Below are 227,777 nucleotides of genomic sequence, written 5' to 3'. Positions count from 1 at the left end.
GGTGATTCGCTTTATCGCACCCGCGAGGAGCGGGCCGCGCATTTACTGTATTTCGTCATTAAAAACCACCCATTTTCGGACGGCAACAAACGCTCCGGTGCCTTCCTTTTCTTGCTGTATCTGCGCCAGGAAGGCATGCGCTTGACCTTGAATGAACAGGGTCTAACAGCATTGACTCTGCTGATCGCTGAAAGCGATCCAAAGTCCAAGGATTTGATGGTGCGCTTGACGATGAATCTGATTGTAGAGGCTATTTAGGCCCCAAGTCTGAATTCGTCAATATTTTGTCGGTGATATAGCTTGTATTTCTGTTGCTAGTCGGCCGGGGGCTTTTTTCCAACTCCGCGTGTGCAAGGTAGACTGGGATGCCTCATTAATTTTATCGACTTTGAAAATCTTGAAATCTCTTTTGAGGGCAAAGAATAATAATGGCAACAGAGGGGACACCAGTAGACGAGACAGAATTGGCTACGCAGCTCCGCACACGTGGCTTGGTGCGTACTGTTGCGGACCGTGGGAGTCGCCGTCTAGACGAGAATCATTCTGCTCTGGTTGAGGCGCTTTCAACCATATTGAACGCTACCGATGCACCACCTATTGACCTTCATATCGAAGAAGCGCTGGCGGAATTGAAGGGGCCACGCTTCTTCCTTGTTCAGCATGTTCTATGCGATCTGATACCCCTGCTGAACGTAGATCAGGATGTCCTTCTTGCTTTCATCACGCGCCTGCTTGATGCGGGCGGCAACGACCTGGCTGCAGGCACCCCTAGTACTGCTTTTGGCGAATGGACGAAGAAGAACCCAGTAAGATCCTCCAAGGTCTACGAAGCGGCACGTGCCGGCGATAACCTGGCTTTGCGTCAACTATTCACGGTTCTCGTGATGAACGCCGATATCGAAGAAGGCCTCATTTTCGCGCAGGCTCACGAGCGGGAGGCAAAGCTCGCCGCCCTTTCGGCTTTGGGTGCCATGGAACTGGGTGAACGCTACGGTGAGGTGCTCGACATCCTGGTCCAAGGAGCGTCCAGCAATGACGAAGCCATCGCACTCCGGTCCCTCGAAGCGGGCTATCGCGCTGCTGCACAGCGAAAAACACTGGCACCGGTCGGCTTTGACGAACAGCTCGAACGTGTCCTTCAAACGAGGAGTCCCTTCGTGATTCACTTGGCAACGAACCTGTTGTGGATTCACTGGGTCGGTCTTACAGAAAAAGCCATGAGCCTCTGCCTTGATGCCGCTGCGGATGTTGACCCGGATAACGCAGGAACGATTTCACACCTCGACCATGCAGCATATCAGCTCGTGGGTGCTGGGCATGCTGAAAAAGTGATTTGTCTGCTTAGTGAGTTATTTGATCGCTCAAAAGGCCGGATTGCGCTAGACGCGTTCCAGAGTACCTACCACGCGTTGCAAAATGCCGGCTCTGAGGTGCTGGGTAGCGCAGTTGTGTACTGGCTGCTGAACGGGAGCACGTATACCCATAAATGCGTGGCTAGCGAAGTTTGCGGTGTCGGAAATGACGATCCGCCTTTCTCTGTCCCCACGTCATCTCTTCCACTGGAGCCATCGGATCAACTATATCTTTGCCGCAAGGCCGTCGGGTGGTTCTTCATTGATCCAGTGGTCGCAGTTGTCATACCGTTAGCGGTACTTCGCGATGGGTCTTCAGATATCAAAAATGATGTCCTCGATCTGATCTATCACCCCTTGCTCGTGAGCTATGGGGGCAAGTTGAAGGACTACGTTGAGCGTTATGCCGAGAGCATCCCGGACCTTGCTGAATTGCTCACACGAAAGGCAGCAATTCAGGATGCGATGGAAGGTATTGAGCGTTTAGTCGAGCTGCACCCTAGTGAAATGCAGCGCGAGGCGGCACACGTCCAATGGCGCGAGCAGATGGAACGGAGCATGGAGCAGGGGCACCGGAAATCTATTTTTGAGGATCTCGTCACCAAACAATACATCCTATATGGCCGATCGTCGTTGACGCCGATCCACACCGAAGAGGGCACCACACATCTCACCGAGACTGGGATGCATTCGTTCTCGGTCTCGTCAGAGTTGCCCATCCTCGACATCGTTGACCCAGTTGGACTCGAGCATATGCTCTTGCAATTCAAGCTTGAGCAGCGAGCGCAGAGATGAAACTTGTCGTGATGCACTATCTACGCTCGCTACGCGAGCGTGACGAACTCGACGCTATTCTGCCTGATCTTTTGGCTGAGAGTGGTTTTGAAGTTCTAACCCGTCCTCGTCGCGGTACCCGGCAAGCTGGTGTCGACGTAGCGGCAGTTGGCCCCAATCCCGATCGGGATGGCACTCGAAGTCTGTTCCTATTTACGATCAAGTCCGGTGATTTGACACGAGAGCATTGGGATACTGGCCAGCAGGCTGTACGTCCGTCGCTGAATGAGGTTTTGGATGACTATATTCCGAACCGCATCCCGCCCCATTTTGCGGATTTGCCTGTTGTTATATGCGTCTGCATGGGCGGCGAGATGCGCGAGGATATTCGTGCTCAGTGGAGTGGTTACTGTCGGGCGAACGAGAAAGCCAACGTTCACTTTGCCGAATGGAACGGGGATCGTCTCTCCGATTTGATCCTCAGCGGCATGTTGCGTGCTGAGTTAATTGAGAGCGAGAATCGGGGGCTATTTCAGAAGGCGCTAGCGATGCTTGATCAGCCCGACGTCGCTTATCGGCATTTCCGGCAATTACTCAATGTCATCTTTATGGAGCCGAAGAGCCAGGCAGAGCGCACACGTCAGCTACGTAAGGCCTACCTGTGCCTTTGGATACTCTTTGTATGGGCTCGCGACACCGATAACCTTGAGGCTGCATATCGAGCATCCGAGTTGGTGCTGCTACGCAGTTGGCCCCACTGTGATAGTACCCGTCTACACAGGGGAGCGGCGCAACAGGAGCGGCTAGCTCATTTCGATCAGGTTTTCAAACTGCACCTAATCATCGCTCGCCTTCTACTAGTCGAGAAGATTGGCCCGTTCGCCGACAAACGCTATGCGCTTTCAATGGCCGTAAATTCACGTTACGCAGTAGACATCAACATCGCGCTGTTCGAGACACTGGGGAGGTTATCTCTCCACGGGTTATGGTTAGATGCCATCAGTGCTGGGGACGATGCGGCATTCGCGCAGGCAATGAGTGAAGGGGCGGACGAGGCGCTCAACATAGCGATCGGGATGCTGAACGCGAACCCGGCGCTTGCCGTCCCCGCTCGTGACGATTTCACGATTGAATTGGCTCTGTTTATGCGTCTCGCAGATGTGCGCGGACGCCTATCTAATGTTGCTGACTACATCCGCAGCATGTCCGACCATCTTTGCTACGGACTGCGGGCTCGGCGGCACTATCCGACGCCGACGACAGAATATCGTAATGTCCTCTCACATCCAAGAGAACGCAGCGACGCATACTTCGAAGAGCATACGCAAGCGGGGATTCTTTACACTTTCGTGCTCGCTTGGCTTGCAATGATAGGAGATCAAGAGCGAGCAGAGCAGTTGCGCAGCACGCTGTTAGAGAACGCTCCACACATGACCCACCAAATCTGGATTCCCGACGCACGAACGGATGAGGTTTTCTGGGATGGTGATCGAGATCACGGCGTGTCGGTACCAGGTCTGCCACTCAACGACTCGCTAGAGGCCGTTTTTAGTCTACTGAACCGTGTGATGCAGGAGTATCCATTGGATGAGAGGATAAGTGCTGTTCGAAATCACCTGACTCCAATTTTTCTTATGGCCTGCCGTCATTATCGCATGCCTGTACCACCGCATGTTTGGCAAGGTCAGAAGCGTTCATCACGAGACAGCACTCTTTCCGATCAAGCAGCGCCGGATATGGAGATGCAGCAGTCGCAAGGCGGGTAATCTTTGGCGTGGGTACGCTTCCGCCGGAGAGCAGTCCAACAAAATCAGAGGTGAGGGCAGAGTAGATTCCGATGTAGCCAAAGGTGACTTTCGATCATGGTATTTTTCATGGCACCCGTGGCGTGCGCGCTTTTAATGTATTGAATTAAAATGACTTTTTCCCTCTATCTATAATAGAGTGGGAGTGACGAGGCTCCCGCATATTTACTAAACGCTGCGGCAGTGAACGCTACCGAAGATCGGTAGCGTTACCCAGTGACTATTGCGTAGACATCGAGCCATCTTGAGCCCCCGGCTTGGGGTCCGGGTAGGTTTGGTCGGGATCGGTGGGCGTGGGGTTTTCCATAGCGGGGCCCTGGGGCGACGCTGGGGGGGTGCTTTGAGTCCCCTCTGTGGCGGGATTCGGGTAGGTTCTGCCGGGATTGCTCGGTGTCCCGGGTTGTTCTGTAGTTCCCGCGCCCCTGTCTGGTGACCGGGGTGTGGACGGCGTGTTATTTTTTGCCCCCTCCGTAGCGCCATAGGTGTTGCCGGGGCTGGTCTGGTCTATCGACGATCCATCGTGGGCATGGTCGTTGTTGTTACGGTTTGTGTCGGTGGTGCCTGACATGGTTCCTGAAGCGTTGGCTCCGCCCGTTTTGCCTGTTCCGTCAGCATGTGCGAATGTTATGGACGATAGCGCTAGAGGCACGGAGCAAAGGGCGACGGCAAGTGCTTTTTTCATATTGATCTCCTGAGTTATGACCGAAAAACGGTCAACAGAAGGTAAGCAATGCCCGTGCCCCGCTTATGACGCCTCGGGCGCTTGAATTATCGGCACACTCCACCGTTTCCAAGGCATACCATCCATGACCATAGGCAAGATCATCCGGGCTCGGCCAATACTGTTCCTGTATGGCTTGATGGTTGTGACGCTGCTTGCCTTATTGCTGTTTCCGCCTGTGCCGCAGGACCAGGGCTACCATCATTTTGCCGACCAGCGTGAATTATTCGGCACGCCGCACTTTTGGGATGTGGTTTCCAACTTGCCTTTCGTCGTCGTGGGCGCAGCCGGTCTCAGGCAGTTTCGTCGCAATGCAAGCACGTTTGTACTGTTTGGCGGTATTTTCCTGACTGGTTTCGGTTCGGCTTACTACCATATCAACCCCAGCGATCAAACTTTGTTCTGGGACAGGCTACCCATGACGTAGGCTTTGCGGCAATGCTTTCGGCGGTAGTGCAGGAGCGCGTGGGTGAGAAGGCCGGCGCCACGCTGCTGTGGCCGCTGCTTGCCATCGGTGTTTGCAGCCTGCTTCTATGGCGCTGGACGGGCGATCTGCGGCTTTATGCATGGGCGCAGTTTTTTCCGTTGACCGCGTTGGTCATTATTCTGAGCCTGTTTCCGCCAAAATATACCGGCAGTCGATATTGGGTGGCTGCCGCAGCACTCTATGCACTGGCAAAGCTGCTGGAGCATTTTGATCATCAGGTTTATTCATTTGGCGGAGCTCTAAGCGGGCATACACTGAAGCATCTGGCCGCCGCCGCTGCGTGCTTTGCCATCTTAAGGGCATTCCAGCTGCGGCAGCCGCTAAGCGCTGTCGGCGGTTGAACCGCTGCTCCGTTTCAGCAGGCCGTGCATCAGCCCGATGGAGTCAGGCTGAAAACCACCCATGGGCATCAAGGGTCGGTCTGGCGCTTGGCCGCGGCACAGGCCAGCATTGCTTCCCCTATTGTGTTCTCGCCCAAAGCCTTGAGGGCTGCAGCGGCACCTTCAATATCGCGGGGTTCCTTGTTTTGGCCCAGCTTTGATTTGCCAAGCAAGGATGTGATCTCTATCTCGATGCCCACAATGGCCTTGAGCATCATGTCGATATATTCCCTGGGGCCGTCGCTCATTTTCCACGGCACGGGCTGCGAAGCTTCGTGCGTGTGGGTCAGCCGGCCTACCATGCCTCGTACATAACGCTCGTCGTCTCGTATGGTGACGCGACCGTGCGCATGGGCGACCCTGTAGTTCCATGTGGGAACCTGTTTGTGGAACTCGTGCTTGCTGGGATACCACTGGGGCGAGATGTAGGCATCTCCAGCCTGGAACACGGCCAATACGCGGTCCCCGGTGGAGATTTCCTGCCAAACCGGATTGGCCCGCGCCACGTGGGCGTGCAGGATGCCAAACTCGCCCTGGGAGGCATCCAGATGGAATGGAAGATGGTTTACGTCGAGACCGCGGTGGCTGTGCGTCACCAATAGCCCCAATGGATTTTGAGTAATCAGGCCATGTAGGACTTCGATCCGCGGTTCATTGAAGTGGGAAGGTATATACATGTCAGGGAATTCCGTAAGCAACCGAGCCTCAGCGATGCTGAAGATGATGCACTGATTCCCATGAAATTGCGAACGGGGGCGCAACTATCTGATTTCGGTGCCGCGCAGGTTCAGCGCCGGGCGCTTACAAAATTTACATAAGCTTGCGCGATTCAATTTTGAAGCATAAGCTTTGAATCCAGAAAAAGGGCAGTGACTACGCAGTACCAAGGAGAGTCAATGCATTTGAGGGGGCCGGGCTACGCATGGCGGGTCGTGCTTATACTGCTGGCTGCAGCCGCGGCAGCTTGCCATGAACGCACGAACGAAGCTGCGTTTTCCCTTCCCCCCATTGCGGTGCGTGTTGCCACCGTAGAGTCGCAGCCGATGCTTGTGCCGGCACGGGCCGTCCAACTGAGCCACGGCATCGCCAGCGTCATGGTGGTGGGGTGCCGCATTGGCGGCGGCGATGGCTAGGCCCCTGAAGAAGGTTCTGAAGGTACTGGGTCTTGTTATTGCCGTCGTGGCGGTAACGCTTCTGGGCGTGAGGCTGTACACGATGCAGCAAGGCCCGGCGCTTGAGCTGTGGCATACCTATCTGCCCGATGAGCTGCATGCCAGGAAGCTGGACAAGATGTCGTGGCGCGAGTTCGTCCAGCACGAAGACAGATTGTTCGAAGCGGTGCGCCAGCATGTCAATGCAAGGATCGAATCCGACGACCGGGTAGAGGGCAATCGCTATTTCGATGGCGCCAAGGTCAATCCAGGCCATTTCGCGCACGACTGGAACCGCTCGTACGTTCTGACGCCGGAGGGCGAGCCGGTGGGCGCCGCGGTGCTGTTGCATGGCCTTACCGATTCGCCCTATGTGCTTCGGCACATCGCCCGCCATTACCAGTCGGTGGGATACGTCGTGGTCGCGATCCGGCTGCCGGGCCACGGCACGGTACCGGCCTCATTGACCGACGTTGGCTGGCACGACTGGCTGGCGGCCACGCGGCTGGCCGTACGAGAGGCGCGCCGCAGGGTGCCGGCACCGCGGCCGCTGCACATGGTGGGCTTTTCGAATGGCGGAGCGCTGGCGCTGATGCACTCGATGCAGGCGCTGGATGACCCCGGCCTGGCCCGGCCGGATCGCCTTGTGCTGATATCGCCCATGGTGGGGGTGACGCGCTTTGCGGCCTTTGCGGCCTTTGCCGGCCTGGCGGGCTTGCCGGCCGTGTTTCCGGCGTTCGCCAAGGCGGCCTGGCTGCGCGTCGTGCCGGAGTACAACCCGTTCAAATACAACTCCTTTCCGATCAGGGCGGCCCGCGAATCGCATGAACTTACCATGGCCTTGCAGAAGGAACTGCAACAACGGCAGCGCGATGGGACACTGGACCAGCTGCCACCCATCATCAGCTTCCATTCCGTGCTCGATTTCACGGTAAGTACGCGGGCGCTGATCAATGAGCTTTATGCGCGTCTTCCCGAGAACGGCAGCGAGCTGGTGCTGTTCGACTGGAACCGTGCAACACGCCTTGGGCCGCTGTTCCGCCGCGGGGTCGAATGGGCGGTGGCGGGAGCCTTGCCCGACCAGCCGCGCAACTACCGCCTGACCATCATCACCAATTCCAGCCCTTCGTCGCGCAACATGATCGAGCGGATCATCGAGCCGGGAACGCTCGAGGTGGCCGACAGGCCCCTGGACATGAGCTACCCGCCAGACGTGTATTCGCTCTCGCATGTAGCCTTGCCGTATCCGCCCGACGATGCGCTGTACGGGCAGCATCCGGACAATATAGAGGAGTTCGGCATCAGCCTGGGGGCAATGTCCATGCATGGGGAAGTGGGCGCGTTCGTGGTCGACATGGACACGCTGGCGCGGCTCACGTCCAACCCATTCTATTCCTATCTATTGCAGCGTATCGACGGCGTAATCCCACGATGAGAAGATCCCGCACTGACCGCACCTCGTTGCACGACCACACCGAATTGCGGGTATCGGTGCGCATCATCTGCTGCATTCTCGTGCTGGGGCTGTTGCATGTGGCCAGCTCGGTCTTCATTCCATTGGCCTTTGCGCTGTTCACCATTGCGCTCGTGGCGCCCGTGCACCACTGGCTGCACCTGCGCATGCCCGCCCCGCTGGCGTCGCTGCTGACATTGCTCATGACTGTGGCCGGGCTGGCGGTATTCCTGCTTCTTGCCGGCTGGGGGTTCAGCCTGATCGCGCAGTGGATCATCGTCAATGCCGCCCGGCTTCAGAGCCTGTTCGTCCTTCAGACCGAGAGCCTGCATCCGCATGGCACCATGCTGATGGGCATGTTCCTCGACAACTTCAATGCCTCGTGGCTGCTTCGGGCCGTGCAAGAGATCGCGCTCCGGGTAAACAGCATGGTGGGGCTGTTCGTACTGACCATCATTTTCGTGGCCTTGGGCCTGTTCGAGCTGGACGGCGCGGCCGGCCATGTCGAGAACCTGCTGGGGCGGCGAAGCAGTCGCAGGTGGGCCCTGGCGGCCAGGCAGATCAGCAGCAAGCTGCGCCGCTACATGATCATCCGCACGCTTGCCAGCGTGCTGACCGGCCTGACGGTATGGCTGTTTGCCATGTATGCGGGCCTGGAGCTGGCCACCGCCTGGGGCGGATTGGCGTTTCTCCTTAATTACATTCCGTTCCTGGGGCCTTTGGTGGCCACTGTATTTCCCACGCTGTTTGCCTTCGTGCAGTACGAAACGTGGCAGGCCGCCCTGGGCGTATTTCTGGCGCTCAATTTCATCCAGGTCATCTATGGCTCTTACATGGAGCCCCGGCTTGCCGGAAACGCGTTCTCGTTGTCCCCGCTGATGGTGATGGTGGCTGTTTTCTTCGGCGGACTGGTGTGGGGCATACCCGGTGTCTTCATTGGCGTTCCCGTGTTGATTACCGTGATGACAGCCCTGGTTCCCCGACGGGCGATCCGTCGTCGTTCTTGTGGCTTTCCTTCTGAAGAGGTGAATGATGGCAAGCAGTGCAGATAAGAAACTGGGGCTGCTGGCCCTGACGGGCATGGTGGTCGGATCAATGATCGGCGCCGGCATTTTTTCCTTGCCCCGTACCTTTGGGGGCGCCACGGGAGTGGTCGGCGCCATCATCGCCTGGATCATTGCCGGCGCGGGCATGTATACCCAGGCGAGGGTGTTCCAGAGCCTGGCCGAGCGCAAACCCGATCTCGATGCCGGCGTATTTGCCTACGCCAAGGCGGGTTTCGGCAACTATCTGGGCTTTCTTTCGGCCTTTGGGTACTGGATAGGAAGCTGCATCGGCAACGTGTCGTACTGGGTGCTGATCAAGTCGACGCTGGGCGCTTTCTTTCCTGTGTTCGGAGACGGCAACACGGTGTTGGCCATCGCGGCCGCGTCGATCGGCATATGGCTGTTCCACTTCATGATATTGCGGGGAGTGCAGCAGGCGGCCTTCATCAACGCCGTCGTCACTGTTGCCAAGATCATTCCCATCCTGGCGTTCATCATCATTCTCATCTTCTCTTTCAAGTTCGACCTGTTCCGGGCGAATCTATGGGGCGACCTTGGAGGGGGAGGGGGCGGCGGCAGCCTGTTCCAGCAGGTGCGCATGACGATGCTGGTCACGGTGTTCGTCTTTCTGGGCATCGAAGGGGCCAGTGTGTATTCACGCTATGCCAGCAAGCGGTCGCATGTGGGTATTGCAACGCTGATCGGTTTTGTGGCGGCGCTGGCATTGATGGTGCTGGTCACGCTGCTGCCTTATGCCGTGCTCGCGCAACCCGAGATCGCGGGTCTGCGCCAGCCTTCCATGGCCGGCGTGCTTTCTGCGGTGGTCGGGCCATGGGGTGCGGTGTTCGTCAGTGTGGGCCTGCTGATTTCAGTGCTCGGCGCCTATCTTGCCTGGTCGTTGATTTGCGCCGAAGTGCTGTTCGCTGCCTCGAAGAACGAAGACATGCCCCGCGCGTTCGGCCGCGAGAACAGGAACGGCGTGCCGGCAACCGCACTGTGGCTCACGAACGTCATCGTGCAGATACTGGTCATCAGCACCTACTGGTCCAATGACGCGTTCGCGCTGATGCTCAGCCTGACAAGCGCCATGTCGCTGATTCCGTACTTCCTGGTCGCCGCCTTCGGCTTCATGCTGGCCAAGCGGGGTGAAACGTACGAGGACGGCGTCGGCCGCAATCGCGACCTGGCCGTCGCGGCCATCGCAGCGTTGTACACCGCCTTCATGATCTATGCCGGCGGGATGAAATTCGTCCTGCTCTCGGCGCTGTTGTATGCGCCGGGGTCGGCCTTGTATTACTGGGCCCGGCGCGAGCTGGGTCGAAAGCTTTTCACGGGGTTCGAGCTTGCGGTCTTCATCGTCGCATGGATAGGCTGCATTGCGGCCGTCATCGGACTATTGCGCGGCTGGATAACGATTTAACCCGTAGGAGAACAACATGGCTGAAACTATAGAGTTTGGTGTTCATTCGGAAGTAGGGCAGTTGCGCACCGTCATGGTCTGCGCGCCCGGGCGCGCCCACGAGCGCCTCACCCCTTCAAATTGCGATGCGCTGCTGTTCGACGACGTGATGTGGGTCGAGAACGCCAAAAGAGACCATTTCGATTTCATGACCAAGATGCGCGACCGGGGCGTCGAGGTGCTTGAAATGCACAACTTGCTAGCCGAAACCGTGGCCATTCCGGAAGCCAGGAAATGGATTCTGGACAACCAGGTGGTTGCCGACCAGGTGGGCCTGGGGCTTATCGACGAAATCCGCGGCTATCTCGAAGAGCTTCCCGCGCGCAAGCTGGCCGAGACGCTTATCGGGGGCTTGTCGACCGACGAGTTCCCCGAGTCAGTGGGGGGAGCCCAGCTGGCGCTCATCAAAGAAGCCGCGGGCGTTACCGAGTACCTGCTTCCGCCGCTGCCCAACACGCTTTATACGCGCGACACCACGTGCTGGATCTACAACGGCGCCACGTTGAATGCCCTGTATTGGCCGGCCCGCCATGAAGAGACCATTCTGACGGCTTCCATCTACAAATTCCATCCCAGGTTTGCCGGCAAAGTGAACGTCTGGTGGGGCGACCCCACGGTCGATCATGGGCTGGCAACCCTCGAGGGCGGCGATGTCATGCCCATCGGCAATCGCACCGTGCTCATCGGCATGAGCGAGCGCAGCTCGCGCCAGGCCATCAGCCAGCTTTCGGCTTCGCTGTTCGAGCGCGGCGTGGCCGATCGCGTCATCGTGGCCGCGATGCCCAAGCTGCGCGCAGCCATGCATCTGGACACCGTACTGACATTTGCCGACCAGGACTGCTTGCTCATCTATCCGGACATCGTCGACAAGATCCAGGCATTCTCGTATCGTCCGGGCAGCAAGCCCGGCCAGCTGGAACTGCACAAGGACGAAGGCCATCTTACGGAGGTCATCGGCAAGGCGCTGGGCGTGTCCAGGATGCGTGTCGTGGAAACAGGGGGCAATGCCTATCTTCGCGAGCGCACGCAGTGGGACAGCGGCGCCAACCTGGTGTGCGTTTCCCCAGGGGTGGTGCTGGCCTACGACCGTAATGTCTACACCAACACATTGCTTCGCAAGGCCGGCATCGAGGTGATCACTTTCGTAGGGGCCGAGCTTGGAAGAGGGCGTGGCGGCGGCCACTGCATGACATGCCCGATCTCGCGCGATGCATATGAATAAGCTGCCGTGAATCCGGGGCGCGCCGCAGGCGCACGTTGCAATGTGATTCGGGGCGTCGCTGCGCGCGCCGCCATCTCGTAGCAGGAGGCTATCTTGAACATGGAACCCGCCAAGCTTTCCCGGACAGCGCTGATTGCCATGGTGGTTGGTTCCATGGTGGGCGCGGGCATCTTCTCTTTGCCCAGCGTGTTCGCGCGTTCCACCGGACCCCAGGGCAGCCTCGTCGCCTGGGCCATTGCCGGCGTGGGCATGCTGACGCTGGCCATGGTGTTCCAGTTTCTTGCCCGCAGGCGCCCCGAGCTGGATTCCGGCATATTCATCTATGCGAAGAAGGGGTTCGGCCCCTATGTCGGCTTTCTGGCCGCCATGGGCTACTGGACGGCGGCCTGCCTGGGCAACGTCAGCTATTTCGTGGTGTTCAAGGCCACCCTCGGCGCCTTGTTTCCCATTTTCGGCGACGGCGACACGCTGCCTGCCGTGCTGGTGTCGTCGGTGCTGCTGTGGGCCACGCATTTCGGTATTTTGCGCGGCATCAAGCAGGCTGCCGGGATGAACACGGTGGTAACCATTGCCAAGATCGTGCCCATCCTGATCTTCATCGCTTGCGTGGCTCTTGCCATCGACACCGACGTGCTGATGGAGAACATCCGCGAAGGCGCCGGCCCCGGCCAGGGCAGTTTGGTCGAGCAGGTCAGGGGCACGATGCTGGTCACCGTTTTCGTGTTTCTGGGCGTCGAGGGCGCCAGCGTCTATTCGCGCTACGCCAAGAATCGGGATGACGTGGCGTTCGCCACGGTAACAGGGTTTCTGCTTGTCCTGGCATTGCTGGTTTCAGTCACGCTGCTGTCGTATGGCATTTTGCCGCGTGCGGAACTTGCGGGCCTGCGCAACCCTTCGATGGCGGGCGTGCTGCAGGCCGCCGTAGGACCCTGGGGGGCCGTGCTGGTCAGCGTGGGGCTCATGGTGTCGGTGGCCGGCGCCTATCTGTCGTGGATACTGCTGGCCGCCGAAGTGCTGCATGCGGCGGCCCGCTTCGGAACCATGCCCGAGTTCCTGAGCCGTCAGAACCGGCACGGTGTTCCCCACAAGGCGCTGTGGCTCAGCAACGGCGTGGTGCAGGTGTTTCTGCTGGGAACGCTGTTTACGCAGGATACTTTTGTCCTGATAAAGAGCCTCGCCAGCTCCATGAGCCTGGTGCCGTACTTTTTCGTGGCCGGCTTCGGCCTGTTGCTGGCGTCTCGCGGAGAGACCTATCAGGGCTGGAGCCCGCGCCGCTGCTTCGAGCTGTGCGTTGCCGCCGTCGCGACGATCTATGCAATAGTAATGATCGTGGCAGGGGGATTCGATTTTTTTGTGCTGTCGTCCCTGATCTACGCGCCAGGCACGATTCTTTTCGTCATCGCCCGGAAAGAGCAGCGCAGCCACGTTTTCGATGGCTTCGAATGGGCCATCTTCGGCGCTATTGTGCTGGCGGCCGCAGCCGGCCTTTGGGGGCTGGTGTCGTCCGGCATGACGCTTACCACTACCGCAGTCGGGCATTGACGCATGCAGCCCGTGACAGCCGACCTTGCCATTGTTCTTGCCATGCTGGGCGGGGCGATCGCGCTTTTCCTGGCCGGAAGGCCGCGTGCCGACGCCGTGGCGCTGCTCGTCCTGCTGCTATTGCCCTTAAGCGGCCAGGTAACGCTGCGGGAAGCGCTAGAGGGCTTTTCCAATCCCAACATCATATTGATCGCCTGCCTGTTCGTCATCGGCGAGGGGCTGGTCAGGACAGGGGTGGCGCAGAAGGTGGGCGACTGGCTGCTGCACCACGCCGGAACCAGCGAAAGCCGCCTGATGATCATGCTGATGGCGGTCGTCGGCCTGATGGGCTCGATAATGAGTTCATCGGCCGTGGTTGCCGTCTTCATACCCATAGTCCTGCGCATCTGCCGGCAATCGGCGATTTCAAGCCGAAAGATACTGATGCCCATGGGCATGGCGGCCGCGAGCAGCGGCATGCTTACCTTGGTGGCCACGACCCCCAATCTGATCATAAGCAGCGCGCTCGTCTACAGCGGGTACAAGGGATTTTATTTCTTCGACTTTACGCCCATCGGCGTGGCCATCATGGCGGCGGGCATCGTATATATGCTGGCCGCAAGGCATCTTCTGGGCGAGGGGCGCGCGGCAAGCGCCAGAAGCCGGCCGAGCATCGGCAACTGGGCGGCCAGGTACGGGTTGTACGAACGAACCCACCGCTTGCGGGTGGAGCGTGGCTCTGAGCTGGTGGGGCGCCGCCTGGGCGCCTGCAGCCTCGATCTCGAGGGCGAGGGCCGGGTCGTTGCGATCGAACGCAGCTCGCGGTTCGCCCGGGCAGTATTGCACGCCACGCCCGACCACGTCGTGGACGCCGGAGACATCCTGCTTTTCAACGTCGATGACAAAGCATTCGATATCGAGTCGTTCTGCGCCAGGCTGGAGCTTGAGCGCCTGGCCATGAGCGCAGCCTACTTCTCGGATCAGGCGCGCGACGTGGGCATGGTCGAGGTGATCGTGCCGCCTGAATCCCATCTGGTGAACACGCCTGTAATGAACTCGGCGGCACTGGCGCAGCACGGCTTGTCGGTGATGGGCGTCTGGCGCGGAAGCAAGGCCCTTGACAGGCTGCACGACGCCAAGCTCAGGGTAGGGGACACCATGCTGTTGGTCGGCCCTTGGAAAGGCATTTTCTCCCTTCAGTCCGAAGAGCACGACGTAGTAAGCCTGGCCTTGCCGATCGAAACCGACGCCCTGGTGCCCGTGCCCGAGAAAGCGCTGCATGCCCTGTTCTCTTTGGGCGTGGTCGTGCTGCTGCTGTTGACGGACTGGGTGCCGAATGTCATGGCGGGCCTGATCGGCTGCATGCTGATGGGACTGTTCGGCAGCATTACGCTGGATGCCGCCTACCGGGCCATCAATTGGCGCGTCCTGATTCTTATTATCGGCATGCTGCCGTTTTCGATTGCGCTGAGGCACAGCGGAGGCATAGACCTTGCCGCCGACATGCTGCTCGATCTGGCTGGTTCCTGGGGCCTCTATGCGCAGCTGGGGCTCCTGTTCCTGGCCACCATAGTGCTGGGAATAGCCATCTCGGGCACCGCCACGGCGGTGCTGATGGGGCCTGTCGCCATCTCCATGGCACAGGAACTGAATGCGTCGCCGCACGCGTTTGCAATGGCCGTGGCCATTGCCGCCTCGGCGGCCTTCATGTCGCCGGTGTCGACACCGGCCAATGCATTGGTCAGCGTGGCGGGGGGATACAAGTTCAGCGAGTACCTGAAGATCGGCACCCCGTTGATGTTGATGGCGCTGGCCGTCAGCGTCGTCTTGATCCCCTGGCTGTTCCCACTATAGTGGGCGGGGCCGCGGCAGGCGCCGTGCGCCTCCGGGCCCTATGGCACTGTGGAATGCGGGTCAGGGTCCGACCGGTGTGACCAAGCGTCCGTCGGCCAGAAAAGCGCGAATATTGTCCAGCACCAGGCCGCACATGGCCGCCCGGGTTTCGCGGGTTGCGCTGCCGACATGGGGCAGAAGCACGACATGTTCGTTGGCGATCAGCGCGGCGGGTACTTCGGGCTCGTGTTCGAACACGTCAAGGCCCGCGCCGGCCAGCTCGCCATTCTCAAGGGCCGCAACCAGGGCTTCTTCGTCGACCACCGTGCCGCGTGAAATATTGACCAGATACCCTTGCGGCCCCAGGGCCTTCAGCACGTCGGCGGAAACCAGATGGAAGGTCTCGGGGCTGCCGGGGCAGGCCACGATCAGGAAGTCGCACCATTGCGCCAGGGCGATCAGCGAGGGTTCGTGCTGCCATGGCAACTGAGGTTTCGGGCTGCGCGTGTGATAGCGGATGTCCATGTCGAAACCGGTGGCGCGACGAGCTATGACCTGGCCGATTCGGCCCATGCCCAGCATGCCCAGGCGCTTGCCGCTTACCCGGGTGCTTGGGCTGGTGGGGCCGACCCGGGGCCAGTCGCCGCGCCGCACGTGGCGATCGGAGGCCGAGAGGCCGCGCACCGCGTCGATGAGCAGGCCCATGGCCAGGTCGGCCACGCAGTCGTTGAGGACGTCCGGCGTGTTGCTGAGCATCAGCCCGCGGGCCCGGACGGCGTCCATGTCGATGGCGTCGTAGCCCACGCCCAGGCTGCAGATTGCCTGCAGATTGGGCAGCGCGTCGATAAGGCCGCGAGTGGCGCCCTGTGTTCCGGTGGTGACCAGCACGGTGAATTCATTGCCTTGCCGCTGCAGAAAGGCGGCGGGATCGGGCTTGTCGCTGAGTATCTCGACGGGGCACAGGGCAGGCAGCTTGCTGGCCAGGGGCGGCGGCAGCGGGCCCGCCTGGAGAATCTTGTGGGTGCTCGTCATGGCTTGGATGCGAAAGCGGTGAAATCCACCTGTTGAAGAATGGCGTTGCTCTGGCGCAATACCTGGCCGGCCGCGGCGGCCTTGCGCCGGTAGGCAAGCCAGCGGGGGTCGGCCTCGAGCGCGGCGCGGCGGCGCTGCCGGTCGGCCATGTCGGTGTAGGCCCATAGGTGCACCACCTGATTCAGCTCACCGACTTCGGTGGTGTAGTAGCCCAGTGGCGTGCCCAGGTGCTCGGTCTGCACGGCCAGGCCTTCGGCGGCGTAGAGCGCCAGAAAATCGCGCATCAGGCCCGTGCGTATGATGTAGGTTCTATGGTCGACGATCATGTTGCATATCTCTTGGACGGCCGCAGCCGTCCCGTAGTGTTGAGGATCCCTAGCCCAGGTATCTGGGCAGAAGCAGTGATATCACCGGAAACGCCAGCAGCACGGCCAGGCGAACGATGTCGGCCACCACGAATGGGATGACGCCCCGGTACAGCGTGGTCATTGATACATCGGGCAAAAGGCTTTTAAGCACCATCACGTTCATGCCCACGGGCGGCGTGATGAAGCTGATCTCGGTGACCACCACCACGATGATCCCGAACCAGATCAGGTCGAAGCCCAGATGCTGCACCAGGGGATAGAAGATGGGCACCGTAAGCAGCACCATCGACATGCTTTCCAGCACGGCGCCGAGAACGATGTATATCGCGCAGATCAGTAATATCACGATCATCGGGTCGATGTTGAAGCGCTGTACCCAGTCTTGCAGATCGCCTGGCAACGAGGTGAAGTTGATGAAGCTGGCGAACAGCAGTGCGCCGATCAGCACCATGAACAGCATGCCGGTGGTGCGGGCCGATTCCACCAGCACCTCGGAGAGCACCTGCCAGGTCAGCCGGCGGCGCAGCAGGGCGAACAGGAAGGCGCCGCAAGCGCCGATGCCCGCCGCCTCGGTAGAGCTGAATACCCCGCCGTAGATGCCCCCCATGACCAGTGCGAAAAGCGCCAGTACGCCCCATACGTCGCGCAGTGCGCCCAACCGTTCCGGCCAGCCCATGCGCTCGCCGGGCGGGCCGGATTCCGGCTTGCGCCATATCGTCCATCGGACCGCAAGCAGATAGCAGCCGACGGCCAGGATGCCCGGCAGGATGCCTGCGGCAAACATCTTGCCTATGCTCTGCTCGGTAAGGATGGCGTAGACAACCATCACCACCGAGGGCGGGATGAGTATGCCCAGCGTGCCGCCCGCGGCGATGGACCCCGATGCCAGTTCGCGGCTGTATCCCAGCCTGCGCATCTCGGGATAGGCCACCTTGGACATGGTCGCGGCGGTGGCAAGGCTCGAGCCGCATACCGCGCCGAAGCCGCCGCAGGCCACGACGGTGGACATGGCCAGGCCTCCCTTGCGATGGCCCAGAAAGGCATAGGCGGCGGTATAGAGTTCTTTGGACAGTCGCGCGCGAGTGATGAAGTTGCCCATCAGGATGAACAGCGGCAACACCGAAAGCAGGTACTGGAATCCGCTTTCACGGACGACCGCTCCGGTCATTGCATAGGCCGACGGCCAATTGCGCATGATTCCGACGCCTACAAAGCCCACCAGGGCCATGGAGAACGCCACCGGCACGCGCAGGAAGATCAGGGCCAGCATGGCCGCGAAGCCGATCAGCGCTTCAGTCATGGGCGGTCTCCCTGTGCAAGTCTTTGTACAGCAGGCCCAGTTGCACTGCGGTATTGATAAACAGCATGATGCTCATGAAGTAAACGACCGGAGCCAGCGGCAGCCCCAGCATGGTGGTTTGGTCGCCATATTCCAGGGCCGATTCGGCCTGGCTCCAGCTGACCACGGCCAGCAGGGCGCTGATCCCGGCGGCCAGCAGGTGCGTGGCGGTGTTGGCGACCCGCGCGCCCATTTCTCCGAAGGGAAGCGGCAGCAGGTCGACCACGACGTGCTCGCGTTTCATTGTGGCCAGTACGATGCCGCAGAAGATGACTCCGACCATGAGTATCTCGGTAAGCTCGACCGAACCCATCACCGACACATTGAAGACATAGCGGCCCAGCACGTCGGCGAGCGTCAGCAGGGCCAGGGCGGCCATGCATAGCTCGGTCAGGCGGCGCAGGCCGGCAATCAGCAGGGAGAATATGGGTTTCATGATTTATGGCTTCGTGGCGGTGGCGGCGCGGCGGGCGCGCCGTGGATCTGCGGAAGTCGGTAGATGGAAATCAGCTGCCGCTTTCCAGCTCTTTGAGGTTGGCACGGAAATCCGCAAGCGCAGCCGGCCCGTCGATGCCCTTGGCCTTGGCGGCTTCCAGCCAGGCCTGCTCGAACTGCGCCGTGCGTTCCTTCACGGCGGCGATGAGCTCGGGGCTGGCCTGGTGGATGGCCACGCTGTGCTCCTTCAGCGTCTTCATGGCGGCCACGTCGGCATCGCCCCAGGCCTTGCCGCCCATGCGGGCGATGTGCTCTCCAGACAGGCTGAGCAGTATCTTGCGGTCACCCTCGGAAAGGCGGTCGAACGCGCCCTGGTTCATGATGATGCCGTGCACGTCGGCATAAAGCCCGCCGGGGAATACCGTGGCGTGCTTGACGACTGTGTCGAGGCGGAAAGAGGCGATGGACTCGGGCGGGAAGAGCACGCCGTCCACGACCCCGGTGCTTAGCAATTCGTAGGATTCGGGCGCGGGCTTGACCACCGCGTTGACATTCAGGGCCTTGGCCAGGTCGGCCTGTATGCCGCCGCCGATGCGCAGTTTCAGGCCATCGAAGTCTTCGATGGTCTTCACTTCTTTTTCGGTGGTGTAGACGCCGCCCGGCCCGTGGCCGTATATGCCCAGAAGCTTGATGCCGCGATGCTCGTTGGCGCCCTGCAGGTACTTGTCGTAGGTGCGCCATGCGGCAACGGAGGTCGACTCTGCCGTGTTGCCCGAGAAGGGCAGGACGGCGAACTTCATCAGGTCGAAGCGGCCGGGGTAGTAAGAGTACGAAATGAACGCCAGGTCGACCACGCCGTTGCGCACCGCGTCAAGATGCCCCACGGGGTTGGTGACGGGTTTTGTGAGGAAGTTGATCTTGACGCGGCCCTCGGTGGCTTTCTCGACTTCTTTCGCCCAAGGCATCATGAAGTTGGAAACCAGGATATGCGTATGGGGAATCCAGGCGGAGAAAGTCAGTTCGACGGGCTTGTCGGCGGCTTTGGCGGGGCCGGCCGCTATGGCGAGGGTGGTCAGGGCGACACCCAGCAGGCGAGAAATCCAGGGGTTCTTCATGGGAAGTTCCTTTCTTTGGTGGTAGAGGGACAGCAAAAGCAGGGCGTCATGATGCAAGCGCCCTTTCAATCAGGGTGACGATGTCGCCGTCGTGGCACATGCCCAGGCGGTCGGCGATTGTAGTGACAAGGGGAGGCCACTGTGCAAACTGTTGCTGAAGCGCCGGCTTGAGCTGGAAGCTCAGCCCCGCGTCGGCCGACGGGCCGTAGCGCGAGCGCATGGCGGTTATCAGTTCCGACACCTGGATGCGCTGGGCAGGAAGGTTCCATGCCCGGCCTTCAGGAAGGCGGCTGCTTTCGACTGTGGCTGCCTGCATCAGGTGTTGGGTGCAGGCGGGCAGCGAAAGCAGCCACATCCAGCCGTCGGGCCCTATGGGGCAGTCCCAAGGGCTTCCTTCGGCGAGCGCGCGGATGAGCATGCTGGCGAACGATGAAAGGGCGGTGTCGGCGGTGGCCGGCCGAGCCACCACAGTGGGCAGGCGGACGGCGCGGCCGTCGAGCCAGCCGCGGCGGCTGTAGTCGGCAAGCAGCAGCTCCATCATGCGTTTTTGCGTGCCGTAGCTGAGCGTGGGCGCGGGCGCAGTGTCGTCATTAACCTGGTCGGGCAGGGGCGCGCCGTATACGCCGATGCTGCTGCTGAACACCATGACGGGGCATTGCCCCTGCCGCCGCAAATGTTCAAACAGGGCAAGGGTGCACTGCAGGTTGACACGCAAGCCCAGCGAAAAATCTTCTTCGGCGCGCCGGCTGGTAATGGAGGCCAGATGAAAAACGGTATCGGGCGTGCTTGACGTGGCTTCCGCAAGCACGGTCTTGTCGCACAGGTCTCCTGCGACCAAGTGCACGCCGGGTGCGCCATGAAAGGCATGATGTTCGAATGCGTGATCGGCAAGCGTCAGGCTTTGCAGGCCGCCCGTTGCCAGGCGGGACGCCAGGACGCGGGCCAGAGCCTGGCCAATATAGCCATTGGCGCCCGTAAGCAGCACGTTCTTCATTGCAGCACCCCGCAGTCGCGCAGGGGCTGGCACCAGGCAAGATTGTCCGCAGGCATGCCGCGGGGCTGGTATTCGCAACCCAGCCAGCTGTCGTAGCCCAGGCCCGGCAGGGCCGACACGCCTTCCAGCAGGCCGTGCAGGCCCAGGTCGGGTTCGTGCCGGCCCTCGGCGCCCGCAATCTGCACGTGGCCGATCCAGGGGCCGCTTGCGGCCACGGTCGAGGGCACGTCGAGGCCCTCTTTGACACAGTGGTAATAGTCGAATTGCAATCGCAGGCGTGGTGAGTCGAACAGGTTCAGCACTTCTATGGCCTGTTCGGGCAGGTGATAGAAATAGCCTGGGGCATCGCCGCGGTTGAGCGCTTCAAGCGTCAGCACCAGGTCGTCGCTTTCGGCCAGCGCCAGCGCATGGCCGAGGTTGCGGCGCAGAGCGTCCATGCAGGCTTCGCGAGCCATGCCGCTTATGTCTCCGGCCATGACGTGGATGCGGCGACAGCCGGTCGCCTGCGCAACGGAGCGGGCCTGGTCGAACGCCTGCTGGAATTGCGCCTGGGCGCCGGGGATGGCCGCCCAGCCCAGGCGCCCCCGGCCTGGGCCGATGGGGGTGTTGATGAGGACGAGCGATTGCTCCGCATCGTGCAGGAGCCTGGCATACCAGGCGGGTGGATGATCGTAGGGCAGCAGAATTTCCACGCCGCGGAAGTCGTCGCGCGTCGCTGCCTCGAAGCGCTTGCTCCAGTCGAGATGCCGATAAAGCCAGCTGAGGTTGGCACAGAGCTGCATTGCGCCTAACCGTCGACCTGACGCAGGAAGGCGTCGCGCTGCCGGGGCAGCACCACGCTGACCACGGAGGAGAGTTCGGCCTGTGCCAGGCCCAGTGCGTCGGCCAGGCGAAGCATCTGCTGCACGCTGGCCGTTACGGGCATGGGTGCGCCGCTTTGCCGGGCATTGGCGATGACCGTGTCCACGTCCTTGAGCATGGTGGACAGCGCGCCGATGCTGCTGGGGGAAGGGTCGATCATGCGCGGGGCGAATATCTGCAGGGGTTTCGAGTCGGCCCAGCCGCCCGCCAGCGCGGGCGCGAGCTTGCGCACGTCGATGCCGTTGCGCTCGGCGAAACCGATGGCCTCGGCCAGCGCCACGACGGCGGCGGCCACCAGGGTCTGGTTGCACAGCTTGGTGGCCTGGCCGGTGCCCGAGGGCCCCATGTGCGTGATGTTGCCCGCATAGGCGCGCATGGCCAGCGATGCTTGCGGAATATGGGCTTCGTTGCCGCCCGCCATGATGGCCAGGGTGCCGGCTTCTACGCCGGGCACGCCTCCCGAGACCGGGGCGTCGATCCAGTCGGCGCCATTGGCCTCTGCCAGGCGGGCCGCCATGAGTCGGGTGGCCTCAGGGTCGATGCTGGAGTGGTCCGCCAGCCACTTCAGCCCGCTCGCCTGCGCCACGCCTTCGGGGCCGAATACAACGGCTTCAACCGCCTTTGAATCGAACAGGCATACCAGTACGCCATCGACGTCCTGGGCGGCTTCGCGCGGATGCGCCACCACCTGGGCGCCCAGGGCGGCCAGCGGCTGGGCCTTTGCCGCCGAGCGGTTCCATACTTTTACTTCATGGCCTGCCGCTAGAAGACGCCGCACCATGGCGGCGCCCATCAGCCCAAGACCGCAAAATCCAAGTTTCATTTCAAGCGTCCTTGTTGGTTTCAAGAGGCCACTCGGCCGCACCCGAGTGCGTGACTGCGCCTTCGTGGGTAGAGCCGACCAGGCGTGCATATTTTTCGAGTGCGCCGGCCAGGCGCTCGCGGGCATAGGGCTTCCATTGCGCTTTGCGCGCGGCCAGCTCTTCGTCGGAGACGTGCAGCTGTATGCTGCCGCGCGCTGCGTCTATGGTGATGCGGTCGCCGTCGCGCACCAGCCCGATCGGCCCGCCCGCGGCCGCCTCGGGGCTGGCGTAGCCGATGCACATGCCGCGCGTCGCCCCTGAAAAACGGCCGTCGGTAAGCAGCGCGACTTTCTCGCCATTGCCCTGGCCGTAGATGGCGGCCGTGACGCTGAGCATCTCGCGCATGCCGGGGCCCCCCTTGGGGCCTTCATTGCGTATGAGCAGTACATCGCCGGCATCGTAGGCTTGCTGCGACACCACGCTCATGCAGTCTTCCTCGGTTTCGAAAACACGCGCGCGGCCGTCGAAAGAAAGGGACTTCAGGCCCGCGATCTTGAGCAGTGCTCCATCGGGACACAGATTGCCTTTCAGGACCACGAGGCCGCCCGAGGCGTGTATGGGCTGCGCGGTCTCGCGCACGATGCGTCCGTCGGCGCCGGGAAAGCGCGCCAATGCGTCGGCCAGGGTTTCGCCGGTGATGGTCAGCGCGTCGCCGTGCAGGTGGCCGCTTTTCAATAGCGAGTTGAACACCACCGGCGCTCCGCCGATGATGTCGAGGTCGCGGGCCAGATAGCGTCCGCCGGGCTGCAGGTCGGCGATCAATGGGGTGCGGTTGAACACCTCGGCCAGGTCGTCCATGGTAAAGCGGATGCCCGCCTCGTGGGCGATGGCGGGAATGTGCAGGGCCACATTGGTGGAGCCGCCCGTGGCGGCCACCGCGGCGGCGGCATTCTCGAGGCTTTTGCGGGTGATGAGGTCGCGCGGCAGGGGCCCGCCCTTGGCCAGGATCTCCATGACGCGGCGCCCGGCGCGGCGGGCCAGCGCGTGGCGCTGGCTGTACACCGCCGGCATGGTCGAAGAGCCCAGGAACGACAGGCCCAGGGCCTCTGCCACCATGCCCATGGTGTTGGCGGTGAACTGGCCCGGGCAAGAGCCCACCGTCATGGCGCATGTATGCTCGATGCCGTGCAACTGCTCCAGCGAAATGGCGCCGGTCTGGTAGCGGCCCACGCCTTCGATGGCGGTGAGCACGGTGTTTTCGGTGCCGTCGGGCGAGTAGCCGGGCAGCATGGAGCCGCCGTAGATGAAGACCGAAGGCACGTTGAGGCGGACCATGGCCATCATGGTGCCGGGCAGCGTCTTGTCGCAGCCGCCCAGGCCTATCAATGCGTCGTATGCATGGCCGCGCACCGCCACTTCCATGCTGTCGGCGATCAGCTCGCGCGAGATCAGGCTCATGCGCATGCCGTCGTGGTTCATCGACGTGCCGTCGGACACGGAAATGGTGTTCATCATGACGGGTACGCCGCCGCCCTCGGCAACCCCCAGCCGCGCGCTGTCGGCCTGGGGGCCCAGCGATTTGGAACAGGGCGTGTTGTCGCCGGCGGTGCCGATGATGGCCACCATGGACTTGGCCAGGTCGTCATCGTCTAGGCCGGTGGCGCGAAGAAAGGCGCGGTGAGGCGTGCGGGTGGCACCCTCGGTAACCATTTTGGAGCGATGTTTTGTAAGCATGGGGTAATGAACTTGATGATTGATCGGAAGATTCAATTGGCCAGGTCAAGGCGGTCGAACACCCAGGAGACGTCTTCCTGGATGTATTGGCGCGCCTTGCCAAAATCGCCGGCGCGCAGCGCTTTTACCGTGGATTCATGCAACTGGTCGGCCGGCTGTTCTTTCGTGTGCAGCAGTTCGCGGGTTTCACGCAGGTAGGCGCCCGACTGCAGCCACAGGCTTTCGATCAGGGCAAGCATGACGGGCGACTGCGCTGCGCCATAGATGGTGAAATGAAAGAGGCGGTTCTTTTCGAGACTGCTGGCAATGCCTTTGGGCGTGCGGCGCGCCTGGGTGATTTCACGCGCCAGCTGTTCAAGCTGGGCCAGCGCCTTTGGGCCAAGGTGGGGGCCGGCCCATTCGGTGACCATGCCTTCTATCAGCACGCGGGCGCGGCGTATGTCGTGCAGGCGCGCTTCGGTGATGAGCGGCACGCGCGTGGTGCCGTTGGGCAGGGGCTCGAGGCCTTGCTGCGCCACCAGGCGCCGCAGGGCCTCGCGCACGGGCATGGTGCTGGTGCCCAGGGCGTCGGCCAGATACTGGATTCCAAGCACCTGGCCCGCGCGATATTCGCCATGCATGAGCTTGTTGCTCAGGGCCTGGTACACCGCTTCATTGACGGATTGCCGGACGATGGGTTGAAAGGCCTCGAGCGGATCGCTTGTACGGGAGGCGTCGGGATTTTTCAATTGGGCTCTGGGAAATGGATGCTGGCAGGCAAGTTAAAAAAGTGATTTTTGATCAAGTCTAAGAGCGAGCTTGCCGGACAGCAATAGAGGAAACCCCTATCGCGTCGCCGCCGGAATCGGAAGCTCGTCCAGGCCCTTGAATTCCTGCAGCGAAAAACTGGTGTGGGCCTGCCGGACGCCGGGCAGCCGATGCAATTTGCGCTGCAGCAGTTCGGAATAGCTGTCGAGGTCTCGGGCAACCACCATCAGCAGGAAGTCGGCCGCGCCCGCTATGCCATGGAACATCACGACTTCGGGGATGGCGCGCACCGCCTCGGCAAATTCCACAGAGCGCGCTTCATTCTGGAAATCGACGCTGATGCTGACGAAGGCCACGACCCCGTAGCCGAGGCCGCGGCGGTCGAGCCGCGCATGATAGCCCGAGATCAGCCCCGATTCTTCCATGCGCCGGATCCGGCGCCAGCAGGGCGACTGCGATATGCCCACCCTTTGCGCCAGTTCGCCGGTGGTGAGCCTGGCGTTTCGCTGCAGTTCTTCCAGCAGCCTGTAGTCGATTTCGTCCAGATCGGTTTGCATAAATATTCCTTTACCTGGTTGATTATGGACCAAATTATGCTTGATGAAAAAACGCCTTGGTACAACTCGCTTGAATATATAAACTTGTTTGCATAAATTTAATGCCATTTGACGATAAAGTTCCAGACCATGTCCCTGTTCACCCATGTGCCCGCCTATCCGGGCGACCCCATCCTGTCGCTGATGGAGTCATTCCAGCGCGATGCGCGCCCCGAGAAAGTCAGTCTCAGCATCGGCCTGTATTTTGACGAGGCCGGGCGCCTGCCCGTACTGGACTCGGTGCGTCAGGCGGCTCAATTCCTGGCCGCGAACGTGGAGCCCTGTGGCTATCTTCCGATGGAGGGCCTGGCTACCTATCGCCAGTTGGTACAGAACCTGGTGTTCGGCGCCGGGCACGAGGCTGTGCGTGCGGGGCGCATTGCCACCGTGCAGACTCCCGGCGGCTCGGGCGCGCTGAAGGTGGGGGCCGATTTCATCAAGCGTTATTTCCCCCAGGCCGAAGTGTGGATCAGCGATCCCACCTGGGATAACCACCTGGCCATATTCGAGGGCGCGGGCTTCCGCACGCATGGCTATCCCTACTACGATGCCTCTAGCGGAACCCTGTGTTTCGACCGGATGCTGGAGACGATACGCGGCCTGCCTTCGGGCAGCGTGGTGCTGCTGCATGCCAGTTGCCACAACCCAACCGGCCTCGACCTGTCGCGCCAGCAGTGGGGCGCCTTGATTCCCGTCATCGTCGAGCGCGGCCTGATTCCCTTCGTGGACATGGCTTACCAGGGCTTTGGCGACGGTCTCGACGAAGACGCCTGGGCGGTGCGGGCGCTGGTCGACGCTGGCGCCCAGGCCTTCGTCGCCAATTCCTTCTCCAAGAATTTTTCGCTGTACGGCGAGCGTGTGGGCAGCCTGAGCGTGGTGTGTACGGATCCGGCCACGGCCGATAATGTGCTGGGCCAACTTAAGGCCACGGTGCGCCGCAATTATTCGTCGCCCCCCGCGCAGGGCGCGCGCCTTGTCCAGCATGTATTGCAGTCGCCCGAGCTGGCCGCCAGCTGGGACGCCGATCTGGCGGACATGCGCGCACGCATCAAGGACATGCGTGCGCGGCTGCACCAGGCCTTGCATGCCCATTTCGGCGAACGGCGCGACTTCGGATTCCTGTTGAGCCAGCGCGGCATGTTCAGCTACACAGGCCTTACCGAGGCGCAGGTCGACGGGCTGCGTGAACAGCATGGCGTATATCTGGTCAAATCAGGCCGCATGTGCATGTCGGGCCTGTCGCGCGACAATGTCCAATACGTGGCCGATGCCATCATTACCATACTGGAGGAAGACAAATGAATACTTCACGAACTTCCGCCGGCGAGGGGGCCGGCGAGACAGAGCGCATCGTGGCCGAAGAAAAGGCGCAGCTCGATTTCAGCCAGTCGATGAGCTATGGCGACTACCTGCACCTCGATGAAGTACTGGGCGCCCAGCATCCGCTTTCGCCCGCTCACGATGAAATGCTGTTCATCATCCAGCACCAGACCAGCGAGCTATGGATGAAGCTGATGCTGCACGAGCTGGCCGCCGCCACGAAGGCCGTGGCGGCAGACCAATACGCCGACAGCTTCAAGATGCTGGCGCGCGTTTCGCGCATCATGGAGCAACTGGTCAGCGCCTGGACGGTGCTGTCCACGATGACCCCGCCCGAATATTCGGCCATGCGGCCCTATCTGGCCAGTTCCAGCGGTTTCCAGAGCGCGCAGTATCGTTGCATCGAGTTCGCCCTGGGCAACAAGAATGCGGCCATGCTCAAGCCGCATGCGCACCGGCCCGATCTGCTCGCCCGGGTCGAGCAGGCATACCGCGCGCCCTCGCTGTACGACGAATCGCTGCGGATGCTTGCGCGGCACGGGCTTTCCATTCCTGCCGACCACCTCGAGCGCGACTGGACGCAGCCCTATGCCGCCAGCCCCGAAGTCGAGGCGGCCTGGCTGGCGATCTATCGCGAGCCGCATGCCTACTGGGATCTTTACCAGCTTGGCGAAAAGCTCGCCGACATCGAAGACGCCTTCCGCCTCTGGCGCTTCCGCCATGTCACCACGGTCGAGCGCATCATCGGCTTCAAGCGGGGCACCGGCGGAACGGGGGGCGTCAGCTATCTCAAGAAGATGCTGGACATCGTGCTGTTCCCCGAAATATGGACAGTCCGAACCGCGCTATGAGGCCGGCTTCAGGCGGTACGCTGCCTCTCGAAGAGCGTGAGCGCGAGTATTCGCCCAGTTCGTGCATAGGCGGAAACTATGCGCCCCACTTGGACGAGTACGCGTGGCGCAGTGCTGCCGCGCGGCAAGGCGCGACAAGGCATCTCGAGCTTTCTTATGGCGACGGCGCGGCGCATCGGCTCGATCTGTTCCTGCCCGCACCCACACACACGGGGCAACCTCCGCCGCTGCTGCTGTTCATCCATGGCGGCTACTGGCAAGAGCTTTCCAGGGCCAGCTCTTTGTTCGCCGCGCCCGACTGTACCGGGGCCGGCGCGGCATTTGCGGCTATCGACTACACGCTGGCGCCGCAAGCATCGGTGCATGACATCGCGCTTGAGTGCCGCCGCGCCTTGCGCTGGCTGCATCGGCATGCCAAAGAGCTGGGTTTCGATCCGCAACGCATCGTCGTTGCAGGCAGCTCGGCGGGCGCCCACCTGGCCGCCATGTGTTGCCTGCGCGGCTGGAACGGCACAACCGACCTGCCCAATGGCGTGCCGGCGGCCGCCGTGCTGGTTTCCGGAATCTACGATTTGCAGCCGCTTGTCGGCACCAGCATCAATGAGGCCTTGTCGCTCGATCCGGCCGGCGCGCTTGCGGTCAGCCCTCAATTGCTTTGTCTTGAAGGGTTTCCGCCCACCGTCGTCTGCTGGGGCGAAATCGAAACCTCTGAATTCAAACGCCAGGGCAGGGAGTTCGCCAAGGCACTGAAAGAGGTGGGCGCCCAGCATCAGCCCTGCCTCGAAGCGCCCGGCCGCAATCACTTCGACGTCATTCTCGATCTGGCCCGCCCCGGCACACGGTTGGGCGACGCCACCTGGGCACTGTTTTCATCGCTTTCATTCACCCCTGTTCGGAGAACATGATGAGGCAAGTAGTCGACGTCGGGTTGCCATCCCTTGACCAGCCGTTTTCCTGGGCCACCAAGGCCAGCGGCAACATGCTGTTCACTGTCCATGGCCCGGTGCGGCCGGACGGAAGTATCGATACGGGGCCTGTCGAGCAACAGGCCCGCCAGACCTTCGGCAATCTGCAGCGGGCCGTGCAGGCCGCGGGCGGCACGCTCGACGATGTGACCCAGGTGCTGATCTACATGACCGACGTGGCCGACATGCCCGTCATCGATGCGGTGTATCGCGAGTTCTTCTGCGCGCCTTATCCCAACCGCGCAAGCGTGGGCGTGGCGGCACTGGTGGTGCCGGGCATGAAGCTCGAGGTCGTGGCTTACGCGATGGTGCCCTAAGGCTTCGAAGCCCAGGTCCTTCAGGGCGTCGCCCCGGGTTTCAGAGTTCGCCCAGGCACGCTGTGTTTGTGTTGCTCCGGCCCCACAGAGGGGCGGCTTTCCTCCCAAAGTCCCGAAATCGGCGTAATCTACCTCGCCGTGCGAAGATTGTGTGTCCATGCACGTCGTATGGGCCGCTTTGCGCCCGACTGCCCCACGGGCCCAGGGATACTTAGGTGACTTTCGCGTGATGACCGCTGCACCGCTTTCGACGGATACCGCCGGCGTCCCTGCGTCCGCCGCGTCGCCGCGCTTTGCCGCCCAACTGGCCTCTGCCTTGCTGCCCGGCGAACGGCTGCGGGCCTGCCTGGAAACCGACCTCGACGAGCGTTTGCACTTTGCCGACGGGCTCATCGCCGTTACCGACCGCCGTCTGCTGGCCCTCGATCTGCGCAGCGCATCGTGGCAAAGCTGGCCGCTGCAGCAGGGACTGCGCCTGGAGCACCTCGACCATGCCGGCGTCGGCCGGCTGGAACTGTTCGATGCCGAGCGGCGGCTTGCCTGCTGGCGCTACACGCTGCAACGCAATAGCGCGGCGCTGGGCGTCATCGCCGAATTCAACGCATGCCGCGAGGGCCTGGGCAATGAAACCGCGGCCGATGGGCAACGATCGACCCAAGAGGCCTGCCCCCGGTGCCAGGCGCCGCTGCCGCCGGCCCAGGACGAATGCCCCGCGTGCGCGGGCGCAGCCGAAGAAGCGCCTTCGACCTTGACGCTGTTGCGTCTCTGGCGTTTCGCACGACCCTATCGGGGCAGGCTGCTTGCGGGGTTCGCGCTGACGCTGGGGTCGACCGCCGCGACGCTGGTGCCACCTTACCTGACCATGCCGCTGATGGACCGGGTGTTGATTCCCTTTCAGAACGGCGTGCCCATCGATTGGCGGCTGGTTGGCATGTATCTGGGCGGCCTGCTGGGCGCGGCGGTACTTGCCTGGGTGCTTGGCTGGCTGCGAACCTATGTCCTGGCGGCCGTTTCCGAGCGTATCGGCCGCGACTTGCGCACCTGTACCTATGAGCACCTGCTGGGCCTGTCGCTTCAATACTTCGGGGGCAAGCGCACCGGAGACCTGATGGCGCGCCTGGGCAATGAAACCGACCGGATCAATATTTTCCTGTCGCTCGACCTGCTCAATTTCGCCACCGATGTGCTCATGATCGCCATGACCTCGGTGATATTGTTCTCGATCAATCCGTGGCTGGCCCTGGTCACGCTTTTGCCGCTGCCCATTATTGCCTGGCTGATCCACCTGGTGCGCGAGCGGCTGCGTACGGGTTTCGAGAAGATCGACCGCGTCTGGGCCGAAGTGACCAATGTATTGGCCGACACCATACCGGGCATACGCGTGGTCAAGGCCTTTGCCCAGGAAAAGCGCGAGGCCGAACGTTTTCGCGCGGCGAACGAGCACAACCTGGCGATGAACGACAAGCTGAACCGCACTTGGTCGTTGTTCACGCCGACGGTGACCCTGTTGACCGAGATGGGCCTGCTCGTCGTCTGGGTATTCGGCATCTGGCAGATTGCCCGCGGCGAATCTTCCGTAGGGGTGCTGACCGCCTTCCTTGCCTATATAGGCCGCTTCTATACGCGCCTGGATTCCATGAGCCGCATTGTGTCGGCGACGCAGCGGGCGGCCTCCTCGACCAAGCGCATCTTCGACATCCTTGACCACGTCTCCAGCGTGCCCGAACCGGCCAAGCCGGTGCACCTGGAGAAGGTCGTGGGCCGCATCGAGTTGCAGCGGACGAATTTCCGCTATGGCACCCGTTCCGTCATCAAAGATGTGAGCCTGGCCGTGCAGCCAGGGGAGATGATCGGCCTGGTGGGACATTCGGGATCAGGCAAGTCGACCCTGGTCAATCTGATCTGCCGCTTCTACGATGCGAGCGAAGGGAAGGTACTGATCGATGGCGTCGACGTGCGCTCGGTGCCGGTCGCTGAATATCGCCGGCACATCGGCCTGGTGCTGCAGGACCCGTTCCTGTTTTTTGGAACCGTCGCCGACAACATCGCCTACGGCAAGCCCGAGGCCACGCGGGCCGAGATCATCGCCGCGGCACGCGCTGCCCATGCGCATGAATTCATCCTGCGCCTGCCGCTGGGCTACGACTCTCTGGTCGGGGAGCGGGGCCAGGGCTTGTCGGGCGGAGAGCGCCAGCGCATTTCAATCGCCCGGGCGCTGCTGATCGATCCGCGGATACTGATTCTGGACGAGGCGACCTCGGCCGTCGACACCGAGACCGAGAACGAGATCCAGAGGGCGCTGGACAATCTGGTAAAGGGGCGCACCACCATCGCCATCGCCCACCGCCTTTCGACGCTGCGCAAGGCGGACAGGCTGGTGGTCATGGACCGCGGCCGGGTCGTCGAGATCGGCGGCCACGACAGCCTGATGGCCGCGCAAGGGCACTATTACAACCTCTTCATGGCGCAGGCGCGTACGGCCCAGGACGAAGATGACGATGCAGACGAGAGCGGAGACGGCTCAGCGGGTTCGATGCCTGCCGGACCGGCGCCGATACGATCATGACGGCTGATTCTTTTGACTTGCGGCGCGATGCCTTCGGCCGGCTCATCCTGACGACCTCGAGCGGCGAGCGCCATGTCGGCGTCATACCGGTGCGTTCGTTTCCCATTGCCGCGCCGGACGAAGGCATTTCCCTGGTCAGCGCCGAGGGGCACGAGGTGGGATGGGCGCAACAGCTGTCCGGCCTGCCCGAGCCTGTTCGTGTGCTGGTCGAGGAGGAATTGGCATCCCGCGAGTTCATGCCCGCCATTGAACGCATCCTCGAGGTGTCGAGCTTTGTCTGCCCCAGCACCTGGCGGGTGCTGACCGATCGTGGCCCGGCCGAGCTGAGGCTGAAGGGCGAAGAGGACATCCGTCGCCTGAGCCGCACGCGGCTGTTGATCGCCGACGCCCATGGCCTCAATTTCCTGGTGCGCGACATGGCCGGGCTAGACCGCCACAGCAGGAAGCTGCTCGACCGTTTTTTGTAGGATCTGTTTTTTGTAATAAAAAGTATCAATTTTTTCTTTTCACTCGATATCTGCTTGGTGAAAAAAGCGCAGATAATGTGCAAACCCGCACCATACACAGGTTTCAGGGGTCATCGGATCCAGCCAACATGAAGAAGTTCGACGTTGTTTTTCGAAACACGATTTCGCTGCGCGGTCCCAGCATCTGGACCTATCCGCCTTCGATCGAAACCTGGATCGACATTGGTGAACTGGAAGATTTCCCGTCCAATCGCATCCCCGGGCTCTACGAGCGGCTGTCGGCATGGATGCCTTCGCTGATCGAGCATCGCTGCAACTACGACGAGCGGGGCGGCTTTCTGAGACGCGTTCGCGAAGGCACCTGGGCCGGGCATATTCTCGAGCACATTGTCATCGAGCTGATGGCGCTGGCCGGCTTGCCCGACGGCTTCGGCCGTACGCGCGAAACCACCGAGCGGGGCGTCTACAAGATGGTGGTCAGCAATTTCCACGACGAATGCTGCCGACTGGCCCTGGCCACCGGCCGGGAAGTGCTGCTGGCCGCCATCCATGACGAACCGTTCAGCCTTTCCGATGCGTTGAAGCCCCTGCGCCGCATGGTGGACCGCAAATACCTGGGTCCGTCGACGGCGGCAATCGTTGCCGCCGCCGAAGAGCGCGCGATTCCCCACATCCGCCTGCTTGAAGACGGCAACCTCGTGCAATTGGGGCATGGTTCGGCCATGCGCCGGATCTGGACGGCTGAAACCGACCACACCAGCGCCATCGCCGAAGCCATTTCCCGCGACAAGAACCTGACCAAGGAGCTCATCGGCGCGCTCGGCGTGCCGGTGCCCGAGGGCCGCGAGGTAAACAGCGCAACAGATGCTATCGAGGCGGCCCATGACATCGGCTTTCCGGTGGTGGTCAAGCCTGTCGACGGCAACCATGGGCGCGGCGTGTTCATCGACCTGAAAGGCGAGGAAGAAGTAGCCAGGGCCTATGCCATCGCCGTTGAAGAAGGCTCCGGCGTATTGGTGGAGCGCTCTATTTCGGGCACCGAGCATCGCTTGCTGATCGTCGGAGGCCGATTGGTCGCCGCCAATCGCAGCGACTTCATCACGGTTACCGGCGATGGGCGGCACACTGTCCAGGCCCTGATCGACAGGCAGATCAATAGCGATCCGCGGCGCGGACTGACCGAACTGCATCCCTTGTCCGTCGTCCGCATAGACACCGCCGCGGGCATCGAGCTCGAACGCCAGGGCTTGCATGCAGATTCCGTGCCGGCCCGGGGCAGGGTGGTGCTGATACAGCGCAATGCCAACCACGCTTTCGATTGCACGGACGAGGTCCATCCGGATACCGCGGAAGCCGCCGCGCTGGCGGCACGCGTCGTGGGCCTGGACATCGCCGGCATCGACCTGGTTTGCGACGACATCGGCAAGCCGCTGTCTGGCCAGGGCGGGGCCATTGTGGAGGTCAACGCCGGCCCCGGCCTGCTCATGCACATCAAGCCGGGCGAAGGCAAGACGCGGCCGGTGGGCGAGGCGATCGTGGCCAATCTTTTCGCGCCGCATGAAAGCGGCCGCATACCGCTGGTCGGCGTCAGCGGCACCGAAGGGCGCACCCCAGTGGCCCGCCTGGTCGCACATATGCTGTATCTGGCCGGCCGGCATGCCGGCCTGGCCTGCGCCGACGGATTGTTTCTCGGCCGCCGGCAGGTGCATGATGGCGGCGCGGTCAATTGGGCGGATGGCCGTCGCCTTCTGCTCAACCGAGCTGTCGAGGCAGCCGTTATCGAAAGCAGCGCCGAACTGATATTGGGCGAAGGCCTTGCCTACGACCGCTGTTCAGTGGGCGTCGTCACCAATATTCTGCCGCAGGCCGAGGACCTGTCGCGCTGGGATGTCCAGCCTGACGGCAGCGAATACTATACGACCCCGCGCGCCATCTACCGCAGCCAGGTCGACGTCGTGCTTCCCTCGGGCCATGCCGTGCTCAATGCCGAAGACGAGCGGGTTGCCGGGCTGGCCGGGCTGTGCGACGGCAAGGTGATCTTCTTCGCACTCGACCGGCGCAACGCCACGCTGGAGGCTCACCTTGAAAGCGGCGGGCACGGCGTGTTTCTTGCCGGCGGGTGCATTGCGCTGTCCACCGGCAGGCGGGAAAGCAGCTTGTGCCTCGTGGACGACGTGCCGCTGATCGGCCGGCCCGGGCGACCAGGGGACATCGCCGCCGTGCTGGCTGCGGTGGCCGCGGGCTGGGCACTTGGCCTGACGCAGGAAGTAATCGGCACCGCGGTCAAGACCTATGGCCTTGAACTGCCCGAGCCGGCCGTCGCCCACGTTTGACAAGCCCTTTGACAACATTGACCAGAAAAACGGGATAGAGGACTAGGCGTCATGGACGTTTCCCATATCCGCGCGCTGCGCGGCCCCAATCTGTGGAGCCGGCGCACCGCCATCCAGGCCGTCGTCACCTGCCGGGACGCCGAGTGCTCCATCGAGCGGCTTCCCGGCTTCGAGGCCCGTTTGCGCGAACGTTTTCCCGATGTGGGGCATCTTGTGCCCCACGCCGCGCTCGACCCCGTTTCTCTGGCGCACGTTTTGGAGTTCGCTGCGCTGGGCCTGCAGGCCCAGGCCGGCTGTCCCGTCAGCTTCAGCCGAACGGCCCGGACCGTCGAGGAAGGCGTCTATCAGGTGATCGTGGAGTACACCGAAGAGCAGGTCGGGCGGCTGGCGTTCGAGCACGCCCGCAAGCTGTGCCAGGCGGCGCTGGACGACACGCCTTTCGACCTCGCCGGCGCTCTCGAAGAGCTGCGCGAGCTCGATGAAGACATTCGGCTCGGTCCTTCCACCGCTTCCATCGTTTCGGCGGCGATGGCGCGCGGCATTCCGGTCCGCCGTCTTACGCAGGGCAGCCTGGTGCAGTTCGGCTGGGGCAGCAGGCAAAAGCGCATCCAGGCCGCGGAAACCAGCTTTACCAGCGCCATAGCCGAAGCCATTGCCCAGGACAAAGAGCTGACCAAGAACCTGCTGCGCGCGGCCGGCGTGCCGGTGCCGGCGGGCCGGCCGGTTGAAGACGAGGACGATGCCTGGCGAGCGGCGCAAGAGGTCGGCATGCCGGTCGTCGTCAAGCCGCAGAATGGCAACCAGGGCAAGGGCATCTCGGTGAACCTGGGCAGTGAAGAGCGGGTGCGCCAGGCATACAGGCACGCCGCCGGCCTTTTTGACGAGGTACTCGTCGAGCAATACCTGCCCGGTCACGACTGGCGCCTTCTGGTCGTGAACAACAAACTGGTTGCGGCCGCCCGGCGCGATCCGCCGACGATCGTGGGTGATGGCACGCATACGGTCCGCCAGCTGGTTGAGATCGTCAACAGCGACCCGCGTCGCTCCGACGGGCATTCCACCTCACTGACCAAGATCCGATTCGACGAGGTCGCCCAAGGGCGGCTGGCCGAACAAGGCTATAGCGCCGACTCTGTGCCGCAGCTGGGCGCGCGAGTCGTGTTGCGCGACAATGCCAATCTGTCCACGGGCGGTACCGCCACCGACGTGACCGACGACGTGCACCCCGAGCTGGCGGCAGCCGCCATCGCCGCAGCCCAGACGGTAGGCCTGGATATCGCGGGTATCGACGTGGTGTGTGAAACAATCCTGCGCCCGCTGGACGGGCAGGGCGGCATCGTCGAGGTCAATGCGGCGCCGGGCCTGCGCATGCATCTCGATCCTTCCTTCGGCAAGGGCAGGGCGGTGGGCGAGGCCATTATCGACATGATGTTCCGCAGCGGCCCCGACGGTGCGCCCGACAATGGCCGCATCCCGCTCGTCGCCATCGCCGGCACCAACGGCAAGACCACGACCAGCCGCCTGATCGCCCGCATCCTCGAGGCCGGCGGCAGGCGCGTGGGCCTGACCAGCACCGATGGCATCTACGTGCAGGGCAGTCGCATCGACACCGGAGACTGTTCGGGCCCGCGCAGCGCCCGCAATGTGCTGATGCATCCGGACGTGGACGCGGCCGTGCTGGAGACGGCGCGCGGCGGCGTGCTGCGCGAGGGACTCGGGTTCGACATGTGCGATGTGGCCGTCGTGACCAACATTGGCCAGGGCGACCACCTTGGCCTGAACTACATCACCACGGTCAATGAACTGGCCGTGGTCAAGCGCGTCATTGTCGAGAACGTAGCACCGGGCGGCACCGCTGTGCTCAATGCGGCCGACCCGGTGGTTGCCGCCATGGCCAGCCACTGTCCCGGCGACGTCATCTTCTTCGCGCGCGATAAATCCAATCCGGTTCTGGCCACGCATCGCGCCCAGAACCGGCGCGTCGTGTATGCCGAATCGGGCGCTGTGATCTGCCAGGAAGGCGGTCGGAAGCACGCCATCCCATTCAGCCGGATTCCGCTGACTCATGGCGGCCTCATCAGTTTCCAGGTCGACAACGCCATGGCCGCCATGGCCGCCGGCTGGGCGCTGGGTCTGTCCTGGGAAGTCATCGAGCAGGCTCTGGAGGGTTTCATCAGCGACGCCGCGACCGCGCCAGGACGTTTCAATGTGTTCGAGTACAAGGGCGCTACCCTGATCGTCGACTATGGCCACAATCCGGATGCCATCGGGGCGTTGGTGCGGGCGGTCGAGGCGATGCCGGCGGTACGCCGCTCCGTTGTCATTAGCGCGCCGGGCGACCGGCGCGACGAGGATATCCGCCGGCAGACGGAAATTCTGGGCCAGGCGTTCGATGAAGCTGTTCTTTATCAGGACGCCTGCCAGCGCGGCCGCAAGGACGGCGAGGTCATTGCCTTGCTGCGCCGGGGCTTGGCCGGAGCCGAACGTACCCGGCATATCGACGAGATCAACGGAGAATTCCTTGCCATCGACACCGCGCTCGCCCGCCTGCGGCCGGGAGACCTGTGCCTGATCCTGATCGATCGGGTGGAAGAGGCGCTGGCGCATATCGCCCTGGCCTGCTCTCGTTAGGGCGATGTTCAGCCAATATCGTCAACGTCAAGCTCCGCAAGGCTTGCACGGAGTCGTTCAATAATTATTCACAGGCTTGCGCACAGATTCGGTGGATAAGTCGCTCCCCCGGCCTTGCCATGCGCTGTGCTGTATATGGCGCGTAAGGAAATCGGCGCCGCTCAGGATGAATAATAGGCTCAGCATGACCAATGCCACCACGGCGGCGATGCGTATCAGGGCGATGCCGTGGCGCAGGTGCATGAAGAACATGGCAACCAGCACGGCCTTGGCCACTGCGATGGCCGCGTTCAGAATGGCGTTCGCCGGCCCCAGCGGCAGCAGGGAGCCAAATGCCGTGATGCACAGCAGGACCATGAGGGCGAACCAGGTAAGAATGAGCGTCTTCATGATGCCCTCCCCGCGAGATAGAGTGCGGGAAACAGGAATATCCAGACGATATCTACGAAGTGCCAGTACAGGCCGCATATCTCCAGGCGGCGCACGCTGTTGCGTCCCTTCGGGCCGGCGAGCTTTCCGCGGCAGTACAGCATCAGGCCGATTCCGATGGCCATGTGCACGGCGTGAAGCAGCGTGGCGAAGAAATAGATGAAGTAAAAAAGCTGCGCGGCGGCCTGGTTTGCGGCGTGTTCGACATGAAATCCCGCCCGGCCGGGAACAAGGCCTTGCAGCCAGTCCTGGCGGTATTCCCAACCCTTGATCAGCAGAAACACAGCACCCAGCAGCACAACCACATCGAGCGAGCGCCGCGCCGGGCGAAGGTCGCCGCGCTGGGCCAGCAGCAAGGCGATGGCGACAAACAGGCTGCTGCTCAGCAACACGGCGGTGTTGATGGTTCCAAGCCAGAAATCGGTACTGCGGCTGGCGGCTTCGAATGCTTCGGGCCAGGCATGCCGTCCATACAGGTAGGCGAGAAACACCGGACCGAAGAACATGATTTCGGATGCGAGGAAAACCCACATTCCCAGGCGTGCGCGCGCATCTTCGATGGTGTCGACGTGGCCGGAGGCGGTGTTCATTCCTGTGTGCTCCCGATGGGCGGATAGTCATACGGAGGCTTCGAACCGTCTGGCGGCCGATCGAAATTGTGCTGGGGCGGCGGCGAGGGCGTAGTCCATTCCAGGCCGCTTGCACGCCAGGGGTTGGATGGGGCGCGGGCACCACGCCGCAAGGACCACAGCAGGTAGGCAACCGGCAGCAGATAACCCAGGGCGAGCAGGGCCGCACCGCCGGAGGACAGGACGTTCAGAGCCTGGAAGTGGTCGGGATAACTGTGGTAGCGACGCGGCATGCCTTCGTAGCCCAGCAGGTATTGGGGGAAGAAGGTCAGGTTGAAGCCGGCAAAGATGATGAGCGCGGCTGTCCGGGCCCAGGCTTCGGAATAAAGGCGTCCGGTGATCTTGGGCCACCAGTAGTGTACGGCGCCCAGGTAGGCCATGACGGCGCCGCCCACCATGATGTAATGGAAGTGCGCCACCACGAAGTAGGTGTCGGTAACGTGGACATCCACCGCCAGCGAGGCCAGGAACAGGCCGGTCAGCCCGCCCTGAAGAAACAGCACCACGAAGCCCAGGGCATACAGCATGGGCGCCGAAAAGGTGATGGCCCCCTTGTAAAGGGTGGCCGTCCAGTTGAACACCTTGATGGCCGACGGTACGGCCACCGTGAAGCTCAGCACCGAGAACACCATGCTGGCATATACCAACTGGCCGCTGACGAACATATGGTGCCCCCACACCAGAAAGCTGATGACCGCGATGCCAATGATGGCGAAGGCCATGAAGCGATAGCCGAATACCGGCCGGCGCGCGAAGCAGGGAATGATCTCGCTGGCCACGCCCATGGCGGGCAGCACCATGATGTAGACCGCCGGATGGGAGTAGAACCAGAACAGATGCTGGAACAGTAATGGGTCTCCTCCCAAGGCGGGGTTGAACAGGCCGATATGCAGCACACGCTCCGCGGCAAGCAGCAGCAGGGTAATCGCCAGCACGGGCGTGGCCAGCACCAGGATGACGCTCGTGGCGTATATGGCCCAGACAAACAGGGGCATGCGCATCCAGCCCATGCCGGGCGCGCGCAGCGTATGCACCGTGACGATGAAGTTCAGTCCGGTGAGAATCGACGAGAAGCCCACTATCAGCACGCCGGCCAGGGTAAGGATGACGTGGGTGTTGGAGAACACCGACGAGTAGGGGGTGTAGAACGTCCAGCCGGTGTCCACGCCGCCCAGCATCAGCGCTGCGATGGTAAACAGGCCGCCAAAGGCATACAGGTACCAGCTGAGCAGGTTCAGGCGCGGGAAGGCCAGGTCGCGTGCTCCTATCATCAGCGGCAGGACGAAGTTTCCGAACACGGACGGAATGGACGGGATCAGGAACATCCACACCATGATGACGCCATGAGCCGTGAACAGCCGGTTATAGGTGTCGGCGTCGACGAAGTCGGCTGCGGGCGTAACGAGCTCGAGCCGCATCAGCGCGGCGGCAACCGCGCCAATGAAGAAGAAGGCGGTAATGGAAAGCGCATACAGGATGGCGATGCGCTTGTGGTCGCGGCTGGTCAGCCACGACCACAGTGTGTAGCCGTCATGCAGGTAGCTGGATGAAGACCCATCCGGCATAGCGCGGGGCGGGGCGGGGCGGCCGATGTTCATGGACGTTCTCCCATGAGCCGGCCGGTGTCGAGCGACCGTATGTATTCAATGACCGCCATGATTTCTTCTTCGTCGAGCTGATCCTTGAACGAGGGCATGATGGCGTCGTAGCCGGCGACGATTGCTTTTTGCGGCTCGACCATCGAGTCGCGCACATAGGTCTCGTCGGCTACCACGACGCTGCCGTCGGCCAGGTGCACGCGGCGGCCCAGCAGCCCCGACAGTTCGGGCGCGTGCACCGACGATGCCGCCGCGTGGCATCCCATGCATCCATTCCTGCGGAAAATCGCGTAGCCGCGTTCGGCCAGGCCTGGGTGGTCGGCGCCGCCGTCCAGCCAGCGGGCGTAGTCCTGGGGTTCCATGGCGATGATGCGGCCCTTCATTTCTGCGTGATTCGTGCCGCAGTACTCCGCGCACAACAGCATGTATTCGCCGGTCCGGTCGGCCTGGAACCACATGACGGTGTAGCGTCCCGGCACCACGTCGCGCTTGTTGCGCAGGGCCGGCACGAAGAAGCTGTGGATCACGTCCTGGGAGGCAAGCACCAGCTTGATCGGCGTATTGATGGGAACGTGCAGTTCATTGATCTCGCGCCGTCCGTTGGAGTGCTCTGCCTTCCACATCCACTGCTTGGCAAGAACGAATACCCGCAAGGCGTCGCCGGGCGCCTGGAACTGCCGTGAGTAGTCATGCGCCGCCCAGGCAAACAGGTACATGAAGACCAGGAAAGGCGCGATCGTCCAGGCGGCTTCCAGGCCGCGTCCATGAGTCGGGGCGTTGCTGCGATCGGCCCTGGAGCCCTTGCGGTAGCGATAGCAGAACCAGACCATGACCGCGACGATTGCCAGCGCCATCAGGCTCGAGAATCCCACCAGGAACAGATAGAGCCTGTCGGTGCTTCGCGCGGCGGCCGATGCGGCCGGGGGAAGCAGGGTTATGCCCTGGTTCATGCAGGCCTCCCGCTTGCGCGCGTGGCGGCCGTTTCCGCCGCGTGCTTTTTGCGTGAACGGCGCCGCGCCGCCGCCACCCCGGCAACCAAGGCGATCAGGGTAAGCACACCCGCCACCCGCATCATCGACATGATGGCAAGTGTGTAGCGCCCCGCCAGCGGATCGTAATGGCTGCACAGCAATTGGATCTGCTCGATGACGCTGCCTACCTGTCCGTCCGACGCCTCGATCAAGGCAAGCCGCACATCTTTCCGGTCGAATCGCAAGCCCGAAAAATAGCGCGTGATCCTGCCCTGAGGGCTTGCAATGAGGAAGCCGGCGGGGTGGCTGTACTGGTCGCTTTCCGGATCGTAGGCATAGTCGAAACCAGCCGCCTCGGCGAGTTGTCTGATATCGGCCCGATGGCCGGTGAGAAGATGCAGTTCCCGTGCGTCGGCGCCGCTTCGCAGGTACGCGTCGAGCTTGCGCGCGGCATCGTTAGCCGTTTCACGCGGATCGATGCCCACGCCGAGCACGGTGTGGGGTAGGCCGGTGCCGCCCAACCCTTGCAGCACGCCGTCCATGACCGTGCTGCACAGTCGCGGGCAATGATAGTAGCCGAACACCAGTACGACGGGGTGCTTGCCGAAGTAATCGCGCAGATGCCGCTGCCGCCCCTGAGCATCGCGGAAAACGGTGTCCAGCGGCAGTTGAACGCCCAGGTTCTGGCGAAACTGGGTAAGCGGCAGGGCCTGGGCTGTGCCGGCGATGCAGGCCAGCAGGCATAAGCCCACCAAGTGGAAAGCCATGCGCTTAGAATGAAGTGCCCTCATGGTTCGTCCTCAGTCAGGCCCATGAGATAAGCGGCGCGCTGTGCGGCGGGGCGTCCGGAAGGCGCGGCCAGAGCCCGCATCGCTTCATCCACGGGAATTTGCGCCAGGCGCGTATCGCCCTCTACCGGCGCATAGCTCTGGGTCAGGCGCTGCTTTTCGGCCACATAGGCCTGCAGCGCCCGTTGGGGCGCAGCTTCCAGGCCAGGCGGGGGTTGCCGGGCATCGTCGCGCTGCGCGAATGTTTCGCCCAGGTTCCAGATGCGCATCAATGAACCCGCCGCGGCAAGCACCAGCGCCACAGCGGCCAGCAGCAGGATCAGTACGGCCACTACGCCGCGCGTGGAAGTCTCGGTCTCGAACGGCCGGTTCACAAGCGGTCCTCCTTGCAGGGTGAGGTTCCATCGGGGCTCCGGCAAGCCGGTGGCGCCGCCTGGACGAGGCCGGCTCCCCTCCACAGCAGGAACGCCATCGCCGCCAGGATGAGCGGGGCCATCCAGACGGCATGCCAGCCCAGCCCCCTTACCGAAGGCAGCGTGATCCAGACCGATTCGAGCCAGCCCAGCGCGCACAAGGCCAGGGCCAGAATCCGCAAAGCGCGGCGATGCTGCTTGAAAGCCCGGAACAGCAATAGAAGCAGGGGCAGGAAAAACCCGCCCACCACCAGCGCCACGGCCAGCCATACCCACCCGGTCTGCAGGCGCGGCACATACCATGCAATCTCAGGGGGCAGGTTCTCGGCCCAGATGATCAGGAACTGGACGAACCCCAGGTAAGCCCACATCAGCACATACATCAAGAGCAGATTGCCCCAGTCTCGTCCAAGCTGCGGGGGCAGGTTCATGGGCGAGGCGCCCGCGCGAGCGTGCCTGGAGGCCGGGCACAAGGCCGCGGCGACGCCCAGCGCGAAGCCCAGCTTCATGCTCATGCCGATGGCCAGCAGCCCGAAGCCGCTCGAATGCCACTGGGGCGTCAATGACTGGACGAGATCGACGGCGGCCAGGCTCAGGGTTACAGCGTATATCAGGAGTCCGGCTGCGCTGACTCCCTTGCGGCGGGTGGGCAGCAACGCGAACAGCTGCCAAAGCGCGGCATAGGCGATCAGGCGGACAGTGACGAATGCGGGCGACAGCCATGCCGCCTGAAACCCCGGATGCCGGGAATCAGGCTGCCAGCCGGATTGGCTCCACGGATAGAAGGTCCATGCCGCGGCGAGCAGGGGCAGCATCAAGGCCAGCAGCATGGGCATGGCGGCGACGACGCTCTGCCACACGGGGCGCAGCGGCACGCCCCAGCTTCCCCCGGAAAGATCATGCAGCCAGAGATTGGCCTGTGAACCCAGCACGGCACTGGCGCATGTCCACCAGGCCGCCAGCCAGCATGCAAAGAAGACGCGGCGATCGACGAGCAGGCCCAGGCCGCAGGCGGCGACGGCGAGAAATGCAGGGCCCGCCCAACCCGCGCGGAGTGCAGGGCTTCTTGTCATGGCGCTTGCTCCGGCATGGCCGGCCGGGCGGGCAAGGCCTCGCGGGCCTTTTCGGCGATGTCGCGCGGCAGGCGGTCCATTCGCGCGTGCCGGCTCAACTGCAGGGCGCGCACATAGGCCACGATGGCCCAGCGGTCGGCGGGATCGATGCGATCCGCATAAGAGGGCATTACCCCATAGCCTCGGCTGATCACGTCATAGACATAGCGGTCGGTGGCTTGGCGCAAGCGGTCGCTGTGGTAGCTGGGCGGCGAGGGAAAGCCTCGCCGCACAACGCGGCCGTCGCCGTCGCCTGCGGCGCTGTGGCAGGGCAGGCAATAGATCGAGAAGCGCTCCTGGCCCCTCTTCAATAATTGCATGTCGAGCGGATAGGGCTGCGTCCGGGCGGCTTCGTCTCGGACGCGCCGGGCAGTAGCGTCGGCGCCAAGCCGGCCGCTGGACGAGCCTGCGCGCGCTCCGCGCGCGTGAATCACCGTGCCGGCGGGTGGAGTGCGCGAGACGGCCCCATCGGAGAACAGGGCGCTCGAGCCATGCGCCTTTCCACGCGGCTGATCGTACATGTCGCGCATGCTGCGCTCGCATCCGGACAGTGCCAATGCAAGCGCGGTCAGCAGCAGCGGGCCGATCCAGATCCTCATGTCCATACCTCGTCCGAAGCGGTAGCCCCCAGCGATTCGAGCACTTCACGATATTGCTTTGCCGGCGCCGGGCCGGGCATGCCGGGCGGCGGACGCAGGCACAGGAAGTAGCGGTCGCGTGTCGCCAGGCCGAAGCAGGGCGCGTCGAAAATGGGATGGTGCAGGCGCGGCAGGCCGCTGACGGCCAGCATGCCGAGCACGGCGGCCAGCGCGGCGCCCAATATGGTCATCTCGAAGGTGACGGGTATGAACATGGGCCAGCTGTTCAGCGGCCGTCCGCCGATGTTCACGGGGAAAGAGACGACGGCGGCATACCATTGCATGAAGAAGCCCGAAGCCCCTCCCAGCACACCGCCGATCAGCGTGAAAAGAGGCACTTTGCCACGGGGAAGGTCCAATGCTTCGGACAGGCCTTCCACGGCGTAAGGCGCATAGGCCTCGAGCCGCAGATGGCGGTCCCGCCGGCGCAGGCAGCGTATGGCTTCGAGCAGGGCGTCGGGCGTTTCGAAGCGTCCCACCACACCATAGAAACGGGGCGTCATGGCTTGGCCTCCTCAGCGGTTTCCTGAACCAGCCCCCGCATCTCGGCCATGGAGATCATGGGCAGATAGCGGATGAACATAAGGAACAGCCATACGAACAGGGCGATGGACGACAACAGGAAGACCCAGTCCCAGACCGAAGGAAGGAAGACGTCCCAGGCCGAAGGCAGATAGTCCGCGTGCAGGCTCTGGACGACTATCACAAAGCGCTCCATCCACATGCCGGCGTTGACCAGCAGGCTTACGGCCAGCAGCGTGGGGACGTTGCGCCGCGCCCGCCGCCACCACAGCAGCTGCGGCACCACCACGTTGCAGAACATGTAGGCCCAGTACACCGGCGCGTACATTCCGGTGAAGCGGTCCTGGGTCATGTGTATTTCGTAGGTGTCGCCGCTGTAGTAGGCGGTGAATATCTCGCTTGCGTAGCCGTAGGCGACGAACAGGCTGCAGGCCAGCATCACTTTGGCGGCCAGCTCGAGGTGCCGCAGCGTAATGAAGTCGTGCAGCCGAAAGTAGTGGCGCAACGGAATGGCCAGCGTGATGACCATGGCGAACCCCGAGAACAACGCACCGGCGACGAAATAGGGCGGAAAAATGGTCGAATGGTAGCCGGGGGTGTTGCCTATGGAAAAATCCAGCGCCACGACGGTGTGCACCGAAACCACCAGGGGCGTGGCCAGGCCGGCCAGCAATAGATAGGCGGTCTCGTAATGGCGCCAATGCCGGGCGTCGCCGCGCCATCCCAGGGCCAGAATGCCGTAGCCCAAGCGCTTGCCCCGGCTGGCGGCCTTGTCGCGCAGCGAGGCCAGATCGGGAATCAGGCCCACGTACCAGAACAGCAGCGACACCAGCAGATAGGTGGAAATGGCGAATATGTCCCAGACCAGCGGACTGCGCCATTGCGGCCAGAGCTCCATGCGGTTGGGGTAGGGCAGCAGCCAATAGGCGAACCATGGCCGCCCAAGGTGGAATATGGGGAAAAGCCCGGCGATGCCGGCTGCGAAAAGCGTCATTGCCTCGGCATAGCGATTGATGGACGTGCGCCACCGCTGGCGCAGCAGCAGCAGGATGGCCGAGATGAAGGTGCCTGCGTGGCCTATCCCTATCCACCAGACGAAATTGCCCAAGGCGAAACCCCAGGCGACGGGAATGTTCACGCCGAACAGTCCCACGCCGCGCATGAAAAGCCAGGTGCTGGCGGCCAGCAGCGTCAGCACGCCGCCAAAGCTGATCAGCAAGGCGCTGCGCCAACGCCAGTGCGCATGCCATCCGCGCGTCCATGGGCCCCCGCGCCCCAGCACCACGCCAGCGATCTTGTCGGTGACGCCGCCCGCGGTCCAGCCGGCGCCCAGTTCCGGGGTGCCGGGTGAAACGGCTTTTTCCTCGCGCTCAGCCATCGTCCTCCCCCAGGCCGGCTTCCTTGTCGTGGATGCGGGCCAGGTAGCTGGTCCGCGGGCGGGTGTTCAGTTCGGCCAGCACGGTGTAGTTGCGCGCGGAGGCCTTGGCCCGGCTGACGCGGCTGTGCGGATCGGCCGTGTCGCCGAATACGATGGCCTGCGTCGGACAGGTCGCCTCGCAGGCGGTCACCACATCGCCGTCCCTTAGGGGCCGGCCCTGCTTCTGGGCCTCGATGCGCGCGTGCGAAATGCGCTGCACGCAATACGTGCACTTTTCCATGACGCCCCGCTGGCGCACCGTCACGTCCGGGTTGGCGCGGGCGGCGGCGCTGGGATCATGGTCGGCGTAGTCGAAGAAATTGAAACGCCTGACCTTGTAAGGACAGTTGTTCGAACAGAAGCGCGTGCCGACGCAGCGGTTGTACACCTGCACGTTCAAGCCCTCGCTGTCGTGCATGGTGGCCCCGACCGGACACACGATTTCGCAGGGAGCGTTCTCGCAGTGCTGGCAGGCCATGGGCTGGAATTGCGCCCGGCCGCCGGAATCGTCGTGGTAGACATCGATGCGCATCCAGTGCATTTCCCGGCCCCGCGCGACTTCTTCCGGGCCCACCGACGGTATGTTGTTCTCGGCCTGGCAGGCAATGGCGCAGGCATTGCATCCTATGCATGCGTCCAGGTCCACCGTCATGCCCCAGGCCGGGCCGTCATACTGGCGCGGCGGATACAGCGAAGGCGGGGCTGCATCGGCGGCATCAGTTCCGTCCCGGGCATGCAGGCTTACGCTGCGCACGGGCTCACGGCCCGCCAGGCCCATCTCGTGTTGCGTGACGGCAAAGGCATAGCGTTGCCCGGTGGACCGCAATTGCACGGCAGCGCTGCGCAGCGACATGCCGTTTCGCACGTCCTGCAAGGCATGGGCGTCGAAACCGCGTCCTTGTGCGACCGAGCCTCCCTGGCGCCGTCCATAGCCAAGAGGCAGCGTAATGACGCCTTCGGCCTGGCCGGGCACGACCCAGACCGGGGCCAGCAGCCCGTCGGGCTTGTCCGCCGAGGACAGGGACACCACGTCGCCATTGCGCAAGCCATGCCGGCCAGCCGTGGCGGGACCGATCAATGCGGCATTGTCCCAGGTGATTTTCGTATAGGGCCGCGGCAATTCCTGCAGCCACGCGTTGTTGGCCTGATTGCAAGAGACGATGTTGTGGTCATTCGCAAATACGGCAATAAGCTGCGGTTCAGGGCCAGGCCCCTCGGGAAGGCGCGCCTTCAATGCCTTTTCATCGATGGGCACAAGCCGGTGTACCTGCGCCTCCTCGATCACGCCCCGGCGCAATGCCTCTTCCCATCGGCGCTCGAACTCTTCGGCGTCATTCATGTTCCATGTGTTTCTCCATTGGGCCCGCACGAGCTCATGGGCGCTGCGCGTGCGCATGTGGGCCAGCATGTCCAGCACTTCGTGGGCAGAGCGGCCGCCATACAGGGGCGCGATGACGGGCTGAACGAGGCTTGCCGTGCCGTCGAAGCTGCGCGCATCGCTCCAGGCCTCCAGCTCGTGCGCCATGGGTATATGCCAGCTACTGGCGTGCGCGGTCTCGTCGCGGTAAAGGCCCATGTGTATCGAGCAGGCCACCCTGCTCAAGCCCCTGGCGAAATCGAGCGCGCCGGGGCTGTCGTACACAGGGTTCACGTCCAGCATCAACAGGGTCTGCACGTCTCCGTCGTGCATCGCCTGTACCAGGGCTCCCAGGCCTTCGGGCGCCGGGGCAGCGTCGTGCGTGCCGTCGGCAAGAGGGGCGGGCGGCAACCGCTGCGCGATGGGGTGGATCGTCCGGCCAAGGTTGCCCAGCCGCGTATTGATCCGCCATGCCAGAAGGTGCGCGCGGGGAGACAGGCTATGGCCTGGAATCACGGCACTGGCGCCGTGCGCGGCGCTCAGCTGGGTGCACAGGCGGCTTACCCATGCCGCTTGCGGCCCGGGCCTTTGCTCGGCCATCGCATCGGAAACGCCAAGCTGCGAGGCGATCATGTCGAGCACCGCCTCCATGCCGGCGGGGCTCAGGGCGATGCGCGTGTCCGCCACCGCGCCGCAAAGGCCGGGAGTGCTTTCCAGCGCATACATGCGCGCCCGGGGCTCGCCACGCCGGGCGTTCATGAAGTCGTGGGCATTGCGCAGGCCGTCGGCCGACGGCCCGAACAGCTCGGCGTCCAGGCTCAGTACGGTGTGTGCGTGCTCCAGGCGGTAGAGCGGCTGCACGGGGCCTCCGAACAACTGTCGTGCCGCGTGATTCGCCGCGTCGCAGCCCGCGGGGTCATGCACATGCCATCGTGCCTCGGGAAAGCGCGCAAGGATTTCGCCGATCTGGGCCAGCAGGGTGGGAGAGGACACCGGGCCGGACAGCAGCCGCAGCCCCCTGCCTCGCGCGGCGGCCTCCTGGCCCATTTGCGTCGCCAGGGAGTCGAGCAGGGTCGTCCAGGTAGACGGCTGGCCGCCGCGCATCACGGTTCGGGAGCGCTCCGGATCCCAAAGAGTCAGGATGGCGGCCTGGGACTGTGCATCGGCAGCGCCCAGGCTGGCGGGATGGGCGGGATTGCCTTCTATCTTGATGGGGCGGCCCGATTCGGTCTCTACCAGCACGCCCATGCCGCAGCCGTGGCGCAGCAGGGTGCTGGCGTAGAAAACCGGATCGCCGGGCGCCATGCCTTCGGGCATGTTCACATAAGGCCTGATCTTTTCGGGCGGCGGCTGGCCGCATCCCGAACCCGCCAGGGCCGCCGAGGCGGCCATCAGCTTGAGCACGCGCCGTCGGCCCCCATCGACCCCGATGGCGGCGGCGGTGCTTGCGGTGGGTGCGACGAGACGTCTCATGGGGCGCTTTACTCAACGATGGCAGGTGGAACAGTCAGTCAGGCGCCGAGGGTCTTCGAGCCGCAGCGATTGCAGCAGCTGTTCGGCCTGGGCGTCGCTAAGGGCGGGGAAGCTTTCCATGGCGGTGATATGGTCAAGCGGCACCACCCGTCCCGAGGGATCGCGGTGGCAGTCCAGGCACCACTGCATGTCTGGCGCCTGCTGCCGCACGAGTACCGGCATCTGGTCCACCCTGCCGTGGCAACTGACGCAAGCCACACCCTTGTTCACATGAATGCTGTGATTGAAGAACACGAAATCGGGCAGGTCATATACCCGGTTCCACGCAATGGGTTTGCCGCTTTGCATGCTTTCATGCAGGGGCGCCAGGGCGGGCGCATCGCGAAACAGCTGCGAATGGCAGCTCAGGCAGATGCCGGTGGTGGGCATGCCGGCGGAAGCCGAGGTTTCAACCGTGGTGTGACAATAGCGGCAATCTATGCCGTCGTCTCCGACGTGATGCTTGTGGCTGAAGGGTATGGGTTGGGGCACCGCCACGCCGGGTTCCACAGGCGAAGTCGTGCGCCAGACCATGCCCGCCACGGTCAAGACCAGCAAAGCCACCGGCACCAGCAATATCAGCTTGACCAGCAGGACTTCCGAGCGCTCCAGAAGCTGCGGCATGGCGCTTCCTCAATGCAGCGAGTGCGAGATAAGGCGCTTGTAGCGCGGTCCGTATTCATGCACGGCCTTGCGGACCTTCCCGACCTGGTCTTCTGAAACGGCGGGGGCCTTGTTGCCCCAGGCATTGCGAACGTAGGTCAGCACATCGGCGATCTCCTCGTCGTTCAATTTCCAGTCGAAGGCGGGCATGGCCAGGCCGCTCGGCAGTTCCGGCGGATCGGCCATGTGGTCGCCGGCCAATACCACCTGTATCAGGGTCTGCGGCTCTGCGGCCTGTATGGGCGGACTGTCGGCCAGCGGAGGAAAGGCTTCCGCCTGCCCCTTGCCGTCCGCCATATGGCAGCCCATGCATTGATCTATATAGATGCCTTTGCCGCGTGCCATGACGTCCTCGCCGATCTCCGGATTCTTTTCATCGTCAATGCCGGCATCGTGGGCGGGAATGCTTTTGAGGTAGGTGGCCATGGCCGCCAGATCTTCTTTGCTGAGATGGCGCGTAGAGTTCATGACCACCTCGGTCATGGGCCCGGTGCTGGCGGTATCTCGATTGGCCCCCATAGCCAGGTATTGCACGATGTCGTCGACCGACCAACTGCCCAGGCCGTCGCGCTGGTGTCCGGTAAGGCTGGGCGCGAACCAGCTTTCGCCGGCATCGCCGCCCTGCATCGCTTTGCTGTTCTTCGAAGCGCCCAGCATGTTCTTGGGTGTGTGGCAGGCTGCGCAATGCGCCAGTCCGGTCACCAGGTAGGCGCCGCGGTTCCACTCTTCGGACTTCGCCGGATTGTCGACGTACTGGCCCGGAGTGAAGAAAAGCAGCTTCCATCCCGACACCAACTGGCGCCAGCCCAGCGGCCAGATCAATTCGTTTTCGGGCGGAAAGGCTCTTGCGGGTTCCAGCGTGTCCAGAAATGCCTTCAAGGAATCGCTGTCCTCGCGAGTCATCTTGGTGAACCAGGGATAGGGACAGGCCGGATACAGGTTCTTGCCGTCCTTGCGCACGCCTTCGTGCATGGCCCGGTAGAAATCGTCGGCGCCCCAGTTGCCGATGCCCGTCTCGATGTCGGGAGTGATGTTGCTGGAGAAAATGGTGCCGAATGGCGTTTCGACCGGATAGCCGCCCGCGAAGGGCTTGCCTCCTTTTACCGTGTGGCAGGAAACGCAGTCGCCCGCGGCGGCCAGATAGCGGCCCCTCTGGATCTGGGTGAATTCGGTGCCCTGCGCATGCGCGGCGGCGGCCAGTGCGCACAGGCCGCTCAGCAGCAGGGCTTCCAGCCCATGTTTATGTGCATGCATGTCGCCTCCTGTTCAGGCCTGGACCAGCGGCCCGGGGTTCTTCAAATACATGCCGCGTATGGCGTCGGCCGCCCAGTAGGCCAGTGCGCCGACGGTGCCGGTGGGGTTGTAGCCCGCGTTCTGGGGAAAATTGCAGGCGCCCACCACGAACACATTGGGCACGTCCCAGCTTTGCAGATAGCGGTTGACGACGCTGGTGCGCGGATCGTCGCCCATGACCGCGCCGCCCGTGTTGTGCGTGGTCTGGTAGGGCACGATCGAGTAGGGCTTCTTGCGTCCTTTTACGTTGATCGACCTTGGCTTCATCGCCTTGGCGACGCCTTCCGCCTTGCCGGTGAGAAAGTCCGACATCCGGTAGTCGTTGTCGTGGAAATCGAAGGTCATGCGCAATAGGGGGTCGCCGTATATGTCCTTGTAGGTGGGGTCCAGGTCGAGATAGGCCTGACGATGGCTGACGACGCTGCCGTGCGTGGAAATGGACACGCTCTTCAGGTAGTTCTCGGCCATGGCCTTCTTCCAGCCGGCTCCCCACTTGGGTGTGTCCTTGGGCAGATGATGCTGCAGAATGGGGCGGCCGCCCGTTGTCCATAGGGCGATGTATCCTCCGCCTATGAAGCCTTCCGGGCCATGGTCGAAGTTGTCGGTATTGAAATCGTCAATGGCCTGGCCCAGCGCGCCTGCACCCATGTAGGGGTTGATCAGCTCATCGACGAAGACCTCGACCGACGAGGTGATCTGGTAGGCATAGTTGCGGCCGGTAACCCCGGTGCCGCTTGCCGGATCGTAGGGCGTGCCTATGCCCGAAAGCAGCAGCAGATGCACATTGTGATGCGCGAAGGCGCACAGGATCACCAGTTGTGCGGACTGTTCGTATTCCTGGCCTTGCAGGTCGCGGTACAGCACGCCCCTGGCCTTCTTGCCGGTGTTGTCCAGCAAGACACGGGTCACGTCGCACCCGGTGCGATACGAGAAGTTGTCCTTCTTGAGGAGTACGGGCAGTATGGTCGACTGCGGCGAGGCCTTGGAATAGTTGCCGCAGCCAAACCACTCACAGAACCCGCAATAGGTGCACTGGCCCATCTGCACGCCCAGCGGATTCTTGTAGGGGCGCGAGGTATTGGCGGCCGGGGCGGCAAAAGGATGGTAGCCAAGCTCGCGAGCCGCCTTGTCGAACATCAGCGAACCGATGCTGCGTTCAAGCGGGGGCAGGGGATAGTCGCGGCTGCGCGCGCCTTCGAATGGGTTGCCCTCAGTTTGTCGCGCGCCTTCCAGATTGCCGGCCTTTCCCGATACGCCGCACAGGTACTCGAAGCGGTCAAAGCAAGGTTCCAGTTCTTCATAGGTGACACCCCAATCCTGAATGGTGAGGTCTTCGGGAATGAAGCCGGCGCCGTAGCGCTCTTCTACATGAGAACGCAGCACGAAATCGTCGGGTAGGAAGCGCCAGGTCTGCCCGTTCCAGTGCACTCCCGCGCCTCCCACGCCGGCGCCGGGCCTGAAAGAGCCCAGATTGCGCATGGGCAACGCCGTCTGGTCGCGTGTGTTGCGAAAGCTCAGCGTCTCGCGCACAGGGGCCTGGAACAGGCCGCCGCGCACCGCGTACTTCAACTCATCCTGTATATGGGTCGTGGCGAAGTCGGGCACGGTGGCCCGATCCATGCCGCGTTCCAGCGCAAGCACCTGCACGCCTTCTTCGGTGAGCTCTTGCGCAATGATCGACGCGGTCCAGCCGAATCCAACCAGAACGACATCCACGGGTTTCAGTCTTTTGGCCATTCTTCCTCCTTTACGAGCGCATGCGCGTACCGTCGCGTCCCAACAGGCCCACAGGGGGCATGGTGTAGGGGTCGCCGTAGCGCGTGATTTCGTCGACATAGTTGTAGCGGGGCCCCGGAAAGCCGATCAGCTTCCAGCCTGCGAAGTCGCGATTGCCGCCGTACATCGGGTCGGAGAGAAAACCTTCCTGTGTGTTCTGCCAAAGAACCGAGAAAAATGCCTGGGCCGGAAAGTCCTCCAGTTCGATCTTGTTTTCATCCAGATCGTGCAGGACCTGGTCCTGGTCCTCGGGCGACAGCTCGGCGTAGGGCTTGCCGTCATGGCGCTCGCGACAGTAGGCGTCCACGCCCGCGATCGCCTTGCGATACAGTTGAGCCGGGGTTTCCTCCAGCTGGTAGCCCTGCTGGTCCGACCCCGCCGCCCACGGTCCTTCCATATACCAGCGGTCGGCGCGGCCGTATGGCCCCGACAGTTGGCGATCTATGAAGACCGGAACGCCCGCCTCGAGGGCGCCGGGGTCCTTGTCGTCACCGGGTATGAGCCGTGCCGTGGCGGCCTGAATGAAGCGGTATTCGTCAGCCGAGAAGAATGTGCGGGCCAGGGCCGGCCGCTGCGTCTCGTTGCTGCAGGCGGGCAGGGCAAGCACCGCGGGAAGGGCCAGCGCGGCCTGCACGAACCGCCGTCGGCTGAAGAAATCCGGTGCGCCGCTGGGCCAGGTGCTTGGCGAGGCCGCAGCGCACGCGCGCGAGAGCAGATTGCCCGCGGCTGCGCCCGGTGATTTATTGGCTGTGGTCATGATTGTCTCCGCATCGCAATACGGCCACGACCCCAGCAAAGTGCATTCCTGAATACAAGCTTACCCAGCGTGCGGCGGCGAATCCGTCTTCGCTTGCTTGTCGGCGCTGCATGCGATTAAGCGCATTGTCAGCGACGATATGGCGCGCCGTGCGGTTCAGTTTCCAAACGCAAGAAAGCCGGGCTTGCGAGCCCGGCTTTCTATATCAGCCCGTTGCAGGCTGGCTTAAGATGCGACGCACTGGAAGCTGGAAGCCACCTTGGGGTCGCCGCTGCCGTCGTACTTGGCATATTGCGGGTAGGGGCAAAGCGGACGGCTTTCCACGTCGGTAAGCGTACTGTCGGGCGAGGCCATGGCGATGATCTGCTCGGGCGCCTTGCCGTTTTCCACCCAGTCCACCAGCGCAGTCAGCAAGTCGAACTGGCTGGTCGACGGGCCCCCGCCGCAGTGGTTCTGGCCGGGCACGGTATACAGGCGGGCATAGTCGCCGGCCTTGGCATCGGCATTCTTCAGGTTTTCATACCACTGGATGCTGTCGTGCACCGAGAACACCGGGTCGCTGTTGCCGTGATGGACGATGATCTTCCCGCCCTTGGCGCTGAAGGCGCTCAGGTCGGTGGGATCGGGCGGCGTCATGAACTGCATCGACGATTGGGTGTAGATGTCGTTCGTGGCATAGATGCCGGGCGCATCGGTATCGAAGTTGTAGGCCAGCAGATAGTCGATCAGCCCGTGTCCGGCGCCGGATACCGCCTTGGGCGGCGTCATGAAGATGTAGGGCAGGGCCGAGCCCCCCATGGTGGCGATGATGGAATTGGGGATGGTGGGGTCTGGATTGGGAAAGGGCATGGCCAGTTTCCATACGCGCCAGCCCATTTCGCCCACACCGGCGTCCCACGGCCAGCTTGCGTACAGCGATTCCCCTTTGGAGTTTCGGGGGCCGTCGAACACGCGGACCAGGGCTTCGACCTTGGCTGCGTCGCCCAGGCAATCGGTGCCCGCGGTCTGGCCGCTGGTGCAGACCAGTTCCTTGACGGGGTCGAAGGCCGCCTGGCAGGCGGAGGAGTTCAAGACCATTCCGTCTTTCAGGCCGTCCAGCCCGTCACAAACGCCAAGCACCTTGCTGGCCACGAGCTTCATGTCTGGAATGCTGAACGATTGCTCGATGATGGGGCGGTTGGTGGCCGTGTCGAGAGGAGCGACGCTGGCGAATTGCTGGTTGTCCCAGGCGTGCTGGATGCCGGCCTTGGGCAGGTTGAAGCCCGGGTTGCCCGCGATGACGCCGTCGTACAGGTCGGCAAAGCGAGAAGCCGCCACCATGGCCTGGCGGCCGCCGTTGGAGCAGCCCACGAAGTAGGAATGGTCGGCTTCTTTGTCGTAATGACGCTCGATGAGCGTTTGCGCCACCTTGGTAACCTCGCCCACGGCGTTGTAGCCATAGTCGATGCGCGCCTGAGGGTCCATGCCGAACAGCGAGCCGCCCGCCGGCGTGCCGTCGTCGATGCTCTTGTGCCCGCCGTCGGTGCTGGCCACCGCATAGCCTTCGCTCAGCGCATTGGTGGTCTGTCCTTCGCCGGGCAGGCCGCCCAGCGCGGGATTGACGGCGCCGTCGGTGCCGCCGCCGCCCTGGAAGAAGAAGCGGCCGTTCCAGTCGGTGGGCAGGCGGACCTCGAAGCCGATGGCGTATTGCTGGTTGTCGACATCGCTCTTTCGTTGGTTCAGCTCGCCCTCGACCAGGCAGTGCGCCGGAGTCGAGGCGCTGGTGCCCGGATCTGTGGCCGCGGCTTCAGTGGCCTTGCTAATGACCAGGCCGGGTATGTCCAGCGCTTCGGTGGTAATGTCGGCGCAGCTGAGCTGCGGCGGGTCGTCGGGCTTCTTGTCGTCGTTGCCGCTACTGCTGCCGCAGCCATACAGCAGGGCCGTCAATACCGCCAGCGTGGTCAGGGTAAGGCGCTTCTCCATGCATGTCTCCTGTTTGCTTTCTTATGGTGATCGGCGAGGGTGTAAAATCAGGCATATATCAGGTATCCTGATATATGCCTGATTAATACTACACGCCGGGCCAAGCAGTGGCAAGCAAAGAGACGATCCAGAAAAACCCTAGGTCGAAGAGGCGAACGTCTGGCCCAGATCGTAGACCGAAGTGGTGCCGCTGACTTCATTGCCGACGATCAGCAGGGGCTGGCCGTTGGGCGATTGCGCGGCGGGAACGAACTTCAGGCCTTCGGGCCCCAGGTCGCCGGCCGAGCCGGCCACTGATTCAACGTCTTCAGTGCTCCAGTCGCTGCGGCTGTTGTAGTAGTCGACAAAAACGGGCGCGGCCGGATCGGTCACGTCGTAGACCATGATTCCACCCATGCGCTCCAGCCCGATGAACGCGAAGGTCTTCTCGCCTATGGTGCCCAATTCCACGCCTTCAGGTTCGGGGCCCTTGGCGTCGCTGCGGCTGTCCATGGCGTCGCCTTCATCGTGTCCCGAGTTGAAATAGAGCTTGCAGTCGATGTCGCGCGCGGGGCCCAGCTTGCATTCGTCCGATGCCAGGTAGGCTTCGAACTGCTTGCCCGAATCCCACACCAGTTTGCCGGTGTCGTCCCAGATCGAGAAAGAGCGGCCTCCGAAGGAATACAGATTGTCGTACATGATGGCGGTGCCGGTCGGGTCTTCGGCGCCAGTATCTTTGTTGAACATGATCGGCTCGCCCGTAGCTGGGTCGGTTTGATAGCCCAGAGTCCAGGTCACGTTCAGGCGGCCCAACTCTTCGTCTTCGCGGCAGTCGCCGCTGGTGGTTTCGCCGCCGCCGGTGGCGGTGGTCGCCGCGCCGCAGTAAGAGAAGACCTCGGGGTTGAGCAGGCCGCGCTCAGTCAACGCCAGCAGCTGGGGTGGCAGGTCGTCGCCCTGGCGCCTTGCCACGCCCTTGTCGTGCACCAAGTGCTTGACACGGAACTCTTCGACGAAGCCCAGATTTGGATCGCCTGCAGTGTTCTCGTCGGCGCCGAAGTAGTCCTGGTTGTCCTCGCCCCACGCCCGCGCATCGCCTTCATTGGCTGTTACCAGATAGGTCTTGCCTTGTGCACCGTAGGCGGCGATGGCGTCGGGCAGGTACATGCCCAGCACGCCCGGGCGTGCACGGATGTCGATGACGCGGTCTTCGTCGTTGGTGTCCATGCCGTTGGCTTCCAGGCCATGGTCTTTGTAGCCCAGGGGCAGTATGTCGGTCACCGTCGCGCTGGCGATGTCGATGCGCGCCAGCGCGTTGTTCTCCTGCAGGGTGGCCCAGGCCGTGGCACTGTCGGCCGATACGGCGATGTACTCGGGCTCGAAATCCTGGGCGGCGCTCGCGCCGGGCCCGAAGATGCGCACGCCGGCCTGGCGCAGCGCCTGTTCCTTGCCGTTCCAGGCCTGGAAGCCGGCCGTGCGGACGGTGGGCGTCTGGATGTTGCTGATGTCGATGATGCTGATCGAGCCTTCGGGGTCGACGCTGTAGTCGTCGTTGGGTTCGCCCTCGTTGGCCACGAGCACTGTCTTGCCATCGGGAGTGAAGACCAGGTTGTCGGGCAGGGCGCCTACGTTCACCCGGTTGATCTCGGCCAGGGTGTCGGCCTGATAGAAGCCGACGTAGCCCGGCTGTGTCTTGTCGGCCATCTGGATGGCCAGGGCGATAAGCCCGTCATGGACCGCGATGCTGTTGACTTCGGCTCCGGCCGCCACGTTCGAAGCGTCGAGGCCGCCGATGCGCACGGGTTTGGCCGGGTCGCTCATGTCCAGCACGTCGACCGCGCCGTCCAGTGCATTGACTACGAAGGCGCGCTTTGTGCCCGCGTCATAAGAGGGAATTTCGGCCGCGCTGACGCCGAACTTGCCTGTCTCGTAGCGGCCCAGCAAGGACAGCTTCAGGCTCGCGGGCGTGGCTTCGGGTTCGGGCGCGGGGGTTTCTGTGGCGGGCGGAGCCTCGTTGTCGTCATTGCTGGACGAGCTGCATGCGGCGAGTGTAAAGGCCAGGGAGCAGGCAGCAATGGCGCGCGCCGTTGCGTTCAGGCGAAAGCGGAATTCTGGGGTCATATGTGTTCGCGTGAGGGAAATAGCCGAAGGGCTCTATTGTTGCGGCCCTTTGTTACAGCTTTATGGAAGAAGGCTATTTCTCGAGCGTGCCCGCACTTCGCCTGCGATCGGGGCGATGCTTGTCTCTTTTGCAAAAAAGAACTTCAGAATCTGTACTGCAGGCCCGCCACGAACAAATTGTACTTTTGGCGCCCCATGTTCACGTGCCAGGTGGCGGTGGGAAGATGCAGGCCGGGATAGTCGGTGGCGCCGAACTTGTAGCTGGTGGCGTCGATGGACAAATGCCGGTACTCGGCGAACAGGCGCAGGTTCTTGGAAACCTGTGCCTTGACGCCGGCCTTGACCTGCATGGCGAAAGCCCAGTCGGAGGCATTGGGGTCGGAGTTGAAGTGATTGATGCCGGGCTCGGAGGGGTTGGCGGAGTCGGCCCCCTTGATGGATACGAAGGCCATGCCCGCGCCCAGGCCTACGTAAGGAAAGACCTTGCTGGAATAGGGCGTTTCAAGGGTGAAGACGGCATTGGCCAGAAAGACTCCGACCGTGGTGGGAACCGTGACATACTGCATGCCCAGAAAGCGGGGCATGACGGGCATTTCGCCGGTGGGCGAGTGCTTGCCAATGTAGATGCCCTCGAGTTCGGCCGCGGGCCGCAGGCCCCAGCTGGGGTTCAGCTTCAGGGGGTTCCATTCGTAGCCCAGGTGCGCGCCGCCCAATGCGACGCTGGTGCTGCTTGACGTGGAGCCCTTGGCGTTGATGGGCAATATGGGCAAGCGCTGGGGCGGCCGCAGGAAGACCGCGCCTCGCTGCTGCAGGCTGGTCGCGGTGGCGGCGCCCACCCCGCCGAACACGCCCACATATATGCCTTGGTCGCCAGAGGCCTGCTGAGCGGTGGCGGGGGAAGTGATTGCCGCGCAGGCAAGCAAGAGGGCCGGGAGGTATCGGGTTTTAACCATGCGCCTTCCAAATTCTGTATAGAGCAGATATACATCGTTACCGCCGGTATGGTAGACGTTTTGCAGCCGCGAGGCCAGTGTTTCAGGAGCCTTTCCCGGCGCGCCGGTCCTGCGTGAAGCTGTGCGTGCGCGACGCCCTGCATCCACAGGCCTTGCGCCAGTTGCACAGTGGTGTACTGGGACTTCGTGCTCGGGCTCGCCCGGGCGGTTCGGGTATCATCGCTGAGTGGCGGAGCCCGCGCCCTTTTGGGCGCCACCGCCCCGCACTCAGTAATTATCAAGGAATGGTTTTATGCAGGCCGAGACAGAACTATCACAAGGACAACTTCTTGAAATCGAAGCAGACGATGGCGTGCTTATTCGCGCCCAAGTGCATGGCCAGGCAGACGCCACCCGCCTGATCGTCAGCCACGGTAATGGCCTGGCCGCCAGCGGCTACGCTTCTTTCTGGCGGCAGCTCGCCTCTGACTACCAAGTGGTCCTGCTCGATTTTCGCGGACATGGCCTGAGTGATCGCGGCTCCATGGAAAACCATTCCTGGGCGCAGTTCGAACTGGATTTCGACCTGGCCATGCGCGCCATCCGGGCAGCCTTGGGCGGGCGCAAGACCTATGGCGTCTTTCACTCGCTTTCGGCCATTGTCTCGATGCTGCACGCGCGGCGCTTCGGCCCCGCCTGCGACGGCTTCGTGCTGTTCGACCCGCCCGTCATTCCGCCCGACGACCATCCGCTGCAGGCGGCCCACATCACCGAAATGATGAGCCTGGCAAGCCGGGTGGGCAAGCGGCGCGCGCATTTCGACAGTTGGCGCGAGCTGGCCGACCAGTATCGGCGCAATCCCATGTTTGCCCGCTGCCAGCCGGATGCCTGCGACGAGATGGCGCGCGCGCTGCTGCGTCCGGTGTCCAAAGACGATGAGAGTAGCGGCTGGACCCTTTCCTGCGCGCCCGAACAAGAGGCGAAGATCTTCGCCTCGAACGACGACACCACATTGTGGTCCTGGCTCGGCCGGGTCGATTTTCCGCTCAAGCTGCTGTGCGCCGATCCGGATGTCCCGGGTGTGCAGCCCTCGGCCGCGATCGATCGCGACCTGGCGCTCAAGTTTGGCCTGGACTATGCCTGTGTACCAGGAACGACCCATTTCCTGCAGCTCGAACAGCCTGAACTCTGCGCTTCGCTGACGAGCGAGTTCTGCCAATAGGCTTCCCGGCCTTTGGACGCGGGACCGTCCGCGCATGCGGACGGCGCGGGGCGTTGTCGCAAGTCATAACAACCTTGTTGGCGCCGCAGCGCCGAGCTATGGCAAAATCGGCTTCAGGACGCCGATTGCGGGGCGTCCGCATCCAGGAGACGCCATGTTCACACGTATTTTGCTGGTCTCGGCGGCAACGCTTGCTCTGGCCGCCTGCTCGTCGGTCGACCTGAGCGAACCCGACAATAACGCCATTCCCCGCATCTGCAATGCGGACAACGCCTCTCATGTCACGGGCAAGCGCATGACGACTGCACTAGAGCAGGAAGCCAAGCGCGCCAGCGGCGCGGGCATCATAAGGGTTATCCGGCCGGGCCAGATGGTGACCAAAGACTATCGCTCCGAGCGCCTGAACCTGCAGCTCAATGACCACGACACTGTCGTCAGGGTCTATTGCGGGTAATGCGGCCTTGCCCGCGGCCGCAGCGTAGCCCGGCGGCGTTGCGCCGCCGGCGCCTACCTGTCGACGCGCCTCGGCAGCCAGCGCCAGTACATGGCCGCTGCGACGAAGCCCATCGAGCCGATGGCCAGGATGCCCGCGGCCAGTGATAGAACCGCCAATATGCCCGACAGCAGCAAGGGGCCACCGCCCGCGCCGAAATCGGTGATCAGGCGCCAGATGCCCAGGAATTGCGTACGGGCCCCCGGTGGAGAGCAGTCGGCGCCGATGGTCATGTTAAGGCCTGAAGCGATGCCGTTGCCCAGTCCCATCACCATGCACACCATGACAAAAGTGTTCAGCCCGGAGGTCAGGGGCATGAGCACCAGCGAGCCGCCCATCAACAGCATAGAGGGCAGGGCGACCCACAGCCGGCCGTGCTGGTCCATGACCTTGCCCGCAGGATAGAACAGCAGCATGTCGATCGAACCCATCAGGCCGTACACGATGGCGGTGGTGGGCGCGTCCAGGCCGATGTGCAGGGCCCACAGCGGCACGATGATCTGGCGGCATGCCCGAATGGCCGCCAGCAGGGCGCCGGCAAGCGCCAGGGTCAGGAAGGCCCCGGCGTGTTCGCGCAGCACGCCGCCCAGGCGCGGCGGTATCACGTTGGCCGCCTTGGCGTGTTTTTCGTGCTCGAGCTCGGGGATGGCAAACGACAGCGCTCCCGCACCCACCATGGCGACAATGGCGGCCCAGTAAGCGCCGGGCAGATGGATGAAATGCATTGCCGCGGCCCCCAGGAAGGGGCCCACGAACAGGCCTACCCGCATGGTGCCGCCCAGAGTGGACAGCGCGCGGGCGCGCATCGATATGGGCACCACTTCGGTCAGGAAGGTTTGCCTGGCAAGCAGAAAGACCGAACTGGCCGCACCCACTATGAATACACCCAGGCCCAGCACCCATGTGGATTCGGCAAACAGGCACAGCAGCAGGGCCAGCACCGTGAGGGCGGCCGCGCCGATCATTGATCGGCGTTCGCCATAGCGGGTGGTGATGAGGGCGGCGGGGATGTTGCTAAGCAGCGACCCTATGCCTATGAGCGATACGATGAAGCCCGACAGGGCCACGGACGCGCCCATTTCTTTGGCGCTGAGGGCTATGACCGGGAAGATGGCGCCTTCTCCGATGCCAAAGAGCAGCGAGGGGCCGAAGGCGGCGACGGCGATACCGCGCAGGGTAAACGATGAATTTCCGGAGGTCACGGCGGCGAACGGGGCTTAAAGTAAGCTATTCTGACACATATGGCCAATTTATAACGGGAGGGTAATCGCCATGCCATCTTTTGACGTCGTTTCCGAAGTCGACAAGCACGAACTCGCCAATGCGGTCGACCAGGCCAACCGCGAGCTGGCGACGCGTTTCGATTTCAAGGGCGTGGACGCCAAGTTCGAGCTCGAGGGTTTTGTGGTGACTTCCACCGCGCCCAGCGCGTTCCAGCTCAAGCAGATGCTGGACATCCTGCGTGGGCGCCTGTCGGCGCGCAGTATCGACGTACGCTGCCTCGAGGCAGCCGACCCCAACGAGAACCTGGGCGGCGCACGCCAGAAGATCACCGTGCGCCAGGGCCTGGAGCAGGCCGTTTCCAAGAAGCTCATTGCGGCGCTCAAGCAAGCCAAGATGAAGGTCGAGGCCCAAATCAACAAGGACAAGCTGCGCGTCAGCGGCAAGAAGCGCGACGACCTGCAAGAGGCCATGGCCTTGCTGCGCAAGACCGACGTCGACTTGCCGCTGCAGTTCAATAATTTCCGCGACTGAGCCCGTCCCGCCGCAGGAGCGGGGGCCCCGCCACTCGCGCCGGTGCACGGCGCGAGGCGGCGTTTTCAGGCTTTGAGCCGATAGCCGGTCTTGAACATCCAGGTGACCACGCCCAGGCAGATGGCCAGAAAGACCAGGGTCATGCCCAGGCTTATGCCCACGTGCACGTCGGCGATGCTGTAGAAGCTCCAGCGAAATCCGCTGACCAGGTACACGACCGGGTTGAACAGGGTTACCGTTTGCCAGAACGGCGGCAGCATGTCGATGGAATAGAAGCTGCCGCCCAGAAAGGTAAGCGGCGTGATGATGAGCAGCGGCACCAATTGCAGCTTTTCGAAGCCGTCGGCCCAGATGCCTATGATGAAGCCGAACAGGCTGAAGGTAAGCGCCGTAAGCACCAGGAACATCAGCATCCATACGGGGTGGTCGATGCGCATCGGCACGAACAGCGTGGCGGTTGCCAGGATGATCAGCCCCAGCACGATGGATTTCGTGGCTGCTGCGGCGACGTATGAAAAAGTGATTTCCAGGTACGACAGCGGCGCCGACAGCACCTCGTATATGGTGCCCGTGAAGCGCGGGAAATAAATGCCGAACGAGGCGTTGGTGACACTTTGCATCAGCAGCGACAGCATGATCAGGCCCGGCACGATGAAGGCGCCGTAGCTTACGCCCTGCACCTCGGTGATGCGGTTGCCTATGGCCGCTCCAAACACCACGAAGTACAAAGAGGTAGAGATGACGGGGGCCAGCAGGCTTTGCGACAGCGTGCGCCAGCTGCGGGCCATTTCGAACAGGTAGATGGCGCGTATGGCGTGCAGGTTCATGCGGCGTCCTTGACGAGGCTGACGAAAATATCTTCCAGCGAACTTTGCCGGGTGTGAAGGTCGCTGAACCGTATGCCGGCCTGCTGCAGTTGGTTCAGCAAAGTGGCTATGTCGTGGTCCTGGCGGCTTGAATCGTAGGTATAGACGAGCTCTTGGCCGTCATCTGAAAGCCGCAGTTCGTAGGCATGCAGTGCGGCGGGAACCTGGGCCAGCGGCTGGGCAAGCTGCAGCGTAAGCTGTTTTTGGCCCAGCTGGTGCATCAGCCGGTGCTTTTCCTCGACCAGTATGATTCTTCCGTTGCGGATGAAGCCCACCCGGTCGGCCATCTCTTCGGCCTCTTCGATGTAGTGGGTGGTAAGAATGATGGTGACGCCCATGGAACGCAGCGACCGCACCAGTTCCCACATGTCTTTGCGCAGCTCGACATCAACGCCGGCCGTGGGCTCGTCAAGGAACAGGATGTCGGGCTCGTGGGACAGCGCCTTGGCGATCAAGACCCTGCGCTTCATGCCGCCGGACAGCGTCATGAGCTTGTTGTCTTTTTTGTCCCATAAAGAAAGCGAACGCAGCACTTTCTCTATATGGGCGGGATTGGGCGGCTTGCCGAACAGGCCGCGACTGAAGCTGACGGTGTCCCACACCGACTCGAAAGCGTCGGTGGTGAGCTCTTGCGGCACCAGGCCGATGTGCGAGCGGGCCTGGCGGTATTGCGTGACGATGTCGTAGCCGGCGGCGGTAACGCGCCCGCTGGTGGGCATGACCAGGCCGCAGATGATGCTGATGAGCGTCGTCTTGCCGGCGCCGTTGGGGCCCAGCAGCGCGAAGATCTCGCCTTTATTGATGTCCAGGTCGATGTCCTTCAGGGCCTGGAAGCCCGAGGCGTACGATTTGCAAAGCTTGGATACGGAAATGACAGCGGGCATGGTGACGTCCGTTTACGATGTTTCACTCTCTGTGGGGCAGCTTATCATTTAACCTTGGTACAGATTCGGTCCCAGGGCCGATAGTGTTAACAGAGCTTGAGGAACAAAACATGAGCAACCGCACGGATGCAAGCCATTCCGTCCTGTTGACACCCGAACAGATGGCGGCCGCCGACGAAGCCGCCATCGCCGCCGGCGCGCAAGGCGTCGACCTGATGGAGGCCGCCGGCCTGGCCGTCGCGGCAACGGTTCGGCGCCACTGGCCCATGGGGCCGGTCACGGTGTTGTGCGGGCCCGGAAATAACGGCGGCGACGGTTTCGTGGCTGCACGCCACCTGCGTGCCTGGGGCTGGCCGGTTCGGCTGGGCCTGCTGGGCTCGGTCGACCGGCTTGCGCCCGATGCGGCGCATCATGCCGGCTTGTGGGGCGATGCGATCGAGCCTTTTGATTCCGCTCTGCTCGAGGGCGCCAGCGTAGTCGTCGACGCCTTGTTTGGCGCGGGCCTGTCGCGTCCTATTGAAGGGCTGGCGCTGGACATGTTGCGCGACATTGCGGGCCGGGGCCTGCCTGTGTGCGCGGTCGACGTGCCCAGCGGGCTCGACGGCGCAACCGGCCAGGTACTGGGCATGGCCGCGCCCGCCCGGCATACGGTCACTTTTTTCCGCAAGAAGCCCGGCCACGTCCTGTTGCCGGGCCGCCAGCTGTGCGGGCAGATTACGCTGGCCGACATCGGCATTCCTTCCCAGGTGGTCGAGGGCATGGATGAAATCGCCTTCGAGAACGAACCTGCGCTGTGGCGCGACATGTTCCCCTGGCCGCATGCCGACGACCACAAGTATGCGCGCGGCCATGTGCTGGTGGTGGGCGGCGAGATCATGACCGGGGCGGCCCGCCTTTCCGCCATGGCGGCGGCGCGCGCCGGCGCCGGCCTGGTCACGGTGGCCGCGCCCGCGCCCGTGTGGCCCGTGTATGCGGCGGTGTTGACCAGCGTCATGGTGCAGCCGCTGGACGATGCCAGCAACCTCAACGACATTCTGGCCGACGCGCGCAAGAATGTGCTGGTCGTGGGCCCCGGGGCCGGCGTGTCCGAGGCCACCCGCCAGCATGTACTGGCGGCGCTCGATACGGGCAGGGGTGTGGTGCTCGATGCCGACGCCATCACGTCCTTCGGCCCGGCTCCGCAATCCTTGTTTTCGGCCATAAAGGGGCCTTGCGTGCTGACCCCGCACGAAGGCGAGTACAGCCGCCTGTTCTCGGGCCATGGCAGCAAGCTCGAGCGCGCCCGGCAGGCCGCGCGCCAGAGCGGGGCGGTGGTGCTGCTGAAGGGCGCCGACACCGTCATTGCCGCACCCGACGGACGCGCCGTCATCAACAGCAATGCGCCGCCCACCCTGGCCACGGGAGGTACCGGCGACGTGCTCACCGGCTTCATCGCCGGCCTCATGGCGCAGGGCATGGCGCCTTTCCTGGCCGCTTCCGCGGGCGCATGGCTGCACGGCGAGGCGGCGCGCCAGTTCGGCCCGGGGCTGATTTCCGAAGATCTTCCCGGCATGCTGCCCAGGGTGCTGCGGCGGCTCAAGGCCTATCCGTCCACGCCAGGCGTTACACTTGCGGTTCCAACGTAGCGCGGGCCAGTCCGGGGCCCGTGCCGTCCGAGGCCCGACATGTCCGACGTAATCGCATTAATCTTCGACTTTGACGATACCCTGGCGCCCGACAGCACGTCGGGGCTGCTTGCCGACATGGGTGTCGATGCGGCTCATTTCTGGTCGCAGGAAGTCGGCCCGCTGCTGGCCGAACACGACTGGGATCCGGTGCCGGCTTATCTGTACAAGCTGATCGAGCTGTCGCGCTCGGGCCGCCATGGCGCCGTCACGCGCCAGCGGCTCGAAGAATGGGGGCGCCGGCTGCCGTTGCACGACGGCGTGCAGACGCTGTTCAACCGCCTGCGCGAAGTGGTGCGCAAGAATCACCCCCAAGTGCAGCTGGAGTTCTATCTTATTTCCAGCGGCATCGGCGACGTGGTGCGAAACACGGCCATTGCCCACGAGTTCACCGATATCTGGGCTTCGGAATTCATCTACGATGAACAGGACGGCATCCTGTTTCCCAAGCGCATCGTCAGCTTTACCGACAAGACGCGCTATCTTTTCCACATCCAGAAGGGCATCGTCGGCGCGGCCTCGCGCAACAAGCCCTTCGAGGTCAACAAGAAGGTAGACCAGGACAAGCTCCGCGTTCCCTTCCAGCAAATGATCTTCGTGGGAGACGGCTACACCGACATCCCCTGCTTCTCGCTCATACGGCGTTCGGGCGGCGTGGCCTTCGGCGTGTGGGATCCGCGCCATCGCGACAAGCGTAGCCGCGCCTGGGGGTTCATCCAGGAGGGGCGGGTCTCCAACCTGAACCAGGCCCGCTACGACGAAGAAGCCGAGCTCTACCAATGGCTGGAAGAGGCAGTGGAAAGCCTGGCGGGGCGCATCTCTCTCAATTCGCGCATTTATGGCGGCTGAGCACGATGCATTCGTCGAACCCTTCGGCGCCGACGATATCAATGCCATGCGGATTGCACTGGAACTGGCGGCCCAGGCCGAGGCGGCGGGCGAGGTGCCCGTCGGCGCCGTCGTGCTCGATGGCGCGGGCAAGGTCGTGGGCCAGGGCTTCAATTGCACGATAAGCGGGCATGACCCCACCGGCCATGCCGAAATCGTCGCCCTGAGGCAGGCTGCGCAGGCGCTGGGCAACTACCGTTTGCCCGAGGCCAGCCTGTTCGTTACGCTCGAGCCTTGCGCCATGTGCGTGGGCGCCATCCTGCATGCGCGCCTGGCGCGTGTGGTGTACGGCGCCGCCGACCCCAAGACGGGCGCCTGCCACAGCGTGCTCAACGTGCCTGCCATCGCGCAGCTGAATCACCAGACCCGGGTCGAGGGCGGGCTGCTGGCGCAAGAGTGCGGCGAGATGCTGCGCAGTTTTTTTCGTGAGCGGCGTGCGCGGATCAGGCAGTTGAAGCAAGACGATGCGTAGCGGGTGTGTTCATGTGAAAGTAGGCTCCAACGGTAGCTGGCGTGCGTTAACTTACTTGGACGTTGAGCGTGCCTATTTCCGCGATAGTAGCCGTTATAGTGTCCCCAGGCTTTACAGGGCCGACGCCTGCGGGCGTGCCTGTGAAAAGCAGATCGCCGGGGTGTACGCTGTAGAACGAAGTCGCAAACTCTACCAGCGCCCCGATGTCCATTAAAAGGTCTCGGGTGTTGGCCTTTTGGCGCAAATCTCCATTAACCTGCAGCGACATGTCCAGATTGCCCGGGTCGCGGATTTCGTCCGGCGTGGCCAACCATGGGCCTACGACACTATAAGTATCTATGGATTTTCGCATGCTCCGTTCTTCGGTGCCCCTGACTGTCATGTCCAGCCCGATGGAATAGCCTGCGATATATTCATGTGCATCGGCGCGTGAAACATGCCGTCCGGTCTTGCCGATTATGACGACAAGCTCCAGTTCATGGTCTGTGCGCCGTTCTGGTTGCGCGATCTGTACACCCCGGGCGGCGCCTTGCAGGGAACTGCCGGCTTTCAGGAACAACCCCACTTTCTGGATTTCGTCGATGCGCCTTCCGTGGTTGACCTCGCTCGTGTCGCGAGCCTCGGATAAATGATCGGCGTAGTTGACGGGCGCCGCCATGATTTTTCCAGGATTGGCGACGGGGCTCAGAAGGTCCACATTTGCCAGAGGGTAGCGTAGGCCATTGACGCAGGCTCTTTCGAGCCAGGGACGGAGGCTGGAAAGATTGGCGATCAAGACGTCATGGGAAGGCAGGGGATAAGAGTAGCTCGGCAGGGAAGCCAGCGCGGACGTTACGTCGACGACATGGCCATCATGGATCACACCCAGGCGGTCGTCATTAAAGCGGCAGATAAACATTCATGCTCCGAGGTTGTGATCAAGCAGAGGCGGCAAGCGGGCGCTCGCTTGCTTGGCTGAAATCGGGAGCTTCGTAAAGCCAGGCGAGGCTTTCGAGCGCCTGTTGTCCGGTACGGCCGCCGAGCATGTCGCGGCGCAATTCTGCGTAGCCGCCCTGGGCGTGATAGATCTCCCAATAAAGACGAGACTGAAAATGTGCACGGAAGGCTCTCGGCTTACGGAAACGCTCATATTGAGAAAAAGCCAAAGGCGGGGCGTTTCGATGCACGTCCAGCATCTCTGCGAGCCATACCCCGTCTTCTATGGATTGGCATGCGCCCTGGGCCAGTGCTTGCAGCATGGCATGTGCGGCATCGCCCAACAAGGTGACACGCCCCTGGCTCCAGCGTTGGGCGGGTTCCATGACGGCGACATCCCAATGCTGTTCCAAGTTGACGAATTCGAGATATTTCCTGACTTGGGGATGGGCGTTTGCAAAGATTTCCTTGAGCTCGGCGGGGCTGCCGGCGCCTTCCTCGTTGCGCGCGAAGCGCGAGCTTCTGAACACCGCCACGATGTTGAATAGCTCATGGCCCCGCACCGGGTAGTGCATCAAGTGAAATCCGGGACCTGCCCACAGGCAGACCACGTTTTCGAAGAGCCCGTCAGGAAGAGCGGTGCGTTCGATGAGGCCCCTGTAGGCTGTAAAACCCAGGCTTTGCGGTGCTGGGGCGCAGCCCATTCGGTTGCGCACGGCCGACCAGACGCCGTCCGCACCGATCAGGGCTTGTGCCTGATAAGAGCGGCCGTCGGCGGTGGTGACCACGACGTGCTGCCCATCGTCTTCGTAATTTTCCACGCGGGCCCCTGTTACCAGGGTGACCGTGGAGCATTCTTCGCAACTATGCAGCAGCGCATCGTGCAGATCGGCGCGGTGAATGACCGTGTATGGTTGCCCGTACCTCTGGCGCATCGGCGCGCCCATCGGTAGATGGGAAATTGTCTCTCCGGTGAACATGTCGCGCATCAGGCCGGCGTCGGGGAAGGTGCCGGCCTTGAGTACCTGTTCGGCAATCCGAAGCCGTTCGAACATGTGATAGGCATTGGGCCCCAGTTGAATTCCATAGCCGATCGGCTTGATTTCGTCGGCCTGCTCAAGGACGACGACATTGAAACCTTTCAGGCCTAGAGCCCGTGCGGTGGCAAGGCCTCCGATGCCGGCGCCGGCGATAACGACAGGATGATCAGTATCCTTCAATTTCAGACCTCCTATTCCATTTCTTCAAAGCGGTAATAGCGTGTCCAGCGCATGAGATTTTCATCGCTCAGCACGCAAACGATGGCATCGTCAGATACTTGATGAGATATGCGTGTCCAGCCTGGGGCCGTGAATGTGTCGCCAAACTCCCAGTCGAAAGCCTGATTGCCGACAAGGGAGCGCCCGGACCCCCGCATTACGATGTAAACGGTATTGGCGGTATGACGGAAAGGGCGGTTGTGCCAGCCCTTGGGCCATTGACTGACCTTGATGGCAAGCGTCGGCATGGTGGGGGCCGGAAGTTCGATTGTGGCGCCAAAATGGCTACGGCAGTCGGGGCTTGCCGCGGCCAGCCGATCACGGATATGGGTCCATGTGAAGCGCATCGGCGATTCCTGGGCATGGGCGGTGACGGTCTCCCACCGTTCTGGATGGGGTTCGTAGAACATGGGCTCGAGCAAATGGGTCAATGGCACATCCAGCCCGTCGACCCAGAATGCCTGCTCCTGGCCCTCATGCCCGTGTCCGTGCCAGCATCCGCCTGGTGTAAGCACGATGTCGCCGCTTTCCATGGGGTGCTTCTCGCCGTTGACGATCGAGTATCCGCCTTTTGATTCCAGCAAGATCCGCATGGCGTGTGGCGCATGCCGATGGGACATTGCTTTTTCGCCGGGAAGTATCGTCTGATAAGCGCAGATGATGGTGCGCAAGGTTGAAATATCATTGCCCGGAACGGGGTTGCGCATGATGAAGTTGCGGCGCTCCGCCTGCTCTGTACCAAGCAGCCGAGCCGCTTCGACCATATGCTTGCGGGCCACCCGGTATGACCAATGCGCAGGAACCAGTTCGGAACGCATTTCCTTCCAGACCAGGGGTTTTTCCCGCTTCAGCCAGCCGGGGGTCAGATTGGCTTCAGACAGCTTCTGTTCAAGTTGCGGCAGCGTCCCCGCGCTGAGTTCTCTAATCATTCCTTGGGTCATGGCTTGTCGTCCGCATGGTGAGTGGGCTGATCATGGTTTCTTCGTCCTTGCCGGCGCCGCGGACACGCGGCGGGTTCGTGATTTAAAGACGAGAACAAGATAGCAATCCGACCCGCGGCGGGCTATGCGCGGAATGAAAAGCCGGTTATTCGATTTTTCTTATCCGATGCATGCCTGGCTCGGCAAGCCGTTCTCCTGGCCGGGGGTTTTCCGGCCACGCCGCCCTGAATTGATTGAAGGCTTCGTAGATCGATCTTCTGAGCCATTTGTGCCCTTCGTCGTGCTGCACGCGTCCGTGCCAATGTTGGCCGATATCGTAGACAGGGTCCTCGAAAGGCAGTCGGAAGATAGCCAGGTTCTGAGTCTTGCATAAAGCCTGGGCCATTCGATAAGGAACGGTTGCCAGCAAGTCCGTCGCGGAGATGACTTCGCCCAGCCCAAAGGGCGTGGGCACCGACATGGCGACTTTGAGCAATATGCGATTTTGTTCGACGAGCTTCTTGAAAACGGGAGTCGAACTGATGCTTTCTTCTATGACCACGTGCCTGGCCGCCTCGTAGTGGTTTCTGGTCAGGAGTTCAAGCTTCGTGTTGCCCGACGCGATGCAGACAAAACGGTCCTGGAAAAGAGACTGGTTGTAAAGGCCGCTTCTTCTGGGAGGCATGAAGCCGAAAGCCAGGTCTACGTCTTCGGACTCAAGGGCTTCAGGCGTGCTCATGGTGATGTTTTGCACTCGCAAGGTAATGCCGGGCGCGCTTGATTCCAGAATACCCGCGATGGTCGGAAGCACCACGATTTTCCCTGCGTCGGCCAAGGCCAGGGTAAAAGGGCGTTCGGCCGTGGCAGGGTCGAATACGGGGGTGCGTGTTTCCGCATCCTCGAGAATCCGCAAAGCGTCTTCAATCGAAGGGGCAAGAAGATCCGCTCGATCAGTCGGCCGCATTGTTTGGCCGGTACGTACGAATAGGGGGTCGTTGTAGTGGGCACGCAAGCGCGACAATGCAACGCTGATGCTGGGTTGCATGGTGCCCAGCAATTCCGCGGTCTTGGAAACACTGCGCAGCTTGTACATCGCCAGAAAAATGCGCAAGTGGCGCAGTTCTATCGAGGGCCGCGGGTCGGGGCTTTCGTGAGTTGAAAGTAATGTCATTCGATAAACCTTATAACTCGTCTTGCGTTTGATTTATAGCCGGAATGACAGGCCGTGCCTAGAATCGATTGGCGAGCAAAAGGAGCCCCAATGTGAGGATAGCGCGAAGGCGTGGGCGCAAAAACGTAAAGCAAGATATATCGCCATTTTGCCTCCAATATTTATGTCAATTAGTCCATATTAAAGTATTTACATATAAATTTGTTGACATATGATTTTAGCGAGCTTATAGTTCGCCGAAATGAACTGTATTTGCCTTTTGCATTGACAGGTCTTCTCTGGCGAGCAAAGGGATAAAGAAGGGAGAGAGACCATGTCCAACGCAGTGGCGGCCGCCGATCTGGCGGCATTGCATGAAAAGACGGCGGGTTTGCCCGAGATCCGCATCTCGGAAGTCGTGCTTCAAACCGCTCAATTCGAGCGCATGACCCAGTGGTACGAGGCTGTCCTGGGTAATTCCTGGAGCGTGATAAATACGCCAAAAGATATTTCCGTAACGCAACGGGCGACAGCCAACGGCAACAAGCAAGTGCGTGCAAGCGATGTGCGTTCCAGCTTCATGTTCATCGACAGAAGCCTTCCGTATGGTCAACTTTTCGCCATATTCGAAATCCCCTTCGTGGGGGCTTCGCCCACTACGGATCCGGGCCTGAACCACATGCAATTCAAGCATGTGGACATTCCCGCACTCATCGAACGCGTCAAGCTGCTTGAAGAGCACGAGATCGTCCCGCACCGTTGTTCGAACCATGGCCCCATCACCAGCTTCTATTTCTACGATCCTGACAAAAATATCGTCGAGTTGTGCAGCAACAATTTCCAGACCCAAGAGGCTTTCCTCGGGTATTTCCAGTCCGAGGCCTACCGCAGCAATCCGTCCGGAATCGAGCTGGACTACAAAGAGTTCATTGCTCGTTTCGATAGCGGTGCGCCCATAGAAGAATTGGTCCGGATTCCCTAGGCGAAAGCCGATGGGGTCGCTTGAATCAATGTTTTATCGACTCGAAGGATATTTATGCCCCAGCACCTGAATTCCCGGCACGACGCAGCGCTAAGGGAGTGCGAGAGCATCGCTTTGCAGTTCATGGCGCACTTCGACGCGCGAAACTATGAAGAAGCGGCAAAGCTGTTTGCGCCCGATGGCATCTGGCACCGCGCTGACATCTCGATTCGCGGCAGAGAAGATTTCCTGAAGCACATGGGCGCACGGCCGCCCGGCATTTTTGTGCGCCACGTCATCACCAATTTGCTCGCGCGGCGCACAGACCAGGAAACGATCCGGGTCGACTCGTACGTAACCGTGTATCGCCACGATTTCGCAGGCGACCCAGTCCTTCCCGCAACCCTGCATTCCCCGGATGTGGTGGGCCGTTACACCGATGTTTTCAGGCAGGTCGGCGGAAATTGGCTGCTACAGGAAAAATCGGTTTCCATTGACTTCAAACGATGAGGGATAGCATGCGATTGGCAAATGTATTGCGTGGAAAGACGGGGACTTTCGGCGTCGTGACGGACGGTGGCTTTATTGATCTGGGTCCCCTCCTGGGACACGTTTGTTCAGACATCATTGGCTTGTTCGAACACAATCTAATAGACGAGGCGCGTGAACTTGCAAAAAGCTCAAGCGCTGCTTGCCGCGTGGACGAGATCGCCTTCAGGACGCCCAATGACCGTAGTGACGCCAGGATATTCGCCTTGGGCTGGGCTTACGCCGAACACCAGGCGGAAACGGGCAAAGAGCCTCCCAAGTTCCCCAATATGTTCATTCGAACACCGAGCTCCCTGGTGGCGCACGGTCAGGCGGTGATCAAGCCCATGGTATCGGACACTTTTGATTACGAAGGCGAGATTGCTTTGGTGGTGGGCAAGGGGGGGCGGCATATTCCCATCGAGGAGGCCGAAGCTCATATAGGCGGGTATTCGATACTCATGGACGGGTCGGTTCGCGAGTGGCAAAAGCACAGCATCACGGCAGGCAAGAACTTTGATAAAAGCGGTGCGTTCGGCCCTTGGGTCGTGCCGACGGCCGATGTGCCCGAGCCGGCTCGCCTTGCCCTTGCCACGCGTTTAAACGGCGAGCAGATGCAGCAGGCGCCGTTTGGCGACATGGTCTGGAATCCCGCGCATCTGGTTCATTACATATCCACTTTTTGCGAATTAAGGCCAGGAGACGTGATTTCCACCGGCACTCCAGGAGGAGTGGGGCACAAGCGTAATCCGCAAAGGTTCATGCAGGCAGGAGACACGATCGAGGTGGAAGTCGAAGGCCTGGGTGTTTTGCGCAACGTCGTAGCACAAGAAACATAAACATGTATCGACGGGTGCCTGGACACCCGAAAAAATCAAAATAAACAGGAGACAGAAAATGAAGACAGGGATCAAGTCTTTAGTATTGGCGTTGGCGACGACTGCTGTGCTGGCGCCGGTCGGCGAGGCAAGCGCCGACGAAATCACCGTCGGGATCATTGTCCCGATGTCCGGTCCTATCGCCTATTGGGGTACCCAGTTCCAGCAGGCGGCGCAGCTATATGCTGATCAGCATGGCAACAAAGCGGGGGAACATACTGTCAAGCTGGTTTTCCGCGATGATGGTGGACTGAACCCGGCGCGCTCGCGACAGATGGCTCAAGAGCTTGTCGTGCGAGAAAAAGCCAGCTATCTGGCTGGGCTGGCGGTGACCCCGACGGCGCTCGCCGCCGCCGAGGTTGCCGACAAGGCCAAGGTTCCCATTGTGATTTTCAATGCGGGTACGGCTGACATCACCAGAAGGTCGCCGTATATGCTTCGGGCGGGGTTCTCGCAGTGGTCTGTTTCCGTGCCGCTGGCCGAGTGGGCGGCGAAACAGGGCGATTGTAAAAGGGCCACGCTTGCCGTAGCCGATTATGCGCCGGGGCTTGATAGCCTCGAGGCCTATCGCAAAACGCTTACGCAGGCTGGAACCGAAATCGCGACCGAGATCCGTATTCCATTGGCGACAACGGACTATTCCTCGTATATGCAGCGAATCAAGGATTCCGCCCCCCAGTGCCTGCTCATGTTTCAGCCGGTCGGCCCCCAAGCGGTGGGCTTTGTGAAGGCGCTTGAAAGCAGCGGGCTGTCAAGCTCGGGCATCAAGGTGCTGGGCATCGCGGAGACCCAAGAGGTCGATCTCCCGGTCTTCGGCGACTCGGCAATCGGCATCATTACTTCCAGCATATATTCGCCCAACAACGATACGCCCGAAAATCAGAAGTTCGTCGCGGGTCTCAAGGAAAAATTCGGCCCGAAGGCCTATTCGGACATGGCGTCAGTCGAAGCCTACGATGCGATGCACATGATCTTTGAAATGATCAAGCGTACAGACGGGAAGGGAAGCGGCGCCGAGTCGATAGACTCCATTCGCGGCATGAAATGGGTTAGCCCCCGAGGCCCGGTGTCTGTCGATCCAGACACGCGCGACTTGATCCAGAACGTTTACATCCGACGCGTTGAAAAAATGGCTGACGGCAGCTATGTCAATCAGACGTTCTTTACTGTTCCCGACGTGAAGGATCCATGGAAGGAACAAAACCCCGAGTAACTTTTTAGCTGATGTTGCTTTCGACGAATATCTAAAACTGCACGGGGTTGCTTGATGGGCTTCAAGTTATTTCAAACGATATTCGCGTTGCTGTTCAACGGGATAGCGTATGGGATGATACTTTTTATCATCTCTGCGGGGCTTTCTGTCACGATGGGCACAATGCGGGTCGTCAATCTGGCGCATTGCGGCTTTGCCATGGTCGGGGGCTATATCGCTTATGCGCTTATGGATAGGCTGGGCCTTTCATTCTCTCTGGCGATTCCAGCGGCGTTCGTCCTGACATGTTTGTTGGGTGCGGTGCTGGAATACCTTCTGTATCGCGGCATTTACCGCCAGACCGAACTGAAGCAGGTCATCATGACGCTGGGGCTTGCCCTGGTCATGATTGCGTCTGTGAATCTGCTGTTCGGCGCCAGTGTATACAACCTGAATGTGCCTAGCACGCTAAGCGGCAATGTCGAGGTATTTGGCGTCGGCTTGTCCGTTTATCGGATATTTCTGATCCTGGTGTCGTCCATCGTCGGCCTTTTGATCTGGTATTTCGTCGAGCGTACCTATTTGGGCAAAAAGCTTAAGGCGGCAGTGGACAATCCGGGCATGGCGAGGTGTGTCGGCATCAATGTCGATGTGCTGTTTTCCGGAATGTTTGCGGTCGGGTGCGGCCTGGCCGCGTTGGGCGGCGCGCTGGGGGCCGAGCTGATGCCGCTGCAGCCTTTCTATGCTCTCAAGTATCTGGTCATCGCGGTAATCGTCGTCTCGATAGGCGGGCTCGGCAGCATCAAAGGAACCTTGCTGGCGGCCCTGGCGCTGGGAGTAGTGGATACATTCGGTACCTACTTCTTCTCCGACATCGGCGCTTTCCTGATCTATTTCATCATGATCCTGGTTCTCTTCATCAGGCCGCAGGGGCTATTTGGGAGGCGTGCATGAACACATCCGTTCTGCCCGGCGACAGCTTCAATCAGCATCACTGGAGCATCTGGGACGCGTTGCCGTGGGTATTGGGCTTGGCGGTCTTTTACCTTTTCGACGGCTACCTGGCATTGGGAACGATCGTAATAATCATGATCATCGCCTGCATGTCCTTGAATCTGGTTCTTGGATATGGCGGTGTCGAAACCCTGGGGCATGCGGCATTTTTCGGCATTGGCGCATATGTCGCGGGGTTATGGGCAATCCATGTTACGCCCGAACCCATTACAGGTTTGTTCGCAGCGGCTGCCGTAAGTGCTCTATTCGGCTTGTTGTCGGGTTATTTTTTGATGCGCATGCGTAGCCTGACGTTATTGATGCTTACCTTGGCGGTAGGCATGGCCGTATACGAATTCGCCAACAAGTGGTCGTCGGTAACAGGTGGGGACGACGGACTGTCGGGAATTTCGGTTGCGCCTCTTTTCGGGGTGTTCGAGTTCGATCTGGTCGGTCGAACAGGCTACCTATACGCCCTAGGCGTGCTTTTTATAGTGTTTTTATTGTTCCGGGCTGTCGTCTGCTCGCCGTTCGGCCTCGCCCTGCGAGGCGTGCGCGAGAATATCTGGCGCATGAAGCTGATCGGCTCGCCCGTCACGCTGCGGCTGGTTACCGCATACACGCTTGCCGGCGCCATCGCCGGCCTGGGTGGTGCCTTATACGCGCAAACCATTCAGGTCGTGGGACTTGATTCCCTTTCCTTTGAGCTTTCCGGAAATTTGCTGATCATGGTGGTGCTCGGAGGTGTCGGCCGTTTGTATGGTCCCTTCGTGGGGGCGATTATTTTCTTGCTGGTGCAAGACCGAGCGGCCGCCTTCAGCCCACAGCACTGGATGTTTGCGATAGGGATTGTATTGATCCTCAGCGTCAAGCTCTCGGAGAACACGCTCATTCAGAAGGCCGGTCATGGGCTTAAAAAATGGACGATGTGGTAAAGGGCGATGTGCGGTTGCTATCCGAATCTCAAGGGACATACATGACTATTCCGTTGCAGACAGTGGGCCTGACGAAGAACTATGGTGGCTTATGCGTTACAGACGCTGTGGATTTTTCTCTGGAACCTGGAGCCCGCCATGCTCTGATTGGGCCAAATGGGGCCGGCAAAACCACCTTTGTGAATCTGATTACGGGTGTGATTCCACCGACAAGTGGCGAGATCCGCTCGTTCGGACGAGACATCACGAACATGGCTCCACGCCAGCGCGTAAAGCACGGGATCGCGCGCACATTCCAGATCAATAGCCTGTTTCCGCAATTGACGACGGCCGAGAACGTTGCCCTTGCCATTACCGAAAGAACAGGCGCGGCCAGCCGTATGTTTAGCCGAGTTGAACGAGACGCCGAGCTCGAGCGTGAAACCGTCACGCTGCTCGAAGATCTGTCCATACTCGACATGGCGAACAAAAGAATCGCAGGCCTGGCCTATGGCCAGCGCCGGATGGTGGAAATCGCGATTGCGTTGGCGGTAAAACCGCAGATATTGTTGCTTGACGAGCCGGCAGCGGGTGTCCCCACAAATGAAAGCAGGGCGATTATCGAGTTGTTGGAACGTTTGCCAAGCCATATCTCCATACTGCTTATCGAACACGACATGGACTTGGTGTTTCGATTTGCCAATAAGATCACGGTTCTGGTCGAGGGGCACGTCTTGCTCGAAGGCGATTGCGCGCAGATCAGAAGCGACGCGAGGGTGAAAGAAATTTATTTGGGGCGGCGCCATGGGTGAGCATCTGGTTCTTGAAGGTGTCTATGCCGGTTACGGAGACACGACAATACTCGAGGACGTCTCGCTGGCCTTGCCTAAAGGCAGTGTCTGGGCCTTGTTGGGACGTAACGGAGCGGGTAAGAGCACCTTGCTCTCCACCATTCTTGGCCGGACGACCTTCAAGGCCGGGCGCATCGCATACGAGGACACCGATGTGTCGCGTCTGCCTATCCACTTGCGGGCCCGTATGGGCATGGGCCTGGTGCCTCAAGAGCGGGAAATCTTTCATTCGCTCAGTGTGGAAGACAACCTGCAAGTCTGTGCCAGGCCGGGCGAGTGGAATATCGAGGCCGTGTACGAGCTTTTTCCCAGATTGGCCCAGCGCCGGGAAAACCTGGGTAGCCGTCTTTCCGGCGGAGAGCAGCAAATGCTTGCATTTGGGCGCGCCCTGATCGGAAACCCCAGGCTTCTGCTGCTTGACGAACCACTCGAAGGTCTTGCCCCGGCGGTGGCTGACGTCCTGCTTGACGCCATATTGAAACTGAAATCGCTGGGGCAGTTCACGATAGTACTGGTCGAGCAGCACGCCACGGTCGCGCTAGAGGTGACTGAGCGCGCTATTGTTTTAAATCGTGGACGGATCAGCTACCTGGGACAGAGCGCCGACCTTCTCGACGACGAAGAACTGCTGACCAGCCTGGTATCTTGCTGACGCCATTTTGTGCTTCGGGTGGATGTGATCTTTATTCCGTCCATAAAAGTACAATAGCGCTGTGCATATGCCATTCATGCCTCGCTGAGAGACATTCGATTCTCGCCGGCGGCGCCCACACCAGATCGGAAGAGTCGTAATGCGAAGCAAATTGAATAAACGCACAGCCCTGGAAGCAGCCGAGGCAAAAAAAACGGGGCAGAAGATACCTGTGATTGGTTATGCATTGATGGGCAGGCTTGCTCAGGGCGACCAGACCGGGTACCAGCTTTCTTTAATCATGGGCCCACCGCGTAATTTCATATGGGAAGCCAAGCATAGCCAGATATATACGGTGCTAGGAACTTTGGCGCGCGCAGGCTATGTCACCTTCTCCCAGGTGATTCAAGACTCCAAGCCAAACAAAAAGGTTTATTCAATTACCGAACAGGGTAGGGCTGCGTTGCGGGAATGGGTCTTGCAGTCTCCGACGCCCGAGCCTCATCGGCACGAGTTCGCCATGAAGGTGGTGTCCATGTGGACGGTATCGCCTGAGGACGCGTTAAGGGTCATCCGTGACCAGATCGAGTTGACGAATACCGAAATCGGCATGATCGACGAGCACTACAACGAGGCTCAGCGGCGCTACAACACCACATTTCCCGTACCGGTTACCAGCCGTTATTTCGGCTTGTATGCCGCCATTAAACAGGCGCGCGATACAAAGCTGGCGGCCATAGAATGGTACGAATGGATAGCTGAGCAGCTTGTCGACACCTTGCAGGGCGAAGCTGACGCGGCTTTCGAGTCCGACGACTCGAAAGCGACTTAGCCGCGCCAAGTCCCATCAGCCGTTAGGTCGCGCCGCGCACCAGGTCGGCAAGCCGCAGGACGTCGTCCGGAACGGACAGGCCCCGCCAAGCTACGTGGCCGTCAGGCCTTACCAGTGCCAGCGGGTACTCATAGAGCTTTCCAATATTCTCGTTTTCGACCTGCAGAGTTGTAATGGGCACGGCTTTCTTCTTAAAACCCGCAATAAACGCATCGAGCGGTATAGAGGGGTCGAAGCAAACCAGTGTAAAGCCGTGTCCATAGCGGTCCAGGATGGAAACGCCGTCGGCGATCCAAGCATGAGGGGCGCGGCTGCCCGGCCAGGAAGACGGACGGAAATCTACGGGATGATCCGGTGGTTCGGGTGTGCCGTCGGGGCAGCAGATGGGCGAATCGCGATAGCGATACCCTAGCTGGATGCCCTGTGTATTGAATTCGCGCCGCCGCTTGTCGTTGATCAGCGATGCCATTGCCGCACGCGCCCAGACACCGGTTGCGGACGCGGCATCCAACTCGGGATCGGGTTGGATAAGCTGATCCAGGCTGTAATTGTTGGCCGCTTCGCATGTGTTGCGCAAGGCGATGGGCCTGCGTTCGGCTTCATAGCTTGCGAGCAGCTTGTCGCCGCCCCAGCCGTCCAGCAGGGCGGCGATTTTCCAGCCTAGATCCACGGCGTCGCCAATACCGGTGTTTGCACCGAACCCTCCTTTGGGCCATCTTAAGTGCACGGCGTCGCCGGCGAGCAATACCCGGTCCTGGCCATAGTGCTCGGCCACGACCATGTGGCCGGTCCATGGTTGGGCGCGAATGATGTCGACCTTGACATCCATGCCCAAGGACGCCAGAACCGTGGGCAGCGGATCAATCTGTTCGTGTTCCTGCACGTACATCGATAAACGCCAGAGCTCCTTGCCGTCGACCGTGGTCAGGTAAGGCCTGCGCGGAGTATTGACCGTATGCATCTGGAAGAACGGGGCGCCGTATCTCGCGACTATCTTGTCCAGAAGGTCGGGAGAGCGGAAGTAGGCGGCGAAATTGCGACCTTGGGCAAAGGAACCGGTGTATTTGATGCCCAGCTTGGTACGGGTCTGGCCGTGCCCGCCATCGCAGGCGACAAGATACTGCGTGCGAACCGAGCATTGTGCGCCGCTTTGCAAGTCGGTGATGACAGCCGTGACCCCCGCCTCGTCCTGTTCGAAACTGTCCATTCTGGTGAGATAGCGGATTTCGCCGCTCGATTTTTCCAGCGCGGCGTCGCGCAGTAGCGGGTCGAATATGCGCTTGGGACAGATAACCGGGCCTTCTGGAGAGATGGCGCTGCTGGCTGAGGGGATCGCTTCGTTAGTCAGGCCGGGAAACGCGGCCAGCAGTTGTCCGTCTATCGAGGTGAAGAATCCAATGTTAAGTGGATAGTTGCTGGGGAATTCATCAGGAAATCGAGCCCGATCCGCAATGCCCCAGCGGCGCAGGTGTTCCATGGTTCGTGAAAAGATCGCTTCGCCGGCGGGGAATACAACCTTGCCGTCCGTCGCCTCGACAAGAAGATAGCGAATGTCGCGGTAGCTCAATTCGTTGGCTAGCGCCAAACCCACCGGGCCGGCCCCAACAATCATGACTGGCACTTCTATAGAACGCATTTTGTCCTCTCTACCCAATAGTGATTCTTATGGTTGGCTAAGAACAGCTTGGGGGCGATTCTAATGTAATATTTGACCTATGTAAATAATTACATATGGAATTTAATGAATGGTCTATAAACTCTGGAAAAGGTTCGTGGCCATATGGAAATTTGAATAGCCTGTTTGACCGTGGCGATATGGCACCTAACCGCGGGCAAGGGTAGGATTCGCAACGCTGTGCGTAGCTATATTTGTTTATTGATGCATTCAAGAGAAGAAGGAACCCCATGTTGAATACCGCAGATTTATTCGACGCTTTCCCCGACGAGTTATCGGTGTGCGAGTTGCAGTTCCGCAGCTTTGGAAAGCGGCGCGCGTTTTCAGGGCCGTGCGCTACGGTGTTGGCCAACGAGGATCACCGCCCTGTGCTTAAAATGCTGTCGAATCCCGGCAAGGGTCGTGTATTGGTGGTAGACGCCGGGGGTTCGATGCGAGTTGGTGTTCTGGGCGACCGCCTGGCGTCCATTGCAGTGGCCAACAACTGGGCGGGTATCGTGATCCACGGAGTCATTCGCGACAGCCAAGGCATTGAAGCACTCGACATCGGGGTGAAGAGCCTGGGAACGACGGCCAGGCGTAGCGGAGCAGAGCGGGGCGGACTCGAGGACGAAACCCTGCAATTCGGCGGTGTGCGGTTTACGCCCGGAGACTGGGTTTACGCGGATGAGGATGCCGTCGTGAGGTGCGCTCGCGAGCTCGAGCCGGTGGCCCCGGAATAAACATTCAAGTAAACGGGGGCCTCTCGAAGAGGGTGACGGCGATGGTGGGGCTGTGGGGCGCCGGAGCGTCGACTATACTTTGCCGCATTCCAAACACATACCTGACTTGACCATGGCACATGCGCACCATGCTCCCCCTAAGGGCATTTACCTGATTTCCCCCTCCGGCGCGGTCGCCGACCCGGCCGCTGTGGAACTGGCGCGCGAGCGCCTTGCCGACCTGGGCTTCAAGACTGCCCTCGATCGCACTGCGCTGGCGGTGCATCAGCGGTTCGCCGGCACCGATGCGCAACGGCTCGCCGCCATAACGCGCGCGCTCAAGCAGAAGCATCCGGTCGTGATGGCGACGCGGGGCGGCTATGGCCTCAGCCGCCTCTTGCATCGCATCGACTGGAATGCGGTGGCGGAAAGCGGCAAGCTCTTCATCGGGCAAAGCGACTTCACGGTGTTCAACCTGGCGCTGCTTGCCCGCACCGGGGCGGAAAGCCTGGCCGGGCCCACGGCGGTGTTCGACTTCGGCGCCGCCAAGATGGACGATGTGACCGCCGCCTTGTTCACGGAAACGCTGCGCGGCGAGCTGGAGATCCTGAGCTTCGAGTCTGCGGATTCCGACCCGGTCGATGCGCGGGGCGTACTGTGGGGCGGTAACCTGGCCATGGTGGCCTCGCTGGTCGGCACGCCGTTCCTGCCCCGCCTGCGCGGCGGCATTCTGTTCCTGGAAGACATCAACGAGCATCCCTTCCGCATCGAGCGCATGCTGTCGCAACTGCTGCATGCGGGAGTGCTGGCAAAGCAGAAGGCCATCGTGCTGGGGCGCTTCACGGAGTATCGCCTGGGCAAGAGCGACAATGGCTTCGACCTTGATTCGGTGGTGGCCTGGCTGCGGCAGAACGTGAAGGTGCCTGTTGTAACTGGCCTGCCGTATGGGCACGTGAAGGTCAAGGCAACATTGCCCGTCGGCCGCCGGGTAGGTATTGCCACCGAAGGCGGCATGGCTTATTTGCTGCTGCACGAGCACGACTGACACCGAAAGCACGTCTTGGCCCGCCTTGAAGCGGGCCATTTTTTTGTGTGCTGCCGCACATGAAATAAAGACAAGAAGATAAATATTTTGTATCAATATGACATAGAATACGCCATTACTCACACAGGCCGGGGGCCTTTCCATGCTCAGATGTCGTTTCACCTTGGCGTTCTCTGCTCTTTTGGCATTGGCCGGTTGCGGCGGGGGCTCGGACGAGCACAGCGAACCGCCACCGCCCGAGCTCGTCTATCCGGATACCACGGCAGGTTCCGACAGCGACACCTATTTCGGCCGCGTGGTGGCCGACCCTTATCGCTGGCTCGAAGACATCCGCGGTCAGCAGACCGACCATTGGGTCGAGGCGCAAAATCGGTTCACGGCCGACTACATCACTGCCTTGCCCGATTACAAAGCCATTGAAAAACGCATTGCGCCTTGGTTCGCGCCGCCGCCTGATGTCGCCCTCATGCGGTCGCTGAACATCGACCAGCCGGAAGACGTCCAGCGTGTGAAAGGTGTGCAGGGCGTCGACGGCCACTATTACTATCAGCTGCAAGTCCGGCGCGAGCGCCATCACCAGTTCATCCCCGGGCGCGACGCCCGCTTCGTCTCGGCCGACAACATCATCTATGTTGCTTCCGGCCCCGAAGCCGTCGACCAGGGCAAGGTCCTGATCAACGCGGACGATTTCCGCATTGACCCGGATGACGACATCCAGTTGATCAATCACCAGGTCTCATCCGACGGCCGATACCTAGTGTATGCGATGCAGCGCAACTTTGCAGACTTGGTCGAGCTGCATGTGGTGAGCCTGGCGCAGCCCACCCAGCTGATATTGCGCATACCGCACGTCTTCTCGCCGCAATTCACCTTGTATGGCGATGGGGTGGTCTATGCGTCGCCCAAAGGCACCACCGATCCTCATGTGTCTGCACATACATTTCAAACGCTTTACTACCAGCCTTTCTCCGGCGGCGAACGCCAGGCGTGGTTCCAAGGGACGCAGTTCGACCAGATCGGCAGTGCGCTGCATCAGGATCAGCTCTATATCAATATTGTGAGAGACATGCGGTCCAGCCAACTGCGGCTTGATCCCGCGCACCCCGAACAGGGGGCGCATGCCTTTCTTGGCACCCCCGAGGACCAGGAAAGCTTCAACTTCGCGGGCCCAAGCGGCGAGGACCCGGCCAAGATGCTGGTGATCACCACTCAGGGCGCTGCGTCCAACCGCTTGATCGAAGTCGACCCTGCCGACCCCTCGCCGGAAAGCTGGCGTGAAATCCTGCCCCGCAGCGCCCCGGGCGAAACGGTGTACGTCAACGAGATCGTGGCATGTGGCAGCGACTACTACGCCGAGCACCTCGACCTGGGCAGCAGCCGGTTGTTTCATTACAGCGCGGCGGGCGTCGACGAGATCCCGCTGCCGGGTCTTGGCGCCGTATCGAGCATGTATTGCGCCGATCTTGATGGCCAGGCGATATTGAATTACTGGTTCTCGACGCTGGCCCAGCCCTCGACCGGCTTCAGCTACAACCCGGCTACGAAGGTAGCCACGCGGGGAGCCACAAGGCGCTATGAGGGCTATGATCCGAACCTGTACGAGGTACGGCGACTTGTCGTGACCAGTGCCGACGGCGCCCAGGTGCCTGTGTACATCGCGCACAAGCAGGGCCTGCAGCCGTCGGGCGATGCGCCCAGCCTCATCTACGTCTACGGCGGCTTTGGCGTTGCGCTGACGCCCGGGTTTCAGGAAAAGGCCATTCCGCTGCTCGAAAGCGGGGGCATTTATGTCGTGGCCCAGGTCAGGGGCGGAAACGAATTGGGTTCCGACTGGCATGAGGCGGGCCGCTTGCTGAACAAGCAGAACACCTATGACGACGTTGTGGCGGTGGCCGAGCACCTGATCGGGCAGGGGCTGACCAGTCCCGGCAAGCTGGCGCTTCAGGGCGAGTCGAACGGGGGCTTGACCACCGCGGCCGTCGCCCTGCAGCGGCCCGATCTGTTCAGCGTCGTCTTTCCCACCGTCGGCGTGCTGGACCTGGTGCGCTACGACAAGTTCACGTCGGGTTTTGGCTGGCATGCCGACTACGGTGTCACCACCAGGCAGGACGAGTTCGAGAATCTGATGAAGTTCTCGCCACTGCATAACGTGAAGCCGCTGGCGTATCCGCCCACGTATGTCTTCACGGGCAAATCGGACGGGCGCGTCATGCCCGCGCATAGCTACAAGTACGCCGCCACCCTGCAGAATACGGCGACAGGCACCAGCCCCTATCTTCTGTATGCGTTTCCCAAAGACGGGCATAGCCTGGACCGAAACTGGCAAACGGTGTTGACCTATCTGTGGACCGCATTCTTCCATCATACGGGGTCCCGTTTTGCTGGATTGGCAAACTGACCCCCAGCAGGGGCCGCCAGCGCGACCAAACTTGATACACTAGCTCTTTGCATCAGTACGATGGGCTGTTCTGGCCCATCTTTCATTTGGCGAAGGGTCGGCGCCACAGCGGCCGATCCCAGCACGCCCGAATTCTTCTATCTATACGGTTTCAATTGATCTCCACCGCTAATCTCACCATCCAGTTCGGCCCCAAGCCGCTTTTTGAAAACGTCAGCGTCAAGTTCGGCGATGGCAACCGCTATGGCCTGATCGGCGCCAACGGATCGGGCAAGTCCACCTTCATGAAGATCATAGGCGGCGATCTCGAACCTTCGGCGGGCAATGTGTCGCTGGAGCCCGGCGTGAGGCTGGGCAAGCTGCGCCAGGATCAGTTCGCCTACGAAGACGTGCGCGTGCTCGACGTCGTGCTCATGGGCCACGAAGAGATGTGGCAGGCGATGACCGAGCGCGATGCCATCTACGCCAACCCCGACGCCAGCGAAGAAGACTATATGCGTGCGGCCGATCTCGAGGCGAAGTTTGCCGAGTACGACGGCTACACCGCCGAGGCCCGCGCCGGCGAGCTGCTGCTGGGCCTCGAAATTCCCACCGAGCAGCACCAGCTGCCCATGCGCGAAGTCGCGCCGGGCTGGAAGCTGCGCGTGCTGCTGGCCCAGGCGCTGTTCTCGAACCCCGACGTGCTGCTGCTGGACGAGCCCACCAACAACCTCGACATCAACACCATCCGCTGGCTCGAAGACGTGCTTAACGGCTACGACAGCACGATGATCATCATCAGCCACGACCGCCACTTCCTCAACCAGGTCTGCACCCACATGGCCGATCTGGATTACCGCGAGCTGCGCGTGTATCCGGGCAACTACGACGACTACATGCTGGCGGCCGCCCAGGCGCGCGAGCGCATCTCCGCGGTCAATGCCAAGGCAAAAGAACGCGTGGCCGACCTGCAGGACTTCGTGCGGCGTTTCGCTGCCAACAAGTCGAAATCGCGCCAGGCCACTTCGCGGCTCAAGCAGATAGACCGCATCAAGGCCGAAACGATAGAGGTCAAGCCCTCGTCAAGGCAGAACCCCTACATTCGCTTCGAGCAGAACAAGGTGATGCATCGCCTGGCCGTCACGGTCGAGAAGATCTCCAAGGCCTACGACCAGCCGGTCATCGGCTCGTTCTCGGCCATGATCGAGGCGGGCGAAAAAGTGGCCATCATCGGCGCCAATGGCGTGGGCAAGACGACCTTGCTGCGCATGCTGGGCGGCAAGCTGCAGCCCGACTCGGGCACGGTCAAGTGGTCGGACAGCGCCGACCTGGGCTATATGGCGCAAGACGTCTCCGATCAGTTCCAATCGGACAGCAACGTGTTCGACTGGATGGACGATTACCGCCAGCCGGGCGACGACGACCAGTCCATCCGCGCGGTGCTGGGGCGCCTGCTCTTTTCGGCCGACGACATCGTCAAGCCTGTCAAGGTGCTGTCGGGCGGCGAGAAAAACCGCATGACCTTCGGGCGCCTGATGCTGGGCCGGCACAACGTCATGCTGCTCGACGAGCCCACCAACCACCTCGACATGGAATCGATCGAATCGCTGCAGTATGCACTTGAAAAATACGAAGGCACGCTGTTCTTCGTGTCGCACGACCGCCAGTTCGTGTCGGGCCTGGCCACTCGCGTGATCGAGATCCTGCCCACGGGCGAGATCATCGACTACCAGGGCAACTACGACGACTACCTCGCATCGCGGGGCATCGCCGGCTGAACCTGCGGCTGTAGCGTCCGGTCATGCTCTATACGCTGGAAGGCCTTCATGCCCACGAAGAAGAAATCAAGAAGAGCCGCTTCCTGGCCATGGCGGGGCCTGCCGGCTCGGCCCAGGAGGCCCTGGATTTCATTGCGACGCACAGCGTGGTCTCGGCTACTCATAATTGCTGGGCGTATCGGGTGGGGGACGCCTATCGCTTCAACGACGACGGCGAGCCCGGAGGCACGGCGGGGCGCCCCATACTGATGGCCATCGACGGCCAGCAGTGCGATCAGGCAGTGGTGCTGGTGGTGCGCTGGTTTGGCGGTGTCAAGCTGGGGTCGGGCGGGTTGGTGCGGGCTTATGGCGGCGCGGCGGCCCAGTGCCTCAGGCTGGCGCCCAAGGCGCCCATCGTGCCGCGCACCATGCTGGCCTGCCGCTGCCCCTTCGGCGACATGGCGCTGATCCAGTCAAAATTCGCCGGTCTTGACGTAACGGTGGCGGCAGAAGATTTCGATGCCGAGGGCGTGGCCTGGCAACTGGCATTGCCCAGCGCTCATGCGCACGCTTTCATGGAGCTGTTCATCGACCTGACCCGGGGCCGGGGCGAAATCGGCGTCAAAGGGGCAGGGTAGCCACCGAGGCCCGGCATGCTTGCCCGCGCAGGAGCGGTACGCTGCCGTGCTGTTCCATTCCCATGCCGCAGATCGGTGGCCAGGCGCCGCCTGGCCACCGATCTGCTTACTGCTGGTCGCCCTGGTTTTCCTGTTGGGCGATTTCAGCGTGAACCTGCGCCATGTCCAGCGCCTTTACCTGGGTGATCAGTTCTTCGAGCTGGCCGGCCGACAGTGCGCCCGCCTGGTTGAACAGCATGACTCGCTCGCGAAACACCATCAGGGTGGGAATGGAGCGGATGCGCATGGCCGCGGCCAGTTCGTCCTGCTCTTCGGTGTTGATCTTGGCGAAGGTGATGTCGTCGTGCTGTTCGGCCGCCTTCTCGAACACGGGTGCGAAGTTGCGGCAGGGGCCGCACCACGGGGCCCAGAAATCGATGATCAGGGGCTTGTCGCTCTGGATGGCCGCCTCGAATGTGTCCTTGGTGAGTTCTATGGTGCTCATGGAGTATCCTGAATAAAAAGGCGGCCTATCAAAGGCCGCCAGTTGCAAGAATGCTTCGTTGAATACCAGTGTACATTTTTTTCTGCCCGGGGCCGAGCCAGGGCGAAAAAACTGCCGTTGGGCGGCAGGCAAAGGACGGGCCGATACTGGCCCGCCCCGCCTGCTTATTCAGGATAGAAGGCGTACTTTATTACGAACAGCACCGCCACTATGAGGGTGGCCAGGTGAATCTGGCGCACGCGCCCGGTAATGGCCTTGAGCACCACATAGCTGATGAAGCCGAAGGCCAGGCCGTTGGCGATGGAGTAGGTGAAGGGCATTATCAGCGCCGCGATGGCCGCCGGAGTGGCTTCGGTGACGTCGTTCCAGTCGATCTCGGCGACTTCGCGCAGCATGAGGCCGGCCACATAAAGCAGGGCGGGGGCCGTAGCATAGCCGGGCACGGACTGGGCCAGCGGCGAGAACAGCAATGCCAGCAGGAACAGCACGGCCACGGTCAGGGCGGTAAGGCCGGTGCGGCCGCCCGCCTGAACGCCCGAGGCGCTTTCGATGTAGGCCGTGGTGCTGCTGGTGCCCAGCAGCGAGCCGCCCACGATGGCGGTGGAGTCGGCCAGCAGCGCGCGGCCCAGGCGGTTGGGTTTGCCTTCGGGCAGCAGGTTGGCCCGCTTGGCCACGCCTATCATGGTGCCGGTGGCGTCGAAGACCTCGACCAGAACCAGGACCAGGATGACGTGCACGATGCCCATGTGCAGGGCGCCCATGATGTCGAGCTGCAGGAAGGTGGGCGCAAGGCTGGGCGGCGACGAGAAGATGCCGTGGAACTCGTTGTTGCCAGTGAGCATCGACAGCACCGTGATGATGAGGATGCCGATGAGGATGGCGCCCCGCACTTTCAGGGCGTCAAGGGCGGCAATGATGAAGAAGCCCAGAATGGCAAAAAGGGTGGGGGTTGAGGTAAGGTCGCCCAGGCCGACGATGGTGGCCTCGTTGGGCACCACGATGCCCGCGCCATTGGGCCCCAGGGCAATAATGGCCAGGAACAGGCCGATACCGGCGGCGATGGCCGAGCGCAGCGATTTGGGAATGCCCTCTATCAGCCAGGAGCGAATGCCGGTAACGGTTAGAATGACGAATATCACGCCGGAAATGAACACCGCGCCCAAGGCCTGTTGCCAGGTGAAGCCCATTGCGCCCACCACCGTGAATGCAAAGAAGGCGTTCAGGCCCATGCCGGGCGCCATGCCGATGGGCCAGTTGGCCACGAAGGCCATGATCAGCGTACCCAGTGCGGCGGCCAGGCAGGTGGCGACGAACACGGCGCTGTGCTCCATGCCCGTGGTCGACAATATGGCCGGGTTGACGAAAATGATGTACGACATGGTCAGGAAGGTAGTTATCCCGGCCAGTATTTCGGTGCGTGCATCGGTGTTGTGCTCATTTAGCTTGAAAAGTTTTTCTAGCATTGGCTCATCCCCATAAAGCGGTTTGGTTTTATGACTTATTGATTCTGGTCCGACAGCCAGCATTCTAAGGCTGTTTTACGCCCAGTTGTACATTTGCACATCATGATTATTCTTGGTTACGAGAGTTCTTGCGACGAAACCGGCGTGGCGCTGGTTTGCACCGAGCGCGGCTTGCTGGCTCACAGCCTGCACAGCCAGATCGCCATGCACCGCGATTACGGGGGCGTGGTGCCCGAGCTGGCCTCACGCGACCACATCCAGCGCGTGCTGCCGCTTACCCGGCAGGCCCTGGACGAAGCCAGGCTCACACTGCAAGACGTGGACGCCATCGCCTATACGGCCGGGCCGGGGCTGGCCGGCGCGCTGCTGGTGGGTGCCAGCGTGGCTCAATCCATAGCCTGGGCCCTGGGGCTGCCCGCCATCCCGGTGCATCATCTCGAGGGCCATCTGCTTTCGCCCCTCCTGGCCACGCCCGCGCCGGATTTTCCCTTCGTCGCGCTGCTGGTGTCCGGCGGGCATACCCAATTGATGAAGGTCGAGGGAGTGGGGCGCTACGAATTGCTGGGCGAAACGCTCGATGACGCGGCCGGCGAGGCCTTCGACAAATCAGCCAAGCTGCTGGGGCTGGGCTATCCGGGCGGGCCGGCGCTTTCCCGCCTGGCGCAGCAGGGCGATCCGGCCGCCTTCGACCTGCCGCGCCCCATGCTGCACAGCCCCGATCTCGATTTCAGCTTCAGCGGCCTGAAGACGGCGGTGCTTACCCGCCTCAAGGCCCTTGAAGGGCAGGCCGGCGGCCTCACCGAAAGCCAGCGGGCCGATCTGGCCGCCTCGACCGAGGCCGCCATTGTCGACGTGCTGGGCGGCAAGGCCATCAAGGCCATGAAGCGCAGCGGCCTGAAACGCCTGGTTGTGGCGGGCGGCGTGGGGGCCAACCGGCTGCTGCGCCAGCGTCTGGTCGACGACATGAAGAAACTGGGGGGCGAGGTTTATTTCCCGCCGCTGGACCTATGCACCGACAACGGCGCCATGATCGCCTTTGCCGCGGCCCAGCGGGTGCGGGCCGGGCTGGTCGACCTGGCCGACCGGGGGCACGCGTTTACCGTGCGTCCCCGGTGGGATCTTCACGAGCAGGCGGCGCCCGCCGAGGCCTGAGCAGCCGGCTGCGGCGTGGCTTTCAGGGCCGGGCTCTAGACCTAGTGTTTTCTGCCGCCACTGCGTCGCCGCGGCCCTGGGTGCCCCTTTTCTGCGGAGCCCTTGTTTTTGCCGATGCGGTCTTCTTTGCCCGCGAGCAGCCGCGCGATATTGGCCTGGTGGCGATAGCACAGCAGCACGCTGATCACGACAACGGCCAGGCAGATAGCACCCTCGAAACGCCAGGCGATGTTGCCGCCAAAAAGATAATACAGGGGCGCAAAAATCGCCGCGACGATGGCCGCCAGGGAAGAATAGCGGGTGGCAAAGGCCACGATGAGCCAGGTGGCCACCGTGGCCGCCGCCAGCCAGGGCTGGAAACCCAGCAGCACGCCCAAGGCGGTGGCCACGCCTTTGCCGCCCTTGAATTTCAGGAACAGGGGGTACACATGCCCCAAAAAGACCGCGACGCCGGCCAGCCCGACGGCATAGCCCGGCAGGCCCCAGTGCCGCACTGCGAGCGAGGCCAGCCACACCGCGGCCCAGCCCTTGGCCGCGTCGCCCAGCAAAGTAAGCGCAGCCGCCGTACGGTTGCCTGTACGCAACACATTGGTGGCGCCGGGGTTCTTCGAGCCGTAGCTACGCGGGTCGCTCAACCCCATGATGCGGCTGACCACCACCGCGAAGGGAATGGAACCCAGCACATAGGCCAAGGCGACCAGGGCGAGAATGGCAAGCACGAGAAACGACGGCGGCATGGACTTGGGAACTCCTGAGTGACTGCGCTAGATTCTAGCGCGGCCCGGCCAAAACGATAAAACGACCGGGTACAATTGGCTACGTTCAGTTGAGTTTCCTGGAAGTAACGATGCGCATATTGGTGTCTAACGACGATGGCTACAACGCAGAGGGCATCGAGGCCCTGGTGGCGGCCCTGAAGGGGCTGGGCGAACTCACCATCGTCGCACCCGAGACCAACTGCAGCGGGGCCTCGAACTCGCTTACGCTGAATCGGCCCCTTTCGGTGCGCCAGGCAGCCAACGGCTATTACTTCGTGAACGGCACGCCTTCCGACTGCGTGCACATTGCGCTTACGGGGCTGCTCGACTTTCGTCCCGACCTGGTTGTCTCGGGCATCAACAACGGCGCCAATATGGGCGATGATACTTTGTATTCGGGCACCGTGGCGGCCGCGACCGAAGGCTATCTGTTCGGCATCCCGGCCATCGCCTTTTCGCTGGTAAAAAAAGGCTGGGAACATCTCGATTCCGCCGCCCGGGTGGCGCGGCAGGTGGTCGAGCGCCAGATCGCCCAGCCATTGGCCGGCAACACGCTGCTCAACGTCAATATTCCCGCCGTGCCGTACGAAGCAATGCAGGGTTTCACCGTTACCAGGCTGGGCAAGCGCCATCCGTCCGAACCCGTGGTAAAAAGCAGCACTCCCTATGGCGATCCGGTCTACTGGATAGGGCCGGTGGGCCTGGTGTCCGACTCTGCCGCCGACACCGATTTCGGCGCCATCGAGCAACATGCGGTGTCCATTACCCCGTTGCGCCTCGACCTTACCCACTACGAGCAGCTGTCTCACCTGAAGGCCTGGGCCGAACCCCTATGAGCAAACCGGTAAATCGTTTTCCCTTTGCCTCGGGCACCATGAACAGGTTCGGGCGCTCCAGCCTGGGCGGCGGGCCCTCCACCACCAATAGCAATGCCCGCATCGCCACGATGCCGGGCCGCCTTCCTGTGCCCGCCACGCCGGTGCGCCCGCTGGCCGCCGCCACCGCCAACCTGGGGCTCAATTCCGACCGCCAGCGCGCCGTCATGGTGCAGAGGTTGCGTAACCAGGGAATACAAGATGAAAGAATCCTGAACGCGATGCTGACCGTCCCCCGGCACGTATTCGTCGACGAAGGCCTGGCCAGCCGGGCCTACGAAGACGCCGCCTTGCCCATCGGCTACGGGCAGACCATTTCGCAACCCTGGGTGGTGGCCAGGATGATCGCGGCCCTGTGCGAAGAGCGCATGCCTACAAGGGTGCTCGAGGTCGGGGCCGGCTGCGGCTACCAGGCCGCCGTACTGGCCCAGCTGGTCAAAGAGGTCTATGCGATCGAGCGCATCCGGGGCCTCTACGACATGGCGCGCTTTCATTTGCGCACGCTTCGACTGGCCGCCAGAGTACGGCTATCATTTGGCGATGGCATGGCGGGTTTGCCCAGCAGCGCACCTTTCGACGGTATTATTGTGGCAGCCGCAGGTATTAAAATCCCTGCATCATTGCTTGAACAGCTAGCCATCGGCGGGCGACTCATCGCTCCCGAGGGCGGCGCAACGCAGCGCCTCGTGCTGATCGAACGAACCGGCCCGGCCACATGGCGGCGCCAAGAGCTCGAGTCCGTCCGATTCGTACCGCTGCGGGCCGGCACGCAATCATAAAGTTTCTGGTTTTAGGAGAGCCCTATGCATTCAGCGACGTCCTCGTCTGTCGTCACAACTTCGACTCAATCCCGGCATGGTCGCCAGGCCCTGGTGATTGCTTCGTTGTTGGCGTTGGCGATATTGGCGGGTTGTGCGTCCAGAACGACGCGCGCACCGGTCACCGACATGTCGGGCGGACAGACCGATACCGCGCCCGCCACCGGCACCTACGTGGTCAAGCCGGGTGACACGCTGTACCAGATTGCGCAGCGCCATGGCATGGATGTCTCCACGCTGGTCAGCCTGAACAACATCTCCGATCCCAGCCAGTTGCGTGTGGGCCAGACACTGCGCCTGTCGAGCAGCGTGCCGGCGCCGGCCACCTCGCCGTCAACGGCCACACCCCTGCCGGTAACCCCGGTGGCGCCCGCCGAGCCGCCCACGCCCACGCGCGCGTCCGACGCCAACCTCATTTCCTGGGGCTGGCCCGCCAGCGGCAAGATCATCCAGGGCTTCAATTCCAACACCAAGGGCATCGACATCCAGGGGCAGGTCGGCGACCCGGTGATTGCGGCCGCCTCGGGCAAGGTCATGTACGCGGGCAATGGGGTGCGTGGGCTGGGCAATCTCATTCTCCTGGGCCACAGCAACGGCTTCATCACCGCTTATGCCCACAACGACAAGCTGCTGGTCAAGTCGGGCGATTCAGTCTCCAAGGGCGATAAAATCGCTTTGCTGGGGCAGACCGACACCAGCTCGCCCCGCCTGCACTTTGAAATCCGCCGCAGCGGCACGCCCGTCGACCCGCTTTCCTACCTGCCCAAGCGATGACGCCCACGCTGGTCTTCGACCTCGAAACCATCCCCGACGCGCAGGGCTTGCGCACGCTGGGCAGCTACGACCCGGCCATGACCGACGAGCAGGTTATCGAAGCGGCCCTGCAGGCCCGCCTGGAATCGCATGGCAGCGATTTCCTGCCCCTGCACCTGCATAAAATCGCGGTGGTGGGCTGCGTCTTTCGCGACGACAACGGCTTTCGCGTCAAGACACTTGGCCAGGCCGACGATCCCGAAGCCGCTCTGATAGGCGGTTTCTTCAAGACCATCGAACGCTACACCCCACGGCTGGTCAGCTGGAACGGTTCGGGCTTCGACCTGCCGGTGCTGCATTACCGCAGCCTCATACACGGGGTGCAGGCGCCCCGGTATTGGGACACCGGCGAAGACGACCGCGATTTCAAGTTCAACAACTACATCAGCCGCTACCACAACAGGCATATCGACCTGATGGACCTGCTGGCCAAGTACAACGGGCGGGCCAACGCTCCGCTCGACGACCTGGCCAAGCTGTGCGGCTTTCCGGGCAAGCTGGGCATGGACGGCAGCCAGGTGTGGCGCGCCTGGTCCAGCGGCCAGGCCGACGAGGTGCGCGCTTATTGCGAAACCGACGTCGTGAATACCTGGCTGGTGTATTGCCGTTTCCGCTTCCTGCGCGGCGAGCTCGACCAAACCGCCTACGAGGCCGAGGTCGACCTGGTGCGCGAAACGCTTTCGGCCAGCGATGCCGCTCACTGGAAGGAATACATGGCGGTCTGGAACGCCTGATTCCTCTGCGCATGTGCTTGCGGGCTGTTCGTGGCGCGCCTGAAATCGGCTGAAAACAATTCCCCGGCGGTGAAACAGTTCCGAAATTGCTTCGGGTCGACAATGGCGACTCCTATCCAAGAAGGCAAGAAGGAAACCACCATGCAGAAAAACACCGCTCTCATTCTCAAGCTCGCCGCCGTTGCCGCCGCTGTTTCCATGCAGGGCGTGGCGCTGGCCCAGCCTGCATCGACCGCTCCCGCCACGCCCGCGGCGGAACAGGCCCCCGGCGCCAAGCCGGACGGCAGGGCGCACGGGCACTCGTCCATGCATCATCACAAGCACATGCGCGGCCACCATCATCAGCATCGCGCGGCCATGCTCGTGCCCGGCTATGGCCCCCTGGGTGAAAAATCCGTCGAAGCCCTCAAGCTGAATGACAGCCAGAAAAAGCTGCTGCAAGAGGCGCGCGATGCCCAGACGGCGCAGCGCGGCGAGCGATTCGCGGCCATGAAGGACAAGCGCCAGGAGCGCGTCGATGCGCTCAAGGCTGGCAAGGTCGATCCGCGTGCCGCACTCAAGGAAGCCGAAGCGGCGCACAAGGCAGCCGCCGAGCAGCGCGAGAAAACCTCGGAGAAATGGCTGGCCTTGTGGGATTCGCTGGATGACGGGCAGCAAAAGCTCGTGGCCCAGAAATTTGCCGAAAAGGCCGAGAAGCGCGCCGAGTTCATGAAGAAGCACGCCGAACGGCGCGCCGCCAAGGACAAGGCGGGCGACAAGGCTCCGGCCGAGAAGGCCGCACAGCCGGCAACGACCCAGTCCTGATTCCTTGTCGACAATAGCGGCGCGGCACGAAGCCGCGCCACGCGGATCGCGGCGCCCGATGCTTTCTCAAGCCGGGCGCCGTTTTCTCGCCCTTATGCCGGACACGACAGCACTGTCTTGAAAGGCTCCATGCCGCCCGCCGCGCCGCCATGTGCCGGGGGGCTGCCGCGCCATGCGGAAACCGCCCGAAAGCGCGACGGTTTCGTGTCCTTTACAATTCGCTCCTGACTTTTTCTTGCGGCAGAATTGTTTTTTATGTCCGAAGTACTTGATATTGAGTCCCTGGATCTGGAAGCCCGGGGCGTGGCGCACCACGATGGCAAAGTGGTCTTCGTCGAGGGCGCCTTGCCGGGCGAACGGGTGCGGGCGCACATCGCCAGGCGCAAGCCCTCGTTCGATGTCGCCCGCACAGAGCATGTGCTCAAGCCGTCGGCCCAGCGGGTGGAGCCTGCCTGTCGCTATTTCGGGCAATGCGGGGGCTGTGCCATGCAGCATCTGACGCCCGCCGCCCAGGTTGCCGTCAAGCAACGTGTGCTGGAAGATGCGCTGGGCCACATCGGCAAAGTGAAGCCGCAGCAGGTGCTGACGCCGATGCATGGCCCCGCCTGGGGCTACCGTTACCGGGCCAGGCTCTCGGTCCGGCTGGTGGCCAAGAAGGGCGGGGTGCTGGTGGGCTTTCGCGAGAAGCGGGGCGCCTACGTGGCGGATATGGAGCAATGCCTGGTGCTGCCTCCCCATGTGTCGCAGCTGCTGACCCCCTTGCGCGCGCTGATAGGCGCCATGAGCATCCCCAAGAGCATTCCTCAGATCGAGGTGGCGGTGGGCGATGAGGGCACCGCCTTGTTGTTGCGCCACATGGAGCCGCTCGAGGAACACGACCTTCAGTTGCTGCGCGCCTTTGCCGACAGGCATGGAGTAATGTGGTGGCTGCAGCCCAAGGGCCCCGACACGGTGCATCCGCTCGAGCGCCGCGATACGGACGCCCTGGCTTATCTCCTGCCCGAGTTCGGCTTGCGCATGGCGTATCGGCCCACCGACTTTACCCAGGTCAACAGCCAGATCAACCGGGCCCTGATTTCACGGGCGCTTGGCCTGCTGGAGGTCCAGCCCTCGGATCGGGTGGCCGACTTCTTTTGCGGCCTGGGAAATTTCACCTTGCCTCTGGCCACGCGGGCCCGCGAGGTGGTGGGCATCGAAGGCAGCCAGGCCCTGGTCGACAGGGCGTCCGCCGCAGCCATGCAGAACGGCCTGGCCGGCAGCGCGCGCTTCACCACCCTGAACCTGTTTACCGTGGACGCCCAATGGCTGCGTGGCCTGGGCCGTTTCGACCGCATGCTGATCGACCCGCCCCGGGAAGGGGCCGAAGCGGTGTCGCGTGCCCTGGCCGCCCTGGGGCCGCAAGAGCGTCCGTGCAGGCTGGTGTATGTTTCGTGTAGTCCCGCCACCCTGGCCCGCGATGCCGGAATTCTGGTGCACGAGGGCGGCTACCAGCTAAGCGCGGCCGGCGTCGTCAACATGTTTCCGCATACGGGTCACGTCGAATCTATCGCGGTATTCGATGAGCCAGGCACTCGTGGCGCATCTGCTCGAGCAGCGAGCTGAAGAAACCTTCGTGTACTCGTCGCGCGGCGAGCAGGCCTTCGTCGATGGCGCGCAGTTGCTCGTCATGGCGGCCCAGAAGGCCACAGGCTTCGGCCAGCGCATGAAAGAACATGACGGCCACGCCGGGCATCACCTGCAGAATGCCCTGGACGCAGGCCCTTAGCCTGGGCAGGCTTTCTTCGCTACCCTCGCGGGCGTGCTTCCAGGCCATCAGCATGTCGCCTATGCCTTGCCACAGCGCCAGTTCGTACAGGCCGGCGTGCAGACGCAATTCGCGCGCGAAGCGGCCCGCGGTATCGGCATTGCCCAGGAAGCGGTGAAGCAGGGCGGCGAAGGCCAATGCAAAGCAAAGCGTATCGGGATTGTTGCGGGCCCGGGCCATCTCGAGCGATTGGCGGCTGGCGGCAAGGGCCTGGCCGATGCGGTTGGCGCGCCAATGCGCCCATGAAAGATGGGCCAGGCTGGTAACGCGCGGGTCCAGGCCCTCGGGCGTGCCGCGGCAGGAGCCGGCGGGCTGATCCACGGCGGCCTGGGCGTAGCGGCAGGCCTCGTCGAGCTGGTTGCGCCATAAGGTGATGTTGGCGGCTGCTGAATAGGCCTGGGCCAGCAGATCGGCATCGCCGCTGTCGCGCGCCAGCTTCAGCAGGCGCTGGGTAAGCTCCCATGACTTCAGAAAGCTGGAACCCTTGCGCGAGCTGGACACCATCCATTGGCCCCACAGTATCTCGAAGCGTTGGGCGATGGGCACGGTGTCGGCATCCAGCGCCAGCGCGCGATCGTAAACCTCCACCGCGTCTTCGGATCCATACCCGCGCAGCAGCAGCAGGGCCTGGCCCAGCGCGAGAAGCAGTTCTCTTTCCATGGCGTCGCGCTGCTTGTCGCGCGGCAGGGTGGGAATAAGGTCGAGGCCCGCGTGAAGATGGCCGGAGGCTTCGGCACAGGCCGAAACGGCCAGCGCCTGGCGGCCCGCGCGCAGCCACCAGGGTATGGCCGCCCTTGTGCAGCCCGCCGCGGTGTAGTGCCGGGCGACTTCGCCCGGTTGCTGTGCGGCGCGCTGACAGTAGTGGTATTCGAGGGCCAGCGCCACCCTTCGGTGGGCTTCTTGCCTGTCCGACTGGATTTGCGAACTGTAGGCGGCTTCCTGGATGAGTGCGTGATGGAACTGGAAGGCGTCGACCCGCGATTGCGCGGGCGCGATGATGCGGGCCTCGACCAGTTGGGCCAGGGTTTCGTCCAGTTTCTGGTCGTCGAGCCGGCCGATGCGTTGAAGCAGGCCGCGCTCGAATTTTCGGCCCAGCGTTGCGGCCAGCTGCATGGTGCGCCGGGCCTGGGGTACCGCTTCGAGCCGGACCAGAAGCAGGTAGTTCAGGCTGGCCGGTATGGCCTCGCAGTCGGCCGTATCGGCGGCAAGCTGGGCCATTTCATGCGCATACAGTGGAATGCCGTCGGCTCGCTCCACGATGCGCTCAACGGCTTGGCGAGAGAGGTTTCTGGAGGTCGACCGTGCCAGCCGGGCAATGTGCTCGTTGCCTAATGGGGCCAGGTCGAACACCGAGTTTCCCTTCAGCCAGGCGGGACGAAACTCGGGCCGGGCGGTGACCAGCGTGAACAAGGCCACCCGGTCTTGCCGATTGATGAGGCGCTCGAGCAGGTCGAGGCTGGTAACGTCGAGCCAATGCGCATCTTCGATGACAAGAAGCACCGTCTGGCGCGCGGCCCGGCTGTCGAGCAGCGTCAGGATCATGTCGAGTGTCTGCAGCTTGCGTTGGCGTGGCGGCAGCACGGGCGCGTCGTCAGGTGCGATCGACAGCATGTCCATGAGGATGGGCCTGGCTTCGTCCGCGACGGCGCCGTGGTGTTGGGCGAGATAGCGGTCGAGCTTGTCGCGCTGCTGCTGCCGGGTGTCGTCCACCCGAAAGCCCATGGCGGATTCGAACAGGGCGATGATGGGGTACAGGGGTGTGTGCTGGTGCTCTGGAAAGCAATGCAGATGACGAACAGCGGTATTCACGGGGGCGATGGTGTCGCGCAGGGCAAGGGCCAGTCGGGTCTTGCCTATGCCCGCTTCGCCGCGCACGACCAGGAATTGGGGGTTGCCCCAGCAGGCCTGTTCCCAGGCATCGCTCAGGCGGCGCAATTCGGCCTTGCGCCCCACCATGGGCGCGGGCGGGTTGAACGATTCGCCGGGCCCGGACGGCTGTCTGGAGTCGACGAGCCTGAAGGTCGGCACGGACGCGCCCGCTTCATGGGTGCCTTCGCCATCTGTCTTCAGGGGCTTCAGGGCTTCGACCTTGAAACGGCCGTGAAGCAGGCGCCGGGTGGCGTCGCTGATGACGACCCCGCTTTTCTGCATGCGCCTGCAAAGCCGCCAGGCCCCTGTCGAGACGTCTCCCACAATGTCGGGCAGGGCCGGATCGAAGCCGGCAAGAATGATTCCGGTGTGAATGCCCGCACGCAGGCGATATTGCTTCGAGAAGCGAGCCTGCAGTTCGAGCGCGGTTTGTATGGCAAGCTCGCCGGCGTTTTCGCACGCTTCGGGATAGCCAATATAAGCGTAGATGTATCCACCTTGCCCCAGCGTAATGTGGCCGGCATGGCGGCGCAGTATCGCCGCGCACAGCGAACGGGCCCCGGCCAGTTGCTCCGGATTGTCGGCGGCGGCGCCGCCTGGCAGGTCGACGTGGCAGCATAGTATCGTGGCTTGCCGGCGCCCCGTCGCCGCCTGCGGGGGCTCCGGTTCGGCCGGAGCCTGCACCGGGGCCTCGGGTTCGACCTCGCGCTTGTGGATGGTTTCGAACATGGCCTGCGTGCTTCGATCGGGTTCTACGCTGAGGTCGCGCGCGAGTGCGTCGCGATACACATCGTAGAGCGTTTCGGCCGTGCCATGCTGGCCCTTGCACGCCAGCAGGCGCATATGTTCACGATGGCCCGCTTCGTTCCAGGGTTCGAGCTGCACGCAGCGTTGGGCGTAAGCCAGGGCCGGCCCCAGCCTGCCCAATGTTTCATAGGCGTTGCGAAGCCGCTCGGCGCACGAAAAGGCGTGCCCGCGCAATTTGTGCCGCTGGGCATCCAGCCATATGTCGAAGTCGGGCGCATCGGCAAGCGAGAGTCCGGCCAGGAATTCGCCCTGGTAGGCATCGGCACGCGCCTTGAAGCGGGCCAGGCAAGGTTCGCAGGGCGGCGATCCGGGCGTTGTGGGGCATTTGCTACAAGTCGGCGCTTGTTCAGTGAGGTTCTTGAGGTCTATCCAGCAGTGCGAGGTCGAGTAATGAAAACGTACCGATTCGCGGCTGGCATGCAACAGTTCGTTCGCTTCGGGACCGAAGACCTGTCGCAGGTAGTACAGGGTCTGGCGAAGGTTGGTGCGGGCCGCATCGGCGGGCAGGGCGGGCCAAAGCAGGGCAGAAAGATGCTCGCGTGGATGGCTGCGGTCTGACTCCGCGACCAGGTAGGCCAGAAGGGCGATCACCTTGTCGTACAGTTTTCCGCCCCAGGGCTGCCCGTCCCGCACGAGCCGCGTCTCGCCAAGCAAGCGTATGGAAAGGCGGGGTTGAGGGGAGTGGATGGGATTCATGAGCGCATTCTGGCTTACGGTCGGCTTACGCTGCTTTGTTCAAATCAATACAAGTGTAAGTTTTCTGTGAACTGTTTGGCCAAGCATAACGTGCCGGCTCGGCCGGCGCCAGTCTTCAACCCCACCCGCGACGATCTCCATTCGTCGCTTTTGATGCACGAGAGACTATGAACATTTCGCTCCAGACCCTCGAAACCCTGCACCGCCTCACCAGCCAGGATACCGCCCTGCTCGACAACCTGTATGCGGTTCGATCGCTCGAGCAGGCAGTAGACGTCGTGGCCGATTCGGCCCGCCGCCTGTGCGTCTCCATCGATCGGGGCGAGGTCGTGTCCTACTTCGAGAACTCGCTTACCGGGGTCGGTCCGCACGACTGATTCCTGCCTGTTCAAGCCAGTTTTCCCGGTCGAGCCATTGCCGCTCGGCCTACTTTTTATTCCATGACAGTTACTAACAGAATTAAATGGAATTAAAAAGAATCAGGTGGCTTAAAGTATTTCAAAAATTTACCTGGTCATGGGTAAGCCGCCTTGTGCGCAGCGTGTCGGGGTCGGCACGGCACCGCAAAGCTATTCAGGCCAAAACCCCGGGGCCCGGGTGTAATTGCCGCCGTTTTTCCAAGCGCGCGCCAAGCGCCGCCCCACTTCAGGAGCTTAGCGGGTTTCGTCCAGCACGCGCTGGGCTTCGATCTTTACGCGTTCGGGGGCGGTGCCGCCGATGTGATTGCGGGCCGCCACAGAGCCTTCCAGCGTCAGCACGTCGAATACGTCCGGCTCGATCGAAGCATGGAAGGCCTGCAACTGCTCGAGCGGCAAGTCGGCCAGGTCGCAGCCCTGTTCTTCGCAGCTGCGCACGGCGTGGGCCACCGTTTCGTGGGCATCGCGGAAGGGCACGCCTTTTTTGACAAGGTAGTCGGCCAGGTCGGTGGCCGTGGCGAAGCCCTGTAGCGCCGCTGCGCGCATGGCGTCGGGCTTGACCCGGATGCCGCCGACCATGTCGACGAAGATCGTGAGCGTGTCGCGAATGGTGTCGGCCGAGTCGAACAGGCCTTCTTTGTCTTCCTGGTTGTCTTTGTTGTAGGCCAGGGGCTGGCCCTTCATGAGGGTAAGCAGAGCCACGAGGTGGCCATTGACGCGCCCGGTTTTGCCTCGTGCCAGCTCGGGCACGTCGGGGTTCTTCTTCTGGGGCATGATGGAACTGCCCGTGCAGAAGCGGTCGGCCAGATCGATGAAACCCACGCGCGGGCTCATCCACAGAACAAGTTCTTCGGAAAACCGGGAGATGTGGGTCATGATCAGGGCCGCGGCGGCGCAGAACTCGATGGCGAAGTCGCGGTCGGACACCGCGTCGAGCGAGTTGCGGCATACGCCATCGAAGCCCAGCGCTTGCGCGACGCGCTCGCGGTCGATGGGATACGAAGTGCCGGCCAGTGCGGCGGCGCCCAGCGGCAGGCGATTGACCCGCTTGCGGCAGTCGGCCAGGCGCTGCGCGTCGCGGTCGAACATCTCGGCATAGGCCAGCAGGTGGTGGCCGAAGGTAACGGGCTGGGCCACCTGCAGGTGGGTGAAGCCCGGCAGTATGGTGCCGGCGTGCTGCAGGGCCAGTTCGGCAAGATTGCGGCGCAGCTGGCGCAGCAGATCGATGCTGGTGTCGATTTCGGCGCGCAGCCACAGGCGGATGTCGGTGGCCACCTGGTCGTTGCGCGAGCGGCCCGTGTGCAGGCGCTTTCCGGCATCGCCAATTAGCTCGACCAGCCTTTTTTCGATGTTCAGGTGCACGTCTTCGAGGTCGAGCGACCATTCGAAGGCATTTTGCTGGATTTCTTGCAGGATTTGCGCCATGCCGCGCTGGATGTCGGCATTGTCTTGCTGGCTGATGATGCCGATGGCGGCCAGCATGTCGGCGTGGGCGAGCGAACCCTGGATATCTACCGCGGCCAGCCGGCGGTCGAAATCGACCGAGGCGGTGTAGCGTTTGACGAGATCGGAAACCGGTTCGGAAAAGCGCGCAGACCAGGCCTGGGCTTTGTTGGCAAATTGGCTTTGCCCGGAAGGGGGGGTGTTTTTGGACATAGGGCCGGATTATAAAACAGGGGCAGGTAACGAAATCTTGCGCGAATGGGGTATTGTATTAGGCTTTTTGCACGAAACGAAGCGCCCGGGCGGGCTCGCAAGACCCTGGCCGGGGCGATAATGCGGGGTATCGAAGCGCGTTGACAGCAGACATGGAACTTGCGATAGAACACAACAACCTCATGGCCAGATGGCTGGGCGACAACTGGTTCGGCAATCACATACCCGATTCCACCTGGGCCCAGGTGGTGATCGGTCTAGCCGTCCTCGCCGTGCTGGTCTTCCTGGCCAGCTGGCTTACCGACAAGGTGGCCGTAACCGTGGCGCGCCGCATGCTCAAGGTGGTGGGCCGCGAAGACTGGTCCACCGCGCTGCACCGCCGGCGGGTGTTTCGCACCATCGGCTATCTGGTGCCGCTGTTGGTCCTTACCATCAATGTCACCCTGCTGCCCATTACCGAAAAGTACGTCGAGCCCGTTTCGCGCTTCTTGCAGGCGGTCTGCCTGGTGTATTTCTTCATGGCCCTGCATGGGCTGCTGCGGGCCTGGCTCGACACTTATTCGGCCACCACCCGCGCCCAGACCCGCTCCATCAAGGGCTATCTGGAACTGGCCAAGATCGTCCTGTGGGGCATATGCATCATTCTGGTGTTCTCGCTGCTGATCAACAAGTCTCCGCTGTTGATGCTGTCGGGCCTGGGCGCACTGTCCGCGGTGCTGCTGCTGGTGTTCAAGGACACTTTGCTGTCGCTGGTGGCCAGTACGCAAATGACCACCAACGACATGCTGCGCATCGGCGACTGGATCGAGATGCCGCAGGCCAACGCCGACGGCTTCGTCATCGATATCGCGCTGCACACGGTCAAGGTGCAGAACTGGGATAAGACCGTCACCACCGTTCCCACCTACAAGCTGTTCTCGGAAAGCTACCGCAACTGGCGCCACATGTTCGAATCGGGCGGGAGGCGCATCAAGCGCACCTTGCGCATCAATGCGGCCACGGTGCGCTTCCTGACCGAGGACGAGGTCAAGAACCTGTCGCGTTTCTGCCTGCTTACTGACTATCTGGCGGGCAAAGAGGCCGATATTGCCGAAACCAACCGCTCGCTGGGTGCGCTGGCCAGCGAGCCGGTCAATCGGCGGCGCCTTACCAATCTGGGCACCTTCCGGGCCTATGCGTTGGCTTACCTGAAGCAGCACAACGAGTTGCGCCAGGACATGCTGATGATCGTGCGCATGATGGAGCCCGAGTCAGAGGGCATTCCCGTAGAGGTGTACTGTTTTTCGGCCAACACCGCGTGGGTGGAGTACGAGCGCATCCAGGGCGATGTCTTCGACCACCTGCTGGCCATTTTGCCCGAGCTCTCTTTGCAGCTGTACCAGGCGCCGTCCGGAGCGGATTTCGTATACGGGTTGCAAGGCGCCGCCGCGGCCCGCTCGGAGGCTGTCGCTCCCCTCGTGCGATAATTTTATTTTCGTGATTCCAATACGGGCTCTTGTCAATGGCGGTTGTAAAAGTCGGTCTTGCCCAGGTTAATTCCCGAGTGGGCGATCTGAAGGCGAATGCGGCCAAGATTCTCGAGGTTGCGCGCTGGGCGCGCGGCCAGGGCGTCGACCTGCTGGTAACGCCGGAACTCACGCTTACGGGGTATCCGGCCGAAGATCTTTTCCTGCGCGACGAATTCATACGCCGCCACGAGCAGGCCTTTGAAGGCCTGTGTGCCGACCTGGCCGGGCTGGGCGGCCAGATGCGTGTCGTGGTGGGCCACGTGCGGCGCATCGACGGCAGGCTGTACAACGTGGCATCGGTGGTGGGCGAGGGCAGGGTCCTGGCCAGCTATTGCAAGCACGAGCTGCCCGACTACGGGGTATTTGACGAAGAGCGGTACTTCTCCGCCGGCCAGGAACCCACGGTATTCGAGGTAAAGGGCCTGCGCTTCGGGCTCAATATCTGCGAAGACGCCTGGCTGCCCACCGGTCCCGCCATGGCGGCCGAGCACGGGGCCCAGGTGCTGCTGGTGCTCAATGCCTCCCCCTACAGCGTCGACAAGCAGAGGCTGCGCTTCGAGCAGGTGGGCGCCAACGTGCGGGGCATGACAGCCATCTACGTCAACAAGGTCGGGGGCCAGGACGAACTCGTCTTTGACGGGGCCTCTTTCGTGCTCGATGCCGAAGGCGGCACCAGGGCCCGCCTGCCGGCCTTCGAAGAGGCATACGGACTGGTCGAGCTGGACGAGAAGGGCGTGCCCGCGAGCAGCGCGTTCTCGACAGCGGGCGGGTCGCTCATGCCCACGCCGGCTCAGTGGCCGCCCATGCTCGAGCAGGTGTACCAGGCACTGAAGCTGGCCTTGTCCGACTATATGGCCAAGACAGGTTTCGGCAAGGTCGTGCTGGGCCTGTCCGGAGGCATCGATTCGGCGCTGGTGCTGGCCATTGCCGTGGACGCCATCGGCGCCGAGAACGTGCGAACCGTGATGATGCCTTCGCGCTACACCGCCGACATCTCGCAGGCCGATGCACTTGAAATGGCCCGCAAGCTGGGCGTGGAGCACGACGAGATCCTGATCGGGCCGCTGGCCGAAGGTTTCGATGCGGCGCTGGCGCCGCTGTTCGCGGGCCTGCAGGCCGACGCCACTGAAGAGAACATCCAGGCGCGCATCCGCGGCACGCTGCTCATGGCCTTGTCCAACAAATTCGGCAGCCTGGTGGTCACAACGGGCAACAAATCCGAGCTGGCAACCGGCTATTGCACGCTTTATGGCGACATGGCCGGCGGCTTTGCCCTGCTCAAGGACGTGCCCAAGACCATGGTGTATGCTTTGTCGCGGTGGCGCAATGAGCGCTCCGCGGCCATCCCCGAGCGCATCATCACGCGCCCGCCTTCGGCCGAGCTGCGCCCCGACCAGACCGACCAGGACAGCCTGCCGCCCTACGACATTCTCGACGGCATCATCGAACGCTATGTCGAGCTCAATCAGTCCGCGCAGCAAATCGTCGAGGCGGGCTATGCGCCCGAAACGGTTGCGCAGGTGGCCCGCCTGATACGCATCAACGAATACAAGCGCAGGCAGGGCGCGGTGGGGCCCAAGATAACGTCGCGCGCCTTTGGCCGGGACTGGCGCATGCCCATCGCCAACGGCTATCGCGACTAGGGCCTGTCAACAGGCCCTGGCCTTCTGCAACCAGGCATATACACCACTAATGGAGCCCAGCACATGAAGCTGATCGCCGCAATCATCAAACCATTCAAGCTCGACGAGGTGCGCGAAGCCCTGGCCGAGATCGGCGTCAGCGGCCTGACCGTCACCGAGGTCAAGGGCTTCGGCCGCCAGAAGGGGCATACCGAGCTGTACCGGGGCGCCGAGTATGTGGTCGACTTCCTGCCCAAGATCCGCATCGAAGTGGTGCTGCCCGCCGACATGGTCGAGTCGGCCATCGAGGCCATCGTCAAGGCCGCGCGCACCGGCAAGATCGGCGATGGCAAGATATTCGTCCTGCCCGTCGAGCAGGCCATACGCATCCGCACCGGCGAGTGCGGCGTCGAGGCGCTGTAGCGGCGCCGCAATCCGCAACACAAGGAGGGACAATGAAGCTACTACCCATGATGCTGGCGGCGCTGATCGCCATGCCGGTGGCCGCTCAGGCGCAGGGCCGGCTCGACAAGATCAAGGAAACCGGGCAGATTACCCTGGGCGTGCGCGAGTCGTCGATTCCGTTCTCCTACCTCGACGACGCGCAAAAGCCTGTGGGCTATTCCATCGACATCTGCCATGGCATCGTCGATGCGCTCAAACAAAAACTGGGGCTCGAGCAGCTTCAGGTCAAGCAGATTCCGGTCACTTCATCCACGCGCATTCCGCTGGTGGCCAACGGTACCGTCGACATCAGCTGCGGTTCGGCCACCAACAACGAACAGCGCCAGCAGCAGGTCAGCTTTGCGCCCACCACCTTCGTCACCTCGACCCGCTTCGCGTCGCTCAAGTCATCCGGCGTGAATGACCTGGCCGACCTGAAGGGCGCCACCGTCATTTCCACGGCGGGCACCAGTAATCTGCGCTGGCTCACACAAGTGAATGCGGAAGAAAAGCTGGGCATGCGCATCATGAACGCCAAGGACCACTCCGAGGCGTTTCTCACAGTCAACAGTGGCCGCGCCGTGGCCTTCTTCATGGACGACATCCTGCTGGCGGGCCTGGTGGCCAACTCGCGCAACGCCGACGATTGGACCATCAGCGAGAAGGCCTACACGGTGGAACCCTACGGCATGATCCTGCCCAAAGACGATCCCGAGTTCAAGCAGGCGGTCGACGAAGCCGTGAAGGCCATGATGCAAGATGGCCGCCTCAAGAAGATGTATCAAAAATGGTTTACGCAGCCCATTCCGCCGCGCAACATCAATCTGAACTGGCCCATGTCGGCCGAGCTGGAAAAGGTCATTGCCAACCCCACCGACTCGCCGCGGCCCGAAGACTATAAATAAGTAAGGCAACCCCCCAAGCCCATGGAAAAAGCAAGAATATCGAAACTGATGGCCGAGCGCGGGATGTGCTCCCGGCGCGAGGCCGACGCTTACATAGAGCGCGGCTGGGTACGCGTCGACGGCGTGGTGGTTTCAGAACTGGGCAGCAAGGCCTACCCCAACCAGAAGATCACCCTCGACAAGCAGGCCCAGCGTCGCCAGGGTTCGCGCGTGACCATTTTGCTCAACAAGCCCGTGGGTTATGTGTCGGCCCAGGCCGAGCGCGGCTACCGGCCTGCTGTGTCGCTGATCAGCGCCCGCACGCTGCACAATCCCTCGCGTTCGCCGTTTCCGTTCGACCCTTCGCACTTGCGCGGGCTGGCGCCAGCAGGGCGGCTGGACATTGATTCGCAGGGCCTGCTGGTGCTGACCCAAGACGGCCGCATTGCGCGCCAGCTCATCGACGAGAACTCCGACATAGAAAAAGAATATCTCGTCAGGGTCGAAGGGCGCATGGCGGGCAACGGGCTCAAGCTGCTCAACCATGGGCTGAGCCTTGACGGCCAGGTGCTCAAGCCGGCGCACGTCGAATGGCAGAATGACGATCAACTGCGTTTCGTGCTGCAAGAGGGCAAGAAGCGGCAGATCCGCCGCATGTGCGAGCTGGTCGGCCTGAAGGTCGTAGGGCTGAAGCGCGTGCGCATGGGCCGCATCGTTCTGGGCGACCTGCCGCCGGGCAAATGGCGCTACCTGCGCGAAGGCGAGCGCTTCATATAGCCCCCGCATCCAGGCTGCTGGTGGCCCTGCTTCGTCGCGAAGCGCGGTTCCAGGGGCCGGGCGGGCCTAGGCGGAGGCTTTCAGCGTATGGCCGGCCCTGTCGTCCTGCGCCAGCGTGGTGGCGAGCCAGGGCAGGGCCTGTTCGAGCCGCTCGCGCAAGGTATAGGGCGGGTTGATGACGAACATGCCGCTGCCGTGCAGGCCGAAACCGGTCTTGGCCGGCTTGCGCACGGTCAGCGTGGCGTGGGTCCATTGCACCTTCAGTTTTTCCAGCGACCGTGTCATTTCGGCCACTTCGCGCCGTTGCACCAGCGGGTACCACACCACATAGCAGCCGGTGGCAAAGCGCTTCAGGCCTTCGTCAAGCGCCTGCATCACCTTGCGGTAGTCGCTCTTGTCTTCGTACGAGGGGTCGACCAGCACGATGCCCCGGCGCGTGGGCGGCGGCAGCAGGGCCTTCAGCCCCGAGAATCCGTCGGCTTCATAGACGGCGGTCTGGCGGATTGCCAGCTTGTCCTGCTGGGCAAGATTGTGTTTGAGTACTTCGACTTCCGAGGGGTGCATCTCGAACAGGCGCAGCCTGTCTTTGTCGCGCAGGGCACCCAGGGCCAGCCAGGGCGAGCCGGGATAGAAGTTGGCTACGCCGTCGGGATTGAAGCGCTGGACCTCTTCCAGGTAGCGCGTGATGAGCTCGGGCTTTTCGCCGGGGCCCAGCAGGCGGTCCAGGCCGTCGGCGAACTCGCCGTTGGTGCTGGCCCAGTCGCTGGTAAGGTCGTAGATGCCCGCGCCCGCATGGGTGTCCATGACCCAGTAGGGATTATCCTTGAGATTGAAGTGGTCAAGGATGTGAACGAGTATGGCGTGCTTGAGCACGTCGGCATGGTTGCCGGCGTGAAAGGCGTGTCGATAGCTGAACAAGGGCGGGCCTATGTGGGTTGAAGAGCGCCGGGCAGTGTGTCTATGGCGTCGGTGAATACCGCGTCGCAATCCCATTGCAGCAGATCGCGTGCCCGCTCGGCGTCATTGACGGTCCAGGCGGCTATTTTATAGCCTTTGCGGTGCACGGCTTGAATCACCCGAGGGTTGATGTGCTCTTGTTCCAGATGCAGCGCGGCGCAGCCAAGCCGCGACATGCGGTCGCTCCAGTCACCGGCAAGCGGGCCTTCGAGCAGCAGGGCGCGCGGCAGTTGGGGCGCCGTGTCTCGGGCCGCCCGCAGCGCGTCTTCTGAAAATGAAGACAGCAAGGGCGGAGCTTCCGCATCTTTCCATAGCCTTGCCGCCATCTGGGCGACCACCCGGCCGGTCAGTGCCTCGCGGCCCGGCTGCGGCTTGATCTCGATATTGCTGTGCATGCGGTTGGCCAGGGTGAAGGCGGCAATCGAATAAAGCGTGGCCAGCGGCTCGCCGGCATAGGGCGGGCTGTGCCAGCCGCCGAAATCGTACCGGGCCAGGTCGGTGAAACTCAGTTCGTCGGCATTGCCGTGCCCGTTCGAGGTGCGCCGCAGGTCGCGGTCGTGAAGGACGATGGGCATTTCGTCGCGGCTGAGCGCCACGTCGTACTCCACCATGGACAGGCCCAGGCCTGCAGCCAGCCGCATGGCCGCCAGCGTGTTTTCGGGAGCCAGGCGTCCCGCTCCGCGATGGGCGATGATTCGTGGGTAGGGCCACATGAGCGTAGTGTTCCAGTGATGGTAAACTGCAAAACTTCGGCGCCCGGCCGGTATTGCGTATGGGTCGGCGGCGTTCGGCCCATCGGGGCAAAAGACCATAAATCGTAAATATAAATAAGCTGGGGCGCCACGGGCGCCGACAGCAAGGTGCGCGAGTCCGTCCATGTTCGATTTTATCCGTACACATCAGCGCTTGATGCAATTCGTGCTGCTGATCCTGATCCTGCCGTCGTTCGCCCTGATCGGCGTCAGCGGGTACACCAACTATGTTTCAGGCGACCACGACCTGGTCGAGGTCGGCGACTCGGCGATCACGCGGCAAGAGTTCGACGAAGCGCGCCGCAACCAGCTGCAACGCATGCAAAGCAGTGCGGGCGGGGCATTCGACCCGGCCGTTCTCGATACGCCGGAAGCGCGCTCGGCCTTGCTCCAGTCCCTGATCGAACGGCGGCTGATCATCGACGAAGCTACGCAAGAGCGCTTCAGCGTTTCCGACGCCGTGCTGCGCGAGGCCATCGCCTCCATTCCCGAGCTTCAGGAAGACGGCCGCTTTTCGCCCCAGCGCTACAACGAAGTGCTGGCCGCCATGGGGGTAAGCAGCCGCGATTTCGAACAGGGGCAGCGCGCCGAGCTGGCCTTGCAGCGGGTACTGGGCCCGGTGGGCGCCACGGCCGGCGTGCCCGCCTCGGTAACGCAAGAGGTCGAGCAGGCCCTGACCGCGCAGCGCACCGTCCGCCTGCGCGCCTTTGAGGCGGCCAACTACACCAAGCAGATCCAGATTTCCGACGCGGACGTAAAAGCCTGGTACGACGCCAACCAGCAGCATCTGCAGGTGCCCGAGTACGTGTCGGCCGACTACCTGCTGCTCGACGAGGCCGCAGCCATGCAGGGCCTGCCTGAAATCACCGAGTCCGAAATGCGCGCCTACTACGAGCAGAACAAGTCGCGCTACGTCATGCCCGCCCGCGTGCAGGTCAGTCATATTTTCATCGAGGCACCCGAAAACGCCCCCGCGGCGCAGCGCGACGAGGCTCGCGGCAAGGCCGAGGCCATTGCCCAGCGTGTCGCGGCCGATCCTTCCCAGTTTGCCGAAGTCGCCAAGACCGAGTCCCAGGACGCCGGCACCGCCAACTCGGGCGGCAAGCTTGGATGGATCACCAAGGGTTCCTGGCCCGCCGCACTTGAAGAGGCTGTATTCGCCTTGAAGAAGGGCGAGGTTTCGGGTGCCGTCCAGGGGCCCGACGGATACCACGTCTTCCTGGCCGAAGATGTCCAGGTCGAAGCGGGCGAGACCTTCGAGCAGGCCAAGGCCAAAGTCCAGGCCGAGATCCGCCGCCAGCTTGCCGCCGATCGCTACGCCGAGATGGCCACCCGCCTGACCGACCTGGTGTACGACGATCAGACCAGCCTGCAGCCCGCCGCCCAGGCGCTGGGCCTGCAAGTGCGCAAGGCCGACGGCATCGCCAGCGACCGCCTGCTGGGCGCTGCCGACATCAAGGGTGACAATGCCGCCGCCCAAAGCGACGACGCCCAGGTCCTGGATGATCCGCGTGTGCGCCGCGCCCTGTTTTCCAGCCAGACCTACACCGAAAAGCACAACTCCGGCGTAATCGAAATCTCGCCGGGCGTCATGGTCGTCGTGCGCGTGAACGAGATCACCCCAGCACACGTGCTGCCGCTTGAAAAGGCCGATGCATTCATCCGTGAGCGCCTGCAGGCCGAACGCTCGCGCGACGCCGCCCGCAAGGCGGGCGAAGAAGTGCTGGCCGAGCTCAAGGGCAAGGCGGGCAACGAGGTGCCCGAGGGCTTTGGTTCGGCGCAGGTCGTCAGCCGTGTCAATCCCCAAGAGGTGGGCAAGCCCGTGCTCGATGCCGCCTTTGGCGCCGATACTCAAAGCTTGCCCGCCTATGTGGGCGTCGAGGGCGCCCAGGGTTACGTGCTTGTGCGGGTCGAAGGTGCCCAGGCCGGCAAGGCCGACCCGGTGCTGCAGGCGTCTTTGGCGGCCCAGATCGGGCAGGCCGTGGGCATGGCTGAACAGGCCGCCGTGCTCAATGCCATGCGTGAAGCCGCCAACGTCCGCATGCTGCCCGAAAGCGATAAGGCCCTGCAGCCTGAAGAACAGCAGGGCTGATTTAATTTCAGCCCGCCACCATCGGCCCCAACACCGCCCAGACGTTATCGGCGATAAGGGACTGCGCCTCTTCGTTGGGGTGCATGCCGTCGTCCTGGAACAGCGTCCTGTCCAACGCAACGCCCTCCAGCAAAAAGGGCACGAAGCCCGTTTCGTGCTCTTTGGCCAGGTCGACGAAAAGCGTCCGGAACTGCTCTGAATACGGCCGCCCGTAATTGGGCGGGATCTGCATGCCCGCCAGCACCACACGGGCGCCCGCGTCTTTGGCCAGGGCTATCATGCGGGCCAGGTTGCCGCGCGTCATGTCCAGCGGCAGGCCGCGCAGCGCGTCGTTGCTGCCCAGCTCGATGACCACGATGGCGGGTCTGTAGCGTTCAAGCGCCGCCGGCATGCGGCTGAGCCCCCCGCTGGTGGTGTCTCCGCTTATACTCGCGTTGCGCATTGTGTAGTCGGCCGCTTCCTGCTGAAGCCGTTGCTGGATGATCCGCACCCATCCCGAGTCTCTTCGGATGCCGTATTCAGCCGACAGGCTGTCGCCTATCACCAGGATGTTATGGTTTGAAGGTTGCGGGTTTTCAGCCCGGGCGCCACCGAGCCAGCCCAGAAGCAACAGGCTTGCGATCAACAATTTCCAGCGGGTATGCATGAGTCAGGTCCATTCGATAGAAGTAAGAAATCTTGGCAGGCAAGTGGCCGATTCATCCGGCACGATCGACATTCTTGCCGACATCAGTTTCGACGTGGCAAAGGGCGAGGCTGTCGCCATTACCGGAAGCTCGGGTTCGGGCAAGTCGACCTTGCTTGGATTGATGGCGGGCCTGGATGTTCCCACCAGGGGCCAGGTAAGGCTGCTGGGCCAAGACCTATTTTCGCTGGATGAAGAGGGGCGGGCCGCTCTGCGCGCCGCCCACGTGGGCTTCGTGTTCCAGTCGTTTCAGTTGCTGCCCCATCTTACAGCACTCGAAAACGTCATGCTGCCGCTCGAGCTTGCCGGCAAGCCGGCCTTGCGCGCGGCAAGCGAGGCTCTTGAGCGCGTTGGGCTGGATTCGCGCCTGCATCATTATCCGCGCACGCTTTCAGGCGGAGAACAGCAGCGTGTTTCGCTGGCGCGCGCCTTCGTCGTCGAGCCCAGCCTGCTGTTCGCTGACGAGCCTACCGGCAGCCTCGACCAGCACAATGGCGCGCTTATCATCGAGCTGATGTTCTCGCTGCTTTCCGAGCGGCAGGCCACGCTGGTCATGGTTACGCATGACCCCGAGCTGGCGGGCCGCTGCCAGCGGCAATTGCGCTTGCATGGGGGCAGGCTGCAGGGCCAGGCCGTACCTGGCCCATACTAGCTGTACCTGCCGTGCCCAGGCCATGCCTGGGCCGCTGCCGGCCCAGGCTCGCGGGCCAGCGGGCCGGACGTGTTACCTTAGCGCTTGTCGTTTGCGCAGGACGCCCATGAAGCTGCTTCTCATTGCATTGTTCTTGTATATCTGGTCCACCGGTTTCATCGTGGGAAAGGCCATCGTGCCTTATGCCGACCCCACGCTTTTCCTCTTCATACGCGTCTGTATCGCGGCGGTGCTGTTCACCGGCATCGCCTTGTATTCCAAGGCCCGGTGGCCGCCCTGGCGCGAAGTGCCCAAGCACCTGCTGGCGGGGGTTCTGCTACAGGGGCTGTACCTGTCGGGCTGCTATTGGGCCATCGGCGGCGGCCTGCCGCCGGCGGTGATGGCTCTTATCGGTTCGCTGCAGCCTTTGCTGACCGCCGTGCTGGCCATTCCCATACTCAAAGAGATTCCCACCGCCAAGATCTGGGTGGGCCTGATGCTGGGCCTGGCCGGCGTGTTTCTGGTCATCCAGCCGGCCCTGGGCACGTCGGCGGGCGCCGCGGGCTTTACCCCCGGCATCCTGGCCATCGCCTTCATGGCCATACTGTCGATTACCTTGGGCACCTTGCTGCAGAAGACGTCGATCGCGGCGGTGGACATCCGGGTGTCGGCCGTGCTGCAGAATATCGGCACAATGATGTTCACCGGATTTTTCGTCTGGGTGCTTGGCGAAGACCGCTGGGTGTGGTCGCCCACCTTGTGGGCCTCGTTGTTGTGGGCGGCTTTCGTCATGACCGGCATAGGCACGATGATCCTGGTGTGGATAATACGCAGCGGCCAGGCCACCAGGGCGGCGTCACTGATGTTTCTGGCTCCTCCGCTGGCCGGCATCCAGGCGTATCTGCTGTTCGGCGACCGCTTGCAGCCTATTCAGCTGCTGGGCTTTGCGGTGGCGCTTGTCGGCGTGCTGGCCTGCAATGTGCAGAGGCCGTTCGCGCGCTTCCAGCGCCGCCGTGCGGCGTGAAGTCGCGTGCGGCACGTGTGGTCCGCACCCGAGCCGCGGGCGGCGCTCGAGTACCGTTGGCAAACCAGGGAAATCAAAAGGGGTAAAGGCATGTTTTGTTTTGGCAGGCCGGTAACGGAGATGATTACGCGCGCGGGGGTGGCGGCCCTGTGCCTTTTGATGGCGGGCGCGGTGCATGCCCAGGGCTACGTTGCCCGCACGTTGGGCAAACCCGTTCCGGGCGGCGTGGCGGTGGTGGCGCTGGGGGAATCGCAGCTTGCGCCCACGGTCCGGTACGAGGGCAAGCCGGTTCTTGTGATGCGCGACAGTGACCAGCAGTGGGTTGCCCTGGCGGGCATCGACCTGAAGACCTCTCCGGGCACGAAATCGCTGAAAGTGAGCGTGGACGGGCAGGCGCGCACCGTGCCTTTCGAAGTGCGGGCCAAGCGCTACAAAGAGCAGCACATCAAGCTGAAGAACCAGAGCTACGTCAATCCGGACCCTGCGCAGCAGGCCCGTTTCGAACGCGAGTACAAGGCGCAGATCGCGGCATACGGGCAGTTTCGTCCCGACCTGCCCAGCAATGTCATGCTGGACCGTCCCGTGGACGGCGGCAGGCTTTCCAGCCCCTTCGGCCTGCGGCGTTTTTTCAACGGCGAAGAGCGCAATGCGCATTCGGGACTCGATTTCGCCGTGCCCAAGGGCACGCCCGTGAAGGCGCCAGCCGACGGCGTGGTCACCATCGTTGACGACTACTTTTTCAATGGCAAGACCATCTTCCTGGACCATGGCCAGGGGCTGGTCACCATGTACTGCCATCTTTCAGCCGCCGAGGTTCAAGTGGGGCAAACGGTGCAACGGGGCCAGGTGATCGGCAAAGTGGGCTCCACCGGCCGGGCCACCGGGCCGCATCTGCATTGGAATGTAAGCCTGAACGGCAACCGGGTCGACCCGGCGATTTTCATCGGCGCGTTCGAGCCCTGATTTCCTTGAAAGAGTCGCGTGCCGCGCGGTTTTTTCTGAACGCTTTCAGTGACCGACCCAGGGGCGTGAACCGCCAGGCGGGCGCTGTGCCGGGCTGCGTGGGGCGAGCTAGCCCTGCTAGCCCTTGATACGGACGATTTTTTGCACCTGGGGCACGTGGCGGATGGCGCGTATGACCTGGGCCAGGTGCTTGCGGCCATCGACCTGGACGGTGACGTGCAGCATGGTGGTGGACGAGGCGTCGTCCTCGTGCATGGTGAGATGCAGGATATTGGAGTCGGCGTCGCTGATTTCGGCTGCAAGCCGCCCCAGCACGCCTTTTTCATTGATGACGGTGACGTCCAGCCGGGTGGACAGGTGGCGCGCGGTGTTGCTGTCCCAGGCTACGGGTATCCAGCGTTCGGGTTCGCGGGCGCGCTGGCGCTGGGCGACTGCGCATTCTGCCATGTGCACCACCAGGCCGTGGCCCAGCCGGATGCCGCCGATGATGGCGTCGCCAGGCAGGGGGCCGCAACACGGGGCAAGCTGAACCGCCTGGCCTTCGTTGCCCTGTATGAGGATAGGCGCGCTGGTGGTGGCGGTAAGCTCGTCGACCGCCGCGGCGGTAGTGGCCAGAATGGCGTTTTCAGGTGCGAAGCGGCGTGCCACCACGGCCGCCAGGCGTTTGCCCAGGCCGATGTCGGCGAGTATTTCTTCGCGTGAACTGGCGCCCGAGCCCTTGGCGAGCTTTTCCCATTCGGGGTCGTCGGCCGCGGGGTGGGGCAGATTGAGCTGGTCGAAGGCCTGGTTGAGCAGGCGCTGGCCGAAAGCCACCGACTCTTCGTATTTGACCGTGCGCAGGTAATGGCGGATTTCGGAGCGGGCGCGGCCGGTGCGCACGTAATTGAGCCACTGAGCGCTGGGCCGCGACGAGGGAGAGGTGACGATCTCGACCGAATCGCCGCTACGCAGTTCGGTGCGCAGGGGCGAGTATTCGCCGTTGATCTTGGAGGCGATGGCGTGGTTGCCGATGTCGGTGTGGATGGCGTAGGCGAAATCGACGGGCGTTGCGCCCCGCGGCAGGGAAAGAATCTTGCCCTGCGGCGTGAATACATAGACCGCGTCAGGAAACAGGTCGACCTTGATGTGCTCGAGAAACTCGCCCGAATCGCCGGTTTGGCTCTGGATGTCGAGCAGCGACTGCAGCCACTGGTGGGTGCGCTTCTGCAGGTCGTTGAGCGTGGTGTCGTCGTCTTTGTAAAGCCAGTGCGAGGCGACGCCTTCTTCGGCCACGTGGTCCATGTCGCGCGTGCGGAACTGGAACTCGACGGGGGTGCCGTAGGGGCCGACCAGGGTGGTGTGCAGCGACTGGTAGCCATTGAGCTTGGGGATGGCGATGTAGTCTTTGAACTTGCCCGGCACCGGCCGGTACATCTGGTGCAGCGTGCCCAGCGCCAGATAGCATTCGGGCAGGGTATGGACAACGACCCGGAAACCGTAGATGTCGAGCACGTCGGAGAACGACTTTTTCTGCTCGATCATCTTGGTGTAGATGCTGTAGAGCGATTTTTCGCGCCCGGTGACCTCGGCTTCGATGCCGGCGGCCGGCAGCGCCACCTTGACCGCCTCGGTGATCTTGCCCAGCACTTCGCGCCGATTGCCGCGGGCGGCCAGCAGCGCCTTGTGCAGCGTCTGATAGCGATTGGGGTGGATGGCCTGGAAGCAGAGGTCTTGCAGTTCGCGAAACAACGAGTTCAGGCCGAGGCGGTGGGCGATGGGCGAATAGATGTCCAGCGTTTCGCGGGCGATGCGCCGGCGCTTCTCGGGGCCGATCGCGCCCAGGGTGCGCATATTGTGCAACCGGTCGGCCAGCTTGATGAGTATGACCCGCACGTCGCGCGCCATGGCCAGGAGCATCTTGCGAAAGCTCTCGGCCTGCTGCTCGGCCTTGGTGGCGAACTCGAGGCGGTCGAGCTTGGACAGGCCGTCGACGATTTCGGCCACGTCGGGGCCGAAGCGCTCGGCGAGTTCCGACTTGGGAACGTCCTGGTCTTCGATGACGTCGTGCAGCAGGGCCGCCATGAGGGAATCGGCGTCGAGCTTCCAGCCCGCGCAGATTTCGGTAACGGCAATGGGGTGCGAAATATAGGGTTCGCCACTGGCGCGGAATTGCCCCAGGTGGGCCTGGTCCGAAAAGCGGTAGGCCTCTTTGACGCGCTCGACATCTTTGGGGTCGAGGTACTGGCTGATGATCTTGGTAAGGGGCGCCAGCGACGCAATGGTGTTGGGCGTGGCTTCAGCGGCGTTTGGAAGGGCGGGCTGGCTTTTGGCCTTGCGGCGCTTGCGTAGGCGCGGGCCTTTTTTGAATACCGCCAAAAGCCCGGAGGACGCACCGCGAAGAGTCGAAAACGCCATACACCCGCCTGAAGGATTTAGGTCGGAACCTTGCGCAGCATTTCCAGACCTGTAAGGCCAGCGGCTACCTCGCGCAGGGCGATGACCGTAGGTTTGTCTTTGTCGGGATCGAGGCGGGCTTCGTGGCCTTGCGCCAGTTCGCGGGCGCGATAGGTAGCCGCCAGGGTGAGATCGAAGCGGTTGTCGATTTTTTCGAGGCAGTCTTCGACGGTGATGCGAGCCATATGGGTGGGGTCCTGTGGAAGATGAACGAGGGTCAGTTGGGTGTCTTGCTGATGCCCAGCTGGCTGAAAAGATCGGCGTTGCGGGCGGCCTGCGTGGCATAGCGCAAGCGGGTTGCCGAAACAATTTGCGCCAATTGTGCCAGCGCTACGCTAAATTCTTGATTAATAATAACATATTGGCATTCGGACGCATGCGACATTTCGCTGCCCGCCGCCAGCAACCGCTTGGCGATCACGTGCGGGGCATCTTGGCCGCGGCCGCGCAGGCGCGATTCAAGCGCCTCGATCGATGGCGGCAAAATAAAGATGCCTATGGCTTCGGGGAAATGGCGGCGTATCTGCCGCGCGCCCTGCCAGTCGATTTCGAGCAGGACGTCGCGACCTTGTTCGATGCACGATTGTATTCCGTCGCGCGGCGTACCGTAGAAATTGCCGTGCACTTCAGCCCATTCGAGCAGGCCGTCGTTGTCGCGCAGGGCCATGAATTGCTCTACGGTAACGAAGCGGTAGTGTTCGTCGGGCTTTTCGCCGCTGCGCGGCTCGCGGGTGGTGCACGAGATGGACAGGGTGACGTCGCTGTCTTGTTCCAGCAGTGCATTGACGAGGCTGGATTTTCCGGCCCCGCTGGGGGCCACCACCATGAAGATGTTGCCGGTATAAAGCGACATGACGACTCGAAAGATCAGTGAAGGCGAAAAGGTTAGCAGATAGGGGCGGGTGGGTTCAACGAGACAGTGTCAGTGTTGAACCGGGTCCTGGCCCAATTCTTCGAGCGTGGCCGCATAGGCCAGGTCGTCGCCGCACAGAAACACGGCCGTGTCGCCGATGTTCATGTTGAAGGCCAGGTCTTCGACCTGCTGGCGGGCTTCTTCGGCTGCCGCGACGGCCGTGACGTGCACGTCGCCGTCCTCGAACCGGCTGGCGGGCACGAAATCGGCCACGCGCTCGAGATCGGCGGCGCTGATCACCACATAGGCGCGACAGCTCAGTTCTTCGATGGTGACGTCGAGCAGGACGCCCTGGTCCAGGGTCTGGATGATGTGGCTGAAGGCTTTCATGGTAGTGTTGCCGAACGCGGCCGCTGCGCGCAGCGGCCAAAAGCGTGATGTTAGCAGGTAGCCGATTGGCCCGCAGCGGCCAAGCCATGATACGCTCCTGCGCTTTCACGGTAATACGGCCCTCTTCGCGTTTGCGGGGGTGTCCGTCCTTTTCGTCGAGTAGCCTCATGAAACTTGCCACCTGGAACGTCAATTCCCTGAAAGTGCGCCTGCCGCAAGTGCTGGACTGGCTGCGGGAAAACCCCGTCGATGCCCTGTGCCTGCAAGAGCTCAAGCTGGCACAAGAGATGTTTCCGCTCGATGCATTCACCGAGATCGGCTATCAGGCTTGCTGGGCGGGGCAAAAGACCTACAACGGCGTGGCGGTGATTTCCAGGCAGGCCGGCGCCGACGAGCAGTGCAATATTCCGGGCTTCGACGACCATCAGCAGCGCATCATCGCCGCCACGCTTCCCAGCCCCATTGGCGATATCCGGGTCATCAGCGCCTACTGCCCCAATGGGCAGTCGCTGGACAGCGACAAATACGCCTACAAGCTCGAGTGGTTCGCCGCGCTGCGCAACTGGCTGGCCGACGAGCTGCAGCGCTATCCGCGCCTGGCGGTGCTGGGCGACTACAACGTGGCGCCCAAGGACGAAGACGTGCACGACCCGGCCAAGTGGGAAGGCGACGTCCTGGTGTCCGATGCCGAGCGCGCCGCCTTCCAGGCCCTGCTCGACCTGGGGCTCATTGACTCGTTCCGCGAATTCGAGCAAGAGGAAAAGTCGTTCAGCTGGTGGGACTACAGGCGTTTCGCCTTCAGGCGCAATGCGGGCCTGCGCATCGACCATGTGCTGATCTCCGAAGCGCTGCGGCCCTATTGCACGGGGTGCATCATAGACAAGCAGCCGCGCCGCAACGAGCAGCCTTCCGACCACACTCCGGTTGTGGCTTCCTTCGATTTTTCGGTATGACGTCATACGACGACGCCTGGTCGGACGAAGAACCGACCATGTCCGAGGCGAGTGGCATACGCTATCTGCATTTCGGCACCGAGTGGGTGCAGGGCGCCATGCGGGTACGCAGGCCGGCCGAGCTGGTGCTGGCCTATACCCAGCAGATGATGGCCTGGCTGCTGTTCGTCGCGCCGCAGAAAAGCCACTCGGTGGGCATACTGGGCCTGGGCGCCGGCTCGCTGCTGCGATTCACGCTCAAGCATACGCCGGCCAGTGTCGAGACGGCCGAGTGGAATCCCGCCGTTACCGCCATGTGCCGGGCCTTCTTCCGCCTGCCGTCCAACGACCGCTCGTACATCGATCACGTGGACGCGGCCCTGTGGCTTGAAAAACCCCACAACATTGGCCGCTACGTCGCGCTGATGGTCGACCTGTACGACGCGCAGGCGCAAGGGCCGGTGCGCGAGTCCCTAGAGTTCTATCAGGGCTGCCATCGCGCGCTGTCGCCCGAAGGCGGTGTCATGACGGTCAACCTGTTCGGCAACCACGAGAGCTTTCCGCGCAATCTGGCCAATATTCGGGCGGCATTCGAGGGCCCGGTGCTGGAGCTGCCTGAAATCGACGCGGGCAACCGGGTGGTCCTGGCGTTTCGGGGGCCGGTGCTGGAGGCCACCACCGGCCAGTTGCTCGACCGGGCGGCGGCGGTCGAGCAAGTCTGCGGCCTGCCTGCCACGCGGTGGGCCAGGCATTTGCTGGAACAGCTGCGCCAGGGCGGGGCCTAGAGCCTGTCGGCGCCAACAGGGCAGTCGCGAGGGTGGCCGGCCGTCAAGGCCCGTGTCCCCGTCCCGCCGCCGCAATGGCCCAAGACCGGCTTGCATCCGCATGGCGTAGGGGGCGCGGGCTGTTGTACAGTTGCATTGAGACGAGCGCTCTCACTATTTTTCGTCTTCGACAATGAACATCAATCAGGGGTTTTTCAATGAAATGGACGTTGCCGGCCAAGAAGGCTTTGAATGCATTGGACGCCGGGTGGGCGCACACGGCGGCTTTTGCGCGAGGCGTGCTTGCACCCGCGCTGGGCGCGGCGGCGTTGTGCCTGGCTGCGACGGCGGCCGCGCATGCACAATCGGTGGCGGTCACCAGCATCGTCGAGCATCCGGCGCTTGACGCCATCAAGGACGGAGTCAAGGATGCCTTGGCCGAAGCAGGCTACACCGAAGAAAAGGGTTTGGAATGGCAGTTCCAGACGGCGCAGGGAAACACCGCCATTGCCACCCAGATTGCACGCAAGTTCGTCGGCGACAAGCCGGACGTCATCGTCGGCATCGCGACACCTTCCGCCCAGGCCGTGGTGGCGGCCACCAAGACCATCCCCGTGGTGTACTCGGCAGTGACCGATCCGGTCGCGGCGCAGCTCGTGCCTTCACTCGAGGCTTCGGGCACCAACGTCACCGGCGTGTCCGACCAGCTCGAGCTGGCGCGCCAGGTCGAGCTCATCAAGCGGCTGGTGCCCGATGCCCGCAAGGTGGGCATGGTCTACAACCCAGGCGAAGCCAACTCGGCTTCCGTCGTTGAAGCATTGCGCCAACTGTTGCCCACCATGGGCATGTCGCTGGTCGAGGCCAGTGCCCCGCGCACCGTCGACGTCGGCGCTGCCGCGCGCAGCCTGGTGGGCAAGGTGGACGTCATCTACACCAATACCGACAACAATGTGGTGTCGGCCTACGAGTCGCTGGCCAAGGTGGGCAACGATGCGAAGATGCCCCTGGTCGCGTCCGACACCGCCAGCGTGGCGCGCGGAGCCGTCGCCGCCCTGGGGCTGGACTACTACGAGATGGGCCGCCAGACGGGCCGCATGGTGATCCGCATTCTCAAGGGCGAAAAGCCCGGCGACATCCCCTCCGAGACCAGCGACAAGCTTGCGCTGCACTTGAACGCCGCCGCGGCGCGCAAGCAGGGAGTCACCCTGACAAGCGAACTGCGGCAATCCGCAGCCCAGGTCATCGAATAGAAAGAGGCCTCCCATGTCCTGGTATGCCCTCTGGGGAGCGCTCGAAATAGGCCTCATCTACGGCCTGGTGGCTCTGGGGGTGTTGATTTCGTTTCGCATACTGCGCTTTCCGGACCTGACCGTGGATGGCAGTTTCCCGCTGGGGGCAGCGGTGGCCGCGACACTCATCGTGTCGGGCTGGGAGCCGTTTTCGGCCACCCTGGCGGCAACGCTGGCCGGAGCGCTGGCGGGCGCCGTCACCGGCTGGCTCAACGTCCGGCTCAAGATCATGGACCTGCTGGCCAGCATCCTGATGATGATCGCGCTTTATTCGATCAACCTGCGCATCATGGGCCGGCCCAACGTACCGCTCATCACCGAGCCCACCGTGTTCACCTTGTTCATGAACGAATCGGTGCCCGACCACATCCTCCGGCCACTGCTTATTCTGGTGGTGGTGGCCGCGGTCAAGTTCGCGCTTGACTGGTACCTGGGCACGCAGGCGGGCCTGGCGCTGCGCGCTACCGGTTCCAACCCCCGCATGGCCCGTGCCCAGGGGGTGGCGACCGGCGCCATGGTGCTGGCGGGCCTGGCCCTGTCCAACGCGCTGTGCGCGCTGGGCGGCGCTTTGTTCGCGCAGTCGCAGGGCGTGTCGGACATCTCGATGGGCATAGGCACCATCGTGATAGGGCTGGCGGCGGTCATCGTGGGCGAAAGCCTGTTCAGTTCGCGCCGGCTGGTCATCATGACGGCGGCGGCCATCCTCGGGGCGGTGCTTTACCGCGTGTTCGTGGCCCTGGCGCTCAACGCCGACTTCATCGGCCTGCAGGCACAAGACCTGAACCTGATCACCGCCGTTCTGGTAACCATCTTCCTCGTCGTGCCGCTGCTGCGCCAGCGGCTGCGCGGGCGCAGACGGAACTGAGGGCGGGCCCGAGGCTCCCTCGCAACGGCCCAAGGAGGCAACGATGCTCAAGGCGCACGACCTGCACATTACCTTCAATGCGGGTTCCCCCATCGAAACCCGGGCCCTGCGCGGCCTGTCGCTCGAGATACCGACCGGCCAGTTCGTCACGGTCATCGGCTCGAACGGCGCCGGCAAGTCCACCTTGCTCAACGCCATATCGGGCGAAGCCGGGCTCGATCGCGGCTCCATCGTCATCGACGGCACCGAGGTAGGGCCCATGCCCGTCTGGGATCGCGCGGGCATGGTGGCGCGTGTCTTTCAGGACCCTCTGCTGGGCACCTGCGAAGACCTGACCATCGAAGAGAACCTGGCGCTGGCCCGCGGCCGCGGCGGCCGCCGCGGCCTGGGCCGGGCCATAGGGCGCGGCATGCGCGACGAGTTCCGCAATCGCCTGGCCATACTCGGCCTGGGGCTCGAGAACCGGCTGCAAGACCGCATAGGCCTGCTTTCGGGAGGGCAGCGCCAGGCGGTCAGTCTGTTGATGGCGGCCTTGCGGCCTTCGCGCATTCTGCTGCTCGATGAGCACACCGCCGCGCTCGATCCGCGAACCGCGGCGTTCGTCCTGGAGATCACCCGGCGCATCGTCGCCGAACGCAAGCTGACCACCCTCATGGTGACCCACAGCATGCGCCAGGCGCTCGATATCGGCGACCGCACGGTCATGCTCCACCAGGGCCAGGTGGTGCTTGACGTCTCGGGCGAAGAGCGCAGGCAGATGGACGTGCCGCATCTGCTCGACATGTTCGAGCGTGTACGCGGGGAAGCCGTATCCGACGACGCACTGCTGCTGGGTTAGGCCGCCGCCCGGCAACCTTGCAAGCCGACCCCGGGGTGTGCGAGTTCATGTCAGGAAGATGACTGTTCGGGCCCGAAACGTACAGATGTGTGCCAGTAAAGGACTGAAATAGTTTTGTTCACGAAATAAGGCTCACTTTCGTTTTATACTCACCGTTTACCAAAAATTACACTGCCGGCGCGGCGCGTTGCCGCCTGGCGCCGTTTCCTCCCAGGAGCCGTTAATGCGCATTTCTCGTCTGCCCGGCGGGCAGCTAGCCCGAATCGTCCTTCTTTCATCGCTGGCTCTGCTTGCAGCTTGCGGCGAAGAACCCCAGGGGCAGCAGGGCGGCATGAAGGTGCCGGTCAGTGTCGTCACGGTCGAGCCCGCGCGCACCGAGATCACCACTGAACTGCCCGGGCGCGTCGATGCCATCAAGTACGCCCAGATCCGGGCCCGGGTAACGGGTATTGTGGAAGAGATCAATTTCGTCCAGGGCAGCGATGTCAAGCAGGGCGACCTGCTGTTTACCATCGATCCCGCGCCCTATGCGGCCACGCGTGCGCAGGCCGAGGCCCAGCTCAAGCAGGCCCAGGCCGATGCCCAGGCGGCCCGCACCCTGGCCAAGCGCTACTCAAGGCTTATTGAAGCCAATGCGGTCAGCCGCCAAGAGTACGACAATGCCACGGCTGCCGCCGCTCAGGCCGAGGCGGCCATTGCGGCGGGCAAGGCGGCGCTGAAGTCGGCCGACATCAACCTGGGTTACACCAAGGTCACCTCGCCTATCGACGGGCGCATCGGCCAGGCCATGGTCACCGAAGGCGCACTGGTCAGCGGTACCAATGCCACGCAGATGGCCACCGTCCAGCAGCTCGACCGGGTTTATGTCGACGTTACCCGTCCCACGTCCGAACTGGCGCAGATGCGCAAGGCGCTGGCCGACGGCACGCTCGTGCGGGCTGGCGAGGACGCGGCCAGGGCCACGGCCGTGCTCGAAGACGGCTCCACCTACGAACACGCCGGAAAGCTTCTTTTCTCGGGCGTGTCGGTCGACCCCACCACCGGCCAGGTCGTGATGCGCGCCGAGTTTCCCAACCCCGATGAAATCCTTCTGCCGGGCATGTTCGTGCGCGTGCGCGTTTCGCAAGGTATCGACGAGAAGGCGCTGCTTGTGCCCCAGCAGGCGCTGCAGCGCACGGCCGACGGCCAGGGCGCGCTGATGCTGGTCAAAGACGGCAAGGTGCAGGCCACGCCGGTTACCACCGGCGCGGCCATCGATGGCAAATGGCTCGTCACGTCGGGCTTGTCGGCCGGCGATGTTGTCGTGGTCGAGGGCTTCCAGAAGATTCGCCCGGGCGCGCCGGTCCAGCCCATTCCCTGGGCACCCAACCAGAAGGGCGCCCAGGCCGGCCAGCAGGGTCAACCCGGGCAGGCCGCGGGCCAGGAAGGGCAGGCGGCAGGCCAGGCCGGCGAGGGCGCTGAGGGTCAGCAGGGCGCCGGGCAGGCGCCAGCCTCCGGCTCATGAGCCCCGGAACGAGCGCAAGAACTGTCTCTGCGGGCCGCAGCCGGCTCGCGACATCCATGCTTTTATAGTGAGCACACATGCCACAGTTTTTCATTGAAAGACCGATTTTCGCCTGGGTGGTGGCGCTGGCCATCACCCTGGCGGGCCTGCTGGCCATACCCAATATGCCGGTATCGCAGTATCCCGAAGTCGCCCCGCCTTCGATCACCATCAATGCGACCTATCCCGGCGCCTCGGCCAAAGACGTGGCCCAGTCGGTTTCCAGCCTTATCGAGAACGAGCTCAACGGAGCCAAGGGCCTGCTGTACTACGAGTCGATCAGCGACTCATACGGCCGCGCCGAAATCACGGCCACCTTTGCACCGGGCACCGATCCCGACATGGCACAGGTCGACGTGCAGAACCGGATTTCCAACATCAGTGCCAGTCTTCCGGCCGCGGTAATGCAGCAGGGCCTGAAGGTCGAACAATCCAACCCGAACTTCCTGATGGTGGTCAGCATGTCGTCGACAGACGGCACCATGGACCAGACCGCCCTGGCCGACTACATTACGCGCAATGTGCAAAACACGATTGCGCGGGTGCCCGGGGTGGGTAAGTTCCAGCTGTTCGCGGCACCCCGCGCCATGCGCGTGTGGGTAGACCCCGACAAGCTCACGGGCTTCAACCTGAGCATGGCCCAGGTCAATGCGGCGATCGCCAATCAGAACGCGCTGATTTCGGCCGGCATCCTTGGGTCGCCGCCCAATCCGGAAGACCAGCGCGTTTCGGCTCCCATTCTGCTGAACGGCGAGCTGTCCACCGTCGAAGAATTCGAAAACATCGTCCTGCGTTCCAACGTCGATGGTTCAGCGGTGCGCATCAAGGACGTCGCGCGTGTAGAGGTCGGCTCCGATTCATACCAGTTCGGCGCCTGGCTCAATGGCCAGCCCACGGCGGCCTTCGCCATCTCGCTTACCCCCAGCGCCAACGCGCTGACCACGGCCGAGGGCATCAAGGCCAAGATGGAAGAACTGTCGCAGTTCTTCCCCGAGAACGTCACGTATTCGATCCCCTACGACACCACCCCCTACGTGGAAATCTCGATCGAGCAGGTGCTGCATACCCTGGTGGAAGCCATGGTGCTGGTGTTCATCGTGATGTTCATCTTCCTGCAGAACGTGCGCTATACCTTGATCCCCGCGCTGGTGGTGCCCATTGCCATCCTGGGCGCGTTCAGCGTAATGCTGGCCCTGGGGTTCTCCATCAACGTGCTGACCATGTTCGCCATGGTGCTGGCCATCGGCATATTGGTGGACGACGCCATCGTGGTGGTCGAGAACGTGGAACGCATCATGGTCGAAGACGGCCTGTCGCCCAAAGAAGCCACCAAGAAGGCCATGCCGCAGATCAGCGGCGCGGTGGTGGGCATGACGCTGGTGCTGGCCACGGTGTTCTTCCCCCTGGCCTTCATGTCGGGCTCGGTGGGGGTCATTTATCGGCAGTTCTCGGTGGCAATGGCGGTATCCATCCTGTTCTCGGGCTTTCTGGCGCTTACCTTCACGCCGGCGCTGTGCTCCACCATACTCAAGCCCATACCCAAGGGACACCATGAAGAAAAACGCGGCTTCTTCGGCTGGTTCAACCGGAAGTTCGACCGGGTAACCCGGCGCTACGAGGGCTGGGTCGGAAAAAGCCTCAGGCGCACCGGCCGCATCATGTTTATCTACGTGCTGCTGGCGGTGGCGATGGGCTTCCTGTACTTCCGTATGCCCACCTCCTTCCTGCCTCAGGAAGACCAGGGCTATGCCATTGTCAACATCGAGCTGCCCGCTGGCTCTACGGCCAACCGTACGCAAGAAACCATACGCAAGGTCGAAGAGTACTTCTTCAAGCAGCCCCAGACCCAGAACATCATCTCGGTGCAGGGCTTCAGCTTCAACGGCAGCGGCCTGAACGCGGCCATCGCCTTCGTACCGTTCAAAGACTTTTCCGAGCGCAAGGGCCCCGAGAACTCGGCCCAGGCGGTTGCCGACCGGGCCAATCAGAACCTGCTGTTCGGGCTGCCCGACTCGATGGTGTTCGCCATTGTGCCGCCGGCCATTTCGTCGCTGGGCAATGCGGCCGGCTTCGACCTGCGCCTGCAAGACCGGGGCGGGCTGGGCCACGACGCCTTGCAGGCCGCAACGCAGCAGCTGCTGCAGATGGCCATGCAGAACCCCAAGCTTGCAGACACCCGGATCACCGGCCTCGGACCGGGCCCGCAGCTTAGCGTCACCATCGATCGCCAGAAGGCGGCGGCCCTGGGCGTCGACTTCTCCGAGGCATCCGCGCTTATCGGCACGGCCATCGGTTCATCCTACGTGGGCAAGTTCCCCAACATGGGATGGATGCAGAACGTCTGGGTCCAGGCCGACCAGCAGCATCGCATGTCGCCGGACGACCTCATGAAGCTTTCGGCGCGCAACGCCAACGGCGAAGCCGTGCCTCTGTCTTCGTTCGTAACGGCGTCATGGACGCAGGGCCCCGTCCAGGTCGTGCGCTACAACAGCTATGAATCCATACGCATCGGCGGATCGGCCGCGCCAGGCTACTCCACCGGCGAAGCCATGGCCGAAATGGAAGCCATGGTCGCCCAGCTGCCCAACGGCTTCGGCTACGAATGGACCGGGCTTTCGTATCAAGAGAAGCAGGCCGGCGCGCAATCGGTGATTCTGCTTTCCCTGGCCATGCTGGTGGTGTTCATGGTGCTGGCGGCACTGTATGAAAGCTGGGCTATTCCGCTTTCGGTCATGCTGATGGTGCCGCTGGGCATGCTGGGCGCCGTGGGGCTGATATCGGCCCTGGGCATGCCCAACGACGTGTACTTCCAGGTGGGCATGGTGACGGTGATCGGACTGGCGGCCAAAAACGCCATTCTCATCGTCGAGTTCGCCAAGGACAGCTATGCCATGGGGGGCAACATCATCGATTCCACGGTCGAGGCCGCGCGCCTGCGCTTCCGGCCCATTCTGATGACGTCCTTCGCCTTCATCATGGGTGTGATTCCGCTGGCGATTGCCACGGGAGCGGGCTCGGCCAGCCAGAACGCGGTGGGCCTGGGTGTATTGGGCGGCATGCTTGCCGCAACGCCGCTGGCCATGATCTTCGTGCCGACTTTCTTCGTGGTCGTGCTGCGCTTCTTCAAGACCAAGCCCAAGCTTACCAATGCGCACATGGCGCCCCTGACGTCCGTGCATCACAACATTGATGACAACCAATCGGAGCCCGGTTCCAAGAACGGGGATCAAGCATGAGTCGACGCGTTTTCCGTATTACCGCTTTACCGACGCTGACCGCGCTGATGCTGGCCGGGTGCTCGCTGGCGCCCAAGTACGAGCGCCCTGAGGCGCCGGTTCCGGCGCAGTACCCCTCGTACGGCCAGGCCGCCCAGCCGGGGCAGCAGGCCGTGGCCGCATCGGCCGACCTGGGCTGGCGCGAGTTCTTCCGTGATCCGCAATTGCAGGCGCTGATCGAGATCGCACTGCAGAACAACCGCGACATGCGCATCGCCGTCGAGCGCGTGCAAGAAGCCAGGGCCCAGTACGGCATCCAGCAAAGCGAGCGCTTTCCTACCTTTGGCGTGGGCGGGCAGGCCACTGTCACACGCACCCCCGAAGAGCTGCGCATGGGCGCCGACGCGCCCAGCGTCAGCCGAACCTACCAGGCGGGCCTAGGCATAACCGCTTTCGAGCTCGATTTCTTCGGCCGCATCCGCAATCTCACCGAGGCTGCCTATCAGCAATACCTTTCTACCGAAGAAGCCCGCCGTACGGTGCACATCACCCTGGTGGCCCAGGTGGCCGAGTCTTATTTCACCCTGCGCGCGGCCGAGCAGCAGCTCGATCTCGCCCAGAAAACGCTGGCTTCGCGCCAGGGTTCCTACGACATCGTCAAACGGCGTTTCGATGCCGGGGTGGCCGGTGCGCTCGACCTCAACCAGGCGCAAGGGCAGCTCGACAGCATACGCGCCGACATCGCCGAGCTGACCCGCCTCGAGGCCCAGGCGCAGAACGCCATGCTGCTTTTGCTTGGGCAGCAGCCGCCCGCCGACCTGCCCAAGGCAGAGGTGTTCGGCAAAGACCAGCTGCTGGCGTCCATACCGGTGGGGCTGCCGTCCGACCTGCTTGCCCGCAGGCCCGACATCATCGGCGCCGAGCACGCGCTCATGGGCGCCAACGCCAACATAGGCGCCGCTCGGGCCGCTTTCTTCCCCAACATCTCCATCACCGGCCTGCTGGGCTTCGCCAGCCCGCAGCTGGGCGGGCTGTTCAGTTCGGGCAACCGCTACTGGACTTACTCGCCCCAACTGACCATTCCGCTTTTTTCGGGCGGGGTCAGCGGCAATCTCGACCTGGCCGAGGCGCGCAAGAACATAGCGGTGGCCCAGTACGAAAAGACGATACAGGTGGCGTTCCGCGAAGTGGCCGACACATTGGCGGGCGAAGCCACCTTCGCCGGCCAGCTCGACGCACTGCGTTCGCTCGAAGATTCCACCGCGGCCTCCCTCAATATTGCGAAGCTGCGCTACGAAGAGGGCATCGACAGCTTCCTGCAGGTGCAGACGGCCGAGATCAACCTGTATACGGCCCAGCGGCAGTTCCTGCAGACGGGGCTCAGCTCCTTGCTGAACCGCGTCGAGCTCTACAAAGCATTGGGCGGGGGCTGGATCGAGCGCACCGGCGTGGCGGCCGACGTCGCGGCCACACCCACCGTGGGGGCGTCGGAGGCGGCGCAATGATAGAGCTGGGCGTCAACATCGATCATGTGGCGACACTGCGCCAGCAGCGCCTTACCGCCTATCCCGATCCGGTGCGCGCCGCCGTGCTCGCCGAAGAGGCGGGGGCCGACCTTATCACTTTGCATCTGCGCGAAGACCGGCGCCACATCCAGGACGCCGACGTCGCCGCCATACGCGCCAAGCTGCGCACCCGCATGAACCTTGAGTGCGCCGTCACGGCCGAAATGCTCGAACTGGCGTGCAAGGCCAGGCCGCAAGATGTCTGCCTGGTACCCGAAAAGCGCGAAGAGCTCACCACCGAAGGCGGGCTCGACGTCGCGGGCCGCTTCGACAGCGTGCGCGATGCGGTGAACCGGCTGCACGACGCGGGCATCCGCGTTTCGCTGTTCATCGATCCGGATGCCCGCCAGATCGAGGCGGCCAGCCGCAGCGGCGCCACCGTCATCGAGCTGCACACCGGCGCCTACGCTGATGCGGCCGGGCCCGATGCACAGGCGGAACTCGAGCGCGTGCGTACCGGCGTGGTAGAGGGCATACGCCACGGCCTGCGGGTCAATGCCGGTCATGGGCTGCATTATGAGAACGTCGCGGCCATCGCCGCGCTGCCCGGAATTGCAGAACTGAACATCGGTCATGCCATAATTGCTCGTGCCGTATTTGACGGCCTCGAAAAAGCCGTGCGCGACATGAAGGCCCTGATGGTCGCCGCGGCGGCTCCAGCCTGACCAAGACCCGTCAAATGCCTGTCCCGGCCGGGTAAAAGCGCTTCCCCTTGGGGCAGGGCTTCTTCGCGGCCGGAAATCCCGGCCTGCAGGGCTGCGGTTCTTTCATATGTCCGGGGGCGACTGGTCGCCAGGACGGTTTTATAAGGAATGGTGATGTCTGTTGCGCCCATCGACTATCTGTTCAACCGCCGTTCGGTCAAGCATGTCCAGGCACCCGGACCCAGCGACGAGCACCTTGCCCAGATCCTCAGGGCGGCCATGTCGGCGCCCGACCACGGCCGCTTGCGCCCCTGGCGCTTTACATTGATACGCGGCCAGGCGGTGCAGCAGCTGGGCGAGCTGGCCATCGGCTCCATCAAGCGCGCCGGCCTGCCGCTTACAACCCAGAAAGAAGCCTCGACCCGTGATTGGCTGCAGAAGGTGCCCTTGCTGGTGGCCCTGGCTTGCCGCATGGACACGAGCAACACCAAGATTCCCGAAGACGAGCGCATGCTGGCCACCGGCGCAGCCGTCACCAATATGCTCAATGCGGCCCACATGCTGGGCTATGGGGCCTACTGGAGCACCGGCCTGGGCACCTATGTCGAAGAAGTGACCGAGGCGCTGGGCTACGATGCGCTCGAGTATCGGTTCATGGGCTATCTGGCCATTGGCACGCCTATTGCTCCCTCCGAGGCTCCAGAGCGTCCGGATTATCGCGACTTCGTCACCGAATGGACCGGTAAGTAAGCAGAACGAGCGACCGGGTCCGGTATTTTCGCCAAGGAGCCCTCATGAACACCCTGGAAACCGATGTAGCCATCGTCGGCGCGGGCACGGCAGGCATGACCGCCTACCGCGCCGTCAAGTCCGCCGGCCGCAGGGCCATTCTTATTGAAGGCGGCCCCTACGGCACCATGTGCGCGCGAGTGGGCTGCATGCCTTCCAAATTGCTGATCGCCGCCGCCGATGCGGCCCACGCCGTACAGCATTCGGCGCCTTTCGGCGTGCGTATCGACGGAAAGGTCGGCATCGATGGGCGCCAGGTTATGGACAGGCTCAAGCGCGAGCGCGACCGCTTCGTCGGTTTCGTGCTGGAAAAGATCAATGCCATGCCCGCCGAAGACAAGCTGCGCGGCCATGCGCATTTCCTGTCGGACACCCAACTTCAGGTCGGCGACAATCTGCGGGTCAGGGCGGCCAGCACGGTGGTCGCCACGGGTTCGGCGCCATTCGTGCCCAGTATGTACAAGTCGCTGGGCGACCGCCTGGTGGTGAACGACGATGTATTTTCGTGGGACGACCTGCCGCGCAGGGTGCTGGTAGTGGGCACGGGGCCCATCGGGCTCGAACTGGGGCAGGCGCTGGCGCGGCTGGGTGTGCAGGTCCATGTTCTGGGGCGCAGCGGCGGCCTGGGCGGCATTACCGACCCGGTGGTAAGGGCCAGCGCGCTGGGCGCTTTCCAGGCGGAATTCGACCTTAGGCTCAACACCGAGGTACTCGAGGCGGTGCGCAAGGGCGACGAGGTCCATGTCCGCTTCGCCTCGAAAGAGGGCGAAGAAACCACGGCGTGCTACGACTATGTGCTGATGGCGGCGGGCAGGCTGCCCGAGCTCGAAGGTTTGCAGCTGGGCAATACTTCGGCGAAGCTGGACGACAAGGGCATGCCCCGGCTAGATGTTGCAACGCTGCAGGTGGAAGGCACGCCTATTTTCCTGGCAGGTGACGTCAATGGTGTGACACCGCTGCAGCATGAAGCGGCCAATGACGGCCGCCTCGCCGGCGCGAATGCGGCCCGCTTTCCAGACGTACAGCCCCGCAAGCCGCGGGCGCCGCTGTCCATCGTCTTTACCGATCCGCAAATTGCGCACGCAGGCGTCTTTTTCCGTGATCTGCCCAAGGGGGCCGTCATCGGCAAGGTCGATTTCGAAAACCAGGGGCGTTCGCGCATCAAGCTTCGGAATCGGGGCAAGCTGCGGGTGTATGCGCAGGCGGACAGCGGCCGGTTCCTGGGCGCCGAGATGGTGGGGCCCGCGGCCGAGCACATCGGGCATCTGCTGGCCTGGGCGGTGCAGGCAGAACTGACGGTGGGGCAGATGCTCGAGATGCCGTTTTATCATCCGGTCATCGAGGAAGGGGTCCGCACGGCCCTGCGGGATGCGGCCAGGCAGGTTTAGGGCCTGTTGACAGGCCCTAGCCCAGCAGCTCGCGCACGCTGGCGGTAAGCGTGTCGATCGATTCAGAGTCAGAGGCCAGGAAGCGCGCACGGCCCTTCTGGTCGAAGATGTAGATGCCGCGTCCATGCGTCACTTCATAGTTCTTGGGGTCGCTGCCCGAAGGCTTCTCGATCTGATAGGCCACCCGGTAGCGGCGCGCCACGTCGGCGATCTGTCTTTCATTGCCCGTCAGCCCTATGGCGTGGTCGTTGAATGCACTGACATACGACTGCAGCACGTCGGGCGTATCGCGGTGCGGGTCGACGCTGATGAACACGATCTGTACCTGATCGGCCTGTTTGCCCAGATTGTTCACCACCTGCGAAAGCTGGGCCATGGTGGTGGGGCAGATGTCGGGGCAGCTGGCGTAGCCGAAGAACAGCAGCACCACCTTGCCTTCGAATGCATCCTGCGTCACCGTTTTGCCCTGAGCGCCTTCGAGCGAGAAGCGCAGATCGGGCAGGAAGCCGCGTATGCGGCGGATGAAGGTATCGGCGTTCGGTTGGGACGCATCGGATGCAAGCCCCGCGGCTTCGTTCTTTCCGGCGGCCGGGGCATCGGCCGCGCCGCTTTCCGTTACCGACGAACTGGCCAGAATCGCCGTGGCGGCCTTCAGCGACGCGGCGGGCGAGGCCAGGGCGGGAGCGAGGGAAAGTGCGGCGGCGCAGGCGCAAAGCGCGAACGCCGCGGGGAGGGAGACTCGGGACATTCTGTGAAACCTATGGATAAGCTGCCATCTATGCGTCGATTATAGGCCGAGGGCTTCAATAACTACCTGCCGCGCGCGCGAAAAAAGGCTTCCGCCATCGCCTTGCCGTCGCGTGCGGGCCGGTTAAGCAGGCTCGGTCGTGATGCCGCTGTGGCGCAGCAGGGCGTCCAGCGAGGGGTCGCGGCCGCGGAAGGCGCGGAAGGATTCCGCCGCGGGGCGCGCGCCCCCCACCGCCAGGATCTCGTCGCGAAAGCGCCTGCCGGTGCCGGCGTCGAGCGTATTGCGCTCGGGGCCGGCCTGTGCTGCTTCTTCAAAGGCTGCATAGGCGTCGGCCGACAGCACTTCGGCCCACTTGTAGCTGTAGTAGCCCGCGCCGTAGCCGCCCGCGAAGAGATGCGAGAAGTTATGCGGGAAGCGGTGCCATTCGGGGGGAAAGACCACAGCCACTTCGCGCCGGATGTCGTCGAGCGTTTGCAGTACCTGCGCGATGGACAGCCCGGCGGCCTGGTTGTGGATGGCCATGTCGAACAACGAAAACTCGATCTGGCGCACCATCTGCATGCCGCTCTGGAAGTTGCGCGCGGCCAGCAGCTTGTCGTACAGGGCGCGGGGCAGGGGCTGGCCGCTTTCCACATGGGCGGACAGCGACTGGACCACCGGCCATTCCCAGCAGAAGTTCTCCATGAACTGCGAGGGCAGCTCGATGGCGTCCCATTCGACGCTGGCAAAGGCCGAGGCGCCCGGATCGTCTACCTGCGACAGCAGGGCGTGCAGGGCATGGCCGCTTTCGTGGAAGAGGGTGATGACGTCATCGTGCGTCAGCAGAGCGGGCTTGCCGTTCTGGGGCGGGGTGAAATTGCATGTGAGGTAGACGACGGGACGCTGCAGGTGGGCGCCGACACGGCGGCGGTTGCGTTCGCTGTCGACCCAGGCGCCGCCCTGCTTGCCCTGGCGGGCGTAGAGGTCGACCAGCAAATGGCCCACCACGCCGTCATCGGGCGATACGACTTCAAACGCCTTGACGTCGGGGTGCCAGGCCTGCACCGCGCAGGGCCGCATGCTGACGCCGAAAAGCGTTTCGGCGACCTGGAAGAGGCCCTGCAGCACGCGCGGTTCGGTGAAATACTGCTTGACCTCGTCTTCGGAGTAGTCGTAGCGCGATTCACGCAGCCTTTCGGCGTAGAAGGGCAGGTCCCAGGGCTGCAACTGCGCCATGCCGTATTCTTTCTGCGCGAATTCGCGCAGCTGGGCCAGGTCGCGCTGGGCATGGGGCCGGGCCTTGGTGGCCAGGCCGCGCAGGAAGTCCAGTACTTCGTCGGCCGTGCGGGCCATGCGGGTCTGCAGGCGCAGGGCGGCGAAATCGGCGTAGCCCAGCAGCTTGGCCTCGCGGGCACGCAAGGCGAGCAACTGCTCGATGAGCGGAGAGTTGTCCAGGGCGGCCTCACCCTGTTCGGATGCCAGCGTGCCATAGGCCCGATACAAGGTCTCGCGCAGGGCGCGGTCACGTGCGTACTGCATCACCGGCAGATAGCAGGGCATCTTCAGGTTCAGCATCCAGCCTTGCAGTCCGGCTTCCTGGGCGCGCGCGGCTGCCGCCATGCGCACGTCTTCGGGCAGGCCGTCGAGGCGTGCGCCGTCTTCCAGGTGCAGGCTCCACTTGTCCATGGCGTCGAGCACGTTCTCGGAAAAACGCTGCGAAGCCTGGGCCTGCTGCTCGGAGATGCGGGCATATTCTTCGCGCGCCTCGCCTTCGAGTTCGACGCCGCCAAGGCGGAAGTCGCGCAGCGCAAGTTCAACGATGCGCCGCCGAACGGCGGGCCAGCCTGCGAAGCCGGAGGTTTGGCCCAGCCTTCGGTACTGGGCGTAAAGGCCTTTGTGCAGGCCGATCCAGGTGGAAAATTCGGTGACCTTGGGCAGGCACTGGTTGTAGGCTTCGCGAAGTGCCGGCGTGTCGACCACCGCGTTCAGGTGGCCGGCCACCGACCAGGCGCGCCACAGCGGCTCGGTGTCGTTGTCCAGCGGATCGACAATGGCCTCCCAGGTGGCAGGCAGGGCCGGATCGGCCGCGCGTTCGACCGCCGCGCGGGCCTTGTCGATAAGGGCGGTAATGGCAGGCTCGATGTGTACGGGCTGGACGGCGGCGTAGTCGACCAGGTCGTCGATGGGTACTAAAAGCGGGTTGTGCGTCATGGTGCCTTAAAGAACAGAGGGCGCGGCCTGGGCCTGGGCGGCGCGTTCGGCCGCCTCGATGGTGTTGACCAGCAGCATGGCGATGGTCATGGGGCCCACCCCGCCTGGAACGGGGGTGATGGCGCCGGCAACCTTGCTGGCCGAGGCGAACTCGACGTCGCCGGTCAGCTTGCCGTCGGCCTTGCGGTTGATGCCGACGTCGATGACCACGGCACCCGGCTTGATCATGTCGCCGGTGATCATGTCGGGCTTGCCGGTGGCCACCACCAGCACGTCGGCGCGGCGCGTCTGGGCGCCCAGGTCGCGGGTTTTCGAGTTGCAAAGGGTGACGGTGGCCCCCTTGGCCAGCATGAGCATGGCCATGGGCTTGCCGACGATGTTGCTGGCGCCCACCACCACGGCCTCGGCGCCCCACAGGTCGACGCCCTCGGATTCAAGCATCTTCATGATGCCGTAGGGCGTGCAGGGCTGGAACAGCGGGCGGCCCGTCATGAGCAGGCCGGCGTTGCTGACGTGAAAGCCGTCGACGTCTTTGTCGGCGGCGATGGCCTCGATGACCTGGGCCGAGTCGAGGTGCTTGGGCAGGGGCAACTGCACCAATATGCCGTGGACGGCGGGGTCTTGGTTGAGCTGCTGTACGACGTCGAGCAATTGCTGTTGCGTGATGTCGGCGTCGAGGCGAATTACCTGGGAATGCAGGCCGGCCTTCTCGCAGGCGGCAGCCTTGTTGCGCACGTATACCTGCGACGCGGGGTCGCCGCCCACCAGAACGACCGCCAGGCCGGGAACGATGCCGCGGCCGCGCAAGGCCTCGACGCGCTGGGCGACGTCGGCCTTGATGGAATCGGACAGCGCCTTGCCGTCGATGATGCGTGCGGTCATGCCTGTCCTTCGGTCTGCGTAAGGGCGATTTTCATCAGGTCGGCCACGGTGGTGACCTCGAGTTTTTCCATGATGTTGGCGCGGTGGGCCTCGACCGTCTTGATGCTGATGTTCAGGTCGCCCGCGATCTGCTTGTTGAGCCGGCCGGCCACGATGCGCTCGAGCACCTGCTGCTCGCGTGAAGTAAGGCGGCTGAGCACGGCTTGCTGGTTCTTCTTGGCCTGGGCCTGCGAGGCGCGCTCGTTGGCCTGCTGCAGCATGCGCGCGACGATGGCGCGCAGATCGGTTTCGTTGAAGGGTTTCTCGAGGAAGTCGACCGCGCCCTTCTTGATGGTGGACACCGCCATGGGAACGTCGCCGTGGCCGGTGATGAAGACGATGGGCAGGGGGGCCTTGCGCGCGATGAGTTCTTCCTGGAGCTCGAGGCCGCTCATGCCGGGCATGCGCACGTCGACGATCAGCACGCCGATCTGGTCGGGGTCGTAGGCTTCGAGAAAGTCTTCCGCACCGCCGAAGCTCTTGACGCGGTAGCCGTTGGCTTCGAGCAGCCAGCGCAAGGAATCGCGCACCGCTTCATCGTCATCAACGATAAAAACAGTGTTCGGTTCTTCGGATGTAGTCATGCGTGCAACTCCTGAGAATTCTCTGATTGATCGGGGGCTTCCGGCGCCGCGAAGGGCAGGGTGAATCGAAAAATCGTACCACCTTCCGGATTGGCGGTCGCCCAGAGGCGTCCATGATGGGATTCAATGATGGTGCGACAGATGTTCAGCCCCATGCCCAGGCCTTCGGACTTGGTGCTGTAAAACGGTTCGAACAGGCGCTCGGGGTCGCGCAGGCCATGGCCGCGGTCGATGACCGCGATCTCGATGAGCGGAAGCTGCTCGGTGACGCGGACGTGCAGCGTGCGATAGTCGCTTTGCTCCATGGCTTCGACCCCGTTCTTGAGCAGATTGAGCAGCACCTGTTCAATAAGAATGGGGTCGGCCAGCACCGTCGGGTCGCCGGGCGGGGTTTCGCGGTCTATCTCGACCTGGCGCTTGCGGGCGTCGATGTCGGCGAAGGCGATGGCATTGTCGAGAATGCGCGAGATGGGTACCTTCTGGCGGCGCGGTTCGCTGCGTTTGACGAACTCGCGGATGCGGCTGATGATCTTGCCCGCGCGCTCGGCCTGGCTGGCGGCTTTTTCAAGCGCTTCGAGCAGTTGCTCGGGCCGGGGGTTGCCCGCCTTGAGCATGGCCACGGCGCCCATGCTGTAGTTGCTGATGGCCGTAAGCGGCTGGTTCAGTTCGTGGGCCAGGGACGAAGCCATTTCGCCCATGGTGGTCAGGCGGCTGGTCAGCTGGATTTTTTCCTGCTGCACGCGCGAGGCTTCTTCATGGGTGCGGCGTTCGGTGATGTCGCGCGCCACCTGCAGCCGCACGCGCCGGCCGTCGGTCCAGGCCAGCATGCGATGGTGCACCTCGAACCAGCGCTGGGCCGAGGTGGAGAAGGCCTCGACGGTTTCGTCGGTGAAGCGGCCCAGGCGGCCGCCCAGCAGTTCGGCGTGCCCATTGGACTGGGCGCCGAAGAAGCGCCGGTAGGTGCGGTTGGCAAACAGCAGCTCGAGGCCATCGGGCGTGTCGGCCACCACCGAGATGGCGTCGTCCAGGCCTTCGAGCACGGTCATGAAACGCTCGTGCGCGGCGGTAAGGGCCTCGCGGATGCGCTTGGGCTCGGTGATGTCGGTCATGGAGGTCATCCAGCCGATCTGTTCGCCGTTGGGGTCGCGCAAGGGCGACACATACATGCGCGCGGTAAAGCGCGAACCGTCGCGCCGCTGCGCCTCGACCTCGAGCCCGCTGCTGGGCGTGCGCCCCGAAAGCAGCAGGTCGAGGGTTTCCTGGTGCTGGGCGTGGCGGCCCGGAATCCAGTAGGGGAAGGGCGTGGTGCGGCCGATGAGGTCGGCCTCGTTCCAGCCTATCATGCGGCAGAAGGCCGGATTGACATAGGCGATGCGCCCTTGCATGTCGAAGACCCGCATGCCGGTGGACATGGAGTTTTCCATCGCGCGCCGAAAGCCGGTTTCGGCGATGAGGGCCGCCTCGGCCCGCGAGCGGAAGCGGGTGTAGCGCCACAGGGCCAGTAGGCTCAGGATAATGAGGCAGGAAAGCGCCACCACCACCATGATGAGACGCTGCTGGCGGGTTTCCTGGTCGATGGTGACGAACATGACGCTGTCGCTTTGCAGGCGCTGCAGCCAGATGAACGCGCCCATGACGCACAGGTACAGCACCAGCACCAGCACGGGCGTCAGCCAGTACAGGCCGCGGCGGGTGCCTTTTGCCTGATCGTAGAAGGTGGTTGGAATGAGGGACTTTCGGGAAGGGCTCGCCATCGTGCGTGTATTTTAAACAATTAATTGCATGTGCCAGGCATTCGCCTGGTGCCATTCAGCAAAACGTCAATTTTTCACATTATAAAAACTAATGCCATAAAGTGAAATTTTACTTGCCCTTGCCCAGGCTCTTTCCTAGAATGGGGCAATGCCGGCATACAGCCAAGTTGGCCGCCGCTCGCCTGCGGCGCGGGCAAAGACGTGATACAACGGATTGATCCCGTTGGTCTGCGATTTCCAAAATACCTCACTGGAGACATTCAATGTCCTCTCTTGATCAAGCCGGTGCGTTGGCCACGGTCGCCAACGATGATCCCGAAGTCCAGGAGTGGCTCGAGGCACTCGAGGCCGTACTCGAACACGAAGGCCCGGAGCGGGCGCACTTGCTGCTCGAGCGCCTGATAGACCTGGCGCGCCGCTCGGGCGCCCGCATACCGTTCTCGGCCAATACCGCCTACGTCAATACCATCCCGCCCGGGCTTGAGGCGCCGCATCCCGGCAACCTGGCGCTTGAAGAGCGCATCCGCTCGTACATCCGCTGGAACGCCATGGCCATGGTGGTCAAGGCCAACAGCCATCATCCGGCCGACGGCGGCGACCTGGGCGGGCACATCGCCTCCTTTGCTTCGCTGGCCACCATGATAGGCTGCGGCCAGAACCACTTCTGGCATGGCGAAACCGAAGACCACGGCGGCGACCTGGTGTATTTCCAGGGCCATACCTCGCCGGGCATGTATGGCCGCGCCTTCCTCGAGGGCCGCCTGACCGAAGAACAGCTCGACCATTTCCGCCAAGAGGTCGGCGGCAAGGGGCTGTCTTCGTATCCGCACCCCAAGCTCATGCCCGAGTTCTGGCAGTTTCCCACCGTGTCGATGGGCCTTGGGCCCATCATGGCCATCTACCAGGCCCGCTTCCTCAAGTACCTGCATGCGCGCGGCATCGCCGACACCAGCAATCGCAAGGTCTGGGTGTTCTGCGGCGACGGCGAAATGGACGAGCCCGAATCGCTGGGCGCCATCAGCCTGGCCTCGCGCGAAAAGCTCGACAACCTTATTTTCGTCATCAACTGCAACCTGCAGCGGCTGGACGGCCCGGTGCGCGGCAACGGCAAGATCATTCAAGAGCTCGAAGGCGATTTCCGCGGCAGCGGCTGGAACGTCATCAAGCTGATCTGGGGCGGCTACTGGGATCCTCTTCTGGCGCGCGACAAAGAAGGCATTCTGCGCCGGATCATGGAAGAATCCGTCGACGGCGAGTACCAGGCCTACAAGGCGCACGACGGCGCCTTTGTGCGCGAGCACTTCTTCGGCAAGCATCCCAAGCTGCTCGAAATGGTCAGCCGCATGAGCGACGAGGCCGTCTGGCGCCTGAACCGCGGCGGCCACGACCCGCACAAGGTGTACGCGGCTTTCCATGAGGCCGCCAACCACACGGGCCAGCCCACCGTCATTCTGGCCAAGACCATCAAGGGCTACGGCATGGGCCATGTCGGCCAGGCCAAGAACCCCACCCACCAGCAGAAAAAGCTCGACATGGATTCGGTGCGCGAATTCCGCGACCGTTTCAATATCCCCATTCCCGACGACAAGCTCGATCAGTTGCCTTACTTCAAGCCGGCCGACGACTCGCCCGAAATGAAGTACCTGCACGAGCGGCGCAAGGCGCTGGGCGGCTACCTGCCGGTGCGGCGCCCCGTGTCCGACGAGAAGTTCAAGGCGCCCGAACTCGACGCCTTCAAGGCGGTGCTCGAGCCCACTGCCGAAGGGCGCGAAATTTCTACCACGCAAGCGTTCGTGCGCATCCTGAACCAGGTGCTGCGCGACAAAGAACTGGGTCCGCGCGTGGTGCCCATTCTGGCTGACGAATCCCGTACCTTCGGCATGGAAGGCCTGTTCCGCCAGATCGGCATCTATGCGCCCGAAGGCCAGAAGTACGTGCCGGTCGATAAAGACCAGGTCATGTACTACAAGGAAACCACCAACGGCCAACTGCTGCAAGAGGGCATCAATGAAGCGGGGGCATTCAGTTCCTGGATCGCCGCGGCCACCTCGTATTCCACCAACAACCGCATCATGATTCCGTTCTACATCTATTACTCGATGTTCGGATTCCAGCGGGTGGGCGACCTGGCCTGGGCCGCGGGCGACATGCAGGCCCGGGGTTTCCTGCTGGGCGGCACGGCCGGCCGCACCACGCTCAACGGCGAGGGCCTGCAGCACGAAGACGGCCACAGCCACATCATGTCGGCGCTGATTCCCAACTGCGTGTCCTACGACCCCACATACGCGCACGAGCTTGCCGTCATCATCCAGAACGGCCTCGAGCGCATGATCCAGAACCAGGAAAACGTCTTCTACTACATCACGGTGATGAACGAGAACTACGCTCATCCCGGCCTCAGCAAAGGCGACGAAGAAGGCATTATCCGCGGCATGTACAAGCTGCGTTCGGCCGGCAAGGCCAAGAACAAGCTGCATGTACAGCTGATGGGCTCGGGCACCATTCTGCGTGAAGTGCAGGCCGCGCAAGACCTGCTCGAAAAAGACTGGGGCGTGTCGTCCGACCTGTGGAGCGTCACCAGCTTTACCGAGCTGCGCCGCAACGGGCTCGATTGCGAGCGGCATCGTCTGCTCAACCCCGGCGATGCCAAGCCGCCCATGCCCTACATTACGCAAAAGCTGCAGGAAACCGCCGGTCCCATTATCGTGTCCACCGACTACGTCAAGCTCTTCGGCGACCAGATCCGGCCCTTCGTGCCTGCCGGGCGCCGCCTGTCGGTGCTGGGCACCGACGGCTTCGGGCGCTCTGATTTCCGCTACAGGCTGCGCGAGCACTTCGAGATCGATCGCCACTTCGTGGTGCTGGCCGCGCTGCGCGCCCTGGCCGACGAAGGCGCGGTACCCGAGGCCAAGGTCGCAGAGGCCATCAAGAAGTACGACATCGATCCCAATAAAGCAAACCCGCAGCACGCCTGACCGGAGACAGACGCAATGAGCACAGAGATCAAGATACCGGACATCGGCGATTTCTCCGAGGTCGACGTCATCGAGGTGCTGGTCGCCGAAGGCGACGTGATCAAGGCGGAGCAAAGCCTCATCACGGTCGAGTCCGACAAGGCCTCGATGGAAATCCCCTCGCCATCCGCTGGCACGGTCAAGGCCGTCAAAGTCAGCGTGGGCGACAAGGTGCGCGAAGGGGCGGTCATACTCGAAATCGAAGAGTCGGGCGCCGACAAGGCCGAACCGCCCGCGGCCGAGAAGCCTGCTTCCCAGGCCCCCGCCAAGGCCGAGAAGGCCGGCAGCACCGAAAAGGCCGCAGCGGCCGAGCCCAAGCCCGCGCCGGCCGCCTCCGCAGGCGCTTCGGCTGCGGGCGCAGGCAAGCCGGTACAGGTGCTGGTGCCCGACATCGGCGATTTCAAGGACGTCGAGGTCATCGAGCTGCTGGTGGCCGAGGGCGATACGGTCCAGGCCGAGCAAAGCCTCATTACCGTCGAGTCCGACAAGGCCTCCATGGAAATCCCCTCGTCGCAGGCGGGCGTGGTCAAGCGCATCGCGGTCAAGGTGGGTGACAAGGTGGCGCAGGGTTCCGAGATTCTGGTGCTCGAGCCGGCCGCGGGCGATGCGGCTGAAAGCCCCGCACCCGCGCCTGCCGCTGCGCCCGCCGCTGCGCACGCCGCCGATTCCGCCGAGCCTATGGAACAACAAGGCGAGGCCGCCTCGCCCGCAACCCTGGCGCGCGGCGCAGAGGGTGTCATGGCCTCGCAGCCTGTCGAGCGCACCTCGCCCACACAGGACTACGCCGACGACATACCGTCCAACAAGCTTCCCTATGCGTCGCCCTCGGTGCGCAAGTTTGCGCGCGAGCTGGGCGTCGACCTGAACCGCGTCCCCGGCAGCGGCGACAAGGGACGCATCACCTTCGACGACGTGCGTGGCTTCGTCAAGAAGACGCTGGCCTCGGGCGCGCCGCAGGGTGCGGCGGCGCCGGCGGGCGGCGGCTTGTCGGTCCTCGACTGGCCCAAGGTCGATTTCAGCAAGTTCGGGCCCACCGAGGCCAAGCCGCTTTCACGCATCAAGAAGATCTCGGGCGCCAACCTGCATCGCAACTGGGTGATGATTCCCCATGTCACCAACAACGATCAGGCCGACATCACCGAGCTCGAGGCGCTGCGCGTTGCGCTCAACAAAGAAAACCAGAAGTCGGGCGTCAAGGTCACGATGCTGGCCTTCCTGATCAAGGCGGTGGTTGCGGCCCTGAAGAAATTCCCCGAGTTCAACGCCTCGCTCGACGGCGACAACCTGGTCTACAAGCAGTACTACCACGTCGGCTTTGCGGCCGACACGCCCAACGGCCTGGTGGTGCCGGTAATACGCGACGCCGACAAAAAGGGCGTACTCGAACTGGCCACCGAAACCTCCGAGCTGGCAGCGCTTGCGCGCGAGGGCAAGCTGTCGCCCGCGCAGATGCAGGGCGGCTGCTTCTCCATCTCGTCGCTGGGCGGCATAGGCGGAACTTCGTTCACGCCCATCATCAATGCGCCCGAAGTGGCCATTCTGGGGGTTTCGCGCTCCAGCCACATGCCCGTGTGGGACGGCCAGGCCTTCCAGCCCAGGCTGATGCTGCCCCTGTCGCTGTCGTACGACCATCGTGTCATCGACGGCGCGGCGGCCGCGCGATTCAACGCATACCTGGCCGCGCTGCTGGCCGATTTCCGCCGCATTGCACTATAAGGGACGCGCATGAGCACGACAGAACTCAAAGTGCCTGACATAGGCGATTTCGACAAGGTCGACGTCATCGAGGTGCTGGTCAAGGTGGGCGACGCCATCGAGGCCGAGCAAAGCCTCGTCACCGTCGAGTCCGACAAGGCCTCGATGGAGATTCCGGCCGAGCAGGGCGGTGTCGTCGCCGAAATCCTGGTCAAGGTGGGCGACAAAGTGGCCCAGGGAGACCCCCTGGTCCGCATCGAAGCCAAGGCCGGGGCCGGCACGGCGCCTGCGCAGCAGGAGGCGGCCAAAAGCGGCAAGGGCGCACCGGCGGCGCCTGAAGGCGGTTCCGGCAAGGCTTCCGCAGGCGAAGCCGGCAAGCCGGCGCCTTCATCGGGCGCGGCAAAGCAGGCGGGCGCAAGCCCGGCGCCGCAGGCCGCGCAGTTTTCCGGTTCGGCCGACGAGCAATACGATGTAGTCGTGCTGGGAGCCGGCCCGGGCGGCTATTCGGCCGCCTTCCGCGCCGCCGACCTGGGCCTGAAGGTTGCCCTGATCGAACGCTATTCCAGTTTGGGCGGTGTCTGCCTGAACGTGGGCTGCATTCCCTCGAAGGCCTTGCTGCACACGGTTGCGGTGGCCGAAGAAGCGCGGGCGATCGTTCGGCACGGCATCTCTTTTGCCGCACCCACCATCGATCTCGACAAGATGCGCTTCTACAAAGAAGGCGTGATCGAAAAACTGACCAGCGGCCTGGCCGCCATGGCCAAGATGCGCAAGGTTACAGTGCTGACCGGGGTGGGCCGCTTCGTCGACCCGCATCATATCGCGGTGCAGCCCGCCGAAGGCGCGGCGCGCACGGTCAAGTTCGGTTCGGCCATCATTGCCGCGGGCAGCCAGTCGGTCAAGCTGCCCTTCCTGCCGCAAGACCAGCGCATCGTCGATTCCACCGGCGCCTTGCAACTGCCTTTCATTCCCAAGAAGATGCTCATCGTCGGCGGCGGCATCATCGGGCTTGAAATGGGCACGGTGTACTCGGCGCTGGGCGCGCGGCTCGACGTGGTCGAGATGCTGGGCGGCCTGATGCAGGGTGCCGACCGCGATCTCGTCAAGGTCTGGCAGAAGAAGAACGAAAAGCGCTTCGACCGCATCATGGTCGACACCAAGACCGTTTCGGCCGAGGCCAGGGAAGACGGCATCTGGGTTACGTTCGAGGGCGCCAACGCGCCGTCCGAGCCGCAGCGCTACGATCTCGTCCTGCAGGCGGTCGGGCGCAGCCCCAACGGCAAGAACATCGATGCCGACAAGGCGGGCGTGCAGGTAAGCGACCGGGGCTTCATTGCCGTCGACAAGCAGATGCGCACCAACGTGCCCCATATCTATGCCATCGGCGACATCGTCGGACAGCCCATGCTGGCCCACAAGGCGGTGCACGAGGCCCATGTGGCCGCCGAGGCCATCGCCGGGCAGAAAAGCTATTTCGACGCGCGCGTCATTCCCTCGGTCGCCTATACCGACCCTGAAGTCGCCTGGGTCGGGCTCACCGAAGACCAGGCCAAGGCCGAGGGCATCGCGGTCGAGAAAGGCGTGTTCCCGTGGGCCGCGTCGGGGCGGGCCATTGCCAATGGCCGCGACGAGGGCTTCACCAAGCTGCTGTTCGATGCGCAGACGCACCGCGTGCTGGGCGGCGGCATCGTGGGCACCCATGCGGGCGACCTGATCAGCGAGGTGGCGCTTGCGGTCGAGATGTGCGCCGATGCCGTCGACATCGGCAAGACCATTCATCCTCACCCCACACTGGGCGAATCCATCGGCATGGCGGCAGAGGCCTTCGAGGGCGTCTGCACCGATTTGCCGCCGCCGCGCCGCAAATAGCCGCACGGCCGGTTTTCCGGCCCTCGCCGGCGCCGCAAGGCAGCTCCGAACACATCGCGCGAAGAAGTGTTCAGAGCTGTCTTAAAATGGCGCCGGCTTTTCTTTTTTATCAGGTCCACCATGTCATCTATTCAACCCGGCGCCAACGCCAGCCTCGACCAGTGGCTTGCCCATCTGGAAACCCTGCACCCCAAGGCCATCGACATGGGGCTGGACCGCATTCGCACGGTGGCGCAGCGGCTGGAGCTTGAACTGCCATTTGTGAAGATCGTGGTGGCGGGCACCAACGGCAAAGGGTCCACCTGCGCCATGCTGGAAGCCATCCTGCTTTCGGCCGGCTATCGCGTGGGCCTGTATACCTCGCCGCACCTGGTGCATTTCAACGAGCGCATACGCGTCAATGGTGAAAACGCCGGCGACGAGCAGATCATCGCGCAGTTCGAGCGCATCGAGGCGGCGCGCGGCGAGATCAGCCTGAGCTATTTCGAATTCGCCACGCTGGCGGCGCTGCTGCTTTTCGATGCCGGCCGGCTCGATGTGGCGGTGCTCGAGGTAGGCATGGGAGGGCGCCTGGACGCCGTCAACATCGTCGATGCCGACTGCGCCATCGTCACCAGCGTCGACATCGACCATACCGAGTGGCTGGGCGATACGCGCGAGAAAATCGGCCTTGAAAAAGCCCATGTGTTCCGTGCGGGGCGCCCGGCCATCTGCGCGGATCCCCAGCCGCCGGCCTCCATCGCCGGATACGCCGAACAGGCGGGCGCCGACCTGTGGCAGTTCGGCAAGGACTTCAATTATTCGGGCGATCGCCAGCAGTGGGCCTACGGCGGCCGCAACCAGCGGCGCAACGGGCTGGCTTATCCGGCGCTGCGCGGCGCCAACCAGCTGATCAATGCCAGCGCGGCGCTGGCCGCCATTGAATCGCTGCGCGACAAGCTGGCCGTGCCGCAGCAGGCGGTGCGGGTGGGCCTGCTGCAGGTGTCGCTGCCTGGGCGCATGCAGATCCTGCCCGGCAAGCCGGCCATCGTGCTCGATGTGGCGCATAACCCCCATGCGGCCGCCGCACTGGCGCAGAACCTTGCCGGCATGGCCTACTACCCCTATACCCATGCGGTGGTGGGCATGCTGCGCGACAAAGACGCCAAGGCCGTGCTGGCCAAGCTGGCGCCCCGCGTGGATCACTGGTATTGCGCCACGCTCGATGGGCCCCGGGGCAGCACCGGTGAAGAGCTGGCCGAGATCGTGCGAGGTGTGCTGCCCGACAATCCCGACGAGACAATAACCGTGTCAAGTTTTGACAATCCGGTTCAAGCCTTCGCCAAGGCGCGCGAGCTGGCTGCCGAGGATGATAGAATTCTTGTGTTTGGCTCGTTCTCGACGGTTGGGCCCATACTTCAGGAACTGGGGCGCACGGTCTAATCATGTCGCCGCGCTTGTCCCGATCGGGCCGCGGCCAGAGGTTTTTACATGGGATTGTTCTCTCGCAAACAGGCTGCCTCCGAATCCAGGCGCCGTTCATCGCCGCCCAGCGAGGCTCATGCCGAAGATCTGCGCGGCAGGGCGCGCCAGCGGCTCATCGGCGCGCTGGCGCTGGTCGTGGCCGCGGTCATCGTGGTGCCCATGCTGATCAAGTCCGAACCCGAGCAGCCGGCTGAAACCCCGGTCGTGGTGCCGGCCATTCCGCCCATTCCCGAACCGTCCATCGCGTCGGGCGATCCGGCCACGTCCGGCGATGCCAACGGCCAACTCAGTGTTGAAACGCCTGCCTTGCCGGTGCCCGAGCCCGTCGCCGAAACTCCGTCCGATCAGCAGGCCTCGGCGCAAGAGCCCGCCGGCGCCAAGCCTGAAGAACCGGCGCGCCCCGAGCCCAAACCTGAACCCAAGCCAGAGCCCAAGCCCGAATCCAAACCGGCGCCCAAGCCGTCCGCTTCCGAACGCACCGACGACGGTTCCGTCGCCATCGCGCTGCTCGAAGGGCGCCAGCCGTCCAAGCCGCCGGCGGCCGCCGCCAAGGGCAACTTCGTGGTGCAGATCGCCGCCTACACGTCTCAAAAAGACGCCCAGGCCCGCCGCGACAGCCTGGTTTCGGCAGGTGTCACCAACGCCTATGTCGAGTCGGCCAGCCCTGACGGGAAAACCACCTACCGCCTGCGGGTGGGGCCTTTCCCCACGCGCGAGGCGGCGCAGGCGGCACAGACACGGCTGCGCTCACTCGACTACGTCAACAGCTTCATCGCCACTCAGTGACAAGCTTCGACTACATCGTGCTGGCCATCGTGGGGGTGTCTACATTCCTGGGCCTGTTGCGAGGTTTCGTCAAAGAGCTGCTTTCCCTCGTTGCCTATGCGGCGGCCTTTGTGGCCGCCATCTGGTGGGGGCCGCGGGTCTCAGGCTGGCTTACAGCCTTCATCGAGAACGACCTTCTACGCACCGCCGCAGCTTATGCGGCGGTCTTCATCGTGGTGCTGCTTCTGGTGGGGCTGATCAATGTCACGCTGGGCACGCTTATCGATAAAACCGGGCTTACCCCCGCCGACCACGGCATGGGCGCCATCTTCGGATTCCTGCGCGGGCTGCTGATCGTGCTGGTGCTGGTGGCGCTGGCCGGCTACACCGAGCTGCCCCAAGAGCCGTGGTGGCGCGACGCCCGTCTGTCGGGCTCGGCCGAGCAGGGCATACAGAAACTCAAGCAGATGCTACCGCCTTCGCTGGCCGGCTATTTGCCGTACTGAACGCTACAACCAGACGCTTTAACTAGGACACTCAAATGTGCGGAATCGTTGGGATTGCGGGGCGCAATCCCGTCAATCAGGTAATTTATGACAGCCTGTTGCTGCTGCAGCACCGTGGCCAGGACGCCGCCGGCATCGCCACGGCGCACGACCAGCTCTTCAGCATGTACAAGGCAAGCGGGCTCGTGCGCGACGTCTTTCGTACGCGCAATATGCGCTCGCTGCCCGGCAACAGCGGCCTGGGCCAGGTGCGTTATCCCACGGCGGGCTCCAGCGACAGCGTGGACGAGGCGCAGCCCTTCTATGTGAACGCGCCATTCGGCATCACTTTCGTGCACAACGGCAACCTGACCAACTGGCGCGACCTTCGCGAAGAACTGTTCCGCGTCGACAGGCGGCATATCAATACCAATTCCGATTCCGAAGTTCTGCTGAATATTTTCGCGCACGAGCTGCAGCAGGCGGCCAACGGTGTGTCGCTCGACGAAAACGCGGTATTTGCGGCGGTTGAAGCCGTGCACAAGCGCGCTCGGGGGGCCTACGCCGTCATTGCCCAGATCTCGAGCTTCGGTATGGTGGCCTTTCGCGACCCGCACGGCATACGTCCGCTTTGCCTGGGCTCGCTTGAAACCGACCAGGGCCCTGAATGGATGGTGGCTTCCGAGTCGGTGGCGCTTACGGGCTGCGGCTACACCTTCGTGCGCGACGTGCAGCCCGGCGAAGCGGTGCTGATCGACCTTGACGGCCGGCTTACCAGCCGCCAGTGCGCCCAGGCGCCCAGCCTCACGCCCTGTGTGTTCGAGTACGTGTATTTTGCGCGGCCCGATTCATTGATGGATGGCGTGTCGATTTATTCGGCGCGCCTGAACATGGGCGAGTACCTGGCCAACAATGTGGCGAAGTCGCTGCGCCTGGGCGATATCGATGTGGTCATGCCCATACCCGATTCTTCGCGTCCCTCGGCCATGCAGTTGGCGGCGCACCTGGGGCTGGATTATCGCGAGGGCTTCATCAAGAATCGCTACGTGGGCCGCACTTTCATCATGCCGGGCCAAGCGGTACGCAAGAAATCGGTGCGGCAAAAGCTCAGTGCGATCGACATGGAGTTTCGCGGCAAGAATGTGCTGCTGGTGGACGATTCGATCGTGCGGGGCACGACCAGCCGCCAGATCGTGGACATGGCGCGCGAGGCGGGTGCGAACAAGGTGTATTTTGCTTCGGCGGCGCCGCCGGTGCGGTTTCCCAATGTCTACGGCATCGACATGCCGACGCAGTCCGAGCTTATCGCCACGGGCCGCAGCACGGAGCAGATCGCGCAAGAGATCGGGGCGGACGGGCTGGTGTATCAGCGGCTTGAAGACCTCGAGCAATCGATCCGCGACCTGAATCCGGCGATGGAGCAGTTCGAGTCGTCCTGCTTCAATGGGTGCTATATCACGGGTGATATCGATGCGGATTATCTGCTGCGGCTAAGCCAGAGCCGGGGCAGCGCGCAGGCGGCGGTTGCGGCTGACGGCGATGGGGATGACTAGACCGGCGGTGGCTTCGGTTTGGCGTAGCGGCATTAAACTAGAGTCATGAAGAAACAGGAAAGCAAAATCCTAGTAATGCAACTGCCCTTTTTGAGCAAATTTTTCTACTAAAAAATCAATAAATACGCGTACCCGAGGAGTGAGGGTGCGGGGAGGTGGGAATAGTGCGTGGACGTCGCGTTGGCCTCGATGCCATTGCGGCAGTACATGCACTAGCTTCCCGGAAGCCAAGTCATTAGCGCATAGAAAATGGGGTAACCAAGCTAGGCCGGTGCCGCCCAATGCTACCGTGCGGATCGCGGAAGGATCATTGATAGATAGTCGAGGCGTAATCCCGACCGCAGTGCTTCCTCCGGGGCCATATAGCGTCCATGCATGCGGGCCTTCGAAAATATCCAACACAACGTGGCTGGACAAATCCGAGACGGTTCTCGGCTCCCCGTGCCGGGCCAGATATTCGGCGCTGCCATATAGCGACAGGCGAAACGTGCCTAGTCGGCGAGCGACTAATTGCGAGTCGCTTAGGTCTCCAATTTGAATAACGACATCAACGTCCTCCGTTAAGGGATCTGCTTGTCGGCTGGTTAACTCAAGATTCAAGGTGAGCTTGGGGTAAAGCGACAGAAACTCCGGAAGCAGGGGGGCCAACAACTGTTGCCCGGACGTGACTGGTGCGGCGACACGTAAATGGCCGCGTGCGGTTCCGTGTAATTGGCCCACAGCACTATGAGCCTCATCCACTTCCTCCAGTATCCGCTGAGCGTGGTTGTAGAAAACTCTTCCCGTATCAGTCAGCGATAGTTGCCGACTGCCGCGCAGCACCAGGGGTGCTCCCACAGCTTGCTCAAGGCGCCCCAAATTACGACTGACCGATGATTTTGGCATGCCTAGCACACGCGCCGCCTGAGTCACACTACGCAAGTCAGCAATTTTTACGAAAGTGAGTATATCGATCAAAGTCAACATCCATTTTGTCCATAAATTGGAACGAACCGTTCATATTTTATAGTATTGCCGTAAATTTGGAACACAAACATAATCTCATCGGGGCCTATGCAACGGTGGAAGACCCGACCGATGACTGGCCAAGAGGAGACAATTCAAAAACATAGGGTAAAAGAATGAGTAATACTCATAAAAAAACCATGCTTTGGCTGGCGGCCGCAGCGTTGATGGGAGGAATAGCGGTACAGACGGTTCACGCTCAAGAAGGGGTGAAGATTTATGGAATTTTCGACGGCGGCCTTGATATCAGTCATACAGACGGCAGTACCACAGGTCGCGTCATATCCGGTGGTGCGGCAGGAAGTCGATTGGGGTTCATCGGAAGCGAAAATCTGAGAAACGGCTGGTCTGCAAATTTCCGATTGGAGAACGGCTTCGCCGGAAATACCGGCATGGCGGGTCAAGGTGGGCGATTATTCGGGCGTGAGGCATCAGTAGGGATTTCGCATGAAGTGTTCGGCGCACTGACATTAGGCCGAATCCCGACGCCGATTTCATTGGCACAATCCAAAATTGATGCATTTCACTGGATGGGTAGTGGGGGACTCATCTCATTGTCGCGGGGGGCAAAATACCAAGTTGCTCCGCAGGTCGTCAGCGCAAGAGTCGATAATGCCATCAACTATGTTTCTCCCGAATGGAACGGCTGGCGATTGACTGCCTTAGCCAGCATTAATGACCGTGTAGCCGCGCTGGGTGACGCTTATGGTGTGTCACTTCGCTATACCAACGGCCCTTTGGATATATTGGCGGCATACGGCCGGCAACAAAGTGGAAGAGGAGGCACAGGCCACCTCGAAGCTTGGCTTGTCGGTGGCAGTTATGACTTCGATAATTGGCGTATGTATCTTGGCTATACCGGAGAAAAGAACAGCTGTTCCAACTGCCTGGGCTCGTTCGCGAGGCTCCCCGGCTCCGGCACATCGAACATATCACTTTGGAATATTGGGGTCAGGATACCGTTTGGCTTTTTGACCGCTATTGCCCAAATCACTCGGGTTATAGACAGTTCAGACTACCTTTCCCCCGCAGGCAATCGAAATGCCACATGGCTGGCCGTAGGCGCAGAATATAGGCTGTCGCGTCGCACGTTGCTCTACGCTGCACTTGGAACCATAGACAATCAGAACGGATCCGGATACACACTGGGCAGTGGCGGTGTGCAAATGAGATCCAAGCCCATAAGTGCGGGCGATGATCGCTCCACAACGGTTTCTTTAGGCATCAAGCACATATTCTGATGGCATCTTCAGCCGAGTACCGCATTGAATATCATGGAGATAGTTAATGGTTGATTCAGAAGAATTTCGCAAGGGTTTGCGAGCTTTCAGCACAGGGGTGGCGGTCATCTCAGTCAAACAGGGCGACACATTCCACGGAATGACGGCAAGTTCTTTCGCCGCCGTGTCAGTCGACCCACAACTGGTGCTCTTCAGTGTGGCCCGAACGGCGCGTGCGCATCCTCTACTTCAAAGTGCGGAACGCTTCGGGATTAATTTATTGCAATCCGATCAGGCCGAGCTTGGGCACTACTTTGCCGGACGGCGGGGTACCCGATTGGAAATTGGCTGCGACTGGATAGAGGGGTGCCCTATATTGCGTAGAACCCTCGGCTACTTCGTCTGTCGGAAATGGGCCCAATACCCCGGGGGAGATCATGACATTTTCGTAGGAGAGGTATTGGCCCTCGGGCGTAGCGATGCGCCCGCGCTTGTTTGCTCCCGAGGAATTTTCCACCATCTTGGGCCCGAAATAACCCCTCCGACGAATGGACAAGTAACGAGAACGGATTGTATTGAAACGGCCCTTGGAGCAGCATCATGCGACATGTAGTTTCTATGGAAGAATTGATATGGAAGCCTTTTTCGGTGGAGAATTCCAATGGCTACGAATTCCAGTTTGGAGTCGTGGCCTCGGACTTCACCAATGCATATAGCGTTGATTATGTACGCGTCGCTCCTGGCGGATACTCTCCTGTACATATTGATCCCGACAATCACGCGTTTTATTTCATGAGCGGCGCAGGCACAGTCACCATTGCCGGCAAGGTCCACGCAGTAGGGCCAGGATCAATAGTGAAAATTCCTTTCGGGGCCTTGCATTCCATTGAAAACACGGGTCAGGAATATCTTGTATTCATGACTATCTATGATCCACCGCGCTCGCGCGGCTAATGTCGAATTTTCAACTCGGAGGTGTGTGATGCGCGATAGCTTTAAGCGGGTAGCGGCGTGGCTGCGATATTCGGCCATTGTCGTGTCACTTGGATTGACTTCTACATGTCTGGCCACTGAACCACTGCCCCAGAAGGTTCGTTTGTCCGTAAATCCCTCTCAAATCATTTACCTTCCGCTTTTTGTCGCCGTCGAACGTGGTTACTTCAAAGATGAGGGCTTGGATGTCGAAGTTATTCCTTATAAGGGGTCGGCCAATTCGCAAATGCCCCTGCTGGCGCGCGGCGACGTCGATATCAGTTCGGTCATTGCTGGCCCAGCTATGTTCAATCAGTTCGCGGACGGTTTTAACATCAAACTAATCTCCGTACTGACCCAGCCCAAGCAAGGGTATCGAGACGGCGTGGTCTTGATGGTGAGATCCGATTTATGGGATTCCGGTGCCATACGTTCCCCGGCAGACCTGCGTGGGCGAAAGGTCGACGGCGCTGCGGTCGGAAACCCTATCGACTTTCTATTGCAAAGCACTTTGTCCAGTGCAGGCCTGGATAAGACGGACGTATCTCTGTCTTACAAACCACGAACACCTTCCGACACTATCGAGATCCTGCGTCAAAAGGTCGTAGACGTAGCCGGTGTCAGTGAGCCTACCGCCACCATGATCGAGAGCGAGGGCATCGCAAAGCGATGGCTCTCATACAAGGACGTCATTCCGTGGTACCAAGAAACATTCCTGGCTGCATCCGAAACCTTTCTATCGGAACATCCAGATGCCGTAAAGCAGTTCCTGGCAGGCTATTTCAAAGCTGTGCAAGAGATTACCCAATCGAAAGGCCAGTGGACCGCCGGTTTATTGTCCATTGCGAGTAAGTGGACCGGTATGCCCGAGCCCCTTTTGCGACAAATTGGCGGCACGTCGTACTGGAGTCCCGACGGGGTGATTTCCATTGACGTGCTGCAACGGGTTCAGGATTTTTGGGCTCAGTCCAGATTGGTGAGGAAACCGGTTGACGTAAAAGAAATGGTGGACATCTCGGCCTTGGAGCGGCTGCGGCATACGGCGCAGGCCGGCTGAGAGTGCCGTCGCGAAGTATCCAACTATCAAAACTATTGCATTTCAATTAGCTGGGGAGACGACTCTTGGATCATGTACTGAATACTGAACAGATACCCTGGACCCTTTTATCGGGGGCAGGGCTGCGTGGCTGTGAACAACGGCGCAATATCATCGCCAATGATTACACCGACGCATATAGCGCCGACGTCATCCGAGTGGCGCCTGGAGGATGGTTCATCGCACAAGCGGAAGATGTGCGCTGCTCGATTTCAGTGCTGGCGGGCGTGGGCAAGGCTCATGTGGGCGAAGAAAACAGTCTTGTAATGGCGGGCGCAGTCATCAAGATTTCCGATGGCATCCCCCATAAGCTGGAAAACTTGAGCGACGAATTCCTGGTTTTCCTGGCGATTTACGATCCCCCACAAACAGGATACGAAGAATGAGAGCCGGACCAGTTTTACGCCCTGTGCAGGCAACTGCCCCGAACAATGCTATGCACGTTGACAGCATTGAAATCACCAAGCTCAATAAAGAATTTCATACTGCGTCAGGCCCCATCGCGGCGCTTAGCGATGTGAACCTCACCATAAAGGAAGGCGAGTTTCTGTGTCTAGTAGGGCCAAGCGGTTGTGGAAAAACGACTTTGCTGCGCATGCTGGCAGGACTGGAATCCCAGTCGAGCGGAGAAATCCGTTGTGGTATCAAGGCCAAGGGGAAACCATTGCGTTCCATGGTTTTCCAGGGAAACGGCGTCTTTCCCTGGATGACGGTGTTGGACAATGCCGCCTATGGACTCGCGGTGAGAGGGGTTCCCAAGGCAACGCGCTACGCTGAAGCACGCGAATACCTTAACAAGCTCGGCTTATTGGCTTTTCAGGATGTCTATCCGCGACAGTTGTCGGGGGGGATGCTGCAAAGGGTGAATCTCGCCCGTGCATTCGTGAACAACCCCTCTATTTTGCTTATGGACGAACCCTTTGGTGCCTTGGATGAGCAAACCAAGATCCTTGTCTACGAAGATCTATTGAAGCTGTGGGAAGGAAGTGCCAAGACGGTCGTGTTTATTACACATAACCTCGACGAAGCCATTATTTTGGGTGATCGAGTGGCTGTCATGGGGAAAAGGCCTGGACGTATCAAAGATACCGTAAATGTGGATCTGCCGCGCCCGCGTAATGTTCTGGATATGCAGAACGATCGCGATTACATCGAGGTCAGACGGCGTATCTGGGACTGTCTGCGAGAAGAAGTTTTGTCTTTGCGCGGCGATATTCAATCAGAGGGGGGTACTCGTGCCTAAAGCAGTTATCGGAAACGACACTCAAGGGAGAGCGAGCATGCCATTGCCAAGCTCACGAATTCGCGCTCCTCGCAAAGAAACTTTTTTCGCATTCATCAGCCCGTTGACTGTGCTAATAATATGGGAATTGTGTTCGCGCTTGGGCTGGGCGGACGACCGCATTTTACCTGCCCCGACGACCGTGCTTGTGACCCTGGCCGACCTAGCGAGGGAAGGCGAATTGTGGGAGCACTTAGGACATACCGCATCGCGTTTCGGTGTTGGAATGGTGCTGGGAACCATTCCAGGAATACTTCTGGGATTAACCATGGGTATGTTCCGCTGGTGCCGAATCATCCTGCGGCCGATTATCACAGTTTTATACCCATTACCCCGTATTGCATTGTTTCCGCTGTTCTTGATTCTGGTGGGATTGAATGAAACCTCCAATGTGCTCATGATTGCGCTCGGTCCGTTTTTTACAATGGTAATCAGCTCGATGGCGGGGGTGCTGAACATCGATCCGATCTACAAAGACGTTGCGGCGAGCTTCGAAACCAAGCCCCTGGACCTATATCGGAAAGTGATGTTGCCCGCCTCCATGCCCGTCATTATGAGTGGCGTTCATATATCCATTGGCCTCGCCTTGATGACCACTACGGCCGTTGAATACTTGAACGCCGATACCGGCTTGGGGTATCTGATCTGGCATTCGTGGCAGATTCTTTCCTTGAAACTATCGTTGGCGGCTTTACTGGCCGCCGGAATGATGGGTTCCCTTATTTTCGGGCTATTTCAGTGGCTCGAGAGGTTGCTGCTGCCCTGGCAGCAGCAACGCTAGCACATATTGCAATCAATAGACATTGCAGTCATTAACCAGATTTTCACTACGAGAGTACATCTATGGAAAAGCCGACCATTCGTATCTTGGACAATGGCCCCTTGCATATAAAGGGGCGGGTAGAGCTCGTCGACGCGTCGGGTAGTAGTTATGCTGTGGGAGATCAACTCACGCTATGTCGCTGTGGACTATCGGAAAAAGCGCCGTTTTGCGACGGCAGCCATCGCATGGGCGGATTCAGCAGCTGTTGTCGTGTCACTTAGCCAGCGTTGTCTCCTTCGCAAGCCATTGCCCCTTCGACTAAATGCAACGACACGGCTACATCGCATTGAAACTCCTCAAGATCGCACGTACCCTGTTTACCTCAGTGATGTGTAGAGAGCCTCACAATAAACCTCTTGCCTTTGTTCGAAGTGCAATGTTTCCCGTCTGGCCTCGGTCGAGGCTATGTGAAAACTCTTGTATTAGGAGTGTCTAAATTCTGTGTTTGGAGCCTACGATATGAGAGTAAAGACACAAGGTAGGCTGAATGATAGAGTGGACGAGGCAGGGGCGGCACCCCGAGGGCCGACCTCTTCCGTCTGGCCCGCATGTACCGAAGAGCAGAAACGCTGCAAGGACAAAGCGCCCCCCGCAATCAAGAGACAGCGCGGAAACGGATCAAGACAAACACTGGCTTTATTTCTGCAAGCGGCGCCAGCGATGAAGACAGGACAAACAAACATCACCATCTAAACCTGTCTGGGTAGTCTGCAGTATCAGTCAGGAAAGCTGCAGCAGACACGGTGTCGGTCCAGAGTTGCATTGGATGAAACCCCCAGGTTCAGGGGTGAGTATCCCGTCTGATGCCCCAGCTTCATCCACAAAACACACTCAGCAAACCCTATGGATACGTAGAAATCCTCTTGACGCCATTTCCCGCTGGCTGTTAAATTATATTCATTACGTTCATTAATGAACAAAAATACAAAACAGACCCAAGGAAACCAATCATCATGAGCACACCCCTCATCGGCATCTGTGGCGGCGGCATCGGCGGCCTGGCCGCCGCCATTGCGCTGCTCAAGCTCGGCCAGCGCGTCGTCGTTTTCGAACAGGCGAAGCAGTTCGCCCGCGTCGGCGCCGACATCAACCTGACCCCCAACGCCGTGCGCGCATTGGATGGCCTGGGCGTTGGCGAAGCGCTGCGCCAAACCGCCGCCAGGCCCGCCTTCCGCATCAGCCGCGACGGCTACACAGGTGAAGAAACCTCCCGCCTTGCCATGTCCGGCGCCGCCGAAGAAAAGTACGGCGCGCCGCAGCTTACGATGCATCGGGCCGACCTGCTTACCGTACTGGAACAGACTGTTCCGGCCGACTGCATCAAACTGGGTAAAAAGGCCCAGCGAATCGAGCAGGCCGACGGCAAGGTGGCCGTGCATTTCACCGATGGCAGCAGCGAAACCGTCGACGCCCTGGTGGGGGCCGACGGCATCCACTCGGCGGTGCGCACCGCCATGCTCGGCCAAGAAAAACCCCAGTTCACCGGTGTGGTGGCCTATCGGGCAGTGGTGCCGGTCGAGCGCCTGCAGGGCTGCGAGGATCTGGACTGCTTCACCAAATGGTGGGGCAATCAGTCCGAGGTGCAGGTCGTGTCGTTTCCCCTGAATCAAGGCAAAGACATCTTCATCTTTGCGACCACCCCTCAGCCGGAATGGACGCTCGAGTCCTGGACAGCGCCGGGCGAGGTGGCCGAACTGCGCGAAATTTACGCCGACTTCCACGAAGATGCGCGAGCACGGCTCAATGCCTGCACCGAAGTGCTTAAATCCGCCTTGTACATACGCGACCCCTTGCCGCGTTGGTATGAAGGCAACCTGGTTCTGCTGGGCGATGCCGCCCATCCGATGATGCCGTTCATGGCGCAAGGCGCGGGCCAGGCTGTTGAAGACGCTGTGGTGCTGGCACGCTGCATTGCCGAGCCGGGTTTTGGCAGCCTGCAGCAAGCGTGGGCCGCCTATCAGGACGCCCGTCTCGAGCGCACCAGCCGCATCCAGATCGCCTCGCGCGGCAACACCTGGCTTAAAGAGGGCGGAAACGCCGATTGGGTTTACGATTACAACGCCTGGACGGCGTCCATCAAATAACATGGACAGACGGGCGACGTGCCGATGCCGAATCGGCACGGCATCAGCCGCACTCTGCCTGGCCAATCGCTGCCGCTTGCGGGAAACCGCGGTGTGCAAGCCAGGCATAGCCAATGAACGAAGAACGTCGAGCGACCGGCCGCGAAGGAGGCACCCCCATGTTGGAACAAGATGCTGCAAAAGGCCTGGTCACGCCGGTGATGCGCGGCATGCGCTTGCTGCGTTACATCGCCGAAGGCGGCAATACAGGCAATCTGAGCGAAGTAGGGCGCTTGATCGATGTCAACCGCGTCACGGTCATGCGCCTGCTGGCCACGCTCGAGCACGAAGGCCTGATCGAACGTCTGCCCCAGGGTGGCCATCGGGTGGGTATGGCGTTTCTTACCATGGCCGCTTCGGCGCTCGGCTCAATTGATCTCATCAGCGCGGGGCGTCGTTCGGTCGAGCAACTTTCCCGCGATCTGGGTGTGTCGGCCTATATGGTCGTGCTCGAGGGCTATCACGTTGTTTACGTCCAGCGCGAAATGCCCGAGGGCGGCCTGGTCAGCCATATTCGCGTGGGCAGCCGGGTTCCGGCCTTCCTTACCGCCCCGGGCCGGGTCATGCTGGCCCAGCTTGGCGAAGCCGAATTCCAGCGCCTTTGGGCGGCCTGGCGTGACGACGCGGCCGATTCCACCAAGCAAGCCTCCGGCATCGATCCGGCCGAATTGGCCCGACAGCTTGAAGAAGACGGCCGCAAGGGCCACGCCTGGAGTTTCTCGGGCTACGAAGCCGGCATCAATGCGTGCGCGGCCGTGGTCAAGGGCAGCGGCGGCAGGCCGGTGGCCGCGCTTAGCGTGGTGGCGCCGCAGCAGCTGTTCGATGCCGACCCGGGCCTGAAAGAACGCATGCAGAGCGAAGTGGTGCAGGCGGCCAGGGATTTATCCCGCGTGGCGGGCGGCTGAGGCCGGTGCGCGGTAATCCAGGCACGCTGACAGCTGGGCCGCCGCGGCCACCACTTTATCGATGAGCGTCTGGCGTTGCGATTCGGGTATCTTGCTTTCGGGCACGGTAACGCCCAGGGCGGCGGCCACTTCGCCGCCTTGCTTGAATACCGGCGCGGCAATAGTAGAGATATTCGACTCGAAAAAGCCGTCGGCAATGACATAGCCGCGCTCTTTGTCGGCCTTCAGCAGTTGGTACAGGGCTTCGGCGGAAGCCGGCGTGTGGCGCCCGTAGGGCCTAAGCTGCTCTTCGGGATACAGGGCGCGCAGGGCGTGCAGGCCATGATGGCTGAGCAGGACTCTGCCGAGCACCGTGGCATGGGCCGGAAGCCGCGTGCCGATGTGCACCGAACTGGTAAATATGGAGCCGGCTGCCGCCTTTTGCACGTACACGACGTCTCGGCCGTCGCGTATGACGAGGTTGGCCGAATAATTGAGTTCATCGCGCAACTGCTCGAGTATGGGGCGTCCGAGCTCGGTCAGCGCCAGCGAGGCCAGGTATTCGAAACCCAGCTTCAGCACCGCCGTGCCCAGCTGGTACTCGCGCCCGTTGCTGGATTTTTCGACGAAGCCCAGCGACTCGAGGGTGACGAGCAGGCGGAACACGGTGGTGCGGGGCACATCGAGCCGACGGGCCAGTTCGGGCGCGGCGAGCACGGGGGTTTCCCGTGTGAATTCAGTCAGTATCCGCAGGCCTCTTTCGAGGCCGGGTACCGAATACCTGGATGTGTCCGTACTGCTCATGCCTGCGTCCCCTGTTGCCGTGGCCCGCTGCATTGCGGGCTTTCAGCCTGGATAATACTGGCCCGGATAATACTGCATCGCCTGGGCCACGTCACAATCGAGGCGGCCGAAGGCGTCGATTTCTATGGTCAGCCCGGGAAAGGCCAGGGCGCTGACCTGGACCAGGGTTGAACACGGAAAGACCGGCCCGAAGAAGCCCGCCCGCAGTTGCGAGACAACTTCTTTGTCGGCGATGTCGGTAAGGTAGACCACCAGCTTGTAGATATTGGCGCGGCTGCCGCCCGCCGCGCGCATGGTGGCATCGATGCGCTCGAGGATGAGCCGGCCCTGCGCCTCGGTGGACAAGGCGCGGCCGGCATCGTCTGTGCCCGTTTGAGCCGTGACGCCCGACATCATGACCTCGTTGCCCAATACCAGGCAATTCGACCATGTGGCGCCGGCCGGCTCGGCCGCGCCGGGCACCACGACCCGCTTGACGGGCGTCCATGTGTGCATGTCAGTTCTTGCCGGTGAGCTGGGCGATGGCAAGCTGGCGCAAAGTGCGGCGCAGTCGCGTGACAGCCACGTCGTGCTGGTACAGATGCTCGCGCTTGTTGGCGTCGGGCTCCATCACTTCGAGGATGACGCGGTCTTGTTCGACCACGGCCCAGTGGCGCGCCTCGAGGCGGTTCTTGTACAGGAAGCGCCAGGCGTCGCGCTGCCACCCCGATACCTTGCGATTGCGCCAGAAGAACACGGCCGATTCGTTTTCGCGGATGGGCGTAGCAAAGGCCGCGATGCCGAAGCTACCGCCGGGGCCGCCGCTTTTGGGGTAGGGGATGTCTAGACGCGCCCACTGAATGCCGGTGTCGGCAAATTCGGTCCAATCGAAGTTGACGTCGCGCTGTGCGGATTTTTCGAACGAGAAGCCATGCTCGGTGTCGCGCAGGTCGAACTTGGCGGCACGGGCGCCCGCAGCCATGCTGTGCGACTGCTTGTGCAGGAAGGTGCCGTGCATGGGATCCATGACGTTGTCGAGCACGTAGCGGTAGTCGCAATCCCATTCGAGGTAGCACAGGAACTTCTCGTATTCGTCCGAATCGAGCTCTTGGGGGAGCACCAGCGGCGGCGGCTCGTCGACATTGGTGTACGAGTTATACATGAAGATGGCGCCGTGGGCTTCCTTCAGGTGGAAGGCAAGCGTGGGGCGGGAGCCCTCGAGCTTGCAGCCGGGGCTGCCGGGGACCGAGATGACCACACCCTTGCAGTCGACTTCGACGCCATGGTAGCCACAGGCAAGCCGGTTGCCCAGCGGAACGCCGGCGGAAAGCGGGGCGCCGCGATGGGGGCAGTGGTCTTCAAGCGCGTAGGGCGTGCCGTCGGCGTCGCGCCACAGCACGATCTTGTGGCCCAGGCGACGTAGGGAAACCGGGGTCTGCTGAACGAAGGACGAGGGGCAGATGGCATACCAGCGGTTCTGTATGCCGTTGGCCAGGACTTTTTCGACTTCGACGTCGGAGGGATTGGTTGTCATGGTGGCTTTCCTTGATGGGTTCAGTCGTTGCCCAGGCGCTGCAGCTCGGTGGTGAGCAGTTCGGCCGTCCACATGGTTGAGGTGTCCTGGGGTTGAGGGCCGTGGTCGTTCAGGTAGGCCACCAGGGCGTCAAGCTCGACGATGTCGGAGCTGAAGGCGCGCTCGAGCGAGTCGCCGAGCAGATCTTCATAAGCGGTGGGCTGCCGCTTGCGAGCCTGATGAGGCTGCAGATAGAGATGAGACATATTTTATTGACCTCCGTTTTCTACACGTTCTTTGATGCGCTGGCGCACCGGTACGAAATCGTAAGTAGGAAAGCATTCGGTGGTGAAGACTCCCCAGGCCGAACGTTCCAGTTCGACGTTGACCACGGGGATGAGTTCGACCGGCACGCGCAGCGTGACGATCTGACCGAATCCCATTGCTACCGTCCATGAGACGACTTCCACCCCCTCGGGAGGAAAGCGGTCCCACCACTGGCTGGCTTTCAGCTTGGACTGGATCATGTCCAGATTATTGGACTGATCATGCTTTAGAAATATCGTAAGCAGCGTGCGTGCATCGGACGACATGCAGGCCTCCAGCCGATTGAAGAAATGTAAAGCAGCAGTCGCTGCCAGTGGAGCGGCTGTTTGTTCCATATATTAAACAGCGTTTTATGGATTAAAAGTTTATGACTTCAGGGGCCTACCTAACTATTAGTGGAAACCCTAGTAATATGCGATGAAAATCGTAAAACAAAGGGATTTCCCTAATACAACATGGCTCGCCAAGGATTTAAAGTTTGTTTAATTCACAAAACGTCAGTTCATATATAAAACAAACAGGGCTTGGCGTGAGTGGTTCGCAAATTTGAATTGCACCGCGCCTCACTACTCAAGGAGCAGCCCCTCATGGTTGAAATCGAATTCAGAAACGTAGGCAAATCCTTCGTTGATCCTAATACGGGCGAGCTGCGTCCTGCCGTGTCCAATATTTCGTTTTCCATCGCCAAGGGCGAGGTCGTATCCATTATCGGCCCTTCGGGCTGTGGCAAAAGCACCTTGCTCAACATGGGTTCCGGCCTCTACGCCCCCACCTCGGGCGAAGTCTATGTGTCGGGCAAGCGGGTTACCAAGCCTGTGCGCGAAGTGGCCTTCATGCTGCAGAAAGACCTGCTGATGCAATGGCGCACCATCGAAGACAATGTGGCTTTGGGCCTGGAAATAGCCGGCGTGGGCAAGTCTGACCGGCTGAAGGTGGCCAACGAGCTGCTGCGCAAATGCCACCTGAAGGGCTACGAAAAGAACTACCCCCACCAATTGTCGGGCGGCATGCGCCAGCGCGCGGCATTGGCCCGCACTCTGGCGGTCGATCCGCAGGTAATGCTGATGGACGAGCCGTTCTCTGCGCTCGATGCCCAGACCAAGATGATTCTCCAGCAAGACCTGGCGCAATCGCTGGCCGAAAACGGCAAGACGGCGTTGTTCATTACCCACGACCTGGTCGAAGCCATTGCCTTGTCGGACCGGCTGCTGGTCATGAGCGAGCGCCCGGGCACCATTATCGAAGAGATCATCGTCGACCTGCCGCTGCGCGACAACCCGCTGCAGCGGCGCAAGCTTCCCGAGATCGGCCCCCTGCAGGGGCGGTTGATGGATCTGCTGAAGATCGGCAAAGAAGAAGACGCCGCGGTTCATTGATTTTCACATGCAAGCCCGAAGTACTGTCATACCGGCCTACAAGCCCCACTGCAATTAACCATATAAGAATCCCAGACTCAGGAGAACAGAATGAAGAAACTAATCACTGCCGTCATGCTCGGAGCATGTGTTTCGATGGCTTCGGCTTCCGCCCTGGCGGCCGACAAGCTCGAACCCATCACCTACCTGCTGCCCGCACCCAAGAACCTGCCTGCCTTTGCGCCCTGGCTTATTGCTCAACAGCAAGGCTATTTCAAGGACGAAGGCCTTGACGTGACCTTTGTCACCGGCAAGGGCGGGGTCGACGTGGCCAAACAGGTGGGTGCGGGCAACGCGCCTATCGGCGGCGCCATCGGCGATACGCCCATCATCGTTCGTGCCAACGGCATCCCCGTCAAGTCGGTTGCCCTGATGGGCGCGGGCGGGCTCACCCTGATCGCCTCGCATGAAAGCGCTCCCATCGACGAGCCGCAGCAGCTCAAGGGCAAGACCATCACCGTCATGGCCTATACCGATACCACCTACTATTCGCTGCTGGGCACCATGCACAAGGTCGGCCTGACGCGCAACGACGCTGAAATTCAGGCGGCCGGCCCCGCGGGCGTCTGGCAACTGTTCGCCTCGAACAAGGCCGACGCCATGGCTGCCGTGCCCGACTGGGTCGCAACCGTTCGCCACAACGGCGGCAAGGTGCATCTCATGGACCCGGCCAAGGGCTTCAACAGCATGGCCCAGGCCATGATCGCGTCGGACGACACCATCAAGAACAATCCCCAGCTCATCCAGCGCATCGTACGCGCCACCGTCAAGGGCATGGAGCTGATCATGAAAGATCCCGAAGGCGCGCTCAAGGCCTACATCAAGGCTGTGCCCGCGCACGAGGGCAAAGAAGACGAAATGCGTGAAGTCTTCCGTCTTTACAACAAGTACGTGTACGCCGACCAGAAGGTCCCGGGCAAGATGGATCCCGAGCGCCTTGCCGCCGTGCAGGATTTCTATGTTTCGCAAGGCATTGTCGACAAGGCCGCGCCGCTTGAAGATCTGTACACGAATCAATTCATCGAGGCTTCGCAATGAGTGTGGATTCGACCACAGTAGCAGTCAGTGCGTCGGCCGGGGCTTCGGCCCCGGCCGGCCAGAAACACAACAATGCATCGCCAACCCGCGTCGGAGGGTTTAAATTGACTAAACGCCATACAGTGACCGCCGGGGGCAGCATTGCCGTCCTGATCATCTTCCTGGCTGCCTGGCAGTGGCTGCCGGGATGGCTGGGCATGCCCGAATTCATCCTGCCCAAGTTCACCACGGTCATGCAAGAGTCCGTGCACATGTGGCAAACGGGCAATTTCCTCGAGCATTTCGGCTACACGGCGCTTGAAGTCGTGCTGGGCTTCATATTGGGGGCCTTGCTGGGCCTGTTCGTCGGCGTGGTGCTGGGCTTGTCGCCCACGACCGAGTCGGTCCTTTCGCCGTACATCCTGGCCTTGCAGATCGCGCCCAAGGTGGCCTTCGCGCCCCTGTTCGTAATGTGGCTGGGCTATACCATCTATCCGAAGATCCTGGTGGCTCTGCTTATCGTGTTCTTCCCGATCATGGTCAACGTGCTGTCGGCCATCCGCACGGTCGACCCCGACATGGTCAACCTGGTCCGCACGCTCAACGCCAGCCGCTGGCAGATCTTCCGCCTGGTTGAGTTCCCTTCGGCCCTGCCGTCCCTGTTCTCGGGCCTGCGCATCGGCGCCACCCTGGCCGTGATCGGCGTAACGGTGGGCGAGCTGGTGGGCGGCAACAAGGGCCTGGGCTTCCTGCTGGTCGACGCCGAAGGGCAGGGCAACACCGCCGGTGTGTTCGTGTCGATCATAGGCCTTACCGTCATTGGCATTATTGCCTATGCCGTCGTGGTGTGGTTCGAGCGGCGCTGCCTGCACTACATCCCCAAAGCCACCGTTACCACGGCCTAAAGGGGGAAGCATGAGCAACGCCGAACACCCCGCGGTACAAGGCCTTCTCGAAGGGAAAAAAGTGCTGATCACGGGCGCGGCCCGCGGCCTGGGCCTCGAGTTCGCCCGCAGCGTCGTCCAGGGCGGGGGCTCCGTCGTCCTGGCGGACATCCTGGCCGAGCAGGCCGAGGCCGCCGCAGCGCAGCTGCGCGAACAGGGCTACGAGGCGCACGCCGTGGCGCTCGACCTGAACGACCCCGCTTCCATCGAGCATTGCGCGGCCTTTGCGTCGAAAGCCCTGGGCGGGCTCGACGGCCTGGTCAACAACGCCGGCATGACTCATTCCGGCGGCAAGAGCCTCGAGCAGATCGACATCGACGTCTGGGACGAAGTCATGCGCATCAATGTGCGCGGCACCTGGCTGATGTCGCGGGCCTGCCTTCCGGCCTTGCGGGCTTCGGGGCAGGGCAGCATCGTCAACCTGGCCTCCGACACGCCCATGTGGGGCGCGCCCAATCTGCTGGCCTACGTGGCCAGCAAGGGCGCCATCATGTCCATGACGCGCTCCATGGCGCGCGAGCTGGGCGCCGGCGGCATCACCGTCAACGCGGTGGCGCCGGGCCTCACCCTGGTCGAGGCCACCGAATACGTTCCGCGCGAGCGGCACGATCTTTACGAAAACCAGCGCGCTCTGCAGCGCGCGCAGTTGCCCGACGACGTCAGTGGCGCCGTCGCGTTTTTGTTGTCCGGCCTGTCGCGTTTCGTGACCGGTCAAGTGTTGGCCGTCAATGGCGGCTTTGTGATGCATTGATATAAAGGTGATAGCTATGAGCGAACAGGTAGTGGCTGAACAAGAACGCAGCTGGGATCGTCCCGAAGGGGCCAGCTTCGAAGAGTGGATGAACACCCGCATCGCCCGGTATTCCACCCGCAAGTACGATTGGGACGCCCTGAAGTTCCAGGCCGATTTCGATCCCAAGTATCGCCGTGCGCAAATGCGCTACGTCGGCACCGGCGCCACGGGCGTGGCCACCGACACCAACACGGTTCCGTCCGAGCACTTTACCTTCTCGACCATGGTGATCCCGGCCGGCGGCGTGGGGCCCTCGCACATTCACTACGACGTCGAGGAAGTGTTCTTCGTCATTCGCGGCAAGATGAAGCTCGTGCTCGAAAAAGACGGCGAGCGCTACGAAACCATTCTGACCGACCGCGACCTGGTTTCGGTGCCTCCCGGCATCTACCGCGAAGAAATCAACATCGGCGACGAAGACGCCCTGATGTGTGTATTGCTGGGCGCCAAGAAGCCGCAGATCCCCACTTATCCGCCCGAGCACCCGCTGTCCAAGATCAAGCGCTAAGAAATGGCCGAAGGCATTGTGCAACCTCATGCGCCGGGCGCTTCGTCCGCCGCTTCCGGCTTTGCCGAGAACACCGTCCGCATCGGGGACGGTGTTCTGGGCTATCGGGAGGGCGGTTCGGGACGCCAGGCCATCGTGCTTTTGCACGGCATCAGCTCGGGCTCGGCTTCGTGGTTCGATTGCGCCGCCGTGCTGGGCGGGCATGCGCGGGTAATCGCCTGGGACGCGCCTGGCTACGGCGCTTCGACGCCGCTGCCCCAGGCCAGGCCCACGGCGGTGCACTATGCCGAGCGTCTACATGAACTGCTCGAAGCGCTGCAGGTGGATCAATGCCTGCTGGTGGGGCATTCGCTGGGCGCCCTCATGGCCGCCGCATACAGCAGCCTGCCCAGGCGGCGGGCGGCCGCTTTTGTCCTGATGAGCCCGGCCATTGGCTACGGTGCCCGCCCCGAGCAGGCCCTGCAGGTGCGCGAAAAGCGCTTGGCGGCCCTGCACGAGCTGGGCATACAGGGCATGGCGCAGAAGCTTCCCGACCGTCTTCTTTCCAGCCAGGCCGGCGAGCCGGCGCGCGAGGCGGTGCGCCACAACGCCTTGCGCCTGCGGCCCGAAGGCTATGCGCAGGCGGTCGAGCTGCTGTGCGGCGACGACATCGACCGCTACGCGCCGCCGGCAAGCGCGTGCCGCGTCTATTGCGGCGAACACGACATCGTCACGACGCCGGAGCAATCCGGCCAGTACGCGCAGCGGCATGGTTTTCCCTTCGCCCCGATCGCCAAGGCGGGCCATGCCTGCTACGTAGAGCAGCCCGATGAAACGGCACGAATGATACTCGACGCGTTGACCCTGCTCGACGCGCCAGGAACAACAACATGAGCGAAGTACTGAAAATGGGGGCGGCGGACAAATACATCGTTCCGGGCCTTGAGAGGGGCCTGCGCATATTGGGCGAGTTCAACCGCAAGGACTCGGTGCTTTCCGCGCCCGAGCTGGCGCGGCGTCTAGACATTCCCCGCTCCACCGTGTTCCGGCTGCTTTCCACGCTCGAATCGCTGGGCTTCGTCGAGCGCGACTCGGGCGGCCGTGACTACAGCCTGGGCCTGGCCGTGCTGCGGCTGGGCTTCGAATGCCTGGCATCCAAAGAGCTGACCGAACTGGGCCGGCCCATACTCGACCGCCTGCGCGACAAGGTGGGCTATTCGTGCAACCTGGTGGTGCGCGACGGCCGTTCGATCGTCTATGTGGGCCGTTCGGCCGTGCCCTCGCCATTTGCCAACATGGTCTATGTCGGCACACGGCTGCCGGCCCATTCCACATTGTTCGGCCGCGTGTTGCTGCGCGACCTCAGCTACGACCAGCTGCACGATCTGTACCCCGAAGAGCGGCTGCATCAGGCCACCGGCAAGACCCCGGCCACGGTAGCCGACCTGTACAAGCTCATTCAGTCCGACAAAGAGCACGACTACGTGTTCGAGCCGGGCTACTACGAAGAATCCATCGCGACGCTGGTCGTGCCGGTGTATGGCCGTGGCGGCGCTGTAATCAGCGCCATCGGCGTCACCCTGCCCAGCGCACACATCGAAAAACTTGACTTGAAAGAGTTGTCGGCCGCCGCCTGCGGCGCGGCGGACGAGTTGTCGCAGCTGCTGGATCACATCGTTCCCGGCACCGACATATCGGCAACTCAGAACGAGAGGAAACAATGATAGACCTTCAAGGAAAAGTGGCGGTTGTCACGGGCGGCACGTCGGGCATAGGCTTGGCGACCGTCAAGCTGCTGCTCGAGTTCGGCGCCGACGTCGCCCTGTGCGGACGCGACCGGCAGCGGCTGGACGAAGTCGCCGCCGAGCTTGTGCGGGCTTTTCCGTCACGGCGCATTCTGGCCCGCCCCTGCGACGTATTGCAGCCGGGCCAGGTGGCGCATTTCGCCCAGACCGTGCAAGACGAATTGGGCAACGTTTCAATATTGATCAACAACGCGGGGCAGGGGCGTGTCTCGACCTTTGCGGATACCGATGACGCCAGCTGGGAAAACGAGCTCAAGCTCAAGTTCTTCTCGGTCATTCATCCCACCCGCGCCTTCCTGCCCCAGCTCGAGCAGAGCCAGGACGCGGCCATCGTGTGCGTCAATTCGCTGCTGGCGGCACAGCCCGAACCCCACATGGTCGCCACCTCGGCGGCCCGGGCGGGCGTCATGAACCTGGTGCGTTCCATGGCCACCGAATTCAGCCCCAAGGGCGTGCGCGTCAACGGCATCTTGCTGGGCCTGGTCGATTCGGGCCAGTGGCGCCGCCGCTACGAGCAGCGCGAAGACGCCTCCCAGACCTGGGAGGAATGGTCGGGTGCACTGGCCCAGCGCAAGCACATTCAGCTGGGGCGGCTGGGCCGCCCGGAAGAAGCCGCTCGCGCCATTATTTTTCTGGCCACTCCGCTGTCGTCCTACACGACCGGAAGCCATATCGATGTTTCCGGAGGAGTATCCCGTCATGCCTAATCACAACACTGAAGTCACGGTAGGGGCGGCGATCGCCGCCTTCCTGGAGGAGTGCGGCGTCAAAACCGCGTTTGGCGTCATCTCCATTCACAACATGCCCATCCTCGACGCCTTCGGCGAGCGCGGCGTGGTGCGTTTCATTCCCGCGCGCGGCGAAGCCGGCGGCGCCAACATGGCCGACGCCTACGCGCGCAGCACGGGCGAGCTGGGCGTGTGCCTGACCAGCACCGGCACCGCCGCGGGCAACGCGGCCGGCGCCATGGTCGAGGCGCTGACGGCCGGAACGCCCATGCTGCACATTACGGGGCAGATTGAAACCGAATACCTCGATCGCGGTTTTTCCTACATTCACGAGGCGCCCGACCAGCTGACCATGCTGCATGCGGTGTCCAAGGCCGCGTTCCGCGTGCGCGACGCCCAGACAGCATTGGCCACCCTCAAGCAGGCGGTGCAGACCGCGCTTACCGCGCCCACCGGCCCCGTCAGTATCGAGATCCCCATCGACGTGCAGCAGGCGCTCATTCCCATGCCGGAAAACCTCAAGCCGCTGCAGGTGCCGGTATTCCAGCCCGACGCCCAGGCCCTGGATCGCCTGGCCGACAAGCTGGCGTCGGCCCGCCGGCCCATCTTGTGGCTCGGAGGCGGTGCGCGGGGTGCGCGCGCGGCGGTCGAACGCCTGATGAAACTGGGCTTCGGCATTGTCACCAGCACACAGGGACGCGGCATCGTGCCCGAAACACATCCCCAGACGCTGGGCGCATTCAACCTGCACAAGCCCGTCGAAGCTTTCTACCAGACCTGCGACGCCATGCTGGTGGTGGGTTCGCGCCTGCGCGGCAATGAAACCCTCAAGTACGAGCTCAAGCTGCCTCGCCCGCTGTACCGCAGCGACGTCGATCCGGCCGCAGAAGGCCGCTGCTACGACACCGACGATTTCGTGCAGGGCGACGCGACACTGGTGCTGCAAGGCCTGGCCGATCGCCTTGAAGGCCGCATGAAAACAGATCCGTCCTTTCTGGACGACCTGGCCGCCGCGCGCAAGGCCGCCGTGGCGAGCCTGGTCGACGGCCTGGGGCCCTATGCCAAGCTGGTCGAATCCCTGCAGCAGGCTGCCGGCGAGAACTTCAACTGGGTGCGCGACGTTACCGTGTCCAACAGCACCTGGGGCAATCGCTTCCTGTATCTGTTCGACCCCAAGGCCGGCGTGCATGCGCTGGGCGGCGGCATCGGCCAGGGCCTGGCCATGGGCATCGGCGCCGCCATCGGCGCCGCCCAGACCGCTTCGGGTAAAAAGACCTACACCCTGGCCGGCGACGGCGGCTTCATCCTGAACCTGGGCGAGCTGGCCACGGCCGTGCAGGAAAAGGCCAACATGGTCATCGTTCTGATGAACGACAAGGGCTATGGTGTCATCAAGAACATCCAGGACGCGCAGTACGGCGGCCGCCGCCACTATGTCGAGCTTCATACCCCCGACTATGCGCAGCTGGCCACCGCCATCGGCTTCTCGCACCTGCGCGTCAGCGACCTGTCGCAGGTCGGCGAGGCCTTCAAGAAGGCCAACGCCGAACAGGGTCCCTTCATGGTCGAGATCGACATGCTCTCCATCGGCAAGTTCAAGACGGCCTTCGCCGGCCCTCCGGTCAGCGAGCCCGAGCCCGTGACGGCGGGGTCGTGATGTCCGGCGTGCTCAAGCGGGTCGCAATAGTGGGGTTCGGCGCCATCAGCCAGTCGGTGCTCGACTTGACCAAAGGCGACGAAGGCTTGCGCATAAGCCAGCTCATCGTCAGCCCCGGCAAAGAAGACGCCGTGCGCGAGCAGTTGGCCGGCCTGGAGCTGGGGAACGCGCCGCAAGTGCGGTCGGCGCTGGCCCTCGATGCCGACCGGCCTGATGTGCTGGTCGAATGCGCCGGGCATGGCGCGCTGACGGCCCATGTGCTGCCCGCCCTGCGCCAGGGCGTGCCCTGCCTGGTGGTGTCCATCGGCGCCTTGTCGGCGCCCGGAATGGCCGAGGAACTCGAGCAGGCCGCGCGGCAGGGCGGCACCCAGGTGCATCTGCTTTCCGGCGCCATAGGCGGCATCGATGCGCTGGCGGCGGCCCGCATGGCGGGGCTCGATTCGGTCACCTATGTGGGGCGCAAGCCGCCCCTGGGCTGGCTGGGTTCGCCCGCCGAAGAAAAGCTCGACCTGCGCAATCTCAAGGAAAAGGCGCTGTTTTTCGAGGGCTCGGCCCGCGAGGCTGCGCGCCTGTTCCCCAAGAACGCCAATGTGGCGGCAACCCTGGCGCTGGCCGGGGTGGGCCTGGACCAGACGCGCGTCGAACTTTACGCCGATCCGGCGGTGAACCAGAACATTCATTACTACGAGGCCCAGGGTGCGTTCGGAAACATGGCGGTGACCATGCAGGGCAAGCCGCTGGCCAGCAACCCCAAGACTTCGGCGCTGACGGTGTACAGCGTGGTGCGCGCCCTGCGCAACCTCGTGTCGCCGCTGGCCGTCTGACAACACGTTTGCCGCGCGGCGGGGCGGTTTGCCGCATTGTCGCTAGGCGCGGCGCAAGGAAACTCATGAGCAACACTGAAATCCTGGACATCTGCATCGCCGGCCAATGGCGCCGCGGCGGCGGCGCGCAGTACGACACCCGCTATCCCGCCACCGGCGAGGTGGTGGGCACCCTTAACGCAGCCAGCCCCGAAGACGTCGAGGAAGCGATCCAGGGCGCCCAGAAGGCCTTCGAGCAAAGCGGATGGGCCCAGCGCAAGCCGCATGAGCGCGCCGCCGTGCTGTATCGCATTGCGCAGCTCATACGCGAAGACGCCGAGCGCCTGGCGCAGCTGCAGCGTCTGGACAACGGCAAGCCCATTTCCGAGACGCGCGCCCTGGTGGCCAGCGCTGCCGGCACCTTCCAGTTCTTCGCCTCGGCCTGCGAAACGCTTGAAGAAACCATTACGCCGGCCCGCGGCGACTATCTCACCATGAGCTTGTACGAGCCCATGGGCGTGGTGGCCGCCATCACCCCCTGGAATTCGCCCGTGGCCAGCGAGGCCCAGAAGATGGCGCCGGCCCTGGCCGCCGGCAACGCCGTGGTGGTCAAGCCGGCCGAGATCACACCCCTGCTGGCACTCGAGCTGGCGCGCATCTGCGACCGCGCGGGCCTGCCCAAGGGCCTGGTCAGCGTGCTGCCGGGCAAGGGCTCGGTCATTGGCGACCTCATCACCCGCCACCCCCTGGTGCGGCGCGTGTCTTTCACGGGCGGTACCTCGGTGGGCCGCCACATTGCGGGCATTGCGGCCGACAAGTTCATGTCGGTGGCGCTGGAGCTGGGCGGAAAATCGCCCACCATCGTGCTTGAAGATGCCGACCTCGACCATGCCGTGAACGGCGTGCTGTACGGCATCTTCAGTTCCAGCGGCGAATCGTGCATTGCGGGGTCGCGGCTTTTTATCGCCCGCCCGCTGTACGAGGCTTTCATGCAGCGCCTGGCCGAAGGCGCCGAGCGCCTGCGCGTAGGCGACCCGGCCGACGAATCCACGCAGATGGGGCCGCTTATCAGCGACAGCCATCGCGCCTCGATTGAACGATATGTCGAAATCGGCGTCAAAGAAGGTGGACGCATACGCACGGGCGGGGCGCGCCCCAAGGGCGAGTTGTACGAGAAGGGCTGTTTCTACCTGCCCACCATTATCGAGGGCCTTAAAAACACCGACACCATCTGCCAGGAAGAAATCTTCGGCCCGGTGCTGGTGGCCATGCCTTTCGACAACGTCGATGACCTCATCGCCCAGGCCAACGACAGCGTCTATGCCCTGGCGGCCGGCATCTGGACACGCGACTACAAGGCGGCCTGGCGCCTGGCCAAGATACTCAAGGCCGGCAATGTGTGGATCAACACCTACAAGCAGTTCTCCATTTCCACGCCTTTCGGCGGCTGGCGCGACAGCGGCCTGGGCCGCGAAAAGGGGCGCGATGGCATACTGCAGTACATGGAACAAAAGAGCGTCTACTGGGGTCTGAACGAGCAGCCCCTGCCGTGGGCCAACTAAGGAGCAGTCAATGGATGTAATGGGTATAGACGAAATCACCTACGGGGCCGATGATTTCGACACATGCAAGCGGTTCTTCGCCGACTGGGGGCTTGAGCTCGTCTCCGAGCAGCCAGGCAAACTCGTCTTTTCCACGCTCAACGGCTGTCTGGTCAACCTCATCAAGACCGACGCGCCGGGCTATCCCGCGCCCATCGAGGCCGGTCCGACCCTGCGCGAAGTGGTGTGGGGCGTATCCGACGCCCAGGTGCTCGAGCGCATCGCCCAGCGCCTGGCCGGTGAAAAGGGCTTCGAGAACACCGGCGAGCGCGTGTCCTGCATCGATCCCGGCGGCATGCTGGTGGGCTTCCAGGTCAGCCGCAAGAAAGACATCACCATCGATTGCGGCCAGATGAACACCTGGAACGAAAAGCCGCGCCGCAACGCGCGCAGCCCCATCTACGAAAGGGCCCAGCCCATCGAGGTGGGCCACGTGGTGTTCTTCGTAAGCGACCTGCAGCAGATGGAAGACTTCTACGTGCAGAAGATCGGCTTTGCGCCTTCCGACCGCTATCCCGGCCGCGGCGTGTTCCTGCGCTGCGACGAAGACGGCGGGCACCACGACCTGTTCCTGCTGCAGACGCCCGACAAGAAGGTCGGCCTGAACCACGTCGCCTTTGCCGTGCGCGACATCCACGAGGTGTTCGGCGGCGGCCTGCACATCGACCGCTGCGGCTGGAAGACCCAGCTGGGCCCCGGCCGGCACCCGATTTCGTCCGCCTATTTCTGGTATTTTCAGAATCCGGCGGGCGGGCTCATCGAATACTACGCCGACGAAGACCAGCTCGACAAAGACTGGATTCCCCGCGAATTCGAACCGGGCCCCACCCGTTTTGCCGAGTGGGCGGTCGATGGCGGCCTGGATGGCACCACGCGCCGCCAGAAAGAAGCCGAAAGCCCCGACGGCAAGTTCCTGACCGACAGGAAGTAGGGCGCCCGGCCGCGTGCACCGGCCTACCGGCAGGTGCGCCGGGCCGATCCTCGCGGAGCCCGCCGCGCGGGCTTCAGGCTGTTAAATGGATATGCCTAAAAGGCTGCAACTCTTCCAGGGTTGCAGCCTTTTTTCATGCCTCTTCCTGGCTGCGTTTGGTTCAGGCGCTGGATCTTGCCGGGGATTTCATCTTGTGTACCGATCCCACGCGTCGACCATGCGGTCCCATGAAGGGCGGGAAGGGCTGGAACGGCTGAAAGTACTGGAGGGCCTGGTAGCCGGAGCGGGTCGGCAAGATCTGGTAACGAAGCAAGACGAGCAGGCCGGTCCGGAAAACAGACGAAAAAAATCGGGTAGGCCAAAAGGCCGACCCGACTAAAGTCAAATCAAATCAAATCTACGGATTACTACTGGTACTGCAAATCTGCCGGTTTGCCACCGGAAGGGTTGCAAGCAACCTTTCCGGTGGTTTACGGCATTGCTTCTATACGAGATTAGAAGCTGTGGCGCAGGCCGGCCATGACGGCGGTCTGGTTGTCGCCAGCATTGGGGTTGGCGCCAGCCGTGCCGCCAGCGGCGGACAGGTTGGACAGACCCTTGTTGCGGATGTAGGAAGCCGAAGCGTAGACAGCGGTACGCTTGGAGAGCGAGTAGGTGGCGCGGGCAACGTAGTACCAGGCCTTGGAACTCGTGTCGGCATCCTTGTAGTTGATGTAGTTGACCGAGCCGTCGAGGGTGACAGCGGGGCTGACTTGGTAGGAGGCGGCCAGGGACCACAGGTCGCTACGCTCGCCCAGGCGCGAACCAACGGGAGGCACAACGCCGGTGTAGGGCTGCGTGTTGATGCCGACGTCGTTCTTGCGGTTCAAGTACAGCAGGCTGACCTTGAGGGCGTCGAACTTGACATAGCCGTTGACGGTCCAGCGGCGGTCTTTGTCGTCTTTGCCCAGGGCCTGGAAGTTGGCTTGAGTGTCCGAGCCAGTGATGACGTCGTACGCACCGGCGACACCCCAGTTGGCGGCATCGTAGCCCAGCATGAACGAGTAGGCTTGGCAGGCCGATTGATCAGCGAACTCAAGACCGCAGTTGGCGCCGCCAGGGCCGCCAGCTGCCGAATTGTCACGGCCGCGAGCGTAGGCTGCGCCGAACTTGACGCCGCTGAAGTTGCCCATGTACGTGATGGCGTTGTCCATGCGGGTGTTGGGGATGTAGCTATCCAACGAGCCCAGGCCGTAGGCGTTGGGGCCCATGATGTCGGCGCCCAGCATGCCGCGCATCAGCATGTTGTCCTGACGACCGAAGGCGATCTGGCCCCAGTCGCCGGCCAGGCCGACGAAGGCTTGGCGACTGTACAGACGGCCACCTTGGCCGGATTGGCCGGTGCCGGCGTTGAAGCCCGACTCAAGGGTGAAGACAGCCTTCAGGCCGTTGCCCAGATCTTCGGTGCCGCGCAGGCCCCAGCGGGAGGGAACGGATTGCGTCAGGTTGGTGAAGTGGAAGGAGCTGTTGGTGCCACCAGCGCCGTCGGCGATGTTGTTGACGTACTCGACGGCGGTATCGACGATACCGTACAGCGTGACGCTGGTCGAGCTTTGTGCGCTAGCCATCATGGGGAATGCCAGGGCAACGCCCAGTGCGAGTGCTTTTAACTTCATTGGTTTTTCTCCAACGTTGATGAAAAAAATGCTTCTAACCCGTTTGAACTTCATGCAAAACAAACAACGATGTATCTATTAGTGCATGTTCGATTCGAACTGTAAATTGTGTAAACCACACTTATAACCGCAGTTGCCTGGAAGACTTCTGCAACGACTGGTTCGGTTTAGTGAATCCCCGTAGTAGCTGTTATAAGAATGATCTAGCGTTTACTACTGTATGACCGCTTTTTATTGGATTCGAGTTTATATATCGCCTATATGAGCGACGATAAGGGTTAACCCTTTTTGGCCTGTATAGGGGTGAAAAAACCACGAAACGTTGGTAATTAACAACGAATACTGTGTCCAGGGTGTTGTTTTTTTGTCGGTTCTCGTAGCAATGGACACGAAAGCGCAAGCAAAAGCCACAAGTACATTTTCTTGTAATTATTTGCCTGTCCAGCCCCGCAAAACCGCCCCGGCAGCCCTATTCGACGACAAGCCGGCCGTTCGGCCCGTCACGCGCTTTTAGTGACGGCGGCCGAGGGTGGCCGCCGCGCCCAGCACCGCCAGCACCACGAAAAGAGCCAGGCTCCACAGCGAGTATTCGACGCCCAGCAGATCGACCCGCGCGTCCATGCAGGTGGCGTAGATGCCGAAGATCCAGGGCAGGCCGGCGTCCAGGCCCGACTGCACCATGAAGCGATCGGCAAAGGTCTGCGCGCAAGAGAACATCTGTGCGGCCACATCGTATTGATACCAGGCCGCCAAGACGCCGCCCACAGCCAGCAGCGCGGCGCAGGCCGCGGCCGCTCGGGCGAGAGCGGGGCGCATGCGTCCCAGCGAAAGCCCCAGCCAGCAGACCAGCGCGATCCCTATATATATAAGGCGCTGGAACACGCACCAGGCGCAAGGCGCCATATCGAACACATGCTGCGATATCAGCGCAATGCCGACGGCCGCCAGGCAGAGCAGGGCAATGACGTGCAGCAGACGGCGGGTAAGGGCGGGTGAATGGAGGCTCATAGGTGGTGGAGGCGATGGGGAGTTATGGGAGGCGCGGACGCGTTTTGCTGCTGTATTGTAGCGGCCCGACGCAGCGGATTTCACTGTGAAGAAGCCGTTTTGCGCAGCGGGCGGGCGCCCGAGGGCGCGGCGTGACGCGGCGGGGACGGGGGCTTTCTCGAGACAATGTGCGATTTGAAAGTCTGCGGTGCGTCGGCAATGCAGAGCGGTGGCGGGCGTCTTCGGCTGGTTCAGCCCGCCTCGTCCAGGCTGGCCAGCAGGCTGCGCTCGAACTGCAACTGGCTGCGGGGCTGGCCCAGAACCTGGCCTTCAACGATGAAGACGTCTTCGACGCGATCGCCCAAGGTCAGGATCTTGGCCATGTTCAGGTCGATGCCATGCCGGGCGAATACCTGGGCCAGGCTGTACAGCAGGCCGGGACGGTCGGCCGCGATCAGCGACAGGCGCCACGAGGTGCCGCTTTCGTCCGGCTGCAGTTCTATATTGGGTACGATGGGAAATACGCGTGCGCGGCGCGAGCGGCGCCGGCCGTAGCCCCCGGTGGAACGCCGGGCCTCGGGCGGGCGGGCCAGGCGTTCGGCTAGCTCGTGTTCCACCAGGTTGGCCCACGAGCGAAAATCGCGGTCGTTGCCCGGCAGCAGCACAATGAAGCTGTCCAGGGCCCAGCCGTGCCGGGTGGTGTGGATGCGGGCTTCTTGCACACCCAGGGCGCGCTGGTCGAGATAGCCGCAGATGTCCACGAAAAGATCGCTGCGGTCGGGCGAATAGACCATGATCTGCAAGCCCTCGTTCTGTCCCACCACGCGTGCCTTCACGACAGGCTCCGGCGAGTCGACGCGGTAGTACAGGTGGCGGGTGTGCCAGGCGATCTCGGAAGCTTCGTGTCGCAGGAAGTAGGCGACGTCGAGCTGGTTCCAGAACTGGTCGCGGCTTTCGTCGCGCAGGCCCAGTCGGCGCACTTCGGCGCTGGCTTCTTCACGGCGCAGGGCCAGCACGGTGCCGCGATCGGGCTGGGCCCCGCCCAGCGCCGCCAATGTCAGGCGGTAAAGGTCTTCAAGCAGCTTGCCTTTCCATGCGTTCCACACCTTGGGGCTGGTGCCGCGTATGTCTGCCACGGTCAGCAGGTACAGGGCGGTCAGGTGGCGCTCGTCTCTGACACGGCGGGCAAATTCGTGGATGACGCCGGGATCGGTCAGGTCGCGCTTTTGCGCGAACTTCGACATGGTCAGGTGCTCGCGCACCAGGAACTCGACCAGCTCGCTGTCTTCGGGGCCGATCTGGTGGTTGGCGCAGAAGCGCCGCGCGTCGCGGGCGCCCAGCTCGGAATGGTCGCCGCCGCGCCCCTTGGCGATGTCGTGGTACAGCGCCGCCACGTACAGCAGCCAATGCCGGTCAAGCTCGGCGATCAGCTGGCTGGCCAGGGGATATTCCTGGGCATGCTCGGGCATGGTGAAGCGGCGCAGGTTGCGGATGACCATCAGCGTGTGCTGATCGACCGTGTAGGCATGGAAGAGGTCATGCTGCATCTGGCCGACGATGCGGCGAAACTCGGGCAGGTAGCGCGGCAGAATGTTCAGCATGGTCATGCGGCGCAGGGCGTGCACGATGCCGCGCGGCTGCTGCAGAATCTGCATGAAGGTGTAGCGGTTTACCGGATTGGCCCGAAACTGGGCGTCGATGCGCTTGCGCGAATGCCACATGGCGCGCATTATCTGCGCCGACAAGCCGGTAAGCTCGGGGTTTTGCTGCATGACCAAAAATGCGCGCAGCAGCAGGGTGGGCTTGCGCTCGAATTCGTCGGCGCGGCGCACGTCCAGCCGGTTGTGTACCTGGCAAAAATCGTCGTCCAGAACCTTGTGCGAGCTTGCGGGCACCGGAAACAGCCGCTCTTCGAAGGCTTGCATCAATATGGTGGTCAGCTGGCTGACCACCCGCGCCGCCCAGTAGTAGCGCTGCATCAGCAGTTCGCTGGGCCGGCGCGTTTTGGTGGCTTCGAAGCCGTAGGTGGCCGCCAGCGCGGGCTGCAGGTCGAACAGCACGCGGTCTTCGCGCCGGCCCGCCAGCAGATGAAGCTCGATGCGCAGGCGCTTGAAGGCCAGTTCGGCCCGGCGCAGCGCGCGGTGCTCGGCCGGCGTCAGCATGCCGCTGGCGGCGATTTCCTTCCAGGTGTTGCCCACGCCGGCGGCCTGGGCGATCCAGCGCAGGGTCAGCAGGTCGCGCAGGCCGCCGGGGGCTTCCTTGCAGTTGGGTTCCAGCGCGTAGGGGGTGTCCTGGTGGCGGGCGTGCCGCTGCACCATCTCGGCTCGCTTGGCCTGAAAAAAGGTTTGCGCATCCTGGCGCCTTTGCATGGTTTGCGCCAGCTGGCGCACCAGCGGCTTGCTGCCGGCGATCCAGCGCAGCTCCATCAGGGCGGTTTCTATGGTGATGTCATGCGCCGCCTCGCGCCGGCAGTCGGCGATCGAGCGTACGCTGTGGCCCAGGTCCAGGCCCAGATTCCACAGCGCCGCAATCAATTTCTCGATGCGTGTCTTGTCATCGGCGCCGGGCTCGTTGCCAAGCAGAATCAGGACGTCGATGTCGGAATAAGGGTAGAGCTCGCCCCGGCCGTAGCCGCCCACGGCCGCCAGCGCCGCGCCCTCGGGCAGCGGATGCTGCTTGAGGGTGTCGCGCACGGCCTGGTCGGCGATGCGGCGCAGGGCCGCAAGCAGGATGTCGGGCCGCAGATGCTTGCGATAGCTTTCGATCGCTTCGGCCCGCCGCTGGTCGAAGCGCTGGCGCAGCGGCGACGGAGAGGGAGAGTCCATGGCGAGCGTCCGGGTCGGGGGGCGGCCCTGGCGGGGCCGCGAGCTTCTAGGCGGCCTGGACGAAGGCGGGTGCCGCCGGCATGCCGGGCGACACGGTAAGCACTTCGTAGCCGGTGTCGGTGACCAGCACGCTGTGCTCCCATTGCGCCGACAGGCTGTGGTCGCGGGTGACGACCGTCCAGCCATCGGCCAGCTGCCTGATCTCTTTGCGGCCGGCGTTGATCATGGGCTCGATGGTGAAGATCATGCCGGGCTCGAGGCGCACGCCCGTGCCGGGCTTGCCGTAGTGCAACACCTGGGGGTCTTGGTGGAACTTGCGCCCGACCCCGTGGCCGCAGTATTCGCGCACCACCGAGAAGCCCTGCTTTTCGGCGTGCTTCTGGATGGCCGAGCCGATGTCGCCCAGGGTTGCGCCCGGGCGCACCTGCTCGATGCCCAGCCACATGCAGTCGTAGGTGGTATCGACCAGGCGCCGCGCAAGAATGGAGGGTTCGCCCACGTAGTACATGCGGCTTGTGTCGCCGAACCAGCCGTCTTTGATGACGGTGACGTCTATGTTCATGATGTCGCCGTTTTTAAGCACCTTGTCGCCCGGGATGCCATGGCAGATGACATGGTTGATGGAGGTGCAGATGGAGCCCGGAAAGGGCGGGTAGCCCGGGGGCGCATAGCCGACGGTGGCCGACTTGACGTCGAGCGTATTGGTGATGAAGTCCATGCACAGGCGGTCGAGCTCGCCGGTGGTGACGCCCGCGCGCACGTGGGGTTCGAGGAAATCAAGGGCCTGGGCGGCCGCCTGGCAGGCGGCGCGCATCTTGTCGAGGTCTGTGGGGTCTGTTACGAGGTTGCTCATGTCAACTTGAACTGTATAACTTAAAGATAGTAGAATTATAGGCTTTCTTTAAATAGCGCTTTAGAGGCGCTGTGACAAATAGCGCTTTTAAGCGCTATGGAAAGAAAAAACCGAAAGAAATATATTTGCCCTTGTGGCAAAAAACCTATTTGCCATTGTGGCAAAAATCGCGTGCGCGGCGATGCACATATTGCCTTTATATATTGCACATATATAAAGGCAGGTGTGAAAAACAGGGTGTTTGAAAAGGCATTTGGGCAACAACGGTTGCCGGCGTTTTCGAATGCAGGCCCGCGTACAAGACCCAACCCTCGGAGAAAATTATGTCCTTGATGCGAGATATGCTCGAAGCCGGTGTGCACTTTGGCCACCAGACCCGTTACTGGAACCCCAAGATGGCCCCGTTCATCTTCGGTCATCGTAACAAAATCCACATCATCAATCTTGAGCAGACCGTCGGCAAGTACGTCGAGGCCGCCAAGTTCCTGCGCCAGACCGCTGCCCGCGGCGGCACCGTCCTGTTCGTCGGCACCAAGCGCGCCGCTCGCGAACTCGTCGCCCAGGAAGCCGCCCGCTGCGGCATGCCTTATGTCGACAGCCGCTGGCTGGGCGGCATGATGACCAACTTCAAGACGGTCAAGAGCTCGGTCAAGCGCCTCAAGGAAATGGAAGCTCAGCAGGCCGAAGGCGCCACCGAGCACATGACCAAGAAAGAAGCCCTGATGTTCGAACGCGAGCTCGACAAGCTCAACAAGTCCATCGGCGGCATCAAGGACATGAACACGCTGCCCGACGTCCTGTTCGTCATTGACGTGGGCTACCACAAGATCGCCGTCGCCGAGGCTCGCGCCCTGGGCATCCCCGTCGTGGCCGTGGTCGACACCAACCACTCGCCCGAAGGCATCGACTACGTCATTCCCGGCAACGACGACTCGGGCAAGGCCATCGCGCTGTACGCCAAGGGCATGGCCGACGCCGTGCTCGAGGGCCGTGAACAGGCCCTGAACGGCCTGGTCGAGGAAATCGCCGAAGGCGACGACGAGTTCGTCGAAGTTCAGGACGAAGGCGAGGCCCAGTAAGGCCCTCCGGGCGAAGCCTTCGCCCGTCAGCGGCGCCGTCCCGGCGTCGGTGCCTGTTCCGGCACGCGGCGCGGCGGCCCGCCGGCTTTTCGCGGCACGAATGCGGCGCCAGCGCTTCGCTGGCACACCGCCCAACGCAAGGCCGCCCGTTTGATTCGTCCGCCCCCGCCCCGGCCCAGGCCGGGGTCCGTTTCAAGAACTGGAGAATACTGTGGCTCAAATTACCGCATCGATGGTCAAAGAACTGCGCGAAAAGACCGACGCGCCCATGATGGAATGCAAGAAGGCCCTGACCGAAGCCGACGGCGACATGGCTCGCGCCGAAGAGCTGCTGCGCGTCAAGCTGGGTAGCAAGGCCAGCAAGGCCGCCAGCCGCGTCACCGCCGAAGGCCTGGTCGGCCTGTACGTATCCGGCGACGCCAAGAAGGGCGCCGTTGTTGAAGTCAATTGCGAAACCGACTTCGTCGCCAAGAACGACGACTTCGTCAAGTTCGTCTCCGACATCGCGCAGCTCGTCGCCGACAAGAATCCCGCCGACGTCGCCGCGCTGTCCGAACTGCCTTTTGCCGAAGGCACGGTCGAAAGCACGCGCTCGGCCCTGGTCGGCAAAATCGGCGAAAACATCTCCATTCGCCGCTTCGAGCGCTTTGAAACCGCCAAGCAGCTCTCCAGCTATGTGCACGGTGGCCGCATCGGCGTGCTGGTCGAGTTCGACGGCTCCGAAGAAGTGGGCAAGGACCTGGCCATGCACATCGCCGCCACCAAGCCCCGCGCGCTCGATGCTCAGGGCGTCCCCGCCGAGCTGATCGAAGCCGAGCGCTCGGTCGCCGCGCAAAAGGCCGCCGAGTCGGGCAAGCCCGCAGAGATCGTCGCCAAGATGGTCGAAGGCTCCGTGCAGAAGTTCCTCAAGGAAGTCACGCTGCTGTCGCAACCCTTTGTTAAAAATGACAAGCAAAGCGTCGAGCAGATGCTGAAAGAAAAGAGCGCTTCCATCCAGCGCTTCAGCATCTTCGTCGTCGGCGAGGGCATCGAGAAGAAGTCCGAAGACTTCGCCGCCGAAGTGGCTGCCGCCGCCGGCAATTCCTGATCCCTGCTGGTCAGAAGCACGGGCAGGCGTTCATAATATGCGCCGCCCGTGCAAACGCGCCCGGGCGGCGTTGTTGCGTCCGCCGGCCGCGTTGCCGAATGTTGCGCCTGGCTGCACCGGTTGGGCCAATCTGGCATACACTTTCGTTGCAACGTCTTCTCGGGATTGCCATTCATGACCACCAGATCATACAAACGCGTTCTTCTCAAACTTTCCGGCGAGGCCCTGATGGGGGAAGACGCATTTGGGATCAACCGCAGCACAATCCTTCGCATGACCGAAGAGATCGCCGAGGTCTCCACCCTGGGCGTTGAGCTGGCCATCGTGATCGGCGGCGGCAACATCTTCCGGGGGGTCGCTCCCGGTGCGCAGGGCATGGACCGCGCCACGGCCGACTACATGGGCATGATGGCCACCGTCATGAACGCGCTGGCGCTGCAAGACGCCCTCAAGCACCGCGGCATCGACACCCGCGTGCAGTCGGCCCTGAATCTCGACCAGGTCGTCGAGCCCTACATCCGGCCCAAGGCCTTGCGCTACCTCGAAGAGGGCAAGGTCGTGGTTTTTGCGGCCGGCACCGGCAACCCGTTTTTCACCACCGATACCGCGGCCGCGCTGCGAGGCGCGGAAATCGGCGCAGAAATCGTCCTGAAGGCCACCAAGGTCGACGGCATCTACACGGCCGACCCCAACAAAGACCCTTCAGCAACACGCTACGCCCGCATCAGCTTTGACGAAGTGATCGTGCGCCGACTCGAAGTCATGGACGCCACGGCTTTTGCCCTGTGCCGCGACCAAAAGCTGCCGATCAAGGTGTTTTCCATCAACAAGCCGGGCGCACTGCGGCGCGTGGTGCTTGGCGAAGACGAAGGCACCCTGGTGCACGTTTGATAAAGGAAAAGAAATGAGCACATCCGAGGTCAGGAAATCCGCCGAAGATCGCATGGCGAAAAGCCTGGACACACTCAAGACCAATCTGGCCAAGATCCGCACCGGCCGCGCGCATGCCGGCATCCTCGACCATGTGCAGGTCGAATACTACGGCTCGCCGGTTCCCGTCGGGCAGGTGGCCAACGTCAATGTGATCGACGCGCGCACGCTTAGCGTGCAGCCCTACGAAAAACCCATGGTCGCTCTTATCGAGAAGGCCATACGCGACTCCGACCTGGGCTTGAATCCGGTCTCGATGGGCGACAACATCCGTGTGCCCATGCCGGCCCTTACCGAAGAACGGCGCCGCGACCTCACCAAGGTGGTGCGCAGCGAGGGCGAAGACACCAAGGTGGCTGTGCGCAACGTGCGCCGCGATGCCAACGACGGCCTCAAGAAGCTTGTCAAGGACAAGGAAATCTCCGAGGACGACGAGCGCCGCACCCAGGACGACGTGCAGAAGCTCACCGACAAGTTCGTGGGCGAGATCGACAAGCTCGTCGCGCAGAAAGAAGCCGAGATCATGACGGTCTAGGGCCTTCTTCGGCACACCACATAGCTGCAGCGCGGATTCATCGCCCATGTTCACGAGTTCCACCGTCTCCATCCCTGAAAGCTCCGAGGTGCCCGCGCACCTTGCCATCATCATGGATGGAAACGGGCGCTGGGCCACAAGCCGGCTGCTGCCGCGCGCGGCGGGGCATGCCCGCGGCGTGCAGGCCGTGCGGCGCGTGGTCGAGGCCTGCGGGCGGCGGGGCGTCAAGTACCTGACTCTTTTCGCCTTCAGTTCTGAAAACTGGCGCCGTCCCCAGGAAGAAGTCTCGTTGCTCATGCGCCTGTTCGTGCAGACGCTCGAGAAGGAAGTCGTCAAGCTCGAGAAGCAGGGCGTCAGGCTGCGCGTGGTGGGCGACCTGTCGGCCTTCGAGCCGCACCTGCGCGAGCTGATCAAGGCCGCCGAGGCGCGCACCCGGCACAACGACGCGCTGCACCTTACCGTTGCGGCCAACTACGGTGGGCGCTGGGACATCCTGCAGGCCATGCGCAGCCTGCTGCATGACCGCCCCGATCTGGCGCAAGACCCCCAGGCCCTTACTGAACAAGAGCTTTCACGGCGGCTTTCGATGTCGTGGGCGCCCGAGCCCGACCTATTCATCCGCACCGGCGGCGAACAGCGCATCTCCAATTTTCTCGTCTGGCAACTCGCCTATACTGAACTTTATTTCACCGACGATTTCTGGCCCGATTTCGGCGCCAAGCAGATCGATGCCGCATTCAAGTGGTACCGCACGCGAGAACGCCGTTTCGGACGTACCAGCGCGCAGCTTGCCGAACAGTCCAAGTAAAGCCCTTCCACCCTTAAAGGAGTCCCTGCCATGCTGGCACAACGCGTGATCACGGCAGTCGTGCTCCTTGTGATCCTGCTGGGCTCGCTGGTCGTGGCCCATGCCGGGCCCCTGGTGCTGCTTCTCGTCGTCGCGGCATCCTGCGCGCTCTGGGAGTGGCTGCGCCTTACCGTCAGCCCCGGCGCCGGAAACATCGCCGTCATCATCGCGGCGGTGCTGGGCGTGGTCATGGTCTTTTGCGGCATGGGCTGGGTCCAGGGCGGCTCCATGGCGGGCTGGCCGGCCGTGGTGGCCCAGATCAGCAACAAGTGGCTCACGCCGCTGGTCGTGCTGGTGTGGATCGTGGCGGGCACCGCTCTGGTGGTGCAGGGCCGCACCGATGCGCCCGCGCCCAACGCGGGGCTGCGCATCTTCGGCATCTTCGCGGTATGGGCGGCCTGGGCGGCGCTGGTGCAGTTCTACCTGGCGTATGGCGCCTGGTTCCTGGTTTCGTTGCTGGCGCTCATCTGGTGCGCCGACATTGGCGCCTATTTCGCCGGCAAGGCGCTGGGCAGGCGCAAGCTGGCGCCTCGGGTCAGCCCTGGAAAAACCTGGGAAGGCGCCATTGCCGGGGTGTTGGCGGCGGTGGTGTGGGTGGCCGTTTCCAGCTTCTGGCCCGGCAGCTTCGGCGCCGTCCTGGCGCAAAAATGGTCTTTGGGCGGCGCGCTGATCCTGACCGCCTTCCTGGCTGCGCTTTCCATCGTAGGCGACCTGTTCGAGTCCTTGCTCAAGCGCCGGGCCGGGCGCAAGGACTCCAGCGCCTTGCTGCCGGGCCATGGCGGCGTCTATGACCGCATCGACGCCTTGCTGCCCGTGGCGCCCACTGCATTATTGCTCTTGAGTATCGGTGCATGAATCCCCAACGCCTTTGCATACTTGGTTCCACCGGCTCCATCGGCCGAAGTACGCTGGATGTCGTGTCGCGCCATGCCGACAGCATCCAGGTGCATGCCCTTACAGCCCATAGCCGCATGAGCCTCCTGGCCGAGCAGGCATTGGCCTGCGGAGCGCGCGTGGTTGCCGTTCCCGACGAGAAGGCCCGCGAGCGCTTTCTGCAAGCCTGGCCCCAGGGCCGGCCGGCGCCGCAAGTACGCGTGGGCCCGGCCGCACTCGAAGAGTGCGCGGCCGACACCGAAGTCGACACCGTCATGGCGGCCATCGTCGGCGCTGCGGGCCTTCCGGCCGCGCTGGCCGCCGCCCGGGCGGGCAAGCGCGTGCTGCTGGCCAACAAAGAGGCTCTGGTGGCGGCCGGCGGCTTGTTCATGGCGGCTGTGCGCGACAACGGCGCCGAACTCCTGCCTATCGACAGCGAACACAACGCCATCTTCCAATGCATGCCGCAGGGCGGCCGCGCCGGCGCACCGGCCGCGCCCGCCAAGGGGGTGCGGCGCTTGCTGCTGACCGCTTCGGGCGGTCCGTTTCGCACCGCGGCGCTCGAGAGCCTCGAGGGCGTGACCCCCGATCAGGCCTGTGCCCACCCCAACTGGAGCATGGGCCGCAAGATCTCCGTCGATTCGGCCACCATGCTGAACAAGGGCCTCGAGGTCATCGAGGCGCACTGGCTGTTTGCCATGCCCCTGCAGCGCATACAGGTGGTCATCCACCCCCAGAGCATGATTCATTCCATGGTCGAGTACGAAGACGGCTCCATCCTGGCCCAGCTGGGCCAGCCCGACATGCGCACCCCCATCGCCTATGGCCTTGGGTTTCCCGACCGCATCGACAGCGGGGTGGGGCCGCTCGACCTGGCGGCAATAGGCCGGCTCGACTTCGAGCCGCCCGATCTCAGGCGTTTTCCCTGCCTGCGGCTTTCCTTCCAGGCGCTCGAGGCCGGGCAAGAGGCCTGCATCGCCCTGAACGCCGCCAACGAGGTGGCCGTCGACCACTTCCTCAGCAGCCGCATTCCCTTCACGGGCATTGCCCGCGTCATCGAGCAATGCCTGGAAGCCATGGCGGGCAGGACCCGCACGGCCCTCGATACGCTCGACGAGGTCCTTGAACTGGACGGCAGCGCCAGGCGGCAAGCACTTCAATTCTGTAAATAATCGAGGCGCAACCGGAACATCATGTTTTTTACCTTGCTCGCTTTCATCGTCGCGCTGGGACTGCTCATTACCTTCCACGAGCTGGGCCATTACTGGGTGGCGCGGCGCTGCGGGGTCAAGGTGCTGCGTTTTTCGGTGGGCTTTGGCCGGGTGCTGGTGCGCCGCTTCGACCGCCATGGCACCGAATGGGCCCTGTCGGCCATTCCCCTGGGCGGCTATGTCAAGATGCTGGACGACCCGCAACGTTCCGACGGCGGCGACGCACGACAGGCCTTCAATCAGCAGCCGGTGGGCAAGCGCTTTGCCATCGTGGCGGCCGGCCCCCTGGCCAACCTGCTGCTTGCCGCCGTGCTGTACGCGGCGCTGGGGCTTGTGGGAATGCAAGAGCCGGCCGCCATCCTGGCCGCACCCGCCGCCGGCACGCCGGCCGCCCAGGCCGGCCTGCTCGAGGGCGACCGCATCGTCGAAGTCAACGGCGAGGCGGTTCGTTCCTGGGGCGAGGCCCGCTGGGGGCTGCTCGACGCGCTTACCTCCGGCGGCACGGTGTCGCTGCAAGTGGAAGGCGAGGGGGGTGCCGCCCGCCAGCATGCCCTGGAGCTGAAAGCCGCGAGCATAGAGCCCGACAATGCCGACCTGATGGCCGACGCGGGCCTGGCGCTGGCCACGCCCCGGCCCATGGTGCGAGAGGTGGTGGCAGGCGGCGCCGGTGAACAGGCCGGCCTGCGCGACGGCGACGTGATCATCGCGGCCGGCCCGCTAAGCGAGCCCTCGGCGGCCGAACTCGTCGAGTACATCCAGTCTCACGCGGGCCAGGCCATGGCGCTGACGGTGCTGCGAAACGACGCGCCCGTGCGCGTCCAGCTGGTGCCCCGGGCGGAAACCGATGCCTCGGGCGAGCAGGTGGGGCGCATCGGCGTGATGCTGGGCGCCGATTTTCCCATGGTGACGGTGCGTTACGGTCCGTTTGAAAGCGTTTGGCGGGGTGTCGCACGCACCGCGGATACGGTATGGTTTTCGCTGAAGATGATGGGCCGCATGGTGACGGGCGATGTATCGGTGCGCAATATCAGTGGCCCCGTCACCATTGCCGATTATGCCGGCCAGTCCGCCCGCATCGGCCTGGCTGCCTACATCGGCTTCCTGGCCCTGATCAGTGTTAGTATCGGCGTGTTGAACCTGTTGCCCATTCCCATGCTCGACGGCGGCCATCTCATGTATTACATCATCGAGATGCTGCGCGGCAAGCCCTTGCCCGACGCCTGGCTTGAAACCGGCCAGCGCGTGGGCCTCGGGCTGCTCGCCGCCCTAATGGGGTTGGCGTTCTTTAACGATTTTTCCCGCCTTTTCGGCTAGTGTTTCAGGCAATTAATTTTGCATGCACGAACCAATCTAACAGCACACCAGGCGGGTTCTGCCTTACAATCATTCCCCAATTTGATCTACTAAGGATCCATCAGGATGTCGTTTCGCCGGAAAACCAAATTTACCCAGCGCGCCTTGCCCCTGATCCTGGCGGCCTGGCTGGCCCCGGGCCTTGCCAGCGCGTTCACACCCTTTGTCGTGCAAGACATCCGGGTCAACGGCATCCAGCGGGTCGACGCCGGCGCGGTCTTCAGCTATCTGCCCGTCAAGGTGGGTGATCAGTTCACTGAAGAGCAGGCCAGCGAGGCCGTGCAAAGGCTTTATGCAACGGGCTTTTTCAGTGACGTCACCATCGACACCGAGGGCAATGTGCTGGTGGTCAACGTCAAAGAGCGGCCCACCATCGCCTCGGTCAGCTTCAACGGCATGCGCGAGTTCGACGCCGAGGCCCTGAACAAGTCGCTCAGCGCCGTGGGCTTCGGGCCCGGCCGGGTGTTCGACCAGGCCATGCTCGAGCGCGCCGAGTTCGAGCTCAAGCAGCAGTACCTGGCCAAAGGCAAGTACGGGGTCGAGATCAACCCCATCATCACGCCGCTGCCGCGCAACCGGGTGGGCATCAGCTTCGACATCTTCGAGGGCGAACTGGCCAAGATCAGCGAGATCAACTTCGTGGGCAACGAAGATTTCTCGTCCGGCACGCTGCGCGACGAGCTCGAGCTCACCACTTCGGGCTTCATGACCTGGTACACGGGCACCGACAAGTACTCGCGCGAGAAGCTCGAGGGCGACGTCGAGCGCATCCGCTCCTTCTACCTTGACCGCGGCTACCTCGAGTTCTCGTCCGAGCAGCCCCAGGTGGCGATCTCGCCCAACCGCGAAGACATCTTCGTTACCTTCACCATCCACGAAGGCGAGCCGTATACCTTGCGCAGCGTCAAGCTGGCCGGCGAACTGCTGGGCCTCGACGAAGAAATCGGCAAGCTCATCCAGGTGAAAGAGGGCGAAACCTTTTCGGCCGCCAAAACCAACGAAACGGCCAAGGCCATCACCGACTACCTGGGCAGCCTGGGCTACGCCTTTGCCAACGTCAATCCCAACCCGGTGCTCGACCGCGACGCGCACGAGGCCGACCTTACCTTTTATGTCGATCCGGGCCGGCGCGTGTACGTGAACCGCATCCAGATCGGCGGCAACACCCGCACACGCGACGAGGTCATCCGGCGCGAAATGCGGCAGATGGAGGCGTCGTGGTACGACTCCACCAACATCAAGATGTCGCGCGACCGCATCGACCGCCTGGGCTACTTCAACGAGGTCAATGTAACGACCGAGCCGGTGCCCGGTTCTCCCGACCAGATCGACGTCAACGTCGACGTAAAGGAAAAGCCCACGGGCATGATCAACCTGGGCGTGGGCTACGGCTCGACCGACAAGGTGATCCTGTCGGCCGGCATCAGCCAGGACAACATCTTCGGCAGCGGCAACAGCCTGTCGTTGCAGGTCAACACCAGCAAGACCAATCGCTCGGCCGTCATTGCGCATACCGACCCGTACTGGACCAACGACGGCATCAGCAAGACCACTTCGCTGTACTACCGCCGCACCACGCCTTACGAGACCAGCAGCGACTACTACGAGTACCAGGGCGACTACCGGGTGACCGCCATCGGCGCCGGGCTGAACTTCGGCGTGCCCATTTCCGAATACGACCGGATCTTCACCGGGGTCAGCTTCGAGCGCAACACGCTCGATCTGTACAACCCGCCGCAGGCCTATAAAGACTACGTGGACGAATACGGCCGCACCACCAACTCCGTCATCTTCAACGTGGGCTGGTCCAAAGACACCCGCGACAGCGCCCTGGCGCCCAACAAGGGCAGCTATACCCGCCTGTCGGCCGACGTCTCCACCATGGGCCTCAAGTACTACATGCTGCATGCGCAGCAGCAGTACTACCTGCCGCTGGGCCGCAGCTTCACGCTGGCCTTCAACGGCACGGTCGACTGGGGCAAGACATACGGCGGCAAGGCCTTCCCGGTCATCAAGAACGTCTATGCCGGCGGCATAGGCACGGTGCGGGGCTACGAGGGCGCCTCGCTGGGTCCGCGCGACACCATCACCGGCGACTACCTGGGCGGCGCGCGACGCATCGTGGGCAACGTGCAGTTGTACCTGCCGTTCCCGGGTGCCTCCCGCGACCGTACCTTGCGCTGGTTCGTGTTCGCCGACGCGGGCCAGGTTTCCGCCGGAAGCGGCATGTCCTGCATGGACGGCTTCAATCATTCAGTGCAAGACCCGTGCGGCTGGCGCTACTCGGCGGGCGTCGGCCTGTCGTGGCAATCGCCCATGGGGCCGCTTGAACTTTCCTTCGGCCGCGCGCTCAATGCACGTGAAGGCGACGACAAGCAGGCCTTCCAGTTCCAGATCGGAACCGGTTTCTAATGTCATGAATTTAATGGCACAATAAGCTTTTTATTCTTTCTGCTCCTTCGCAAGGTAGATTTTTCATGAAGTCTGAATTCACATTGAAACTTTCCGCTGTGGGCGGCGCCTTGCGCCGCCGTATCGGACAAGGCAACCGCGCGTTGGTGCTGGCGGCTGCGTTGGGTGCAGTGTCGGTCGTCAGCGTCCCGGCCGTCCAGGCCCAGACGCAAGCCACAAAAATCGGTTTTGTCAGTACAGAACGCATCCTGCGCGACTCCAAGCCGGCCAAGGCGGCCCAGGCCAAGATCGAATCCGAGTTCAAGCGCCGCGATGACGAACTGCAAAGCATGGCCAACAACCTGCGCAACCAGGCGCAAAAGTTCGACAAAGACGCACCCGTGCTGTCCGAGTCCGAGCGCATCAAGCGCCAGCGCCAGCTTGCCGATCTCGATTCCGACCTGCAGCGCAAGCGCCGCGAATTCCAGGAAGACTTCAACCGCCGCCGCAACGAAGAGTTCTCGGCCATAGTTGAAAAAGCCGACGCCGCAATCAAGAAGATCGCCGAACAGCAGGGTTACGACCTCATCATCCAGGATGCCGTCACTGTCAGCCCCCGCGTCGACATCACCGACCAGGTCATGCAGGCCCTGGGTGGTTAAGCGCAAATGCCGGTACTGTTAGCGCCCGAACAGGCGCCTACGTTGCCCGGGCTATTGCAGGCAGCCAACCCTACCGGCCTGGACAGCAGCATCGTCGAATCAGACGAGCCCATGCCCCGCATACGGGGACTGGGCTCTTTGCTTAGTGCGGGCCCGTCCGAGATCAGTTTTCTTGCGAATCCCCGCCTGCAGGGCCAGCTGGCGCAATGCCGCGCCGCGGCCGTCATTCTTACCCCTGAAACCTGGCAGTCGCTCAAGGCAGACCGGCCGCCGTTCCGGGTGGTGCTGTGCAGCCAGCCCTACCTCATGTATGCCTTGCTGGCCCAATGGTTTGACCGCCACCGCATCCAGAACCTGGCCAAGGGCATACACCCCAGCGCTGTCATCGCCGCGTCGGCGCAGGTCGCGCCCGACGCCAGTATCGGGCCCAATTGCGTCATCGAAGACGGCGCGCGCGTCGGGCCGGGCACACGCCTGGGGCCGGGCTGCATCATCGGCGCCGGCTCGTCCGTCGGGGCCGACGGCCTGCTGCACGCCGGCGTAACGCTTTACCACGGCGTGCACCTGGGCGACCGGGTCATTGTGCACAGCGGCGCGGTGCTGGGTGCCGACGGCTTCGGTTTTGCCCCGTATCCGGGCAGCGAGCCGGGCGCCTGGGCTAAAATCGCTCAACTGGGCGGGGTCCAGGTAGGCAACGACGTCGAGATCGGCGCCAACACCACCATCGACCGCGGCGCCCTCGAAGACACCGTCATCGGCAACGGGGTCAAGCTCGACAACCAGATCATGGTGGCGCACAACGTGCGCATAGGCGACCACACCGCCATGGCGGCCTGCGTCGGCATCGCCGGCTCCACGGTCATCGGCGCCCGCTGCACCATAGGCGGCGCCGCCATGCTTTCCGGCCACATCGTCCTGGGCGACGACGTGCACGTCTCGGGGGGCACGGCCATCACCGCCAACGTCGAAAAGCCCGGGCGCTACACCGGGGTATACCCGTTCGACGAGCACGTCGGCTGGCAGCGCAACGCAGCGGTGCTGGGGCAGCTTTCGCAATTGCGCAAGCGCCTGCGCGCCCTTGAAAAACACGACAAGTAACTGACGGCGCATGTGCGAATGACGCCGGTAGGATAGAAACGAATGAAACTCGACATCAAGGAAATCATGACCCGCCTGCCGCATCGATACCCGATGCTGCTGATCGACAGGGTCCTTGAAATGGAGCCGGGCAAACGCATCGTGGCCATCAAGAACGTGTCCATGAACGAGCCTTTCTTCGAAGGCCATTTTCCGCATCACCCCGTAATGCCGGGCGTGCTCATCATCGAGGCCATGGCGCAGGCGGCGGCCCTGTTTTCCTTCGAGGGCGATTCCACCGTCAATCCGGCCGACCGCAAGATTGCCTACTATCTGGTCGGCGTCGACGGGGCGCGCTTCCGCAAGCCGGTGGTGCCGGGCGACCAGCTGCGGCTCGAGGTCTCGGCCGACCGCCTGAGCCGCACCATGTGCAAGTACAGCGCATGCGCTACGGTAGACGGCCAGGAAGTGGCCGCAGCCAAGCTCATGTGCGCCATACGCGCCCTGGAGGACTGATGGCCGGGCGCATCCATCCCACCGCCATTGTGGCGCCCGAGGCCGAGCTGGCCGACGATGTCACGGTGGGCGCCTACAGTATCGTGGGGCCTGGCGTGCGCATCGGGGCAGGCAGCCAGGTGGGGCCTCATTGCATCATAGACGGGCAGACCACCATCGGCCGCGACAACGTCTTTTACCGCTTTTGCTCTATCGGCGGCATGCCGCAAGATAAGAAGTACAAGGGCGAGCCCACCCGACTCGAGATCGGCGACGGCAACATGGTGCGCGAGTACGTCACCATCAATACGGGCACGGCGCAAGACGTGGGTGTAACCCGCGTGGGCGACGACAACTGGATCATGGCCTACGTGCACATTGCGCACGATTGCCAGATAGCCAGCCACACGGTCATTGCCAACAGCGTGCAGCTGGCCGGCCATATCCATATCGACGACTGGGCCATATTGGGCGGTTCTTCGGCCGTGCACCAGTTCGTGCGCATCGGCGCGCATTGCATGATAGGCGGCACCAGTTCCATACGGCAAGACATCCCGCCCTATGTCATCGGCGCGGGCGACCCCTTCAGGCCGGTCGGCATCAACAGCGAAGGGCTCAGCCGGCGCGGCTACACGCCCGAAACCGTTTCCGCGCTCAAAGAGGCATACAAGATCCTCTACCGCCGCAACCTCAAGGTCGAAGAGGCGGCGCAGCAGATCGCGGCACTGCAGGCCCAGCGCAGCGAAGCAAGCGACGCGCTGCAGGTGCTGGTCGATTTCCTCAACGCCTCTACACGGGGCATAGCCCGCGCATGAGCCCGCGCGTTGCCATGGTGGCCGGCGAGCCTTCCGGCGACCTGCTGGCCGCCCGCGTCATGCGCGGCATCGCCGACCTGGCTCCGCAGGGCCGGTGCGAGGGCATAGGCGGTCCGGCCATGGCCGAGCAGGGGCTCGATACCTGGCATCCCATGCACGCCCTGACCGTCTTCGGCTATGTCGATGCGCTCAAGCGCCTGCCGGGCCTGCTGCGCACCTATGGCGACGTCAAGCGCCGCTGGCTGCAGGACCGGCCCGACGTGTTCGTCGGCATCGACGCGCCCGATTTCAACCTTAGGCTCGAGCTGCAGCTAAGGCAGGCCGGCATCCCCACCGTGCATTTCGTGGGGCCTTCGATCTGGGCCTGGCGCTATGAGCGCATCCACAAGATACGCGCTGCCGTATCCCACATGCTGGTGCTGTTTCCGTTTGAAGAAGCCATCTACCAGAAAGAAGGTGTGCCCGTCACCTATGTGGGGCATCCGTTGGCGCAGGTCATTCCCATGCGGCCCGACCGCGAGGGCGTACGGGCAAAGCTGGCGCTGGGCGCGGGCGAACGCGTGCTGGCCCTGATGCCGGGCAGCCGCGCATCGGAAATAAAGCTGCTGGCGCCGCGTTTTCTGCAGGCGGCGGGACTGCTGCTCAAGCAGGATCCCAGCCTGCGCATCCTGGTGCCCATGGTCAATGCCCAGCGGCGCGCCGAGTTCGAGGTCTGGCTGCGGCAATACCCCGTGGCCAACCTGACCGTGCTCGACCAGGCCCTGTCGCCCTCCAGGCCGGCGGCCTGGGACGCGCTCGAGGCGGCGGATGCCGTGCTGGTGGCCAGCGGCACGGCCACGCTCGAGGCGGCGCTGTTCAAGCGCCCCATGGTGATTTCCTATGTGCTGTCCTCGGCCATGCGCCGCATCATGGCATGGAAGTCGGGCCAGTCGCGGCCGCTGGTTCCCTGGGTGGGCTTGCCCAATGTGCTGCTGAACGATTTTGCCGTGCCCGAACTGCTGCAAGAAGACGCGACGCCCGAAAAGCTGGCCGAAGCCACCTGGAAGGCCTTGTCCGACACCGCCTATGCGCGGCGCACCGCGGAGCGCTTCGAGGCCATGCACCAGACCCTGCTGCGCGACACGCCGGGCCTGGCGGCCCGCGCCATATTGCGCGAGGCGGGCCATGAAGTATGATCGACGGCATGCCTCGAACGTATCGGGGCTGCGCACGTTTCATGAGACCCAACATGACGCAGGCTGATCTTTTCGGCCAGATGCCGGCCCTGCTGCATCTGGCAGGCATCGATGAAGCGGGTAGGGGGCCCCTGGCGGGGCCGGTCTATGCCGCCGCCGTCATACTCGATCCCGACCGCCCCGTGGCAGGCCTGGACGACTCCAAGAAGCTCAGCGCCGAACGCCGCGAAGAACTGGCCCTGCTCATCCGGGAAAGAGCCCTGGCGTGGTGCGTGGCCAGTTCCAGCGTGCAAGAGATAGACAGCCTGAACATCCTGCAGGCCACCATGCTGGCCATGCGCCGCGCATGCGCCGGCCTGGCCATCAAGCCCGTGCAGGCCCTGGTGGACGGCAACCTCGTGCCCAAGGGCCTGGTGTGTTCGGCCCAGGCCGTCGTGCAGGGCGATGCGCTCGTGCCCGCCATATCGGCCGCTTCCATCCTGGCCAAGACGGCCCGCGATGCCGATTGCCTGCAGCTTCATCAGCAGTATCCCCAATATGAGTTCGACCGCCACAAGGGCTATGGCACCGTCGTGCATCTTGAAATGCTCAGGCTGCACGGCCCATGCCCGGCGCACCGGCGCAGTTTCGCCCCCGTGCGCGAGTGGCTGGCTCGCGCGCAAGCGCACGATACGCCCGCTCCCATGCGGGCGGTGCTCGAAGCCTATCGGCTGGCGCGGGGCTAGGCCATGAGGCGCGTCGGCCTTCCCGCGAGTGCTCGATGAAGCACATCAGCTCGCGCGACAATCCCCAGTACAAGCAGCTCGTCCGCCTGGCCGGGGGCCGGCGAGGCGAGCAGATCGTGCTTGAAGGCGTGCATCTGTGCCAAGAGTGGCTCAGGCACCGGGGCCTGCCCGCTTTCGCCCTGTTCGATCTGCAGCGCCTCGAGCGCGACCCGGAACTGGCCGCGCTGGCCGCCGCGCTGCCTTCCGGCATTGCCGTCAGCTGCGAAACGACCCTGGCGCGCAGGCTGTCGCAGGTACAGGAAAGCCAGGGCGTCTACTTCGCCGCCCAGGCGCCGCAAGAGCCTTTGCCAGAGCTTATTACCGGAACCAGCCTGTGGCTGGACCGCGTGCAAGACCCCGGCAACATGGGCACCTTGCTGCGCACCGCCGCGGCGGCCGGAATAGGGCAGGCCTTTCTTTCGCCCGGCTGCGCAGGCGCCTGGTCGCCCAAGGTGCTGCGCAGCGCGCAGGGGGCCCATTTTGCGATGCGCCTGTACGAGAACGCCGACCTGGCCGCCTTGCACGCCCGCCTGCGTGTGCCGCTGCTAGCCACGGCGCTGGACGATGCACAGTCTTTGTACGAGCAACCCCTGCCGCGCGAATGCGCCTGGCTGATGGGCAATGAAGGGCAGGGCGTTGGGTCGGACCTGCAGCGCTTGGCTGATCGCCGCGTCTTTATTCCGCAGGCTGCAGGTGTGGAATCGCTGAACGTTGCAGCTGCGGCGGCTATTTGCTTGTTTGAGCATCGGCGGCAGCTCTTGGTGTGATCGGAATAATCGAGGCTGCCGACTGCTTCATGAAAGGCGGTTGATGATATCGTGTGTGCCCAGCACATCACCGAAATAAAGCATCCAGGCCTGCAATGAGAATTCGTGCTCTTGAGGTGAAAAAGCCGACAGCGCGTCGTGAACCATAATAGTCCGATAATTCAACATCATGGCGTTGCGGCCTGTTGACTCGCAACAAACATTGGTGCTGGTACCACCGATTAACACATTTTTGATGCCTTTTTTCTGCAACACGTCGTGCAGGTTGGACGAGTCGGTGGCCAGAGCACTGTAGTACTTCTTGATAACCCGAGTGTCTGCTTCGGCTGCGTCGACTTCTGCTGCCAACTGAAATCCAGAGTGCTGGGCCGACAATTGTTCAAGCCGTTTTTGGCTTAGTTCAGGCTTGAGCAAATCATGTTGAAAATGAGCCCAGAAGGTATCTGCTGAGTCAGAGCAGGTTTGAATCCAGATGACATGCCCGCCGGCGTTTCGAAGCGCATTGGCCAGGCGATTGACGGCGGGAAAGGTGGCACGCGCCGCCTTGCATTCCCCCATATAGCCGGGTTGAGTGAAAAAATTCTGCAGGTCGATGACGACGAACGCGGTTTCTGCGGGCTTAAGGGCTTTGTAGGGGTGCAGGGCGCCCTGCCGTGCAATGACTCGTTCTGTGACCCAGGTTGGGAATTCCATAAATGCCTCCTTGGCGACCCTTGTATTGTCTGAGTAGTGAAGCACCGGCCATGTCGGGCTAAAAGTGCGCGATGCCGGGTTTCTATGTCGCGTTAATTTTTAATTGACATACGAATGACAGGTTTAATTGTTTTGCCCGATTCCATGTCCTCAACCGCTTGATTAATGTCGGTGAATTCATAGAAACGGATGAGTTTGTCAAATGGGAACCGGCCTTGCTTGTACAGGTCAATCATGGCCGGAATAAAAATATCGGGATTGCTGTCGCCCTGATGCACGCCACGAACCGTGCGTCCCCCCAGGACCAGCTGCAAAATATTGATTTGGGCGTCAGCGCCTTTGGCCGTGTTGACCAGGGCACACACGCCCCGCGGCGACATGTGGTTGATAGCCTCTTTGATAATTCCCAGGTGGCCCGTGGTATCGACCACATAGTTCAGGCCTTGCGGCGCAATGTCGCGAATGCGGGCAAAGGTGTCTTCAGTGCCGCCGTTAATGACATGGGTGGCGCCCAGTTCCTGGGCGAGGTCCAGCCGGGATGGCTGGGTATCGAGTGCTACGACGGTAGAGGCACCGCATAAATGGGCGCCCATGATTGCGGCCAGACCCACGGAACCTGCGCCCAACACGCCGATACGGCTGCCTGCGGGCACTTTTAACGCATTGATGACGGTTGAAGCACCGGTTTGAATGCCACAACCCAGCGGCCCCAGTATTTCCAGGGGTACGCTGGGGTCGACCGGGACAACGTTGCGTTCGGTGCAGATGCTGTAGGTGGCAAAGGACGATTGCCCGAAAAAATGGCTGTGGATGCGTTCTTTGCCTTTGCTTAGCGCTGTGCTGCCGTCGGGCCGTTGACCCGAAAAAGCATGCCGGCCCAGATGCAGACAATAGACCGCATCGCCCTGAATGCAGCTTGAACAGGTGCCGCAGGAGTCGAACGTAATGACCACCGGGTCGCCGGGTTTGACCTTGCGTACGGAACGTCCAACCTGCTCAACAATACCTGCCCCCTCGTGCCCAAGCACCGTAGGCTTTGGAGTAAAACCGTCGGTGTTGCGCATGTTCACGTCGGTGTGACAGATGCCGGTGGCTACGACTTTTATCAGGACTTCATTGTCGCGTGGTGATTCGAGCTGCAGGGTTTCCAACGTAAAGGGTTGAGCCGTTTCGCGACATACGGCAGCGGTAATTTGCATGGTTATGACGCAGGAGTTTCAAAGTAGAAATGCTTGGTACGCATGAAATCGAACATGCCTTCCAGTCCGTGCAGCTTGCCATAACCGCTATCGCCATACCCACCGGTTTCAGCTTCGGCAAACAGGCGGTTGTGCGTGTTGCACCACACGTTACCGAAGTTCAGCTTGGATGCCACGCGCCGTGCCAGAAAAAGATCTTGTGTCCAAACGCTTGAGGCCAGGCTGTAACGGGTTGCATTGGCGCGCTCGATGGCTTCTTGTTCATCGGCAAAACGCTCAAGCACCAACAACGGCCCAAACAGCTCGTCTTGTATAAAGGGCGAGTTCAAGTCGTTGACTTCGATCAGGCTGGGTTCAATAAACGCGCCCTGGGCCAGCTCATCTTGGGGAATCCGGCCTTTCAGGACGACGCAGGCTTCTTTTTCTGCACGTTCGACCAGCGCGGCAATGCGATCTCGATTGGCAAGATCGATTAAGCAGCCCATGTCTGATGCCGGGTTGTTACCGGGGCCGACCTTTACGCGTTGTAATGCTTGTGCCAGGCGCGAACGGAAGTCGTCGTAAATGTCGGCGTGCACCAAAACGCGGGCAATGGCAGTGCATTGCTGTCCGGCCAGCACCGTGGCGCCCGCCACCACACCCTTGACGGTGCTGTCTATGTTGCAATCGGGGAACACCAGCGCAGGGGCCTTGCCGCCCAATTCCAGTGAGAGGCGTTTAAGCGAAGGCGACGTCGATTCGGCAATGAGTTTGCCGACTTTTGAAGAGCCGGTGAAACTGACGACGTCGATGTCCAGCGATTCGCACAGGTGCTTCGATACCGCCACACCTGACTCTATGACGGAGTTCACGAGGCCGGGTGGCAAGCGTTCGTCACAGGTCAGGCATTCCAGTGCCAGGTTGTGGGCAATGCACGTTTGGAATGCGGGCTTGATGACGACTGAACATCCGGCGGCTAACGCAGGAGCCAGCGAGCGTATCAGCAGCAATAAAGGCGCATTCCAGGGCAGAATGATGGCGGCGACGCCGGCGGCTTCGCGGTCCAGCATGGAAAAGGCGTCAGGCTCCACTTCGAGGTTGCGCCCATACTGGGTGCGGGCCAGCCCAGCGTAGTATTTCAACTCGGACACGCTACCGACGACCTCGACCACCGCTTCGCGGCGCAACTTGCCATTTACGGTCACCAACCAGTCGGCGATTTCGTCTTTTCGAGCTTCGAGCCGAGCCGCGAAATCAAGCAGCACATCTGCCCGCAGACGTGGGCTATTGCGCCAGTTTGTTGTATCAAAGGCGCGGCGCGCGGCGGTGACGGCAGCCAGCGCCTCGGCCCGGCCGCCGTCGCAAAAATCATGAACGTGTTCGCCGGTGGCGGGATTCAGGCCTTTGCCTTGCCGGGCCGGGCCGGACACCGATTCTACCCAGTGTCCGTCAACGTAATGCTTTACCAGTTCCATGGATTCAAATAGCCTCGGGTTTGCGCAGGTCTTCTACTTTGAAGCCGGCGACATTCTTATAATTATTTGAAATTTCAATCAGCTCGTCGCGGCTGATGAAATCATCCAGATTCTGAAACGGCTTTCCGCCGGTGCGGTCATGCACTTCTTTCAAAATGGTGTCGGGCGGCGCAACGCGGTTCATCAAGACCACCTCTGTGGTGGCCTTTACGCGAATACGGTCGTATTGTGTTAACGCTTTGTCGGTCAGACCGTGGGTTTTCAATTGCATTGTCAGGCTGGGGGCATCCAAAATAGCCTGACCCGCCCCGTTCGAGCCGCGTGGAACCATGGGGTGGGCGGCGTCCCCCAATAGACTGATGCGCCCGAAGCTCCAGCGTGGCAGAGGGTCTTGGTCGACCATGGGGTATTCCAGGATGTTGTCTGTTTTCTCAATCATGCCGGCCACATCAAGCCAGTCGAAATGCCAATCGGCAAAGGCCGGGAAAAAGTCTTCCAGTCGCCCGTTTCTGGTCCAGTCGCGTTTGGCGGGAAAGGGCGTTTCGAGTTCGGCTACCCAATTGACAAGCTGGGTGCCCTGGCCGTCAATGTTGTTGCGAATGGGGTAGATCACCATTTTTCCGACTGACAGCCAGCCCACCCGCGTCATGCTGGCACTGCTAAGGAAAGGTTTCATGGTGGTGGTGCCGCGCCACATGTTTACCCCTGAATAGCGCGGTGCGCCTTCGTTGGGATAAAGCTGCTTGCGTATTGCTGAATGAATGCCGTCGCAGCCGATAACCAAAGCGCCCTGGACCGATAGACTGGAGCCGTCAGGCCGTTCGAATTGAACGCTGACGTCGGCGTCTGTTTGTGTGGCGCCGGTGCAGCGGTGGCCCAGCACAATGGCGTCTGCGCCCAGACGTTGCTGTACAGCCTTGATCAGCACGCTTTGCAAGTCGCCACGATGGATGGAGAATTGAGGCCAGCCGTACCCGGCATCGATGCCCGCAGGTTCCCTGTACACAAATTGGCCGAATTTATTGTAGAAGACCGATTCTTTGGTCGTTACGCCGATGGCTTCAAGTTCGGGCAGTAGCCCCAAGTCATCCAAGACCTTAACGGCATGGGGCAGCACATTGATGCCTGCACCCAGCGGCTTGATTTGCTCTACGGCTTCGTAGAGGCGACAACTGAAGCCAGCCTTATGCAGTTCCAGGGCCAGGGTCAAGCCGCCAATGCCTGCACCCACAATAACGACATCATGGTTGAGACTCATAAACGGTGTTTCCAATTAAGTGGCCGACGGGACGACATGACGCCTTTTGCGGAGAAAATGAAGGATCGACAAAGCAACCATCAGTATGAACCCGGCAATGTCAGTCCATTCAGCACCGGCAAAGGAAGACGCTGGAATCAGCAGCAGGGCTCCGGCGATCATGAACAAGATACGTTCAATGCCACGGACCGGCGTGCCAAATTGCCCCACCACAGCGATAGACCCTGCCAACACGCCCAGCGCAGTGGTGGCAACGTCCCACAGTATCGTGGTGGCAGGGCCTTCCATCAGCAGGGCGGGCGAAAAGACAAACATGAAGGGCACTAAGTACGAGCACCAGCCCACCCGAGTGGCTGTCCAGCCCACATCGGTGCCGTTGCAGCCCGCTATATTGGCTGCGGCAAAAGCAGCAATCGCAACCGGCGGTGTCACCATGGACATCATGCCAAAGTACATGACGAACATATGCGAGGCCATAGGCGAGATGCCCGCCTTGATCAATGCCGGCGCAATAAGCGTGGCCAGCAGAATGTAAACGCCGACCGTGGGCATGCCCATGCCAAGAATAATGGCGACCACCGAGGTCAGGAGCAATAGAACAACGATGTTGTCACCGCTGGCTGCGAGCAACTGCAGCGTTAAGCCAAAAGCCAGCCCGGTAAGGTTCAACACGCCAATGACCAGGCCCGCGGCTGCGGCGATTACCAGCAAATCAAGCGATGCGCGAGCGGTGCCAATTGCAGCCAGCGCCAGGTCTTTGAGGGGAACGCGATGACCTTTATAGCCGAACACCAGGTTGAAAATAACGATTAGGGCGGCGGTTTGCAAAGCGGCGTATTCGGCCCTGACTCCGAAGAACATCAAGCCGACAATCAGGACAACGAAAGGAATGGGGAAGTACCATCCGTCGCGCATCACTTCTTTCAGGGCCGGCAGGCGATCCATGGGTTCGCCGACGATGCCGCGTTTGGCGGCGTCCAGGTCCACCTGGATGAAAAGTGCCAGGTAATAGAGAAATGCAGGGATAAAGGCAGCGATCAGAACAGACACATAAGAAATCTGCAGCATCTCGGCCATGAGGAAGGCCGCGGCCCCCATGACCGGCGGCGCCAGTTGGCCCCCTGTGGAGCCTACCGCTTCGATGGCTGCGGCAACGCGCTTCGGAAAGCCCGAGCGCTCCATCATGGGGATGGTTATGACACCCACTGCCGCCACGTTTGAGACGGCGCTGCCTGAAATCATGCCGAACAGGGCAGAGCCGACAACAGAAATTTTGGCCGAACCGCCCCGATAACGTCCCATCAGCGCCATGGCCAAATCGCCAAAAAACCGCGAACCCCCTGTAATTGCCAGAAGCTGGCCCATGAGCGTAAACGGTACGATGATTAGAATCGCAATGGAAAGGACCTGACCAAAAATGGCATTGGTGTCAATGCCTGAATAGACCAGCAGACGGGTGAAGTCGATCGGGCGACTAACGAATTCGTCGGGCAACAAGTGGCCCGTAAGTGCGTACACCATCAACACCAGTACGACGATGACCAGAGTCAGGCCCGCCGTTCTGCGTGTGGCTTCGATAACAAGGCCCACGATGACCGCACTGATGATAATGGAGTCGAGTGGGCGGTAGATGGCTTCATTGACCAGCACCGGATATTGCCAGGCAATATACCAGCAGCAAAGCAGTCCGGCCAGGCCGGCGATGGCGTCGCCCCAAGGTGTTGGGGTGTCGTCAGGCGACGGCCTGGCTCGGATACATAAAAATGTCAAACCCAGCCCCAGCCCGAGGATCAGCGCCAGAAACTGCTCGTTGTAAAGAGCCCATCCGGCGTACATCGGAATCTTCAGAACCCAACCGATGACGACAATGGTCAGCAGGGCCTGAAGAACCACTGAAAGCTTGCTACGGAATCCGTTGGGCAGACCGCCGCGCTGCGTCCTCGTTGCTGTGGAAGTCATGTTTTTATTTCTCGCAACAGATAAGGCTGTTATTTGACCAGGCCGACTTCACGATAGAAGCGCAGGGCGCCTTCATGGAAGGGCGCAGGCATATTCTCCTTGTACATGAGCTTTACGTCGAAGTCGCGGTAAGGCGCAAACGTGTTGGCCAGCTCAGGCTGGTTTTCGTAGATGGTTTTAACAGTCTTGTAAACGATCTCTTCGGGAACATCTTTGCCGGTGATCAAGAGGTTGTCGTAAGCCATGGTGGCGGTGGGTTCGGTAAAGCCGGGAAGGTTGGGCTGCGGTTTTTGCGTATAGGCATAGCCATACGGAAACACTTTATGCATGGCGGCCATCGCTTTCTCGTCTGATTTCATAGGCAGCATGCGCAGACCGCCCACCGAAGCGTCGACCTCGGTGACTTTTCCTCCGCCCACTGCAAAGAAGAAGGCGTCAACGTTTCCTGAAGCCAATTCGTCGGCCCCGCGCGCAACATTCGGCACCATGACTTGCTCGATGTCGTCGGCCGTCAGGCCGTCAGTTGCCAACAAGGCGTCAAGGACAGCGGTAAGCGAACTCATGGCGGTAAAGCCGTGCGTCACGCGCTTGCCTTTCAGGTCGGCAATGGTTTTGATGTCGGAGTCCGCGCGTACGAACAGGGCGGTTTTCAGTGGGAAACTGACGCTGGCGATCTGCAGGTGCTTGGCCGGGCGGCCTTTGAATACGCGTTCGCCTTTAGCCGCTTCGCCTGTTTCAATAACGTTTGCAATAGCAAAATCAAGCTCGCCGGAGGCCAGCATTGGGATCAGCGCGCTTTCACCGCTATTGGGCTGTACGCGTGCCTGCATGCCGGACTTTTCTGCAAGGAGCTTGGCAACGGCCGAGCCGCTTGCGTAGCTCATGGTGCCTTGGCTCATGGTGCCTACGCCCACGTTTTGCGCCATGGCCGTACCGGTCAGGCTGAATGCGAGGGCGAGCCCTGCCAAAAATTTGAATTTCACGTTTTGTCTCCTGGAATAGTACAACTCTGTAGGTTGAATCTACGGACGAGCCCGCTTTAGGTAAAATTTCTGAAACATGCTCATTTTTAAATCTAGCATATTTTTCACGGAAAAGTAGTTGGGGAAAACGCACCCGCCAGAACATTTATTGAATCTGTGCGGCGCGCCTGACGCTGTTGATCATCGAGGAATTCATCAGGAAGGCGCGATGTTTTTCAGGGTCGGAGGCTATGTCTCGCATCTCCTGGCTTCGTTGCGCGCGTATTTCGGGGTCGCGTTCTTCCAACATTTTTTTATTGCGGATAGTAATGGCCTGCACATACTCGATATTGGTCAGACGTCGCTGCCGGTCGTATAGATCAAGAAGTGTTGTGCTCTCGTTATTCAGCAAGACGCGCGTCAATTTTTCTGCCAGGTTCATGGCGTCGTGAATGCCGCTGTTCAGGCCCATGCCACCCAGTGGATTATTCACATGGGCCGCGTCGCCGGCCAGCAGGATCCGGCCGGATCGGAAATTTTTTGCCACCCGCTGGTGTACGCGGTACACGCTGCGGTAAGGGATGTCGTAAGTCTGGTCGGGCAACAGGAAACCTTGTATACGGCTTTGCACATAATCGTCTGACAGCACTTCTTCGTCGGTTTGATCCGGTTGAATGGGAAAAGCAATGCGATAAATGCCGGGGGGGCCGTTATGGGGCTGTACAAAAATGGCCGCCCATTCGTCGGGATCGGCAATGTAGGCGTTACCTGTAAAACCGCAGCTTTTTAAATCGAAAGTGGTGGCAAAGACCAGAAAGCGTTCCGGCCAGGTGAAGCCCTCGAATTCAATATTGGCGGTTTTTCTGACGATACTGCGCACGCCGTCGGCGCCAATCAGGTAACTGGCTTGCATGTTGCGCGTAACGCCATCCGACGTCACCTGAACGGTGACGCATTCTTCATCCTGCGTGAAGCTGACACACTCATGACCGAACAAAACCCGTGCATTGGGAAACCTTTGCAACGCCTGATATGCCAGTCGCGACAGTTTGTGCTGCTCGCAGTGCAGGCGAAACGGGTAGGACGTTTCGCCGGCAATCATGCCCAGGTCGAATTGCGCAATCAGTCCTTGTTTGCGGTCACGAACTTGCCATTCAGATACTTTTATGCCCAGCTTGAGCAATTCCTGCCCGATGGACAACGTGTCGAGCATTTCGACGGTGGGTGGGTGAAACGTACCGGCTCGCAAGTCGGTGGGAATTTCGGCACAAGCTTCCAACACGACAACGTTGACGCCTTTTTCCGCAAGTGCCAGGGCAGCAACCAGACCAACCGGCCCACCGCCGGACACAATGACGGGATTGTGGTTCATAGGTAATTTATCCGTGAAAATAGGCCGTGACCAATCATTATTCCAAGTGTATGCTCAAAAATGAGCGTGTTTCATTTTATGGGTATGATTCAATATGGGTCAAGCACCATTAAGAGCTGATCGTTTTTTTAATTTTTATTGCCATGCAAAACGAAGTCACCCGAAATAAAATGCCAACGCTCTCGCCCAAGAAAATAGGGTTGCGCGAGCAGGGGAAGCGGGAAAGGCGTCGCCGTATTCAGGCTGCGGCGCGGCGTGAGTTTATGGAAAAGGGCTACGACGTGGCGACCACTCGCGATATTGCGCTTCAGGCAGAAGTGGGTATCGGTACGCTCTTCACTTACGCTAAAGACAAGCGTGAACTGCTTATGATGATCGTGAACGACGATCTGGACGAGGTGAGTGAACAGGCTGAACAAGCGCTGAATCTCGATCAGCCTTTGCTTGAGCAAATATCGGCTTTCTTTAAACCTCGCTACGATTACTGGGCAGCCCATCCCGCATTGGGGCGGCCGATTGTGCGTGAAATTGTGGATGTGATGGGGGCGACCAAAGAACCCGGCGCGGAAACGGTTCGGTTCTACGAGCGACGCCCACGCATGATAGCCGTACTGCAGCAAATTATTGATCGGGGTCAGCGGTCGGGAGAAGTGACCAAAGAAGCGCCGGTCGCGCTGATTGCTTCTCTGCTTATTACTATTTATTTAACCGAAGTGCGCCGTTGGTTGACCCAGGAAAGCCCTGATGCGCAAGAAGGCCTTGCCCGGTTTCGCGAGTTGGTAGCATTGGCGATTCGGGGCGTGCAACGTTGAAAACCGCTGCATCAAACGACAACGAGACAAACCAGCGTCAACAGCCATAAAACTCAATAACTACGCCTGTTGATGCCCACTTCCTCCAGCACCTTGGTGGAAATCTCTTCGATCGACCGCGTCGTGGTCGACAGGCAGGGGATGTTTTCCATCCGCATCAGCCGCTCGGCCTCGGCGACCTCGTAGCGGCATTGCTTCAGCGAGGCATATTGGCTGCCCGGCCGGCGTTCGTTGCGTACCTCGGCCAGGCGCTCGGGCTGGATGGACAGGCCGAAGAGCTTGCCGCGATAGGGCGCCAGCGTTGCCGGCAGCGAGCCGCGTTCGAAATCTTCGGGGATAAGCGGAAAGTTCGCCGCCTTGACCGCGTATTGCATGGCCAGGTACAGGCTGGTGGGCGTCTTGCCGCAGCGCGAGACCCCCACCAGGATCACGTCGGCCTGCTCGAGCCCATGGACGAACTGTCCGTCATCGTGAGCCAGGCTGAAATTGATCGCCTCAATACGATTGTGATATTGGGGCGAAAGCCCCCCCATGTGCGAGCGGCCGATCGAGTGGCTGGACTTCATGTCCAGCGCCTCTTCGATGGGTTTCACGAAAGTGCCGAACAGGTCGAGGAAGGTGCAGTTGGACTGCCGGACGATGAAGGCGACGTCCGGATTGACCAGCGTGCTGAACACCAGGGGCGGCTGCTGTTCTTTTTCGGCGCAGCGATTGATGCGCTGGGCGGCCGCGGTGGCCTTTTCGATTCCGTCGATGAAGGGAATGCGAACCGGGGTGAACTTGACCTGTTCGAACTGCGAAAGCACTGCGTGGGAAAAGGTTTCGGCGGTGATGCCGGTACTGTCCGAAACGATGAAAACGGTGCGCTCGACGGGCGTGGATGTCATGAGGAAGAAGGGCGGCAGGGTTGGAGGGGAAACGAAGTACAATCGAACCTTGCTGCGTTCCTGGAACGGCAAGGCTTGTTCGGCCAGAGCATAGATTGTAGGGCACATTCGCGCCCCGTGTTATGCCCTGGCCAAACAAGCTTTCTTCTATAGTGTCAAAGGTGACTTTATGTCTTATGTAGTATCGTTCGAGCAGCTCCGCATGACGGACGTTGACTCGGTGGGGGGCAAAAACGCCTCCCTGGGCGAGATGATCAGCCAGTTGGCGGGGGCCGGGGTGCGTGTGCCCGGCGGCTTTGCCACCACGGCCGACGCCTTCCGCGAGTTCCTCAAGTCTACCGGACTTGACGACCGCATCGCCCAGCGCCTCTCTACGCTTGATTCCGAAGACGTGCGCGAGCTGGCCGAGGCCGGCGCCCAGATCCGCCAATGGATCGTCGACACGCCTTTCCCGGCCCAGCTTGAAAAAGCCATCCGCGAGGCCTTTGCCAAGCTCGACGCCGACGGCAAGGGTTCTTTCGCCGTGCGTTCTTCGGCCACCGCCGAAGACTTGCCCGACGCCTCTTTTGCCGGCCAGCAGGAAACCTTCCTGAACGTCGTCGGCATCGACGACGTGCTCGACAAGGTGCGCCACGTGTTCGCCTCGCTGTACAACGACCGCGCCATATCGTACCGCGTGCACAAGGGCTATGCCCACGCCGAGGTCGCCCTGTCGGCCGGCATCCAGCGCATGGTGCGTTCCGACAAGGGCAGCGCCGGGGTCATGTTCACGCTCGACACCGAATCGGGCTTCGAAGACGTGGTCTTCATCACGTCGTCGTACGGCCTGGGCGAAACCGTGGTGCAGGGCGCCGTCAACCCCGACGAGTTCTACGTGTTCAAGCCCACGCTGGCTGCCGGGCACTATCCCATCATCAGCCGCCGCATCGGTTCCAAGCTCATCAAGATGGAATTCGACCCCCAGCGCACCGCCGGCGTGGCCGTGCGCACCGTCGACGTGCCGGTTTCCGAGCGCAACCGCTATTCGCTGACCGACGATGAAGTCATCGAACTGGCCCGCTATGCGGTCATCATTGAGCAGCACTACAAGCGGCCCATGGACATCGAATGGGGCCGCGACGGCGTCGACGGCAAGATCTACATCCTTCAGGCCCGCCCCGAAACCGTCAAGTCGCAGCAGGGCAAGCAAGACGTGCAAGAGCGCTACCGCCTCAAGGCTACCGGCGACGTCCTGGTTACTGGCCGCGCCATCGGGCAAAAAATCGGCTCGGGCAAGGTGCGCATCGTGGGCGACATCTCGCAGATGGACCAGGTCCAGGCCGGCGACATCCTGGTTACCGACATGACCGACCCCAACTGGGAACCCGTCATGAAGCTGGCCTCGGCCATCGTCACCAACCGGGGCGGCCGCACCTGCCACGCGGCCATCATCGCCCGCGAGCTGGGCATTCCGGCCGTGGTGGGCTGCGCCAACGCCACCGATGTGCTGCAAGAAGGCAAAGAGGTCACCGTCTCGTGCGCCGAGGGCGACGAGGGCCGCATCTACGACGGCCTGATCGAAACCGAGATCGAAGAAGTGCGCTGGGGCGAAATGCCCGACATCGGCCTCAAGGTCATGATGAACGTCGGCAATCCGCAGTTGGCCTTCGATTTCTCGCAGATTCCCAATGCCGGCGTCGGTCTGGCGCGTCTCGAGTTCATCATCAACAACAACATCAACGTGCATCCCAAGGCCGTGCTCGACTATCCCAACGTCGACAGCGAGCTCAAGAAGGCCGTTGAATCGGCCGCGCGCGGCTATGCCAGCCCGCGCGCCTTCTTCGTCGACAAGCTGGCCGAAGGCGTGGCCACCATCGGCGCCGCCTTCTATCCCAAGCCGGTCATCGTGCGCCTCTCCGACTTCAAGTCGAACGAGTACCGCAAGCTCGTGGGCGGCTCGCGCTACGAGCCCGAAGAAGAAAACCCCATGCTGGGTTTCCGCGGCGCTTCGCGCTACATCTCCGACGAGTTCGAAGAGTGCTTCCGCATGGAGTGCGAGGCCCTTAAAAAGGTGCGCGACGACATGGGCCTGACCAACGTCGAGATCATGGTGCCTTTCGTGCGCACCCTGTCGCAGGCCAAGCGGGTGGTCGACCTGCTGGCCAAGCACGGCCTGGCGCGGGGTGAGAACGGCCTGCGCCTGATCATGATGTGCGAAGTGCCTTCCAACGCCTTGCTGGCCGACAAGTTCCTCGAGTACTTCGACGGCTTCTCCATCGGTTCCAACGACATGACCCAGCTTACCCTGGGCCTTGACCGCGACTCGGGCATGGAACTGCTGGCCGCCGACTTCGACGAACGCGACGAAGCCGTCAAGTTCATGCTCAACCGCGCCATCAAGGCCTGCCTGGCCGCCGGCAAGTACGTGGGCATCTGCGGTCAGGGCCCCAGTGACCACCCCGACCTGGCCGAGTGGCTGCGCGACGAAGGCATTCTGTCGATGTCGCTCAACCCCGACACGGTTGTCGAGACCTGGCAGCGCCTGGCCAACGGCGCCAAGGTCTGATCCGCATCAAGCCGGCCGCGCTTCGAGCGCGGCCTGAACACCCAGAAAGCGCCTTCCGAGGCGCTTTCTGGCGTTGGAGCGCATTGTTCATCAACACTCGATGATGTTCACGGCCAGCCCGCCCTGTGATGTTTCCTTGTACTTGCTCATCATGTCGGCGCCGGTTTCGCGCATGGTCTTGATGACCTGATCAAGGCTGACATGGTGGGTGCCGTCGCCTTGCAGGGCAAGGCGGCTTGCGGTAATGGCCTGGACGGCGGCGATGGCGTTGCGTTCGATGCAGGGTATTTGCACCAGCCCTCCGACGGGATCGCAGGTAAGGCCCAGATGATGCTCCATGCCGATCTCGGCGGCATTCTCCACCTGCCCCGGGGTGCCGCCCAGTGCGGCGCAGAGCCCGGCGGCCGCCATTGAACAGGCGACGCCGACTTCTCCCTGGCAGCCCACCTCGGCTCCCGATATGGAGGCGTTTTCTTTGTATAGCAGGCCTATTGCGCCGCTGGTCAGCAGGAAATCGACGATGCCCTCGTCGGTGGCACCCGGAACGAAGCGCCGATAATAAAGCAGGACTGCGGGCATGATGCCGGCGGCGCCGTTGGTCGGCGCGGTAACGACCCGCCCGCCGGCGGCGTTTTCTTCATTGACGGCCAGCGCAAAAAGCGTGACCCAGTCTACGATGCGCAGCGGGTCGCCGGCGGTGCCTGAAGAGTGTTGCAATGTGCGGTACAGGGACGGTGCCCTGCGCGATACGCGCAGGCCTCCGGGCAGGCTGCCCTCGGTATTGCAGCCGCACCGTATACAGTCGTGCATGGCTCGCCAGATGGCCAGCAGGTCGGCGTCGATTTGCGCATTGTCGCGCCAGTGGTTTTCGTTGCGCCGCATGACCTGGGCGATCGAGCCGTCTTGCTCTTGAGTGTGCCGCAACAATGCTTTGGCGCTATGAAAGGCCAGCGGCAGCGCAACCTCGTGTTGCGGCGGCTGGCCCGATTCGAGCATCTGTTCGCTGGCGACAAAGCCGCCTCCGACGGAATAGTAGATTTTGCTGTCCAGGGTGGCCAGCCGGGCGTCGAGAGCCTGGAAGCGCATGCCGTTGACGTGGCCGGGCAGGCTCTGGCGATGGTTGAAAAGCAGGTCTTCGGCCTCGTCGAAGTAAATCGGCTTTTGGCCCAGCAACATCAACTGCTTGCCGCGGCGTATGGAGGCAAGCCTTGCGGGTATGGCATCGATATCGACCGTGTCGGGCGCCTGACCTTCCAGCCCGAGCATCACGGCCTGGTCGCTGGCATGCCCCTTTCCCGTGGCGCCCAGCGAGCCATACAGCATGACGCGAACCCGTTCAACCTGGGCGAGCTGCCCGCTTTCGAGCAGGTGGGCGGCGAACAGGCGAGCGGCACGCATGGGGCCCACCGTATGGGAGCTTGACGGACCTATTCCGATCTTGAACAGGTCAAATACGCTGATTGCCATATAGTGCCCCCGGGTAGTTGGCGGGACGGCCGGTGATGCGTTTTTTTAATCGACTCCGAGCAGGTCGTAGATTCTGCGCACGTATTCGCCGAACTCGTTCTGCGTTTTCAGAAGCAGGTGGCGCGGAGTCGGCAGGTCGATGGCGAAGAAATCAGCCATGCGGGCGGGGCCTGCCGTCAGCACGGCGCAATGGGTGCCCAGAAATACGGCCTCTTGGATGCTGTGTGTCACCACCACGAAGGTTTTCTTGGTTTCACCCCAGATGCGCAGCATTTCTAGATTCATTTTTTCGCGCGTCAAGGCATCCAGGGCGCCAAAGGGTTCGTCCATCAGGACGAGCTTGGGGTCGTGGATAAGCGCCCGCGCAATGGCGGCGCGCTGTTGCATGCCGCCCGACAGCTCGTACGGCAGCTTGTCGGCAAAACCGGTCAGGCCGACCATGTCGAGCAGTTCGTGGGCGCGCGCGGTGGCCGCCTTTTTATTCAGGCCCAGGATGTCGGCGGGCAAGAGCACGTTATCCAGGATGGTGCGCCATTTGAGCAGCACGGGCTGCTGGAACACCATGCCGACATCGCGTCCCGGATTGAAGACATTGTTCGGGCCGCCAATTTGCAAAGTGCCGCCGTCATGCTCGTGCAGGCCGGCCAGGATCTTCAGCAATGTCGATTTGCCGCAGCCGGAAGGGCCCACCAGCGACACCATGTCGCCTTCGTGGATGTCCATGGATACGTCGGAGACGGCAAGGAATTCTTCGTTGCGCTTGCGATAGACCTTGCGCAGCTGGCGCATCTGGATAAGCGCTTCGCCCGGCGAAGCCTGAGCCGGCCTGAGCGGAGTTTCTGAAGTACTTGTCATCATGCCAGCCACCTTGCCAGGTTATCGCGCACGAAAGCATCGTCGCTCAAGTCGCCGTGCAGTGCATAGACCCGGTCGATCTGTTCAGACTGGCCGGGCCCCATGCTTTCGCCGGGGTCGAGGCACCAAGTGCCCTGCAGCAGGCCCTGGCGGCGCAAGACTTCGTGACAACCCGCAATGCAGCCCTGAAAATTGTTGGCGACATCGAAAAAGGCCGAATTGCAGTCGGTGACGCGAGAGTCCAGGGCGAGCAGCTCGGGGTCGAGTCGGCCGCCATTGGCGGCGAGCGCGGACTTGATCCGCGCCAGTTGCTTCACGGCGCTGGCCGTCCACACCGACCAGTGGCCCAGCAGGCCGCCCCGAAAGCGTACCGTGACAGGCTGGCCCTCTCGCATGGCGGTAAAGGGCAAGGCCAGGTCCAGCACGATGTGGTCATCGTTGCCGGTATACAGGAATACGCGTTCTTCGGCGCGTGCCTCGACGACTCCGCGCACCACGTCGATGGTGCGATAGCGGTTGAAGGGCGCGACCTTGATGGCCAGGGCATTGGGAATCGAGGCGAAGCGGCGCCAGAAACCACTGGACAGTACGGGGCCGCCAACGGCCGTCTGCAGATAAAAACCGATAATCGGGATTTCGCGGCTTACGGCTTCACAGTGGGCAATCAGCTCGTCTTCGGAGGCCGGGGCCAGCGCCGCCAGGCTGAGCAAGCCCGCGTGGTAGCCCAGGCCTACGGCGGTGCCGGCTTCTGAGCAGGCTTGCGCGGTGTTGCCGCACAGCCCCGCGATCATGATCATCGGCCGCGATGTCCAGGCCTGTTGATCCTCGATGGCGGCGCGCAGCACCGTTTCGTACAAGCCGTGCTCGCGGATATTGAACTGGGTGGTGTGCACGCCCACCGCCAGCCCGCCGGCCCCGGCGTCGACGTAGTAGCGGGTGAGCGCGCGCTGGCGCTGGCGGTCGAACCGGCGCTGCGCATCCAGGGCAAGGGGGTGGGCGGGAATGACCGTGCCTTGCGCAAATTGCGCCAGAACATCCTGGGAAAGATCGGATCGTTGCAAGGGCATGAGGGCTCCTGTATTGGGGGGCTATCCGAACTCGGGTCCGGCGACGGCATGCATGAAGGCGGTCATGCCTTGCGGCGCCGCATCGCCCAGCGCCATGCGGGCAAAACCGCGCTGCGGGGCAAAGCCGGCTGCGCACAGCGCGTCGCGCATCAGGGGGCGGTCGTCGGGAACGTCGATGAACAAGGCGTCGGCCGTGGAGCTGGCGATGTCGCCCAGCAGTTGCGCGGCGGCCTGTTCGTTGCTGGCCAGCAGCGGCCCGATATGGCGGGCCACGCGGCCGGCGCGGACGATGGCCATTGCCTCGGCGTGACGCACCACATCGGTGTCTTCCCGTGCCATCAGGTCGGCCAGCAGGGCATGGCGGGCAAAGCCGAGCGCCTGGCCGTCCAAGGCGGCGATGGTTTCAAGGGCGATGGGCGCATGCGGCCTTGCGCCCGTTTGCGCGCCCCCCACACCGGCACGGTGCCAGCGGGTAAACCGCCACAAGGCCGCAAACGAGTATTGCCGGTACAGCCGTTCGCCATCGGGCGTGGCGTCGAGCATGGCGGTGCGGCCCGAAGCCTGGACTTCTTTCAGGCAGTGCTCGAACACCGCGCGTCCCAGCCCTTGGCCGCGTCGCGGCGGGGTGACCAGGATCAGGCTGATCCAGGCCGCGCTGTCTCCAAGGGGAAGGACGGCGCCGCTGGCTACGATCCGCTTATGCTCGTCCCGCACGACATGGACCGAGCCCAGCCGGGAGAAAATCGCCCAGTCTTGCGCTGTCTGGTTCCAATGGCTTTGCTCGACCAGCTCGTCGAGCATGGCCTGGCTTTCCGGCGTCAGGGCCGACAGCGTGTCGACTTCGACGGGGCGGGATTCAGTACTTGCCATCGCGGGATTCGAACTTGGTGGGTTTGCCGTACAGCTTGCCGCCTCGCTGGGTCCAGTCGGCGACCCAGTTGATCTGCCGCGACAGCGGCACGCGCGGATAGCCGAACAGGCGCTCGGCCTCGCCGGTGTTCATGATCCAGGCGGTGGGGGCTTCTTCGCCCGTGATGACGGGGGGCTTGCCGAAGCGCCGCCCGAATTCTTCGGCCAGCCAGCGTATGGATATGGTTTCAGGACCGCTGACGTTCAGTGGCGAGGTGGGTGTGGTGGCGTGCGCCAGGCAGCGCAGGGCCTGCGAATTGGCATCGCCTTGCCAGATGACATTGACGTGGCCCATGGTGACGTCTACGGGTTCGCCATGCCAGACCTTGGTCGCCACGTCGGACAGCACGCCGTAGCGCAGGTCGATGGCATAGCTCAGGCGAAACAGCCGGCCCGGGGTCGAATGCTGCTGCGAGAAATACTCGAACAGGCGTTCGCGCCCAACGCAGGAGTTGGAGTATTCGCCGGGGGGATTCGGGGCGAGGCTCTCGTGGGCGCCCTGGCTGTTGACCGGTACGAAGGGGTAGACGCAGGCGGTGGAGAACGCCACGATGCGCGAGGCGGTGAAGGTTTGCGCGACGAGGGCCGGCACGTGGACGTTCATGGTCCAGGTCAGGGGACTGTTGGCGTCGGCGCCGAACTTGTGGCCGGCCATGAAGACGATGTTTCCGCACTTGGGCAGCGTGGTCAGGGCCTGGGCATCGAGCAGGTCGCAGGCAATGGTCTCGACGCCGTGGTCTTCAAGCATCTTGCGAACGGCGGGGTCGCTGAAGCGCGCGACCGCAATGACGCGGCGGCCCGCCGGCAGGGCGTTGCGCGCCAGGCGCGCCATGGTGGGGCCCATTTTTCCGCCCACACCCAATATCATCAGGTCGCCGTCGATTCGAGCCAGGTCGTCGATGAGCTCGCGCGAGGGAAGGGCCAGATACTCGTCAAGGGCCTGTTCGGTTTCGAAGCGTTCGGGAAACGCGACGTCGTTCAGTACAGAGGCGGTGTGCGTGGAGAGTGTCATTGGATTCTAGCGTCCTGAGTGATGAAGAACCGCTCTAGCAGCAAGACCAGCAGGTAGAGCAGTACGCCAAGGCCGGTGATGAGGAGTACAGCCATGAAAACGGCGGCGGTGTCGAGCGAGGCCTGCACCTGGATCATCAGGTAGCCCAGGCCTTTGTCGGACGCGATGAATTCGCCCACCACCGCGCCGGCGACGGCCAGTATGGTGGCGACCTTCATGCCCGAGAACACATAGGGCAGCGAGCCCGGAAGCTGGATGTAGCGGAACAGCTGCCAGCGCGATCCGTTCAGGGCGCGCACCAGGTTCAGCAGGTCGGGTTCGGTTTCGTTAAGGCCGCGGATGGTGGTCAGCAGGATGGGAAAGTAGCAAAGGCTGAACGTGATGAGGATGTTCGGCCAGATGCCATAGCTGAACCACACGATGATCAGCGGCCCCAGCGCCACCTTGGGGATCATGTTCAGGGTGACCAGTAGGGGGAAGGCCAGCAGCATGAGCTTGCGGCTGGTGATGAACAGCAGGGCGCTCAAGATGCCAAGGACCAGGCCGAAGGCGTAGCCGCCGAAGACTTCCAGCGCGGTGACGCCGGTGTTGAAGGCCCAGCGGTAGTTTTCGTTGAACAGCGTCGCGACGATTTGAGACGGCGCCGGCAGGATGAACGATTGGATCGAGAAGACGCGGACGGCGGCTTCCCATAGAACAAGGCAGGCCACGTGCACGCCGACAATGGCCGCCCAGCGCTGAAGCGCCGAAAGCTCTATCGGGGAGACGCTGCGGGATTTCGAGGATGCGTTGCTGGCTGCGGGCATATCAATTTTTCTCGCAAGGCGATGACCTGAAAAAATGATAGGCGCAGCGGAGGCGCGCTGTCAACCAAATGGTTGATTAACTTCGGGTGCGCGAGGCTAGGGGCGCAGGGCGTTCAGGGCGAAATCAATGACGTGGCGGCGCCTTTGAGCCAGCGCCGCCCGTGAGCCTAGGGATTTCCCGAATATTGCCGACAGGGTGTGGTTGTTCGAGAAAAAGAAGTAAGAGATGCCGGCGATGGAGATATACAGATTGAGCGCGTCGATGTCGTCGCGGAACACGCCGCGCGCCACGCCTTGCTTCAGGGTGGCATCGAGCATGTCGATGAAGGGCGAGTGCATTTTGCGCAGCACGCGGGATTCGAGGATGTGGCTGGCCCGGTTGCGGTTTTCGTCGCTGAGCAGTGCGATGAACTCGGGGTGCGCGGCCAGATAGTCGAACGAAAAGGCGACCAGCTGCGACATGGCTTCGAGCGGCTCGAGCGCTTCCAGCGAAAGGTGTTTTTCCTTTTCGCGGATTTCGGCATAGACCGATTCGAGTGCTACTAGATACAGCCCCTGCTTGCTGTTGAAGTAGTGATAGACCAATTGCTTGTTGACGCCGGCCGTGCGCGCGATTTCATCGACCCGGGCCCCGGCGAAGCCGTTGCGTGAGAATTCACTGATGGCGGCCTGGATGAGTATGGCCTGGGTGGCGGCGGCGTCTCGCCGCGCAGGGGACGAAGAGGATTTGCGAGGAACGGGACTGGCCATGGCGACGTCGTGGTTTTCTCTGATTGTTTATCAACCAAACAGTTGGTAGTATGAATTATACCTTCAGGCAATCAGCCTGGGCCCGCCTCTGGCACTCAACTTTTCGTAGGGAGTGAGCATTATGCGTACACGATTGTCTGTCGTTCTTCCCGCAATAAGCGCTGCGTTGTTTCTGGCAAGCGGTACGGGGGCTGTGGCCGCCGAATCCATCAATCTCATGCTTAACTGGACGCCGACAGCCGACCATGCGCCGCTCTATTATGCCAAAGCGCAAGGCTGGTACAAGGACGCCGGCATCGAGCTGAACATCGAGGCGGGCAAGGGTTCGGCATTGTCGGCCCAGCGCGTGGGGTCGGGCGGCGCCCAGTTCGGCATTTCCGATTTCCCCACCGCGCTTCAGGCAGTGGGCAAGGGCGCCGAACTCAAGGCGGTGATGGCCATCTACGCCAACAGCCCCCAGGGCTTCTACTGGCTCAAGTCCTCGGGCATAGAAGGCCCCAAAGAATTCCCCAGCCATAAGATCGGCAACCCTCCGGGCGATGCCTCGCGGCTGATGTGGCCCGCATTCGCCAAGAAGATCGGCATCGATCCGGCTTCGGTTCGCTTCGTCAACCTCAGCCCGCAGGCCAAGGTGGGCGCGCTGAAAAGCAAGTCGGTCGACATCATCAGCGACTTCTACAACGAGCATGACCTGAAGGTGCGCGAGTTCGGCGACGACCTGGGTTTCATTGCCTGGCGCGATGCCGGCTTGAACATGTACGGCAATTCCCTGTTCGTCAACAGCGAGTACTTGGCGTCCAAGCCCGAGGCGGTCAAGACCTTCGCGTCCATTACGCAGCGGGCCTACCAGGCCTGCGTCAAAGATTTCGAACCCTGCCTGGAAGCCCTGATCGCCAGCGTCAGCGGCTTGAGCCCCGACAACCAGCGCGACCAATGGGGCCGCATCAAAGACCTGATGCGCGACCAGACGACCACCACCGTGGCGCTGGGCGCATTCGATGGGGAACGGGTCCAGGCCGACTACGACCTGGTGAAGTCCCTGATCGGCCTGGACAAAGACTTCGACCCCGCCACGATGTTCACCAACGACTACCTCGACAAGAACGTGCGCATGCCCGCCGCCCAGTGAATCAAGCCGGCGGGCTCGCGCGCGCCGGATGCGCGCCGAAGGGCCGAACTCAAGCAGCTTCATGTTAAAAAAGGAACGGGCAGGCGCTTGCCGCCGCAGATGCGGTTCGTCCCGCCCATGAGTTCGGTCATTCAAGGGAGCATGCATGGACAAGCAGGCGCACAAGGTGGTGATCGTCGGCGGCGGCGCCGGCGGGCTGGAGCTTGCGGCCAAGCTGGGGCGCCGCTTCGGGCCCGATCAGGTCTTCCTGGTCGACAGCTCTCCCGATCATATCTGGAAGCCCTCGCTGCATGAAGTGGCGGCCGGCACGCTGGACATCCACCGCGAAGGCTTGTCGTACGCCATGATGGCCAAGGACAGCGGCTTTACCTTCATTTATGGTGCTTTTGCGGGCGTGGACCGCGCCGCGCGCAGCATACGGCTCGATGCCGTGATGGACGAGCAGCACGAACTCTTTCCCGCCCGCGAAATCGCCTACGACACGCTGGTGCTGGCGGTGGGCAGCCGCTCCAACTTCTTCGGTACGCCCGGCGCGCGCGAATACGCGGTGGCGCTCGACTCAACCGAACAGGCCGAGCATTTCCGCAAGCTGTTCCTTCGCAAGCTGGTCATCGCCAACAATGGCTCCCAGCCGCCCCGGCCCCTGAATATCGCCATCGTGGGCGGAGGCGCCACGGGCGTCGAGCTGGCGGCCGAACTGGTCGAGGCCAGCAAGAACATCCGCTACTACGGCCTTGACAGGCTGGATCCGGCCCACAGCATACGCATCACCTTGCTCGAAGGAGCCGGCCGCATTCTTTCGGCGCTGCCACCCAAGATGTCCGACGCGGCCCAGCGCCTGCTGCAAGAGCGCGGCATCGAGGTCAAGACTTCGGTGCGGGTCGCTTCCGTTCAGGAAGACAGCCTGACCGACGCCGAAGGCAGGCAATATCCTTCCGACATATGTGTCTGGGCGGCCGGCATCGAGGCGCCCGCCTTCCTGGCCGGCCTGGGCCTGAACGTGAACCACCGCAACCAGATCGTGGTCGACCGCATGCTGCGCACCGACGATCCGCATATCTTCGCCATTGGCGACTGCGCCCAGGCGCCCTGGGACAAAGAAGGCGAGTTCCTGCCGGCCCGGGCGCAGGTGGCCCACCAGCAGGCCGACTTCCTCATTCCCCTATTGCGCGACCGCATCGAGGGCCGCGAGCCGCCCCAGGCGACGTTCCGCTTCAAGGACTACGGTTCCCTGGTGTCGGTGGGCCATACGCGGGGCGTGGGCAGCCTGATGGGCGTGCTCTCTGGCAAAAGCTGGTTCGTCGAGGGCCTGGTAGCGCGCATGATGTACATGAGCCTGCACCTGATGCATCACCTGGCGGTGCTGGGGGCGGGGCGTACCTTCGTGATGGCGATCGGACGCCTGCTGCTCAAGCGCAGCGCGCCCAGAGTTAAACTGCATTAGCCGCAGCCATTGCCTCAACCGCATTGGCGGCGGCGCCACCTTCACGCTTGTCTACCGAACAGTCTGCCATGTATCGCGCGCGCATCGATTCTCCCTTTGGCCCCATTCTGCTTTGCGGCGACGGTGCGGGGCTTGCGGGGCTGTATTTCACCGATCAAAAGGATTGTCCGCCGCTGGCCGACGGGCCGGGGGTTCGCTCTGATTCGAGCCGGCCAGGCTCGGGCACGGCGGGCGGCGTGCCCTTGCGCACCCTGCGCCCGGCACGGCGGCCGGCCGAGGGCCAGCTTCCGGGGCTGGACGAAGAGAGCGGCGAAGGCGTTTTGCGGGGGCGGATTTCGTCAGGCAATGAGGACGCGGCCCTGGAGCTGCTGGCGGCGGAAACGCCCGCCAGCGCGGTCGAGCTGTTCTCCCGGGTGCGGGAAGAGCTGGCGGAATATTTCGCCGGTGAACGGAAGAGATTCGGCTTTCCCTTGCAACTGAAGGGCACGACGTTTCAGATCAAGGTCTGGAATGCGCTGTGCGAGGTGCCCTATGGCGAAGTGGTGTCATATGGCGACCTGGCGCTGCAGGCCGGTCTGACCACAGGGCACGGCCGTCCGGTGGGCACCGCCGTGGGGCGCAATCCGGTGGCCATCGTCGTACCTTGCCATCGCATCATAGGCAGCAACCGGACCCTTACCGGCTATACGGGCGGGCTGGAGCGCAAGGTGGCGTTGCTCGAGCTGGAAGGGTTTGCCTTCGGGCGCTAGCTTGCCGGGGCCGTACTATTTATTGCGCAGGTCGTGCTTCATCAGGCGCTCTTTTTCGCGCGCCCAGTCTTTGTCGCGCGCGGTGTCGCGCTTGTCGTGCAGCTTCTTGCCGCGGCCCAGGCCGAAGTCCATCTTGATGCGGCCGTTCTTGTAATGCAGGTTCAGCGGCACCAGCGTGTAGCCGCGCTGCTCTACCTTGCCGATGAGCTTCTTGATTTCTTCGGCCTTGAGCAGCAGCTTGCGCGTGCGGGTGGAGTTCGGGTGTATGTGGGTTGAGGCCGTAGGCAGCGGGCTGATGTGCATGCCCACCACAAAGATCTCGCCGTCGCGCACGATGATGTAGCTTTCCTTGATCTGCACGTGGCCCGCGCGTATGGCCTTGACCTCCCAGCCCTCGAGCACGAGGCCCGCTTCGAAGCGGTCTTCGATGAAGTAATCGTGGGTTGCCTTGCGGTTGTCGACAATGCTCATGAATCAAGGGTTCTTGCGGTAGAAGGTAAAATCAATACATTCTATCCATTAACGACACTCGATGCATACAGTCCAACGCTCCGTACTCGTACCCTACAACCAGGCGCAGATGTTCGATCTGGTCGCCGACGTCGACAAATACCCCGAGTTCATGCCCTGGTGTGGCGGCGCGGTGGTGCAGCAGCGGGATGAACACGGCATGCAGGCGTCGATTACCATCAGCATCGCGGGCATCAAGCAAACCTTCACCACCCGCAACGAACACCGCTATCCCGAAGAAATCACCTTTCACCTGGTCGACGGCCCGTTTTCGGCCCTGACCGGTACCTGGCGCTTCCAGGAACTGGCTCCCGATGCGTGCAAAGTGCTTTACACCATGGAATACGCGTTTTCAAACCGGGCGCTCGAGATGGTAGTGGGGCCCGTCTTCAACCGCATTGCCACCAGCTTCATCGACTCGTTCACGCAGCGCGCACAGGCCTGTTATGGAGATTGAGGCCGTCAGGCGCCGCCCTGGTGCGTCTCCTCCGGCGACAGCCTTGCCGGATGCCGCGGGGCGGCACGCGAGAGGTGCGCATGGCACGGTGCAGGTCAGCGTCGTGTATGCCGAGTGCGGCAACGCATGGCAAACCAAGCTGGCCGTGCCGGAGGGTACCGATGTGGGCACGGTATTTCGGCTTAGCGGTTTCGCCGAGGCGTTTCCCGATTACCCCAGCGAGGCGCCGGCGGTGGGCATTTTCGGGCGCCGCTGCCATCTTGAAGAGCCGGTTGCCGAGGGCGATCGCATCGAAATCTACCGGCCCCTCGACTTCGACCCCATGGAATCGCGCCGCCGCCGTGCCGAGCATCGCAAGGCGGCGGGGCGGCAGCCGCAGTTTCGGCCCCGCCGCGTGCGCGACGCCGGCAATTCATGAACCGCGGCAAGCCGGGCCCGGCGCGGGGCCGGCCGGCCTGACCGCAGCAAACCGGAGCCCCTGAACATGAGCACCGACCTTTTGTTCGACACACTGGAGGCCGGCAACGGCCGCCGCATCGCCGTGGCGACCCTGAATCGCCCCCGGACCCTCAATGGCCTGACGCTGCAGATGTGCGCCGACCTGGACCGGCAGCTTACCCTGTGGGAAGAGGACGACGCCGTGGCGCTGGTGGTGCTGCGGGGCGAGGGCGGCAAGGCCTTTTGCGCGGGCGGCGACCTGCACAGCCTCTATGCCTCGATGCGCGAGGCCACGCCGGGCGATGCCTGGGGCAATGAATACGCGCGGGATTTCTTCGCCGTCGAATACCGGCTTGACTACCACATACACCGCTATGCCAAGCCCGTGCTGTGCTGGGGCAGCGGCATCGTCATGGGCGGCGGCGTCGGCCTGATGATGGGGGCCAGCCACCGGGTCGTCACGGAAACCACCCGCTTCGCCATGCCCGAGATCACCATCGGCATATTTCCCGATGTGGGCGCAAGCTGGATGCTCGAGCGCCTGCCCGCGGGCATAGGCACCTTCCTGGCCCTTACCGGCGCCCAGCTCGATGCCGCGGATTGCCGCCATCTGGGCCTGGCCGACTACACTCTGCACTCGGGCGGTTGGCAAGCCCTTGTTCGGGCGCTGCAGGGTACGCCCTGGTCTTCCGGCCGAAACGAAAACGCTGTCTTGCTGGATCGTGTCCTGCGTTCGCTGGCCCCGACCGACATGAATTGTCCGGCGCCGTTGCGGAAACTCTACGAACGTATCGCCGAACAATGCGACGGGCCCGACTTCGAGGCCATCTGCGCCGGCATCGCAGGCTGGCACGACGCCTCCAACACCTGGCTGGCGCGTGCGGCACAGACTTTCATGCGGGGCTCGCCGGGGTCTGCGCGCTTGGGTTTCACGTTGCAGAAGAAGGCGCGGGGCCTGTCGCTGGCCCAGGTTTTCCAGATGGAGTATACGGCCATACTGCAATGCGTGGCCGGCGAAAACTTTCGCGAGGGCGTGCGCGCCCTGCTTATCGACAAGGACATGTCGCCCCGCTGGCAGCCGTCCTCAATAGCCCAGGCCGACGAAGAGTGGGTGCAGCGCTTTTTCGTGCCGGCCTGGCCGGCGGGCGTGGCCCATCCGCTTGCCGATCTGGGTGTCTGAACGCCCTGGGTGTGGCAGCGGGCGCGCAGGCAAACTACGCCCGGGCGCCCCATATTCAACCAGCCTCGACGCTGTCGATGTGATAGGGCAGGGGCTGAATGCCGATGTGGGGGCCCTGTATGGAGCCCAGCCGATATTCGGCCGTGCCCAGGTCGGCCAGGTGGACCTCGAGCAGCAGATGGGTTTCGCCGTCGCCAGAGGCGGCATTGACGACCCGGCCGCTGGGCGATTCGGGCCGCGCCGCGTCGAAGATGTCGCTGCCTGCGAGCGAATCGGCGGGCCCGCCCGGCTGCGCAATGCCGTAGGCCATGCGGCGCTTGATGGTGCCCCGGTAATGGCTGCGGGCCACCACTTCCTGGCCGGGATAGCAGCCTTTGGTGAAATTGACGCCTTCGATCAGGTCGAGATTGAGCGTTTGCGGAATGAAGACGTCTTGGGTGGCGGCTTGTATCCAGGGCAGGCCGGCGGCAATGTCGGCAGCCTGCCATGCCGCGAGGCGGCTGGCGTCGTGGTCTTCCGTGGGCGGGTTCTGGCCGTCAAGCAGCCACCAGCGCCGCGGGCCGGCTTCGGCGCGCGGGGCGGCTATCCAGGTTCCCTGGTCTGTCTGCGCCACGCTGAAGGGCGCGTCGTCGACCGGAGGAGCGAAGGGCAGGGAGGCGGCCTGTTGGCCGGCCGCAAGCTGCACGCCCCATACCGCAATGGGTTCGACCGTGAGCTTGGCCTTGGCCCGCAAAATGAACATCGACAGCCGCTTGGCCAGGGCCTGGGCGATGTCAGCCTTGACCAGCGCGACGAAATCTTCTGGTTGCGCCGGGTCGCGGCAGATGACGAGGGTGCCCAGCAGGCGGCCCTTGGGCGTGCAGTAGCCCGCCAGCCGGGCCTGGCCGGGGGGCAGGCCGGTAATGTCCTGGGTAAGCTGGCCATGCAGGAAGGCAGCCGCATCGGCGCCCGAGGCGCGCAGAACGGAAAGGTCAGCAAGGGGAACCGCAAAGGAAGGGGAATTATTCATGGGTGCGACGGGTCTGAAAGCAGGTAAAGCGTACGACTTCGGCGGGCTGGATCCAGAGCTTGCCCGGCACGGAAATGCGCACTGGCTGGAACTACACCGTTTATGATAACGATAATCCCCTACCATGCCGGACAGGCGCCGGCGGGTCAAGGGCCATGGGCTAAACTTTTGAATCAATGAAACGCAGAATCGGCATTTTTCTTCTCTATTTCCTGCTTTTTGCCGCGCTTGCCGGGCTTGCCGCCAGCGCGGGGGCCTGGTATTGGGCCACGCAGCGGGCCGTGCCCATGGGCGCCGAGCGGGCCGACTACCTGGTCGAGCCGGGAAGCTCCCCCTATGGTGCGGCGCGAGCCATGAACGAAGCCGGCATCGCGGTCGACCAGCGAGCCTTTGTCGCCCTTGCCCGGCTGACAAAACTCGATCGGCAACTCAAGGCGGGCGCTTACGAGGCGAAAAAGGGCGACACGCCCTGGCAGCTTCTCGAACGCATGGCCCAGGGCGACATGACCCTGACCCGGCTTACCCTGGTCGAGGGCTGGACCTACCAGCAGATACGCGCCGCCTTGCGCGCCAGCCCCGACGTCAAGCAGACGCTCGACGGGGTCTCCGACCAAGAACTCATGCAGCGCCTGGGCAGCGAACAGATGCGCCCAGAAGGGCTTTTCTACCCCGATACCTATGTCTTTACCCCGGGCACCAGCGACTTCGACATACTGCGGCGCGCCTATCATGCACAGGAGCAGCAACTGGACAAGCTGTGGGCCGAGCGCGACCCCGACCTGCCGCTATCCAGCCCCTACGAAGCCCTGATACTGGCCTCCATCGTCGAGAAAGAAACCGGCCACGGCTCCGATCGGGCCCGCGTGGCCGGGGTCTTCGTCAACCGCCTGCGCATCAAGATGCCGCTGCAGACCGACCCCACCGTCATCTACGGCATGGGCGAGGCTTACGAGGGCCGGATCCGCAAGCGCGACCTGCAGACCGACACGCCCTGGAACACGTATACGCGGGGCGGCCTGCCGCCCACGCCGATCTCGAGCAGCGGGCTGGCTTCGCTGCATGCCGCGCTCAACCCTGAAGAACACAAATACCTGTATTTTGTGTCCCGGGGAGACGGCACCAGCGAATTCTCCGAAACCTTGCTGGCGCACAATCGCGCCGTATCCAAATACATACTGGGACGACGTTGAGCATGACTACTCCACGTGGCTGTTTCCTTACGCTGGAAGGGCTGGACGGGGCCGGAAAAAGCACCCATGTGCTCGGTCTGGTCGAACACCTGCGCGGCCGGGGGCTGGACGTCGTCTGCACCCGCGAACCGGGCGGCACCGAAATGGGCGAGGCCCTGCGCCAGATCGTTCTGTCGCGGCCCATGCAGCTCGAGACCGAGCTGTTGCTGATGTTCGCCGCGCGGTGCGAGCACCTGCGCACGGTGATCGAGCCTGCGCTTCGGGCCGGCAAGTGGGTGGTGTGCGACCGCTTCACCGATGCCAGCTATGCCTACCAGGGCGGCGGGCGGGGTCTGGGGGCCGAACGCGTCGGCGCGCTCGAGCAATGGGTGCACCCGCATTTGCAGCCCGACCGCACCTGGCTTTTCGACGTGCCGCTGGCCACCGCCCGCGAACGCCTGGCGCGCAGCCGCGATCTCGACCGCTTCGAGCAAGAGGGCGCCGACTTCTTCGAACGCACCCGCGCCGCCTACCACGAGCGGGCCCGGCTGCATCCGGACCGTTTCCGCGTGCTCGACTCCAGCCGCGACATCGAAGAGGTAAGGGCCGAGCTCATTGCACAGGCCATGGAACTTGAGCAGGCCTGGCGCGAAGGGCGGGCCGGAGAGAAAGCATGAGCGCGCCGCCCGGCTTCCTGCCCTGGCAGCAAGATACCGCCGGGGCATGGCTGCAAAACCGCGAACGGTTTGCGCACGCCTGGCTCATTCATGGCCTGGCTGGCATAGGCAAGCACCGTTTTGCCCTGGCTGCGGCGGCCAGCCTGCTTTGCGAGTCGCCCCGGCAGGGCGTTGCCTGCGGGCATTGCCAGGCATGCACGTGGGTGGCCTCGGGCAATCATCCCGACCTGCGCCGGATACGGCCCGACGCCGTCGCGGCCCAAGAGGGCGAGGACGCCGCCGATGACGCCGTGGAGCCGGCGGGCGGTACGGCACGCAAGGCGCCTTCGCGAGACATCCGCGTCGAGCAGTTGCGGGCGCTGCACGATTGGTTCAATACCGCCACGCACCGGGGCGGCTGGCGCGTGGCGGTGCTGTATCCGGCCGAGGCGCTGAACATCATTTCAGCCAATGCCTTGCTCAAGGTGCTCGAAGAGCCGCCCGCGCATACGGTGTTCCTGCTTACCGCCGATGCGCCCGACCGCCTGCTGCCGACCCTGGTGTCGCGCTGCCGGCGCCTGCCACTGCCCGTGCCCACGCCGGCGCAGTGCCTGCCCTGGCTGCAAGAACAAGGTCTGGCCGACCCCAAGCCTTGGCTGGCGGTGGCCGGCGGCGCGCCGCTGCTTGCTCTTGAAAAGGCGCAGGGCGACGACAGCGAGGCCTGCCCGGCCTGGCTCAGGCAAATGCTTTCACCCCTGGCCAAGGGCGGCGAACCGGACATCGGCCCGCTGGCCGACCAGCTTGAAAAGCAGGCGCCGGCCATATGGATCGACGCCCTGCAGCGCTTGTTCGTCGATCTTTCCCTGGCTGCTTTCCAGGCCCCCGTCCGCTATTTCCCCGGCGAGCAGGCCGGGCTGGCGGCCATTGCGCAGCGCGCCGCCCCGGAACGGCTGGCCGATGCGGCCAAGTGGCTTGCGTCGCAGCGTGCCGTGGCCAATCACCCGCTCAATGCAAAGCTGTTCACGCATGCCGCGTTGCAGCGCGTGGTCCAGGCCTGCGGCCCGGCACCTTCCACAGAAACGGTTTGAACATGTACGTAGACTCGCATTGCCATCTCGATTTTCCCGAACTGGCTGAAAACCTGCCCGACATCCTCGAGAACATGAAGCGCAACCAGGTGGGCCATGCCCTGGTCGTCAGCGTCAACATGCCCCAATGGCCCGGCCTGATGGACGTCGTGGCGCCGCATTCCCACCTGTATGCCTCGGTGGGAGTGCACCCCGACTACGAGGACACGCCCGAGCCCACGCCCGAACAACTGGCCGAGATGGCCCGGCATCCCAAGGTGGTCGCCATCGGCGAAACGGGGCTGGATTACTTTCGCCTCGCCGAGCCGCTGGAATGGCAGCGCGAACGTTTTCGCACGCACATCCGCGCCAGCCGCCAAAGCGGACTGCCGCTCATCATCCATACGCGTTCGGCCAGCGAGGACACCCTGCGCATCATGCGCGAAGAGGGCGCCGAAGAATTCGGCGGCGTCATGCACTGCTTCACCGAATCGTGGGAAGTGGCGCAGGCGGCCATGCAAATGAACTTCTATATTTCTTTGTCGGGCATCGTCACCTTCAAGAAGGCGACCGATCTGCAAGACTTGGCCACCCGCGTGCCGATGGATCGCCTGCTGATCGAAACCGATTCGCCTTTCCTGGCCCCCGTGCCGCATCGCGGCAAAACCAATGATCCCTCCAAGGTCATCCACGTGGCCGAGAAGATCGCTGAACTGCGAGGTGTGCCTGTGGCTGATGTGGCCCGGCAGACTACTGATAATTTCTTCAATCTTTTCAGTAAGATAGAAAGATAATTATATAAATTGGTTTAAGTTTACTGCGGATATCGTGGCGCAGATGCAGGCGCGCGGCGTGCCGGGTTGTAAGATGTGGTTTGCGGCTTGGGTTTCGAGTGCGAAGGGGTTGAGGCCATGTGGCCGGGAAGCCGGCATTAAGCCATGTGCCCGGATGATTGACAGCCGTGAAGTGTCTCCCCAAGTAAGGTATTTAAAGTAATTTCCTTAAAGTAAATTGTTTAAAGTATTTTATTTAAAGTAAATTACTAAAATATTCAATTAACCTATTGATTTAATTGAAATGAATAATTCACTCAAAACGATTTTCGCCGCAATAATCCTGGCTTTTTCGACCCAGGCCATGGCTGCTTCAGCCGACTGGTGGGTAGACATCACCAATGACCGGGTCGACCAGATCAAATCGCAGCTGGCCATGGGCGAAGACCCGAATGCGGTCAGCAAAGAGGGCCAGCCCTCTATCATGCAAGCCATACAGGACGGCGCCTGGGACGTCTACGATTTGCTGGTGCGGCATCGCAACATCAATGTGAACGCGGTGAACGCCCACGATGAAACCCCCTTGATGTACCTGGCCGTCGTCGGCCAGACCAAGCGCGCGGCAGCCCTCATCAAGAAGGGGGCCGAAGTCAACCGCCTGGGCTGGACGCCGCTGCACTACGCGGCGTCGAAGGGGCACGCGGACACGGTCAAACTGCTGCTGGCCAACAAGGCCATGGTGAACGCCCCGTCGCCCGATGGCACGTCGCCCCTGATGATGGCCGCCTACGCGGGCAGCGAGGAAGTAGTGCGTATATTGTTGAACGCCGGGGCCGACGTGACGGCCCGCAATCTGCGCGGGGAAGACGCGGCTGTGTGGGCCCGGCGCAAGCACGAAGCCCGTCTTGCCGCCCAATTGGATGAGCTGACGCAGAAAACACTCAAGCAGCGAGGGGTAGCCAGCCGCGGCGGCGCCGCGGCTGCTTCCGCATCGGCTTCGCAGCCCTCGGGCCGCGTACAGCCCAACGACGCCGCGAAAGCGCCTTTGCCGAGCGGCGGGCAGGGCGGCAACCGGCAGCAAGGCAATGCGCAGGCCGCCGGCTCCGCCCAAGAGGATTCGGGCTCGACCTCTCGTTACTTCGATCTGGATCGATTCGAGCGGGACGACGACCGGTTCTAAGCGCCCAGCACCGTCTGGCTGTCCGCATCGGCCAGCTTCACGTCGGGCGGCCTTTGTACCTGGGGAGCCGCCGATGCGAGAATCTCTGCGCGATTTCCGCTTAGCGGCGGATAGATCCTGCGGCAATTGATGGTCTGCTTGGTGTTTTTCGCCGTTTCGCCAGAAGCAATCACCTGGCGATCCCAGCCAGTGGTGTACACCGCGCCCCAGGGCCCCAGGTCCAGAACAGTGGTGTACCAATCGATGTGCAGCGGCAGCATGGGCTTGCCCAGCAGATCGGCAGCCACGTTGTGCCCGGCATACCGACCCATGGGCCGGCCGTGCTGGCACGACATCACCGTGGTGTGGGGGTCATCCAGCATGGACCAGGCCGCATCGCCCGCGGCAAAGACGTTTTGCAGCCCCTTGACCCGCATGAACTCATCGACGGCGATGCGTCCCAGGCGGTCTTTTTCCACGGGAAGCAATTTTCCGAGCTCATTGGCCTGCATGCCTGCGCACCAGACGATGGTGGGCGTGGGGATTCTTTCGCCGCTGGCCAGGGTGGCGCCTGTGGCATCGACGGAGGTAATGGTGACATCTGTGCGGGTTTCCACGGCAAGCGCCGCCATGGCCTGCTCGATGACGGCCATGGCTTGCTCGCCCATGTCCGATCCGATGGACGAATTGGAGTCGGCCAGAATCACGCGTATGGGCTCGTCGCCATGGTGCGCCGCCCGTATGGCCTCGAGCCGGCCGGGAAGCTCCGAAGCCAGTTCTATGCCGGTCAGCCCGGCGCCCACGACCAGTACCGTGTACTTGTCGCGATTGTCACGCTGCGAATCGGGCAGGCCGGCAAGATGCTGCTCAAGCCGCTTGGCGGCCCGGTAGGTGTCGATATCGAATGAGTGCTCGGCCAGTCCCGGAATGGAGGGGCGCCGCAATTGGCTGCCCAGGGCATAGACGAGGCGGTCGTAGGCCAGGTATTGGCGGCCCTCGGGAGTATCGACCGTAACCGCTTGCCCGCTTGCATCGATGTCGCTGACGGTGCCTTGCACATGACGAACCCCGATGGGGTCAAGCACCTTGGCCAGCGGGATGACGGTGGATTCCAGGTCTTCCTCGTAATTGCGGACCCGGATGCTGTGGAAATCGTTTTGATCCACGACGGTTATGCCGACCTCTTCGGCCGCTACACCCAGTTCATCCAGTTTCCTTGCCGCCCCGATTGCACTCCACAGGCCTCCAAAACCACTGCCGACAACCACGATGTTCTTCATTTGGACAACTCCTTTGAGATTGTTGCTTGCACAGCCCCCGATGCCGGATGCGGCCGGCCCGGGCAGATGTTGTTTCGCCTACATGCCGATGTAGTGGTGAACGAGATCCGGATTGGC

Annotated in this window: 210 protein-coding genes (2 of these 210 running past the window's edge); 126 read left to right on the top strand and 84 right to left on the bottom strand. The window is 62.4% G+C overall.

The window, feature by feature from the left end; genetic code table 11:
- The 5 genes from C7440_RS14605 to C7440_RS14585 all read left to right on the top strand — a co-directional run.
- A protein-coding gene (locus C7440_RS14605) for a virulence RhuM family protein/type II toxin-antitoxin system death-on-curing family toxin (RefSeq protein ID WP_116519034.1) crosses the window boundary here: on the top strand, nt 1-258 show its end. It extends 711 nt beyond the left edge of the window; the window shows 258 of its 969 coding nt (coding positions 712-969); its start codon lies off the left edge, out of view; its stop codon occupies nt 256-258.
- 314 nt (nt 259-572) lie between these two features.
- Nucleotides 573-2,147, top strand: coding sequence for a hypothetical protein (locus tag C7440_RS14600; protein WP_207775417.1), 1,575 nt, complete (start codon nt 573-575; stop codon nt 2,145-2,147).
- On the top strand, nt 2,144-3,892 hold the full coding sequence (locus C7440_RS14595) for a hypothetical protein (RefSeq protein ID WP_116519032.1): 1,749 nt from the start codon (nt 2,144-2,146) through the stop codon (nt 3,890-3,892). Before C7440_RS14600 ends, C7440_RS14595 begins: the two co-directional genes overlap by 4 nt.
- 845 nt (nt 3,893-4,737) lie before the next feature.
- Nucleotides 4,738-5,079 (top strand): hypothetical protein, encoded by a 342-nt coding sequence (locus C7440_RS14590; protein WP_051019209.1) that lies wholly within the window; start codon nt 4,738-4,740, stop codon nt 5,077-5,079.
- Nucleotides 5,080-5,090: 11 nt separating this feature from the next.
- Entirely contained in the window at nt 5,091-5,480 is a 390-nt protein-coding gene (locus tag C7440_RS14585) for a hypothetical protein (RefSeq protein WP_051019210.1), read from the top strand.
- Nucleotides 5,481-5,548: 68 nt separating this feature from the next.
- On the opposite strand, the gene C7440_RS14580 is transcribed toward C7440_RS14585, so the two are convergent.
- A complete protein-coding gene (locus C7440_RS14580; RefSeq protein WP_017523265.1) occupies nt 5,549-6,196 on the bottom strand; it encodes an FMN-binding negative transcriptional regulator in 648 nt (215 codons plus the stop codon).
- 219 nt (nt 6,197-6,415) lie between these two features.
- Here C7440_RS14580 and C7440_RS14575 point away from each other — a divergent pair, with 219 nt between their 5' ends.
- The 7 genes from C7440_RS14575 (at nt 6,416) to C7440_RS14545 (ending at nt 15,225) form a co-directional block, all read left to right on the top strand.
- The gene (locus tag C7440_RS14575; RefSeq protein WP_017523266.1) at nt 6,416-6,652 is read left to right on the top strand and encodes a hypothetical protein; all 237 of its coding nucleotides are present in this window, start codon (nt 6,416-6,418) and stop codon (nt 6,650-6,652) included.
- Nucleotides 6,645-8,105 carry an alpha/beta hydrolase gene (locus C7440_RS14570; RefSeq protein ID WP_116519031.1) on the top strand — a complete coding sequence of 487 codons (1,461 nt, stop codon included), beginning with the start codon at nt 6,645-6,647 and terminating at the stop codon, nt 8,103-8,105. The genes C7440_RS14575 and C7440_RS14570 overlap by 8 nt, the downstream gene beginning before the upstream one ends.
- Nucleotides 8,102-9,175, top strand: coding sequence for an AI-2E family transporter (locus C7440_RS14565; RefSeq protein ID WP_116519030.1), 1,074 nt, complete (start codon nt 8,102-8,104; stop codon nt 9,173-9,175). The genes C7440_RS14570 and C7440_RS14565 overlap by 4 nt, the downstream gene beginning before the upstream one ends.
- On the top strand, nt 9,156-10,589 hold the full coding sequence (locus C7440_RS14560) for a basic amino acid/polyamine antiporter (protein ID WP_116519129.1): 1,434 nt from the start codon (nt 9,156-9,158) through the stop codon (nt 10,587-10,589). The genes C7440_RS14565 and C7440_RS14560 overlap by 20 nt, the downstream gene beginning before the upstream one ends.
- 16 nt (nt 10,590-10,605) lie before the next feature.
- Nucleotides 10,606-11,850, top strand: a complete 1,245-nt coding sequence (locus tag C7440_RS14555; RefSeq protein ID WP_116519029.1) for an arginine deiminase — start codon at nt 10,606-10,608, stop codon at nt 11,848-11,850.
- A 99-nt stretch (nt 11,851-11,949) separates the two neighbouring features.
- A complete protein-coding gene (locus C7440_RS14550; protein WP_116519028.1) occupies nt 11,950-13,392 on the top strand; it encodes a basic amino acid/polyamine antiporter in 1,443 nt (480 codons plus the stop codon).
- A 3-nt stretch (nt 13,393-13,395) separates the two neighbouring features.
- Entirely contained in the window at nt 13,396-15,225 is a 1,830-nt protein-coding gene (locus C7440_RS14545; RefSeq protein ID WP_116519027.1) for an SLC13 family permease, read from the top strand.
- 60 nt (nt 15,226-15,285) lie between these two features.
- Here C7440_RS14545 and C7440_RS14540 read toward each other — a convergent pair whose 3' ends face one another.
- The 11 genes from C7440_RS14540 to C7440_RS14490 all read right to left on the bottom strand — a co-directional run bounded on the left by C7440_RS14540 (nt 15,286) and on the right by C7440_RS14490 (nt 25,189).
- Nucleotides 15,286-16,236, bottom strand: coding sequence for a 2-hydroxyacid dehydrogenase (locus C7440_RS14540; protein WP_017523271.1), 951 nt, complete (start codon nt 16,234-16,236; stop codon nt 15,286-15,288).
- The gene (locus C7440_RS14535; protein WP_017523272.1) at nt 16,233-16,562 is read right to left on the bottom strand and encodes an NIPSNAP family protein; all 330 of its coding nucleotides are present in this window, start codon (nt 16,560-16,562) and stop codon (nt 16,233-16,235) included. Before C7440_RS14535 ends, C7440_RS14540 begins: the two co-directional genes overlap by 4 nt.
- Before the next feature lie 49 nt (nt 16,563-16,611).
- Nucleotides 16,612-17,904 carry a TRAP transporter large permease gene (locus C7440_RS14530; RefSeq protein WP_017523273.1) on the bottom strand — a complete coding sequence of 431 codons (1,293 nt, stop codon included), beginning with the start codon at nt 17,902-17,904 and terminating at the stop codon, nt 16,612-16,614.
- On the bottom strand, nt 17,897-18,379 hold the full coding sequence (locus C7440_RS14525) for a TRAP transporter small permease (RefSeq protein WP_017523274.1): 483 nt from the start codon (nt 18,377-18,379) through the stop codon (nt 17,897-17,899). The genes C7440_RS14530 and C7440_RS14525 overlap by 8 nt, the downstream gene beginning before the upstream one ends.
- 70 nt (nt 18,380-18,449) lie before the next feature.
- The gene (locus tag C7440_RS14520; RefSeq protein WP_017523275.1) at nt 18,450-19,493 is read right to left on the bottom strand and encodes a TRAP transporter substrate-binding protein; all 1,044 of its coding nucleotides are present in this window, start codon (nt 19,491-19,493) and stop codon (nt 18,450-18,452) included.
- 46 nt (nt 19,494-19,539) lie between these two features.
- Nucleotides 19,540-20,487 carry an NAD-dependent epimerase/dehydratase family protein gene (locus tag C7440_RS14515; RefSeq protein ID WP_017523276.1) on the bottom strand — a complete coding sequence of 316 codons (948 nt, stop codon included), beginning with the start codon at nt 20,485-20,487 and terminating at the stop codon, nt 19,540-19,542.
- On the bottom strand, nt 20,484-21,269 hold the full coding sequence (locus tag C7440_RS14510) for a hydroxypyruvate isomerase family protein (protein WP_017523277.1): 786 nt from the start codon (nt 21,267-21,269) through the stop codon (nt 20,484-20,486). The genes C7440_RS14515 and C7440_RS14510 overlap by 4 nt, the downstream gene beginning before the upstream one ends.
- 5 nt (nt 21,270-21,274) lie before the next feature.
- Nucleotides 21,275-22,171 carry an NAD(P)-dependent oxidoreductase gene (locus C7440_RS14505; RefSeq protein WP_026067701.1) on the bottom strand — a complete coding sequence of 299 codons (897 nt, stop codon included), beginning with the start codon at nt 22,169-22,171 and terminating at the stop codon, nt 21,275-21,277.
- A 1-nt stretch (nt 22,172) separates the two neighbouring features.
- Nucleotides 22,173-23,885, bottom strand: coding sequence for a dihydroxy-acid dehydratase (ilvD, locus tag C7440_RS14500; RefSeq protein ID WP_017523279.1), 1,713 nt, complete (start codon nt 23,883-23,885; stop codon nt 22,173-22,175).
- 32 nt (nt 23,886-23,917) lie between these two features.
- A complete protein-coding gene (locus C7440_RS14495) occupies nt 23,918-24,613 on the bottom strand; it encodes a GntR family transcriptional regulator (RefSeq protein WP_017523280.1) in 696 nt (231 codons plus the stop codon).
- Nucleotides 24,614-24,709: 96 nt separating this feature from the next.
- Nucleotides 24,710-25,189 carry an Lrp/AsnC family transcriptional regulator gene (locus C7440_RS14490; protein ID WP_017523281.1) on the bottom strand — a complete coding sequence of 160 codons (480 nt, stop codon included), beginning with the start codon at nt 25,187-25,189 and terminating at the stop codon, nt 24,710-24,712.
- A gap of 135 nt (nt 25,190-25,324) precedes the next feature.
- Here C7440_RS14490 and C7440_RS14485 point away from each other — a divergent pair, with 135 nt between their 5' ends.
- The 8 genes from C7440_RS14485 to cphA all read left to right on the top strand — a co-directional run bounded on the left by C7440_RS14485 (nt 25,325) and on the right by cphA (nt 36,678).
- Nucleotides 25,325-26,530: an amino acid aminotransferase gene (locus C7440_RS14485; RefSeq protein ID WP_179944004.1), complete on the top strand. Its 1,206-nt coding sequence runs from the start codon at nt 25,325-25,327 to the stop codon at nt 26,528-26,530.
- On the top strand, nt 26,527-27,399 hold the full coding sequence (gene kynA / locus C7440_RS14480) for a tryptophan 2,3-dioxygenase (RefSeq protein WP_017523283.1): 873 nt from the start codon (nt 26,527-26,529) through the stop codon (nt 27,397-27,399). Before C7440_RS14485 ends, kynA begins: the two co-directional genes overlap by 4 nt.
- On the top strand, nt 27,396-28,304 hold the full coding sequence (locus C7440_RS14475; protein ID WP_017523284.1) for an alpha/beta hydrolase: 909 nt from the start codon (nt 27,396-27,398) through the stop codon (nt 28,302-28,304). The genes kynA and C7440_RS14475 overlap by 4 nt, the downstream gene beginning before the upstream one ends.
- Complete coding sequence (locus tag C7440_RS14470; RefSeq protein WP_017523285.1) at nt 28,304-28,681, top strand: RidA family protein; 378 nt, start codon at nt 28,304-28,306, stop codon at nt 28,679-28,681. The genes C7440_RS14475 and C7440_RS14470 overlap by 1 nt, the downstream gene beginning before the upstream one ends.
- 229 nt (nt 28,682-28,910) lie before the next feature.
- Entirely contained in the window at nt 28,911-31,247 is a 2,337-nt protein-coding gene (locus tag C7440_RS14465) for a cyanophycin metabolism-associated ABC transporter (protein ID WP_116519026.1), read from the top strand.
- Nucleotides 31,244-31,714, top strand: a complete 471-nt coding sequence (locus C7440_RS14460) for a cyanophycin metabolism-associated DUF1854 family protein (RefSeq protein ID WP_017523287.1) — start codon at nt 31,244-31,246, stop codon at nt 31,712-31,714. Before C7440_RS14465 ends, C7440_RS14460 begins: the two co-directional genes overlap by 4 nt.
- Before the next feature lie 128 nt (nt 31,715-31,842).
- Complete coding sequence (locus C7440_RS14455) at nt 31,843-34,047, top strand: cyanophycin synthetase (protein WP_017523288.1); 2,205 nt, start codon at nt 31,843-31,845, stop codon at nt 34,045-34,047.
- Nucleotides 34,048-34,098: 51 nt separating this feature from the next.
- Nucleotides 34,099-36,678, top strand: a complete 2,580-nt coding sequence (cphA, locus tag C7440_RS14450) for a cyanophycin synthetase (protein ID WP_116519025.1) — start codon at nt 34,099-34,101, stop codon at nt 36,676-36,678.
- Nucleotides 36,679-36,735: 57 nt separating this feature from the next.
- Here the strand turns inward: cphA and C7440_RS14445 are convergent, their stop codons facing one another.
- From C7440_RS14445 to C7440_RS14360, 18 genes are all read right to left on the bottom strand, one after another.
- Nucleotides 36,736-37,068 carry a cytochrome C oxidase subunit IV family protein gene (locus tag C7440_RS14445; RefSeq protein ID WP_116519024.1) on the bottom strand — a complete coding sequence of 111 codons (333 nt, stop codon included), beginning with the start codon at nt 37,066-37,068 and terminating at the stop codon, nt 36,736-36,738.
- Nucleotides 37,065-37,697, bottom strand: a complete 633-nt coding sequence (locus C7440_RS14440; protein WP_116519023.1) for a cytochrome c oxidase subunit 3 — start codon at nt 37,695-37,697, stop codon at nt 37,065-37,067. The genes C7440_RS14445 and C7440_RS14440 overlap by 4 nt, the downstream gene beginning before the upstream one ends.
- Entirely contained in the window at nt 37,694-39,334 is a 1,641-nt protein-coding gene (gene ctaD / locus C7440_RS14435; RefSeq protein WP_180064394.1) for a cytochrome c oxidase subunit I, read from the bottom strand. Before ctaD ends, C7440_RS14440 begins: the two co-directional genes overlap by 4 nt.
- Nucleotides 39,331-40,284 carry a cytochrome c oxidase subunit II gene (gene coxB, locus C7440_RS14430; RefSeq protein ID WP_017523293.1) on the bottom strand — a complete coding sequence of 318 codons (954 nt, stop codon included), beginning with the start codon at nt 40,282-40,284 and terminating at the stop codon, nt 39,331-39,333. The genes ctaD and coxB overlap by 4 nt, the downstream gene beginning before the upstream one ends.
- Complete coding sequence (locus C7440_RS14425) at nt 40,281-41,096, bottom strand: SCO family protein (RefSeq protein ID WP_133244295.1); 816 nt, start codon at nt 41,094-41,096, stop codon at nt 40,281-40,283. The genes coxB and C7440_RS14425 overlap by 4 nt, the downstream gene beginning before the upstream one ends.
- Nucleotides 41,093-41,467 (bottom strand): hypothetical protein, encoded by a 375-nt coding sequence (locus C7440_RS14420; RefSeq protein ID WP_116519020.1) that lies wholly within the window; start codon nt 41,465-41,467, stop codon nt 41,093-41,095. Before C7440_RS14420 ends, C7440_RS14425 begins: the two co-directional genes overlap by 4 nt.
- Entirely contained in the window at nt 41,464-42,579 is a 1,116-nt protein-coding gene (locus tag C7440_RS14415; protein ID WP_116519019.1) for a hypothetical protein, read from the bottom strand. Before C7440_RS14415 ends, C7440_RS14420 begins: the two co-directional genes overlap by 4 nt.
- Entirely contained in the window at nt 42,576-43,217 is a 642-nt protein-coding gene (locus C7440_RS14410) for a c-type cytochrome (protein ID WP_243410926.1), read from the bottom strand. The genes C7440_RS14415 and C7440_RS14410 overlap by 4 nt, the downstream gene beginning before the upstream one ends.
- Complete coding sequence (locus tag C7440_RS14405; RefSeq protein ID WP_017523298.1) at nt 43,214-43,759, bottom strand: DUF3341 domain-containing protein; 546 nt, start codon at nt 43,757-43,759, stop codon at nt 43,214-43,216. Before C7440_RS14405 ends, C7440_RS14410 begins: the two co-directional genes overlap by 4 nt.
- Complete coding sequence (nrfD, locus tag C7440_RS14400) at nt 43,756-45,156, bottom strand: NrfD/PsrC family molybdoenzyme membrane anchor subunit (RefSeq protein ID WP_116519017.1); 1,401 nt, start codon at nt 45,154-45,156, stop codon at nt 43,756-43,758. Before nrfD ends, C7440_RS14405 begins: the two co-directional genes overlap by 4 nt.
- The gene (locus C7440_RS20125; protein WP_116519016.1) at nt 45,149-48,025 is read right to left on the bottom strand and encodes a 4Fe-4S dicluster domain-containing protein; all 2,877 of its coding nucleotides are present in this window, start codon (nt 48,023-48,025) and stop codon (nt 45,149-45,151) included. Before C7440_RS20125 ends, nrfD begins: the two co-directional genes overlap by 8 nt.
- Nucleotides 48,026-48,037: 12 nt before the next feature.
- Nucleotides 48,038-48,688 (bottom strand): cytochrome c3 family protein, encoded by a 651-nt coding sequence (locus tag C7440_RS14390; RefSeq protein ID WP_116519015.1) that lies wholly within the window; start codon nt 48,686-48,688, stop codon nt 48,038-48,040.
- A gap of 9 nt (nt 48,689-48,697) precedes the next feature.
- Complete coding sequence (locus C7440_RS14385) at nt 48,698-49,981, bottom strand: c-type cytochrome (RefSeq protein ID WP_116519014.1); 1,284 nt, start codon at nt 49,979-49,981, stop codon at nt 48,698-48,700.
- A 12-nt stretch (nt 49,982-49,993) separates the two neighbouring features.
- Nucleotides 49,994-51,757, bottom strand: coding sequence for a GMC family oxidoreductase (locus C7440_RS14380; protein WP_116519013.1), 1,764 nt, complete (start codon nt 51,755-51,757; stop codon nt 49,994-49,996).
- A 10-nt stretch (nt 51,758-51,767) separates the two neighbouring features.
- On the bottom strand, nt 51,768-52,553 hold the full coding sequence (locus tag C7440_RS14375) for a gluconate 2-dehydrogenase subunit 3 family protein (RefSeq protein ID WP_243410925.1): 786 nt from the start codon (nt 52,551-52,553) through the stop codon (nt 51,768-51,770).
- Between the two features lie 225 nt (nt 52,554-52,778).
- Entirely contained in the window at nt 52,779-54,515 is a 1,737-nt protein-coding gene (locus C7440_RS14370; protein ID WP_116519012.1) for a tannase/feruloyl esterase family alpha/beta hydrolase, read from the bottom strand.
- 138 nt (nt 54,516-54,653) lie between these two features.
- Nucleotides 54,654-56,612 (bottom strand): choice-of-anchor I family protein, encoded by a 1,959-nt coding sequence (locus tag C7440_RS14365; protein WP_116519011.1) that lies wholly within the window; start codon nt 56,610-56,612, stop codon nt 54,654-54,656.
- Nucleotides 56,613-56,755: 143 nt separating this feature from the next.
- Entirely contained in the window at nt 56,756-57,565 is an 810-nt protein-coding gene (locus C7440_RS14360; protein WP_116519010.1) for an outer membrane protein, read from the bottom strand.
- Between the two features lie 292 nt (nt 57,566-57,857).
- On the opposite strand from C7440_RS14360, the gene C7440_RS14355 reads away from it, so the two are divergent.
- On the top strand, nt 57,858-58,766 hold the full coding sequence (locus C7440_RS14355; RefSeq protein WP_017523308.1) for an alpha/beta fold hydrolase: 909 nt from the start codon (nt 57,858-57,860) through the stop codon (nt 58,764-58,766).
- A gap of 154 nt (nt 58,767-58,920) precedes the next feature.
- Nucleotides 58,921-59,220: an I78 family peptidase inhibitor gene (locus C7440_RS14350; RefSeq protein ID WP_017523309.1), complete on the top strand. Its 300-nt coding sequence runs from the start codon at nt 58,921-58,923 to the stop codon at nt 59,218-59,220.
- Between the two features lie 53 nt (nt 59,221-59,273).
- On the opposite strand, the gene C7440_RS14345 is transcribed toward C7440_RS14350, so the two are convergent.
- Complete coding sequence (locus C7440_RS14345; protein WP_017523310.1) at nt 59,274-60,461, bottom strand: MFS transporter; 1,188 nt, start codon at nt 60,459-60,461, stop codon at nt 59,274-59,276.
- 70 nt (nt 60,462-60,531) lie between these two features.
- Between C7440_RS14345 and C7440_RS14340 the strand changes: the two genes are divergently transcribed.
- A complete protein-coding gene (locus C7440_RS14340) occupies nt 60,532-61,014 on the top strand; it encodes a YajQ family cyclic di-GMP-binding protein (protein ID WP_017523311.1) in 483 nt (160 codons plus the stop codon).
- 65 nt (nt 61,015-61,079) lie between these two features.
- On the opposite strand, the gene C7440_RS14335 is transcribed toward C7440_RS14340, so the two are convergent.
- Together C7440_RS14335 and C7440_RS14330 are read right to left on the bottom strand one after the other, a co-directional pair.
- Nucleotides 61,080-61,841, bottom strand: a complete 762-nt coding sequence (locus C7440_RS14335) for an ABC transporter permease (RefSeq protein WP_017523312.1) — start codon at nt 61,839-61,841, stop codon at nt 61,080-61,082.
- Nucleotides 61,838-62,764 (bottom strand): ABC transporter ATP-binding protein, encoded by a 927-nt coding sequence (locus tag C7440_RS14330; RefSeq protein WP_017523313.1) that lies wholly within the window; start codon nt 62,762-62,764, stop codon nt 61,838-61,840. The genes C7440_RS14335 and C7440_RS14330 overlap by 4 nt, the downstream gene beginning before the upstream one ends.
- Nucleotides 62,765-62,874: 110 nt before the next feature.
- Between C7440_RS14330 and C7440_RS14325 the strand changes: the two genes are divergently transcribed.
- The 3 genes from C7440_RS14325 to tadA are packed head-to-tail and all read left to right on the top strand — an operon-like array spanning nt 62,875 to nt 65,788.
- Nucleotides 62,875-64,389, top strand: a complete 1,515-nt coding sequence (locus tag C7440_RS14325; protein ID WP_017523314.1) for a bifunctional ADP-dependent NAD(P)H-hydrate dehydratase/NAD(P)H-hydrate epimerase — start codon at nt 62,875-62,877, stop codon at nt 64,387-64,389.
- Between the two features lie 39 nt (nt 64,390-64,428).
- On the top strand, nt 64,429-65,277 hold the full coding sequence (locus tag C7440_RS14320) for a haloacid dehalogenase-like hydrolase (protein ID WP_017523315.1): 849 nt from the start codon (nt 64,429-64,431) through the stop codon (nt 65,275-65,277).
- On the top strand, nt 65,267-65,788 hold the full coding sequence (gene tadA / locus C7440_RS14315; RefSeq protein ID WP_371743496.1) for a tRNA adenosine(34) deaminase TadA: 522 nt from the start codon (nt 65,267-65,269) through the stop codon (nt 65,786-65,788). The genes C7440_RS14320 and tadA overlap by 11 nt, the downstream gene beginning before the upstream one ends.
- A gap of 46 nt (nt 65,789-65,834) precedes the next feature.
- On the opposite strand, the gene C7440_RS14310 is transcribed toward tadA, so the two are convergent.
- The 4 genes from C7440_RS14310 to C7440_RS14295 form a co-directional block, all read right to left on the bottom strand.
- Nucleotides 65,835-66,686: a fumarylacetoacetate hydrolase family protein gene (locus C7440_RS14310; RefSeq protein WP_017523317.1), complete on the bottom strand. Its 852-nt coding sequence runs from the start codon at nt 66,684-66,686 to the stop codon at nt 65,835-65,837.
- Nucleotides 66,687-66,705: 19 nt separating this feature from the next.
- Nucleotides 66,706-67,923 (bottom strand): FAD-dependent monooxygenase, encoded by a 1,218-nt coding sequence (locus C7440_RS14305; RefSeq protein ID WP_017523318.1) that lies wholly within the window; start codon nt 67,921-67,923, stop codon nt 66,706-66,708.
- Between the two features lie 11 nt (nt 67,924-67,934).
- Nucleotides 67,935-68,903 (bottom strand): cupin domain-containing protein, encoded by a 969-nt coding sequence (locus C7440_RS14300; protein ID WP_243410924.1) that lies wholly within the window; start codon nt 68,901-68,903, stop codon nt 67,935-67,937.
- 145 nt (nt 68,904-69,048) lie between these two features.
- Nucleotides 69,049-70,053, bottom strand: a complete 1,005-nt coding sequence (locus tag C7440_RS14295; protein ID WP_083851208.1) for a LysR family transcriptional regulator — start codon at nt 70,051-70,053, stop codon at nt 69,049-69,051.
- Between the two features lie 313 nt (nt 70,054-70,366).
- On the opposite strand from C7440_RS14295, the gene C7440_RS14290 reads away from it, so the two are divergent.
- The 9 genes from C7440_RS14290 to C7440_RS14250 all read left to right on the top strand — a co-directional run bounded on the left by C7440_RS14290 (nt 70,367) and on the right by C7440_RS14250 (nt 77,812).
- Nucleotides 70,367-71,014, top strand: coding sequence for a VOC family protein (locus C7440_RS14290; RefSeq protein ID WP_116519009.1), 648 nt, complete (start codon nt 70,367-70,369; stop codon nt 71,012-71,014).
- Nucleotides 71,015-71,068: 54 nt separating this feature from the next.
- Complete coding sequence (locus C7440_RS14285) at nt 71,069-71,503, top strand: nuclear transport factor 2 family protein (RefSeq protein WP_017523322.1); 435 nt, start codon at nt 71,069-71,071, stop codon at nt 71,501-71,503.
- Between the two features lie 8 nt (nt 71,504-71,511).
- Nucleotides 71,512-72,360: a fumarylacetoacetate hydrolase family protein gene (locus tag C7440_RS14280; protein ID WP_026067706.1), complete on the top strand. Its 849-nt coding sequence runs from the start codon at nt 71,512-71,514 to the stop codon at nt 72,358-72,360.
- 58 nt (nt 72,361-72,418) lie between these two features.
- Nucleotides 72,419-73,612 carry an ABC transporter substrate-binding protein gene (locus C7440_RS14275; protein ID WP_040548351.1) on the top strand — a complete coding sequence of 398 codons (1,194 nt, stop codon included), beginning with the start codon at nt 72,419-72,421 and terminating at the stop codon, nt 73,610-73,612.
- A gap of 54 nt (nt 73,613-73,666) precedes the next feature.
- Nucleotides 73,667-74,545 carry a branched-chain amino acid ABC transporter permease gene (locus tag C7440_RS14270; RefSeq protein WP_040548354.1) on the top strand — a complete coding sequence of 293 codons (879 nt, stop codon included), beginning with the start codon at nt 73,667-73,669 and terminating at the stop codon, nt 74,543-74,545.
- Nucleotides 74,542-75,519: a branched-chain amino acid ABC transporter permease gene (locus tag C7440_RS14265; protein ID WP_116519008.1), complete on the top strand. Its 978-nt coding sequence runs from the start codon at nt 74,542-74,544 to the stop codon at nt 75,517-75,519. The genes C7440_RS14270 and C7440_RS14265 overlap by 4 nt, the downstream gene beginning before the upstream one ends.
- A gap of 41 nt (nt 75,520-75,560) precedes the next feature.
- Complete coding sequence (locus C7440_RS14260; RefSeq protein WP_165832610.1) at nt 75,561-76,310, top strand: ABC transporter ATP-binding protein; 750 nt, start codon at nt 75,561-75,563, stop codon at nt 76,308-76,310.
- Nucleotides 76,303-77,001 (top strand): ABC transporter ATP-binding protein, encoded by a 699-nt coding sequence (locus C7440_RS14255; RefSeq protein ID WP_017523328.1) that lies wholly within the window; start codon nt 76,303-76,305, stop codon nt 76,999-77,001. The genes C7440_RS14260 and C7440_RS14255 overlap by 8 nt, the downstream gene beginning before the upstream one ends.
- A 139-nt stretch (nt 77,002-77,140) precedes the next feature.
- A complete protein-coding gene (locus C7440_RS14250; RefSeq protein ID WP_116519007.1) occupies nt 77,141-77,812 on the top strand; it encodes a PadR family transcriptional regulator in 672 nt (223 codons plus the stop codon).
- A 22-nt stretch (nt 77,813-77,834) separates the two neighbouring features.
- On the opposite strand, the gene C7440_RS14245 is transcribed toward C7440_RS14250, so the two are convergent.
- The gene (locus C7440_RS14245) at nt 77,835-79,448 is read right to left on the bottom strand and encodes an FAD-dependent monooxygenase (RefSeq protein ID WP_116519006.1); all 1,614 of its coding nucleotides are present in this window, start codon (nt 79,446-79,448) and stop codon (nt 77,835-77,837) included.
- Nucleotides 79,449-79,717: 269 nt separating this feature from the next.
- On the opposite strand from C7440_RS14245, the gene rraA reads away from it, so the two are divergent.
- The 5 genes from rraA (at nt 79,718) to C7440_RS14220 (ending at nt 86,005) form a co-directional block, all read left to right on the top strand.
- Complete coding sequence (gene rraA / locus C7440_RS14240; protein ID WP_017523331.1) at nt 79,718-80,209, top strand: ribonuclease E activity regulator RraA; 492 nt, start codon at nt 79,718-79,720, stop codon at nt 80,207-80,209.
- Nucleotides 80,210-80,321: 112 nt separating this feature from the next.
- Nucleotides 80,322-81,233 (top strand): LD-carboxypeptidase, encoded by a 912-nt coding sequence (locus tag C7440_RS14235; RefSeq protein ID WP_017523332.1) that lies wholly within the window; start codon nt 80,322-80,324, stop codon nt 81,231-81,233.
- Nucleotides 81,234-81,375: 142 nt separating this feature from the next.
- Complete coding sequence (locus tag C7440_RS14230; protein WP_083851212.1) at nt 81,376-83,631, top strand: prolyl oligopeptidase family serine peptidase; 2,256 nt, start codon at nt 81,376-81,378, stop codon at nt 83,629-83,631.
- Nucleotides 83,632-83,786: 155 nt separating this feature from the next.
- Nucleotides 83,787-85,388 (top strand): ABC-F family ATPase, encoded by a 1,602-nt coding sequence (locus C7440_RS14225; RefSeq protein ID WP_017523334.1) that lies wholly within the window; start codon nt 83,787-83,789, stop codon nt 85,386-85,388.
- A 23-nt stretch (nt 85,389-85,411) separates the two neighbouring features.
- The gene (locus C7440_RS14220) at nt 85,412-86,005 is read left to right on the top strand and encodes an IMPACT family protein (protein WP_017523335.1); all 594 of its coding nucleotides are present in this window, start codon (nt 85,412-85,414) and stop codon (nt 86,003-86,005) included.
- Nucleotides 86,006-86,111: 106 nt separating this feature from the next.
- On the opposite strand, the gene trxA is transcribed toward C7440_RS14220, so the two are convergent.
- Together trxA and C7440_RS14210 are read right to left on the bottom strand one after the other, a co-directional pair.
- Nucleotides 86,112-86,489, bottom strand: coding sequence for a thioredoxin (trxA, locus tag C7440_RS14215; RefSeq protein ID WP_017523336.1), 378 nt, complete (start codon nt 86,487-86,489; stop codon nt 86,112-86,114).
- 164 nt (nt 86,490-86,653) lie between these two features.
- On the bottom strand, nt 86,654-87,952 hold the full coding sequence (locus tag C7440_RS14210; protein WP_017523337.1) for an NCS2 family permease: 1,299 nt from the start codon (nt 87,950-87,952) through the stop codon (nt 86,654-86,656).
- Between the two features lie 102 nt (nt 87,953-88,054).
- Here C7440_RS14210 and tsaD point away from each other — a divergent pair, with 102 nt between their 5' ends.
- A complete protein-coding gene (gene tsaD, locus C7440_RS14205) occupies nt 88,055-89,104 on the top strand; it encodes a tRNA (adenosine(37)-N6)-threonylcarbamoyltransferase complex transferase subunit TsaD (protein WP_026067710.1) in 1,050 nt (349 codons plus the stop codon).
- A gap of 41 nt (nt 89,105-89,145) precedes the next feature.
- On the opposite strand, the gene plsY is transcribed toward tsaD, so the two are convergent.
- Nucleotides 89,146-89,841 carry a glycerol-3-phosphate 1-O-acyltransferase PlsY gene (plsY, locus tag C7440_RS14200; RefSeq protein WP_017523339.1) on the bottom strand — a complete coding sequence of 232 codons (696 nt, stop codon included), beginning with the start codon at nt 89,839-89,841 and terminating at the stop codon, nt 89,146-89,148.
- A 110-nt stretch (nt 89,842-89,951) separates the two neighbouring features.
- Here plsY and surE point away from each other — a divergent pair, with 110 nt between their 5' ends.
- From surE to rlmD, 6 genes are all read left to right on the top strand, one after another.
- Entirely contained in the window at nt 89,952-90,698 is a 747-nt protein-coding gene (surE, locus tag C7440_RS14195) for a 5'/3'-nucleotidase SurE (RefSeq protein WP_017523340.1), read from the top strand.
- 38 nt (nt 90,699-90,736) lie between these two features.
- A complete protein-coding gene (locus tag C7440_RS14190; RefSeq protein WP_051019216.1) occupies nt 90,737-91,516 on the top strand; it encodes a protein-L-isoaspartate(D-aspartate) O-methyltransferase in 780 nt (259 codons plus the stop codon).
- 24 nt (nt 91,517-91,540) lie between these two features.
- Entirely contained in the window at nt 91,541-92,329 is a 789-nt protein-coding gene (locus C7440_RS14185) for a peptidoglycan DD-metalloendopeptidase family protein (RefSeq protein ID WP_026067711.1), read from the top strand.
- A complete protein-coding gene (locus C7440_RS14180; protein WP_017523343.1) occupies nt 92,326-93,102 on the top strand; it encodes a 3'-5' exonuclease in 777 nt (258 codons plus the stop codon). The genes C7440_RS14185 and C7440_RS14180 overlap by 4 nt, the downstream gene beginning before the upstream one ends.
- 141 nt (nt 93,103-93,243) lie before the next feature.
- Nucleotides 93,244-93,906 (top strand): hypothetical protein, encoded by a 663-nt coding sequence (locus C7440_RS14175; RefSeq protein WP_017523344.1) that lies wholly within the window; start codon nt 93,244-93,246, stop codon nt 93,904-93,906.
- Nucleotides 93,907-94,161: 255 nt separating this feature from the next.
- Nucleotides 94,162-95,508: a 23S rRNA (uracil(1939)-C(5))-methyltransferase RlmD gene (gene rlmD, locus C7440_RS14170; protein WP_116519125.1), complete on the top strand. Its 1,347-nt coding sequence runs from the start codon at nt 94,162-94,164 to the stop codon at nt 95,506-95,508.
- On the opposite strand, the gene C7440_RS14165 is transcribed toward rlmD, so the two are convergent.
- Nucleotides 95,450-99,082, bottom strand: a complete 3,633-nt coding sequence (locus C7440_RS14165; protein WP_017523346.1) for an AfsR/SARP family transcriptional regulator — start codon at nt 99,080-99,082, stop codon at nt 95,450-95,452. The two genes, rlmD and C7440_RS14165, sit on opposite strands and share 59 nt — an antisense overlap.
- Nucleotides 99,083-99,249: 167 nt before the next feature.
- Between C7440_RS14165 and C7440_RS14160 the strand changes: the two genes are divergently transcribed.
- A complete protein-coding gene (locus C7440_RS14160) occupies nt 99,250-99,459 on the top strand; it encodes a hypothetical protein (RefSeq protein ID WP_017523347.1) in 210 nt (69 codons plus the stop codon).
- Between the two features lie 276 nt (nt 99,460-99,735).
- Here the strand turns inward: C7440_RS14160 and argH are convergent, their stop codons facing one another.
- Complete coding sequence (gene argH / locus C7440_RS14155) at nt 99,736-101,154, bottom strand: argininosuccinate lyase (RefSeq protein WP_116519005.1); 1,419 nt, start codon at nt 101,152-101,154, stop codon at nt 99,736-99,738.
- 152 nt (nt 101,155-101,306) lie between these two features.
- Here argH and C7440_RS14150 point away from each other — a divergent pair, with 152 nt between their 5' ends.
- The 5 genes from C7440_RS14150 to C7440_RS14130 all read left to right on the top strand — a co-directional run bounded on the left by C7440_RS14150 (nt 101,307) and on the right by C7440_RS14130 (nt 106,389).
- Complete coding sequence (locus C7440_RS14150) at nt 101,307-102,620, top strand: mechanosensitive ion channel family protein (protein WP_017523349.1); 1,314 nt, start codon at nt 101,307-101,309, stop codon at nt 102,618-102,620.
- A 35-nt stretch (nt 102,621-102,655) separates the two neighbouring features.
- Nucleotides 102,656-104,305, top strand: coding sequence for an NAD+ synthase (locus C7440_RS14145; RefSeq protein WP_026067712.1), 1,650 nt, complete (start codon nt 102,656-102,658; stop codon nt 104,303-104,305).
- A 63-nt stretch (nt 104,306-104,368) separates the two neighbouring features.
- On the top strand, nt 104,369-104,707 hold the full coding sequence (locus tag C7440_RS14140; protein ID WP_017523351.1) for a P-II family nitrogen regulator: 339 nt from the start codon (nt 104,369-104,371) through the stop codon (nt 104,705-104,707).
- Nucleotides 104,708-104,739: 32 nt separating this feature from the next.
- Entirely contained in the window at nt 104,740-105,633 is an 894-nt protein-coding gene (locus C7440_RS14135; RefSeq protein ID WP_026067713.1) for an amino acid ABC transporter substrate-binding protein, read from the top strand.
- A 21-nt stretch (nt 105,634-105,654) separates the two neighbouring features.
- Entirely contained in the window at nt 105,655-106,389 is a 735-nt protein-coding gene (locus C7440_RS14130; protein ID WP_026067714.1) for a pseudouridine synthase, read from the top strand.
- Between the two features lie 66 nt (nt 106,390-106,455).
- On the opposite strand, the gene C7440_RS14125 is transcribed toward C7440_RS14130, so the two are convergent.
- Both C7440_RS14125 and ugpQ read right to left on the bottom strand, forming a co-directional pair.
- Entirely contained in the window at nt 106,456-107,307 is an 852-nt protein-coding gene (locus C7440_RS14125) for a 23S rRNA (adenine(2030)-N(6))-methyltransferase RlmJ (protein ID WP_017523354.1), read from the bottom strand.
- An 8-nt stretch (nt 107,308-107,315) separates the two neighbouring features.
- A complete protein-coding gene (ugpQ, locus tag C7440_RS14120; protein WP_017523355.1) occupies nt 107,316-108,059 on the bottom strand; it encodes a glycerophosphodiester phosphodiesterase in 744 nt (247 codons plus the stop codon).
- Nucleotides 108,060-108,222: 163 nt separating this feature from the next.
- Here ugpQ and C7440_RS14115 point away from each other — a divergent pair, with 163 nt between their 5' ends.
- Nucleotides 108,223-110,190, top strand: a complete 1,968-nt coding sequence (locus tag C7440_RS14115; RefSeq protein WP_116519004.1) for a SurA N-terminal domain-containing protein — start codon at nt 108,223-108,225, stop codon at nt 110,188-110,190.
- Between the two features lie 7 nt (nt 110,191-110,197).
- On the opposite strand, the gene C7440_RS14110 is transcribed toward C7440_RS14115, so the two are convergent.
- Nucleotides 110,198-110,836, bottom strand: a complete 639-nt coding sequence (locus C7440_RS14110; RefSeq protein WP_116519003.1) for an arylesterase — start codon at nt 110,834-110,836, stop codon at nt 110,198-110,200.
- Here C7440_RS14110 and C7440_RS14105 point away from each other — a divergent pair.
- From C7440_RS14105 to C7440_RS14095, 3 genes are all read left to right on the top strand, one after another.
- On the top strand, nt 110,835-111,527 hold the full coding sequence (locus C7440_RS14105) for an ABC transporter ATP-binding protein (RefSeq protein ID WP_026067715.1): 693 nt from the start codon (nt 110,835-110,837) through the stop codon (nt 111,525-111,527). The genes C7440_RS14110 and C7440_RS14105 overlap by 2 nt on opposite strands.
- A 106-nt stretch (nt 111,528-111,633) precedes the next feature.
- Nucleotides 111,634-112,530, top strand: coding sequence for a DMT family transporter (locus tag C7440_RS14100; RefSeq protein WP_017523359.1), 897 nt, complete (start codon nt 111,634-111,636; stop codon nt 112,528-112,530).
- Nucleotides 112,531-112,650: 120 nt separating this feature from the next.
- On the top strand, nt 112,651-113,493 hold the full coding sequence (locus C7440_RS14095) for a peptidoglycan DD-metalloendopeptidase family protein (protein ID WP_017523360.1): 843 nt from the start codon (nt 112,651-112,653) through the stop codon (nt 113,491-113,493).
- A 117-nt stretch (nt 113,494-113,610) separates the two neighbouring features.
- Here the strand turns inward: C7440_RS14095 and C7440_RS14090 are convergent, their stop codons facing one another.
- The 4 genes from C7440_RS14090 to C7440_RS14075 form a co-directional block, all read right to left on the bottom strand.
- On the bottom strand, nt 113,611-115,887 hold the full coding sequence (locus C7440_RS14090) for a RelA/SpoT family protein (RefSeq protein ID WP_026067717.1): 2,277 nt from the start codon (nt 115,885-115,887) through the stop codon (nt 113,611-113,613).
- Between the two features lie 17 nt (nt 115,888-115,904).
- On the bottom strand, nt 115,905-116,111 hold the full coding sequence (gene rpoZ / locus C7440_RS14085; protein WP_017523362.1) for a DNA-directed RNA polymerase subunit omega: 207 nt from the start codon (nt 116,109-116,111) through the stop codon (nt 115,905-115,907).
- Between the two features lie 32 nt (nt 116,112-116,143).
- Nucleotides 116,144-116,779, bottom strand: a complete 636-nt coding sequence (gmk, locus tag C7440_RS14080; RefSeq protein ID WP_017523363.1) for a guanylate kinase — start codon at nt 116,777-116,779, stop codon at nt 116,144-116,146.
- A 69-nt stretch (nt 116,780-116,848) separates the two neighbouring features.
- On the bottom strand, nt 116,849-117,169 hold the full coding sequence (locus tag C7440_RS14075) for a hypothetical protein (protein WP_017523364.1): 321 nt from the start codon (nt 117,167-117,169) through the stop codon (nt 116,849-116,851).
- A gap of 167 nt (nt 117,170-117,336) precedes the next feature.
- Between C7440_RS14075 and xth the strand changes: the two genes are divergently transcribed.
- The 11 genes from xth (at nt 117,337) to C7440_RS14020 (ending at nt 131,001) form a co-directional block, all read left to right on the top strand.
- Nucleotides 117,337-118,122, top strand: a complete 786-nt coding sequence (gene xth, locus C7440_RS14070; protein ID WP_017523365.1) for an exodeoxyribonuclease III — start codon at nt 117,337-117,339, stop codon at nt 118,120-118,122.
- Nucleotides 118,119-118,886, top strand: coding sequence for a class I SAM-dependent methyltransferase (locus C7440_RS14065; protein ID WP_017523366.1), 768 nt, complete (start codon nt 118,119-118,121; stop codon nt 118,884-118,886). The genes xth and C7440_RS14065 overlap by 4 nt, the downstream gene beginning before the upstream one ends.
- Before the next feature lie 197 nt (nt 118,887-119,083).
- Entirely contained in the window at nt 119,084-120,115 is a 1,032-nt protein-coding gene (locus tag C7440_RS14060; RefSeq protein ID WP_243410921.1) for an ABC transporter substrate-binding protein, read from the top strand.
- Nucleotides 120,116-120,128: 13 nt separating this feature from the next.
- Nucleotides 120,129-121,019, top strand: a complete 891-nt coding sequence (locus tag C7440_RS14055) for an ABC transporter permease (protein ID WP_116519002.1) — start codon at nt 120,129-120,131, stop codon at nt 121,017-121,019.
- 43 nt (nt 121,020-121,062) lie between these two features.
- Nucleotides 121,063-121,857, top strand: a complete 795-nt coding sequence (locus tag C7440_RS14050; protein WP_116519001.1) for an ABC transporter ATP-binding protein — start codon at nt 121,063-121,065, stop codon at nt 121,855-121,857.
- A 223-nt stretch (nt 121,858-122,080) separates the two neighbouring features.
- The gene (locus C7440_RS14045) at nt 122,081-123,361 is read left to right on the top strand and encodes an efflux RND transporter periplasmic adaptor subunit (protein ID WP_017523370.1); all 1,281 of its coding nucleotides are present in this window, start codon (nt 122,081-122,083) and stop codon (nt 123,359-123,361) included.
- Nucleotides 123,362-123,438: 77 nt separating this feature from the next.
- Nucleotides 123,439-126,636: an efflux RND transporter permease subunit gene (locus C7440_RS14040; RefSeq protein WP_017523371.1), complete on the top strand. Its 3,198-nt coding sequence runs from the start codon at nt 123,439-123,441 to the stop codon at nt 126,634-126,636.
- Nucleotides 126,633-128,120, top strand: coding sequence for an efflux transporter outer membrane subunit (locus C7440_RS14035; RefSeq protein WP_051019215.1), 1,488 nt, complete (start codon nt 126,633-126,635; stop codon nt 128,118-128,120). The genes C7440_RS14040 and C7440_RS14035 overlap by 4 nt, the downstream gene beginning before the upstream one ends.
- Nucleotides 128,117-128,845, top strand: a complete 729-nt coding sequence (gene pdxJ / locus C7440_RS14030) for a pyridoxine 5'-phosphate synthase (protein WP_017523373.1) — start codon at nt 128,117-128,119, stop codon at nt 128,843-128,845. The genes C7440_RS14035 and pdxJ overlap by 4 nt, the downstream gene beginning before the upstream one ends.
- A 153-nt stretch (nt 128,846-128,998) precedes the next feature.
- Nucleotides 128,999-129,574 (top strand): nitroreductase family protein, encoded by a 576-nt coding sequence (locus tag C7440_RS14025; RefSeq protein ID WP_017523374.1) that lies wholly within the window; start codon nt 128,999-129,001, stop codon nt 129,572-129,574.
- A 44-nt stretch (nt 129,575-129,618) separates the two neighbouring features.
- The gene (locus tag C7440_RS14020; RefSeq protein ID WP_017523375.1) at nt 129,619-131,001 is read left to right on the top strand and encodes a dihydrolipoyl dehydrogenase; all 1,383 of its coding nucleotides are present in this window, start codon (nt 129,619-129,621) and stop codon (nt 130,999-131,001) included.
- A 16-nt stretch (nt 131,002-131,017) separates the two neighbouring features.
- On the opposite strand, the gene C7440_RS14015 is transcribed toward C7440_RS14020, so the two are convergent.
- The 5 genes from C7440_RS14015 to C7440_RS13995 form a co-directional block, all read right to left on the bottom strand.
- The gene (locus tag C7440_RS14015) at nt 131,018-131,749 is read right to left on the bottom strand and encodes an SCO family protein (protein WP_017523376.1); all 732 of its coding nucleotides are present in this window, start codon (nt 131,747-131,749) and stop codon (nt 131,018-131,020) included.
- A 123-nt stretch (nt 131,750-131,872) separates the two neighbouring features.
- Nucleotides 131,873-133,939 carry a M3 family metallopeptidase gene (locus tag C7440_RS14010; RefSeq protein WP_116519000.1) on the bottom strand — a complete coding sequence of 689 codons (2,067 nt, stop codon included), beginning with the start codon at nt 133,937-133,939 and terminating at the stop codon, nt 131,873-131,875.
- A 6-nt stretch (nt 133,940-133,945) separates the two neighbouring features.
- Nucleotides 133,946-134,821: a bifunctional methylenetetrahydrofolate dehydrogenase/methenyltetrahydrofolate cyclohydrolase FolD gene (folD, locus tag C7440_RS14005; protein WP_116518999.1), complete on the bottom strand. Its 876-nt coding sequence runs from the start codon at nt 134,819-134,821 to the stop codon at nt 133,946-133,948.
- On the bottom strand, nt 134,818-135,444 hold the full coding sequence (locus C7440_RS14000; protein ID WP_017523379.1) for a response regulator transcription factor: 627 nt from the start codon (nt 135,442-135,444) through the stop codon (nt 134,818-134,820). The genes folD and C7440_RS14000 overlap by 4 nt, the downstream gene beginning before the upstream one ends.
- Nucleotides 135,441-137,198, bottom strand: a complete 1,758-nt coding sequence (locus C7440_RS13995) for a PAS domain-containing sensor histidine kinase (RefSeq protein WP_017523380.1) — start codon at nt 137,196-137,198, stop codon at nt 135,441-135,443. The genes C7440_RS14000 and C7440_RS13995 overlap by 4 nt, the downstream gene beginning before the upstream one ends.
- A 263-nt stretch (nt 137,199-137,461) precedes the next feature.
- Between C7440_RS13995 and aceE the strand changes: the two genes are divergently transcribed.
- From aceE to purF, 7 genes are all read left to right on the top strand, one after another.
- Nucleotides 137,462-140,173: a pyruvate dehydrogenase (acetyl-transferring), homodimeric type gene (gene aceE, locus C7440_RS13990; protein ID WP_116518998.1), complete on the top strand. Its 2,712-nt coding sequence runs from the start codon at nt 137,462-137,464 to the stop codon at nt 140,171-140,173.
- 15 nt (nt 140,174-140,188) lie between these two features.
- Nucleotides 140,189-141,928, top strand: a complete 1,740-nt coding sequence (aceF, locus tag C7440_RS13985) for a dihydrolipoyllysine-residue acetyltransferase (RefSeq protein ID WP_116518997.1) — start codon at nt 140,189-140,191, stop codon at nt 141,926-141,928.
- 9 nt (nt 141,929-141,937) lie between these two features.
- On the top strand, nt 141,938-143,776 hold the full coding sequence (gene lpdA / locus C7440_RS13980) for a dihydrolipoyl dehydrogenase (protein ID WP_116518996.1): 1,839 nt from the start codon (nt 141,938-141,940) through the stop codon (nt 143,774-143,776).
- A gap of 120 nt (nt 143,777-143,896) precedes the next feature.
- Nucleotides 143,897-145,198, top strand: coding sequence for a bifunctional tetrahydrofolate synthase/dihydrofolate synthase (folC, locus tag C7440_RS13975; protein WP_116518995.1), 1,302 nt, complete (start codon nt 143,897-143,899; stop codon nt 145,196-145,198).
- Between the two features lie 48 nt (nt 145,199-145,246).
- A complete protein-coding gene (locus tag C7440_RS13970; RefSeq protein ID WP_116518994.1) occupies nt 145,247-146,026 on the top strand; it encodes an SPOR domain-containing protein in 780 nt (259 codons plus the stop codon).
- The gene (locus C7440_RS13965) at nt 146,023-146,511 is read left to right on the top strand and encodes a CvpA family protein (protein WP_017523386.1); all 489 of its coding nucleotides are present in this window, start codon (nt 146,023-146,025) and stop codon (nt 146,509-146,511) included. The genes C7440_RS13970 and C7440_RS13965 overlap by 4 nt, the downstream gene beginning before the upstream one ends.
- Nucleotides 146,512-146,546: 35 nt before the next feature.
- Nucleotides 146,547-148,043 carry an amidophosphoribosyltransferase gene (gene purF, locus C7440_RS13960; protein WP_116518993.1) on the top strand — a complete coding sequence of 499 codons (1,497 nt, stop codon included), beginning with the start codon at nt 146,547-146,549 and terminating at the stop codon, nt 148,041-148,043.
- A 69-nt stretch (nt 148,044-148,112) separates the two neighbouring features.
- Here purF and C7440_RS13955 read toward each other — a convergent pair whose 3' ends face one another.
- Nucleotides 148,113-149,009 carry a LysR family transcriptional regulator gene (locus tag C7440_RS13955; RefSeq protein WP_116518992.1) on the bottom strand — a complete coding sequence of 299 codons (897 nt, stop codon included), beginning with the start codon at nt 149,007-149,009 and terminating at the stop codon, nt 148,113-148,115.
- A gap of 155 nt (nt 149,010-149,164) precedes the next feature.
- Between C7440_RS13955 and C7440_RS13950 the strand changes: the two genes are divergently transcribed.
- The 10 genes from C7440_RS13950 (at nt 149,165) to C7440_RS13905 (ending at nt 157,469) form a co-directional block, all read left to right on the top strand.
- Nucleotides 149,165-150,289: a porin gene (locus C7440_RS13950; protein ID WP_116518991.1), complete on the top strand. Its 1,125-nt coding sequence runs from the start codon at nt 149,165-149,167 to the stop codon at nt 150,287-150,289.
- Nucleotides 150,290-150,335: 46 nt separating this feature from the next.
- Entirely contained in the window at nt 150,336-150,881 is a 546-nt protein-coding gene (locus C7440_RS20315) for a flavin reductase family protein (protein WP_116518990.1), read from the top strand.
- A complete protein-coding gene (locus C7440_RS13940; RefSeq protein WP_116518989.1) occupies nt 150,869-151,222 on the top strand; it encodes a cupin domain-containing protein in 354 nt (117 codons plus the stop codon). The genes C7440_RS20315 and C7440_RS13940 overlap by 13 nt, the downstream gene beginning before the upstream one ends.
- A 28-nt stretch (nt 151,223-151,250) precedes the next feature.
- Complete coding sequence (locus tag C7440_RS13935) at nt 151,251-152,297, top strand: ABC transporter substrate-binding protein (RefSeq protein WP_165832598.1); 1,047 nt, start codon at nt 151,251-151,253, stop codon at nt 152,295-152,297.
- Between the two features lie 65 nt (nt 152,298-152,362).
- Nucleotides 152,363-152,722 carry a cupin domain-containing protein gene (locus tag C7440_RS13930; protein ID WP_116518987.1) on the top strand — a complete coding sequence of 120 codons (360 nt, stop codon included), beginning with the start codon at nt 152,363-152,365 and terminating at the stop codon, nt 152,720-152,722.
- On the top strand, nt 152,719-153,579 hold the full coding sequence (locus C7440_RS13925; RefSeq protein ID WP_207775416.1) for an ABC transporter ATP-binding protein: 861 nt from the start codon (nt 152,719-152,721) through the stop codon (nt 153,577-153,579). Before C7440_RS13930 ends, C7440_RS13925 begins: the two co-directional genes overlap by 4 nt.
- 37 nt (nt 153,580-153,616) lie before the next feature.
- Nucleotides 153,617-154,399, top strand: coding sequence for an ABC transporter permease (locus tag C7440_RS13920; protein WP_165832597.1), 783 nt, complete (start codon nt 153,617-153,619; stop codon nt 154,397-154,399).
- A gap of 62 nt (nt 154,400-154,461) precedes the next feature.
- Entirely contained in the window at nt 154,462-154,662 is a 201-nt protein-coding gene (locus C7440_RS13915; protein WP_116518984.1) for a CDGSH iron-sulfur domain-containing protein, read from the top strand.
- Between the two features lie 732 nt (nt 154,663-155,394).
- Nucleotides 155,395-156,525 (top strand): FAD-dependent monooxygenase, encoded by a 1,131-nt coding sequence (locus tag C7440_RS13910; protein ID WP_116518983.1) that lies wholly within the window; start codon nt 155,395-155,397, stop codon nt 156,523-156,525.
- Between the two features lie 158 nt (nt 156,526-156,683).
- Nucleotides 156,684-157,469: an IclR family transcriptional regulator gene (locus C7440_RS13905; RefSeq protein WP_116519123.1), complete on the top strand. Its 786-nt coding sequence runs from the start codon at nt 156,684-156,686 to the stop codon at nt 157,467-157,469.
- Here C7440_RS13905 and C7440_RS13900 read toward each other — a convergent pair.
- From C7440_RS13900 to C7440_RS13880, 5 genes are read right to left on the bottom strand one after another with little or no spacing between them, the layout of a single operon-like run.
- Nucleotides 157,446-158,252 carry an IclR family transcriptional regulator gene (locus C7440_RS13900; RefSeq protein ID WP_116518982.1) on the bottom strand — a complete coding sequence of 269 codons (807 nt, stop codon included), beginning with the start codon at nt 158,250-158,252 and terminating at the stop codon, nt 157,446-157,448. The genes C7440_RS13905 and C7440_RS13900 overlap by 24 nt on opposite strands.
- Nucleotides 158,253-158,294: 42 nt before the next feature.
- Nucleotides 158,295-158,747 (bottom strand): RidA family protein, encoded by a 453-nt coding sequence (locus C7440_RS13895; protein ID WP_116518981.1) that lies wholly within the window; start codon nt 158,745-158,747, stop codon nt 158,295-158,297.
- 1 nt (nt 158,748) lies between these two features.
- On the bottom strand, nt 158,749-159,765 hold the full coding sequence (locus tag C7440_RS13890) for an aromatic ring-hydroxylating oxygenase subunit alpha (RefSeq protein WP_116518980.1): 1,017 nt from the start codon (nt 159,763-159,765) through the stop codon (nt 158,749-158,751).
- Nucleotides 159,766-159,785: 20 nt separating this feature from the next.
- Nucleotides 159,786-160,010 (bottom strand): recombinase-like helix-turn-helix domain-containing protein, encoded by a 225-nt coding sequence (locus tag C7440_RS13885; protein WP_116518979.1) that lies wholly within the window; start codon nt 160,008-160,010, stop codon nt 159,786-159,788.
- A gap of 3 nt (nt 160,011-160,013) precedes the next feature.
- Complete coding sequence (locus tag C7440_RS13880) at nt 160,014-160,337, bottom strand: hypothetical protein (RefSeq protein WP_116518978.1); 324 nt, start codon at nt 160,335-160,337, stop codon at nt 160,014-160,016.
- A gap of 321 nt (nt 160,338-160,658) precedes the next feature.
- Here C7440_RS13880 and C7440_RS13875 point away from each other — a divergent pair, with 321 nt between their 5' ends.
- The 12 genes from C7440_RS13875 (at nt 160,659) to C7440_RS13820 (ending at nt 172,252) form a co-directional block, all read left to right on the top strand.
- Nucleotides 160,659-161,447 (top strand): ABC transporter ATP-binding protein, encoded by a 789-nt coding sequence (locus tag C7440_RS13875; protein WP_116518977.1) that lies wholly within the window; start codon nt 160,659-160,661, stop codon nt 161,445-161,447.
- A gap of 90 nt (nt 161,448-161,537) precedes the next feature.
- Nucleotides 161,538-162,524, top strand: a complete 987-nt coding sequence (locus C7440_RS13870; protein ID WP_017524805.1) for an ABC transporter substrate-binding protein — start codon at nt 161,538-161,540, stop codon at nt 162,522-162,524.
- A 122-nt stretch (nt 162,525-162,646) separates the two neighbouring features.
- The gene (locus tag C7440_RS13865) at nt 162,647-163,408 is read left to right on the top strand and encodes an ABC transporter permease subunit (protein ID WP_017524806.1); all 762 of its coding nucleotides are present in this window, start codon (nt 162,647-162,649) and stop codon (nt 163,406-163,408) included.
- A gap of 10 nt (nt 163,409-163,418) precedes the next feature.
- On the top strand, nt 163,419-164,198 hold the full coding sequence (locus C7440_RS13860; RefSeq protein WP_116518975.1) for an SDR family oxidoreductase: 780 nt from the start codon (nt 163,419-163,421) through the stop codon (nt 164,196-164,198).
- Nucleotides 164,199-164,214: 16 nt separating this feature from the next.
- Nucleotides 164,215-164,748 carry a cupin domain-containing protein gene (locus tag C7440_RS13855; protein WP_017524808.1) on the top strand — a complete coding sequence of 178 codons (534 nt, stop codon included), beginning with the start codon at nt 164,215-164,217 and terminating at the stop codon, nt 164,746-164,748.
- Nucleotides 164,749-164,751: 3 nt separating this feature from the next.
- On the top strand, nt 164,752-165,621 hold the full coding sequence (locus C7440_RS13850; RefSeq protein ID WP_116518974.1) for an alpha/beta fold hydrolase: 870 nt from the start codon (nt 164,752-164,754) through the stop codon (nt 165,619-165,621).
- Nucleotides 165,618-166,451, top strand: coding sequence for an IclR family transcriptional regulator (locus C7440_RS13845; RefSeq protein ID WP_116518973.1), 834 nt, complete (start codon nt 165,618-165,620; stop codon nt 166,449-166,451). The genes C7440_RS13850 and C7440_RS13845 overlap by 4 nt, the downstream gene beginning before the upstream one ends.
- Nucleotides 166,448-167,239, top strand: coding sequence for an SDR family oxidoreductase (locus tag C7440_RS13840; protein WP_116518972.1), 792 nt, complete (start codon nt 166,448-166,450; stop codon nt 167,237-167,239). Before C7440_RS13845 ends, C7440_RS13840 begins: the two co-directional genes overlap by 4 nt.
- Complete coding sequence (locus C7440_RS13835; RefSeq protein WP_116519122.1) at nt 167,232-168,917, top strand: thiamine pyrophosphate-binding protein; 1,686 nt, start codon at nt 167,232-167,234, stop codon at nt 168,915-168,917. The genes C7440_RS13840 and C7440_RS13835 overlap by 8 nt, the downstream gene beginning before the upstream one ends.
- Complete coding sequence (locus C7440_RS13830; protein ID WP_116518971.1) at nt 168,917-169,741, top strand: aspartate dehydrogenase; 825 nt, start codon at nt 168,917-168,919, stop codon at nt 169,739-169,741. Before C7440_RS13835 ends, C7440_RS13830 begins: the two co-directional genes overlap by 1 nt.
- 65 nt (nt 169,742-169,806) lie before the next feature.
- Nucleotides 169,807-171,282 (top strand): aldehyde dehydrogenase, encoded by a 1,476-nt coding sequence (locus C7440_RS13825; protein ID WP_116518970.1) that lies wholly within the window; start codon nt 169,807-169,809, stop codon nt 171,280-171,282.
- Nucleotides 171,283-171,292: 10 nt separating this feature from the next.
- Nucleotides 171,293-172,252 (top strand): VOC family protein, encoded by a 960-nt coding sequence (locus C7440_RS13820; protein ID WP_116518969.1) that lies wholly within the window; start codon nt 171,293-171,295, stop codon nt 172,250-172,252.
- A 494-nt stretch (nt 172,253-172,746) separates the two neighbouring features.
- Here the strand turns inward: C7440_RS13820 and C7440_RS13815 are convergent, their stop codons facing one another.
- From C7440_RS13815 to map, 4 genes are all read right to left on the bottom strand, one after another.
- A complete protein-coding gene (locus C7440_RS13815) occupies nt 172,747-173,907 on the bottom strand; it encodes a porin (protein ID WP_116518968.1) in 1,161 nt (386 codons plus the stop codon).
- A gap of 510 nt (nt 173,908-174,417) precedes the next feature.
- Complete coding sequence (locus C7440_RS13810) at nt 174,418-174,915, bottom strand: disulfide bond formation protein B (protein WP_116518967.1); 498 nt, start codon at nt 174,913-174,915, stop codon at nt 174,418-174,420.
- Between the two features lie 230 nt (nt 174,916-175,145).
- Nucleotides 175,146-177,719, bottom strand: coding sequence for a [protein-PII] uridylyltransferase (locus C7440_RS13805; protein ID WP_116518966.1), 2,574 nt, complete (start codon nt 177,717-177,719; stop codon nt 175,146-175,148).
- A gap of 46 nt (nt 177,720-177,765) precedes the next feature.
- Nucleotides 177,766-178,572 carry a type I methionyl aminopeptidase gene (map, locus tag C7440_RS13800; RefSeq protein WP_116518965.1) on the bottom strand — a complete coding sequence of 269 codons (807 nt, stop codon included), beginning with the start codon at nt 178,570-178,572 and terminating at the stop codon, nt 177,766-177,768.
- 323 nt (nt 178,573-178,895) lie between these two features.
- Here map and rpsB point away from each other — a divergent pair, with 323 nt between their 5' ends.
- From rpsB to C7440_RS13720, 16 genes are all read left to right on the top strand, one after another.
- The gene (gene rpsB, locus C7440_RS13795; RefSeq protein ID WP_026067727.1) at nt 178,896-179,651 is read left to right on the top strand and encodes a 30S ribosomal protein S2; all 756 of its coding nucleotides are present in this window, start codon (nt 178,896-178,898) and stop codon (nt 179,649-179,651) included.
- Between the two features lie 211 nt (nt 179,652-179,862).
- Entirely contained in the window at nt 179,863-180,738 is an 876-nt protein-coding gene (tsf, locus tag C7440_RS13790; protein WP_026067728.1) for a translation elongation factor Ts, read from the top strand.
- 174 nt (nt 180,739-180,912) lie between these two features.
- Nucleotides 180,913-181,629 carry a UMP kinase gene (pyrH, locus tag C7440_RS13785; protein WP_026067729.1) on the top strand — a complete coding sequence of 239 codons (717 nt, stop codon included), beginning with the start codon at nt 180,913-180,915 and terminating at the stop codon, nt 181,627-181,629.
- Between the two features lie 13 nt (nt 181,630-181,642).
- On the top strand, nt 181,643-182,203 hold the full coding sequence (gene frr / locus C7440_RS13780; protein WP_017523418.1) for a ribosome recycling factor: 561 nt from the start codon (nt 181,643-181,645) through the stop codon (nt 182,201-182,203).
- A 46-nt stretch (nt 182,204-182,249) separates the two neighbouring features.
- Complete coding sequence (gene uppS / locus C7440_RS13775) at nt 182,250-183,011, top strand: polyprenyl diphosphate synthase (RefSeq protein ID WP_017523419.1); 762 nt, start codon at nt 182,250-182,252, stop codon at nt 183,009-183,011.
- Between the two features lie 30 nt (nt 183,012-183,041).
- The gene (locus C7440_RS13770; protein WP_017523420.1) at nt 183,042-183,905 is read left to right on the top strand and encodes a phosphatidate cytidylyltransferase; all 864 of its coding nucleotides are present in this window, start codon (nt 183,042-183,044) and stop codon (nt 183,903-183,905) included.
- Entirely contained in the window at nt 183,902-185,095 is a 1,194-nt protein-coding gene (locus C7440_RS13765) for a 1-deoxy-D-xylulose-5-phosphate reductoisomerase (protein WP_116518964.1), read from the top strand. The genes C7440_RS13770 and C7440_RS13765 overlap by 4 nt, the downstream gene beginning before the upstream one ends.
- A 21-nt stretch (nt 185,096-185,116) precedes the next feature.
- Complete coding sequence (rseP, locus tag C7440_RS13760) at nt 185,117-186,448, top strand: RIP metalloprotease RseP (RefSeq protein ID WP_116518963.1); 1,332 nt, start codon at nt 185,117-185,119, stop codon at nt 186,446-186,448.
- 105 nt (nt 186,449-186,553) lie between these two features.
- Entirely contained in the window at nt 186,554-188,899 is a 2,346-nt protein-coding gene (bamA, locus tag C7440_RS13755) for an outer membrane protein assembly factor BamA (RefSeq protein ID WP_116518962.1), read from the top strand.
- A gap of 65 nt (nt 188,900-188,964) precedes the next feature.
- A complete protein-coding gene (locus tag C7440_RS13750; RefSeq protein ID WP_026067730.1) occupies nt 188,965-189,540 on the top strand; it encodes an OmpH/Skp family outer membrane protein in 576 nt (191 codons plus the stop codon).
- 6 nt (nt 189,541-189,546) lie between these two features.
- A complete protein-coding gene (gene lpxD / locus C7440_RS13745; RefSeq protein WP_026067731.1) occupies nt 189,547-190,638 on the top strand; it encodes a UDP-3-O-(3-hydroxymyristoyl)glucosamine N-acyltransferase in 1,092 nt (363 codons plus the stop codon).
- Nucleotides 190,639-190,680: 42 nt separating this feature from the next.
- Nucleotides 190,681-191,133 (top strand): 3-hydroxyacyl-ACP dehydratase FabZ, encoded by a 453-nt coding sequence (gene fabZ, locus C7440_RS13740; RefSeq protein WP_017523426.1) that lies wholly within the window; start codon nt 190,681-190,683, stop codon nt 191,131-191,133.
- A complete protein-coding gene (gene lpxA / locus C7440_RS13735; RefSeq protein ID WP_017523427.1) occupies nt 191,133-191,927 on the top strand; it encodes an acyl-ACP--UDP-N-acetylglucosamine O-acyltransferase in 795 nt (264 codons plus the stop codon). The genes fabZ and lpxA overlap by 1 nt, the downstream gene beginning before the upstream one ends.
- Nucleotides 191,924-193,102, top strand: coding sequence for a lipid-A-disaccharide synthase (gene lpxB / locus C7440_RS13730; RefSeq protein WP_116518961.1), 1,179 nt, complete (start codon nt 191,924-191,926; stop codon nt 193,100-193,102). The genes lpxA and lpxB overlap by 4 nt, the downstream gene beginning before the upstream one ends.
- Nucleotides 193,103-193,155: 53 nt before the next feature.
- Complete coding sequence (gene rnhB / locus C7440_RS13725) at nt 193,156-193,827, top strand: ribonuclease HII (protein WP_116518960.1); 672 nt, start codon at nt 193,156-193,158, stop codon at nt 193,825-193,827.
- Between the two features lie 35 nt (nt 193,828-193,862).
- A complete protein-coding gene (locus C7440_RS13720) occupies nt 193,863-194,633 on the top strand; it encodes a TrmH family RNA methyltransferase (protein ID WP_116518959.1) in 771 nt (256 codons plus the stop codon).
- Nucleotides 194,634-194,660: 27 nt separating this feature from the next.
- On the opposite strand, the gene C7440_RS13715 is transcribed toward C7440_RS13720, so the two are convergent.
- The 7 genes from C7440_RS13715 to C7440_RS13685 form a co-directional block, all read right to left on the bottom strand.
- Nucleotides 194,661-195,326: a cysteine hydrolase family protein gene (locus C7440_RS13715; protein ID WP_017523431.1), complete on the bottom strand. Its 666-nt coding sequence runs from the start codon at nt 195,324-195,326 to the stop codon at nt 194,661-194,663.
- A 92-nt stretch (nt 195,327-195,418) separates the two neighbouring features.
- Nucleotides 195,419-196,525, bottom strand: a complete 1,107-nt coding sequence (locus tag C7440_RS13710) for an NAD(P)-dependent alcohol dehydrogenase (protein WP_165832596.1) — start codon at nt 196,523-196,525, stop codon at nt 195,419-195,421.
- A 2-nt stretch (nt 196,526-196,527) separates the two neighbouring features.
- A complete protein-coding gene (locus C7440_RS13705) occupies nt 196,528-197,979 on the bottom strand; it encodes an aldehyde dehydrogenase family protein (protein ID WP_017523433.1) in 1,452 nt (483 codons plus the stop codon).
- Nucleotides 197,980-197,983: 4 nt separating this feature from the next.
- Nucleotides 197,984-199,237, bottom strand: coding sequence for a flavin-dependent oxidoreductase (locus C7440_RS13700; RefSeq protein WP_017523434.1), 1,254 nt, complete (start codon nt 199,235-199,237; stop codon nt 197,984-197,986).
- A gap of 15 nt (nt 199,238-199,252) precedes the next feature.
- Nucleotides 199,253-201,196 carry a TRAP transporter permease gene (locus tag C7440_RS13695; protein ID WP_116518958.1) on the bottom strand — a complete coding sequence of 648 codons (1,944 nt, stop codon included), beginning with the start codon at nt 201,194-201,196 and terminating at the stop codon, nt 199,253-199,255.
- A 29-nt stretch (nt 201,197-201,225) separates the two neighbouring features.
- The gene (locus C7440_RS13690; protein WP_116518957.1) at nt 201,226-202,179 is read right to left on the bottom strand and encodes a TAXI family TRAP transporter solute-binding subunit; all 954 of its coding nucleotides are present in this window, start codon (nt 202,177-202,179) and stop codon (nt 201,226-201,228) included.
- Between the two features lie 145 nt (nt 202,180-202,324).
- Nucleotides 202,325-203,530, bottom strand: coding sequence for an FAD-dependent oxidoreductase (locus C7440_RS13685; RefSeq protein ID WP_116518956.1), 1,206 nt, complete (start codon nt 203,528-203,530; stop codon nt 202,325-202,327).
- A gap of 170 nt (nt 203,531-203,700) precedes the next feature.
- Between C7440_RS13685 and C7440_RS13680 the strand changes: the two genes are divergently transcribed.
- Nucleotides 203,701-204,342, top strand: coding sequence for a TetR/AcrR family transcriptional regulator (locus C7440_RS13680; protein ID WP_165832595.1), 642 nt, complete (start codon nt 203,701-203,703; stop codon nt 204,340-204,342).
- A 53-nt stretch (nt 204,343-204,395) separates the two neighbouring features.
- On the opposite strand, the gene ppsR is transcribed toward C7440_RS13680, so the two are convergent.
- Nucleotides 204,396-205,229, bottom strand: a complete 834-nt coding sequence (gene ppsR / locus C7440_RS13675) for a posphoenolpyruvate synthetase regulatory kinase/phosphorylase PpsR (RefSeq protein ID WP_026067736.1) — start codon at nt 205,227-205,229, stop codon at nt 204,396-204,398.
- Nucleotides 205,230-205,398: 169 nt separating this feature from the next.
- On the opposite strand from ppsR, the gene ppsA reads away from it, so the two are divergent.
- On the top strand, nt 205,399-207,774 hold the full coding sequence (ppsA, locus tag C7440_RS13670) for a phosphoenolpyruvate synthase (protein WP_116518954.1): 2,376 nt from the start codon (nt 205,399-205,401) through the stop codon (nt 207,772-207,774).
- 90 nt (nt 207,775-207,864) lie between these two features.
- Here ppsA and C7440_RS13665 read toward each other — a convergent pair whose 3' ends face one another.
- The 7 genes from C7440_RS13665 to C7440_RS13635 all read right to left on the bottom strand — a co-directional run bounded on the left by C7440_RS13665 (nt 207,865) and on the right by C7440_RS13635 (nt 214,640).
- Nucleotides 207,865-209,241: an L-serine ammonia-lyase gene (locus tag C7440_RS13665; RefSeq protein ID WP_116518953.1), complete on the bottom strand. Its 1,377-nt coding sequence runs from the start codon at nt 209,239-209,241 to the stop codon at nt 207,865-207,867.
- A gap of 45 nt (nt 209,242-209,286) precedes the next feature.
- Nucleotides 209,287-210,099, bottom strand: coding sequence for an ABC transporter ATP-binding protein (locus C7440_RS13660; protein WP_207775415.1), 813 nt, complete (start codon nt 210,097-210,099; stop codon nt 209,287-209,289).
- A complete protein-coding gene (locus C7440_RS13655; protein WP_116518952.1) occupies nt 210,096-211,163 on the bottom strand; it encodes a dihydrodipicolinate synthase family protein in 1,068 nt (355 codons plus the stop codon). The genes C7440_RS13660 and C7440_RS13655 overlap by 4 nt, the downstream gene beginning before the upstream one ends.
- A 21-nt stretch (nt 211,164-211,184) precedes the next feature.
- Nucleotides 211,185-212,033, bottom strand: coding sequence for a GNAT family N-acetyltransferase (locus tag C7440_RS13650; RefSeq protein WP_116518951.1), 849 nt, complete (start codon nt 212,031-212,033; stop codon nt 211,185-211,187).
- Nucleotides 212,020-213,084, bottom strand: coding sequence for an NAD-dependent epimerase/dehydratase family protein (locus C7440_RS13645; RefSeq protein WP_116518950.1), 1,065 nt, complete (start codon nt 213,082-213,084; stop codon nt 212,020-212,022). Before C7440_RS13645 ends, C7440_RS13650 begins: the two co-directional genes overlap by 14 nt.
- Nucleotides 213,081-213,890, bottom strand: coding sequence for an ABC transporter permease (locus C7440_RS13640; RefSeq protein WP_116518949.1), 810 nt, complete (start codon nt 213,888-213,890; stop codon nt 213,081-213,083). Before C7440_RS13640 ends, C7440_RS13645 begins: the two co-directional genes overlap by 4 nt.
- A 96-nt stretch (nt 213,891-213,986) precedes the next feature.
- Nucleotides 213,987-214,640 carry a TetR/AcrR family transcriptional regulator gene (locus tag C7440_RS13635; RefSeq protein ID WP_116518948.1) on the bottom strand — a complete coding sequence of 218 codons (654 nt, stop codon included), beginning with the start codon at nt 214,638-214,640 and terminating at the stop codon, nt 213,987-213,989.
- 121 nt (nt 214,641-214,761) lie between these two features.
- Here C7440_RS13635 and C7440_RS13630 point away from each other — a divergent pair, with 121 nt between their 5' ends.
- From C7440_RS13630 to C7440_RS13620, 3 genes are all read left to right on the top strand, one after another.
- Nucleotides 214,762-215,769: an ABC transporter substrate-binding protein gene (locus C7440_RS13630; RefSeq protein WP_180064395.1), complete on the top strand. Its 1,008-nt coding sequence runs from the start codon at nt 214,762-214,764 to the stop codon at nt 215,767-215,769.
- Between the two features lie 145 nt (nt 215,770-215,914).
- On the top strand, nt 215,915-217,213 hold the full coding sequence (locus C7440_RS13625) for an NAD(P)/FAD-dependent oxidoreductase (RefSeq protein ID WP_017523450.1): 1,299 nt from the start codon (nt 215,915-215,917) through the stop codon (nt 217,211-217,213).
- Nucleotides 217,214-217,260: 47 nt separating this feature from the next.
- Nucleotides 217,261-217,962, top strand: coding sequence for a methylated-DNA--[protein]-cysteine S-methyltransferase (locus C7440_RS13620; RefSeq protein WP_243410920.1), 702 nt, complete (start codon nt 217,261-217,263; stop codon nt 217,960-217,962).
- 15 nt (nt 217,963-217,977) lie between these two features.
- Here the strand turns inward: C7440_RS13620 and smpB are convergent, their stop codons facing one another.
- Nucleotides 217,978-218,433: an SsrA-binding protein SmpB gene (smpB, locus tag C7440_RS13615; RefSeq protein ID WP_017523452.1), complete on the bottom strand. Its 456-nt coding sequence runs from the start codon at nt 218,431-218,433 to the stop codon at nt 217,978-217,980.
- A gap of 61 nt (nt 218,434-218,494) precedes the next feature.
- On the opposite strand from smpB, the gene C7440_RS13610 reads away from it, so the two are divergent.
- The 3 genes from C7440_RS13610 to C7440_RS13600 all read left to right on the top strand — a co-directional run bounded on the left by C7440_RS13610 (nt 218,495) and on the right by C7440_RS13600 (nt 220,547).
- Nucleotides 218,495-218,929, top strand: coding sequence for a type II toxin-antitoxin system RatA family toxin (locus C7440_RS13610; protein ID WP_026067742.1), 435 nt, complete (start codon nt 218,495-218,497; stop codon nt 218,927-218,929).
- Between the two features lie 43 nt (nt 218,930-218,972).
- On the top strand, nt 218,973-219,347 hold the full coding sequence (locus C7440_RS13605; protein WP_243410919.1) for an RnfH family protein: 375 nt from the start codon (nt 218,973-218,975) through the stop codon (nt 219,345-219,347).
- Between the two features lie 66 nt (nt 219,348-219,413).
- Nucleotides 219,414-220,547: an enoyl-CoA hydratase/isomerase family protein gene (locus C7440_RS13600; RefSeq protein WP_116518944.1), complete on the top strand. Its 1,134-nt coding sequence runs from the start codon at nt 219,414-219,416 to the stop codon at nt 220,545-220,547.
- A 55-nt stretch (nt 220,548-220,602) separates the two neighbouring features.
- Here C7440_RS13600 and ygfZ read toward each other — a convergent pair whose 3' ends face one another.
- Nucleotides 220,603-221,556 carry a CAF17-like 4Fe-4S cluster assembly/insertion protein YgfZ gene (gene ygfZ / locus C7440_RS13595; protein WP_116518943.1) on the bottom strand — a complete coding sequence of 318 codons (954 nt, stop codon included), beginning with the start codon at nt 221,554-221,556 and terminating at the stop codon, nt 220,603-220,605.
- A 176-nt stretch (nt 221,557-221,732) separates the two neighbouring features.
- Here ygfZ and mltG point away from each other — a divergent pair, with 176 nt between their 5' ends.
- The 5 genes from mltG (at nt 221,733) to C7440_RS13570 (ending at nt 226,401) form a co-directional block, all read left to right on the top strand.
- On the top strand, nt 221,733-222,746 hold the full coding sequence (gene mltG / locus C7440_RS13590) for an endolytic transglycosylase MltG (RefSeq protein WP_116518942.1): 1,014 nt from the start codon (nt 221,733-221,735) through the stop codon (nt 222,744-222,746).
- A 2-nt stretch (nt 222,747-222,748) separates the two neighbouring features.
- Nucleotides 222,749-223,402 carry a dTMP kinase gene (tmk, locus tag C7440_RS13585; RefSeq protein ID WP_116518941.1) on the top strand — a complete coding sequence of 218 codons (654 nt, stop codon included), beginning with the start codon at nt 222,749-222,751 and terminating at the stop codon, nt 223,400-223,402.
- Nucleotides 223,399-224,469 carry a DNA polymerase III subunit delta' gene (holB, locus tag C7440_RS13580; RefSeq protein ID WP_116518940.1) on the top strand — a complete coding sequence of 357 codons (1,071 nt, stop codon included), beginning with the start codon at nt 223,399-223,401 and terminating at the stop codon, nt 224,467-224,469. Before tmk ends, holB begins: the two co-directional genes overlap by 4 nt.
- 2 nt (nt 224,470-224,471) lie before the next feature.
- Nucleotides 224,472-225,242 (top strand): TatD family hydrolase, encoded by a 771-nt coding sequence (locus tag C7440_RS13575; protein WP_116518939.1) that lies wholly within the window; start codon nt 224,472-224,474, stop codon nt 225,240-225,242.
- Between the two features lie 343 nt (nt 225,243-225,585).
- Nucleotides 225,586-226,401 (top strand): ankyrin repeat domain-containing protein, encoded by an 816-nt coding sequence (locus C7440_RS13570; RefSeq protein WP_243410918.1) that lies wholly within the window; start codon nt 225,586-225,588, stop codon nt 226,399-226,401.
- On the opposite strand, the gene C7440_RS13565 is transcribed toward C7440_RS13570, so the two are convergent.
- Nucleotides 226,398-227,660: an NAD(P)/FAD-dependent oxidoreductase gene (locus C7440_RS13565; RefSeq protein ID WP_116518937.1), complete on the bottom strand. Its 1,263-nt coding sequence runs from the start codon at nt 227,658-227,660 to the stop codon at nt 226,398-226,400. The two genes, C7440_RS13570 and C7440_RS13565, sit on opposite strands and share 4 nt — an antisense overlap.
- Nucleotides 227,661-227,738: 78 nt before the next feature.
- Nucleotides 227,739-227,777: the end of an ABC transporter ATP-binding protein gene (locus C7440_RS13560; RefSeq protein WP_017523463.1), read on the bottom strand. Its footprint extends 708 nt past the window's final position; only the last 39 of its 747 coding nucleotides appear in the window; its start codon lies off the right edge, out of view; the stop codon is at nt 227,739-227,741.

Origin of the sequence: Pusillimonas noertemannii, assembly GCF_003096595.1 — a bacterium.
GTDB lineage: Bacteria > Pseudomonadota > Gammaproteobacteria > Burkholderiales > Burkholderiaceae_B > Pusillimonas > Pusillimonas noertemannii.
This window is presented reverse-complemented; position numbering and strand designations above follow the sequence as displayed.

Excerpts from the sequence above, each read along its gene's own strand:
- C7440_RS14595 (WP_116519032.1), top strand. The coding sequence starts at position 2,144 with ATGAAACTTGTCGTGATGCACTATCTACGCTCGCTACGCGAGCGTGAC.
- C7440_RS14590 (WP_051019209.1), top strand. The coding sequence starts at position 4,738 with ATGACCATAGGCAAGATCATCCGGGCTCGGCCAATACTGTTCCTGTAT.
- C7440_RS14585 (WP_051019210.1), top strand. The coding sequence starts at position 5,091 with ATGCTTTCGGCGGTAGTGCAGGAGCGCGTGGGTGAGAAGGCCGGCGCC.
- C7440_RS14580 (WP_017523265.1), bottom strand. The coding sequence starts at position 6,196 with ATGTATATACCTTCCCACTTCAATGAACCGCGGATCGAAGTCCTACAT.
- C7440_RS14575 (WP_017523266.1), top strand. The coding sequence starts at position 6,416 with ATGCATTTGAGGGGGCCGGGCTACGCATGGCGGGTCGTGCTTATACTG.
- C7440_RS14570 (WP_116519031.1), top strand. The coding sequence starts at position 6,645 with ATGGCTAGGCCCCTGAAGAAGGTTCTGAAGGTACTGGGTCTTGTTATT.
- C7440_RS14565 (WP_116519030.1), top strand. The coding sequence starts at position 8,102 with ATGAGAAGATCCCGCACTGACCGCACCTCGTTGCACGACCACACCGAA.
- C7440_RS14560 (WP_116519129.1), top strand. The coding sequence starts at position 9,156 with ATGGCAAGCAGTGCAGATAAGAAACTGGGGCTGCTGGCCCTGACGGGC.
- C7440_RS14555 (WP_116519029.1), top strand. The coding sequence starts at position 10,606 with ATGGCTGAAACTATAGAGTTTGGTGTTCATTCGGAAGTAGGGCAGTTG.
- C7440_RS14550 (WP_116519028.1), top strand. The coding sequence starts at position 11,950 with ATGGAACCCGCCAAGCTTTCCCGGACAGCGCTGATTGCCATGGTGGTT.
- C7440_RS14545 (WP_116519027.1), top strand. The coding sequence starts at position 13,396 with ATGCAGCCCGTGACAGCCGACCTTGCCATTGTTCTTGCCATGCTGGGC.
- C7440_RS14540 (WP_017523271.1), bottom strand. The coding sequence starts at position 16,236 with ATGACGAGCACCCACAAGATTCTCCAGGCGGGCCCGCTGCCGCCGCCC.
- C7440_RS14535 (WP_017523272.1), bottom strand. The coding sequence starts at position 16,562 with ATGATCGTCGACCATAGAACCTACATCATACGCACGGGCCTGATGCGC.
- C7440_RS14530 (WP_017523273.1), bottom strand. The coding sequence starts at position 17,904 with ATGACTGAAGCGCTGATCGGCTTCGCGGCCATGCTGGCCCTGATCTTC.
- C7440_RS14525 (WP_017523274.1), bottom strand. The coding sequence starts at position 18,379 with ATGAAACCCATATTCTCCCTGCTGATTGCCGGCCTGCGCCGCCTGACC.
- C7440_RS14520 (WP_017523275.1), bottom strand. The coding sequence starts at position 19,493 with ATGAAGAACCCCTGGATTTCTCGCCTGCTGGGTGTCGCCCTGACCACC.
- C7440_RS14515 (WP_017523276.1), bottom strand. The coding sequence starts at position 20,487 with ATGAAGAACGTGCTGCTTACGGGCGCCAATGGCTATATTGGCCAGGCT.
- C7440_RS14510 (WP_017523277.1), bottom strand. The coding sequence starts at position 21,269 with ATGCAGCTCTGTGCCAACCTCAGCTGGCTTTATCGGCATCTCGACTGG.
- C7440_RS14505 (WP_026067701.1), bottom strand. The coding sequence starts at position 22,171 with ATGAAACTTGGATTTTGCGGTCTTGGGCTGATGGGCGCCGCCATGGTG.
- ilvD (WP_017523279.1), bottom strand. The coding sequence starts at position 23,885 with ATGCTTACAAAACATCGCTCCAAAATGGTTACCGAGGGTGCCACCCGC.
- C7440_RS14490 (WP_017523281.1), bottom strand. The coding sequence starts at position 25,189 with ATGCAAACCGATCTGGACGAAATCGACTACAGGCTGCTGGAAGAACTG.
- kynA (WP_017523283.1), top strand. The coding sequence starts at position 26,527 with ATGAATACTTCACGAACTTCCGCCGGCGAGGGGGCCGGCGAGACAGAG.
- C7440_RS14475 (WP_017523284.1), top strand. The coding sequence starts at position 27,396 with ATGAGGCCGGCTTCAGGCGGTACGCTGCCTCTCGAAGAGCGTGAGCGC.
- C7440_RS14470 (WP_017523285.1), top strand. The coding sequence starts at position 28,304 with ATGAGGCAAGTAGTCGACGTCGGGTTGCCATCCCTTGACCAGCCGTTT.
- C7440_RS14465 (WP_116519026.1), top strand. The coding sequence starts at position 28,911 with ATGACCGCTGCACCGCTTTCGACGGATACCGCCGGCGTCCCTGCGTCC.
- C7440_RS14460 (WP_017523287.1), top strand. The coding sequence starts at position 31,244 with ATGACGGCTGATTCTTTTGACTTGCGGCGCGATGCCTTCGGCCGGCTC.
- C7440_RS14455 (WP_017523288.1), top strand. The coding sequence starts at position 31,843 with ATGAAGAAGTTCGACGTTGTTTTTCGAAACACGATTTCGCTGCGCGGT.
- cphA (WP_116519025.1), top strand. The coding sequence starts at position 34,099 with ATGGACGTTTCCCATATCCGCGCGCTGCGCGGCCCCAATCTGTGGAGC.
- C7440_RS14445 (WP_116519024.1), bottom strand. The coding sequence starts at position 37,068 with ATGAAGACGCTCATTCTTACCTGGTTCGCCCTCATGGTCCTGCTGTGC.
- C7440_RS14440 (WP_116519023.1), bottom strand. The coding sequence starts at position 37,697 with ATGAACACCGCCTCCGGCCACGTCGACACCATCGAAGATGCGCGCGCA.
- ctaD (WP_180064394.1), bottom strand. The coding sequence starts at position 39,334 with ATGAACATCGGCCGCCCCGCCCCGCCCCGCGCTATGCCGGATGGGTCT.
- coxB (WP_017523293.1), bottom strand. The coding sequence starts at position 40,284 with ATGAACCAGGGCATAACCCTGCTTCCCCCGGCCGCATCGGCCGCCGCG.
- C7440_RS14425 (WP_133244295.1), bottom strand. The coding sequence starts at position 41,096 with ATGAGGGCACTTCATTCTAAGCGCATGGCTTTCCACTTGGTGGGCTTA.
- C7440_RS14415 (WP_116519019.1), bottom strand. The coding sequence starts at position 42,579 with ATGACAAGAAGCCCTGCACTCCGCGCGGGTTGGGCGGGCCCTGCATTT.
- C7440_RS14410 (WP_243410926.1), bottom strand. The coding sequence starts at position 43,217 with ATGAGGATCTGGATCGGCCCGCTGCTGCTGACCGCGCTTGCATTGGCA.
- C7440_RS14405 (WP_017523298.1), bottom strand. The coding sequence starts at position 43,759 with ATGACGCCCCGTTTCTATGGTGTGGTGGGACGCTTCGAAACGCCCGAC.
- nrfD (WP_116519017.1), bottom strand. The coding sequence starts at position 45,156 with ATGGCTGAGCGCGAGGAAAAAGCCGTTTCACCCGGCACCCCGGAACTG.
- C7440_RS20125 (WP_116519016.1), bottom strand. The coding sequence starts at position 48,025 with ATGAGACGTCTCGTCGCACCCACCGCAAGCACCGCCGCCGCCATCGGG.
- C7440_RS14390 (WP_116519015.1), bottom strand. The coding sequence starts at position 48,688 with ATGCCGCAGCTTCTGGAGCGCTCGGAAGTCCTGCTGGTCAAGCTGATA.
- C7440_RS14385 (WP_116519014.1), bottom strand. The coding sequence starts at position 49,981 with ATGCATGCACATAAACATGGGCTGGAAGCCCTGCTGCTGAGCGGCCTG.
- C7440_RS14380 (WP_116519013.1), bottom strand. The coding sequence starts at position 51,757 with ATGGCCAAAAGACTGAAACCCGTGGATGTCGTTCTGGTTGGATTCGGC.
- C7440_RS14375 (WP_243410925.1), bottom strand. The coding sequence starts at position 52,553 with ATGACCACAGCCAATAAATCACCGGGCGCAGCCGCGGGCAATCTGCTC.
- C7440_RS14370 (WP_116519012.1), bottom strand. The coding sequence starts at position 54,515 with ATGGAGAAGCGCCTTACCCTGACCACGCTGGCGGTATTGACGGCCCTG.
- C7440_RS14365 (WP_116519011.1), bottom strand. The coding sequence starts at position 56,612 with ATGACCCCAGAATTCCGCTTTCGCCTGAACGCAACGGCGCGCGCCATT.
- C7440_RS14360 (WP_116519010.1), bottom strand. The coding sequence starts at position 57,565 with ATGGTTAAAACCCGATACCTCCCGGCCCTCTTGCTTGCCTGCGCGGCA.
- C7440_RS14355 (WP_017523308.1), top strand. The coding sequence starts at position 57,858 with ATGCAGGCCGAGACAGAACTATCACAAGGACAACTTCTTGAAATCGAA.
- C7440_RS14350 (WP_017523309.1), top strand. The coding sequence starts at position 58,921 with ATGTTCACACGTATTTTGCTGGTCTCGGCGGCAACGCTTGCTCTGGCC.
- C7440_RS14340 (WP_017523311.1), top strand. The coding sequence starts at position 60,532 with ATGCCATCTTTTGACGTCGTTTCCGAAGTCGACAAGCACGAACTCGCC.
- C7440_RS14335 (WP_017523312.1), bottom strand. The coding sequence starts at position 61,841 with ATGAACCTGCACGCCATACGCGCCATCTACCTGTTCGAAATGGCCCGC.
- C7440_RS14330 (WP_017523313.1), bottom strand. The coding sequence starts at position 62,764 with ATGCCCGCTGTCATTTCCGTATCCAAGCTTTGCAAATCGTACGCCTCG.
- C7440_RS14325 (WP_017523314.1), top strand. The coding sequence starts at position 62,875 with ATGAGCAACCGCACGGATGCAAGCCATTCCGTCCTGTTGACACCCGAA.
- C7440_RS14320 (WP_017523315.1), top strand. The coding sequence starts at position 64,429 with ATGTCCGACGTAATCGCATTAATCTTCGACTTTGACGATACCCTGGCG.
- tadA (WP_371743496.1), top strand. The coding sequence starts at position 65,267 with ATGGCGGCTGAGCACGATGCATTCGTCGAACCCTTCGGCGCCGACGAT.
- C7440_RS14310 (WP_017523317.1), bottom strand. The coding sequence starts at position 66,686 with ATGTTTATCTGCCGCTTTAATGACGACCGCCTGGGTGTGATCCATGAT.
- C7440_RS14300 (WP_243410924.1), bottom strand. The coding sequence starts at position 68,903 with ATGACCCAAGGAATGATTAGAGAACTCAGCGCGGGGACGCTGCCGCAA.
- C7440_RS14295 (WP_083851208.1), bottom strand. The coding sequence starts at position 70,053 with ATGACATTACTTTCAACTCACGAAAGCCCCGACCCGCGGCCCTCGATA.
- C7440_RS14290 (WP_116519009.1), top strand. The coding sequence starts at position 70,367 with ATGTCCAACGCAGTGGCGGCCGCCGATCTGGCGGCATTGCATGAAAAG.
- C7440_RS14285 (WP_017523322.1), top strand. The coding sequence starts at position 71,069 with ATGCCCCAGCACCTGAATTCCCGGCACGACGCAGCGCTAAGGGAGTGC.
- C7440_RS14280 (WP_026067706.1), top strand. The coding sequence starts at position 71,512 with ATGCGATTGGCAAATGTATTGCGTGGAAAGACGGGGACTTTCGGCGTC.
- C7440_RS14275 (WP_040548351.1), top strand. The coding sequence starts at position 72,419 with ATGAAGACAGGGATCAAGTCTTTAGTATTGGCGTTGGCGACGACTGCT.
- C7440_RS14270 (WP_040548354.1), top strand. The coding sequence starts at position 73,667 with ATGGGCTTCAAGTTATTTCAAACGATATTCGCGTTGCTGTTCAACGGG.
- C7440_RS14265 (WP_116519008.1), top strand. The coding sequence starts at position 74,542 with ATGAACACATCCGTTCTGCCCGGCGACAGCTTCAATCAGCATCACTGG.
- C7440_RS14260 (WP_165832610.1), top strand. The coding sequence starts at position 75,561 with ATGACTATTCCGTTGCAGACAGTGGGCCTGACGAAGAACTATGGTGGC.
- C7440_RS14255 (WP_017523328.1), top strand. The coding sequence starts at position 76,303 with ATGGGTGAGCATCTGGTTCTTGAAGGTGTCTATGCCGGTTACGGAGAC.
- C7440_RS14250 (WP_116519007.1), top strand. The coding sequence starts at position 77,141 with ATGCGAAGCAAATTGAATAAACGCACAGCCCTGGAAGCAGCCGAGGCA.
- C7440_RS14245 (WP_116519006.1), bottom strand. The coding sequence starts at position 79,448 with ATGCGTTCTATAGAAGTGCCAGTCATGATTGTTGGGGCCGGCCCGGTG.
- rraA (WP_017523331.1), top strand. The coding sequence starts at position 79,718 with ATGTTGAATACCGCAGATTTATTCGACGCTTTCCCCGACGAGTTATCG.
- C7440_RS14235 (WP_017523332.1), top strand. The coding sequence starts at position 80,322 with ATGGCACATGCGCACCATGCTCCCCCTAAGGGCATTTACCTGATTTCC.
- C7440_RS14230 (WP_083851212.1), top strand. The coding sequence starts at position 81,376 with ATGCTCAGATGTCGTTTCACCTTGGCGTTCTCTGCTCTTTTGGCATTG.
- C7440_RS14220 (WP_017523335.1), top strand. The coding sequence starts at position 85,412 with ATGCTCTATACGCTGGAAGGCCTTCATGCCCACGAAGAAGAAATCAAG.
- trxA (WP_017523336.1), bottom strand. The coding sequence starts at position 86,489 with ATGAGCACCATAGAACTCACCAAGGACACATTCGAGGCGGCCATCCAG.
- C7440_RS14210 (WP_017523337.1), bottom strand. The coding sequence starts at position 87,952 with ATGCTAGAAAAACTTTTCAAGCTAAATGAGCACAACACCGATGCACGC.
- tsaD (WP_026067710.1), top strand. The coding sequence starts at position 88,055 with ATGATTATTCTTGGTTACGAGAGTTCTTGCGACGAAACCGGCGTGGCG.
- plsY (WP_017523339.1), bottom strand. The coding sequence starts at position 89,841 with ATGCCGCCGTCGTTTCTCGTGCTTGCCATTCTCGCCCTGGTCGCCTTG.
- surE (WP_017523340.1), top strand. The coding sequence starts at position 89,952 with ATGCGCATATTGGTGTCTAACGACGATGGCTACAACGCAGAGGGCATC.
- C7440_RS14190 (WP_051019216.1), top strand. The coding sequence starts at position 90,737 with ATGAACAGGTTCGGGCGCTCCAGCCTGGGCGGCGGGCCCTCCACCACC.
- C7440_RS14185 (WP_026067711.1), top strand. The coding sequence starts at position 91,541 with ATGCATTCAGCGACGTCCTCGTCTGTCGTCACAACTTCGACTCAATCC.
- C7440_RS14180 (WP_017523343.1), top strand. The coding sequence starts at position 92,326 with ATGACGCCCACGCTGGTCTTCGACCTCGAAACCATCCCCGACGCGCAG.
- C7440_RS14175 (WP_017523344.1), top strand. The coding sequence starts at position 93,244 with ATGCAGAAAAACACCGCTCTCATTCTCAAGCTCGCCGCCGTTGCCGCC.
- rlmD (WP_116519125.1), top strand. The coding sequence starts at position 94,162 with ATGTCCGAAGTACTTGATATTGAGTCCCTGGATCTGGAAGCCCGGGGC.
- C7440_RS14165 (WP_017523346.1), bottom strand. The coding sequence starts at position 99,082 with ATGAATCCCATCCACTCCCCTCAACCCCGCCTTTCCATACGCTTGCTT.
- C7440_RS14160 (WP_017523347.1), top strand. The coding sequence starts at position 99,250 with ATGAACATTTCGCTCCAGACCCTCGAAACCCTGCACCGCCTCACCAGC.
- argH (WP_116519005.1), bottom strand. The coding sequence starts at position 101,154 with ATGTCCAAAAACACCCCCCCTTCCGGGCAAAGCCAATTTGCCAACAAA.
- C7440_RS14150 (WP_017523349.1), top strand. The coding sequence starts at position 101,307 with ATGGAACTTGCGATAGAACACAACAACCTCATGGCCAGATGGCTGGGC.
- C7440_RS14145 (WP_026067712.1), top strand. The coding sequence starts at position 102,656 with ATGGCGGTTGTAAAAGTCGGTCTTGCCCAGGTTAATTCCCGAGTGGGC.
- C7440_RS14140 (WP_017523351.1), top strand. The coding sequence starts at position 104,369 with ATGAAGCTGATCGCCGCAATCATCAAACCATTCAAGCTCGACGAGGTG.
- C7440_RS14135 (WP_026067713.1), top strand. The coding sequence starts at position 104,740 with ATGAAGCTACTACCCATGATGCTGGCGGCGCTGATCGCCATGCCGGTG.
- C7440_RS14130 (WP_026067714.1), top strand. The coding sequence starts at position 105,655 with ATGGAAAAAGCAAGAATATCGAAACTGATGGCCGAGCGCGGGATGTGC.
- ugpQ (WP_017523355.1), bottom strand. The coding sequence starts at position 108,059 with ATGTGGCCCTACCCACGAATCATCGCCCATCGCGGAGCGGGACGCCTG.
- C7440_RS14115 (WP_116519004.1), top strand. The coding sequence starts at position 108,223 with ATGTTCGATTTTATCCGTACACATCAGCGCTTGATGCAATTCGTGCTG.
- C7440_RS14105 (WP_026067715.1), top strand. The coding sequence starts at position 110,835 with ATGAGTCAGGTCCATTCGATAGAAGTAAGAAATCTTGGCAGGCAAGTG.
- C7440_RS14110 (WP_116519003.1), bottom strand. The coding sequence starts at position 110,836 with ATGCATACCCGCTGGAAATTGTTGATCGCAAGCCTGTTGCTTCTGGGC.
- C7440_RS14100 (WP_017523359.1), top strand. The coding sequence starts at position 111,634 with ATGAAGCTGCTTCTCATTGCATTGTTCTTGTATATCTGGTCCACCGGT.
- C7440_RS14095 (WP_017523360.1), top strand. The coding sequence starts at position 112,651 with ATGATTACGCGCGCGGGGGTGGCGGCCCTGTGCCTTTTGATGGCGGGC.
- C7440_RS14090 (WP_026067717.1), bottom strand. The coding sequence starts at position 115,887 with ATGGCGTTTTCGACTCTTCGCGGTGCGTCCTCCGGGCTTTTGGCGGTA.
- rpoZ (WP_017523362.1), bottom strand. The coding sequence starts at position 116,111 with ATGGCTCGCATCACCGTCGAAGACTGCCTCGAAAAAATCGACAACCGC.
- gmk (WP_017523363.1), bottom strand. The coding sequence starts at position 116,779 with ATGTCGCTTTATACCGGCAACATCTTCATGGTGGTGGCCCCCAGCGGG.
- C7440_RS14075 (WP_017523364.1), bottom strand. The coding sequence starts at position 117,169 with ATGAAAGCCTTCAGCCACATCATCCAGACCCTGGACCAGGGCGTCCTG.
- xth (WP_017523365.1), top strand. The coding sequence starts at position 117,337 with ATGAAACTTGCCACCTGGAACGTCAATTCCCTGAAAGTGCGCCTGCCG.
- C7440_RS14065 (WP_017523366.1), top strand. The coding sequence starts at position 118,119 with ATGACGTCATACGACGACGCCTGGTCGGACGAAGAACCGACCATGTCC.
- C7440_RS14060 (WP_243410921.1), top strand. The coding sequence starts at position 119,084 with ATGAAATGGACGTTGCCGGCCAAGAAGGCTTTGAATGCATTGGACGCC.
- C7440_RS14055 (WP_116519002.1), top strand. The coding sequence starts at position 120,129 with ATGTCCTGGTATGCCCTCTGGGGAGCGCTCGAAATAGGCCTCATCTAC.
- C7440_RS14050 (WP_116519001.1), top strand. The coding sequence starts at position 121,063 with ATGCTCAAGGCGCACGACCTGCACATTACCTTCAATGCGGGTTCCCCC.
- C7440_RS14045 (WP_017523370.1), top strand. The coding sequence starts at position 122,081 with ATGCGCATTTCTCGTCTGCCCGGCGGGCAGCTAGCCCGAATCGTCCTT.
- C7440_RS14040 (WP_017523371.1), top strand. The coding sequence starts at position 123,439 with ATGCCACAGTTTTTCATTGAAAGACCGATTTTCGCCTGGGTGGTGGCG.
- C7440_RS14035 (WP_051019215.1), top strand. The coding sequence starts at position 126,633 with ATGAGTCGACGCGTTTTCCGTATTACCGCTTTACCGACGCTGACCGCG.
- pdxJ (WP_017523373.1), top strand. The coding sequence starts at position 128,117 with ATGATAGAGCTGGGCGTCAACATCGATCATGTGGCGACACTGCGCCAG.
- C7440_RS14025 (WP_017523374.1), top strand. The coding sequence starts at position 128,999 with ATGTCTGTTGCGCCCATCGACTATCTGTTCAACCGCCGTTCGGTCAAG.
- C7440_RS14020 (WP_017523375.1), top strand. The coding sequence starts at position 129,619 with ATGAACACCCTGGAAACCGATGTAGCCATCGTCGGCGCGGGCACGGCA.
- C7440_RS14015 (WP_017523376.1), bottom strand. The coding sequence starts at position 131,749 with ATGTCCCGAGTCTCCCTCCCCGCGGCGTTCGCGCTTTGCGCCTGCGCC.
- C7440_RS14010 (WP_116519000.1), bottom strand. The coding sequence starts at position 133,939 with ATGACGCACAACCCGCTTTTAGTACCCATCGACGACCTGGTCGACTAC.
- folD (WP_116518999.1), bottom strand. The coding sequence starts at position 134,821 with ATGACCGCACGCATCATCGACGGCAAGGCGCTGTCCGATTCCATCAAG.
- C7440_RS14000 (WP_017523379.1), bottom strand. The coding sequence starts at position 135,444 with ATGACTACATCCGAAGAACCGAACACTGTTTTTATCGTTGATGACGAT.
- C7440_RS13995 (WP_017523380.1), bottom strand. The coding sequence starts at position 137,198 with ATGGCGAGCCCTTCCCGAAAGTCCCTCATTCCAACCACCTTCTACGAT.
- aceE (WP_116518998.1), top strand. The coding sequence starts at position 137,462 with ATGTCCTCTCTTGATCAAGCCGGTGCGTTGGCCACGGTCGCCAACGAT.
- aceF (WP_116518997.1), top strand. The coding sequence starts at position 140,189 with ATGAGCACAGAGATCAAGATACCGGACATCGGCGATTTCTCCGAGGTC.
- lpdA (WP_116518996.1), top strand. The coding sequence starts at position 141,938 with ATGAGCACGACAGAACTCAAAGTGCCTGACATAGGCGATTTCGACAAG.
- folC (WP_116518995.1), top strand. The coding sequence starts at position 143,897 with ATGTCATCTATTCAACCCGGCGCCAACGCCAGCCTCGACCAGTGGCTT.
- C7440_RS13970 (WP_116518994.1), top strand. The coding sequence starts at position 145,247 with ATGGGATTGTTCTCTCGCAAACAGGCTGCCTCCGAATCCAGGCGCCGT.
- purF (WP_116518993.1), top strand. The coding sequence starts at position 146,547 with ATGTGCGGAATCGTTGGGATTGCGGGGCGCAATCCCGTCAATCAGGTA.
- C7440_RS13955 (WP_116518992.1), bottom strand. The coding sequence starts at position 149,009 with ATGTTGACTTTGATCGATATACTCACTTTCGTAAAAATTGCTGACTTG.
- C7440_RS13950 (WP_116518991.1), top strand. The coding sequence starts at position 149,165 with ATGAGTAATACTCATAAAAAAACCATGCTTTGGCTGGCGGCCGCAGCG.
- C7440_RS20315 (WP_116518990.1), top strand. The coding sequence starts at position 150,336 with ATGGTTGATTCAGAAGAATTTCGCAAGGGTTTGCGAGCTTTCAGCACA.
- C7440_RS13940 (WP_116518989.1), top strand. The coding sequence starts at position 150,869 with ATGCGACATGTAGTTTCTATGGAAGAATTGATATGGAAGCCTTTTTCG.
- C7440_RS13935 (WP_165832598.1), top strand. The coding sequence starts at position 151,251 with ATGCGCGATAGCTTTAAGCGGGTAGCGGCGTGGCTGCGATATTCGGCC.
- C7440_RS13925 (WP_207775416.1), top strand. The coding sequence starts at position 152,719 with ATGAGAGCCGGACCAGTTTTACGCCCTGTGCAGGCAACTGCCCCGAAC.
- C7440_RS13920 (WP_165832597.1), top strand. The coding sequence starts at position 153,617 with ATGCCATTGCCAAGCTCACGAATTCGCGCTCCTCGCAAAGAAACTTTT.
- C7440_RS13915 (WP_116518984.1), top strand. The coding sequence starts at position 154,462 with ATGGAAAAGCCGACCATTCGTATCTTGGACAATGGCCCCTTGCATATA.
- C7440_RS13910 (WP_116518983.1), top strand. The coding sequence starts at position 155,395 with ATGAGCACACCCCTCATCGGCATCTGTGGCGGCGGCATCGGCGGCCTG.
- C7440_RS13905 (WP_116519123.1), top strand. The coding sequence starts at position 156,684 with ATGTTGGAACAAGATGCTGCAAAAGGCCTGGTCACGCCGGTGATGCGC.
- C7440_RS13900 (WP_116518982.1), bottom strand. The coding sequence starts at position 158,252 with ATGAGCAGTACGGACACATCCAGGTATTCGGTACCCGGCCTCGAAAGA.
- C7440_RS13895 (WP_116518981.1), bottom strand. The coding sequence starts at position 158,747 with ATGCACACATGGACGCCCGTCAAGCGGGTCGTGGTGCCCGGCGCGGCC.
- C7440_RS13890 (WP_116518980.1), bottom strand. The coding sequence starts at position 159,765 with ATGACAACCAATCCCTCCGACGTCGAAGTCGAAAAAGTCCTGGCCAAC.
- C7440_RS13885 (WP_116518979.1), bottom strand. The coding sequence starts at position 160,010 with ATGTCTCATCTCTATCTGCAGCCTCATCAGGCTCGCAAGCGGCAGCCC.
- C7440_RS13880 (WP_116518978.1), bottom strand. The coding sequence starts at position 160,337 with ATGTCGTCCGATGCACGCACGCTGCTTACGATATTTCTAAAGCATGAT.
- C7440_RS13875 (WP_116518977.1), top strand. The coding sequence starts at position 160,659 with ATGGTTGAAATCGAATTCAGAAACGTAGGCAAATCCTTCGTTGATCCT.
- C7440_RS13870 (WP_017524805.1), top strand. The coding sequence starts at position 161,538 with ATGAAGAAACTAATCACTGCCGTCATGCTCGGAGCATGTGTTTCGATG.
- C7440_RS13860 (WP_116518975.1), top strand. The coding sequence starts at position 163,419 with ATGAGCAACGCCGAACACCCCGCGGTACAAGGCCTTCTCGAAGGGAAA.
- C7440_RS13855 (WP_017524808.1), top strand. The coding sequence starts at position 164,215 with ATGAGCGAACAGGTAGTGGCTGAACAAGAACGCAGCTGGGATCGTCCC.
- C7440_RS13850 (WP_116518974.1), top strand. The coding sequence starts at position 164,752 with ATGGCCGAAGGCATTGTGCAACCTCATGCGCCGGGCGCTTCGTCCGCC.
- C7440_RS13845 (WP_116518973.1), top strand. The coding sequence starts at position 165,618 with ATGAGCGAAGTACTGAAAATGGGGGCGGCGGACAAATACATCGTTCCG.
- C7440_RS13840 (WP_116518972.1), top strand. The coding sequence starts at position 166,448 with ATGATAGACCTTCAAGGAAAAGTGGCGGTTGTCACGGGCGGCACGTCG.
- C7440_RS13835 (WP_116519122.1), top strand. The coding sequence starts at position 167,232 with ATGCCTAATCACAACACTGAAGTCACGGTAGGGGCGGCGATCGCCGCC.
- C7440_RS13830 (WP_116518971.1), top strand. The coding sequence starts at position 168,917 with ATGTCCGGCGTGCTCAAGCGGGTCGCAATAGTGGGGTTCGGCGCCATC.
- C7440_RS13825 (WP_116518970.1), top strand. The coding sequence starts at position 169,807 with ATGAGCAACACTGAAATCCTGGACATCTGCATCGCCGGCCAATGGCGC.
- C7440_RS13820 (WP_116518969.1), top strand. The coding sequence starts at position 171,293 with ATGGATGTAATGGGTATAGACGAAATCACCTACGGGGCCGATGATTTC.
- C7440_RS13815 (WP_116518968.1), bottom strand. The coding sequence starts at position 173,907 with ATGAAGTTAAAAGCACTCGCACTGGGCGTTGCCCTGGCATTCCCCATG.
- C7440_RS13810 (WP_116518967.1), bottom strand. The coding sequence starts at position 174,915 with ATGAGCCTCCATTCACCCGCCCTTACCCGCCGTCTGCTGCACGTCATT.
- C7440_RS13805 (WP_116518966.1), bottom strand. The coding sequence starts at position 177,719 with ATGGACTCTCCCTCTCCGTCGCCGCTGCGCCAGCGCTTCGACCAGCGG.
- map (WP_116518965.1), bottom strand. The coding sequence starts at position 178,572 with ATGAGCAACCTCGTAACAGACCCCACAGACCTCGACAAGATGCGCGCC.
- rpsB (WP_026067727.1), top strand. The coding sequence starts at position 178,896 with ATGTCCTTGATGCGAGATATGCTCGAAGCCGGTGTGCACTTTGGCCAC.
- pyrH (WP_026067729.1), top strand. The coding sequence starts at position 180,913 with ATGACCACCAGATCATACAAACGCGTTCTTCTCAAACTTTCCGGCGAG.
- frr (WP_017523418.1), top strand. The coding sequence starts at position 181,643 with ATGAGCACATCCGAGGTCAGGAAATCCGCCGAAGATCGCATGGCGAAA.
- uppS (WP_017523419.1), top strand. The coding sequence starts at position 182,250 with ATGTTCACGAGTTCCACCGTCTCCATCCCTGAAAGCTCCGAGGTGCCC.
- C7440_RS13770 (WP_017523420.1), top strand. The coding sequence starts at position 183,042 with ATGCTGGCACAACGCGTGATCACGGCAGTCGTGCTCCTTGTGATCCTG.
- C7440_RS13765 (WP_116518964.1), top strand. The coding sequence starts at position 183,902 with ATGAATCCCCAACGCCTTTGCATACTTGGTTCCACCGGCTCCATCGGC.
- rseP (WP_116518963.1), top strand. The coding sequence starts at position 185,117 with ATGTTTTTTACCTTGCTCGCTTTCATCGTCGCGCTGGGACTGCTCATT.
- bamA (WP_116518962.1), top strand. The coding sequence starts at position 186,554 with ATGTCGTTTCGCCGGAAAACCAAATTTACCCAGCGCGCCTTGCCCCTG.
- C7440_RS13750 (WP_026067730.1), top strand. The coding sequence starts at position 188,965 with ATGAAGTCTGAATTCACATTGAAACTTTCCGCTGTGGGCGGCGCCTTG.
- lpxD (WP_026067731.1), top strand. The coding sequence starts at position 189,547 with ATGCCGGTACTGTTAGCGCCCGAACAGGCGCCTACGTTGCCCGGGCTA.
- fabZ (WP_017523426.1), top strand. The coding sequence starts at position 190,681 with ATGAAACTCGACATCAAGGAAATCATGACCCGCCTGCCGCATCGATAC.
- lpxA (WP_017523427.1), top strand. The coding sequence starts at position 191,133 with ATGGCCGGGCGCATCCATCCCACCGCCATTGTGGCGCCCGAGGCCGAG.
- lpxB (WP_116518961.1), top strand. The coding sequence starts at position 191,924 with ATGAGCCCGCGCGTTGCCATGGTGGCCGGCGAGCCTTCCGGCGACCTG.
- rnhB (WP_116518960.1), top strand. The coding sequence starts at position 193,156 with ATGACGCAGGCTGATCTTTTCGGCCAGATGCCGGCCCTGCTGCATCTG.
- C7440_RS13720 (WP_116518959.1), top strand. The coding sequence starts at position 193,863 with ATGAAGCACATCAGCTCGCGCGACAATCCCCAGTACAAGCAGCTCGTC.
- C7440_RS13715 (WP_017523431.1), bottom strand. The coding sequence starts at position 195,326 with ATGGAATTCCCAACCTGGGTCACAGAACGAGTCATTGCACGGCAGGGC.
- C7440_RS13710 (WP_165832596.1), bottom strand. The coding sequence starts at position 196,525 with ATGCAAATTACCGCTGCCGTATGTCGCGAAACGGCTCAACCCTTTACG.
- C7440_RS13705 (WP_017523433.1), bottom strand. The coding sequence starts at position 197,979 with ATGGAACTGGTAAAGCATTACGTTGACGGACACTGGGTAGAATCGGTG.
- C7440_RS13700 (WP_017523434.1), bottom strand. The coding sequence starts at position 199,237 with ATGAGTCTCAACCATGATGTCGTTATTGTGGGTGCAGGCATTGGCGGC.
- C7440_RS13695 (WP_116518958.1), bottom strand. The coding sequence starts at position 201,196 with ATGACTTCCACAGCAACGAGGACGCAGCGCGGCGGTCTGCCCAACGGA.
- C7440_RS13685 (WP_116518956.1), bottom strand. The coding sequence starts at position 203,530 with ATGAACCACAATCCCGTCATTGTGTCCGGCGGTGGGCCGGTTGGTCTG.
- C7440_RS13680 (WP_165832595.1), top strand. The coding sequence starts at position 203,701 with ATGCCAACGCTCTCGCCCAAGAAAATAGGGTTGCGCGAGCAGGGGAAG.
- ppsR (WP_026067736.1), bottom strand. The coding sequence starts at position 205,229 with ATGACATCCACGCCCGTCGAGCGCACCGTTTTCATCGTTTCGGACAGT.
- ppsA (WP_116518954.1), top strand. The coding sequence starts at position 205,399 with ATGTCTTATGTAGTATCGTTCGAGCAGCTCCGCATGACGGACGTTGAC.
- C7440_RS13665 (WP_116518953.1), bottom strand. The coding sequence starts at position 209,241 with ATGGCAATCAGCGTATTTGACCTGTTCAAGATCGGAATAGGTCCGTCA.
- C7440_RS13660 (WP_207775415.1), bottom strand. The coding sequence starts at position 210,099 with ATGATGACAAGTACTTCAGAAACTCCGCTCAGGCCGGCTCAGGCTTCG.
- C7440_RS13655 (WP_116518952.1), bottom strand. The coding sequence starts at position 211,163 with ATGCCCTTGCAACGATCCGATCTTTCCCAGGATGTTCTGGCGCAATTT.
- C7440_RS13650 (WP_116518951.1), bottom strand. The coding sequence starts at position 212,033 with ATGGCAAGTACTGAATCCCGCCCCGTCGAAGTCGACACGCTGTCGGCC.
- C7440_RS13645 (WP_116518950.1), bottom strand. The coding sequence starts at position 213,084 with ATGACACTCTCCACGCACACCGCCTCTGTACTGAACGACGTCGCGTTT.
- C7440_RS13640 (WP_116518949.1), bottom strand. The coding sequence starts at position 213,890 with ATGCCCGCAGCCAGCAACGCATCCTCGAAATCCCGCAGCGTCTCCCCG.
- C7440_RS13635 (WP_116518948.1), bottom strand. The coding sequence starts at position 214,640 with ATGGCCAGTCCCGTTCCTCGCAAATCCTCTTCGTCCCCTGCGCGGCGA.
- C7440_RS13630 (WP_180064395.1), top strand. The coding sequence starts at position 214,762 with ATGCGTACACGATTGTCTGTCGTTCTTCCCGCAATAAGCGCTGCGTTG.
- C7440_RS13625 (WP_017523450.1), top strand. The coding sequence starts at position 215,915 with ATGGACAAGCAGGCGCACAAGGTGGTGATCGTCGGCGGCGGCGCCGGC.
- smpB (WP_017523452.1), bottom strand. The coding sequence starts at position 218,433 with ATGAGCATTGTCGACAACCGCAAGGCAACCCACGATTACTTCATCGAA.
- C7440_RS13610 (WP_026067742.1), top strand. The coding sequence starts at position 218,495 with ATGCATACAGTCCAACGCTCCGTACTCGTACCCTACAACCAGGCGCAG.
- C7440_RS13600 (WP_116518944.1), top strand. The coding sequence starts at position 219,414 with ATGAGCACCGACCTTTTGTTCGACACACTGGAGGCCGGCAACGGCCGC.
- ygfZ (WP_116518943.1), bottom strand. The coding sequence starts at position 221,556 with ATGAATAATTCCCCTTCCTTTGCGGTTCCCCTTGCTGACCTTTCCGTT.
- mltG (WP_116518942.1), top strand. The coding sequence starts at position 221,733 with ATGAAACGCAGAATCGGCATTTTTCTTCTCTATTTCCTGCTTTTTGCC.
- tmk (WP_116518941.1), top strand. The coding sequence starts at position 222,749 with ATGACTACTCCACGTGGCTGTTTCCTTACGCTGGAAGGGCTGGACGGG.
- holB (WP_116518940.1), top strand. The coding sequence starts at position 223,399 with ATGAGCGCGCCGCCCGGCTTCCTGCCCTGGCAGCAAGATACCGCCGGG.
- C7440_RS13575 (WP_116518939.1), top strand. The coding sequence starts at position 224,472 with ATGTACGTAGACTCGCATTGCCATCTCGATTTTCCCGAACTGGCTGAA.
- C7440_RS13570 (WP_243410918.1), top strand. The coding sequence starts at position 225,586 with ATGGCTGCTTCAGCCGACTGGTGGGTAGACATCACCAATGACCGGGTC.
- C7440_RS13565 (WP_116518937.1), bottom strand. The coding sequence starts at position 227,660 with ATGAAGAACATCGTGGTTGTCGGCAGTGGTTTTGGAGGCCTGTGGAGT.